Genomic DNA, 170,435 nt, shown 5'->3' on the forward strand with positions numbered 1-170,435 from the left:
GCGGCGAGTACGCGATGGTGTCCACGCTCGCCGGACGGCTCGCGGGCTGGCTGGTCTTCGTGCTCTCCCTGCTGGTCGTCATGGTCGTACCGCCCGTGATCGCGATGGGCACCGCCGACTACCTCGCCCCGATCGCCCACCTCGACCCCGCCCTCACCGGCGCCGGCGTCATGCTGCTCGCCACCCTCGCCGGCCTGCTCGACCTGCGCGCCAACGCCTGGATCACCGGCGTCTTCCTGGTCCTGGAGGTCATCGCGGCGGCCGTCGTGGCCGTTCTGGGCTTCGCCCACGCCGAGCGCGGCCCCGCCGGCCTGGCCTCCCTGGAGGTGGCCGGCGCGGACGGCGGCACCAACACGGTGACGGCGCTGCTGGTCGTCTCCGGGCTCGCCATCGCCCTGTTCATCACCCAGGGCTTCTCGACCGCCGTCTACCTCTCCGAGGAGCTGGAGAACCCGCGCCGCAACGTCGCCCGCACGGTCCTGGCCACCCTCGCCATCTCCACCGTCATCATCCTGGTGCCGGTCGTCGCCATCACCCTGGGCGCCTCGGACGTCGCCGAACTGACCGGTGGCGACATCTCGGCCATGGTCACCGCCTGGTCGAACTCCGCCGTCGGCACCTTCGTCAGCCTCTGCGTGGCGCTGGCCATCGTCAACGCGGGCATCGTCATGGTCATCCAGAACTCCCGCGTGCTGTTCGCCTCGGCCCGCGACAAGGCGTGGCCCCAGCCGGTCAACGAGGGCCTCGCCCGCCTCGGCCGCTTCGGCTCGCCGTGGGTCGCCACCCTCGCCGTCGGTGTGCCCGGCGCCGCCCTGTGCTTCGTCAACCTCGACACCCTGTACGGCGTCACGGGCGTCTCGGTCACCGGGATGTACCTGCTCGTCGCCGTCGCCGCCCTGCTCGCCCGGCGCGGGCGGCACCGCCACACCTCCGCCTGGCGGATGCCGCTGTGGCCCGCGATGCCGGTCGTGCTGATCGTGGTCCTCGGCTACATCCTCACCCAGCAGGAACCCGTCCATCTGGCGTGGACCGGCGGCATCACCGCCGTCGCCACCCTCTACTGGGCGCTGTACCTGCGCCCGCGCCGCACCACCCGCTGGCTGGTGACCCTGCCGGACGACGCCCGCGACTGACTGACCGGCGTACCGCGGCTGGTGTACGCGGACGGCACCGCGTACATCCACAGGAGGTGACGGAGTTCGGTCCCTGGTCGGCAACTGACCGACAGCTTCGACCCGTACCGTTGACGCATGGATCTTCGACTGCCCCGACGGGGCGCACTGCGCGGGCCGCGGCGGCTGCTGGCCGCCGCGGCCGCCGTCGTGGTGCTGGCCGGCGCCGGGACCTGGACCGCGGTCGCCTCCGGCGGCGACGCCCCGCCGGTGCGGCGCGCCGACCGGGTCATGGCGATGGACGGCGGAGTGCGCGTCGACACCTCGTACTTCACCGCGCCGGGCGGCGGGCGGCGCCCCGCGGTCCTCCTCGGGCACGGCTTCGGCGGCAGCAAGGACGACGTACGGCAGCAGGCCGAGGAGCTCGCGCGGGACGGGTACGCCGTCCTCACCTGGTCCGCCCGCGGCTTCGGCAGGTCGACCGGTGAGATCGGCCTGAACGACCCGAAGGGCGAGGTCGCCGACGTCTCCCGGTTGCTGGACTGGCTCGCCCGGCAGCCCGAGGTCCGGCTCGACAAGGCCGGCGACCCGCGCGTCGGCATGGCGGGCGGCTCCTACGGCGGCGCGATCGCGCTGCTGGCCGCCGGACACGACGACCGCGTGGACGCCATCGCCCCGGCCATCACCTACTGGAACCTCGCCGACGCCCTCTTCCCCAACGGGGTCTTCAAGAAGCTGTGGGCCGGCATCTTCATCAACTCCGGCGGCGGCTGCGCCAAGTTCGAGCCCACGCTCTGCGCGATGTACGAGCGGGTCGCCGAGTCCGGCGTCCCCGACGCCAAGGCCCGCGCCCTGCTGGAGGAACGCTCCCCGTCCGCCGTCGGCGACCGTGTCAAGGTGCCCACCCTGCTGTTCCAGGGCCAGTCCGACTCCCTTTTCCCGCTCGGCCAGGCCGACCGGGCGGCCCGCGCGATCCGGGCCAACGGCGCCCCCGTGGACGTCGACTGGATCGCCGGCGGGCACGACGGCGGCGACCTGGAGGCGTCCCGCGTCCAGGCCCGCACCGCCGCCTGGTTCGACCGCTACCTCAAGGGCGACAAGAGCGCCGACACCGGCCCCGCCTTCCGGGTCACCCGCACCGGGGGCATCGACTCCACCGACGGCGAGGCCCAGCTGCGGGGCGCGAGCGCCGGCTCCTACCCCGGACTGGCCGCCGGCGTGCGGCCCGTGCCGCTCACCGGGGGCGAGCAGTCCGTCGCCAACCCGGCCGGCGCCAGCCCGCCCGCCGTCTCCGCCCTGCCCGGCCTCGGCGGCTCCGGCGGTCTCGCCCAGCTGTCGTCGCTCGGCGTCGGGGTCTCGCTGGACTTCCCCGGCCAGTTCGCCCGCTTCGAGTCCGCGCCCGTCGCGGACAACCTCCACATCACCGGCTCCCCGACGGCCACCGTGCGCGTGCGCTCCAGCGGCGGCGACGCCGTCCTGTTCGCCAAGGTCTACGACGTCGGCCCCGACGGACGGCAGCAGGTCCTGCCATCCCAGCTGGTCACCCCGCTGCGGGTCACGGACGCCAAGTCCGGCAAGGACGTGCGGATCACCCTCCCGGCCATCGACCACGACGTGGAGAAGGGCCACCGGCTGCGCCTGGTGCTGTCCTCCACGGACCTCGGCTACGCCTCCCCGGCCGCCCCGGCCACGTACGCGGTCGCCCTGAAGAGCGAGCTGTCCGTCCCGACGGCCCCCGGCGTCACCAGCGCCGCCGCCCCCCTGCCGTCCTGGGTGTGGTGGCTGCCCGCCACCGGCGCCCTGATCGCCCTGGCCCTGCTGCTGACCGCCCGCCGCCGCACCGCGGCCCCCGCGCCCGACCCGGAGCTGGCCGAGGTCCCGCTCCAGATCAGCGGACTGAGCAAGCGGTACGCCCGCGCGCAGGACCGGTACGCGGTGCGGGAGCTGTCGTTCCGGGTGGAGAAGGGCCAGGTGCTCGGCCTCCTCGGCCCGAACGGCGCCGGCAAGACGACGACCCTGCGCATGCTGATGGGCCTGATCAAGCCGGACGCCGGGGAGATCCGGGTCTTCGGGCACGCCATCCGCCCCGGCGCCCCGGTCCTGTCCCGGGTCGGCGCGTTCGTGGAGGGCGCCGGCTTCCTGCCGCACCTGTCGGGCCGGGAGAACCTGGAGCTGTACTGGAAGGCCACCGGCCGCCCGCCCGGGGACGCCCACCTGGACGAGGCCCTGGAGATCGCCGGGCTCGGCGACGCCCTGGCCCGCGCGGTGCGCACCTACTCCCAGGGCATGCGCCAGCGCCTGGCCATCGCCCAGGCCATGCTCGGCCTGCCGGACCTGCTCATCCTCGACGAGCCGACCAACGGCCTCGACCCGCCGCAGATCCGCGAGATGCGCGAGGTGATGATCCGGTACGCGGCCGCCGGCCGCACGGTGATCGTCTCCAGCCATCTCCTCGCGGAGGTGGAGCAGTCCTGCACCCATCTCGTGGTCATGGACCGCGGCCGGCTCGTGCAGGCGGGCCCGGTCGCCGAGATCGTGGGCTCCGGCGACACCCTCCTCGTCGGCACGGCCACGGCCGTCGACACACCCGCCGCCGAGAAGGTCGCCGCGCTGCCGGGTGTGGTCTCGGCCGTCCCCACCGACGAGGGGCTCCTGGTCCGGCTCGACGCCGACGGCAGTGCCGAGCACCTCGTCGCCGAACTCGTCCGGCTGGAGGTGCCCGTCCGGTCGGTCGGCCCGCACCGCCGCCTGGAGGACGCCTTCCTCACCCTGATCGGAGGTTCCGCATGAGCACGCTCACCGAGCGCACCGAGGTCGCCTCCGGTTACCGGGCGGGCCGCACCCTGCCCCTGCGGGTCGAACTGCTCCGCCAGCTCAAGCGGCGCCGGACGCTGGTCATGTTCGGCATCCTCGCCGTGCTGCCGTTCGTACTGGTCGCCGCGTTCGCGATCGGCGGCGAACCGGACGGGCGGGGCGACCGCATCACCCTGATGGACACGGCCACGGCCTCCGGCGCCAACTTCGCCGCGGTCAACCTCTTCGTCTCCGCGGGCTTCCTGCTCGTGATCCCGGTCGCTCTGTTCTGCGGGGACACCGTCGCCTCGGAGGCCGGCTGGTCCTCCCTGCGCTATCTCCTCGCCGCCCCCGTGCCCAGGGCCCGGCTGCTGTGGTCCAAGCTCGTGGTCGGCCTCGGCCTGAGCCTGGCCGCGATGGTGCTGCTGCCGGTGGTCGCGCTGGCCGTGGGCACGGCCGCGTACGGCTGGGGTCCGCTGCAGATCCCCACCGGGGGCTCGCTCGCCACGGGCACGGCGGCGCAGCGTCTGCTGGTCGTCGTGGCGTACCTCTTCGTGTCCCAACTGGTCACCGCCGGGCTGGCGTTCTGGCTGTCGACGCGGACGGACGCCCCGCTGGGCGCGGTCGGTGGCGCGGTCGGTCTCACCATCGTCGGCAACGTCCTGGACGCCGTCACGGCCCTCGGCGACTGGCGGCACTTCCTGCCCGCGCACTGGCAGTTCGCCTGGGCGGACGCCGTCCAGCCGCACCCGGAGTGGTCCGGCATGATCCAGGGCACGGCGGTCTCCGTGACGTACGCCCTGATCCTGTTCGCGCTGGCCTTCCGGCACTTCACGCGCAAGGACATCGTGTCGTAGGCACTTGGCGGGTCAACTGCCTTTGGTACTCGGCAGGTCGACGGAGGGTCACCCACCGGTCTCGGCGGGGCCTCACCGTGCCCTCTTCGAGACCCATCCGCAACGCACCATGGCGCACGTTCCGGCCCCCTGGCCCGTCACAGTCGCAGAAGTCGACGTCAACGGAAGCAGGGGGCACGGACGATGGAGCGACACCGCGCACGACGGCTGAGGGGTGCGCTGCTCGCGCTCACGGCGGGCGGCCTGCTGCTCAGCGGGTGCAGCGCGCAGGACGGCGGTCACTCGTCGGCGGACCGGAGCGTCACGGACGACCGCTTCCCGGTGGAACCCGGCGAAGGCTCGGTCGGGCAGAAGAACGGCGACGACGGCAGCCGCGAGTTCGCGCCCGAGCCCGACCTCGTCTCCACCTTCGCCCTGGACGTGGACACCGCCTCCTACGGCTACGCCCGCCGCACGCTCGCCGAGGGACGGCTGCCCGACCCCGGGACGGTCCGCCCCGAGGAGTTCGTCAACAGCTTCCGCCAGGACTACGACCGCCCGGACGGCAACGGGTTCACCGTCACCGTGGACGGCGCCCGCACCGCGCGCGAGGACTGGTCCCTGGTGCGGGTGGGGCTGGCGACCCGGCCCGCCGCGGACGCCGGGCGGCGCCCGCCCGCCGCCCTCACCTTCGTCGTCGACATCTCCGGCTCCATGGCCGAACCGGGCCGTCTGGACCTCGCGAAGGACTCCCTCGGCGTGATGACGGACCGGCTGCGCGACGACGACTCGGTCGCCCTGGTCACCTTCAGCGACGAGGCCGAGCGGGTGCTGCGGCCGACCCGCGTCGGCGGGCACCGGGACGAGATCCACGACGCCATAGACCGCCTGGAACCCACCGACTCCACCAATCTCGGCGCCGGCGTGGAGACCGGGTACGAGACGGCCGAGGACGGCCTGCGCAAGGGCGCCACCAACCGGGTCGTCCTGGTCTCCGACGCGCTCGCCAACACCGGCGACACCGACGCGGACACCATCCTGGAACGCGTCTCCTCCGAGCGCCGCGAGCACGGCATCACCCTCTTCGGAGTGGGCGTCGGCAGCGACTACGGCGACGCCCTGATGGAACGCCTCGCCGACAGGGGCGACGGCCACACCGTGTACGTCTCCGGGGAGCGCGAGGCGCACCAGGTCTTCAGCCAGGACCTGCCCCGCAACGTCGATCTGACCGCACGCGACGCCAAGGCCCAGGTCGTCTTCGACCCGGAGACGGTCAGGGAGTTCCGGCTGATCGGCTACGACGACCGGCAGGTCGCCGACGAGGACTTCCGCGACGACCGCGTCGACGGCGGCGAGGTCGGCCCCGGCCACACGGTCACCGCCCTGTACGCCGTGCGCACCGCACCGGACGCCGAGGGCCACCTGGCCACGGCGGGCGTCCGCTGGCTCGACCCGCGCACCCGCGCCCCGCACGAGGAGTCCGGCGGCATCGAGACGGGCGCCCTGGAGGACTCGGTGTGGAGCGCGAGCCCCCGCTTCCAGGTCACCGCCACGGCGGCCTACTTCGCGGACGCCCTGCGCGCGGGCGACGACCGTCCGGGTTCGCTGCCCGGACGGGTCGGCCTCGGCGAACTCGCCGAGCGCGCGGACGAGTTGGGCTCGGTCACGGAGGACCAGGACGTGGCCCGGCTCGCCGACGCGATCCGGCGGGCGAGCCGTCTCACCGGCCGGGACTGAGGGTGCCGGACCCATTGACCTTTACTTACGCCTGAGTAAGTTTACTCTCCGGTAAGTACGACGGGCACCGGGAGCCGACATGGGCGTACGCAAGGACCTGAAGCGGGCCGCACACCGCACCGAACTGCTGGAACGCACCGAGGTCGAGGTCGTCAAGGACGCCGGGGGAGTGGTGCGCGAGGCCCGCACCCCGGCCCTCGCGTCCCGCCCCACCACCGGCAGCACCGCCGACCTGCCCTACACCAACGCGGCCGAGGCGCCCGACGCCGTGGTCCTGCGCCGCCACACCGGCGACGGCTGGCGGCCGGTGACCGCGGCGGAGTTCGCCCGTGAGGTCACCGCCGTGGCCAAGGGGCTGATCGCCGCCGGCCTGGAGCCCGGCGGCCGGGTCGCCGTGATGTCCCGCACCCGCTACGAGTGGACCGTGCTGGACTTCGCCATCTGGGCGGCGGGCGGCCGGACCGTCCCCGTCTACGCCACCTCCTCCGCGGACCAGGTGGAGTGGATCGTCCGCGACTCCGGGGCCCGGCACGTCGTCACCGAGACGGCGCAGAACACGGCCACGGTGACGGCGGGCACCGAGGCGCACGAACAGCCCCCGCACGTCTGGGAACTGGACGACGACGCCCTCGGCGCGCTCACCGCCCTCGGCCGCCACCTGCCCGACGAGGAGATCGCCGAACGCCGCGCCGCCCTGACCCCCGACACGGTCGCGACGATCTGCTACACCTCCGGCACCACCGGCCTGCCCAAGGGCTGCGTCCTCACCCACGGCAACCTGCACGCCGAGGCCGCCAACACCGTCGAACTGCTGCACCCCGTCTTCCAGGCCGTCACCGGACAGACCGCCTCGACCCTGCTCTTCCTCCCGCTCGCCCACATCCTCGGCCGCACCATCCAGATCGCCTGCCTGATGGGCCGTATCGAGATCGGCCACTGGCCCAGCATCAAGCCCGACGAACTGCGGCCCGCCCTGCGGGAGTTCCGGCCCACCTTCCTCGTCGGTGTGCCGTACCTCTTCGAGAAGATCCACGACACCGGCCGGGCCACCGCCGAGAAGCTGGGCCGCGGCGCCTCCTTCGACCGCGCCGACCGCGTGGCCGTCCGGTTCGCCGAGGCCCACCTCGACCACTTCCTCGGCACCGGCAAGGGCCCCGGCATCGGACTCCGGGCCGCCTGGGCCCTGTACGACCTGCTGGTCTACCGCCGGGTCCGCAAGGAGCTCGGCGGCCGCCTGCGCTACGCCATCAGCGGCGGCTCCCCGCTCGACCGCAACCTCAACCTGTTCTTCTACGCCGCCGGCATCCTCGTCTACGAGGGCTACGGCCTCACCGAGACCACCGCCGCCGCCACCGTCGTCCCGCCGCTCAGGCCCCGCCCCGGCACCGTCGGCCGGCCCGTCCCCGGCACGGCCGTCCGCATCGCCGACGACGGCGAGGTGCTCATCAAGGGCGGCATCGTCTTCGGCGCGTACCGCAACGACCCGGCCGCCACCGACGCCGTGCTGCGCGACGGATGGTTCGCCACCGGCGACCTCGGCGCCCTCGACGAGGACGGCTACCTCACCATCACCGGCCGCAAGAAGGACATCCTCGTCACCTCCGGCGGCAAGAACGTCTCCCCGGCCGTCCTGGAGGACCGGCTGCGCAGCCGCCCGCCCGTCGGACAGTGCCTCGTCGTCGGCGACGGCCGCCCCTTCGTCGGCGCCCTGATCACCCTCGAACCGGACGCGGTGGCGCACTGGCTCGCCGTACGGGGGCTGCCCGCCGCCACCCCGATGTCCGAGGTCGTCCGGAACCCCCGGATGCGCGCCTACGTCCAGAAGGCCGTCGACTACGCCAACGAGGCCGTGTCCCGCGCCGAGTCGATCCGCGCGTTCCGGCTCGTCGAGGGGGAGTGGACCGAGGAGAACGGCCTGCTCACCCCGTCGCTGAAGGTGAAGCGGCACGCCGTGACGCAGGTGTACGAGGCCGACATCGAGGCGCTGTACGGCAGCTGATGGCCCGTTCGGCCGCGCTCCGATGGCCCCGCCCCGGCGAATGTGACTTCCTGTCACCTACAGGGGAGGTGCCCCGCCGAGGAGGACGCATGGCCCGTGACCGCCGACGGTCCGCACGGAGAGGACCGGCGCTGATCACCGCCGCGGTGATCGCCGCGGCGGCCCTCACACCGGGCACGGCCCGCGCGGCGGGCGCCGCCTCCCACCCCGACCCGTCCCGCCCGGTCCCCGCGGCCGGTTCCGCACCTCCGGCCGCCCCCTCGCCGCAGCCGCCGCAGGGCGCGCACGCCCCGGCCGGGGTCCCCGCGCACGGGCCCGCGTTCGGGGCGTACCTGCACTACGGGCCCGCCGGGGTGCAGCGGATGCAGCAGCTCGGCCGCTGGCTCGGCGGCCAGGAACCCCGCGTCGGGCACACCTATCTGCCGGGCGACCTGTGGACCAACATCGAGGGCGGGCACGGCTTCCTCGACAGCTGGGCCGCCTGGCGGCGCGCCCAGTCCGACCGGATGCTCGTGCTCAACGTGCCGATGATGGAACGCAACGAGCGCAACCTCCCCGACGCGACCGTCCGGACCCTGCTGCGGCGCGCGGCGTCCGGCGCCTTCGACGAGCACTTCGAGACGCTCGCCGAACGCCTGGTCGACCTCGGAATCCCGGACACGGTCGTCGTGCTCGGCTGGGAGATGAACGGCACCACCTACACCCACCGCTGCGGCCCGGACCCGGAGAGCTGGAAGCAGTACTGGCGCCGCGTCGTCCGCGTCATGCGCGCGGTCGACGGACAGCGCTTCCGCTTCGACTTCGCCCCCAGCCGGGGCATGGACGCGATCCCCTGGCCCGAGTGCTACCCCGGCGACGACGTCGTCGACATCGTCGGCATGGACGCCTACGACCAGCCGCGCGGCCGCACCTTCGACGAACAGGTCTCCGAGCCCTACGGCCTGCAGCACCAGGTGGACTTCGCCCGCCGCCACGGCAAGCCGATCTCCTACCCGGAGTGGGGCCTGTTCCGCAACGGCGACAACATCACCTACATGCTGCGCATGCTGGCCTGGATGGACCAGCACAAGCCGCTCTACAACACCATCACCGACTACTGCCCGCACGGCGTGTGGCTGTGCTCCGACAACCCCCGCGCCTCCGCCCTGTACCGCCTCCTGCTCTCCGCCCCGCTGTACTCCCGCCCCCAGCCGGCCCCCGTCACGCCGGACGCCCTCCCGTCCCCGGCCACCCTCCCGTCCCCGGCCACCCTCCCGGCCCCGGCGGCACCCTCCGCCGCGCCGGAGCCGGCCGCCGCGGCGACACCGGCCCCGGCGCCCACCACCACGCAGGCCCCGCACTGCACCCTCCTGGACCTGGAGAAGTGGCTGGAACAGCAGATCGGCGGCCGGCTCTCCGCGTGCCTGCGGTGGGCGGAGCGCTACCGCTGAGCCGCCGGCTCGGCGTCCTTGCGCAGCGCCTCCTTGACCCGCCGCCGCGCGGCGGCCTCCGCGAGCGCGGCCCCCAGCAGCGGGGACGTGCGGCGCCGGGCCAGCAGGAACCGCTGGTTGACGACCGTCGTCGGCAGCCAGCGGTACTTGTACGGCTCCGCGCCCCGCAGCAGGCTCAGCGTGCGCAGCCCGGCGGACCCGAGGTGACCGGTCGCCCCGTGCAGCAGCATCGTCGCCACGTCCACCCGGCGCTGCCGCAGCCCCGGGTCGAAGCCGTACAGGTACATGCCGGCCAGCGCGTCCGACAGCAGCGAGATGTTGACCGCCACCACCGAGCCGTCCAGCACGAACTCCGTGGTCGCCGCCTCCCCGGAGTGGGCCAGCGGGACCGTCGCGCGGACCAGGTGCTCCATGAACCGCGGCCGCAGATGCTCGGGCGACACCTGCCGGCCCTGCCACTGCAGCCGGTGCAGCTCCAGGAGCCGGCGCAGCGCGGCCTCCGTCTCCTCGTGCGGCACGACCCGCCACTGCACCCCGAGCCGGGACAGCTGGCTGACCTTGCTGCGGATCCGCCGGGCCCGGGCCGTCGGCAGCCGCCCCACCAGTTCCTCCATGGGAAGCGCGGGCAGCTCCAGGCAGAGGGAGTCGTGCAGCCGCCGCCGCGGACCGCGCCAGCTCAGGAACACCCGCTCCATCGCACCGCCCGGCCGCACCTCGCGGAAGTCCACCAGCGCGGTGCGGGCCAGGTCGGCCAGGGCGTCCGCGAGCGCCGTCGCGGCCGGCGCGCCCGCCGACTCGTCGACCAGCACATCGCAGAAGTCGGTGATGGCACCGCCGAGCGGCACCAGCGCCGGCAGCGGGCTGTGCACCCGCATCAGCGGCGCCGCCGCCACCAGTTCGTCACCCCGGCGCACCAGGACCAGCCGGAGCCGGCCCGGCCTGCCGTACGACAGCCACCACGAGTGCAGCCAGGCGTGGCTCTGGAACGCCGTCGCCGACGGGCATGCCCGGTGCAGCCGGCCCCATGCCTCGGCCAGCCCCGCGAAGGCGTGCTCGTCGGTGCACACCTCCACGGTCAGGTTCCGTGCGGACGCGGTCATCCGCGCGTCTCCTGGGCGTCGGCGGCCCCGGCGGGACCCGGCACCGAGGCCCGGCCGAGGTCCTCCTCCGAGCCCGGCTCACCGGACCGCCGGCGCGGCCGGGCCAGCATCGCGAGACCGCCGAGCAGCCCGCCGGCGCTCGCGCCCACGAGCGCGGTCAGCCCCGGCGACGCGGACGACGGCTTGCCCGGCCGCAGCGCACGGGACAGGCTCTCCAGCCGGATACCGGTCCGGTCCTTGGCGTAACCGGCCTCGGTGACCAGCGAGCGGGACACGGCGTTGGCGATGTCGACGGCCTGCCCCGGGCTGGACGAGGTCGCCGAGACCGCGACCATCGGCGCGTCCGGCGACGTCGCCACCTCCACGCTCTCGCGCAGCGTCGACACCGGCACACCCGCCCACATCTGGGCGTCCCCGAGCACCGCGAGCTGGGTGGCGACCCGGCCGTAGGCCTGCGCGAAGCCCAGCGCGTCGGTGCAGTCGGCCTCGGTCGTGCCGTTCGGCACGGCCACCACGGAACTGGTTGCCGTGTACTGCGGGGGCTTCACCAGCCCGTACGCGCCACCGGCCAGGGCACCGGTCAGCGCCGTGGCGGGCACCAGCGCCCACACGGGCAGCCGGCCGAGCCGGGCACGGGCCCGGTGCCACAGCGGAGCGCGCTCAGCGGGGTTGTCTGTCATGAGGGACTCACTTCCAGGTTCGAGCCGGCCGAAGCGGCCGTGTACAGATCCATCAGCTGCCGCGCGGTCCGCGCGATGTCGTAGTGCCGCACCACGTCCGGGGCGCACCGGTCGCCCGTCCCGGCCGCCCGCAGCCGCAGCAGTTCCCGCGCGTACGCCCCGGGCCCGCCGACGATCCGCCGCGCGCCGGGCACCGCCCGCGCCGGCAGGTCCTCGACGGCCGGGCAGCTCGCGTAGCGCACGGGCAGCCCGGCGGCCAGCGCCTCCAGCACCGCCAGCCCGAAGGACTCCTCGGGCGACGGCGAGGCGAGCACGTCCATCGCGGACAGCAGGGCGGGCAGGTCGGGCGCGCCGTCGTGCGGGTCGGGCAGGTACGGCCGTTCACCGGTCAGCACCAGCCGGCCCGCGACGCCCAGTTCCCGGGCGGCGCGGCGCAGCGCCGCCTCCTCGGGCCCGCCGCCGACCAGCAACAGCCGTACGTCGTCGGGCAGCTGCGCCAGCGCCGCCACCAGCAGGTCGAACCGCTTGCCGGGCGCGAGACGCCCCACACCGCCGACGACGTAGGCGTCCTCGGGCAGCCCGTAGTACGCCCGCGCCTCCTTGCGGCGCACCTCGTCGTAGCCGAACCGGGGCGCGTCGATGCCGTTCGGGATGACGCGGATGCGCTGCCCCGGCACCCCCCAGCGCCGCAGCCGCTGCGCCACCGTCGGCGAGACGGCGACGGTGACCCGGCCGAGGCGCTCGCCCGCCAGGTACAGCGCCCGCACCCCGGCGCTGTGCGGGCGCCCCTCCAGGCGGGTCGCGCCGATCGAGTGCTCGGTGGCCACGACGGCCCGCACCCCGGCGAGCCGCGCGGCGAGCCGGCCGTACAGGCAGGCCCGGTACAGGTGCGTGTGCACCAGGTCGTAGCCGCCGCCCCGGATCAGCCGGGTCAGCCGCGGCACGACGTCCAGGTCCCGGTTGCCGCCCATCCCGAGGTGGGCGACCCGGACGCCGTCGGCCGCCAGACCGGCGGCGACCGGGCCGGGGTTGGTCAGGGTCACCACGTCGCAGCGCGCCGGGAGGTGCCGCAGCAGCAGCCGCAGCTGCTGTTCCGCGCCGCCGACGCCGAGACCGGTGATGACGTGCAGGACCCTCACGCCGCCTCCAGGGCGCGGCCGTACACGCGGGCCAGCCGCCGCTTCAGCTCCAGGCGCACCGAGCCGTCCGCCTGCCCCATGTGGATCCGGGGCAGCGCGAAGTCCCCGCGGCCGAGCGGACCGGGCGCGATCGCGCAGGCGTAGCGGTAACCGGCCCGGCGCACGGCGTCGACGGCCCGCTCGTCGTGGTAGCCGTACGGGTAGCAGAACCCCACCACGTCGTCGCCGACCACGGCCTCCAGCCGAAGCCGGCTCTCGGCCACCTCGCGGTGCAGCACCTCGTCCGGCGCGCGGGTCAGATCGAGATGCGTCAGCCCGTGCGAGGCGACCTCCATCCCGGCCGCCGCCGCCGTGCGCACCCCGTCCTCGTCCAGCAGCGGCTTGCGGGGGCCCGTCGGCTCCCACACGTTCGTGCCGCCGAGCAGGCCGGGCAGCACGAACACCGTCGCCGTGAAGCCGCGGCGGCGCAGCACGGGCAGCGCCTCGGTGACGAAGTCGGTGTAGCCGTCGTCGAAGGTCAGCCCGACCAGGCCGCGTTCGGTGCCCCGGTCCCGGGCCGCGAGGAGCTCGCGCACGCTCACCCCGCGCAGCCCGCGCCCGGCCAGCCAGGCGAGCTGCCGCTCCAGGCGGGCCGGGGTGACGGTCACGTTGTACGGGTCGTCGGGGCAGGTGGAGACCGAGTGGTACATGGCCACCCAGGCGGCGGAGTCCCGCCTGCGGCGGCCGCCCACGGCGGGCTGGGGCACGGGTTGGGCCACGCGCGGCGCGGCGGAGATGTCAGCGACCATGGCGGAGCTTTCGTGTGAGAGGGCTGCGGACGGAATGCGGGACGGGAAGCAGCAGGGACCGGACGCCCGCCACGTCGAGAAGCCACGCCAGCGCCACGAACACGGCGCTCGCGCAGGCGAAGCCGGCGGCGGCGGACACCGCGGGAGCGTCGGCCAGACCGGCGCCGAACAGCCCGGCCGGGGTGGCGCCCAGGGTGGCGCCCACCGGGCGGGCCAGCGCGCCGGCGACCCGGGGGACCCGCACCGGCACCGACTGCGGGCCCAGCCCGAACAGCAGGAGCAGCGCGGTCAGGGTGATGCCGGCCGCGTTGGCGGCGGCGATCCCGCGCGCCCCCCACGGCCCCACGGCCCAGGCGCTCAGCGCGATGGTGGCGACCACGCCGACGGCCATGACGGCCGGCGGGTACCAGCTGGTGCGTCCCGTCGAGAAGTACGACCGCACGAGCGCGCCCACCAGGGTGTGCCCGAGCAGCCCGAGCGCGTACACCCGCATCACGGCGGCGGTCGCGGCGGTGTCCCCGGCGGTGAACGCGCCCCGCTGGAACAGCAGCTGCACGATCGCCGGCGCGCAGGCCACCACGACGCTCGTACCGAACAGCACCAGGCAGGCCATCAGCACCAGGTCCCGCTCGACCCGGTCCCGGGCCCGCCGGACGTCGCCGTCGGCGACGGCCCGCGCCACCACCGGGAAGGTCACGACGCACACCATCATCGCCAGCGACATCGGCAACTGCGCGATTTTCTGGGCGTAGTTGAGGTGCGAGATGGCACCGGCCGGCAGCCCGGAGGCGAAGTACCGCTCGATGAGGACCTGCGACTGGCGGCCCACCGCGAACAGCAGCACCGCGCACACCAGGGCCGGCGCGAAGGCCCGCACGCCGTCACGGTCCCCGCCCGGTGCCTCCGGGACGCCGGCCTCGTCGGCCTCGCCGGGCCGCCGCGCGAGGCGCCGCCACAGCGACGGCGCCAGCGCGAGCGCCATGGCGCAGCCGCCGAGCGCGACCCCGAGCGCCGCCGCCCGCACACCCCAGCGCGCGGCGAGCACGAACATCGTCGCGATGATGACCGCGTTGTACGCGATGTAGATGGCGCCCGGCGCGAGATAGCTGCGGTGCGCGCGCAGCGCCGCGCTGCAGTACCCGGCCAGCCCGAAGCTCAGCACACAGGTCCCGGTCAGCCGGGTGCAGGCGACCGCGAGGGACGCGTCGGAGAGGCCCGGCGCGAGCACCGCGACCAGCAGCGGCGCCCCGAGCACGAGCAGCGCGGCCGCGCCGGCGAGGGCCAGGCACAGCCGCGGCAGCGAGGCCGCCACCAGGGCGCGCACCGGGTCGGGCCCGAGCGGCCCGCGCCCCCGCCGCGCCAGCGCCAGGCTGAACGCCGGCACGAGCACGAACGCCATGCCGTCCTCGATCAGCAGCGTCGACGCCATCTCCGGGACCGTCCAGGCCACCAGGAACGCGTCGGTCTCCGCCCCCGCGCCGAAGAGATGCGCGAGCGTCTGGTCCCGGCCGAGCCCGAGCACCGCCGCGGCCATCGACAGCGCGGCCGACAGCAGCGTCGCCCGCGCGAGGAAACGGCCCGAGACGGCACCGGCCGCGCGGGACACGCCGTCCGGCGCGGGACCGGCCGGGCGCGGGACACCGTCGCCCGCCGGAGAGTCCCCGGTCCCGTCCGCCGCGTCCGTGCGCTCCGCCGCGCCGGACCTCACCGGGCCCCCGCTTCCCGGGCCGCGTCCCCGGACAGCGCCCACCAGGCGGCCAGTCCGAGGCAGATCGCCGTCAGCACGGTGGAGGGCCCGCCGATGTCGGCGTACAGGAAGTTGACGAGCTGCCACAGCAGCAGCCCGCAGGCCGCCAGCGCGCAGTCCTGGACGCGGCCCGCGCCGCGCCGCAGCCGGCGCAGCGCGCACACCAGCAGCGCCAGCCAGCTGCCCGCCACCGTGACCACGCCCAGCAGCCCCTGCTCGCTCAGCAGCAGCAGGTACATGTTGTGCGGCGACAGCAGCGGCTGGCGCACGAAAGCCTGCCCGGCCCCCTCGGTGTCGCTGCCCGACGACAGCGCCAGCGAGGCGTGCCCGTCACGGTGCGCGGGGAAGCCCTTCAGACCCACACCGGTCAGCGGGTGCGCGCTCCACATGTCCGTCGCCGCCGCCCACATCGTGTACCGGTCGACGACCGACTGGTCCGGGGCGTCGGTGACCTGCGTGATGCTGGTCAGCCGCTCCTCCAGTGCCGCCGCGCCGACCCCGAACCCGCCCACCAGCACCACGGCGGCCGCGACCACGCCGGCGAACACCTTCGCCGCCCGCCGCACCCCGGCCAGCAGCAGAACCACCCCGCAGCTCACCGCCGTGGCGATCCACGCGCCCCGGCTGAACGACACCGCGAGCGGCACCAGCAGCACCGCCGCGCACCCGGCCGCCACCAGCCGCTGCCGCACCGAGCGGGTGCCGAGCGCCAGCCCGGTCGCGGCCACCACACCGAGCGCCACGACGTTCGCCATCCCCATCACGTCCGACGGCCCGAACGTCCCCACCGCCCGGACGAAGGCGCCCTGGTACGACGCCCCGGTCCCGGTCAGGTACTGCTTGACCCCGATCCCGCCCTGCCACAGCGCCAGACCGACCAGCGACCACAGCAGCAGCCGCGCCCCCCGCCGGTCGCGCACCAGCAGCGTCACCGCGACCGGGATCAGCACGAACACCTGGAGGTGGCGGGCCAGTCCGGTCAGCGCGTCCCCGGAGGTCGCGGCGCCCGTCGCGGCCAGCGCGATGCCCACCACCGGCATCCCGAGCACCAGCGCGGCGGTCCGGGTCAGCGGCCGCCGCCCGCGCACCAGCGCCTGCCCGAGGGCGCACAGCACGGCCAGCGCCGAGGCCGCGTCGGCCGGGGCGACGGAGCCGCCCGCCCGGACCGGCAGACCGAGCAGCACCACGATCGCCACCACCGGCAGCACGGGCAGGAGCGGCACGACCGGGCGAAGCCGGGGCGGCACGGGCAGCGAGGGCGTGATCGGGGACAGGACCTCGGGGGACGTCGTCATGGCAGCTCAGCTCCCCGTCGGCCGGACGAACTGGGCCGCCGTGCGCAGCAGGATGCAGATGTCCTGCCACAGCGACCAGTCGTCGATGTAGGCGTTGTCGTAGCGGGCCCGGTCCTCGATCGAGGTGTCGCCGCGCAGCCCGTTGATCTGCGCCAGCCCGGTGATTCCGGTGCGCATCCGGTGCCGCGCCGGATAGCCGGGGTGGGCCTGGCTGAACCGGTCCACGAAGTACGGCCGTTCGGGCCGTGGGCCGACCAGGCTCATGTCCCCGCGGAAGACGTTCCACAGCTGGAGCAGCTCGTCCAGCGAGGTGTGGCGCAGGAAGTGGCAGAAGCGGCTCATGTCCTGCTGGTTCGCCACGCTCCAGCGGGTCGCCGCCTCGTGCTCGCTGGCGGGCCGGTGCGTGCGCAGCTTCAGCATCGTGAACGGCCGCCCGTCGCGCCCGATCCGCTCCTGGCGGAAGACGACGCCGGGACCGTCCATGACCCGCAGCGCCAGCGCGCACCCCAGCAGCACCGGGCCGGTCAGCACCAGCAGCGCGCCCGACAGCAGCACGTCCAGCAGCCGCTTGAGCCCCGCGCCGGGGCGCCGTCCGTCCTCCTGCCGCAGCGGCCTGCGGGGGAACCCGGCCAGATGCCCGGTCCGGCCGCCGAGGCCGTACGGCCCGCAGTCGGCGTCCAGCTCCCACAGCGCGCACCCGGACGCGGCCAGCCCCCGCAGCACCGCCGCCTGCTCCACCCGGGTCGCGGCCCCCACGACCAGCACCGCCCCCACACCCTCGCGGACCACCGCCCGGCGCGCCTCCAGGGCCGTCGTGAACACCGCCGGCCCCGTCTCGTCGGCCATGTCGCCGAGGGCGTCCGGGCCGTCGGCGACCAGCCCGACCGGCCGCACTCCGCAGTCCGGGCGGCGCAGCAGCGCGGCGGCCACCTGCCGGGCCATCTCGACCGGACCGACGACCAGCGCCGGACACGGCCGCCGCCGCAGCGCCCGGCACCGCAGCCCCTGCACCACCGACCGGCCCGCGCACGCCGCCGCACAGTGGACGGCGACCACGGTGACCAGTGCCGACGGCGACAGCGACCGCAGCGGCGACAGCGCCGCCACCACCGCCCAGCCGACGGCGATCCGGCCGCAGACGGCGGGCACGTCGTCCAGCGCCCCCCGGACCAGCGAGGTGTCGTACAGCCCGGCCCGCCGGCTCAGCGCGAGGACCCCGACCGCCAGCACGGCGAGGACCAGCGGATGCCGGTGCGCGGCGGGCAGCGCCAGGGCCCCGGCCAGGACCGCGCCGCCGTCGGCGAGCCACAGCGACAGCCGCGCGTCCGGCCGCCGGCGGCGCGGCCCGCGCCCGGCGGCCGGACCCCGTCCGCCGGAGAGCCCGCCGGGGGCCGGAACGGAGAGGGCGCCCTCAGGCGCCCGGTGCTGCCCCGCGGGCGAGGCGACGAAGCTTTCCGCGGTCATGTGGTGATGCACTTCCTGCCCTCATAAGGTCCGACGACCGGCACGGTGGGACCACCGAGCAGCTCGCGGTACACGTCGGTCACGGCGTCCGTGGCGCGCCGCAGATCGTGGGCGGCGAGCGTGTGCGCCCGGGCCAGCGCGCCGAACTTCGCGCGCAGCGGCTCGTCGAGCAGCAGCGCCGTGAGCGCCCGGGCCAGCGCGACCGGGTCGTCCGGCGGCACCAGGCAGGCCGCACGCGCCGCGGACGGCAGGCTCTCGCGGGCCCCGTCCACGTCCGTCACCACGACCGGCCGGCCGCACGCCATCGCCTCCAGCGGCGCCAGCGCCATGCCCTCCCAGCGCGACGGCAGCACCACGACGTCGGCGGCCCGGTACCAGGGCGCGGCGTCCGCCACGGCCCCCGCGAACCGCACCGAGGCCGGCGCGCCGCCGCGCAGCCGCTCCCCGTCCGGACCGTCACCGACCAGCACCAGCCGCGCCCCCGGTACGTGCCGCGCCACCTCCGGCCAGGCCCCGAGGAGCACGTCCTGCCCCTTCTGACGGCACAGCCGGCCCACGCACACCACCAGCGGCGCACCCTCCACGTCCGCACGCCCGCCCTCCGGCCGGAACCTGCCGGTGTCCACCCCGTTGGGGACCACCCGCCACTCGGCCCGGACGCCGTGCCGCCGCCCGGTGCGCCGCTCGGCCTCGCTCACGCACACCACCCGCCCCGCCCACCGCGCCCCCCACCGCTCCCAGCCCAGCGCCACCCGGTTCACGACGGGACCGGCGGCCTCGAACGACCAGGCGTGCGGCTGGAACACGGTCGGCAGGGCGCCGCGCACCGCCAGCCGGGCCGCGAGCCCCGCCTTCGCGCTGTGCGCGTGCACCAGGTCGGGCCGCACCTCACGCACCAGCCGCGCCAGCCGCGCCACCTCGCCGGGCAGCCGGGGCCCCGGAGCCCGGGTCGCGTCCCAGCGCCGTACGGCACAGCCCAGCGCGGTCAGCGCGTCCGTCAGGGTGCCGCCGGGCGGCGCGGCCACCGTCACCCGCCATCCGGCGGCGAGCTGAGCCGCCGCCAGGTCCGTCACGACCCGCGCCACACCACCCGCGACGGGCTGGGCGACATGCAGGATGTGCGGCACAACGCGCATGACCGAGGCTGCCCTTCCGCAGAAAAGAGTTCGAACCAGCAATACGATGTGTGGCGCGCGTCCCCGCCAGAAGATTCCGCACCCGTTCACCTGGCTCTGTGGGCCAAACGGCCTTCTGGACAGATGAGATGAACAGCACCAGCCACTTATCCATATTTATCGCCGATAGGGTCGGCGATCGTGGAGCGGAGCCGTTTCCCGAGTGGTTTCCCCCGGCGGACCACCCGTTTGGATCCGTGGCCGGGACGGTCTCCGGCGTCCACCCGATCAGCACCTCCCGTGCCCTGTTCGGGGTCGCCGAATTCGACAGCGGGGCCATCCGGGGAGACGGTGATCGCACGACCCGAAACTCGCCGGAGGGAAACTCCATTGCGTGCTCCGACCACCCGGCACATCGCCACCTCGGCCCTGTGCGCGGCTCTCCTCCTGGGTGCGGTGGCGCCGGCCATCGCCGCCCGCCCCGACGACACCCGCCCCGCCTCCGGGACGGCCGCCGCGGACCAGCGGGCGGTGCTCCGGGGGCAGACCGGCGCACTGGCCGGCCTCGGCACCGTCCTGACCCCCGTGACCCGGCTGCTGGACTCCGCGCTCGCCGCGGACGACGACCCGCTCACCGCGGCGGAGGCGAAGAAGCTCGCCGACGCGGCCCGGGAGGCTGTCGCCCAGGCCCGCGAGGAGGCGTTGGCCGAGGCGGAGAAGGAGCTGGCGGCCGCCCGCGAGGACGTCGAGGAAGCCCGTAAGGAGGCCGCGGAGGCGCGCGAGGAGGCCCTCGCCGAGGCCGGCGTGGACACCGAGGCCACCGCCTCGGACCTCACGCCGGGCGCCCTCGACGCCCTCGGCAAGGCCGTGGACGGCCTCCTGGCCGCCCTGCTGTCGGGCGGGACCGAGCAGGTGGACCCGGCCGCCGACGACGTGGTGAAGAAGCTCGTGAACGTCTCCGTCGCCACCCTGCTCGACCGCGGCCTGCCCGCCGCGCGCCTGCCCGGCCTGCCGCCCGCCCAGACCGGGACCGGTGCCTGAGGCGAAACAGCCGCCGATTCCACGGCCCGTCGTGCCGGCCCCCGCCGGCCCGACGGGTCTTTTCGTATGAGTTCCAGGAACTTGACGACCGCGGAGTTTCCGTCGACTTCCCGTGTCGTTAGCCCGGGAGAACCACGTATGGATTCACCTGGAAAGGCACATGATGAAGAACCTGAAGGCCGCTGCCGTGGTCGCCGGATCGCTCGCGATCGCCGGCGCCGCTGTTCCCGCCTCCGCCGTGAACATGCCCGGGAGCGGCCTCGCCGACAAGGGCACGGCGGTCGCCCGGAGCCTTCCCTCCGCCACGAAGAACGTGCAGCGCACGGCGGAAAAGGTGAAAGCCAACGTCCAGGACTCCGGCGTCGTGAAGACCCCGGTCTTCGGCCGCACCCTGCCCAACCCGGTCGACGGCCGGCTGCTCGGTGGCCTTCCGCTCAACAGGTGACGTCGCCGCGTCGTCCGGCGCGACGCGAAGGGCCGGCTCCGTACCCACGGAGCCGGCCCTTCGGCATGTGCGGGGAGTGCCCGGAGAACGCCGATGGCGGCCCACCGGAGAACCGGGGACCGCCATCGGACGACGCTGTGCTCAGAACGGACCGCTCAGAACAGCAGGCCGCCGACGTGCGCCGACTCGCGGCCCTGCTCGACCTTGCCGGTGTTGCAGCCGACGTACTTCGAGTTCGGGGCGATGACGACGCCGAGGACGGCACCGTTCGACCACGGGGCGATGCAACGACCGTCGATCAGCGTGCCGTTGACGACGGCAAGCCCCTGCTGCGGGCCGTTCACGACGACGGGGGAGGACGAGAAACCGCTACCGCCCTTGACGGTGGTGGCGTCGTTGTCCGCCGCGGCGGAGCCGCCGGTCGCGAGAACGATGCCCGCGGCGATGGCCGAAATGGCCGTGACCTTGTTACGCATGTACTGAGCCTTTCCGGGCTGCGTGGGGGGATACCTGCTGCGAATTGCTCGGAGCAGGAGTCAGAAAAGGAGGCCGCCCTTGTGGTAGGAGCCCCGGGCCTGCTCGACCTTGCCGGTGTTGCAGCCGACGTACTTCGAGTTCGGGGCGATGACGGCGGCCAGGACGGCACCGTTCGACCACGGGGCGATGCAACGGCCGTCGACGGCGGTGCCGTTGAGGACGATGACTCCCTGCTGCGGCTCGTTCACGACGACCGGGGAGGACGAGAAACCGCTACCGCCCTTGACGGTGGTGGTGTCGTTGTCGGCAGCGGCGGAGCCGGCGGTCGCGAGAACGATGCCCGCGGCGACCGCGGAAATGGCCGTAACCTTGTTGCGCATGTGCTGAGCCTTTCCTGGCTGCGATGTGGTTTTACCTGCTGCGACGCGATCGGAGCAGGAGTCAGAAGAGCAGGCCGCCGCCGTAGACGGCCTTGCGGCCCTGCTCGACCGTGCCGGTGTTGCAGCCGACGTAGTGCGAGTCGGGCGCGATGACCGCCGCGCCAACGGCACCGTTGGACCACGGCACGGCGCAGCGAAGGTCGACGAGGGTGCCGTTGGCGATCAGAACGCCCTGCTGCGGCGCGTTCACGACGACCGGCGACGAGGAGAAGCCGCTCCCGCCCTTGACGGTGGTGGTGGAGCTGGTGCTGGAGCCTCCGCCGCCGTAGGAGCCGCCGGCGGAGGCGATGCCGGCGCTGCCGACGACGGTGCTGAGGGCGAGGGCCGTGATGACCGCGAACTTCCTGGGCAACTCGGTTCCTTCCTGAATTCACGGTTGCGCACGCTTACGAAAAGGAAACCCGTATATGCAGGCATAAGTCACGGCGAGAACAATCAAACGCGCAGAGATTCCTTCGGATGGCTCAATGAGTGCGCGGGACCGCTCGGTCCGCTTTAAGCTCATTCTGGGGCGGTCCGTGTAATTACCGCCGAGCCCCGAATAGGGCTCCGTTCACGGCCCGGCGGGCGGCATGCGTCCGGCCCACCGGCAAGGGGAGGGCCGGTGGGCCGGAGAGTTGGTTCACGGGGCCGGTCGGCCGGCGGGCCCGTTGTCCACGGAGCTGGAATCGCGGGTCCGAATCCAGCGTCCGGGCCTGCCGCCGCGCTTCGGCCGCCGAGAACAGGATCAGAGTCTCAGAAATTCCGGAGCCGGCTCTGGCCGGCCCGCCGACGCCTGAGAAGGCCGGGCCGTCACTTCTTGGGGAGCAGGGTGCCGAGTCCGGCGGAGGTCGGCGCCTTCAGCGGGTGCACCTCGACCGAGCCGCTGCCCGCCGGGTTCTTCACCGGGATCGTGGGCCGCCGGGCGGCGCTCGGGTCCATGCCGTCCAGGTAGATGCCGGACACCGAACCGGACTTCCGGTCGAACGCGGTGCCGTTGGCGACCTTGCCCTCCTTGGCCAGCCGCGTCACGACGTCGGTGGCCGGCAGGACCGCCGGGGACACCTTGGTCGGGGACATCAGCCCGAGCGGACCCGTGGACGAGCCCGCACCCCCCGTGGCGGCCGACGCCGCGACGGCCGAACCGCCCACAAGACCCGCACCGATAGCCAACGCCGCAGTGGTGAAAACTGCCTTCTTCATGACTCACCTCGCATGAAAGTTCCTCTGATCCAACGGTGGGAGAACATAGCAGTCCCGATGCGGCAAAAATGCGGCCCGTTGCTCCATACGCATGAAAGTGGTCGGGGTGAGAATGCAATACGCGGGGGGCATTCGGAGGGATTGGCATCTGGTCCGCGAATCAATTCATCGTATGGTGCCCCTAGTTCTGGTACACCACGAGTATGATCGGAAAGCTGAATTTCAGTGCGCTCGCCACCATGATCACCGAGGGTGTCAAGTTCGCGGCACCCCGGAACCCCGACCGGACCCTCGTCTGGGCGGAGGAGTTCGACGCCCCCATCGACTGGGGCGCCCGATGGGTCGGTGACCGGACGAGCGCCTACCGCTACTGCGACCACAACCCGGACGACAACAAGCTCGACTGGCTCGACCCGCACTGCGTCACCGTCTCCGGCTCGGTGGCGACGTTCGCCGCCGCACCGTGCGGCCGCACCCTGGAGAACGGCCGGCCCGCCTGGCGCACCGGCCTGCTCACCACCGAGTACTCCGAGGAGGGCTTCCAGGTCAGGACCGGCGACCACATCGAGACCCGGGTCCTGCTGCCCTCCGCCAGGGGGGCCTGGCCGGCTCTGTGGACCTGGAAGGACGGCGCCAACGAGGTGGACTCCTTCGAGTACCACCCGGACAACCCGCATCTGCTGGAGCTGTCCAACCACGTCCGCGGCGCCACGAGTTACCACACCGACGGCGCCGCCATCGCCCCGGACACCTGGGTGACGATCGGCACGACCTACGGCGCACGGTGCGTCGAGTGGTACGTCAACGGCGAACGCGTCTACGCCGACGGCACCGGCGTCGGCCCCGACTGGTCGGCGTACCTGGTGCTCAATCTGTCGCTGTGCGCGGGGGAGCACCACCCGCCGCCCTGCGGCCCGGCGCCCCTCACCTTCGGCGTGGACTACGTGCGCGTCCACCGCTGACCCGTCGGCATCGCTCGATCGGGCGGCCTGCCCGCACCGGGTCGGCCGCCCGGGTGAGCGCGGGCCGGACCGCCGCCGTGCCGTCGATAGGGTCGCGCGATGGCCACCGACACGAGGGCGCGCGGCAGCCGCCCGTTCGCCCTGCTGCTCGTCCTGTGCGGAGCGGCCGGGCTGCTCGCCTCCTGGGTCATCACGCTCGACAAGTTCAAACTGCTGGAGGACCCCGACTTCACCCCGGGTTGCAGCCTCAACCCGGTGCTGTCCTGCGGCAGCGTGCTGGAGAGCGACCAGGCCGAGGCGTTCGGCTTTCCCAACCCCATGCTGGGCCTGGTGACCTACGGCATCGTCGTCTGCGTCGGCGCGAGCCTGCTCGCCGGCGCCGCGTTCCCGCGCTGGTACTGGCTGACGTTCGAGGCGGGCTGCCTCTTCGGCGTCGGGTTCGTCTCCTGGCTGCAGTTCGAGTCCCTGTACGAGATCAACGCGCTGTGCCTGTGGTGCTGCCTGGCGTGGATCGCCACCATCACCCTGTTCTGGTACGTCACGTCCTTCGTCGTCCGCGCCGGCCTGCTGCCCGCCCCCGCGCCGGTGCGGTCGTTTCTCGCCGACTTCACCTGGGTGCTGCCGGTCCTGCACATCGGGGTCGTCGGCATGCTCGTCCTCACCCGCTGGTGGGATTTCTGGACAAGCTGACTATTGGTGCACCCGGGGCGACACGGCCCTCCTCGGGCGCCGGAGGTGACCGCGCGGCGACCCGGACTGTTACTCGTACGAACAGCCGAACAGTACGAAGGGGTGAGCCATGGAGTTCAGCGCGGGCCAGGAACCGCCGAGGGCGCGGCGGACGGACACCTCCGCGACCGGTGAACCGGTGCCACACACCCGCAGGGACGCGGGCCGCTGGCTGCTCACCTCCGCCGTCGTCACGCTGGCCCCGCTCATCACCGCGTCCCGCCCGCACCCCACCGGCCCCGTGCCCGGCGCCGACGCCCCCTTCGACGAGACCTACCTGGGCCGCCGTATCCGCGGCGCCCCGGTCGACCTCGGCAGCCGCGCCGCCCAAGCCGTCGAATGGCAGGTCACCGTCGACGGCCGCCCCCTGCACCTGATGCGCCGGGCCGACGGCTCCTGGCTGAGCATGGTCGACCACTACGGCTGGTACCAGACACCGCTGGAGGCGACCCGCGCGGCCGTCGACGAGCTGGGCCCGCGCGGACAGCTGCGCGACCTCGCCCCCGGCCCCCTCCACGGCGGGCACCCGCACAGGGAGGCACAGCATGGCGTACGTGCGTAAGGACGTCAGCCGGCTGACCCGCACCGAGCGCCGGCGGTTCGTCGAGGCGCTCCTCGAGATCAAACGGCGCGGCGTGTACGACGAGTTCGTACGGCTGCACATCGCGCACTTCGTCGGCGACGGAGACCGGGGCCTGCGCGCCGCCCACATGGCGCCGTCCTTCCTCCCCTGGCACCGCAGGTTCCTGCTCGACCTGGAGAACGCCCTGCGCCGCGTCGACTCCTCGGTGACCGTGCCGTACTGGGACTGGACGCGCGACCGCGGCACCACCGGCGTGCCCTGGACCGACGACCTGCTGGGCGGGAACGGCCGGTCCGGCGACCGGCAGGTGATGAGCGGCCCGTTCGCCCACCGCGGCGGCCACTGGACGATCCGGGCGGGCGTCTCGGACGGCACGTTCCTCACCCGCGACCTGGGCCGCTCCCGCGGACCGATCGACCTGCCCACGAAAGGCGACCTCCAGCAGGCTCTGGACGACCCGGTCTACGACGTGGCCCCCTGGAACTCCACCTCCCCGCGGGGCTTCCGCAACAAGCTGGAGGGCTGGGGCCGCGGCCGGGACTCGTGGCGCAACCACAACCGTGTGCACCGCTGGGTCGGCGGTCACATGGTCGGCGGCGCGTCCGTCAACGACCCCGTCTTCTGGCTGGTCCACGCCTTCGTCGACCTGCAGTGGCAGCGCTGGCAGCAACGCCACCGCAAGCACCGCTACCTCCCCGCGCGCCCGCCCGGCCGGGACAACGACCAGTACCGGCGAATCGTCTCCCGGCACGAGAGACTGCCGCCCTGGGACGTGACCCCGGACGAGCTGGAGGACGTCTCCGGGATCTACCGGTACGCGTAGCGCCCGCTCCCGAGTGGAAAACTCGCTCGGCGCGGCCCTGCCGGGCGCACTAGCCTCCCCGCATGGCCACCGAACCCGACACCGCGGAACGACTCGTCCGGCTGTTCGCCGAGGAGAGCCGCGCCCGCGCCTTCGCCGCCGTGGCGCTGGGCGCGGGAAGCCCCGAACAGGTCGCGCGGACCGCCGGTCTGTCTTCGAGGGAGACGGCCGCGGCTCTGCGGCGCCTGCGGGAGCAGGGCGCGGTCACCACGGGCGACGACGGAGACCTGCGCGTGGCCTACGAGGTGTTCAGCGCGCGAGCACGCGCGGACGCCCGGCGCGAACCCGGCACGGACGAGCGGGGGACGGGACAGACCGACATGGTCCTGCGCACCTTCGTCCGTGACGGCCGGCTCGTACGCCTGCCCGCGCGCTGGACCCGCAAGAAGCTGGTCCTGCGCCACATCACCGAGCAGACGTTCGAGCCGGGGGTGGAGTACCCCGAGCGCACGGTCGACGCGAAGCTGCGCGCCTGGTGCGAGGACAGCGACGAGATCGACCACGTGACCCTGCGCCGCTACCTGGTGGATCTGCACCACCTGCACCGGAGCGAGGGCGTCTACCGGCGCCCCGCCGCACCCCCGCACGACGAGGCCGCGGGCGCCTGACCCCTTCCCAGCCCGGCCTCAGGGGAGCCGCCGTACCGGAGACCCGTCCAGGTAGGCCCGGATGTCCTCCACGGCCTGCCCGTAGTACGTCGCGTAGTTGGCCTGCGAGACATACCCCAGGTGCGGGGTGGCGAGCAGCCGGGGCGCCGTGCGCACCGGATGGCCGGCGGGCAGCGGCTCGACGTCGAAGACGTCCACGCCGGCACCCGCGATACGGCCCTCGTGCAGGGCGGCGAGCAGGGCGTCCTGGTCGACGATCGCCGAGCGGGAGGTGTTGACCAGGTACGCCGTCGGCTTCATCAGGGCGAGTTCGGGCGCGCCGAGCAGCCCCCGGGTACGGTCGCTCAGCGCGAGGTGGACGGACACGAAGTCGCTGTCGGCCAGCAACTCCTCCTTGGACGCGGCCAGATGGACGCCCACCTCGTCGGCGTACTCCTTGGTGAGGTTCTGGCTCCAGGCGGTCACCCGCATCCCGAAGGCCAGACCGACCCGGGCCACCCGGCTGCCGATCTTGCCGAGGCCCAGCAGCCCGAGGTGGCGGCCGTGCAGATCGGCGCCGACGGTGCTCTGCCACGGCCCGCCGGACCGCAGCGCCCCGCTCTCCTCGACGATCCCGCGCGCGAGGCCCAGCAGCAGCGCCCAGGTCAGCTCGACCGGCGGGGTCGAGGAACTGGCCGTACCGCAGACCGTGACGCCGTGCGCCTCGGCGGCGGCGTAGTCGATGACCGAGTTGCGCATACCGGACGCGACCAGCAGCTTCAGCCGGGGGAGCCGGGCGAGGAGGGAGGCGGGGAAGGGGACCCGCTCGCGCAGGGTGACCACGATGTCGAAGTCGGCCAGCGCCGCCGCCAGGCCGTCCTCGTCCGGGAAATGCGTGGTGAACGGCACGACCTCGACGTCGTCCGCGACCGGCGACCAGTCGGCGATGCCGGTGGCCACGTCCTGGAAGTCGTCGAGCAGGGCACAGCGCAGACGCACGGGATCACTCCTCCGTCGGTTCCGATGGGGGGACTCTACGGAAGGGGGGCGCTGGGACCGGCGTCTATACGGTGATCTTCAGGGAGGCCCCCCATGCCACCACGCGGACTCGTCGCCGGGGGAAGCGGGTTCGGAGGAGGCGGCTTCGGCTGAGGCGGCTTCGGGGGAGGCCACGTCGCATCGGCCTCGAGGGATGGTGGGGGTGCTGCGCCTGCGGTGTGGCTGCTCCTACGGGACCGCGCGGAATGGACGGGCGTCCCGCCGGGGGGTGAGGATCGTACGGGCCGACCTGACCGACCCGGCGACCCTGCGCGATGTCCGCGACGGCGTCGACGTCGTGCTGCACCGCGCCTCGCACGTCGGCTCCGGCAGACGGCTGACACGTGCCTTGAACGATCACGGCACCCGCGCACTCGTGCGCTCGTGCACTCGTCGAGGAGGCGGTGCGTGCCGGGCCGCCACCGGTCGTGTGCGTCGACGCTCTCCGCCCATCGGCCGGAGGGCCATTGCGGTCCAGGGCGCTTTCGTCCGGCACGGTGGGACGTTGATCTGAGCATGTCGCTGCCTGACGCCCGGTGGGCGCGGATCGAGCCGTTGCTTCCGGGCCGGACGCCGAAGAGGGGGGCGTTGGCGGGATCACCGTGAGGTGATCGACGCGATCGCCATCAAGTTCCGGACGGGGACGCAGTGGGTCCACCTGCCGGAGATCCGGCAACCGGCGAGGCGTCTTCGACCGACTGCGGATGTGGGCCGTCGACGGCAGGGCCCGGGATCAGGCTCACCCGAGGGAGTGAAGATCGGGAACTCGTCGACTCAGAGGGCCGTCGTGGATCGGGTGGACCGCGCCCGGAGTGCAGGACGGCCGCGCGTCACTAGGCCCGGGGGATCGCCCGCCCGGGCCTGATGACGCCTTCCCAGCCCGGTGCGAGCAGCCCGAAGTGACTGAACGGAGTCCCGCTGCGGTTGCCGCTCCTGCCCCCACCGCGTTACCTGGAACAGGGCGGAGCGAGGCTCACGGAGCGCGAGGAGCGGTGATGATCACGCAAGACCAGGTCGATCGAATTCTCCGGCTGAACGGGAACGGACTTCCGTTGGTCTCGCTCTACATCCCCGCGGAACCGGACAGGACGGGCCGCCGCGCGTTCCTGACCCGGGCGGCGAGCCTGCTGGACCGCATCCGGCCCCTCGCGGAGGATCGCTCACTTGAGCACGCCGCGCGGCTCTCGCTCCGCGACGACATCGCGAAGATCGAGAAATCGCTCGAGGAGGAGCCCCACAGGGCGGGCGCGGTCGCGGTCTTCTCCTGCAGCGGCAACGGCATCTACGAGCAGGTGTGGCTGCCGCGAAGCACCCGCGACCGCATCGTGGTGGACGCCGATCCGTACGTCCGCCCGATGCTGGGCGTGCTCGACGAGTACTACCGCACCTGCGCGGTCATCGTGGACAAGGGGACCGGCCAGGTCTGGGAGCACTACATCGACGAGGCCCGGGAACTGGAGGCGATCCGCGACCGTACGCTGCGCAAGCCCAACTACGCCGCGGAAGCGGGGCTCGCCGAGTACCGGGTCCGCAACAAGGCCGACGAGCTCAGCAAACGGCACTACCGGCGGCTCGTCGGCGAGCTGAAGCAGCTGTTCGGGACCGGGCGCTTCGACCTGCTCGTCGTCGGCGGCCACGCTTATGAGGTACCGGCCTTCATCGAATTTCTCCCGCGCGAACTGCGGGAGAGGCTCATCGGCAGCTTCACCATCGACCGCGAGACCGCCACGCCCGCGGACATCAAGCAGAAGGTGCAGGAGCTCGTCTCCGACCACGCACACCAGGAGCAGCGACAGCTCGTCGGCGAGATCCTCGAGGCCAAGGCGGCCCGGCGGCCCGCCGCCGTCGGGCTCGACGAGACGCTGTGGGCGGCCTCGCTGGCCGCGATCCGGACGCTGGCGGTGGACGAGCAGGCGGCTGCCCCAGGCGTCCTCTGCGACCGGGACGGGCTGCTTGCGCGCTCGGGAAAGACCTGCCCGCTCTGCGGGGAGCCGCTGCGCGAGGTCCCCGACATCATCGACGAACTGACCGAGACCGTCATCGACGACGGCGGCGAGGTCCGGCACATCGAGCCGGAGACGGAACTTCGCGCGCACCAGGCCGGGGCGCTGCTGCGCTTCGAACTTCCCCCGCAGTAGGCCGGCGCAGATAGTTCGCCGGATCCTTTGACCGCGTCGCAAATCGGAGCAATGATTGTAAACAGGACCGGTCAACCACGGCAGGGCTCCCTCGCGGAGCACCTGTCGGGCACCGGCCAGGTCCCCGGCGAGTTCTGAGAGACGAGTAGTAGGTTGATCGGAAAATTCCGGGGACCGTCTGTGTACACGATGCCCTCGGGCCCGGATCGACGACCCGGGCCCACTCTCGTGGCCGTACCTTCTCGGCGGTGCGCGGGCATGGCGTTACCCCGGTCGACGTCAGGCGCAGCACAGCGCCACCCCTTGAGAACCGCGACAAGGCTGTGGCTCCCCGTGGTCCACGAGCACGTCCTCGGCCCGGCCCGAGCGACGTCACGAACACCGCCTACCGGGAGATCCTGAGCAAGGCGCTGTACGGCATCGACCGGAGGTGCACCAAGAGCGGGCACGACGAGCTGCGGCCCGCCCTCGACGCAACCCCTCCGTTCTCCCCCTGAAACAGAAGATCGCCCGGCTTGAATCCCTCGGCTCCGATGTGCTGCCGCAAGATGCGAGTCAGAGCGGTACGCCCCGGCACCGCGCTCCACGGCGACCCGCCGAAACCTGGTGACAGCCGGACAGCCCCGGAGTCTCCCCATGATCGGCAGGGGAGTGCCTGGGGCTTCGTCGTGTCGGGTCGCACCCGCCCTGAGCAGCAAAAACGCCCTCCCGAGGGAGGGCGGAGACTGGGCGCCCCCGGCAGGACTCGAACCTGCGGCCAAGCGCTTCGAAGGCGCTCTGTGGCTGCGCCCCGCTCTCCTCTTGACCTGTGGCTCTTCCGCAGCTGAGCAGGCCGCCGATAGAACTTCGACACGGATTCGACACGCGGTGTCCTGACGGATCTGTACGGTGCGAACGACACACACAAGTGACGAACTGTTGGGGCGGGCATGACGGAGTATCTGTCTGAGGTTGATCCGCGGTGGGCTAAGCACTCCGGCGAAGAGGGTCACTACGGCGCCCCGGAATGGGGTCCCGAGGACTTGCAGCGCGCCGTAGTGTTCTTGGCTGAACTCGCGCCGCAGGCTAGGCAGGTGCTCGAGTATCTGGCGCGCAACCCTGGCCGGAGGATCCACTGCACGGAACTGGTGGACAAGGCCCTGGGCGGGCCGAACGAGAGTGATCCGGCACGGCGCGTGGCAGGGGTGTTGTCAGGGATGAGCAAGGGACACAGCAACAGTGAGCGGCGGCTTCCGTTCTACTGGTGGGAGGCACCCGAGGGGAGTGCGGGCGCGACGTACGCAGTCCGCCCCTCGGTGGCAGCCGTTTTCCTGGTCGCTCAGCTCGGCGATGCGTGATCTGCACAGCCACAACTGATCATCGCCGGCCGTGACCTGCGGCCGCCCTATCGATCAACCTCCTGGCCTGCTGTCGAGCTGTCAGCAGTTGTCGACGTTGGTCACCGTTGAGCGCCCTTCCACGGCCCGAGGACGGCCCAGGGAGGGCGCTCGTCCGTCAAGGCCACAGATGAGCAGACGCCGTCAGTTGCGTAGGGATGCATACAGTCTGTTCCTTGTCCGTGCTGGAGCGGCGCTCCGTGAGTCAACATTGCCCATGAAGCTGCCCGCACAGACGCTAGTGACGTCTCCCAGCGTTTCGACGAGTTGAAGGCTGCAAGTGGACAGCTGGAAGAGGCAGCAACCTTGGTGACGTTGGAAGGGCCGGAGATCATAGCGGACCATGCCATGAATGCCTACTTCCGTATCGATGCTCGGAGGAACATGTTGCGCGCAGCGCATAGCGGCCCTCCCGAGTTCCGAGATACGGCATGGAACAGGGCTTGGCAGGCGAGCGAAAACGATACTCACGAGACTCCGATGTGGCAGCTGTGTCAGCCTGCGGACATGCCAGAGCTGCGCGTTCATGCAGGCCGCCACTACGCCATCCAGTTCCACTACGCCTTGCCGGACGGCGCCTGGTGTGTGGAGCTGAGCGAGGCCGTCCCGGCGCCGGCTTCGTGGGCTGACATTCCCGATGCAGAGACTCACCTGCCAGGAACTGCGTTCGTGGTGGCGGTGATACCTGACGAGGACCCGAGTCTGGAGCCGACCGTCCACATCCACAGCCACGACGAGCACGTCATCCCCTACGCGATCATGAGGTGGTTCATGGATCAGGTGGCCGAGCATGTTGAACGCTGCCGCCTCGCGTACGAGCAGGGAGCACCTGAAGCAGTGGAATGATCGCGCAGCGACTGGTGTGATCATGGCGTCGGAGCCTTTCTGGATAGCCCCGTTCAGCGGGATGAGCCCAGGGCAGTTCGGCAAGCTGATCACCGCGTTACGACGCGAGGGCGTATACCCCGTCCGCAAGGGACGGCCATGGAGCCTTCCGCTGGAGGACCGGGTCCTGCTGGTCGCCGCGTACTGGCGGAGGAACCTGACATTGCGGCAGATCGCCCCGCTCTTCGGCATCTCAAAGTCGGCAGCGGATCGCATCATCGACCACCTCGGGCCCGCCGGCGTCCCCGTGGTGACAGGCGGCCGCACGCCTTCTTCGCCACGCTGTACTACTGCGGTCCACGTCCCGAAGAGGCCGTAGCCATGCGCGTACGGGACGTGAGCCTGCCCGGTGTCGAGGCTGCCGATCAGTGGTGCGAATTGGTGATCCACACGGCGACTCCGGAAGTCGGGAAGCAGTGGACTGACACAGGAGAGATCCACGAGGAGCGCGACCTGAAGGGCCGAGCCGAAGGGGACACGCGCACGGTGCCGGGTCATCCCGCCCTCACTCGCCTCCTGCGACAGCACATCGAGGACGAAGGACTCAAGCCGGGTGATCTTTTGTTCCAGGGGGAGAACGGCGGCATCCTCGCGGGTTCCGTGATTCGCCGGGCCTGGCGGAGTGCTCGCAAGGCCGTACTGCCTCCCCACCTCTTCGAGTCGCCGACCGGTAAGCGGGTGTACGACAACCGGCACACTCGCCTGACCAAGTGGCTGAGCGACGGGGTCCCGCGCGCTCAGGTGGCCGAGTGGGCCGGGAACGGTGTGCCTGTGCTGCTCGCCACCTACGCACGGTGCGTCGAAGGGCAGCTGCCGGACCTGAAGAGGCGGCTCGAAGCCGCAGGGGATCTGTCCGATCTGCCCGGCGCCGAGTGAGTCGCCCGCCGGCGTAAGACTTCGACACGTATTCGACACGGCGACCCGCCGAAACCCGGTGACAGCCGGACAGCCCCGGAGCCTCCCCATGATCGGCAGGGGAGTGCCCGGGGCTTCGTCGTGTGTGGCTGAACCTGCCGTGAACAGCAAAAACGCCCTCCCGAGGGAGGGCGGAGACTGGGCGCCCCCGGCAGGACTCGAACCTGCGGCCAAGCGCTTAGAAGGCGCCTGCTCTATCCACTGAGCTACGGGGGCCGGTTGTGGTGGCCTCGTTCGTGGTGCCCGGGTCTGGGCCGTTCCGTGACGTTGCCGGGGACAAGGATAGGGCTCCCGCGTCCGTGTCCCTCTCGCTTCGCCTCCGTGGCTCGATGTGGAGGTTCAGTGAAGCGGTCCTGATAATCGCAGGCAGGTACGAATCGTGCACTGCTTTTGGCCTCTCGCGCACCGGGTGTTGTGCACTCGTTATGCCTGGACTATGCCTCTGTCCCGGTCATCCCTTCCGTCCCTTGTGTCTTATCGGCACGCAGACATGCTCATATGCTTCAGAAATCCCCTAAAATTGGGCATTCTTCGCATGTGGTGACCTTGGACGTACGGCCTCAGCTGCTCGACGCACTTTCCGCCCTGCGCGACCGTGTCGCGGCCGCACGCTTCCCGCTGCCCCTGGCAGGGGCGCCACGCGCGCGTGCCAACCGTGACGAACTGCTCGCCCAGCTCGACGACTATCTGGTGCCCCGCCTCAAACAGCCCGAAGCGCCACTTCTGGCCGTGGTGGGCGGGTCCACCGGCGCCGGCAAGTCGACGCTCGTCAACTCCCTCGTGGGCCGGCGCGTGACCGAAGCGGGGGTGTTGCGACCGACGACACGCACCCCGGTGCTGGTCTGCCATCCGGAGGACCATCACTGGTTCAGCGGGATGCGTGTTCTGCCCGACCTCACGCGCGTGTGGGCCCCCGAACAGGATCCAGCCGAGGAGCTGATGCTGCCCGGTGAGGAGACCGAGCGCGTCCTGCGGATCGAGACCGCGGACACGCTCCCGGCGGGACTCGCCCTCCTCGACGCGCCCGACATCGATTCCCTGATCGCGGACAACCGCGCCCTGGCCGCCGAGCTCATCTGCGCGGCCGATATCTGGATCATGGTCACGACGGCCGCCCGGTACGCCGACGCCGTGCCCTGGCACCTGCTGCGCACCGCCAAGGAGTACGACGCCACCCTCGTGACCGTCCTGGACCGGGTCCCCCACCAGGTCGTCTCCGAGGTGTCCCGGCAGTACGGCGCGCTGCTCACCAAGGCCGGACTCGGCGAGGTGCCCCGCTTCACCGTCCCCGAACTGCCCGAATCGGCGTGGGGCGGCGGACTGCTTCCGGCCACCGCCGTGGCACCGCTGCGCACCTGGCTCACCCATCAGGCCCAGGACCCATCGGCCAGGACCCATGCCATGGCCCGTACCGCCAACGGCCTGCTCGACTCCCTCAAGGCCCGCATGCCCGAGCTGGCCGGTGCCGCCGCCGCCCAGTACGCCGCCGCGCTCCGGCTGACCGGCGCGGTCGACGCCGCCTATGACAGCGAGTACGCACGCTTGCGCGGCCGGCTCCAGGCCGGTGCCGTGCTCGCCGGTGACGCCCTGAAGCGATGGCGGGCCTTCCCCCTGGACTGCACGGCGGGGGAACTGCTCGACTCGCTGGTCGACAGCCTCAGCACCCTGCTGCTGTGCGCCGTCACCGCCGCCGACGAGCGCGTCGACGACGCCTGGCGGCGCGAACCGGCGGCGGCCGCACCCGAGCTGACGGCCCGGGACCCCCGGCCCGAGAGCGTGGAGCACCGCATCGGTGTGGCGGTACGGCGGTGGCGCCGGGAGCTGGAGGAGTACGCCGAGGACGAGGTGACCGAGCTCGACCGCAGCGTCGCCCCGGACCCCGAGGTCGTCACCGCGCTCGTCGCCACGGCGCTGCTCGGCGGGCGCCGGGCACGGTCCGCCGGGGAGGGGCTCGCGGAGCGGATCGGGGCCCACGGGGCGCTGCGGCTGCGCGACCGCGCCGGACGGCTGCTCAACGAGCACCTGGACCGGGTCATGCTCAGCGAACGTGAGCGCCGGCTCGCCCCCCTCGACGCCCTGGAGGTCCATCCCGACCCCCAGGCCGAACTCATCGCCGCGTTGTCCGTACTGCAGAAGGAGAGGTGACCGGTGACTGCCGTCACTGACCAGGACCACACGGAACACGCCGATCAGCAGGAGGACGGCGGCCGCGGCGTCCCCGGAGAGGGCGCCCCGCGCGGTGGCTCCCCGGCGGACGGCATCCCGGCCGGAGGCGCTCGTGCGATGGAAGGGCCCGGCTCGCACGAGGCCGTCGCCCAGGAGACGGAGCGGCGCAAGCTCTGGAGGAAGCCCGTGAAGGGGGAGGCCCCGGCGGGTGGCGACTCCGCGGACGACGGCCACACGCGTGGGGCGGCCGAAAGAGACCCCGCGCGCGGGGCCGCCGCCGAGGCACAGGACCGTACGGCCGCCGACACGCCGGTGCCCGACGACGCCCCGGACCACCCCGTCGGCGTACCCGAGCCCGGAGGCCGGCAGGAGGCCGGGACGCCGTCCGCGCGGGGCGGCGGTGCGCAGGATGCCGGGGGATCGGGGGAGGGCGGAGGATCGGGGGAGGGCGGCGGCTCGTCCCGTCGTAGCGCCACCGGTAGCGGTTCGTCCTCGGCGTCCGGAGCTGCCGACGGTTCCACCGCGGGCACCGCCTCCGGATCGTCCTCCGGCGGTACGGAGTCCTCGACGCCCTGGGACGACGGGCTGATCGCGCGGCGCGTGAACGAGACCACCGCCGGGGAGCAGACGGCGATCGTGGAGCCCCGCGCGTCCGCGCCGCACGCCGTGACGCCGCTCGCCTACGACGGGCCGCTGCGCTCCCGGCTCGACGCGCTGCGCGAACTCGTGGGCCTCTCGCGTACGCGGCTCGACAACCGGACGCTCTCCGAGGCCGGGCGGGTCCTCGACGAGGCGGCCGCCCGGCGCAGACTGTCCGGGCAGCACACGGTCGTCGCCCTCGCGGGTGCCACCGGCAGCGGCAAGTCCCAGTTGTTCAACGCGCTCGCCGGCGTGACGATCTCCGAGACCGGCGTACGGCGGCCGACCACCGCCTCACCGCTCGCGTGCAGTTGGAGCGACGGCGCGGCGGGACTCATCGACCGCCTCGGCATCCCGCCCCGGCTGCGCCGCCGGCCCGCGCAGAACGCGGCGGCCGACGGCCAGCTGCGCGGACTCGTCCTGGTCGACCTGCCGGACCACGACTCCGCGGCCGTCCAGCACCGCGAGCAGGTGGACCGGGTGCTCGGGCTCGTGGACGCGGTCATCTGGGTGGTCGACCCCGAGAAGTACGCGGACGCGGTCCTGCACGAGCGCTATCTGCGGCCCATGGCCGGGCACGCCGAGATCATGTTCGTCGTCCTCAATCAGATCGACCGGCTGCCCGGCGAGGCCACCGACCAGGTCCTCGACGATCTGCGGCGGCTCCTCGACGAGGACGGCATCGCGCTGGGCGAGCACGGCGAGCCGGGTGCCGTCGTCCTGGCACTGTCCGCGCTGACCGGGGAAGGCGTCGGCGACCTGCGGGAGGCGCTCGGGCAGTTCGTGGCGGAACGCGGGGCCGCGGCGCGCCGGATCGCCGCCGACGTGGACGCCGCCGGGTGGCGGCTGCGGCCGGTGTACGCGGCGAGCAGGCGGACGGGCCTCAGCGAGGAGGCGCGGGACGAGTTCTCCGCCCGGCTCGCGGACGCCATCGGCGCCACCGCGGCGGGGGAGGCCGCCGAGCGGTCCTGGCTGCGCAACGCCAACCGCGCCTGCGGGACGCCCTGGCTGCGGCTGTGGCGGTGGTACCAGGACCGGGGCGAGTCGACGACCGGACGGCTGTCCCCGCGGGTGCAGGCGGACGAGGAGGCCACGGCACGCCAGCGGGTCGAGCAGGCGGTGCGGACGGTCACGGAGCAGGCGTCGGCCGGGCTTCCCACGCCGTGGGCGCAGGCGGTGCGCGAGGCGGCCGTACGCGGTGCCCAGGGGCTGCCCGAGGCGCTGGACGATCTGGCGGCGCGGGCCGGACTGCCGCCCGGGCGGCCGCCGCGGCCGGGCTGGTGGCCGGCGGCCGTGCTGGTGCAGGCGTCGATGACGATCCTCCAGGTCGTCGGCGGGCTCTGGCTGGCGGCGCAGATCATCAGCGTCATGGCGCCCAACCTGGGCGTGCCGGTGCTGCTGATGCTGGCCGGCATCATCGGCGGGCCGCTCGTCGAGTGGGGCTGCCGGATGGCGGCCCGAGGGCCCGCGCGACGCTACGGCCAGGAGGCGGAACGGCGGCTGCGGGAGGCGGCGGCCGGGTGCGGGCGGGCCCGGGTGCTGGACCCGGTGGCGGCGGAGCTGCTGCGGTACCGGGAGGTCCGGGAGCAGTACGGGAGGGTGATGGGGGTGGGGTCGCCGGCGAGGTGACGAGGTCGGACGGACCGATGGTGGCGCGGGGGTGAGGGGGTCACCCACCCGAGTGCCGGAGATTTCCACAGGTCCGGCCGTGGTCCACAGGGCTCAGCGGGCTCGGCCCGACGGAGGCAGTCTGGCTCCGCGGCGATCGCGACGGACGTGATCGGCCGCGGCGCCGGCGGCGCACCCCGGACGTACCGGGGGCGAGGCCGGCAGGCCGGACGCAGCCGTACGGGACGGGCCCGTACGCGTTTCGGCCCGGCGTACGGCGGCCGGGCCGGGGAGGGGTTCGAGATGAACGAGACGATCATCTGCGCGGTGGGCAACGTGGCGACGCAGCCGGTGTACCGGGAGCTTCCGACGGGGCCGTCGGCGCGGTTCAGGCTGGCGGTGACCTCGCGGTACCTGGATCGCGCGAAGAACGAGTGGACCGACGGGCACACCAACTTCTTCACGGTCTGGGCGAATCGGCAGCTCGCCACGAACGCGGCCGCGTCGCTGAACGTGGGGGATCCCGTCGTGGTGCAGGGTCGGCTGAAGGTGCGGTCGGACGTGCGCGAGGGGCAGAGCTGGATGTCGGCGGACCTCGAGGCGACGGCGATCGGACACGATCTCGCGCGTGGCACCTCGGCGTTCCGGCGTGCGTCCAGGCCGGAGCCGGGCGCCGCCGCCGCGACCGCGCAGCCCGAACCGGACTGGGAGACACCGCCGTCCGCTGGATCGGAGAGTCAACAGGCGGAAGAGGCCGTGGTGGTGACGTGAGGTCAGTCACAGGATAGAGCTGACCGGACTGCGGCTTATCGGCGAATGCGTCCCGAACGACCCCGGTGGATTTGTCGATAAGCCCTGCTCGCAAAGGATCTTGGCGATAACGATTACGAGTCGGATCGGCCGTCCGGCGGGATCCCGGGGAAGCGTGGTGCGCCGCGTACCTAGGATGCCGGGCATAGCTCACGGGGCTTCTGATTCTGCTGGTGGGACCGTACCCCCACGTCAACGGGTCCTGCTCGAAGGGGAATTAAGTGTCTTCTGCGTTCTCCGCGCTGTCGGTGCGCGGGCGAGGGGCGGCTCGTGTCGCCGCCGTGACCCTGGTGTCCGGACTGGTCGCCGCCTCCGTGGCGGTCGGCGCCGGCACCGCCGCGGCCGACGGGGCGACGCCGGGCCAGGGCGGGGCGACCGCCACCATAGGCGGCCTGAAGACGTACGGCGCCGCGGTCGTGCACACCGGCACCGGTGACCAGCGGCTCTCGGCGGGCCTGTTCGAGATGTCCGTCGACGGCGGCGGCGCCCTCCAGACGTACTGCGTCGACATCCACAACCCCACGCAGCGCGACGCGAGATACCACGAGACCCCGTGGAGCAGCACGTCGCTGGGCGCCAACAAGGACGCCGGCAAGATCCGCTGGATCCTGCAGAACTCCTACCCGCAGGTGAACGATCTCGCCGCGCTGGCCGACCGGGCCGGGGTCGACGGGGTCCTCTCCGAGCAGGACGCGGCGGCCGGTACGCAGGTGGCCATCTGGCGCTACTCGGACGGCGTGGACGTCGAGGCGGTGGACCCGCAGGCCGAGCGCCTCGCGGACTACCTGGAGGGGAACGCGCGGAACACGGCGGAACCCGGGGCGTCCCTGACGCTCGACCCGCCCGCGGTCTCCGGGCACCCCGGTGAGCGGCTCGGCCCGGTGACGCTGCGCACGGACGCGGCCAGCGTGTCCGTGACCCCGCCCGCGGACGCCGCGACCAGCGGGGTGCGGATCGTGGACCGGGAGGGCCGGGCCGTCACCTCGGCCGTGGACGGCAGCCAGCTGTTCTTCGACGTACCCGAGGACGCCGCGGCGGGCCAGGCCGAGCTGTCCGTGCAGGCCTCGACGACCGTGCCGGTCGGACGCGCCCTCGCGGCGGACAACCGCAGCCAGACGCAGATCCTCGCCGGTTCCAGCGAGTCGACCGTCTCGGCGACGGCGAGCGCGACCTGGGCGAAGACCGGGGCCATACCCGCGCTGTCCGCAGTGGAGAACTGCGACAAGGGCAGCGTGGACATCACCGCCTCCAACAAGGGCACCGAGGCGTTCACCTTCGAACTGCTCGGGATCGAGTACACCATCGCGGCCGGTGAGTCGCGCACGGTGACGGTCCCGCTGCAGGAGGACCAGGCGTACGACTTCACGATCCAGGGGCCGGGCGGCTTCCAGAAGCGGTTCGCGGGCGTGCTGGACTGCATGACGCGGGCCGGCGAGGCCGACGCGGCGGGCAGCACCACACAGACCCTGAGCGAGCCCAGCCCCGTCACGGTCGGCTCCCCGGCCGACGACACCAACCTCGCCGCGACCGGTGGCTCGGACATGACCCCGTTGATCGCTGGCTTCGCGATCGGTCTGGTCGTGATCGGCGGCGCGGTGCTCGTCATCCTCCGCAAGAGGGAAGCCCGGACGCAGGGCTGACGTCCCCCGCGGCCTGCGGCCCCCGGGGAACCGCAGGCACCGGACCGGCCGCGGCGGGCGAACGGGCCCTCTCGACCTACGGACGTGCCTGCGGCGCCCGGCAGTCTCGCGGCCGGCCCGGCAGCTCTCACGGGCACCGAGGAGGGCCGGCGCTTCCTCCGACTCCTCGTGGCGATCAGGCCGGATGCGGGTCTCCAGGCGAGCGCTCACGAGGTCCGCCTGGGGGAGGCAGATCTTCCATCTCGCTGTCCCCAGCCGGTCATGTTTCGGTCATGAACCCAGAGCCGGCGCGTTTCCGCACAGGGGTGGCGGTACGGCAAGCTGGGGTGTTACTTGCCGCCGGAGGGCATGAAACAGCCCCTCACCAGTGGTTTTCCTGTCGATGAGGGGCCGTGTCAGGAGGCTTGGGCCGTCTCTGGGCTGTCGCCCTGCTAAGCCGCGCCCTGAGCGGCGGTCCGTACGGCCATGCCGCCACCACCGGCGCTAACTCCGCCGCGCGGGGCCCGCGCGCTGTGGCCGTCGGCCTCGAACTTCCCGTCCCGCAGCTCGAAACGCTCGGGGAGCGAGCATCCGATCGACGGGGTGATCAGCAAGCTCGCGGTAACGGGCGCGGGGTTGGTGCTCGCCGTCGAGAACTCGCAGATCGCGCCCCGCCCGGTGACTGGGAACCAGAACCAGCCGTCCGCCGCGCCGACCCGTACCTCGTCCGACAGTACGAACCGGCCGTGCTGCCGAACGAAGGCTTTCAGGCGGACGGAGGCCTTCAGCGGGTCGGCGGTGGACCGAATCGCGGTCAGGGTGAACTTGACGTTCTCGTCCGCGTCCAGGACCGAGGACGCGATCTGCCTGGTCTCGCTCGCCCGCCCGCCGTTTGTCCGCCCGTCGTCGGCTTCGGAGCTTTCGGCAGGGGCACTCAGCATGGCGGCGGTCGCCGCGGCGGTGACCAGCACCGCACTGCCGCGCGCGAGCGCGGCCATTTGTATCGGCATGATTCCTCCCTGATGCTCATGCGCCTCATTCGCGCAAAATTGCCATTCTTTCCCTTCCATCCGCCAACGGGAAAACCACCTGAATCACCCGTTCGCGCGGCGCCGCGTCACCCGGTCGCCAACCGTCTCTGGTGGGCCGGGGCACCCAGACGAGGCGCGGCCAGCCGTCCAGGTCAGAGGCGATCGGCCGTATGCGTCTCCATCGTGCGGTGGACGTCAGGCATTGGTTACTTGCTGCCGGAGGACCTGACACGGCACCTCCCCAGCGGCTTTCCTGTCGATGAGGGGCCGTGTCAGGCGGCTTGGGCCCTTCCTGGACCACCGTGAGCGTGACCGGCGGCCCGGTATACCGAGGAGATGGCTTTCCGGGTCCGGGTCTCGCTGGACGGCATGAGGTGCGTGTAGACACGGAGCGTGAACCCCGGGTCGCCGTGGCCGAGGTAAAGGCTCAGGGCCTTGATGCTCTCTCCGGCGTCCAGGAGGACCGAGGCACAGAAGTGGCGCAGGGCATTCATGCCGTGTTCGCGGGCTGCCACGTATCGCTGCCCCTTCTCGGGGACCGGGATGATTCCGGCGGATGCTCACGCGGGCTTCCAGGACTGGTCGTTGAACCCCTGGCTCCAGATGGCGGCACCGATGCCGCTCGTCAAGACGAGCCGATGCGTGACCTTCGGGCCGGTGGGTGTCAGCCACGGCAAGGTGACCTCGACCGGCGGGAAGTGCTTCATGTGCTCGGTCAGCGCGGCCGACACCTCGGGGTCGCGGGGCACGTCACGGAGCTTGCCTCGCTTGGGCGGGGCGAAGACCAGCGTCCCGCGCACCTTCATGACCTGCTGGCGGACGTAGAGCCAGCCGAAGTCATCGAGGCTGTTGACGGCCCGGCCGAAGACCTCACCCTGCCGCAGCCCACACCTGTGGCCCGGTACCGCTCGGGCAGCCCGGCCCGTACGCCGAAGACCTGCTCGGCGGTCCACGGATGCACGTGTGACGGTGCGGGACGAGGCGCCTTGACCGATCGCGCCCGTGCCGCAGCGGCAGGCGCCATGGTCGGGCCGGTTGTGCACGCGGCCGAAAGAAGGTGCGGTGAGGGTGGCGAAGACGCGCGGGTGGTCGCGGACGGTGGCGGGGATGTCGCGGCGGTCGTCACCGGCGAGGCCCGCACGGATGAGGTGGTAGGTGTCGCCCGCGTAGGTCTGGGCGCAGGAGGGGCAGCGGGAGGCGCGGCGGTTGCCGCAAGCGACGCGGAGTCGTCCGCCCGGCTCGCCCTCGGTGGAGTAGTGGTGCAGGGTCCGGCCGGTGGCCTTGTCCTTGTGGAGGGTCCCAGCGGCGGTGGGAACCGGACATGTGCTCAGCGGGCACGATCGTGGGTCTCGTGCCTATGGTCGTGACATGTCTGTGTTCATCAAGCTCGTTGAGGTCGGGGATCCCGAGGGCTACACCGACCGCACCATCTCGGACGTCGCCTATGAAGATGTGGCGAACGAACTCAGCTACGCCTACGACCTGCATTCCGGCGGAGCCCTGAGGGTGATCCGGGTGCCGGTCGGACTGCCCGCGGCAGTGGAGTGCGTGTTCAGTCCTGGAGTGTGGTTCAGGGTGCAGGGCCGCTGGCACGGGGCGGGCGGTTCCGATGCGTAAGGGCGGCGGCAGCTGCCATACGGCGAACGGGTAGGTCTCGGGGACCTCGCCATCCCGCACTCGGCCGTGCTCTCCAGGGGTTCGACTGCCCGGGTCTCGTCGATGTGGATCTCTTACACCGCCGTTTCACCCTTACCGACGACCGAGGTCCCCGGCAGTCTGCCTTCTGCGGCACTGTCCCGCGGGTCACCCCGGGTGGCCGATAGCCACCACGCTGCCCTGTGGAGCCCGGACGTTCCACGTGAAGCTCCCTGAGGGGCTCACCGCGAGCGCCCAACCCCCAGTTCCGGCCGGGAGGCGTGGTCGGGGCGAACAGGATCCTGGCCGTCGCCGGGTCGGCCTGTGTGAGTCGTACCCGCAGGAGCTCGCCCGGCGAAGGCCGCCCGCCCTCGATGCGGGCCGGTGACCGCCGGGGTCCGCACCTGTACGGTCCCGACGCTCGGCCGCTGCTCTTCGACGTCCACCACGCAGCCGTCGAAGACGTCGCCCACCCGGTCCTTCAGCAGCGCGGCCTCGGCGATGCCGACCTGCTCCGCTCGGCCGTTCCCGCCCGCCGGGAGCCCTCGGCCATGTCGCGCGGCAGCGCGTCCAGGGCGGCGAGCACCCGGTCCGCAGGATCCGTACGCCCAGTGCGTCGCCGAGGTCGGGGCGCTCACCAGCGCGTTGCGGGCCCTGCTGGAGGCGGCGCACCCCTTTACCGAGGAAGGCGAAGAGAACGGGCGGTGACCGGCATTTTCGGCACCGACCGCCGGATTCGCCCCGGCATTTCGATCACCGTTTGGGGCAGTGCGTGCGCGGTACCCGTGATGGGCTGCGGGATTGGAGGCGCCATGGACAGCAACGAGTTCATCCGGCTCGTCAGCCAGCGGGCCCACGTCCCCGAGGAGCAGGCCTGGGAGCTGACCCGGGCCACGATGCTGACGCTGGCCGAGCGGATCACCGGCGGCGAGGCCAGGCACTTGGCCGGCGTTCTGCCTGCCGAGATCGCGCCGCCCCTGGTCCCACCGGAGGATGTCGCCCAGAAATTCGGCGTTGCCGAATTCGTCCGCCGAGTGAGCGAGCGTGGGGGCGTCGACGAGACCGTGGCGCGCAGGGGCGTCGCGGCGGTTTTCATGACTCTGAGAGAGGCAGTCCCCGACACGGAGTTCCAGGATCTGATGTCGCAACTGCCCAACGAATTCCAAAACATATAGCGTCGGGCAGCCCGGCTCCCGGAACACGGTTGCGCGCACCTCGTGCGGATCGCTCCCGCTGCGGACACGCCATGAGAATGGCTCGCAAGCGCTTGTTTCGACATCCACCGGGCCGGTGGGAGGCTTGGAAGAAGCGGTGGTGCGGCATGTGGGCCTTTCCGGTGCCGCATTCGAGGGCCTGGCGCACGTGGCCGGTTTGCCATGCCAGTCGCGTGTTATGACGCAAATCCCATCGACTTCACGATAGGGGACCTGGCATGAGTACTCAGACGCCCCACATCAGCTCGCCCTCCCGGGTTCCGGCCGGTGCCTCGCCCAACGGGGACGGCATCGTCGTCGGAGCGGGCCCGGTACAGGTGGATGCCTTCATCGACTTTCTATGCCCGTTCTGCAAGCAGTTCGAAGGCAAGAGCGGGCCGCTCCTCGACGAATTGGTGGCCGACAAGGCGATCAGTCTCGTCTACCACCCGATGGGTTTCCTCGACGACCTGTCCACCACCCGGTACTCCTCCCGTGCCTCGGCGGCCTCGGGCTGCGCGTCCGATGGCGGCCACTTCATGGAGTACCTGTACGCGTTGTTCGCCAACCAGCCCCCCGAGGGCGGGCCGGGCCTGTCCGATGACGAACTGGTCGAGCTCGGCCGCGCGGTGGGACTGACGGACAGCTCGTTCGCCGAGGGCGTCCGGCAGGGCGTTTACCTGGACTGGAGCGCCTACGTGACGGCGGTGGCCATCCAGCGGGGCGTGGGCGGAACGCCGACCGTGGCGGTCCAGGGGGTCGCGGTGCCGGCCAACCCCGCGACCATCCTCGCCGCGGTCCGTGCCGCCCTCGCCGCTGTCGGAGGATGAGGCGCCCGCGTTCCCTGCGTCGCAGCCACGCCGGAGAAGGAAGCTCATGGGAGAACGCGGACCTTCCGAGCTTCTTGGAGGCCTTGGCCGCCTCGATCGACGATGCGGACGGGTGGTACGGCAACACCGGCCGGGAGTTCCGCCCGGCGGTGACTGGGCTTTCCTCGCCCGAGCCCTGCAGGCAGCGACCGTGTACGAGTAGGCCGTGCCGTGTCATGCGTGTCGAAGGCCAGCCGATGACGCGCGCGGCACGCAAAGAGAAGCAGGTCAGTAAGGGTGTGACCCAAGATCCACCAAGCGTCTTCTAAGCGCCGACCCCGCTCAGGGCGTCATGCAGGGCGTCATGATCTAGCGATGGATGAGTACCCGAGGCTCACGCGCCCTGAAGCTCGGCCGGAGACATGGTGCGGCGGAGCCGGCCGGCGACCGTAGCTGCTCTGACCGTAGGGACCCGGATCATCGGAGAGGTCGTGCGCCGTCAGCCGTTCGGGATCTTCATACGTATAGAAGGTGTGCCGCCCGGGATGGAGCTGCCTGCCCCTGGGGCCGTCGTCACGGGCGTCGTCTACTGGCTCGACGTACGCAACCACCAGGTGAGGGTCCGGCTCGATGACTGGCAGGCGGATGACGAGTGATCGTTCCTGGGCGTCTCTGGGCCGTGCGATGGTGGCCGAGGCCGACCAACGGCGACCGACACTGACAGAGAGCCACCGCCGCCACCAGGGAAACCCCAGGTCAGAGGCGCCCCGCCATACGCGTTTCCCCCCAGGGGTGGCGGTCAGGCAAGATGGGGTGTATCTGCCCACTGCCTGATTTCAAGCTGCCGGACGGTTTCTCTTGGCTGAGTTCATTTACACCATGCGCAAGGCGCGCAAAGCGCACGGCGACAAGGTGATCCTCGACGACGTCACCCTGAACTTCCTCCCTGGTGCGAAGATCGGCGTCGTCGGCCCGAACGGCGCCGGCAAGTCGACGGTTCTGAAGATCATGGCGGGCATCGAGCAGCCGTCGAACGGTGACGCGTTCCTGTCTCCCGGCTACACCGTGGGCATCCTCCTGCAGGAGCCCCCGCTGAACGAGGAGAAGACCGTCCTGGAGAACGTCCAGGAGGGTGTCGCCGAGATCAAGGGGAAGCTCGACCGCTTCAACGAGATCGCCGAGCAGATGGCGACCGACTACTCGGACGCGCTGCTGGAGGAGATGGGCAAGCTCCAGGAGGAGCTGGACCACGCCAACGCCTGGGACCTCGACGCCCAGCTCGAGCAGGCCATGGACGCCCTGGGCTGCCCGCCCGGCGACTGGCCGGTCGTCAACCTCTCCGGTGGTGAGAAGCGCCGCGTCGCGCTGTGCAAGCTGCTGCTGGAGGCGCCCGACCTGCTGCTCCTCGACGAGCCCACCAACCACCTCGACGCCGAGTCGGTGAACTGGCTGGAGCAGCACCTCGCCAAGTACGAGGGCACCGTCGTGGCCGTCACCCACGACCGGTACTTCCTTGACAACGTCGCCGGCTGGATCTGCGAGGTCGACCGCGGCCGTCTGCACGGCTACGAGGGCAACTACTCCAAGTACCTCGAGACCAAGCAGACCCGTCTCAAGGTCGAGGGCCAGAAGGACGCCAAGCGGGCGAAGAGGCTCAAGGAAGAGCTCGAGTGGGTGCGGTCCAACGCCAAGGGGCGGCAGGCCAAGTCCAAGGCGCGTCTGGCCCGCTACGAGGAGATGGCCGCCGAGGCGGACAAGATGCGGAAGCTGGACTTCGAGGAGATCCAGATCCCGCCGGGGCCGCGTCTGGGCAGCGTCGTGGTCGAGGTCGACAACCTCACCAAGGGCTTCGGCGACAAGCTGCTCATCGACGACCTGAGCTTCACGCTGCCGCGCAACGGCATCGTCGGCGTCATCGGCCCGAACGGCGCTGGCAAGACCACGCTCTTCAAGATGATCCAGGGCCTGGAGACGCCGGACTCCGGTTCGATCAAGGTCGGCGAGACCGTCAAGATCTCGTACGTCGACCAGAGCCGCGAGAACATCGACCCGAAGAAGACGCTGTGGGCCGTCGTCTCCGACGAGCTGGACTACATCAACGTCGGGCAGGTCGAGATGCCGTCGCGGGCGTACGTCTCCGCCTTCGGCTTCAAGGGCCCGGACCAGCAGAAGCCGGCCGGTGTGCTCTCCGGTGGTGAGCGCAACCGCCTGAACCTCGCGCTCACCCTGAAGCAGGGCGGCAACCTGCTGCTCCTCGACGAGCCGACCAACGACCTCGACGTCGAGACGCTCTCCAGCCTGGAGAACGCGCTGCTGGAGTTCCCCGGCTGCGCCGTGGTCGTCTCCCACGACCGGTGGTTCCTGGACCGTGTGGCCACGCACATCCTCGCCTACGAGGGTGATTCCAAGTGGTTCTGGTTCGAGGGCAACTACGAGTCGTACGAGAAGAACAAGATCGAGCGGCTCGGAGCGGACGCCGCCCGTCCGCACCGTGCCACCTACAAGAAGCTGACCCGGGGCTGATCGGTCTTGCGGCACCTCTACCGCTGCCCACTGCGCTGGGCGGACATGGACGCGTACGGCCACGTCAACAACGTGGTGTTCCTCCGCTATCTGGAGGAGGCCCGTATCGACTTCCTGTTCCGCCCGGAGAAGGACTTCCAGCAGGGGTCCGTGGTGGCGCGCCACGAGATCGACTACAAGCGGCAGCTCGTCCACCGGCACACCCCGGTGGACATCGAGCTGTGGGTCACGGAGATCAGGGCCGCGTCCTTCACTCTCGCCTACGAGGTGAAGGACGGCGACGTGGTCTACGTCCGGGCGTCGACGGTGATCGTGCCGTTCGACTTCGAGGCGCAGCGGCCGCGCCGGATCACCGCGGAGGAACGGGAGTTCCTCCGGGAGTACACGGACGACGGCCGGGAGAAGGCCGACGAGGAGGAGGCCGTCGCCGCATGACGGTGCTCCATCTCGCCGACGAGGGGGAGGCGGCGGATCTCGCGGCCTTTCTCTCCCGGCTGCTGCACTACGACCGCGGCGCGGCCGTCCGCCTCCAGGCGGCCGGCACGGCCCTCGCCGTGTTCGGGCGGCCGCCCTCCTTCGAGGTGCTGGCGATCCGGGCGGTGCGGCTCGCCAAGCCGTACGAGAACGGCCTGGACGTCACGCTGGACGTGACCGTCTCGGCCGGTGAACTGCTCGAGTCCGTCGACGAGTCGGCGGCGACGGCCGTCGTCCCGGCGGCGGTGACCGGCCCGCCCTGGGCCGGGGTGCTGCCCCCACGCGGCGGCTGGCGGCGCGAACCGGGGCTGCCGGCGCCGGACGCGCTGCGCGCGATGGTGGACGCGGCGGTCGCCGAGTTCCGCTCCCGCACCGGGGAGTTGCCGCCCGAGCGGCGCACCCGGGCCGAACTCGACCGGATCGGGCGGCAGATCTGGTCCCGTACGGTCGGCGACACCGCGCTGCCCGTGCGGGCCGTGCACGCCGCGCAGTCGCTGGGCTTCCTGCGCGGCCGCGCAGGCGCAGCACAGCCGGACCAGCCGCCGGCCGGACTCTTCTCGTCGGGCGCCTGGCTCAGGCTGCGCACGCCCTTCGGGTCGGTCGCCGTACGCCGGGCGGGGCTCGGGACGCTGGACGTCAGCGTCCGCTGACCCCAGGGCGCCGGGGCGTGGTCAGCCCGCCGCGTTGACCATGGACGCCGCCGCGTACGTCAGGTACTTCCACAGCGTCCGCTCGTGCTCCTCGGAGAGGCCGAGCTCGTCCACGGCGACCCGCATGTGCTTCAGCCAGGCGTCGTGGGCCGCGCGGTCCACGGTGAACGGGGCGTGGCGCATCCGCAGCCGGGGGTGGCCGCGGTTCTCGCTGTACGTGCTGGGTCCGCCCCAGTACTGGATCAGGAACAGGGTCAGGCGCTCCTCCGCCGGACCCAGGTCCTCCTCGGGGTACATGGCCCGCAGCTGCGGGTCCTCGGCCACGCCCTCGTAGAAACGGTGGACGAGGCGGCGGAAGGTCTCCTCCCCGCCGACCTGCTCGTAGAAGGTCTGCTCCTGAAGCGTGCCGCGCCGAATCTCATTCACATCGTCCATGGTCTCAGACGCGAAGACGGAGGACTTCAGGCTTAGGACCAGCCGTCCCCGGCGCCCGGGACGGTCGCCTCGCGGCGGCTTCCGCAGGACAGTGGACGTATGAGCGCGCAGGCTTCGGACCATGATTTCGACGACCTTGACGACCTTGACGACCTTGACGACCTCGACGAGCTCGCCGTCTCGGCGCGGGCCGCGCTGGTGCGCGAGATCGAGCGCAGCGGGGCGTGGGACGGCGACCCGGTCTGGCAGGACGCCTTCGAGCGGGTGCCCAGGCATCTGTTCGTGCCGTACTACTACGTCGGCGTCACCCGCGGCTACGAGCGGTGCTGGGGCGAGAGCCCGAGCGCGGCCGCGCGGGCCCGCTGGATGCGGGGGGCGTACGCCGACACCCCGCTCGCGACCCGGCTGCGCGACGGCGAGCTGCTCTCCTCCAGCAGCCAGCCGTCCCTCATGGCGATGATGCTGGTGGCGCTGGAGGTGGCGGACGGGCACCGGGTGCTGGAGATCGGCACGGGCAGCGGCTACAACGCCGCCCTGCTCGCGCACCGGCTCGGCGACGACGGCCTCGTGACCACCATCGACCTGGAGCCCGAGATCACCGAGTCGGCGCGACGGCATCTCGAGGTCGCGGGCCACCGTCCCGTCGTGGTCACGGGCGACGGGGCGCGCGGGGTGCCCGAGCGCGCCCCCTTCGACCGGATCATCGCGACCTGCACGCTGCCGTCCGTACCGCGGGCCTGGCTGGCCCAGTGCCGCCCGGGCGCGCGCGTCCTCACGCCGTTCGCCACCGGACTGGTCGTGCTGACCGTGACGGACGCCGAGCACGCCGAGGGGCGCTTCCTGGCGACGCCCGCCTACTTCGTGCCGCTGCGCGGGGCGTCCTGGTCGGAGCCGGAGCCCGTCCAGGTGGGCGGGCTGCCGCGCGGGGCCAGGGACCACGAACTGTTCCGCTTCCTGCTGGCGCTGACCCGGGGCGGCATCGACCCACAGGAGGCGTACGCGCTCTGGGAGCGGGAGGACCGGCCGTCGCGGGAGCGGTACGGGATCACCGTGCGCGGCGAGCGGGCGTGGGCCTGGCTGGACGACCCCGAGGGGCCGTACGCCTGGCCGCTGCCCGACTGAGCAGCCCGGCCCCCGCCCTACCGGGCAAAGGCGCCCTACGGCGTAAAGGGACCGCGCATACGGCGAAGGGGCGGTCGTACGGCGCCGTCAGGCCGTACGACCGCCCCCGCGAGCGCCGGCGCGCGGGCTAGCCGCGCCGGATCGTGATCGTCGTCCACGCCCCGACGTGCACCCGGTCGCCGTCCTGGAGCGGAACGGGGACGAAGGGCTGGATCGGGTCCTCGGAGTTGTTCACCGTGGTGCCGTTCGTCGAGTTCTGGTCGACGACCGCCCAGGTGCCGTCCGGCTGCTGGACCAGCACGGCGTGCTGGTGCGAGACGCCCGGGTCCTCCGGCGGCACCGACAGGTCGATGTCGGGGGACTCGCCGGTGGAGTGCCGGCGGCGGCCGATGGTGATCTGGTTGCCGGTGAGCGTGCGCTGCTGCTCGGGCGAGTACGCGGGCAGGTTCAGGCCCGCGGCCTCCGGGCCGGAGCGCTGCATCATCGCCATGAAGTACTCGCGGTCCGGACCGATGGTCGCCGTCCAGGTCGCCGGCTGCTGCTGGTAGCCGGGGCCGGGCGGCGGCGCCTGTCCGGGACCCTGCTGCGGGTAGCCGTAGCCGCCTTGCCCGGGGCCGCCCGGCGCGCCCTGGCCGGGGCCGGAGCCCGGAGGCGAGATCACCCAGTCGTCCCCGCCGCCGCCGAAGGACGGGCCGCCCTGCTGCGGGCGGTTGCCCCCCTGCGGGAAGCCGGGCGGGGCCTGCGGGGCCGAGTGGCCGGGACCGGCCGGATGGAACGCCTGCGGGGCGCCACCGCCCGCGCCGGGGCCGGGCTGCGTGGGGGCGGGCGGCGGGGGAGCCTGCCGCGAGGGGTCGCCGAAGCCACCGGGACCGCCCGGACCGCCACCGGGACCGCCGGGACCGCCGCCGAAGCCGCCAGGCCCACCGGGGCCACCCTGGCCGCCGCGGCCGGGGCCGCCCGGGCCCTGCGGGTCCGCGCCGAACGGCGGGATCGGCTCCGCCGGGCGGTTCACCTGGGACGGGCGCGAGCCCTGGTAGTCATAGGAGTCACCGCCGCCGAACGACGGCGGGGGACCGGGCTGCTGCTGGAAGTGCGAGGGCAGGCCGGGGCCACCGGGCGCCGGGGGGCGCGGGGCGGCGGGCGTGTACGAGGTCGCCGTGTTCGTCAGGAAGTTCCACCGGCACTCCTCGCAGAACGGCGCACCGCCCTCACGGGGCGTGCGGCACTGCGGGCAGAGCTCGGGCTCCGGACCGCCGGGCATGGGCGGACGCCCGCCCTGCCGGCCGGGGTGAGGACCACCATGGCCACCGGGCGGGGGGAAGCCGTAGCCGCCGGCGGGCGGGGGCGGCGGAGGCGGAGGTACGGCACCGGCCATGCGGTGACCGCAGACCTCGCACCAGTCGTCGGAACCCGACTGGTGTCCGTTCGGGCAGGTCGGCATGTCGGCGCTTCCCCCTCTCCTTTCCGGTCGTTCCCGACCGGATTTCTTCCCACCCCGAGGGGCCAGGCTCGATGCTTCTGCAGGGTCCTGCTGGTCACTTCTTTACACGAACAGTCTTTGTCGACCGTGTCTCGAGTGTCATCTCGTCGGCCTCCGCGACCTTCGCCTTCAGTCGCACAGTACCCGTCGCGACATCGACCACGTCCACCACCTTCGCAAGGAGTTTCGCCGTATCCGCGTTTCCGGAGGCCCCGGCGAGCTGAACGGCGCGGCCCAGTTTGGCCGTTGCTCCATCGATATCGCCGGCTTTGCGGAGATCCAACCCTTCTTGGATGGCCTGGGCCAGTTCGGCCTGACCGGTGTAGTGGGCGACTTGGGGGTTGATCGATGTCGAAGCGGTCATGTCGTCGGTCCATACGGCCCGTACGAGACCCTGTGCGCCCAGGTTCTGAGCACTTCCGTCCGGTTGGGGCACGACCAGGGAGACCCGGGCGGCGAGCATCTCCTGGCCGAGGCCGGCGGCCGGGACCTCCACGCATACGTGGTAGTCACGGGACTCGTCGCCCCAGGAGCCCGTGGGGTAGTCGCCGGCGCGCGGTCCCGCCTCGGTACGGCGGCCGGTCAGGTCCTCGACCGTGGGCGCGACCTGCTTGACGAACCGGATCGTGGTGCCGACCGGGGTCCACACCCGCAGCGCGACGTCCGCGACCTCCTTGCCCATCGCGGTCTCCATCATCCCCCTGAAGTCGGCGGCGAGGCCGGCCGGGTCGGCGACGATGTCCGCGCTGCCGAGGAGGGCGGAGGCGATCGATGTGACTTCTTTCACTTCCCAGTCGGTGCCCACGCCCCGGGCGTCACAGGTGAACCGCCCGGCACAGGCGTCCAGTGTGGCCTTCAGGTCCCCGGCCGACTCGTGCTCGTTGCGGCCGTCGGTGAGCAGGATGCCGTGCCGGATGGCGACGTCGGCGGAGGAGAGCAGTCGGTCGGCGAGGCGCAGCCAGGTGCCGATGGCGGTGCCGCCGCCCGCGCTGAGCTTGCGCAGCGCCTGCTTGGCCTGCTCGCGGGTGGTGGCGTCGGCGACGGCGAGGCGGCCGCCGCCCGGGTACACCTCCTTGGCCACATGGGTGCCGCCGATCACCGCGAAGTGGACGCCGTCGCGCAGGGTGTCGACGGCGGCGGCCGTGGCGTCGCGGGCGTTGCGCATCTTGGTCGGCGGATAGTCCATCGAGCCGGAGCAGTCGACCATGAGCGCGACGGCCGCGTTCGCGTCCGGTCCGGCAGTGCGGGCCGCGGCGGCCGTACCGCCGAGGGTGCCGCCACCCGTGGAGGTGACCGTGACGATCGCGTTGACCTCGCTGCCGCCCTCCGGCAGGTACTCGTTCTGGTACACGTCCACCGAGAACCGCGGCACGCTTGGTTTCGAGAAATTGGCCATATGTTCTCAAATCCCCCTAGAGAACCCCGTGCTGGGGTCATGGCTGCCGACGGACCGGTCCCCTCCGGTCCGTTGAGGCCGTCCCCGCGGCAGGCCTCAGGCCGATCCTGCCCCTGCCGGCGGTGCCGGGAACGGCAGGACGGCCACTGTTACGTTGTCGTGCCCGCCGCCGTCGAGGGCGTGGCCCACGAGCACCCGGGCGGCGTGCAGGGGGCGCGTGGCGGCGTCGGCCGGGACGATCTCGGCCATGTGCTCGGCGGCCTCGGCGTAGTTCCACAGGCCGTCCGTGCAGACCACGACGACCCCCGGGCGGTCCGGCTTGAAGGACGCGGTGTGCGGCTCCAGTTCGTAGGCGTCCGCGCCGAGCCAGCCCGTGATGGCGTGGGCCCGCTCGTCGGCGTACGCCTCGGCCTCGTTCATCAGGCCCGCCGCGACCATCTGCGCGGCCCAGGAGTCGTCCTCGGTGAGCCGGGCCGGGGGAGCGGAGCGGTCGGCCGGGACCCAGTAGACGCGGCTGTCCCCGACCCAGCCGACGACCAGCAGGTCCGGGGTGACCACGGAGCCGACGATCGTGCACGCCGGGGCGTTCTGGTGGGGGGCCTGCTCACGGGCCGTGGCCGGTTCGGCGGCGAGCGCGTTGACCGCGTTCGAGGCGGCGACGATCGCCTCGTGCAGGGCCTGCTGCGGATGGGTGCCGCGGGGCAGCGCGGCCAGCAGCGACTCGGCGGAGGCCCGGGACGCGGCCAGGGAGGCGTCGTCGGGGCGGGTCGCCGAGGACACCCCGTCGCAGACCATCGCCAGGGTCGCCGGGCGCCCGTCGGGCAGGGTGGTGCACGCGACGGCGAACGCGTCCTCGTTGCGGTGGTGGCGCAGGCCCCGGTCGCTGACGGCGGCGACCGGGCCGGCCTCCTGCTCCATGTGGTCCCGTTCGCGGGGCTGGGCGTGCCCGCAGTTCTCGCAGTAGCCGTCCCGGTCGACCTGGCCGGCGCGGCAGGCGACGCACACCTTGGTGCCCTCCGGCGGGGTGGGCGCTCCGGCGCTCACCCGGGGGTCGGGGGTTTGCGGGGCGTACGCGTCGGGCTCGGCCGGGCGGTCGAGGCGCACCCCGGAGGGCTGCGCGTCGGGGGACTCCGCCGGCACGGGGACACCGTCCGGCACGGTCGGGGTGCGCGGGGCGGGGTCGCTCTCGCCGGCCTGGGCAGGCAACCGGGGCGGGCCGGACGCGGGCGCGGCGGGGGCGGGGGTGCCGGGCGGCGGCACCGGCGGCGGGGGAGGCGCGCCCGGGGGCAGGTCGTGACCGCCGGACCCGGTGCCCATGGAGGCCGAGCCGTTCAGCGCGATGGTGGGGTGGTCGTCCGGCCGTGCGGGCACGGTGGACAGGTCGTATCCGCACGCACCGCAGAAACGGTCACCCGAGTCGAGCGGCCAGGCGCAGCTCGGGCAGGCGGACAACTGGGGCATCTGCGACATCAACTACACCCACGTCCGGGGGCGGTAACGGTTGGCACGTTCCACCAGGTCGATCCTCTCCTCGCCGCCCGGGGCCAGCCGGGCCAGCATGCGGTACGAGCGCTCCAGGCCGAACCGCAGTCCCCGCTCGTCCAGGCCACTGCCGAGCAGCGTCCGTCCTCCGGGGGCGGACGGGGCGGAACCCTGGCCACCGGAGAGTATCCAGTCCAGCGCCGCACCGAGCACTTCCGCCGACAACTGCTCCCGGCGCGCCGGGTCCAGGCCGTACGCGTCCAGCGCCTCCACCTGCCCCGCGGCGGCCGTCAGGTCGTCCAGGAACGGTACGTCCCCGGCGACCGCCGTGCGTTGACGCAGCCGGGCCCGGACCGCCGCGACGCGTGCCGCCGTGTAGTGGATCGAGCTCTCCGGGACGGACTCCAGGGTCGCCACGGCCCCGCGGCGGTCCCCCGTCGCGAGCTGGACCCGCGCGAGGCCGAAGGCGGCGCTGACATGGCTGGGGTCGGTCGTCCACACGAGGCGGTAGTACTCGGCGGCGTTGTCCAACTGGCCCAGCACCTCGGCGCACAGACCGAGGGCCAGCTTCGGGGCGAGCTCCCCGGGGAAGGCGTCGTAGATCGCGTCGAAGGCGAGCGCGGCGCCCTCGTGGTCCCCGGTGACCAGCGCGGCCACGCCCCGGTACCAGACGACCCGCCAGTCGTCGGGGCCTTCGTCCTCCAGCCGCAGCAGGGCCTCGTGCGCGGCGCCCGGGTCGCCGCCCTCCAGCCAGGCCCGCACCTGCCGCAGCCGGGACTCCGTCGACGGCGCCGGCACCGCGGCGAGCGCGCCGAGCAGTTCCGCCGGGGCGGTGGTCAGCAGACCCGCGAGGAAACCGGCGTTCGGGTCCGCGGGGTCGACATGGGGGACCGGCAGGGCCAGCGCGGCGGCGGGGGCGTCGGCCTCCTTGACGATCCGTGCCGGGGCCGGCGCGGTCACGGCCGGCGTCCGGCGGGCGGCGCCCCCGCGGGCCGGCACCGGGCGCGCCCCCAGCCGGGAGACCTCCCCGGCCGGCTCCGGGAACAGCACGGTGTCGGTGACCCGCACCTCCGGCCCGAACAGGGTGGACAGCGCGGGCCGCGCCCGGCCCGTCTGCAGGGAGACCACCTCGCGCAGCACCCCCGTCAGCTGCTCCGCCATCTCCTGCGCGGAGGCGAAACGGCGGGCCGGGTCGGGGTCGGTGGCACGGACCAGGAGCCGGTAGAAGGACTCGTACCGGCGGAAGACCTCGATGTGGTCGGGGTCGGGCAGCGAGTCGGCGTAGACGTTCGTGTAGCCCTGGAAGTCGAAGGTCAGCACGGCGAGGGTGCGGGCGACCGTGTAGAGGTCCGAGGCGACCGACGGGCCGACCTCGGCGACCTCCGGCGCCTGGTAGCCGACCGTGCCGTAGACGGCCGACTCGTCGTCGTCCATCCTGCGCACCGCGCCCATGTCGATCAGCTTGAGCTGGTCCTCGGTCTGGAGGGCGTTGTCGACCTTGAAGTCGCAGTACAGCAGGTTGCGGTTGTGGAGATGGCCGAGCGCCTCCAGGGCCTCGATGCCGTACGCGCACGCCTGCTCCACCGGCAGCGGGTCGCGCCGGCCCGTCTCCGTACGGCGCGCGTTCGCTATCTCCTTCAGGGACTTGCCGCCGACGTACTCCATCACGATGTAGCCGTCGAGGGAGCCGGTGCGCTGGTCGAGGTGCTCGACGAAGTTGTAGATCCGCACGATGTTGGCGTGCTCGATCTCCGCGAGGAAGCGCCGCTCCGATATCGCCGCCGCCATCGCGTCCTGGTCACCGGTGTCCAGCAGGCCCTTGAGCACCACCCAGCGGTCGGAGACCGCCCGGTCCACGGCCAGGTAGATCCAGCCCAGCCCGCCGTGCGCCAGACAGCCCACGACCTCGTACTGGCCGTGCACGACGTCCCCGGCGCGCAGCTTGGGCACGAACGAGTACGGGTGCCCGCACTTCGTGCAGAACCCCTCGGTGCGGCCCGGCCGGTCGCCGCGGGCCCGGCCGACGGGCGCGCCGCAGTCGGAGCGGGAGCAGAACCGCTTGCGCTCCGGCACCTCCGCCTTCTCCAGCACCATCGCGCGCGGGTCGGGCCGCGGCACGTCCGGCACCTGGACCAGCCCGGCGCCGAGCCGGCCGCGGCCGCTGGAGCCGGCCGTGGAGCCGGAGCTGCGCACCGACACCGAACGGCCCGTGGACCGCCCCGACACCGAGCGCGACAGCCGCCCCGACACCGAGCGCCGGGACCGCGAGGAGCGCGACGACTGCGAGGTCGTCCGCGAGCTGCCCCGGCCGGTGGGGCGTGAACCGCCGCTGCCCGAGGCGCCCTTGCCGCCCACCGCGACCCCGGTGGGCGGCGAGCCGACCGTGCCGGTCGCCGAGACGACCGGGGCCAGGCCGCAGGTGTCGCAGTACAGCTCGCCGCCGCCCATGTCCTCGTACGACCCGGTGCAGTCCGGGCGCTGACAGGTCTGCCCCGCCTGGCTCATGTCTCCCCCCTGCCCCTCATGTCCCGCTCCCCGCACCGTCCTCGGGGGTGCGCGGACCCGGGATGCGGCCACCGCCGCCGCCGAGCAGCTCGGCCGCCGCCTGCTGGTAGCGCAGGACCGCCTGCTCGGCGACGCGCAGGTCGCAGGGCGCGCTCCACAGCATGCGGCGCGCCGCGTCGTAGCGCTCGACCAGCAGCGGGTCCTCCGCGAAGCCGTGCCGGGCCACCTTCGCCTTGTACGCGTCGAGACGGCCGCGCAGCTCGGCGCGGACCGCCAGCGGCGCGGTGACCGCCGTCAACGACTCACGCGCGCGCAGCAGTTCGTCCTCCGCCTTCTGCTCCAGGGACTCCAGCAGCGGCGACAGCCGGTGCCACTGCGCCTGCCGGCGGTACTCGGCGGCCGTCGCCAGCTGTTCCTGGAGCACCGTCGGGGGACCGCTGACGACCGGCACCTCGGTGGCGGCGATCTTCGCCAGCACCTCGCCGCGGGCGGTGCGGGCCTCGGCGAGCGTGCGGTCCGCGCGGGAGAGCACGTCCCGCAGCCGCACCAGGCGCTGCTCGGCGTCCTGGCGGACCGTCAGGACCGCGTCGATCTCCCGGCGCACGTCCTCCAGGGCGCGCGCCTCGCGGTCGTACACGGTGGTGTCCGGGCGGCCGCCGCCCGGCGCCGAACTGCCCTTCGTGGGCACCCAGTAGGCCAGCGGGTCCGACACCACCTCGGCGCGCAGCCGGGTCAGTGTGCGGGTGATCCGCTCCAGGTCGTCGCCGGCCGGATGCTCGCCGGGGCGCACCCCGACGGAGTGCGCGAGCCGGCGGGTGCGCTGGAGCTCGGCGGCGAGTAAATCGATCCGGGCGGGCAGCGCGGACCAGACGGCGTCGGCGGCCACGACCATGTCCAGCGAGGTCGCGTACAGCTCGTTCATCCGGTCCACGAGCGCGGCCAGGGAGAACCGCTCGCTCAGCCGGCCCGGACCGCCGTGCAGGGTCGGCGCGTTGGCGGCCGCTGCGGCCTGGCCGGCCACCGTCACGCACTCGCCGCGCAGCAGTTCCGTCAGCTCCACCAGGTCCTCGCGGCTGGACCAGCGGCGCCGGGAGCGGATCTCCCGGGCCGAGCGCAGCGCGCCCGTGTAGGCGTCGAAGTACGCCCACAGCAGCGTGATCGACGCCTCCACCGACGTCCAGCGCTCCTTGGTCACGCCGGTCAGCTCGGCCCCTTCGAGGAGTCTGCGGCCCGCGTGGTCCTGGAGGGCGAGCAGCGAGGTCTCGATCGCCTCGTGCTCCTGGCCGAGCCGCGCCAGCGCACGGTCCACCTCGTCCCGGTCCATCACCGGCCCGGCGGGGTCCGTGACGCCCATCGATCACCTCTCGCTGCGTTGAGTTCCGTCAGTCGTTCGTCCGTGCCGTCCCGCGCCCGCGGGCCGCCTACGCGTAGCGGGCCTCGGGCGGGGTCGCCGACGCCGACTTCCTGCCGTCCGTGTCCATGGTCGGGTGGAGCCACTTCTCGTACGACGCCGCCCAGCCGCCGTCCTCGACGTAGTCCTCCAGGATCCGGTTGACCCGGCGGACCAGATCGTCGGATCCCCTTTTCATCGCCACTCCGTAGTACTCGTCAGTGAACAGGCCGCCCTTGAGCTCGACGGCCGGGTCCTGCGCCGCCTGGCTCGCCGCGAGCGCGCCGTCCGTGACGACCGCGTCGACCTCTCCGAGCTGCAGTTTGACCAGGCAGTCGAGCTGATTGGGGACGGTGGTGCGGATGTCGGTGGAGGCGGGCAGGACGCCTTCCTTCCTGCCCGCTTCGAGGTTGTCGTACGCGGTCGATCCCCGGGCCGAGCACACCTTGCGGTCCGCCAGGGACGCGTCGAACCCGGTGACCTGCGACGTCTTGGGCGCGAGGACCTGCTGACCGGTCACGAAGTAGGGAGCGGAGAAGGCGACTTGCTCCAGCCGGTCACAGGTGATCGTCATGGTGCGCACGACCATGTCGACCTCGCCCTTCTGGACCGCCTCGATCCGCCGGCTGGTCGGGATGGCCTTGAACCGCACCGCGTCGCGGTCGCCCAGGATGTCCTCGGCGATCCGGTGGACCAGGTCGATGTCGAACCCCTCCAGCTCGCCCGAGGGGTTGTTCGGGTCGAGGTAGCCCCAGCGGTAGCTGTTGGTGTCGACGCCGACGACCAGACGCCGGTCCTCCCGGTCCTTGATCGCGTCGACGGCCGGGGTCTTCCCGCCGCCGCCGGACGGCGACAGGCTCCGGTCCTGCGGGTCCTCGCAGCTGTCGGCCCTGGCCTGCCCGGCGTGGGTGACACCGTGCCCGGCCGGTGTGGCGCCGCCGGCGGACTGGGACAGGGGCAGCAGCAGCGCGGCGGTGACCGCCAGGGCGCACAGGAAGGCCATCGCGCCGACGCCGCCCCAGCCGCGCAGGCCCGCCCGCAGGCGCCGCCACCGCCGGGCGGAGCCGTCGCGGGCGCCGGCGTGTGCGTTCATCGTCCTGCCCCCTCTCACCGGTACTCCGACAGCCTGCGGCCGATGCCGAGGACCGCGCCCGCCGCGCCCAGCACCGCGAGGACGGCGGCACCGGCCGGGACGCCCGTCAGCGCGTCCAGGCCGCCGCCCGCGGCCCGCCGGAACTCGCCCTGCTCGTGGGTGAGCGCGGTCGCCAGCGCCTTGTCGACGTTGTCGAAGCACACGCTCGTCGGCTCCTTCGCGGCGCCGATGACGCGGTCGCGGGCCGCCTGGTAGTTCCCGGAGTCGCTGTCCGCGCGCGCGAGGTCGTGGCGGTCCTTCCAGACCTTCATGAAGCCGTTCGCGTCCCGTACGGGCTTGCTGCCCGCCGCGTCGTCGGCGAGGTCCGCGGCCCGCGCGAGCGCCGAGCGCAGGGCGTCGATCTGCCGGTCGTAGCCCCACTCGTAGGTGTCCACCACGCTGCCGTCGTCCAGGGCGCGGGTGTCGGCGCCGCGGCGGACCAGGGTGAGGTTCTCGTCGCTGCGGGCGGTCAGGGAGGCGATCCGCGCCTCGTGCAGCACCGTCAGGGAGCGCACGCCGTGCTCGTGGGAGTCGTCCAGGCCCGCGCGGGCCACGGTGTGGCTCACCGTGAGCCACAGCAGGGCGACCGTGGCGGCGGCCGTGGCGGTGACGAGGCCGTGGTTGAGGACCCGGTTGGTGCGCCGGTAGGTGCGGTGCTGGGCCCACACCAGGGCGGCCAGCGCGAGGACGCCGAGGCCGAGCGAGGCCCACGGGAAGGAGCGGGCGTCGGCGTAGTCGGCGCCCAGGCGGCCGTTCTCCGTGCGGTACAGCTTCTCGGCGGCCGGCAGCATCCGCTGCTGCATCATCTCGTTCGCCGCGCGCAGATAGGCGCCGCCGACCGGGTAGCCCTGGCGGTTGTTGGCCCGCGCCGTCTCCACCAGGCCCTTGTACTCGGGCAGCAGCCGGCTCAGCGAGGCGATCGTACGGGCCGAGGCCGAGCCCGGTTCGGAGTTGGCGGCGGCGGTGACGAGCTTGGCGGCGGCCGTGCGGATGTCCTTCTCGTAGCCCGCGCGCATCGCCGGCTTCTCCTGGAGGCCCGCGAGATAGCCGCTGGCCGCCGCCGTGTTCGCGTCGGCCAGGGAACGGTAGATGTCGGCCGCGTCGGAGCTGAGCGGCTGGCTGCGGTGCAGGACGTCGTCGGCCGCGGCCGTGCGCTCGGTCATCTGCCAGGCGGCGACGGCGCCGAACGCGACGACGAGCAGCGCGAGGACGGCACCGAGGATGCGCAGCCGGCCCGGCTCGGTGGTGGCGGCCGCCCGGAGCTGGTCCACGCCTTCCGCGAACGCGGTGCGGCGGGCCCGCGGGACGGGCGCGGGCGCGGCGGAGGCGGGCGCCGACTCGCGTGCGGGAGGCCCCGGTTGGGCCGGCACGGACGGCAGCGTCGGCACGCTCCTGGCCGGGTCCTGGCCCGGTGGCGGCGCGCTGCCACCCGATGTCCGTGTCATGCCGACCTCCCCCATGGCCATCCGTCGCGGGCCAGTATCGCGGCCAGGACCGGCATCCGCACCGGCCTCGCCCGACCTCGGTCCGGTCATGGCGGCGGTCCCGGCTCCCGGCACCGCCGAACACGCCCCCGCACCACCCCCTGCCCATGAGAACGCCGTGGGAATCGGTTCGGTTCCACCTCGTCGCGCCGGGCGGCCGGGGAGCGCGGGGGCGTGTCCCGGGAGCGCCCGGGGGGAGCGCCCCCGGGCGGGAGCGGGCTACGGCTCGAAGTGCCGCCGCAGCCGGCTGTGCGCCTCCTCGGGGGCGCCCACCGCGTCCAGCCCGAGCAGGGCGGCGCCCAGCACCGGACGCGCCGCCACCACCTCCGGTACGGCCTTGGGGGCGCGGGCGGCCAGCAGGTCCCGTACGCCGTCGTCCAGTTGGGGGTGGCGGGCCGCCAGGACACTGCCGCCGAGCAGGACCGGCGTCTCCTCCCCGAGCAGACCGAGCCGGGTCAGGGCGACCGTCGCCATGGTGACCACCTCGTCGGCCAGCCGGTCGACCAGGGCGCGCGCGACCGGGTCGCCGGACGCGGCCGTGGCGAAGAGCACCGGTGCCAGTTCGTGCCGGCGCCCCTCCGGGATGTGCCCCAGGTGCAGGGCCTCGATCAGCGCGTACATGGAGGACAGCCCGAAGTGCGCGGGCAGCGAGTCGGCCAGGGAGGTGGGGGCGCCCCGTCCGTCCTCCGCGCGTGCCGCGTGCCACAGCGCCTCCTCCGCCAGGCCCCCGCCTCCGCCCCAGTCCCCGGACAGCCGGCCGAGCGCCGGGAAGCGGGCGGTGCGCCCGTCGGGGCGCATGCCCACGCAGTTGATGCCGGCGCCGCAGACGACGGCCACCCCGCGGGGCTCGGAGACCCCGGCGCGCAGGATCGCGAAGGTGTCGTTGCGGACCTCGGCACGGGTGCCCCACGCGCGGGCGTGCAGCGCGGCCGCCAGGGTCTCCTCCTCCACCGGCAGGTCGGCGTTGGCCAGACAGGCCGACACGTGGTCGGCGCGGGTCACGCCCGCGGCCGTGAACGCCTCCTCCACGGCTTCGGCGAGCGTGTCCATCGCCTGCCCGACGCCCACGGCAGGCGGCCGGAACCCTCCCGCGCGGGCGGTGGCCAGGACGGTGCCGTCGCCCGCCACGACGGCGACGTCGGTCTTGCTGTTGCCCGCGTCGATGGCGAGGACACGTGCGGTCATGCCCACGCGAGGTGCTCCCGGTTGTGTGCGATCAGATCGTCGGTGAGCTTCTCGGCGTACGCGAACTGGCCGACGAGGGGGTGCGCCAGGAGCGCCTGGAACACCCGGTCGCGGCCGCCGTGCAGGGCCGCGGAGAGCGCCAGGTCCTCGTAGGCCGTCACCTGCGCCATCAGACCCGAGTAGAGCGGATCGAGGCGGGGCACGGGCAGCGGCGCCGGGCCGTTCTGCCCCACGGCGGCCTGCACCTCGATCACCGCGTCGTCGGGCAGGAAGGGCAGCGTGCCCCGGTTGAGGGTGTTCACCACCTGGTAAGGGCTGCCGGCGCCGTTCAGCAGGGCGGCCGCGAGGTCCACGGCCGCCTCCGAGTAGTACGCCCCGCCCCGCTTGGACAGCAGCTCCGGCTTCTCGTCGAGCGCCGGGTCGGCGTACAGGGCGAGCAGCTCGCGCTCCATCGCGGCCACCTCGGCGGCGCGGGACGGCTTGGTGCGCATCTCCCGGACGACCGCGTCGTGGGCGTAGTAGTAGCGCAGGTAGTAGGACGGGACCACGCCCAGCCGGTCCAGCAGGACGCGGGGCAGGCGCAGGTCGGCGGCGAGGGCGTCGCCGTGCTCGGCGAGCAGCTTCGGCAGGACGTCCGCGCCCTCGGGGCCGCCCAGGCGCACCCCGGTCTCCCAGGTGAGGTGGTTGAGGCCGACGTGGTCGAGGTGGATCTCGGCGGACGAGGCGCCGAGCAGGGCGGCGAACTTGCGCTGGAAGCCGATCGCCACGTTGCACAGGCCGACCGCCCGGTGCCCCTCCTGGAGCAGGGCGCGGGTGACGATGCCGACCGGGTTGGTGAAGTCGATGGTCCAGGCGCCGGGGTTGGCGCGCCGGACCCGCTCGGCGATGTCCAGGACGACCGGCACGGTGCGCAGGGCCTTCGCGAGGCCGCCGGCGCCGGTGGTCTCCTGGCCGACGCAGCCGCATTCGAGGGGCCAGGTCTCGTCCTGCTGCCGGGCCGCCTGGCCGCCGACACGCAGCTGGAGCAGGACCGCGTCGGCGCCGTCGACGGCCGCGTCCAGGTCGGTCGTCGTGGTGATCCTCCCGGCGTGGGACTGGCGGGCGAAGATACGGCGGGCGAGGCCGCCGACCAGCTCCAGGCGGTCCGTCGCCGGGTCCGTCAGGACCAGTTCCTCGATGGGCAGGGTGTCGCGGAGGCGCGCGAAGCCGTCGATGAGTTCCGGCGTGTAGGTCGAGCCTCCGCCGACCACGGTGAGTTTCACTTGAGATTCAACCCTTTACTCCGGTGAGCGTGACGCCCTCTACGAACGCTTTCTGGGCGAAGAAGAACACGAGGATCACGGGGGCCATGACCAGGACGGTCGCCGCCATGGTGAGGTTCCAGTCGGTGTGGTGCGCCCCCTTGAACGACTCGAGTCCGTACGACAGGGTCCAGGCGCCCGGGTTCTCGGACGCGTAGATCTGCGGCCCGAAGTAGTCGTTCCAGGCGTAGAAGAACTGGAAGAGGGCCACTGCGGCGATACCCGGTTTCGCCATGGGCAGCACCACCCGCAGCAGGGTGCGCAGTTCGCCGCAGCCGTCGACCTTCGCCGCGTCCAGGTACTCGTCGGGGATGGTGGTGAGGAACTGGCGCAGCAGGAAGATCGAGAACGCGTCCCCGAACGCCATCGGGATGATCAGGGGCCACAGGGTGCCCGACAGGTCCAGCTGCTTCGCCCAGAACAGGTACATCGGGATGATGACGACCTGCGGCGGCAGCATCATCATCGAGACGACCAGCATGAGCGTCAGATTCCGGCCCCGGAAGCGGAACTTGGCGAGCGCGTACGCCACCGGGACGGACGAGACGAGGGTGAGGACCGTGCCGAGCCCGGCGTACAGCAGCGTATTGCGCCACCAGGTCAGGAAGCCCGGGGTGTCGAGGACCTGGGCGTAGTTGCCCCACTCCCAGGTCCGCGGGATCAGGTCCCGGGTCAGCGTCTGCTGGTCGCTCATCAGCGAGGTCAGCACGACGAACACGAACGGCAGGGTGAAGAACAGGGCGGCCGCGACGCCCAGGGAGTGCACGGCGATCCACTCCAGCACCGCCCGGCGGCGCGCGGTGCGTTCGGCGGCGGTCGGGGTGGCCGGGCGCGCCGGCCGTTCCAGCACCTGGGTCATGGCCGGTCACCTGCCTGGATCAGTCCGCCCCGGCGCCGCATCAGCAGCGTGGTGAACGCCATGGCGAGGGCGAACAGGACGAGCGCGACCACGCAGGCGGAGCCGTAGTCGAAGCGCTGGAAGCCGAGGTTGTACACGAGCTGGGGGAGGGTCAGCGTCGACTTGTCGGGGTAGCCCGGCTCGAACTGCTGGCCGGAGCCGCCGATGACGCCGGAGGCGACCTTCCCGGCGACCAGCGGCTGCGTGTAGTACTGCATCGTCTGGATGACTCCGGTGACGACGGCGAACATCACGATCGGCGAGATGTTCGGCAGGGTGACGTACCGGAACCGCTGCCAGGCCGAGGCGCCGTCGAGTTCGGCGGCCTCGTACTGCTCCTTCGGGACGTCGAGCAGGGCGGCCATGAAGATCACCATGAGGTCGCCCACCCCCCACAGCGCGAGCGCGGTGAGGGCCGGCTTGGACCAGGCGGGGTCGGTGAACCAGCCGGGCGCCGGCAGACCGAGGTCGCCGAGCACGGAGTCGACCGGGCCGGTGCCGGGGTTGAGCAGGAAGACGAAGGCCAGCGTCGCGGCGACCGGCGGGGCGAGGTAGGGCAGGTAGAACAGGGTGCGGAAGACCCCGGTGCCGGTCCTGATCTTCGTGATGAGCAGGCCGACTCCCAGCCCGAACACCACCCGGCAGGTCACCATGACCAGCACCAGCCAGAGCGTGTTGCGCAGCGCAGGCCAGAACAGCGGGTAGTCCTGGAAGACGTAGGACCAGTTGTCCAGGCCCCGGAACGCGGGTGTGCCGAAGCCGTCGTACTTCATCAGCGAGAAGTACACGGTGGACACCAGCGGATAGGCGAAGAAGACGCCGAACCCGACGAGCCACGGTGACAGGAAGGCCACCGTCCGAAGCGCCGACCTGCGGCGCTTCGCGCGGAGTGTGTACGTCGCCATCGGGGGCTACTTCGCCTGCTCGATGTCGCGGTCGATCTGCGCGGCGGTCTTCTCCAGACCGGCCTTCAGATCCGTCACCTTGCCGGACTCGTACTGGTAGCCGAAGTCCTGCAGGGTCGTCTGGTAGGTGGAGCCGTTGACGGACGCCGGCGGGGTGTTGGAGTGCGGGTTCTGCGCGATGTCCAGGAACGTCCTGAAGCCGGGCTCCACCTTCAGGCCGGGCGACTTCAGCGCCGCGAAGGTGGAGGGCACGTTGTGGATGGCGTTGGCGAAGGACACGACGGCCTCGGTGTCGGTCGTCAGGTACTTCACCAGCTCCCAGGCCGCGTTCTGCTTCTCGCTGCGCGGGGCGATGCCGATGATCGTGCCGGAGAGGAAGCCCTTGCCGTACTCGTCCACCTCGTCGTCGGCGACGGGCATCGGCGCGGTGCCGATCTCGAAGCCGGCGCCGGCGTCCTTCGCCATGCCGAGCCGCCACTCGCCGTCGAGCTGCATGGCCACCTGGCCCGTGTGGAAGGGGTGCTTGGCGCCCCACTCGTCGCCGAAGGTGTTGCGGTACTTCTCCAGCTCGGCGAAGCCGCCGAGGTCGTCGACGAGTTTCTTCTGGTACGTGAACATCTCGGCGAACGCCGGGTCCTTCGCGACGCTGGACCTGCCGTCCTTGCCGAAGTAGGCGTGGTCCCACTGGGACATGTAGTGGTCCACGACCGTCTCGTAGCCGTGGTACGTCGGCATGAAGCCGAGCTGCTCGTAGCCGTCGCCCTTGCTCTTCGTGAGCTTCTTGGCGACCTCCGCGAACTCCGACCAGGTCTTCGGCGGCGCGGTGATGCCGGCCTTCTCGAAGGCGTCCTTGTTGTAGTAGAGCCCGTAGGCGTCGCCGAGCAGCGGCAGGGCGCAGCGGGTGCTCTCGAACCGGGTGTAGTCCAGCATCGGCTTCGGGATGAGCTTGTCGAGGTCGAGCTTCGACTTCTCGATGAAGGGCTTGAGGTCGAGGAAGGCGCCGGAGGAGCAGAACTTGCCGACGTTGGACGTCGTGAACGACGACACCACGTCGGGGCCGTTCGAACCGCCCGCGCGCAGGGCCTGGTTGAGCTTGTCGTCGTTGATGTTGCCGACGACCTTCACCGTGATGTTCGGGTGGGCCTTCTCGAACGCGTCGACGTTCGCCTGGATCGCCTCGACCTCCGCGGGCGCGCTCCAGCCGTGCCAGAAGGTGATCGTGGCCCGCGCGTTCGGGTCGTCGTTCGCGCCGGCCTCCGAGGAGCCCGTACAGGCCGTGGCGAGCAGGGCCAGGGAGGCGGACGCGGCGAGGGCCGCCGTGGTCCGGCGGGACATCGAGGATATGACTTTCCTGGACTTTCCGGGCATGGCGAGGTCTCCCAAGGGCGGGACGGGACGGGGTGGGTGTGGGTGGTGCGGGGGCGGGGTGCGGGTCAGCGCGAGGTGTCGAAGACCTCGTCGCGGGTGGCGGCGAGGGCGCTCTCCAGCGCGCCGCGCAGCACGGGGTGTTCACGGACGTCGCCGACGACGAGCCGGGGCCGGGCCGCGGCCAGTTCCTCCAGCTCGTCCTGGACGAGGGTGCGCAGGGTGTCCCCGCCCGCGGTCAGCGAGGCGCCGCTGAGGACGACGAGTTCCGGGTCGAGGACGGAGACCAGGGAGGCCAGACCGGTGGCCAGCCGGGTCGCGTAGGTCTCCAGGAGCCGCCGGTGGGGGTCGTCGTCCAGGGCGGCGGCCCGCTCGACGAGGGCGGCGGCCACCTCCGCGTACGGCCCCGACGGGATGTCCGGGACGCCGAGCTCACGGGCGAGGCGGGGGACGGCCTGGGAACCGGCCAGCTCCTGGTAGCCGCCGCTGTTGGCCTTGGTCACCTGACGGACGAGGGGGGCGCCCGGCACGGGCAGGAAGCCGACCTCGCCCGCGCCGCCGGTCCAGCCGCGGTGCAGCCGGCCGCCGAGGACCAGGGCGGCGCCGAGACCTCCCTCGTTCCACAGCAGCACGAAGTCCTCGTGGCCGCGGGCCGCGCCGAGCCGCTGCTCGGCCACCGCCGCGAGGTTGACGTCGTTCTCGTACTCGACCGGCATCGGCAGCGCCGCGGCGAGTTCGTCGAGCAGCGCGGGGGAGTGCCAGCCGGGCAGATGGGAGGCGTAGCGCAGGCGGCCCGTGTTGGGGTCGAAGGCGCCGGGGGTGCCGATGACGAGCCGGTGGACGTCGGCCCGGGTCAGGCCCGCCGCCTTCACCGCCCCGTCGAGGGCGTCGGTGACCTGCCGCACGACCGGCTGGGACGGACGCCTGCCGGGGGTGGGCAGTTCGTACGTCCCGACGGTGCGGCCGGTGATGTCGGCCACGGCGGCCAGGACCCGCTCCGGGGTGACGTCGAGGCCGGCGGCGTACGCGGCCCTCGGGTTCACCTCGTACAGCTGGGCGTTGGGGCCGGGCCGTCCTTCCGTGGTGCCGGTGGCCAGGACCAGGCCGGCGGCCTCCAGGCGGGCCAGCAGCTGGGAGGCGGTCGGCTTGGAGAGGCCGGTGAGCTTGCCGATCCGCGTGCGCGACAGCGGCCCGTGCTCCAGGAGGAGGTCCAGGGCGGCGCGGTCGTTCATGGCGCGCAGGACGCGCGGGGTGCCCGGCGTACCGGCGGTTCCTGCCATGGGATGCGACACCTGCCTCTCGGCTGCCCAGCTTCCCAGTGATCGTCGGGCGGCGTCCATCCCGGACGCCCGCGTGATCACTGTTAGGAAAGTTTCCTATTCCCTGCGGAGGAAACTAGGCCGGTGGGGAAGGCGGAGTCAAGGGATTCCGTCCGGTGAAACCCGCTCGTCACCTGGGGAGGTCGGGCCGCGGCGCGCCGGGGGCCGGAGCACCGGGACGCGGCGCCCGCCTCCGCTCGCGCCAGGGCAGCAGCAGCGGCGTCGCCAGCAGCAGGACACCGGCCAGCGCGATCGCGGCCCGGGGGCCCGTCAGCATCGCCAGCACGCCCCACAGCGCGGTCATCGCGGCCGTCACCGTCCTGCTCGTGATCGACCACGCCGTCAGGCTGCGGGTCACCCGGTCCGGCGGGGTCCCCTCCAGGCGCCGGGTGGCGAGCACCGGGGTGAACACCGCGGAGCAGGTGATCAGGCCGAACTCCACGGCCATCACCAGCACCAGGCCCGCCGTGCCCGGCCCCACGAAGGCCAGCCCGACCGACCAGCAGGCCCGCAGCGTGCCGGCCACCAGCAGCACCCGGCGCTGCCCGTGCCGGGCGACCAGCCGCCGGGACAGCCGGGAACCCAGCAGACCGCCCAGGCACGGCACGGCGAAGGCGAGCCGCGTGCCGAACGTGCTCACCGCGTACGCGGCCCACAGTCAGCCGAAGCGCCGCCCCAGGGACCGCTCGCCCACCGCCTCCACCGCCCCTGCCCACCGTCCGCCGCCCCCGGCATCCAAGCCAGTCCGCGCCGCCGGGGCGAACCGGCGGGTCAGGGCGGGCCGGGCACCGGCCCGGTGGACGAGGCGACGGCCCGCACCCGGTCGCGCAGGCCGAGCCTCGAGCACCTCCAGCTCACGGGGTCAGCGCCGACTCGACGTCTCGACGTCCTGCCGGGCCGGGCGGTACGCGTCGGCCCGCACGCCGGGAATCGGCCGGCATCCGCGCAGCCACCGCGCCGGGACGCCCGCCGCGGCCGGCCCGGGGGACGCGCCCCGGTCCGCGAGACGCTACTTCGTCACGTTGGGCGGCGTGAGCGGCGTGGCCGCCTGGGACTGCGGCGAGGCGGCGTTGGCGTAGGCGGAGGGAGCCGCCACCGCGGCGGTGGCGTCGTCGGCGGGCGCCCCGTCCGGGGCCGCCGCCGGCCGGCCGATGATCGGGATGTCGGCGGCGTCGAAGGCGCGCTTGACCCGCCAGCGCAGCTCGCGCTCCACCGTCAGTGACTTGCCCGGCATGGTCTTCGCGGACAGCCGCACCACCATCGAGTCCAGCAGGAGGCTGTCCAGGCCCAGCACCTCGATCGGCCCCCAGAGGAGCTCGTTCCACGGCTCCTCCTTCGTCATCTTCTCGGCGACCTCGTCGAGGGTGGCCTTGATCTTGTCGAGGTCCTCCTCGGCGCGGACCGTGACGTCGACCCCGGCCATCGACCAGCCCTGCGACAGGTTGCCGATGCGCTTGACCTCGCCGTTGCGGACGTACCAGATCTCGCCGCCCTCACCGCGCAGCTTCGTCACGCGCAGCCCGACCTCGATGACCTCACCGGAGGCGACGCCCGCGTCGATCGTGTCGCCCACGCCGTACTGGTCCTCCAGGATCATGAAGACGCCGGACAGGAAGTCGGTGACCAGGTTGCGGGCGCCGAAACCGATCGCCACGCCCGCGACACCGGCGGACGCCAGCAGCGGGGCCAGGTTGATCTCGAAGGTGCCCAGGACCATCAGGGCGGCCGTGCCCATGATCAGGAAGCTGGCCACCGAGCGCAGCACCGAGCCGATCGCCTGCGAGCGCTGCCGGCGGCGCTCGACGTTGACCAGCAGACCGCCCAGTGCCGTGCCGTCCACCGTCTGCCCGGTGCGGCCCATCCGGTCGATGAGCTTGGTGATCGCGCGGCGGACGGCCACTCTGAGCACCGCCGCGATCACCAGGATCAGCAGGACCCGCAGACCGATCGCCAGCCAGGTCGACCAGTTCTGCTCGACCCAGCTGGCGGCCTCGGCCGCGCTCTCGTGGGCGTCCCGGATCGAGGGGACCGCCGGGGTCGTCGTTTCCGAGGGGACCGGCGACGGCGTCACGTCGGCGGCCGGCAGGAAGGCGGGCAGGGACACAGCGGGTACCTCCAGTGCAGCGGCCCGCCCCGCCGGCAGGTGGTCAAGGTCGGCCAAGGTCACGAAAAGGTCACCGGCGGGGCAGGCCCACCACACTATCGGGGCATCGGGTGCACATCGTCCCCATGTTCGGGGGAGGGGCGGCGCTCACGTGGGGATGAACTGGTGGGATGAACCGTTCGTCACTCTGGGGAGGCATCGGATGTGGTCGAAAACACTCCCAGGCCGTTACCGGGACATGGTGGCGCCATCACCAGGCATGAGGGGAAACTGACTACAGATCGTCCCGGCGCGAGCCACGCGCCGCCGACGCCCAAGGAGGCATCCGTGCCGCATGTCCTGGTCCTCAACGCGTCGTACGAGCCGCTCGGCGTCGTACCGCTCCGCCGCGCGCTCGTCCTCGTCCTCGAGAACAAGGCAGTATGCCTCGAGGAGTCCGGCGCCTATCTGCACAGCGCAACCGTCACCGTCCCCGCACCCAGCGTGGTCCGGCTCAAGCGATTCGTGCGCGTCCCCTACCGGGGGCCCGTTCCTCTCACCCGCAGGGCGCTCTTCGCGCGCGACGGGGGCCGGTGCATGTACTGCGGTGGCGTCGCAACCAGCGTCGACCACGTCATCCCGCGCAGCCGCGGGGGCAAGCACGTCTGGGACAACGTGGTGGCGTCCTGCCGCCGCTGCAACCACGTGAAAGCCGACCGCCACCTGTTCGAGATCGGCTGGCGGCTGCGCCACAAACCGGCTCCGCCGACCGGTCTGGCCTGGCGCATCATCGGCACCGGGCATCGTGACCCGCGTTGGTTGCCGTACTTGCAACCGTATGGGGCGGATGACGCCTTGGCCCGGATCGACGGCATTTCTGCCTGAGGTTCCGGGCCTTCGCGTATGCCGGGCGCACGGGGGCGCGGCTCCCTCCTCAGGGAGTTCCGCGCGCCCCCTTCACCGCGTACGAGCCGCCCCCGACGACGAACAGCGCCGCGGCCGTCGCCCACGCGGCGCCGCCGGTACCCGGCTCCAAAAGCCATGCCCAGGCGGGCAGTGAGATGCCCCGCAGGCCCGAGACACCCATGTACATCGCGCTGACGTAGCCGAACACCGGCAGCCAGCTCAGCCGCGCGCCCAGGACCACCGCCGCGCCCGCCGTCAGGCCGGTGCAGCCCAGGACGTTGCGGACCATGGCGGGCGGGCCGAAGGTCTGCGCGCTGGACAGGACCGCCAGGGGGAGCAGCGCGGCGGCCAGTGCCGTCAGGCACAGCAGATGGGTCAGCCGGCGGCGCCACCAGGGGCGCACCGCCGTGCGGTCCAGCTCCTCGGAGGCGGAGTGCAGACTGGTGCCGATGGCCGCCGCGGCCACCAGCGGGCCCAGGGCCACCACCGGGACCCTGCGCTCCGGGTCGAGGTAGGAGTCCAGGGAGTGGGCCGCCCAGACCGCCAGCACAGCGGTCGCGGCGAGCGCGGCGACCGTCTGCGCAAGGGCCCGGGAGCGGGCGTACAGGACGATTCCGGTGCTGGTCACAGCGTCGGCACTCCGTTCCGGTCGCAGTTCTTCGCCGTCGCGAAGTACTCCGAGAGCCACGCCCGGCGCTCGTCCTCCGCCATCCCCAGCAGCCGGGCCCGGGCCTGCTGCCGGGCCTTCAGCTCGGCGCGGTCGGTCGCGGAGCCCCGGGCGTCCAGGTCGTCGAAGAGCTTCTCCGTGGGGCTCGGGGCCAGGTAGTGCTCCACGGCGGCGTCCGCGCGGGCGACGACGGGGTCCGTGTGGTCGCATTCCTCGCGGCCGACGAGAGCCATCCCCGCCTCCCACGCGTACCGCTCGGGCTCGGTGAGCTTCCCGCGGACGACCGACCAGCCGAGCGGGGTGACCATCGGGAGCTCGGCCTCGTCGGCGCGCGAGCGGCCCACGCGGTCCTCGAAGCGGACGGGGACGTTGTCCACGCCCTCCAGCCGGCCCGTCAGACCGGACAGGGCCTCGGTGATCTGCGGCAGCAGCTTCTCGTACCGCGTGTTCACACACACCTGCGGGGTCGTGGAGGTGTCGCAGACCTGGCGCTGGGCGACCGGGTTGGGGCGGGTCAGTCCGCCGGCCTGGACCAGGGCCACCGCGGCGGCCGTCGCGCAGGCCAGCGGCACCAGGGCCGTGACCGGGCGGCGGGCGGTGAGGGCCAGCACCGCGGCGGCGGCGAGCCCGCCCACCCACACCACCGACACCCACGGCTGCCACCACACCGGCATCCGGTGGTCGGAGGTGTCGATCAGCGGGGACAGACCGGACAGGGCGTTGCCGTGGTCGTAGGAGAGGAAGCCGAGCACGGCGTACCCGGCCGTCGCCAGCACCGGGGCCGCCAGCCGCCAGGGCACGGCCCGGCCCACCACCTGGCCCGCGAGCGCCGCCATGCCGACGAGGAGCGAGTCGGTGAGGGGGACGACCAGGTACGGGCTGTCCCCGGTGGCGCAGTACCAGGTGGCCAGCAGCGCGCACCCGGCGGCGACGAGGTGCCCCACGGCCACCCAGAGGGCGACCGGCACCGCCGACGCGAGGAAGCGGGGCAGCGCACCGCGTACGGCGGTCTCCAGCAGATCGCCGGTACCGCGCCGGCGCTCCCGCCCGCCCTGCCAGCAGCCCGCGGCCAGCGCCAGCGGGATGCCGAGCAGGACCGCGGCCGTGTGCGTACGGTCCCGGGTCTCGGCCCACCCGCCCTGCCAGCTCTCGGCCGGTACGGCGAGGGCGACGACCAGCGTGAGCAGCACGGCGGCACCGGCGAGCGGGGCGAACCCGCGCCGGAACTCCGGTCGCAGGGGAGCGGCCCCTGCGGCCGCCGGGGGCTTCCTCTCCATGAGCAGCGTCATCGGGCCGCCACCTCCCGGTGGGCGCGCAGGGCCGCCGTGTAGCCGCGCTCGATGGGGTGGTCGCCGACACCGTCCGCGACGGCGCCGAGGGCGGTCAGCGCCTCGGGGGTGCCGCGGTAGGCGAGCCGGCCCCCGGCGATGAGCGTGACCTCCGTGCAGGCCGCGGCCACGTCCTCCACCAGGTGCGTGGAGACCAGGACCGTGGCGTCGGCGCCGAGTTCGCGCAGCAGCTCGCGGAACTCCACGCGCTGCTCCGGGTCCAGGCCCGCCGTCGGCTCGTCCAGCAGCAGTACCGCCGGGTCGTTGACGATGGCCTGGGCGATGCCGACGCGGCGGACCATGCCGCCGGACAGCGTCCGGATCCTCGCGTCGATCCGGTCGGCCAGCCCCACCCGGGCCACGGCACGCTCCACGGCGGCCGGGGTGTCCGCGGCCGGCATGTCCTTCAGCCAGGCCATGTAGGCGACGAACTCGCGCACGGTGAAGCCCGGGTAGTGGCCGAACTCCTGCGGCAGATAGCCGAGCCTGCGGCGGACCTCGGTGCGTCCGCGCGGGTCGGCGACGTCCTCGCCGAGCATGCGCACCCGGCCGCCGGTCGGGGCGGCGACCGTGGCGAGCACGCGGATCAGCGAGGTCTTGCCCGCGCCGTTCGGGCCGAGCAGCCCGTGCACGCCCCGGCCGAAGGAGAGGTCGAGGGAGTCGAGGGCGACGGTCTTGCGGTGCCGGACATGCAGTCCGGCCACCTGAATGGTGGTCAAGGAGGCTCCAGAGCCTAGAGATGACGTGGTTCAGTGGCGTTCGAGGCGGTGTTCAGTGCCGTTCGAGGCGGTCGTACGCCGTGCGCCGGGCCGCCAGCAGGGCCGCGCACGACGCCGCGGCCGCCGCCCAGCCGCCCTGCGCGGCGGCGCCGCCGACATAGAGGGAGAGCTGGTCCGACAGATGCCGGGAGACCGCGCCGTCGGGGGTCGCCAGCACCGGTGCCAGGACGGCGCACAGCCAGCCGCCCCCGGTCACCGCGGTCGCCGTGCGCAGCCCCAGCCAGCCGCCGAGGGCGAGCGCGGCCAGCGTCAGCGTGAGTCCGGGCAGCAGCCAGGCGGCGGCTCCCGGCGCGCCCGAGGACGGCAGGACGACACCGGTGAGGGTCAGCAGCGGCAGGCTCACCGCCAGGACCACCGCGGTGCGCACCAGCGCCAGCCGCAGCCCCGCCGACGGGGTGGACGCGGCCAGCTCGTGCAGCGGGTCGGCGTGGCGGCCGTACGACAGGGCCACCCCGGCGACCGGCACCACCGGCGCGACGGCCAGCAGTAGGGGGCGGGCCCCCGTGAAGTCGGCGACGTGGGCGAGCACCACCGCGCCGAACGCCACGAGCAGGACGGCGGGCAGCCAGGCACCGCGCACGGCGGGGGCGGTGGCCCAGAGGAGACGGGGGGTGCGCAGCGGCGCCTTCACCGGTGCCGGCCTCGCGGCCTCCAGGACGGTGTCCCGCACCTCCGCCAGCACCGGCCCCGCCTGCGTGGCCCGGACCGCCCCGGACACCCGGCCCGCGCAGGAGGCGCAGGACTCCAGGTGCTTCTCCAGGGACCAGGCGTCGGCGTCGGGCAGGGAGCCGTCGGCGTAGCCCGCGATCAGGTGGTCGGGTGCGTGCCAGCCGGTCATGCCGGGCCTCCCATCGGGGACGGGGTCAACTGGGCGAGCGCGGCGCGCAGTTCGGCGCGGGCGCGGGTCCCCCGGGACTTGACGGTGCCCTCGGGGATGCCGAGCAGCCGGGCGGTCTCACGGGTGGTCAGCCCGTCCACCACCGTGGCGCGCAGCACCTCCCGCAGCTCCGGGGAGATCCGGGTCAGGGCGGTGCCGACGTCGCCGTACTCCAGCCCCGTCAGCACCCTCTCCTCCGCGGAGGGCGCTGACGGGGCCGGTCCGGTGCCGGCCGGGGCCGTGTCGAGCGGCGTGGTCTCCAGCCGCCCGGCCCGCTCCTGCGCCCGGCGCGCGTCGATCAGCCGGCGTGCCGCGATCGTCCACAGCCAGCCGCCCGCCTCCTCGCCCCGGTGCGCCCCGGCCGACCGCCACACGGTGACGAAGGTGTCCTGGAGCACCTCGCGCACCACCTCGGGGTCCGCGCAGCGCCGGGTGAGGCGGGCGTGCAGCCAACCCGCGTGCCGGTCGTACAGGGCGGCCAACGCCGCCGGGTCCCCGGCCGCGACGGCACGCAGGAGGGCCCCGTCCCCCTCGTCCTTCTCCCGATGGCCCCCCATGGGGCGGAACAGTCTCACACCCCGTCTATCGACGGCCCTGGCGGCGGCGGTTCGCGGTGGGGCGACGGAACGGGGTGTGACCCAGGCCACGTTGTTCCGCTGAGTACGTCTGCCGCCGCGCCCGCTGGGTAGGGCTGCGGTGACCCGCCGTCGTACCGAGACCCCAGGAGGCCCCGTGCCCACCGCACCGGCCCTGTCCAAACCTGAGGCGCCCTTCGCGCCCGAGACGCACGCCTGTGTCTTCAGCGCCGAGGGCGCCTGCGCCGCGACCCCCCTCACCAGCGAACCCCCGCTCCCCGACGCCGAACCCCTCACCAGCGAGCCGCCGCTCGCCGACGCGGTGCCGCTGACGAGTGAGGCCGCCTACTGGGACATGGAGGTCGATCCGGGTATGGACACCGGTATGGACATGGACATGAGCGCCCCGAGGCCGTAGATGACACAGACGCGGTCGGCCGACATCCCCGCCGAAGGGTCCGGACAGCCTCAGGACCCGCCCTCCGACGATCTGTCCCGGCTCGCCGAACTGCACGGCGTCGCCCCCTCCTACCGACCGTCCCCCGACCTCACCGTCGCGGCCCCCGCCACCGCCCTCACCCGTACGCTGACTGCCCTCGGCGTCGACACGAGCACCCCCGCCGCCGTCGCCGCGGCCCTCCACGCCCGCGAACGCGCCCTGCGTGAGCGCCTGCTGCCCCCGACGGTGGTCTGCTGGAGCGGCACCGCACCGCGCGCCCTCGACGCGCTGCCGCCCGGCACCCGGCTGACCGTCACCACCGAACAGGGCGAGACCCACGGCGACACCGCCCGGCTCCCGCCCGGCGTGCACCGGCTGACCGCGGCCGCGCCGGACGGCCGCACCGCCCACAGTCACCTCGTCGTCGCCCCGCCCCGGCTGCCCGCACCCCCCGGACGAACGTACGGACTCCTCGTCCAGCTCTACTCCCTGCTGTCCCGCCGCTCCTGGGGCATGGGCGACCTCGGCGACCTCGCCGCCCTCGCCGACTGGGCCGGACGCTCGCTTGGCGCCGGCTTCGTCCAGGTCAACCCGCTGCACGCGGCCGTGCCGGGACCGCCCACCGACCCGTCCCCCTACCGGCCCTCCTCCCGGCGCTTCCCCGACCCGGTCCATCTGCGCGTCGAGGACGTCCCCGAGTTCGCCCGGGTCGAGGACCGGGCCCGGGTGGACGCCCTGCTGGAACGGGCCGCCCGGCTGCGCGAGGGGGTGCTGGAGAAGGGCGCGCTGATCGACCGGGACGCGGTCTGGGAGGCCAAGCGCGAGGCGCTGGAACTGGTCCTGCAGGTGCCGCTCGACCCCGGCCGGCAGGACGCGTACGCCGCCTTCCTCGCCCGCGAGGGGCAGGCGCTGGAGGACCACGCCACCTGGTGCGCGCTGGCCGAGGCGCACGGCACGCGCTGGCGGCGCTGGCCGTCCGGCCTGCGCGACCCCAGGTCCGCCGAGACCGCCCGCGCCCGGCGCGAACTGGCCGTCCGCGTCGACTTCCACCGCCGGCTCGCCTGGCTCACCGACACCCAGCTGACCGCCGCCCAGCGGACCGCGCGGGAGGCGGGGATGGCCGTCGGCGTCGTCCACGACCTGGCCGTCGGGGTGCACCCGGACGGCGCGGACGCCTGGGCCCAGCAGGAGTACTTCGCCGCCGGGATGTCGGTCGGAGCGCCCCCGGACGCCTTCAACGCGCGCGGCCAGGACTGGGGGCTGCCGCCCTGGCGCCCGGACCGGCTGGCCGAGTCGGGCTACGAGCCCTACCGGATGCTGCTGCGCGGCCTGTTCGGCTACGCGGGCGCCCTGCGCATCGACCACGTCATGGGGCTGTTCCGGCTGTGGTGGGTGCCCGAGGGAGAGCCGCCGACCGAGGGGACGTACGTCCGCTACGACGCCGAGGCCATGCTCGCCGTCCTGGTGCTGGAGGCGTCCCGCGCCGGAGCCGTGGTGATCGGCGAGGATCTCGGCACGGTGGAACCCGGCGTACGGGAGCGGCTGCGGGCGCGCGGGGTGCTCGGCACCTCCGTGCTGTGGTTCGAGCGGGACTGGGAGGGCGACGGCCGCCCGCTGCCGCCCGGGTCCTGGCGCGCCGACTGCCTGGCCACCGCCACCACCCACGACCTGCCGCCCACCGCGGCCCGCCTCACCGGCGAGCACGTCGAACTGCGCGACCGGCTCGGCCTGTCGACCCGCCCGCTGGAGGAGGAGCGCGCGGAGGCGGCGGCCGACGCCGCCGAGTGGCTGGCACTGCTGTCCCGGCTCGGGCTGACGGACGGCGAGGGGGATGAGGACGGTGAGGAGGCCGGCATCCGCGCCGTGCACCGCTTCCTGCTGCGCACCCCGGCGCGGATGGTCGGCGTCTGGCTGCCGGACGGCGTGGGCGACCGCCGCCCGCAGAACCTGCCGGGGACCTGGGACGAGTACCCCAACTGGCGCCTGCCCGTCGCCGACGCGGCCGGCCGGCCGGTCACCCTGGAGGAGCTGACGGCCTCGCCCCGGGTCCGCGCGCTGCTGGAGGTGCTCCGCGAGGACACGACCCGGTCCGGTCCGCCGCACGACGCCGGCCGCCCCTGACGCACCCCCGGACGCGCGCGCCCCGGCGGCGTTCGGTACTTTTGGGCCCGTGGACAACAAGAACGCCCTGCGCGCCGGCGCCCTGGCCTCCGGTACGACGCTGATGATGCTGCTGATGTCGTCCCCCGCCCTCGCGCTCACGCGTGACGACGGCGACGACCCCGGTCAGGGCCTGAGCGTCATCGAGACGCTGGCCCTGTACGTGATCGCCCCGATCGCGATCTTCGCGGTCATCGCGGGCCTGGTCATGGTGCTGGACAAGTCGCACAAGAAGAAGGACCCGACCAGCTCCAACATCACCACCGAGGCCGACGCGACGGCCTGACGCGAGCTCTTCCGAGTCCGCCGCGCGCTGTCGAGGGCGCCGGGCCCGTTCCGGGTGCGCGAGGGCGTGCACCGGCCGGGGCCGGCGCCCTCACGCGTGCGCCGCCGGTCGCGCTCACGCCGGGTGCGGCGCGGTCAGATACCGCTGCACCGCCGGCGCCAGCCACGCCACGATCTCCTCGGGGGACAGCGCCACCGCGGGCGGGAAGCGCAGCACATACCGGGTGAGCGCGAGGCCCAGCAGCTGTGAGGACGCCAGCGCGGCCCGTGCCGGGGCCTGCTCCGGATCGGGGCACACCCGCAGAGCCAGCGGCAGCAGCTGGTCCGCGAAGATGCCCCGCATGCGCTCGGCCCCGGCCTCGTTGGTCGCGCCGACCCGCAGCAGGGCCGTGAGCACCTCGTTCTTCTCCCACATCGTCAGGAAGTGGGTCACCAGCGCCTGTCCGGCCGTGTCGCGGCTGACGGACGCCGGGTCCGGCAGCTCCAGGTCGATCGCCACAGCCGCCGCGAACAGGCCCTCCTTGTTGCCGTAGTAGCGCATCACCATCGACGGGTCGATGTTCGCGTCGCGGGCGATGGCGCGGATGGTGGCGCGGTCGTAGCCGTCGGCGGCGAAGCGCTCGCGGGCCGCCTCGAGGATCGCCGTGCGGGTCGCGTCGGAGCGGCGAGGGGGCCGGGACGTGCTCTGGTCCATATCAACAACCGTAGGCCAACGTGCATGGGCCAACAAGTGTTGACCACCCTGCCGCGGCGCTCCGGGGCCCACCCGGGCTGAGCGCGCCGGCCCGCTCAGCCCCTGCGCACCTCGTACAGCGGCACCCCGCTCGGACATCGCGCTCCGGTCAGGTCCCATGGAAGGATGACCGAACCCACACATATCGAGGAGATGACCGCGTGCCTGGCACAAACCTGACCCGCGAAGAGGCCCAGCAGCGGGCGAAGCTGCTGACCGTTGACTCGTACGAGATCGATCTCGACCTCTCCGGCGCGCAGAGTGGGGGAGGCACGTACCGGTCCGTCACGACGGTGCGCTTCGATGTCGCGGAGAACGGCGCCGACTCCTTCATCGACCTCGTGGCACCGACCGTCCACGAGGTGACCCTGAACGGAGACCAGCTCGACCCGGGCGAGGTCTTCCAGGACTCCCGCATCACCCTGCCGGGCCTGCTCCAGGGACGCAACGTCCTGCGTGTCGTCGCCGACTGCGCGTACACCAACACCGGCGAGGGCCTGCACCGCTTCGTCGACCCCGTCGACCAGCAGGCGTACCTGTACACCCAGTTCGAGGTGCCCGACGCCCGGCGCGTGTACGCGTCGTTCGAGCAGCCCGACCTGAAGGCCACCTTCCAGTTCACCGTGAAGGCGCCCGAGGGCTGGACGGTCGTCTCCAACTCGCCGACACCCGAGCCGCAGGACAACGTCTGGACCTTCGCGCCGACGCCGCGGCTCTCGACGTACGTCACCGCACTCATCGCCGGCCCGTACCACTCCGTGCACAGCGTGTACGAGAAGGACGGCCAGTCCGTGCCGCTCGGCATCTACTGCCGCCCCTCCCTCGCGGAGTACCTCGACTCGGACGCCATCTTCGAGGTCACCCGGCAGGGCTTTGACTGGTTCCAGGAGAAGTTCGACTACGCCTACCCGTTCGAGAAGTACGACCAGCTCTTCGTCCCGGAGTTCAACGCGGGCGCCATGGAGAACGCGGGCGCGGTGACCATCCGCGACCAGTACGTCTTCCGCTCCAAGGTGACCGACGCGGCGTACCAGGGCCGCGCCGAGACCATCCTGCACGAGCTGGCCCACATGTGGTTCGGCGACCTGGTCACCATGGAGTGGTGGAACGACCTGTGGCTGAACGAGTCGTTCGCCACCTACACCTCCGTCGCCTGCCAGGCGCACGCCCCCGGCACCCGCTGGCCGGACGCGTGGACGACGTTCGCCAACCAGATGAAGACCTGGGCGTACCGGCAGGACCAGCTGCCCTCCACCCACCCGATCATGGCGGAGATCCGCGACCTGGACGACGTCCTCGTCAACTTCGACGGCATCACCTACGCCAAGGGCGCCTCCGTCCTCAAGCAGCTCGTCGCCTACGTCGGGCAGGACGAGTTCTTCCGGGGCGTGCAGACGTACTTCAAGCGGCACGCCTTCGGCAACACCCGCCTCTCCGACCTGCTCGGCGCCCTGGAGGAGACCTCCGGCCGCGACCTGAAGACCTGGTCGAAGGCATGGCTGGAGACAGCCGGCATCAACATCCTGCGCCCCGAGTTCGAGACCGACGACAACGGTGTGATCACGTCCTTCGCGATCCGCCAGGAGGCGCCGCCGCTGCCCCCGGGCGCCAAGGGCGAGCCGACGCTGCGCCCGCACCGCATCGCGGTCGGCTTCTACAACCTCGACGAGGCGTCCGGGAAGGTGCGCCGCGACGAGCGCATCGAACTGGACGTCGACGGCGAGCTGACCGCCGTGCCGCAGCTCATCGGAAAGCCGCGCCCGCAGGTCGTCCTGCTCAACGACGACGACCTGTCGTACGCCAAGGTCCGCCTGGACGCGCAGTCCCTCGCCTTCGTGACCGAGCACCTCGGCGACTTCGAATCCTCGCTCGCCCGCGCCCTGTGCTGGGCCTCCGCCTGGGACATGGCCCGCGACGGCGAGCTCGCCACCCGCGACTACCTCTCCCTCGTCCTGTCGGGCGTCGGCAAGGAGTCCGACATCGGTGTCGTGCAGTCGCTGCAGCGCCAGGTGAAGCTGGCGATCGACCTGTACGCCGCCCCTGCCGCCCGCGAGGCGCTGCTCAACCGCTGGACGGACGCCACGCTGGCCCATCTGCGCGCGGCCGAGCCGGGCGGCGACCACCAGCTGGCGTGGGCACGCGCGTTCGCGGCCACCGCCCGCACGCCGGAGCAGCTGGACCTGCTGGAGGCCCTGCTGGACGGCTCCCAGTCCGTCGAGGGCCTGGCCGTCGACACGGAGCTGCGCTGGGCGTTCGTGCAGCGCCTGGCCGCCGTGGGCCGCTTCGACGAGTCGGAGATCGCCGCCGAGTACGAGCGGGACCGGACGGCCGCCGGTGAGCGCCACGCCGCGACCGCCCGTGCCGCCCGTCCGAGCGCCGAGGCCAAGGCCGAGGCGTGGGCGTCGGTCATCGAGTCCGACAAGCTCCCGAACGCCGTCCAGGAGTCGGTGATCGCGGGCTTCGTCCAGACCGACCAGCGCGAGCTGCTCGCCCCGTACACGGAGCGGTACTTCGAGGTCGTCAAGGACATCTGGGAGTCCCGTTCGCACGAGATCGCCCAGCAGATCGCCATCGGCCTGTACCCGGCGCTCCAGGTCTCCGAGGAGACCCTGCGCCGGACCGACGCGTGGCTGGCGGAGGCCGAGCCCAACGCGGCCCTGCGCCGGCTGGTCTCGGAGTCCCGCTCCGGCGTGGAGCGGGCGCTGCGGGCCCAGGCCGCGGACGCGGCGGCCGAGCAGGAGTAGACCGAGCGGGGAGCAACGGCTCCCGCCGACGACGAAGGGGCGCCCACCGGCTCGGGTGGGCGCCCCTTCTCCGCGTCGGTGCGGCGGTCAGGCCTTCAGCTCGGCCGCGACCAGCTCCGCGATCTGCACCGCGTTCAGCGCGGCGCCCTTGCGCAGGTTGTCGTTGGACAGGAACAGGGCGAGACCGTGCTCGACCGTCTCGTCCTGACGGATCCGGCCGACGTACGACGGGTCCTGGCCCGCCGCCTGCAGCGGGGTGGGGACGTCGGTGAGGGCCACGCCGGGCGCGCCCGCCAGCAGCTCCTTGGCGCGCTCCACGCTGATCGGGCGGGCGAAGCGGGCGTTGACCTGCAGGGAGTGGCCGGAGAAGACCGGGACGCGCACACAGGTGCCGGAGACCTTGAGCTCGGGGATCTCCAGGATCTTGCGGGACTCGTGGCGGAGCTTCTGCTCCTCGTCGGTCTCGTTGAGCCCGTCGTCCACGATCGAACCGGCCAGCGGCAGCACGTTGTACGCGATCGGCGCCACGTACTTGTTCGGGGCGGGGAACTCCGCCGCCGAGCCGTCGTGGGTCAGCTTCGGCGCGTCGTCACCGACCTTCTTGACCTGCTCGAACAGCTCGTCGACACCGGCGAGGCCCGAACCGGACACCGCCTGGTAGGTGGCGACCACCAGCGCCTGAAGGCCCGCCTCGGCGTGCAGCGGCCGCAGCACCGGCATCGCGGCCATCGTGGTGCAGTTCGGGTTGGCGATGATGCCCTTGGGGCGGTCCGCGATCGCGTGCGGGTTCACCTCGGAGACGACCAGCGGGACCTCGGGGTCACGGCGCCACGCGGAGGAGTTGTCGATCACCACGGCGCCCTGGGAGGCGACCTTCGGGGCCAGCGCCTTCGAGGTCGAGCCGCCCGCCGAGAACAGCACGATGTCCAGGCCCGAGTAGTCGGCCGTCGCCGCGTCCTCCACCGTCACGCCGTCCAGGACCGTCCCCGCCGAGCGGGCCGAGGCGAACAGGCGCAGCTCGGTGACCGGGAAGTCGCGCTCCTTGAGGATGCTGCGCATGACCGTGCCGACCTGACCGGTGGCTCCGACGATTCCGACCCTCACGGCGACTCCTTCTGAGTGGCTTGACTGTCTCTGCTGCATGGCCGAGGCCTTTCCATCATGCGTCCGACCTCGGGCGACCTGTCCAATTCTTTGCCCGCGATGCCCACAGGATGGGACGCCGCGACGGTGCCGCCCGGCTCAAGTTGTTCCGCTCACGCCCGTGCTGAGCTGGAAGAACCGGCCCGGTGGCGGCCCCGCGCCGCAAGCTCGCCTGCCCACCGCCCCCACCGCTACGCGAAGGTGTGACGTACGCCTCCGTTCGGTGCCGGGGAAACGGGGGACCGCACCGAACGTTTCCGTGCCTCCCGGCGTCATAGGCACCACAGGGCGAGGGGAGGGGTGGCTGTGCTGCGCAGAAAGGCCCGCCGCGGTCAGGGGGGCGGTGCCGTCCGGGACGCGGACGTCCTGGACGACCCGCTGGACGCGGCCCAGGAACGCCGGGTGCGGGCGGTGCTCGCGCTGGGCGGGGTGCCGCAGGCGGACCTGCCGGACGGGGTGCAGCAGGTCCGTCTGCGGCTGCTGGAGCGGGCCGCCGGCGGCCACGAGGCGCCGCGTGACGTGTCCGCGTGGGCGGCGGTCGTCGCCTCCAACCTGGCGATGGACTGGCACCGGGCCCGCAAGCGGCAGGAACGCCTCGGAGAGCGGCTCGCCGCGCTGCGCCAGCCGGTGGCGCACCCCTCCGGCGAGGAGACCAGCCTGCTCTCCCTCGCCGTCGCGCGGGGCCTGGACGAGCTGCCCGACATCCTGCGCCAGGTGGTGGTCCTGCGCTTCTTCGCCGACCTGCCGGTGCGCGGGATCGCCGAGGAGCTCGGCGTCCCCGAGGGCACGGTCAAGAGCAGGCTGCACACGGCGGTACGCGCGCTGCGGGCCCGCCTGCACGAGGACGAGGTGGTGTGACGTGTCCGCCGAACACGACGGGGCCGACGCCCTGATGACCGCGATCACCGGCGAGTCGCTGCCGCCCGGCGCCCGCGCGGACGCCGCCTTCCTGGCCGAGCACCGGGCCGCCGAGGCCGACCTGGCGGTGCTGCGCGAACAGCTCGGCGTCATCGGCCGCGCGCTCGCCGGACCACCCCCCGCGGCCCCCGAACCCGTGGGGTCCGTACGGCCCGCGCACTCACCCTCCCGGCCCCGGCGCCGGGCCTTCTCCCTGGCTCTCGGCGGGCTGGCGGTGACCGCCGCCGCCTCGGTGATGGCGGGCCTGGGATGGCTGGTCGCCGGCGGGCCCGGCGACGGTGACGGCGCGAGCGCGAGCGCGGACGCCGGCTCGGCCGCGCAGAAGCAGTCCGACGAGGCCGCCGCCCCGGCCTTCGGCAGCCCCCGCTACCTGGCCTGCTCCCGGCTGGTGGCCGAGGCCGAGGCCACGGCCGTCGAACGGCTCACCGGGACGACGACGGTGCGGATCACCCTGCGCCTGACCCGCACCTACCACCCGGACGAGGACGCGCCGGGGAAGAGGCCCGACGAGGAACAGGTGTTCGTGGTGGACGAGAACGTCGTCCCCGGCGTCCGCGCCGGCGACCCGGTGCTCGTCGGCGTCCCGCGCGACGCGCGGCAGCCGGACTTCTGGGCCGTCGGCGAGCGGGACATCGCCCCGGAGCGGGCGGCGATCACCGCCGCGCTGCCCGAGGCCCGCGAGCTGGCCTGCGGATGACGAAGGGGCGGGCGCCCTGGTGGACGCCCGCCCCGGATGGCCCTGCCCCGTGGTTACGGAGTGACCTTCTCGATCTTCACGCTGGCCACGCCCGCGGCGGTGCCGCGCGCGTTCAGCAGCTGCACCTGGCCGAAGAACTCACGGCCGGCCGGCGCCTCCGCGGCCGCGGTGACCGTGGCGTCGACGGTGACCGAGGCACCCGTGGCGAGCTTCACCGGCGCCGACTCGTCCACGTCGACGGTGCCGAGGGAGGCGGAGAAGAACACGTCCAGGTAGTCGTACGCCGTCGTCCCGCTCGGCACCGCGTAGCCGACCACCTCGACGGTGTACGTGCCGGCGGCCGGCTTCGCGATGGAGACGGCCTCCTCGGAGTCGCCGTCCGCGGAGCTGGCGACCTGGTTGCCGGCCGCGTCGTAGACGGCCAGGTCGAGGTCGGCGGCCGCGTCGGAGACGTTGCCGATGGAGACGTCCAGCGACGCGGCGCCCTCGGGCACGTCGACCGTGGTGGTCTGCGTGTCGCCCTCGGTGATCGACGGACGCGCCGACTTCGAGGAGCCGAGCGGACCGCCGGCCAGCTTGCCGTCGATCGCGGCGTACTTGTTCGTCACCTTCCAGGAGGCGGTGGCCGGCGTGCCGACCTTGGCCTCGGGGATGGTCACGGTCGCCGGGTCGAAGGACGCGCCGAGGACGGTGACGTCCAGCTTGTACGGGTTGTCGAGCAGCGGCGAGGTGCGGCGCGCCTCGACCTCGATCTCCCAGACGCCGGGCTGCGGGTCGGCGTACGCGCGCACGTCCGGCTTGCAGCCGTTGCCGTCGAGGTAGTTGTTGTAGCAGTACGGGGTGCCCGTGGTGTCCGACGGGACGCCGTAGGGGTGGATGGCGATGAACCGGGTCTGGCTCTTGTCCTTCAGCCCGCCGATCGCGACCTCCAGCGACTTGGCGCCCTCGGGCACGGTCACGAAGTAGGACGCGGTGCTGTTGCGCTGCACCGAACCGGACGCGGCGTAGGTGTACTTCAGCGGCGCCGCGGCCACGACCGTGTTGAGGACCAGCTTGTCGGTGCCCTCGGTGCGCGGGTCGTCGACCTCGAGGATCGCGCTCTTGATGCCGGCCGAGGACGGCTCGGCGGAGATCCTGACGGTGACCGGCTTGTTCAGGCCGAGGCGGATCTCGTCCGAACCGACGATCTCGAAGGTGCCCCCGGCGTTGTTCTCCAGGTGCAGCTCGTGGCGGATCGCCCTGTCCTCACCGGACGTACGGGTGAGGGTGACGTCGTACGTCTTCTTCTGGCCGGCCTTGAGGCCGCCCTCGCGGTCGTAGATGCCGGTGCCGTAGCCCGGGGTCTTCAGGAACTGGTCGATCGCGGTGTCGACCGGCGCCTTGACCGTGTACTCGTGGGCGGTGGCGCCCTTCCTGATGGACTTCCAGGCGTCCACGATGTTGATGAGGCCGGCACCCTCCTCGTACGCCTGCACACCCCTGATGTGGTCGGCGGTCGAGGTCAGCGCGGTGCGCAGCTTCGCCGGGGTGAGGGCGATGCCGTTCTGCTCGGCGGCGCTCAGCAGCAGCGCGGAGGCACCCGCGGCCTGCGGGGACGCCATCGAGGTGCCCTGGAGCATCGAGTAGCCGGCCGGCAGCGCGTAGCCCGCCTCGGCGACCGGGCCGCCCGGCAGCCAGGTCTGCGTGGTGTTGATCGCGGCACCCGGGGCGGAGAGCGTCGGGGTGAAGCCGCCGTCCTCACGCGGACCGCGCGAGGAGAACGGCATCATCGCGTACCGGCTCCTCACCTCGGAGCCGTAGTTGGCGGCCCAGGTCTCCTTGGAGATGGTCGCGCCGACCGAGATGACCTTGTCGGCCAGACCCGGGTCGCCGATGGTGTTCGCGCCGGGGCCGGAGTTGCCCGCGGAGATCACCAGCTGCACGCCGTAGGTGTCGATGAGGCGCGTGTAGAGCTCGGCGCGCGCGTTGTTGCCGTCGTTCAGCGCCGGGAGGCCGCCGATGGACATGTTGACGATGTCGACGCCGCGGTTGACGACGAGGTCGATCATGCCCTCGGTGAGCGCCACGTTGGTGCAGCCGCCGGTCCAGGTGCAGGCGCGCGAGGCGACCAGCTTGGCGCCGGGCGCCGCGCCGTTCATCTTGCCGCCGAACAGGCCGTTCGCGGCGGTGATGCCGGCGACGTGCGTGCCGTGCTCCGACTCGATGACGCCGATGTTGACGAAGTCGACCTTCTTGCCGACCCAGTCGCCGCCGTACGGGTCCATCGGCACGTCCTTGCGGATCTGCACGACGAACGGCTGGCGCTCCACGACGTCGGTCGACGGGTCGTCGGTGCCGAAGTACCCGATCTGGTAGCCGTCCTTGTACGGCTTCATCGGGGTGTCGTCACCGAAGTCGAAGTTGTTGTTCAGGTCGACGCGGACCGTGCCCTGGGCGGCGTCGTACAGGACGCCCCACGTGTCGGTCGTGTCGCCGTCGCGGTTGGCGTCGCCCGCGGCGTCACCGCCGGTGGTGTACGACTCCGCGAAGGTGCTCACCCGGTACGACCCGGCGGGCGCCTTCCAGGACTTGCCGCCGTAGGTGAAGGAGGGGCCGGAGACGGAGGTCGTCATCGGGCGCCAGGTGCGGTCGCTGTCGACGATCGGGTCGGTGGCGGTGACCCAGTCGACGATCTTGCGCTCGCCGGTGGTGGTCTTCTGCAGCGCGGGGTGACCCAGGTCGATGCCGGAGTCCAGGATGCCGATGGTGATGCCGCGGCCGTCCGCCTTCGGGTTCTTCTTCACGAAGTCGACGGCGCCCGTCTCGAAGGACGGGTTGTACGGGTTCTCCGCGGGGGTCCGCTTGTCGGGACCGGCGTACGTGCTCGCCGAGGACGCCGACTTCTTCGTCGAGACGGCCGGGTCGTCCAGCGGGATCTCCTGGCGCAGGTCGATGCCGTGCACGGAGGAGAGCTTCGTCGCGGCGGAGATCGCCGCGTCGGCCTTGCGGGTGGGGACCGTCGCCCGGACGTAGCCGAGCTTGTCGTAGCTCTGGCCCACCGAGCCGACCGCGTCCAGCTGCTCGGCGACCTTCTCGGTCTGGCCGGGCGCGGTCGCGACCATCATGGTGACGTACTTCTCGCCGGTCGCCTTGGCCTCGGCCAGGCGGTCCGCGTCGTCCGAACCGAGCTTGTCGTGTGCGGACTTCACACTCGGGTCCGCCGTCGCGGGAGCGGTGTCCGCCGCGACGGCGAGGGGTATCGGCCCTGCCGCGGAGAGCGCGGCGACCAGGCCGGCGGCCACGGCTATGCGCACCGCACGTCTCGCGCCCGGCTTCGGTTCGCGCTGGGGGCTGTTGATCATCGGCATCCCTTGGAGGTAAAGGAGCATCGGGCGTCCGGAATGCGATCCCGGACGATCGCACAGCTTTATGCAACGGAAGGGCGATAGGGAAGAGTTGACCGAATCGAAATGGACTGATGGGGAAAACCCCCTACGACTTTGCGGGTGATCTGCCGTGAACCGGGGCAAGCCGTGCGAGGGGTTCCGGCACCCCCTCGGGGCCTTTCGCCCGCCCCGGAATCCGGACACGACGACACGGTGGCGCGGTCGGAGGGAGCGCCCGGGCGGGTGCGGCGCCCTCGACCTCGACGGGGCGGGCGGCACCGAGGCGGTCGCCGAGGCCGGGCTCTGCGGCGAGGACGCCGGGACGACCGCCGTCCGGCGTGTCCACCGGAGCCGTCCGGGGCCTGCGCCGACACGGTGAGGAGGGGCCGCCGCCGGATCCGCACGGCCCCTCTTTCCCCCCTTCGCCGCCCCCCTGATCGGCGTTCAGGTCGGTCAGGGGCGGGGCAGCACCACGACATACGCGGCCGGGTCGCGGTCGACCGCCGCCATCAGGGCCGTACGGACCACCGCCGCCTGCTGCTCCATGGTGTGGCGCAGCTTCTTGGGGGTGATGTGGACGACCGTGATGCCGAGCCGCTCCAGCGTCTCCCGCTTGCGGGCGTACTCGGACCACTGGGCGTCGTCGTCGCCCCGGTCGCCCTGGCGGGGCCCGCGGGTGTCCAGTTCGACCGCCACCGAGTGCTCCGGCCAGAACGCGTCGAGGCCGCCGAGATGGGGGCCGCCGGGCAGCCGCAGGTCCACGTTCCACACCGGGTCCGGCAGGCCGTGCTCGCGGACCATCGTGTAGAGCAGGTCCTCCGCGCGGGCCCGGCCCTCGGCGAGCAGGGAGTCCACCGCGTCCACCACGTGCGGGCGGTTCAGCAGCTTCGCCTGCGTCAGTTCCCGGACCACGGCCGCCGGTTCGCAGTGGCCGCCGCGCACGGCCTCGGTGAGCAGCCGGCGGACGGCGCGGGCGTCCTTCAGCTCCGCCACCGCGTCGGCCAGCGCACGCGGCACCGGCGCCACCGGCAGCCCCGTCACCTGCTCCGGGACGGGCAGCGCGGTGGTGCGCAGGACGCGCGCGCAGCCCGCGGAGCGCAGCCGGCGCATCCGCGGCACCAGGACGTCGACGGTGTCCAGCGCGGTGAGCGGCGGGGCGGCGGAGAAGCCGTGCAGGGTCAGGGCGGCGAGCCCGGTGATCATCGCCTCGGCGTAGGCGGGCGCGGCGGGCGCCTCGCCCCCGCTGGGCTGGGCGGGCACTCCGGGCGACCGCTCCCGCGCGGCGTACATCAGCACCGCGTGCAGCCGCTCCTCGCTGGTGGGCGGGCCGGGGCGGAGCAGGTAGACGCCGGGCAGGAGCTGCTGCCAGGGGCCGCCGGGCCGGCACTGCTCGTTCGTCTCGGCGGCGGAGACCCCGTGGGCCTTGAGGCGGGCGGCCGTCATGACACGGCGGTGGACCTCGGAGAGGTGGTGCAGGGGGCGGGGGGAGAGGGGGGAGACCGGGGTGTTGTGGTTCATGACCCGGAGACTTCCGCGTCCGATGAGCCCTTTAACCGCTGTTACACGCCCGTCGAAAAATACGGACAACAACGCACTAAAGGACGGATGTTCGGTTGCCGAGTAGACACGGAAAACCCCTGGTCCGTTCGGGTGGGGCCAGGGGTTACGGCTGCTATTGCCTGAATTCCGTAACGGTCACGGACCGCCGTGATCGTTGGCCAAAGGTGTCAGTCGGTTGACGCCGTCGCGTCGCACGCCTGCGCCCGCAGCGCCCGCGCCAGATCGTCCCGCGACTCCAGTACCAGCCGCCGCAGCGCCGGCGCCGCGTCCTCGTGGGCCGTGAGCCACGCGTCCGTCGCGTCCAGCGTGGCCCGCGACTGCTGGAGCGCCGGGAACAGGCCCCGGACCACGTCCATGCCGATCTGGATGGACCGCTCCCGCCACACCCGCGCGATCGCCGCGAAGTACTTCTCCGTGTACGGCGCGAGCAGCTCCCGCTGCGACGCCTGCGCGAACCCGCCGATGGTGGCCTCGACCAGCGCGTTGGACAGCGCGTCCGACTCCACGACCTGCGCCCACGCCTGCGCCTTCACCGCCTCCGAGGGCCGGGCGGCCAGCGAGCGCACCTGGTGGCGCCTGCCCGACGCCGTGTCGTCGCGGGTCAGCTCCTCCTCCAGCGCCGACGCGTCGACCACGCCGTGGGCGGCCAGCGGCTCCAGGAACGCCCAGCGCAGCTCCTGGTCCACCGTGAGCCCCTCGACGGTCGCCTTGCCGTCCAGCAGACCCGACAGCAGCTCCAGGCCCTGCTCGTCGGTCACCCGGGCGAAGAACCGCGCCCACGCCAGCTGCTGCTCGCTGCCCGGCCCGGCCGCGTGCAGCTGTTCCGACGCGCCCTCGGTCAGCAGCCGCGCACCGCGCTCGCGCCACTCGGGCGCCGCGTAGTGCGTCAGCGCCGAGTCGGCCCACGCGTGCAGCATCTGCAGCACGCCGATGTCCGACTCGCGGCCGCCGAACCGGAGCACCAGGCCGATGAACTCCCGGGCCGGCAGCAGAGCGTCCCGCGTCATGTTCCATAGTGCCGACCAGCACAGTGCCCGCGCCAGCGGGTCGGTCAGCTCGCCCAGTGACTCCCGCAGCGTCGCCAGCGACGTCTCGTCGAAGCGGGTCTTGCAGTACGTCAGGTCGTCGTCGTTGACCAGCACCAGGTCCGGCGCCTCGGAGCCGGCGAGCTCCGCCACGACCGTCCGCGGCCCGTCCACGTCCGTCTCGGCGCGCGCGTAGCGCTCCAGCGCCCCGTCCGCGCCCCGCCGGTACAGTCCCACCGCCACCCGGTGCGGACGCAGCTCGGGGTGCGACTCGGGGGCCTCCTGCACCACGGCCAGCTCGTCGACGCGGCCCTCCGGGTCCAGCAGCACCTGCGGGGTCAGGGCGTTCACGCCCGCCGTCTGGAGCCAGGAGCGCGCCCAGGCACCCATGTCCCGCCCGCTGGTCTCCTCCAGCACCGACAGCAGGTCGCCGAGCCGCGTGTTGCCGTACGCGTGCCGCTTGAAGTAGCGGCGGGCGCCCTCCAGGAAGGCGTCCTGGCCGACGTACGCCGCCAGCTGCTTCAGCACGCTCGCGCCCTTGGCGTACGTGATGCCGTCGAAGTTGAGCTTGGCGTCCTCCAGGTCACGGATGTCGGCCGTGATCGGGTGCGTGGAGGGCAGCTGGTCCGCGCGGTACGCCCATGCCTTGCGGCGGTTGGCGAAGGTGATCCAGGCGTCCTTGAAGCGGGTCGCGCCGACGTTGGCGAACGTGCCCATGAAGTCCGCGAAGGACTCCTTCAGCCACAGGTCGTCCCACCACTCCATGGTGACCAGGTCGCCGAACCACATGTGCGCCATCTCGTGCAGGATCGTGTTGGCGCGGCCCTCGTACGACGCCCGGGTCACCTTCCCGCGGAAGATGTACTCCTCCCGGAAGGTCACCAGGCCCGGGTTCTCCATCGCGCCCAGGTTGTACTCGGGCACGAACGCCTGGTCGTACTTGCCGAACGGGTACGGGTAGTCGAAGTGGTCGTGGAAGAAGTCCAGGCCCTGCTTGGTGATCAGGAAGACGTCGTCGGCGTCGAAGTGCGGGGCCAGCCCCTTGCGGCACATGGCGCCCAGCGGGATCTCCAGCCGGCTGCCGTCGGCGAGCTCCCGCGTGTAGGAGTCCGTCACATAGTGGTACGGCCCCGCCACGACACACGTGATGTACGTCGAGATCGGCTTGGTCTCGGCGAACCGCCAGACACCGTCCGCCGGTTCACCGGCGCCGTTGCTCCACACCGTCCACTGCTCGGGCGCCCGCACCTCGAACCGGAACGGCGCCTTGAGGTCCGGTTGCTCGAAGTTCGCGAAGACCCGGCGCGAGTCGGCCGGCTCGTACTGGGTGTAGAGGTAGACCTCGCCGTCCTCCGGGTCGACGAAGCGGTGCAGGCCCTCGCCGGTGCGCGAGTACGCGCACTGGGCGTCGACGATCAGCTCGTTGTCGGCGGCGAGGTCCTCCAGGACGATCCGCGAGCCGTCGAAGACCTCGCTCGGGTCGAGGTCGCGCCCGTTGAGGGAGACGGACGTCACACGCGGCGCGATCAGGTCCGCGAAGCTCGACGCGCCGGGCTCGGCGCAGCGGAAGCGGATCGTGGTGACCGAGCGGAAGGTGCGCGGCTCACCGTCCCCGGGTCCCTCGCCGAGGGCGGACCGTACGTCGAGGGACACCTCGTACCCGTCGACGGCCAGCAGGGCGGCCCGCTCCCGGGCCTCGTCGCGGGACAGATTCTCACCGGGCACGCGTGGCACTCCCTTGTGTCGTGGATGCGGCTGAACAGGACCGATCCTGCCATGCGCACCTGACCCGGGGCAGCCGGGAATGGACGGGCGGACCGGGGTTGTTCCCGTGGAAAACGTTTCCTCCTGAGGAGAGACATGTCGGACAAGACCCCCGTCGACTTCTGGTTCGATCCGCTGTGCCCCTGGGCCTGGATGACCTCCCGCTGGGTCCTGGAGGTGGAGAAGGTCCGTGACATCGAGGTCCGCTGGCATGTGATGAGCCTCGCGGTGCTCAACGAGGACAAGCTCGACGAGCTGCCCGAGGAGTACCGCGAGATGCTCTCCACCACGGCGTGGGGTCCCGTCCGTGTCGTCATCGCCGCCCAGGAGGAGCACGGCGCCGGCGTCCTCGGTGACCTCTACACCGCGCTCGGCACCCGTATCCACAACCAGGGCGAGGGTCCCGGCCGGGAGACCGTCGCCGCCGCCCTGAAGGACGTCGGTCTGCCGGAGTCCCTCCTGGAGCACTGGGACGGCACCCCGTACGAGCCGCAGCTGCGCGCCTCCCACAAGGAGGGCATCGACAAGGTCGGCCAGGAGGTCGGCACCCCGGTCATCGCCGTCCCCGGCGACGACGGCGAGCAGATCGCCTTCTTCGGCCCCGTCGTCACCCCCGCCCCGAAGGGCGAGGAGGCCGCCAGACTGTGGGACGGCACCCTCGCCGTGGCCTCGGTGCCCGGCTTCTACGAGATCAAGCGGACCCGTACGAAGGGCCCGGACTTCAGCAACCTGTAGGGATCACCCGTCGGCTGCGGTCTCCTCCTCGAGGAACTTCTCGGGGAGGCGGCCGTAGCCGCCCTTGTTCATGTGCGGGTAGTACGTCAGACAGCCCTTGGCGGTGCACCGCCACAGGTTGTCCACGTAGAAGTTCGGCCCCTCCTTCTCCCGCACCCACGCCTTCTCGTCCTTCTCGAGGAACCGGAAGATCTGCATGGTGCCGCAGGTCGGGCACTCCAGTGTGCGGGTCCTCATCAACCCCTCCTCGCCGTCACCGCCAGGTCCGGGAAGTCGGTCACCACCGCGTCGACCCCCAGTCCGTAGTACAGCGCGTACTCGGCGAAGGCGTCCCCGAAATCGTTCGGTCCGGTTCCCCGCCGCAGCTCCGCCGGCAGGAACTGGTTCTCCGCGCGGAAGGTGTACGCCCCGACCCGCAGCCCCGCCGCGTGCGCGTCCGCGACGAGCGGCGAACCGGCCACCGAGGACTTGTCGGGCCCGATCCAGCCGGCGTACTCCGCGATCCGGGCGAGCCCGGCCGGCGTCATCATGTCCCGGTACGTCGTCGGGTCCCCGGACGACACCAGGTCGTACGGCCCGCCCGTGGTCCCCAGCGCCTGCCACAGCTCCAGCCCCAGCCGCGCCGCCGCGATCCGCTTCAGACTGCTCGGCTCGAAGGACTGCACCACGCACTCGCGCCGGCCCAGCCGGTTGCGCCGCACCGCCTCCACCAGCTTCGGCTCCAGCGGCAGCCCGATCGAGCGGAAGTAGGTCGGGTGCTTGGTCTCCGGGAAGACGGCGATCGTCCGGCCGTGCTCCTTCGACAGCCGGCGCGCCAGGTCGACCACCTCCTGGAAGGTCGGCACCTCCTCGCGCCCGTCGAACACGGTGTTGCGGTTGCGGACCTGCGGCAGCCGCTCGACCGCCCGCAGCGTCTTCAGCTCCGCCAGCGTGAAGTCCTCCGTGAACCAGCCGGTCACCGCCCGCCCGTCCACCGTCCTCGTCGTCCGGCGGTCCGCGAACTCCGGGTGCGCGGCCACGTCGGTGGTGCCCGAGATCTCGTTCTCGTGCCGGACCACCAGCACATGGTCCTTGGTCGGCACCAGGTCCGGCTCGATCCAGTCGGCCCCGGTCTGCACGGCGTACGTGTACGAGGCCGCCGTGTGCTCGGGACGCCAGCCGGCCGCACCGCGATGGCCGATGACGAGGGGCCGGCGCGGGCGCGCCGGGGCGGCGGACGTGGGGGCGGGCACGGCGGCCAGCGCCGGGCCGGCGGCCGCCGCGAGCAGCAGCGATCGACGTCTCACAGGCATGGGAGTTCCCTTTCCTGGTAGGGGAGTTGCCGGGCCGGTCGGGACCGGAGGGCGTCAGGCGCGCGCCCGCCGCCGGGCTTGCGCCAGCCGTTCGAGGTGCTCCTCGTACGCCCGCGCGTAGTACGCGGCGCGTTCCGCGTCGGGTGCGACGACCGACGTCGGCCGGGTCCAGGCCGCCGTGTCCAGCGGCACCCCGTACCGCCGAGCCGCCGCGAGCACCGCCCCCCGCGCGCCGACCTCGCCCTCGACGACCCGCAGCGGCCGGCCCAGGACGTCGGCCAGCAGCCGCATCCAGGCGGGGCTGCGGGTGCCGCCGCCGCACACGGCCAGCGTGCCGGTGAGCCCGGCCGCCGCCAGGCAGTGCCGGGCGGCGAAGCCGATGCCCTCGCAGGTCGCCCGGATCAGGTCGGCGGGCGTCGACTCCAGGGAGACTCCGGTCAGTTCGGCGCGCAGCCGGGGCTCGACGAACGGCGCCCGCTCACCGGACGGCGCGAAGTACGGCAGGACCCGCACCCCGTGCGCCCCCGGCGGGGTCCCGGCCAGCAGCCCGTCGACCTCCTCGTGCCGCACGCCGGTCGTCGTCAGCACCCAGTCCAGTGCCGCCGTGCCGACCATCGCCGGCATCGCCCGCAGCCAGTGCCCGGGGCGGTCGGTGCTGATGTACAGGCCGGCCGGCTCACCGCCGAGATCGAGCTCGGTGGTGGCGACCAGCGCGGCCAGACACGTCCCGACGATGAGCAGACCGTCGCCGGGCGCGGTCGCCCCCGCGCCCAGCGCGCAGGCCGGCAGGTCGTACGGCCCGTTCACGACCCGTGTCCCGGCGGGCAGACCCTCGCCGCGCGCCGGGGCCGTCGCCACCGGATCGCTCACGGGGGCCAGCAGACCGCGCCGGTGGGTGAGCCCCAGCAGCTCCACCACCTTGTCTTCGTACCTGCGGGTCAGCGGGTCGAGGAACGGCATCGACGCGTCCGAGACGTCCGTCGTCGCGTCCGCGCCCGTCAGCCGCCGGAACACCATGTCCTTGCAGTACAGGGCGACGGCCGCGGCGTCCAGCGCCTCCGGCTCGTGGGCGTCCAGCCAGGCCAGCAGCGGCCCCGGCGACCCCGGGAACATCGCGCCGCCCGTACGCCGGAACACCGCCTCGGCCGTGCCGTCCGCCAGCCACCGGTCGAGCAGTCCGTGCGCCCGGCCGTCCATCCAGGAGGCCGCGGGCCGCACCGGCCGCCCCCGCCCGTCGACCAGCCACACCCCGTCGCCCTGCCCGGTGAGCCCGGCCAGCTCGACCGGCCCCGGGACCCGGACGGTCAGCTCCTCCAGGACGGCGACGACCGCCCCGTACACCTCGTCCATGTCCTGCTCGACGACGCCGTCGCGCAGGGTCAGCGCCAAGGGGCGGGCCGCCACGCCCCGCTCGTGTCCGTCGCCGTCGAAGGCCGCCGCCTTCACCATGGACGTGCCCACATCGATACCGACGTACATGCCAGCCTCCTCGGGTCCCGTCACGTCAGGCAGTGCGCCTGCGGCTCGCCGCGCACCCAGCGCCCCACCTCCGCCGCGGCGATCGCCGCCGCCTTCTCCGCCACCGCCCGGGAGGCGCCACCCAGGTGCGGGGTGAGCACCACCCGGTCGGTGAGGGCGCGCAGCCGGGACCGGGCGGGCAGCGGCTCGGTCGCGTACGTGTCCAGGGCCGCCGCGGACACCTGGCCGCTCTCCAGCGCGTCGCACAGCGCGTCCTCGTCCAGGAGCGGGCCGCGGGCCGCGTTCACCACGACCGCGCCCCGGGGCAGCAGGGCCAGCTCGCGGGCGCCGAGCAGCCCACGGGTCTCGTCGGTGAGCCGGGCGTGCAGGGTGACGGCCCGGGAGGCGCGCAGCAGGTCGTCGAGGGAGGCGACCCGCAGGCCGTGGATCTCGCCCCGGACGTACGGGTCGTGCACCAGCACCCGGGCGCCGAAGGCGCACAGCGCGCGGGCCACCCGGCTGCCGACCGCCCCGTAGCCGACCAGGCCGACCGGCAGGTCCTCCAGCTCCAGACCGCTGTGCGCGTACGTGTAGTAGGTCGCCCCCTCCCAGCTGCCCCGCCGGGCGAGCAGGTCGTGCGCCTGCGGGATGCGGCGCAGCGCGGACAGCAGCAGGCCGACGGTGAACTCGGCGGTGGCGGCGGCGTTGCGGCCGGGCGCGTAGCAGACGCGGACGTCGTGCCGTTTCGCCGCGTCCAGGTTGACGTTGACCGGGCCGCCCCGGCACACCACCACCAGCCGCAGGGCGGGGCAGGCGTCCAGGACGCGTTCGGTCACCGGGCCCATCTGCGTGACCAGCACCTGCGCGCCGCCGAGCGCGGCGATCAGCTCGTCCTCGGCGTCGCTGGCCTCCGTCACCTCGGCCACCGGGCCGAACGGTTCCAGCGGCCAGCCGAGGGTCAGTTCGGCCGTCTCGCAGTCGACCTCCCGGGCGAGGGCCTCGCGGATCAGGGACGGCAGGATGAAGTGGTCGCCGGCGGCCACCACGCGCACGCGGTTCCCGTGGGTCATCGCAGGGAGTCTCCTGTCTCGGCGTCGAAGACATGGGTGAGGCGGGGGTCGGCGGTGACATGGACGCGGTCGTCGTGGGCGAGGCGCACCTCGGGGCCGGTGAGGACCACCAGCGGCTTGTCGACTCCGTCGACGGCGAGGGTGGCGAGGCCCGACTCCAGCAGGGGCTCGTGGGCCACGACCCGGGCGGCGAGGCCGTCCGCGCCGCCGAGCGCCAGGTCCTCCGGGCGGATGCCGACCACCACCTCGCGGCCCGCCGCCACCGGCACCGGCAGCGCGATCCGGGCCGTGGCCGACAGCCGGGCGTGGCCGTCGGCCGTCGCCGTGCCGGGGAGCAGGTTGACGGCGGGTTCGCCGACGAAGTCCGCGACGAAGACGGTGGCGGGGCTGTCGTAGATCTCGTACGGGGTGCCGAGCTGCTGGATCACGCCGTCCTTCATCACGGCGATCCGGTCGGCCAGCGAGAGGGCCTCCTCCTGGTCGTGGGTGACCAGGATGGTGGTGTGGCCCAGGTCGCGCTGAATGCGTTTGAGTTCGCGGCGGGTGGTGTCGCGCTGGGCGGCGTCGAGGTGCGAGAGGGGCTCGTCCAGGAGCAGCACGTCGGGTTCGCGGATCAGCGCGCGGGCCAGGGACACCCGCTGCTTCTGGCCGCTGGACAGCCCGGCCGGGCGGGCGTCGAGCACGCCGGTCAGGTCCACGCGTTCGGCGATCTCCTTGACCCGGCGGGCCACGTCCGCCCGGTCGGCCCCTTTGCGGGCCCGCAGGCCGAAGGCCAGGTTCTCCGCGACCGTCAGCGGCGGGTACAGCGCGTAGTTCTCGAAGGCGACCCCGATGTTGCGGCGCCGGGCGGGCAGGCCGGCCACCGACGCGCCGCCGACCAGGATGTCCCCGCCGGTCACCGCCTCCAGCCCGGCGATCATCCGCAGCGTGGTGGACTTCCCGCAGCCGGACGGGCCCAGCAGGCCGAGGAGTTCACCGGAGCGCAGGGCCAGGTCGATGCCGCGTACGGCGGCCACGGGCGGGCGGCCCCGCGCACGGTAGGTCTTGCGCAGATCACGTAGCTCCAGCTCGGTCATCGCCGCCCCTCGTCGCGGTCGAAGTGCACACCTCGTAGCGGACCTTGTGCTCGTCCAGGTCCCGCAGGGCCTCCGCCGACGCCCCGTCGTCCACGAGGAGCAGGTCGAAGCGGGACAGCGGGACCACCCGGTGCAGGGCGGCGCGGGCGAGCTTGGTGTGGTCGATCAGCAGGACGTTGCGCGCGGCCGCGTCGAGCATGGCGCGCTTCACCGACACGATGTGCTGCTCCTGGTGGTAGGCGTAGCCGCCGCGCACGGCCGACGTGGACGCGAAGCAGACGTCGACGCGCAGCTGCTCGATCGCCTCGACGCAGGACACGCCCAGGAAGGACGAGTGCAGCGGGTCGTAGTCGCCGCCGAGGGCCATCAGGCGGATGCCGCGCTGGTCGGCGAGCAGGTTGATGGCCTCCAGGAAGTTGGTGACGACCGTCAGCGGGGTGATCTCGCCCAGCCGCAGCCCCCGGGCTATCTCCAGGGTGGTCGTGGAGTCGTCCAGCATGATCGCCATGCCGGGCTCGACGAGCTTCAGGGCGCGCTCGGCGACGGCGGCCTTCTCGGCGCGCATGGTCTTCAGCCGGTACTGCACGTTGGACTCGAACACGCCGGAGGGCTGCGCGGTCACGCCGCCCCGGAACTTGCGGACGATGCCCTGCCGTTCGAGCTCGTCCAGGTCCCGGTGGATGGTCATGAGGCTCACCCCGAACCGCTCGGCCAGGTCCGCGGCGGTCGCCGACCCGTCGGCGAGGACCTGCTCGGCCATCGCGGCCTGACGGGCGGCGGGGCCCTGCTGTGCGTGGTTCATGGTCCGATCCTTCGTCCTGGACGCTCCGGCCGGTCGGCCTCGAACAGCAGCAGGTTCTCAGGCCGGACCGACAGTCGTACCGGATCGTCGGGACGAAGACCGGCCGCCTCGCCGCGCGGGACGACGAGCGCCAAGCGCTGGTCGCCGAGCCGCACGGTGACCTCCACCGAGCGGCCCAGCACCTCGGTGACGTAGACCGTGCCGGTGAGCGTGTGACCGGGGCCCGCACCCAGGGTGAGATCGCGGGGCCGGACACCGATCAGCACCCCGGTGCCCGGCGGCGCCTGCGCCCGCAGGTCCAGCTCGATCCCGCCGTCCGCCGACCGGAAGCCGCCGCCGGGTGTGACGGTGCCGGGCAGCAGGTTGATCCGGGGCCGTCCGAACGCCCGCGCCACCTCCGTGTCATGGGGCCGGTACCAGATCTCCTCCCGCGTCCCGGTCTGCACGATGCGCCCGTCCCGGATGACCCCGATCCGGTCGCCGAGCGCCAGCGCCTCCACGGAGTCGTGGGTGACGTACAGCGTGGTGGTGCGGCGCACCGACCCGATCGCCTTCAGCTCGGCGCGCATCTGCTGGCGGAGCTTGGCGTCGAGGTGGGAGAGCGGCTCGTCCAGCAGGAAGGCGCGGGCGGGGCGGACCAGGACCCGGCCGAGGGCGACCCGCTGGCGCTGCCCGTTGGACAGCTGCCCGACGGGCCGGTCCAGCAGGGCCGCGATGCCGAGGAGTCCGGCCACCTCCCCGATCCGCTCGCGCGCCCGTGCCGCGGGGAGGCGGTGGCGCGGCGAGCGGAGCGGGAAGGCGAGGTTGTCGTACACCGACTTGTGCGGGTACAGGGCGTAGCTCTCGAAGCACATGGCCACGCCCCGGTCGTACGGTTCGACCCCGCGCTGGTCCACACCGTCGAGCTCGACGGTCCCGGCGTCGGGGAGCTCCAGCCCGGCGACGGTCTTCAGCGTGGTGGTCTTCCCGGCGCCGGACGGGCCGAGCAGGCAGAAGAACTCGCCCTCGCGCACGTCCAGGTCCAGCCCGTCGAGCGCCCGGACGGCGCCGTACGCCTTGGCGACGCCCCGCAGCCGGATCACGACTTCACCGCCCCGAACGACAGCCCCCGCACCAGGTACCGCTGGATGGTCAGCGCGAGCAGCAGCGGCGGCACGACGGAGACCAGCGCGGCGGCGGCCGTCAGGTTGTACTTGGGCCGGTCACCGCCGAGGAACGACAGCGCGCCGACGGTCACCGTCTGCGCCTCGCTGGAGGTGAGGATGAGCGGGAAGACGAAGTTGTTCCAGGCGAAGATGAAGGCCAGCAGCGACACGGCCGCCACCCCCGGTTTGACCAGCGGGAGCGCCACCTTCACGAACGCCTGCTTGCGGCTGTAGCCGTCGAGCAGGGCCGCCTGCTCCAGCTCGGGGGTGAGGTCCGCGAAGTACGAGCGCATGATCCACACGATCAGCGGCAGCGTGACCAGCTGGAGCACCCACACCATGCCGACATAGGTGTCGAACAGCCCGAGCTTCTGGTAGAGCACGAACAGCGGGATGATCACGGTGAGTTCGGGCGCGAACCGGAACGACAGCAGCGTGAACATCAGGTTCTCGGAGCCCCTGAACCGCCAGCGTGCCGAGGCGTACGCCGCCGGCAGGCCCACGAGGAGCGACAGGAGCACCGCCCCCACCGACACCACCAGACTGTTGACGAAGAACCGCACGAAAGGGATGCCCTCGCTGTCGCCGAGGACCGTGCGGTAGCCGTCGAGGGTGGGGGAGAAGGAGAAGTAGGTGGAGAACAGCTGGTTCGCCGGCTTCAGCGACAGGATCACCATCCAGGCGATCGGGAACAGCGCGAAGACGAAGTAGAGGATCAGGGCGGCGTCGGCCATCCAGCCCAACAGGCGCCTGCGCACGGTCATTTCGCCTCCGCCGCCTTCCGCTGGATCTTCCCGAGGTGCTTCACCAGCACCATCGCCGCCAGGTACACCACGGCCCACAGCACGATCGTGTAGCTGATGCCGAACGAGTAGCGCTGGAAGCGGATCGCCTCCAGATAGGCCCGGATCTGCAGGACGACGGTGGAGTCGCCCGGCCCGCCCTCGGTGAGGGCGTAGATGATGTCGAACACCTTCAGCGAGTCCATGAACCGGAAGATCACCGCGACCAGCACGTACGGCCACAGCATCGGCAGGGTCAGCCGGCGGAAGGTGTACCACCAGCCGGCCCCGTCGACGGCCGCCGCCTCGAACGGAGAGGTGGGCAGGGACCGCAGCCCGGCGAGCGCCAGGATCGCCACGAACGGGGTGTAGACCCAGACGTCCACGGCGATGGACGACAGCAGGGCCCCGGTCGGGGTGTCCGTCCACTGCACGCCGCCCAGCCCGAAGGGCCGCAGCAGATGGTTCACCACCCCGACCGAGGGCTGGAGCATCAGCTTCCAGATGATCGCCGCGATCACCGGCGCGATCATCAGCGGCAGGATGAGGATCTTCTCCAGCACCCGCCCGACGAGCGAGGAACGGTGCAGCAGCAGGGCGACGGACACCCCGAGGACCGTCTCGGCCGCGGCGGCGCCGACCGCGTACAGGACCGTCACCCAGGCCGAGTTCCAGAACGCCTCCTCGGTGAAGACGGTCGTGTAGTTCTCCAGCCGCACCAGGTCCGGCTGCGGTTTGCTCGCCGAGAAGTCGAAGAGCGTGTAGTACAGGCCGAGCCCGAAGGGGTAGAGGATTCCGCAGGTCAGCAGCAGGGCGGGGACGATCAGGACGTACGGGCGCAGAGCGGGCCGCCATCCCATCGCGCTAGCCCACCTTGCCGGCGAGGTCGCCCGCCAGGTCGTCGAGCACCGGCTTCGCGCCCTGGCCGCCGTAGATCTCCTGGAGGGCGGCGGCCCAGCTGGTGGTGGCGTCGAAGAACTGCTCCTGCGGGGTGAACTGGATCCTCGTCCGGTCGACGACGGTCTCGAAGGTCTCGATGAAGCCGGGCAGGTGCTTCATCTTGTCCTTGTAGGCGGGGTCCTCGGCGATCGACTTCCGTACCGGGTCGATGTGGTTGTGCCGGATCGCGCTCCTGCGCAGGTGCTCCTTGCCGGTCGCCCACTGCAGGAACAGCCAGGCGGCGCTCTTCTTCCGGCTCCTTGCGTTCATGCCGAGCGACCAGATCCACATGTTGGTGGCCAGCGACCCGTCGGGCCCCTTGGGGCCGGGGTGGAAGGCGATCTTCCCGGAGGCCGGGCTGGCGCCCTCGACCGCCTGGAAGTAGGCGGCGGTGTCCGCGTCGAACAGCATCCCGGCCTTCCGCGCGCCCAGGTCGCTGGAGCACTGGTACCACGTGTACGACGTCCACGACGGCGGCCCGCCCTGCTTGACCATGGCGGCCCAGTCCCGGGTGAACGCGACGGCCTCGGGGCTGTTCATCGCCGGTGTGAGCTTCCCGCCCTCGACCGTGAAGTCCTTCAGCCCGTTGCGGGCGTACATGGTCATGAAGCCGGGGTGGATCGTCGCCCAGCTCCGCGAGCCGCGCACGGCGATCCCGTACATGCCGTCGAACCCGGCGCCCGGCGCCTTCCGCTTGATGGTCCCGGCGATGTCGCGCAGCTCGTCGAAGGTCTCGGCGGGCCGGAGGCCCAGCTTCCTGAACACGTCCGTGTTGTAGGCGACGACGTTGGTCTCCCAGCCCCACGGCAGCGCGTACTGCCCGCCCTGCCCGAGCGGGGCGCCCGCCTTCAGGGACCACTGGTCGGCCTGGAGGAGGTTGGGGAAGAAGTCGGCCTGGTCCCATTCGGCGCCGGTGGCCGAGGAGTTGCGCATCCAGGGCCCCAGGTCCTCCAGCCAGCCGGGCGGCCCGTACTGCCACACCATGTACGCGCCCAGCATGAAGACGTCGTAGGAGGCGCGTCCGCTGGACAGGTCGACGGTGAGCTTGTCGAAGTAGTTGTCCTCGGGGAAGACGTCGTACTCGACCTCGACGCCGGTCTTCTCGGTGAACGACTTCAGATCGGCGATCAGCGCGTCCGTGTACGGGTGCTTGTTCAGCAGGGCCTTGACGGTCGTGCCCTTCTCCCGCCGCCAGTCGAAGGAGCCGGTGACGTCGTCCGCCGCCGAGCCGTCCTTCTTGTCGTCCCCGCCGCCGAACCCGGTCCCGCAGGCGGTCAGCAGGGGCGAGGCGGCCAGGGCGGCGCCCAGCGCCAGGAAGCGCCGGCGGTCGTGCGCGTGCGTGTCCATCCGTGACCTCCACGTGGGGCTCGGGCCATCCGGGTGCGAGAGGGGCCAACACGGCGAGTCGAGTCGTTAACAGAGGGTGGAACCAAGGAAGTTGGGCGTCAATCCCTCGCGCACGGGAAAATATCGGTGCAGAGTGAGAAGTTAACGTTTCCAACTGTGCGGGGGACCGGATGGCGGACCGGGACGACGTGGCGTGGCTCGGGATCGACCTGGGCACCCAGAGCGTGCGCGCCCTGCTCGTCACCGGGGACGGCACGGTCCTCGGCGTCGGGTCGGCGCCGCTGACCGGACGGCGCGACGGCGTACGGCACGAACAGGACCCGGCCGGCTGGTGGGACGGCCTGTGCGCCGCCACCCGTGCCGCGCTGCGCGGGCGGGCGGGGACCCGGATCGGGGGGCTCGCGCTCTGCGGCACCTCCGGGACCGTCCTGCTCACCGACGGCGCCGGCCACCCGACGAGCCCCGCGCTCATGTACGACGACGCCCGCGCGACGGAGCAGGCGGCGCGGGCGCGCGGGGCGGGGCTCGCCGTGCAGGACACCTGGGCGCTGCCGAAGGCGCTGTGGCTGACCGAGACCCACGGGCCGGGCCGGATCACCCACCAGCCGGACCTGATGGTCCTGCTCCTCACCGGCGTCCTGCCGCCGGCCGACTCCAGCCACGCCCTGAAGACCGGCTACGACCCGGAGCGCGACGCCTGGCCGGACGCGCTGGCCCGGCTCGGCCTGGCCGGCGAGGCGGTCCCGGACGTCGTGCCGCCCGGCACCCGGCTCGGCGAGGTGTCCGCGTCCGCCGCCGACGCCACCGGCATCCCCGCCGGCACCCCCGTCGTCGCCGGCATGACCGACGGCTGCGCGGCCCAGATCGCCTCCGCCGCGCTGCGCCCCGGCGCCTGGAACTCGGTGCTCGGCACCACCCTCGTCCTCAAGGGCGCGTCCCTCACCCCGGTCCGCGACCCGGCCGGCGTGGTCTACAACCACCGCGCCCCCGACGGCAGCTGGCTGCCCGGCGGCGCCTCCAGCGTGGGCGCGGGCGTCCTCACGGCCGCGTTCCCCGGCGCCGACCCCGCCGCCATGGACGAGCGGGCCGCCGCCCACGAGCCGTCCGGCGCGGTCACCTATCCGCTGGTCTCGCCCGGCGAGCGGTTCCCGTTCCTGGCGCCCGGCGCCACCTCGCTCGTCCTCGGCGAACCGGAGTCGGACGCCGACCTGTGGGCCGGGCTCCTCCAGGGCGTCGCCTTCACCGAACGCCTGTGCCTGGACTACCTGCACCACCTCGGCGCCCCGGTCGACGGCCCGCTCACCTTCACCGGCGGCGCCGCCCGCAGCCCGTACTGGAACCAGCTGCGCGCCGACGTGCTGGGCCGGCCGGCCCGGGTGCCCCGGCAGACCGAACCGGCCCTGGGCATGGCCGCGCTGGCGGCGTACGGCACGGGCGCCGCGCCGGGGCTCACGGACGCCGCGGAGGCCATGGTCCGCCTCGGCCCGGCCGTCGAACCCCGGCCCGGGCGCACCGCCCTCTTCGCCGGGCCCTACGCCCGCCTGGTCGACGAGCTGACCGCCCGCGGCTGGCTGCCCCCGCCGGTCGCGGCACACGCGCACGCCCGCCTCGACGGGGATACTGCCGACTCATGACCACGCGCACGAGCACGACGCTGCTGCTGGCCCGGCACGGGCAGACCGTCTGGCACGCCGAGAACCGCTACGCCGGGGTCAGCGACGTCCCCCTCACCGGCACCGGACGGGCCCAGGCCGAGGCGCTCGGCCGCTGGGCCGCCGCCCACCCGGTCGACGCGATCTGGACCTCGCCGCTGTCCCGGGCCGCCGTCACCGCCGAGCCCGCCTGCCGCGCCCTCGGCCTGACCCCGCGCCGTGAACCCGGCCTGCGCGAATGCGACTTCGGCGCCCTGGAGGGCCGTACGCTCGCCGAGTTCGCCGCCGAGGACCCGGCCGCCGCGGCGGCGTACCGCGCCGACCCGGTGGCGCACCCGTTCCCCGGCGCCGAGGACCCGGCCGCCGCCGCGGCGCGCGGGGTCGCGGCCCTGCGCCGGGTCGCCGCCCGGCACCCGGGCGGGCGTGTGCTCGTGGTCGCCCACAACACCCTGCTGCGGCTGGTGCTGTGCACCCTGCTGTCCATCCCGGCGCGGGAGTACCGCAGGGTGTTCCCGCGGCTGCGCAACACCGCCCTCAGCGAACTGCGCCTGGCCGCCGACGGATCGGCCGCGCTTCTCTCCCTGAACGTGCCCTGCGAGCCCGAGCCGCGCGGCACGGCGGCCCCATGACGGAGAGGGCCTTGACGCCCCGGACACCGGAGGCCCCCGCGCGTCACGTCCGCGCGGGGGCCTCCGTCCTTCCGCCTGCCGTGCGTGAGCGGTGAGAAGACGATCACGAGGCAGGACGACTCACGGGGTCAGGGGGCGAGCAGCAGCACATCGGCGCGGGAGCGGGCGGCCGCGTACCGCGCGGCGACGTCCTGCCAGTCGACGACCTGCCACATCGCCTCGATGAAGTCCACCTTCTGGTTGCGGTACTGCAGGTAGAAGGCGTGCTCCCAGGCGTCGAAGACCAGGATCGGGGTGGCGCCCTGGCCCACGTTGCCCTGGTGGTCGTAGACCTGTTCGACGATCAGCCGGCCGCTCAGCGGCTCGTAGGCGAGCACCCCCCAGCCCGAGCCCTGGGTGGTCGCGGCGGCCTTGGACAGCTGCGCCTTGAAGCGGGAGAAGGAGCCGAAGGACTCGGCGACGGCGTCGGCGAGCTCGCCCACACCGTCCTTCTCCAGCGGCTCGCCGCCTCCGTCGCCGGACATGTTCCGCCAGTAGATGCTGTGCAGGATGTGCCCCGACAGATGGAAGGCCAGGCTCTTCTCCAGCCCGTTGATCGCCCCCCACGCCTCCTTGTCCCGCGCCTCGGCCAGCTGCTCCAGCGTGTCGTTGGCGCCCTTCACATAGGCCGCGTGGTGCTTGTCGTGATGCAGCTCGATGATCTCGGGGCTGATCACGGGCGCGAGCGCGGCGTAGTCGTAGGGCAGGTCCGGGAGTGTGTAGACGGGCATGGAGGTCCCCTCAGAGCTCTTGTTGCAAGTAGCTTGCAATAACAAGCTAACAGCAAAAAGCCCCCGTGTGGATCACACGGGGGCCTCGCGGGGGTGCCGGGCCGGTCAGGTCCTGGCGCGCGAGCGCTGCCAGGCGTACCCGGCCGCCGCCAGGAGCAGGGTCATCCCGCCCGTCGAGTACAGCTGCACCCGGGTTTCGGGCTCGCGGGCCATCAGCACGAAGATCGCGGCCATACCGGCCAGCGCCACCCACGTCAGCACCGGGAACGCCCACATCCGCACGACCAGCTTCTGAGGCGTCTCGCGCTCCAGACGGCGGCGCAGCCGCAGCTGGGAGACCGCGATGAAGATCCAGACGACCAGGATGACCGCGCCGATCATGTTCAGCAGCCACGGGAAGACGTCGTCAGGACGCCAGTACGACAGGACGACGCACACGAATCCGAAGACGGACGACGCGAGGACCGCGACCCTCGGCACCCCGCCCGACACCCGGCCCAGCGCCGCCGGGCCCTGGCCCCGCCGGACGAGGGAGTAGGCGATGCGCGACGAGCCGTAGATGTTGGCGTTCATGGCGCTCAGCAGGGCGACCAGGATCACCACGTTCATCAGCTGCCCGGCGCCGGGGATGCCGAGCCGGTCGAGGGTGGCCACGTACGGGCCGTCCTCGACGACCGCCGCGGAGTTCCAGGGGACCAGGGTGACCACGACGGCCATCGAGCCGATGTAGAACAGGGCGATCCGCCACATGGCCGTGCGCACCGCGCGCGCCACCCCGCTGACCGGGTCCTCCGACTCGGCCGCCGCGATGGTGACCGTCTCCATGCCGCCGTAGGCGAACACCGACGCCAGCAGGCCGATGATCAGCCCGTCGGTGCCGTTCGGCAGGAAGCCGCCCTCACCGGTGAGGTGCGCGGTCCCGGGCGCGTCGGTGCCGGGCAGCAGACCGGCGATGGCCAGCCCGCCCAGCACCAGGAACAGCGCGATCGCGCCGACCTTCAGCGCGGCGAACCAGAACTCGAACTCGCCGAAGTTCTTCACCGCGGCCAGGTTCGCGCCGCAGAACACCACCATGAACAGGGCCACCCAGGCCCACTCCGGGGTGCCCGGCAGCCAGCCCGTGACGATCTTCGCCGCGCCGATGCCCTCCAGCCCGACGGCCGTGCACAGCAGGACCCAGAAGGACCAGCCGGCGGTGAACCCCGCCCAGGGGCCGATCGCCCGCTCGGCGTGCGCGGAGAAGGAACCGGAGGAGGGATACGCGGCCGACATCTCGCCGAGCATCCGCATCACCAGCATCACGAGGAGGCCGGAGACGACATAGGCGACGACGATCGACGGCCCGGCGGCGGCGATCCCCGCCCCGGACCCCACGAACAGGCCGGCGCCGATGACACCGCCGAGGGCGATCATCGACAGATGGCGCTGCTTGAGGCCGTGGGACAGGGAGACATCGGCCGCCTCGGGAGGCGTCGACTCGGTGGTGCTGTGCTGCATGGGAGCGGCTCGTCCAATGCGTGAGAGGGCAAAAACCCCCACAGCATGGGCAGCCTCTCCGCTCAGGAGGAGAGGCTGCCCACTATGCGGACACCGGCCGCACCCTGGGTGATCCGCGCGTCACGCCGCGACCGGTGTGTAGTGCGAGGCGTCCCCCTCGATCGAGTAGCTCGCCTTGCCCTCGATGCCGACCGGCACGTCACCGGCGACGGTCACCCGGTGCAGACGGCGCGGCCGGCCGTCGTAGTTGTCGACCGCGTAGTGCTGCGTGATGCGGTTGTCGAAGACGACCAGCTGGTTCTCCGACCAGCGGTGGCGCAGGACGTTCTCCGGCCGGGTGACGTACGCCTGGAGCAGGTCGAGGATCTTGCGGGACTCGCCCGGCGACAGCCCCACGATCCGCTGCGCGAACCCGCCGATGAACAGGCCGCGTTCACCGGTCAGCGGATGGACGCGCACCACCGGGTGGACCGTGCGGTACGTGATCGAGGTGAACTGGGCGCGCTGCGCCGCCTGCTGCTCGTCGATCTCCTCGTCCGGCACCGCGTAGTCGTAGTCGTTGGTGTGCTCCGCCCACAGGGTGTCCGCCAGCTTGCGCAGCGGTTCGGGCAGCTGGCGGTAGGCGGCCGCCGCGTTCGCGATCAGCGTCTCGCCGCCGTACGGCGGGAGGGTGATGCTGCGCAGGGTCGTGGCCTGCGGCGGGTTGAGGACGAATGTGACGTCGGTGTGCCAGTGGTTGGCGGCACGGCCCCGCTCGCTGTCCACGGGCAGCACGTTCGGGGCGCCGGCGATCGAGGAGACCGTCGGGTGGGCGGTGGTGACGTCGCCGAAGTGCCGGACGAAGTCCTGGTGGGTGGCGTCGTCCAGGTCCACGTCGTCCAGGACGAGCGCCTTGTGGACGTTGAGGGCCCCACGCAGCGCGGTGACGGTCTCCTCGGCGAGCGGCCGGGAGATGTCGACGCCGGACACACGGGCCCCGATGTGCGCGGTGATCTTCTGGATCTCGATGTCTGACACGGGTGGTCCTTCCGGTAGGCGTCTGGTTCAGACGAGGGCGTTCTCGCGGACGGTGTACTGGTTGGCGGGGCGCGGCAGCCCGTAGCGCTCGCGCAGCGTGCGGCGCGGGCCGTACGCGGTGCGCAGCAGGCCGCGCTCGCGCAGGATCGGCACCACCTGGTCGACGAAGGCGTCCAGACCGGACGGGAGCACCGGCGGCATGATGTTGAAGCCGTCGGCGGCTCCTTGCGTGAACCACGTCTCGATGGCGTCGGCGACCTGTTCGGGCGTACCGGCGAAGGTGAGGTGGCCGCGCCCGCCGCCCAGCCGTCCGATCAGCTGCCGGACCGTGAGGCGCTCGCGCCGGGCCAGCTGCACGACGAGCGTGTACCGGCTCTTGGCGCCTTCGACCGCGTCCTCGGACGGCAGTCCGGCGGGCAGCGGGCCGTCCAGCTCGAGGGTGCCGGGCTCCAGCTGCAGCAGGCTCTCCAGCCGGGCCACGCCGTGCGTGTGCACGATGTGGTCCTCCAGCACCCGCTCGGCCGCCCGGGCCTCGGCCTCGGTGGAGCCGATCACCGGGACGATGCCCGGCAGCACCTTGATGTGGTCGGGGTCCCGGCCCGCCTCGGCGGTACGGGCCTTGAGGTCGGCGTAGAAGGCCCGCGCGTCCTCGATGGTCTGCTGCGCGGTGAACACGGCCTCCGCGTGGCGCGCGGCGAAGCGCTTGCCGTCCTCGCTCGACCCGGCCTGCACGAGCAGCGGGTACCCCTGCGGGGTGCGCGGGACGTTGAGCGCCCCCTCGACCCGGAAGTACGTCCCCCGGTGCCGCGGCGGATGGATCTTGCTGTCGTCGCCCCACACGCCGGCCGCCTTGTCGGCCACGATCGCGTCGTCCTCCCAGCTGTCCCACAGCTTCCGGGCGACGTCCAGGAACTCGGCGGCCCGGGCGTACCGCTCGGCGTGCGCGGGCTCCGCGTCCAGGCCGAAGTTCCGGGCGGCTTCGGCACCCGCGGTGGTGACGATGTTCCAGCCGGCCCGGCCGCCGCTGACGATGTCCAGCGAGGCGAACTTGCGGGCCAGGTTGTAGGGCGAGTTGTAGGACGTGGAGGCGGTGGCGATCAGCCCGATGTGCTCGGTGGCCGTCGCCAGCGCGGTCAGCAGCGTCAGCGGCTCCAGGGAGCCGGCGGGCCGCTGCGCGAGGTTGCTCCACAGCTGGGGTCCGTCGGCGAGGAAGAGCGAGTCGAAGGTGCCGCGCTCGGCGGTCCGCGCCAGCCGCACGTAGTGGGCGAGGTCGACGTGCGCGTACGGATCGCTCTCCGGAAGCCGCCAGGAGGCCTCGTGGTGGCCGGTGTTCATGAGGAAGGCGTTGAGGTGGAGCTGTCGGGTCATGGGAGTCCTAGGTCGGGGTCGCAGGGGAGTGCGGTCGCGCGGGCCGGTGGTCACCTCAGGTCCTCGGTCACGCCGAGCGCCGCGAGCAGCCGTTCGCGGTACGCCGACCGGGGCGTGTCGCGGTCGATCGTCACGTCGAGCCCGATCCGGCCGTGCTCCAGGACCAGCACCCGGTCGGCGAGCACGATCGCCTCGTCGACGTCGTGGGTGACGAGCAGGACGGACGGGCGGTGGCGTTGCCACAGCTCCCGCAGCAGGTTGTGCATCCTGATCCGGGTCAGGGCGTCCAGCGCCCCGAACGGCTCGTCGGCCAGCAGCAGTTCCGGCTCGCGCACCAGGGAGCGCGCCAGCGCGGCCCGCTGCGCCTCGCCGCCGGACAGCTCGTTCGGCCAGGCCCGTTCCCGGCCCTTCAGCCCGACCTCGGCGAGGGCCTCGCGGCCCCGCTCCGCCGCGTCCTTGCCGTCGAGGCCGAGGAGGACGTTGTCCAGCACCCGGCGCCAGGGCAGCAGCCGGGCGTCCTGGAAGACCACGGACACCCGCTCCGGGGCGGTCAGCTGCCCGCTGCCCGTCACCTGGTGGTCCAGGCCCGCGACGGCCCGCAGCAGCGTGCTCTTGCCGGAGCCGCTGTGCCCGAGCAGGGCCGTGAACTGGCCGGCGGGCAGGTCGAGGTCGATGCCGTCGAGGACGGTCCGTCCGTCGAAGGACCGGGTCAGACCGCGCAGTTGCACGGCGGGACGGGTCAGCTGCTCAGTGTGCGGCGCCACGACAGCACCCTCCGTTCGATGAGGCGGACCGCGCTGTCGGAGACCAGGCCGAAGACGCCGTAGACGACGAGGCCGACGAGGATGACGTCCGTCTGGCCGTAGTTCTGCGCCTGGAACATCATGTAGCCGAGGCCGCTGGTGGCGTTGATCTGCTCCAGCACCACCAAGCCCAGCCAGGACCCGGTCACGCCGAGCCGCAGCCCGACGAAGAAGCCGGGCAGCGCGCCCGGGACGACGATCTGCCGGATGAAGCGGAACCGGTTCAGGCCCTGCACCTCGGCGAGTTCCACGAAGCGGCTGTCGATGCCGGACAGCGCGGCATGGGTGTTCAGATAGATCGGGATGTAGACGACGATGGCGATGATCGCGATCTTGAAGGTCTCGCCGATGCCCAGCCACAGGATGAACAGCGGGATGAGACCCAGCGTCGGGATGGCCCGGTTGAGGTTGACCGTCCCGTCGATCAGCGCCTCCCCGGTCCGGGTGAGCCCGGACGCCAGCGCGAGGACGACACCGGCGGTGAGCCCGAGGACGAACCCGGTCCCGGCCCGCTGCAAGGACGTCAGGATGTCGTCCGGCAGGGACCCGTCCGTCCACAGGTGGGCGCCGGTCTCCACGACGGTCCACGGCGCCGGGATCGCGCCGGGGTCGAGCGCACCGGCGGCGGAGGCGGCGGCCCACAGCGCGACGAGCAGCAGGGGACCGGCGAGCCGGGCGGCGGGCAGACGCCGGCCGGGGGCCAGGGGGCGGCGCCGGCGGACGCGGCGGTCCGGTCCGGCCAGCGGCGGTGCCTCTGTCACGGTCGTGGTGGTCGTGGTGGTCATGGCGGTCACCTCCGGTATTCGGCGGGCACGGACCTGGCCGCGATGCCCTCGAAGCGGTGGTCGAAGAGTTCGCCGACGTCGAACTTCTTCACGAAGCCACCCCTCGCGAGCAGATCGGCGGTCTCCTGCTCCCACGTGATCGCCTCGCGCCAGGACGGCGGGAACAGCGGCTTGTTGGCGAGTTCCGTGATCGCCTCGGCCTGCGCGAGGGACAGGTTCTGCGTCTTGACGTAGAACTCCCGGTTCCAGACGTCCGGGTGCTCGTACGCCCACACCTGGCCCTTGGCCCAGTACGGGATGTAGGCGGCGACCGCGGCGGCCTTCGCCTTGTCGTTCAGCACGGAGACCGGCGCCCACAGCAGGCTCAGCAGGTCGACGACGTCGGTGACGATCGTGCGGGCGCCCTTGCCCTCGTACTGCTTCAGATAGGCGGGGGCCTGGCTGTTGGCGAGCGGGGCGACGTCGACCTGGCCGGACTGCAGGGCGGTGAGGAACTGGTTGCTGGTCAGCGGGACCAGCTCCACGTCGTCGTACTTCAGGCCCGCCTTGTTCAGCGCCCGCAGCAGGACGACGCCCTGCGCCTGGCCCTGCGAGAACGCCAGCCGCCTGCCCTTGAAGTCCGCGACCGTGCGGATGTCGCTGCCGGGCTTGGTGGCGAAGAGGTAGTTCGGCTTGCGGGTGATGTTGATCGCCACGATCTTCGCGTCGAATCCCTGGTAGTGCGCCTGGATCGGCGGGATGCCCGCGTTGTTGGCCACGTCCAGGGACCCGGAGCGGAAGGCGTTGATGACGTCGGGACCCGCGCCGATGTTCAGCCAACTGCCCACCTCGAACGGTGGATCACCCAACTTCGCCAGCTTGAACTGCAGTTGCTGGACGTTCTGATACGAGGCGATCTTCAACGAGGTGCCCGCGGGCACCTTGGCGGCGAGCGGGGCGGTCGAGGCGCCCTCGCTGCCGGCGGCCGCGCCGCCGGCGCAGCCGCTGAGGCCCGCGACACCGGCCACGGTGCCGAGCACCGAGGTGAGGAAGAGCCGTCGGTCGACACCCGACACGGGGGAGGAAGGCATGGGAGTACTCCATGAAGAGTGGGAAACGGAAATAGGCATGCGGAATTCAGGAAGGGCGCCGGCAAAGGGCCGGGAAAAGAGAATTCACGCAGGGGGTGATGAGCGCTTCACACGCGGCGACGTGTCAGCAACAGTGGGTGCGACAGCTCACGAAAAGGCTCATGACCAGGATGTTCCCGGTCGCGAGTGGCCCCTGTCAATATTCGGAGTTTCTGAATTAAATAGCGTCAGGTAGTGCGCCCGCGGACGCGCCCAAAGGGTCCCGGTAGAGCACGTCCAGAGCCACCGAACCACCCGCCACCGCCAGCACGGAATCCGGGAAACTCGACGCTACGACCGACTCCGCGCGCCCGTCGCCCACCGCGGCGCGCAGCGCGCCGAGACAGTCCCTCCGGCTGAGGACACCGATCTCCGTGACCACCACGGTCTCCGGGTTGAGCACGTCGAGCAGCAGCCCCACGGCCCGGCCCGTCATCCGCGCCCGCTCGGTCAGCAGCCGCACGGCCGCCGTGTCCCCGTCGCGCGCGGCACGCACCACGTGCCGGGGGTTCGTGCCGCCGATGACCCCGGCCGCCCGCGCCCGGCGGCACAGCGTCCGCTCGCTCAACTCGGCCTGGAGGCAGCCCGTCCGGCCGCAGGCGCACCGCTCCGTGCCGCCCGGCACCGGCAGGTGCGCGATCGTGCCGGCCTGCGAGCGGGGACCGTGGTGCACCTCGTCGTTCGTCGCGAACGCCGCGTCGACCACGTTGCCGACGAACAGGTGCAGCACACTGCGGCTGCCGCGCGCCCGCCCGAACAGCCGCTCCGCGTTCACCAACGCCCGCGCGTGCCCGTCCACATGGACCGGCAGCCCGGTGCGGGCACCGAGCACGTCACGCACCGGCACCTCGCGCCAGCCCAGCAGCGGATGCTCGACGACCACCCCCGAGGCCCGGTCCACCCAGCCCCCGGCGGCGAAGCCGACACCGAGCGGCCGGACACCGGGCCGTGCGTCGAGCAGCCCGGCCAGCGCGTCGGCGGCCTCCTCCAGGACGTCGTACGGATCGACCGCACCGGAGTGCGGCACCTCCCGCACCGCCACGACCCGGCCGCGCAGATCGAGCAGCGCCACCGTGGTGTACGGCACCGCCACATGCACCCCGGCGACCACGAGCCGCGAGTCGTCCAGGTCGACCGGTACGTGCGGGCGCCCGACCCCGCCGGACGCCCGGGGCGCCGCCGCCTCGCGGATCAGCCCCAGCCCGGTCAGGCGGGCGCAGTGGCCGGTCACCGACGCGGGGGACAGCCCGGTCAGCCGGGCGATGGTGCTGCGCGCCACCGGCCCGTGTTCCAGCACCGACCGCAGGACGACGCTGGCACTGGTCCGGCGCCGGTCACGGTCGGCGACACGGGGGATCGGGGACGAAAGAGTGGGTGCCGCGGTACGGGGCATGGGGAACTTCCTCGGGATCCGGTCCGACACTGCGCCGTGCTGAACGGCGAGCCGGGCCGGGTCACCCGGGCCGGCTCACCCCGGACGGCGACAGGCGGCCGCGCCCACGCGTCGCAGGTCGACGTGGCGACGCGACGTGAAGTTCCGGGACTGAGCGACCATGCGTTCGAAGCTAGCAAAGCGGGCCCGTGCTGCCCAGATGGCGACCGACGGGCGAGACGGTTCTTCATACGCGGGCAACATGATTGGTGGAACCCTACAGTCGCCCCGGACACGGCCCCTGTGAGCCGTACGTCCCTGCCTCAGTGACCGGCGTCACCCCGCACGGGGTGTACCGCACCGCCTTTGTCCGGAGCCCACCAAGCCCGTGATCCCGCCTTTGTCGACCACTGACGGTGAGGGACCGCGACCCCCTGGGATAGCGTCACAGCGTCCCGTACCGCCCTCACCTCGCGGAGTCCCCATGAGCACCGCCGCCGCAGCCCCCGCACGCACCGGGCAGGTCCTCGCCGACCTGCTCCCCGCCTCCCGCGTCCGCGACATCGCGCTCGTCGCCGGCGGCGCCGCCCTCACCGGCCTGGCCGCCCAGATCTCCGTGCCCGTGCCGGGCTCCCCGGTGCCGGTGACCGGCCAGACCCTCGCCGTGCTGCTGGTCGGCACCGCGCTCGGCGCCGGCCGCGGCTTCCTGTCGCTCGCGCTGTACGTGCTGGCCGGCATGGCGGGCGTGCCGTGGTTCGCGCAGGGCACCTCCGGCGCCGCCGCCCCCTCCTTCGGCTACGTCCTCGGCATGGTCCTCGCCGCGACCGTCGTCGGCGCCCTGGCCCGCCGCGGAGCCGACCGCACCGCGCTGCGCACCGTCGGCGCGATGCTGCTGGGCGAGGCGATCATCTACGCCGTCGGCGTCCCCTACCTCGCCCTCGCCACCGGCATGTCGGCGTCCGCCGCGATCGCCGCCGGCCTCGTGCCGTTCCTGATCGGCGACGCGGTGAAGGCCGCCCTGGCGATGGGCGCGCTGCCCACGGCCTGGAAGTTCCTCAACCGCTGACACCACGGCACATGAGCGAGAGGCTCGCCGGTCGCACACCGACCGACGAGCCTCCGCTCTTCTCTCTCCTCCTCAGGGTGATCAGCTCTGCGGGGACCGCCGGGGCCGCCTCAGCCGCGACCACCACAGTCCCGCCGCCCCGGCCGCGAGCAGGGCCGCCCCGGCCGCGCCCAGCGGCAGGACGTCACGGCCGGGACCGGTCTTGGGCAGCTCGTCGGGGCCCGGCGCCACCGGCTTGTTCTCCGTGCCGAGCAGCAGCGGTGTGGCCGGGGCGTCCGGCGACGGGTTGGTCGTACCGAACGGCACCGGGCCCTGCTGCCAGTACGTCTGCTTGCCGTCCCCGGTCTGGACGGGCAGGCAGATCTTGCCCTCCTTGCGTACGTCGAACGTCGCGTCCACGGCGTACGACTTCGACTCACCGGCGGGGAGATTGTCGAGAGGGCAGGCGAAACCGCTGTTCGAGCCCTCGGGGAGGTTCGCCCGGCCGATGGCCGAGCAGCCCTCGACATTCTTGACCGTCAGGCCGTCGAACCCGACGACCAAAAGCTGGATCTTTCCGCTGTCCTTGGTCCCTTCGTTCTTGACGGTGGCAGTGATCTCGGTTTTCTGCGAACTGTTGTCCACCGAGATTTTCTCGGGCAGTTCGGTGAGGAGCTTCACTCCCGCCGGTGCCTCGTCGATGACCTTTCCCCCCTTGCTGCTGCCGGGTCCCTGGTCATCCGCACTGGCAGCGGAAGAGAAGATCATCACTGCCGAGAAAGATGTCGCGACCAGCGATCCCGCAATGGCCGTCGTGCGACGAGAACTCATGTTCGTCCCCCTTGCCTGCGCCTGAATTCGCAGTACTTGAAGAGCTACCACAAGATTTCTCCGCACTATGCTGGTACGGCCTGAAGTGTGACCATTGTGTTTCAATGGCGGATGTCCGATGTGGCATCGAGGGGGTGCAGCGGATTGCCGGGGAATACGCGAAGCGGTGGGGTTCCGGGTTTACTGGTGACGGGACGCTATCGATTGGTCGAGAGTATCGGCCAGGGGGGAATGGGGCGGGTGTGGCGAGCGGTCGACGAAATGCTCGACCGGCTGGTCGCCGTCAAGGAAATGCGGATAGACGGCCTCGACCCCGAGGACACCCGCACGCGCCGTGAACGCACCCTGCGCGAGGCACGGGCGACGGCCCGGATCGACCACCCGCACGTCGTCCGGGTCTATGACGTCGTCGACGAGGGTGAACACCTCTGGATCGTCATGGAGTTGGTGGCCGGCCGCTCCCTGGAACGCATCATGGCCGAGGACGGCCCGCTGGGCCCCGCCGAGACGGCCAGGATCGGCCTCGGCCTGGTGGCGGCCCTGCGCCAGGTCCACGCGCGCGGCGTGCTGCACCGGGACATCAAGCCGGGCAACGTCCTGGTGGAGACGGAGGCCGTGCGCGGGCGCGGGCGGGTGGTCCTGACGGACTTCGGTATCGCGGCCATCCAGGACGCCAAGGCCCTCACCATGGTCGGCATGCTCGTCGGCTCGCCCGACTACATGGCGCCCGAGCGGATCGCCGGGCGCCCGCAGGGGCCCCCGTCGGACGTCTGGTCCCTGGGCGCGACCCTGTGCGCGGCCCTCGCGGGCCGCTCGCCCTTCTCCCGTGACACGACCCTCGCGACCCTGCACGCCGTGCTCTACGAGGAGCCCGAACTCCCCGCCGGCGTGGGCCCCTTGCGCCCGGTCCTCACCGCCCTCCTCCAGAAGGAACCGTCGTCGCGCCCGAACCTCGACGCCCTGGAGACCTTTCTGGAACGGGTGGCGTTCCCGCCCCCCACCCCGACGATCCAGGTACCCCCCGCGTCCCTGCCTGACGGGTCGCCGGAGGGCGGTGGCGGAGGCGCGGGGTCCTCCCCACCGGGGGCGGCCGTGGGCCCCGGCCCCGCGGGCGCCGAGCCCCCGGCAGGGGAGCGGCCCGGCCCTGGACGGGAGCCGATGGGCGGTGCGCACACGGCGCCGGGCGCCCCACCACCCTCGGCGGCACCGGAGTCTCCCGCTCCCGCGGCAGAGCCGACGAGCCTGGCCGAGACGAAGCCGGGTACGCCCGCCCAGTCGTCCGTACCGGACGACCCGGTGGCCGGGCTCGCACCGGGCGGGCCCCCACGGGGCGTGACCGCCGCCGAGACCGAACCGGGGCGGCCCGCCGCCGGCCGGTCGCCGGATGGTCCTGGCGCCGGGCACGAGCCGCGTGCACCGGGCCCGGCACCGAGCGGTCCTGCCCCCGGCTCCACGCGGGACATGTCCGCGGGGAAGGCCGTGCCGGGTGTGCGGGGGCCGATACCGGGTGGGCCGGTCGCCGGGTCCGTCGCGGCGGCACCCGATGCCGTAGCGGGCGCGCCTCTGACCGATCCCACGAGGCGAGCCCCCGTCTCCGAGGCCACACCGGCGGCGTCCGCGCCGGACACCCCCCGAGCCCCCGACCCCCGCGTGCCCGGAGACGTGCGCGACGCCGTACCGCCGCGGCGGGCGTCCGCCGCCGGGCAAGGCCATCCGGGCCCGGCCTCCGCTCCACACCCGCCCGAGGCAGCCGGAACGGCGGTCGCGCCCGCGCCGCCCACCCCGGTGCCCGAGCCCTCCGCACCGTCGACCTCCCCCCACCCGACGGCCCGCTCCTCGGCCCTCCACAGCCCTTCGCCGTCCCCGTTCCCTGACGCCCCGCCCGGCGGGACCGCCACCCCCGGCACCCAGGAGCCCTCAACCCCGCCCCCCGGCGTCTTTCTCGCCCGCCCCGAGGCCCTCACCGAGCGGAGGCCCGGCAGCGGTCCGATCGTGTCGTCCCGGCCCCGGCCCCGGCCCCGGCTCCGCCGTATCGCCGTAGGGGGCGCCCTTGCCGTGGTCGTCGCCGGTGCCGTCGTCGCCGGTGTCCTGCTGAACGGTGGCGGTTCGTCCGGCGGCGGCAGGGCCGGGCCGTCGGTGTCCGCGAGCGCGTCCTCCTCGCCGACCGTGGAGGGCACGTCACGGCCGCAGAGCCTGCCGCCCGGCGCCCACCGCGAGGCGGGCGGGTTCGCCTGGGCGACCCCCGAGGGCTGGAAGCGCGACGTCAAGACGGGCGCCGAGGTGCACTACACCGCGCCGGACGGCACCCAGGAACTCGCCGCCAAGTCGTCCCTCGCGCGCGGTGACCTGATGGACTCCTGGGAGAAGTCCGAGCAGGACGCCCGCCAGGGCGCCGACTACCGCAAGATCCGCCTGGCGCGCACCACGTTCCGGGACCACCCGGCGGTCGTCTGGGAGTACTCGTTCACGCTCCAGGGGGAGCCCTGGCACGCCCGGCTGCTGGGCTTCACCGTGGACGGCAAGTCGTACCAGATCAACACCTGGTACCGCCCGGAGGCCGAGGAACGGGCCCTCAGGACCTACGGCCGGGTCAGGGACAGCTTCACGGTGCTGTGACCGGGCCGCGCCCGGCAAAGAAGGGAGGGGCGGCGGGCGCGCGTCGGCGCGTCCACCGCCCCTCCCCGGGGCACTGGGCGTCGTGGCCTCAGGCCGTCGTGACCTCGTCCGGCCGCACGTCCGCGGCGTCCGGACCGGCCGCCGCGGCCGCGGTCCCGCGCCGGGGGGCGACCTTCTGCTTCACGAAGGCCACCACCAGCACCAGCGCGGCCACGAGCAGCGACAGCAGCACGGTCTGCCGGCCGTCGTGCTCGGTGTCGGTGAGCATGTAGCCGAGGACGAAGACGATCAGCGCGGCCGTCGCCCAGGTCAGGTACGGGTACAGCCACATCTTCACGACGAGCTTCTCCGGCGCCTCGCGCTGGATGATCCGCCGCATGCGCAGCTGCGAGAAGCAGATCACCAGCCAGACGAACAGGGCGACCGCGCCCGAGGAGTTGACGAGGAAGAGGAAGACCGAGTCCGGGAACTTGTAGTTGAAGAACACGGCCACGAACCCGAACGCCACCGACGCGAGGATCGCCGTGCGGGGCACGCCGTTGCCGGTCGTCTTGCCGAAGGCCTGGGGCGCGTCGCCGCGCCGGCCGAGCGAGAAGGCCATCCGGGACGCGGTGTACAGGCCGGAGTTCAGGCAGGACAGCACCGAGGTCAGCACGATGAAGTTCATGATCTGACCGGCGTGCGCGATCCCCAGCGAGTCGAGCGCGGCGACGTAGGAGCCCTTGTCGGTGATGGCCTTGCTGTCCCAGGGGAGAAGCGACACCACGACGAGGATCGAGCCCAGGTAGAAGACGGCGACCCGCCAGATGATGCTGTTGGTGGCCTTGGCGACGGCCTGCTGCGGGTGCTCCGACTCACCGGCGGCCAGCGTGGCGATCTCGCTGCCCATGAAGGAGAAGACGACCAGCAGCACGCCGGTGAGGATCGCTCCCGGACCGTGGGGCAGGAAGCCGCCGTGCCCGGTGAGGTTGCCGAACCCGGCCTGGTCGCTGTCGACGCCCGGCAGCACACCGAAGATCGCCAGCAGGCCGACCACGATGAAGCCGGCGATCGCGACGACCTTGATGCCGGCGAACCAGAACTCGAACTCGCCGTACGACCCGACGGACACCAGGTTCGTCGCGGTCAGCACGATCATCACGATGAGGGCCCAGGCCCACTGCGGGACGGCCGGGATCCAGCCCTCCAGGATCACCGCGCCGGCGGTCGCCTCGACCGCCAGCACGACCACCCAGAAGAACCAGTACAGCCAGCCGATGGAGAAGCCCGCCCAGGGCCCGAGCGCCCGGTCGGCGTGGGCGGAGAAGGAACCCGAGGTCGGGTTGGCCGCGGACATCTCACCGAGCATGCGCATCACCAGCACCACGAGCGTGCCGACGAGCGCGTACGAGAGGAGGATGCCGGGTCCTGCCGTGGCGATACCGGAGCTGGACCCGACGAAGAGCCCGGCGCCGATGACACCACCGATGGCGATCATCGAGAGGTGGCGGTCCTTGAGCCCGGCCTGCAGGCCGTGGCCGCCGACAGCTGGTTCGGCCGTCTTCTTTGTCGGCTGCGAAGTCATGGAGCGGGGTTTCCTTTGCGCCGTGGGGAGCGGTCCTCGTACGGAGCGGATGACGTCGGCGTACGAGCCGGACCAGTGAATCGGAGGAGAACCGATTCGGGAACCTTTGATTCGTGATTGTTACTTGAGGTTTCCTTGAGCTTCTATAGCGCAGGTCACATTCTCAAGGGACGGCCACCCGACGCTGCTGCCCCCTTGCGGCCGTGTCACACTCGTTGCATGCGCGTGTATCTCGGCTCCGACCATGCGGGCTTCGAACTCAAGAACCACCTCGTCGACTGGCTGAAGGCGGCCGGTCACGACCCGGTGGACTGCGGGCCCCACATCTACGACGCCCAGGACGACTACCCGCCCTTCTGCCTCCGCACGGCGGAGAGGACGGCCGCGGACCCCGAGGCCCTCGGCATCGTGATCGGCGGCTCCGGCAACGGTGAGCAGATCGCAGCGAACAAGGTGAAGGGCGTCCGCGCGGCGCTCGCCTGGAGCGAGGAGACGGCGGCGCTCGGCCGCCAGCACAACAACGCCAACGTCGTGGCCGTCGGAGCGCGCATGCACACGACCGAGGAGGCGACGAAGTTCGTCGAGACCTTCCTCGGCACCCCGTACTCGGGTGATGAGCGTCACACCCGCCGGATCGACATGCTCACCGCCTACGAGACGACCGGCGAGCTCCCCCCGATCCCGGCCCACCACCCGCAGCAGGAGCAGTAACGCCGCCCGGTGGCCGGGGGAGCACCGCCCCCGGCCGGACCGGACGGACCGGGGCCCCCGGGAGACGACGAAGGAGCCACCGTGCCTGAGGGGCACACCATCCACCGGCTGGCCCAGGACTACGCCGCCGCCTTCCGCGGCACGTCACCCCGGGTCACCAGCCCCCAGGGCAAGTTCTCCGACGCCGCGGCCCTCCTGGACGGCGCCGAACTCAGCCGCACCGACGCCCACGGCAAGCACCTCTTCCTGGGCTTCCGCGACACCGACTGGGTCCACATCCACCTCGGCCTCTTCGGCAAGGTCGCCTTCGGCGCCGCCCCGGCGCCCCCGCCCACCGACACCGTGCGGCTGCGCCTCGCGAACCCGGCCGCCTACGTCGACCTGCGCGGACCCACGACCTGCGCCCTGATCACCGGCACCGAGAAGCAGGCGATACACGACCGCCTCGGGCCCGACCCGCTGCGCCCCGACGCCGACCCGCGCGAGGCGTACCGGCGGATCTCCCGCAGCCGTACGTCCATCGCCGCCCTGCTCATGGACCAGAAGGTCATCGCCGGCGTCGGCAACGTCTACCGGGCCGAGGTCCTCTTCCGGCACCACATCGACCCCTACCGCGCCGGCCGGGACATCACCCCGGCCCAGTGGGACGCGATCTGGGCCGACCTCGTCGCCCTCATGCGCGAGGGTGTGCGCACCAACCGCATCGACACCGTCCGCCCCGAGCACACCCCGGAGGCGATGGGCCGCCCGCCCCGCGTCGACGACCACGGCGGCGAGGTCTACGTCTACCGCAGGGCGAACCAGCCCTGTCACCTGTGCGGCGGCGAGATTCGCACCGCCGACCTCGCCGCCCGCAACCTCTTCTGGTGCCCCGGCTGCCAGACGCCGTGACCGCGCGGGCCGTACGTCAGAAGCCGTGCGGCAGCCAGGGCGCCACCGGGGAGGCGAAGCCCGTCGCGGCCTCGTCCAGCGCCCCCTGCCGCAGCTCCCGCACCCGTCCGGCGGCGCCCAGCGCCCGCAGGCTCACCCCGCCGAGATAGGCCGCCCCCAACTCCTGTACGGACAGGGCGAGATCGGCCGCGTCCGTCGTCCGCCGGCACGACGCGCCCTTGGGGTCGCCGGTGAGCCGCCAACGCCCCGTGTTCCAGGGACAGAAGGCGTCCTCGACCTCGAACACCACGTCCACCGGGGCCTGGTAGGTCCGGGCCTCCAGCGCGGCGCCCACGTCCACCAGGCGTATGTGCAGGGCGTCCTTCAACCGGATCCCGCACCGCCGGATGTCCGACACCTGGAACTGCCACGCCTCGTCCACCGGCCGCGACCGCGTCACCACCTTCGACGTCAGGTCGACGTCGAACAGGAACCGCCACAACGCCGACTCCGCGGCCGGGTCCAGGCCGTGGAGGTCCCGCAGCCGCACGACCCCGTCGGGTCCGCCGTGCCCCCACTCCGGCTGCACGCTGAACCGCGCGTAACCGACGAGCCCGCCGTCCCGCTCCGCCACCACGCACTGCAGCGGCGAGCCGCCCCCGCGGCGGCCCTCGGGGTCCGCGATCCCGGACCGCTCCCAGCCGGGCAGCCGCGCGATCATCCCCGGCCGCCGCGGCACCGCTGCCGCGTACACCGCCTCGCACGCGTCGAGGACGTCGGCCGGCCCCGCGTACCGCAGCCGTACGTCGTCGGTGCCGGGCGGCACCGACAGCCGTACGCGGGAGGTGTCGATCTCGGCGCTCGCCGCGAACGTGCCGACGCCGTAGCCGAAACGGCCGTAGATCGCCGGTTCGGACGCGGTCAGCACCGCCAGCGGTCGGCCCGACGCGCGGACGTCGTCCAGTTGCCGGCGCATCATCGACGTCAGCACACCGCGCCGGCGGTGCGTGGCGGCGACGCCGACCATCGTGACGCCGGCGGCGGGCACGGCCGCGCCACCCGGCACGGTCAGCCGGAAACTGAACGCGCCGGCCGTGCCCACGCACGCGTCCCCGTCCCAGACGCCGAGGGAGTGCTCGACCTCGGTGAGGGACCGATAGAGCTCCCGCTCCTCGGGCGCCTCCGATGCTCCGCCGAACGCGCGCAGCAGAGTGTCGTACCAGATGTCCCACTCGTCCTGCCGCAACGGCCGTGGCCGAAGTCCGCCCGTGTCGCCCGCGCTCTCTTTCACCATGGACCATGCGTACCAGCACGGCGCGGACGGGGCGAGGCAATTTCCCGGTGACGGCGACGCGGCGGCCATGTGTGAAGTTCACTGTGGAGTTGAACCTCGGACGGGGGACAAGTGGGACCTCCCGTGCCAAGCGACTGGTCCGATGGATAGGGTCCCGAACTGATGGCAGCAGGACGAGAGCGGCGCACGGCGGCCGAGACGTTCACGGCCCGGTCGAAGATGCAGTGGCACCGGGTCCGCACCGCCCTGCGCAGAAGCGCCGTGGACTACTTCCGCGGCGACGGCTCGGACTGGGTCGCGCTCGCCGGACTCCTCGTGACCGTGCCGCTGATCTGCGCCGCCACGATGATGAACCCGGTGTGGTTCTCACCGGCCGCGCTGGTCCTGCCGATCGTGGCGGGCGGGGTGCTGCTGCGCCCCGCGAGCCTGCTCGGGCTGTACGCGGCGGCGGCCACCGCGCTCATCGTCGAGTCCGTCCAGCTCGGCCCCTACACCGAGGGGCCGTCGCGGGTCACCCCTGGCGTCGTCCTGGTCGTGGCCGCGTGCGGCTTCTTCGGGCTGCTCATCGCGCAGTTCCGCAGCCGGGTCGGGGTGCCCTGGCGGCGCGGCGGCACCATGCTCTTCGACCTGCGCGAGCGCATCCGGGTGCAGAGCAAGCTGCCGCAACTGCCGCACGGCTGGCACCGCGAGATGGCCCTGCGCCCGGCCGGCGGCCAGTCCTTCTCCGGTGACTTCGTCGTCGCGGCCCGGACCAACGGCGGCCGCACGCTGGAGGTCGTGCTGACCGACGTCTCCGGCAAGGGCATGGACGCCGGTTCCCGCGCCCTGCTGCTGTCGGGCGCCTTCGGCGGCCTGCTGGGCAGCCTGCCCCCGCACGCCTTCCTGCCCGCCGCCAACGGCTATCTGCTGCGCCAGGACTGGGACGAGGGCTTCGCGACCTCCATCCACCTCGTCCTGGACCTGGACTCGGGCGACTACGAGCTCTACTCGGCCGGGCACCCGCCGGGCCTCCAACTGAGCGCGGGCAGCGGGCGCTGGGAGGAGAAGGCCGCCGAGGGCCCCCTCCTCGGTGTGTACGACGGCGCCCAGTTCGACTCCGTGAAGGGCTCGTTGCGGCCCGGCGACGTCCTGATGCTCTTCACGGACGGTCTGGTCGAGACGTCCGACCGGGACATCACCGAGGGCATCGACCGGCTCACCGGGGAGGCCGACCGGTATGTCGCGGGCGGCTTCCACGGCGCGGCCTGGCACCTCATCGAGGCGGTGGCCAAGGACGTCAACGACGACCGGGCGCTCCTGCTGATCTGCCGCGAGGGACCGACGGCGTCCGCGGCGCTCTGAGCGGGACACTGTCGGGGTGACCGAGACACCGCGGGACACCCCGCAGCCCACGCTGTCCCTCGCCGAGGTGGAGGCCGTCGCCCGCGCCGCCCACGCCGACCGGACCGACAAGGCCGGGCAGCCCTACAGCGAGCATCTGAGCGCCGTCGCGGCGGGCGTCCGCGCGCGGGGCGGCGACGACGACCAGATCGCGGCGGCCTGGCTGCACGACGCCGTGGAGGACGACGCGCTGTCCGAACGGTGGCTGGAGCGGGCCGCGCTGAGCCGCCGTACGAAGGACATCGTGCGGGCCGTCACCAAGCGGGCCGGGGAGCCGCCCGAGGGCTACGCGGCCCGCATCCTCGCCACGCCCGGCGCGCTGCTGGTGAAGGAGGCCGATCTGGCGCACAACGCCGATCCGGCGCGCCTCGCGGTCCTGGACGAGGGGACCCGGAAACGACTGACCGAGAAGTACACGCGGATGCGCGCGCTTCTCGGTCTGTCGGGAGTGTGACGTCCCGGGTCAGGCGTCGACCTTCTCGCGGGCGGCCGAGCCCTCCCGCCGCTCGCGGGCGCGGGCCAGTTCGGCCGCGTCCCGCTTGAAGGCCCACTCCATCTTCGGCTCCATGGCGAAGCGGAACACCCGGCGCACGGGGGCGGTGCACAGCAGCGTGACGCCGATCGCCGCGAGGACGGTGACGAAGATCTCGCCGAGCGGGCGGTGCAGCCAGGCCGGCTCGAACCAGCCCTGGTAGTCACCGGCCTTCACGACGAAGCCGTGCAGCAGATAGCCGCAGAGCGTGCCGGCGCCGAGCGTGGTGAACCACATCCGGCGGCGCGGCACCCAGGCGAAGAAGCAGGACGTCAGCAGCAGCGAGCAGCCGAACATCGCCAGCACCATGACCGGGCCGGTCCACCACGGCGCCTGCAGCTCCTGCGCGGAGTCGCGGTGGTAGAACCACGCGGTGTTCATGCGCGGCACCGCCCAGTAGGCGAAGAGGAGCGTCACCACGCCGATGGGCAGCGACAGCATCCGCACCGTGCGCGTGCGCACCATGTGGAAGTGCTCCGGCTTCATGATGAGACCGAGCACGAAGTACGGCAGGAACTGCAGGACCCGCTGGAGGTCGAGGTCGTCGCCGATCTCCGGGGTGACGGTCGCCATCATGGCGAGGCCGAGCGCGATGGGCAGCGGCCAGCGCACGATCTTCCACAGGGGCGTGGTCAGCCGCCAGATGAACAGCGCGCACAGGAACCAGGTCAGGTACCAGGGGTCCAGGATGCTGACGTCCTGGCCGGGGTCGTCGTCGATCCAGCGCTTGAAGAGCGGGTAGGCCGTCTCGAAGACGATGTACGGCACCGCGACACCGGTGATCAGCCGCTTCATCCGGCTGGGGCTGGCGTCGAAGCTGCGGGAGAAGAAGCCGGAGATGATGATGAACGCCGGCATGTGGAACGTGTACACGACCGTGTACAGCGTCTCCAGGATCCGGCTGCCGCCCTTGATCGGCTCCCAGGAATGTCCTATGGCGACAAGGACGATCGCCAGGTACTTGGCGTTGTCGAAGAACGCGTCGCGCTGCTTGGCGCCGTTCGACGCGGCTCTGTCGGGGTCCTGAGCCTTCCTGTTCTGCGGTGAGCGCGGACTCGGCACTCCGTCCGCCGGCTGCTGGGCCGGGGGGAGTGGCGCTCTGTTGTGGCCGTGCGGTCGCAGCGAGTCCGTCACAGACCCTCCCGCCGGAAACCGGGGGAGAGGATCCCGGACCGCGCTGCGCATACGGGGGACGAGGCAGCGTGGAACATCTGAGGCACCCTAGCGTTGTCTGAGTGATTTCGTAAAACCCGCGAGGTCATTAACGTTTATTGTGCGCAACCTCGCACGGGCGGCTAACGCACCCCTGGCAGACCCCTGTTGGGCGCCCGCCTTGTCCGGATTCATACTGACAAGGCGAGCCATATGGCCAGGAGGTGTCGCCGATGAAATGATCAACCCTCCATGAATTCGAAATAGCTGCGAACACCTTGTGTGGCGATGGAAACGATCCCGTCCAATTGGCTCCGCGGGTGTCTCCTCGAAATGCTGTACGGGCAGGGCGGGAGAGGCGGTCCACCCCTGGGGACGGCCGCACTCCCGGCACGGGTGTGGCGAACGAAACGTCACGTGCCGCATAGGCGGGCCCGGTTGGTGGCACGATGGTTCTGGCGGGGGTGCGCACGGTCGCGTCCCCGGGCCGGGAGAGCGGACCGACCGAGGGTGTGATCTGTTGTGGCCATTTCGCTGTCAGTGGTGCTGCTGTTGGCGATCGTGCTGGTGGTACTGATCCGAGGCGGATCCCTGAAGGCCGGCCCTGCCGTCGTCGCCGTGCTGTTCGGCTTCTTCCTGGCGTCGACGGGCATGGCCGACGACATCCAGCGGTTCCTCAACTCGATAGCGGAGACCATCAACTCCATCCAGTTCTAGGGCTGTCCCGCCCAGGGTCCGTCGGGCGGCCCGGACACCTACGGATACCCTCGTTCGAGATCGTCGAACGGTGCGGAACGGGGGTACGTACGGCATGGCGCTGCGCGAGACCGACCCGGTGGAGGTCGGCGGTTACGCGATCGAGGACCGCCTCGGCGCCGGCGGCATGAGCGTCGTCTACCTGGCCCGCTCCGCCTCCGGCCGCCGGCTCGCCCTGAAGGTCGTGCACGCCCAGTACGCCGACGACGAGGAGTTCCGCACCCGCTTCCGCCGTGAGGTCGCGGCGGCTCGCCAGGTCAGCGGCGCCTTCACCGCCCCCGTCGTGGACGCCGACGCCGACGCGGCCCGCCCCTGGATGGCCACGCTCTACATCCCCGGCGCGGACCTGGGCACCCACGTCCGCCGCCACGGACCGCTCCCCGCGCCCGAGTTGCGCGAACTCGCCGCCGGGCTCGCGGAGGCGCTGCGTGACATCCACCGCGCCGGGATGGTCCACCGGGATCTGAAACCGGCCAACGTGATGCTCGCCGAGGACGGGCCCCGTGTCATCGACTTCGGCATCTCGCGCGCCGCCGAGTTCGGCGCCTCCGACGTCCTCACCTAGACCGGCCGCGTGATGGGCACCCCGCCCTTCATGTCGCCCGAGCAGTTCTCCTCCCCGCAGGACGTCGGCCCCGCCGCCGACGTGTTCTCCCTCGGCTCCGTCCTGGTGTACGCCGCCACCGGCCACGGCCCGTTCGACAGCCCGAGCCCCTACGAGACGGCCCTGCGGGTCGTCGACGGCACACCCGAACTGGACGGCGTACCGCCCGAACTGCTCCCCTTCGTCCGATTGTGCCTGGAGAAGCGCCCCGCCTCCCGCCCCACCACCGGCGAACTCCTCGCCCTCCTGCGCGACGGCCGCCTGCCCGACCCGCGCCCCGGGGACGCGACGCCGACGGTGTCACCGGACGCGGCCCCGTCCGGCCGCCGCGGGCGCCCCTGGCTCGCCCCCGCCGCGGGCGCCCTGGCCCTGGCGGCCCTCGCCGCCCTGACCTTCACCCTCACCTCCGAGGACGCCGCCCCGGGGAACCTGCCCGCCGGCTGGCAGCCCTGGCGCAGCACGTCCGACGACCCCGGCGTCGACAAGGAGCCGATCGCCCCCGACGGCCCGTTCACCCGCTGCGCGGCCACCGGCGCCTCCCTGGTGTGCGCCGGCGACGACGTCATGGCGACCCGCTTCGCCCTCGCCGACGGCCGCAACACCTGGGCCCGCCCCGTCGACGAGACCCCCGACGAGCTCGGCCCCGGCGACCAGGGCACGGTCCTCACCGCCCGGTCCGGCCGCGTCTACGTCTACGGCTCCGACGACCGCACCGTCCGCGACGAGACCCACTACCGCTACACCGTCCGAGCCCTCGACGCCGACAGCGGCGAGGCGCTCTGGGCCACGGTCACCGGCGACGGTCCCGAGGCGTCCGAACCCACCAGCGAGCTCGGCTACGCCGTCGCCGTCCCCGAGGGCGTCGTCGCCGTCCACGGCCCCAAGGGGCAGCAGTACGCCCTGCTCGGCGCCGACGACGGCAAGGTCCGCTGGAAGCACCCGCTCCCCGACCCAGGCAGCCGGATATGCCTGCTGCGCGGCGCCGGCGGCCGGGCGTACCTGGTCTGCCAGAAGTGGTCCCCCGACGACGAGGACGTCAGCGGCACCAGCGTCGCCCAGCTCGACCCGGCCACCGGGCGGCCCCGCTGGACCGTGCGGCTCGACGGCGACCTGGACATCGTCGGCGAGACCGGCGGACGCCTGGTCCTGCTCCCCACGACGGGCGCCCACCGCACCCTGACCCTCATCGACGCCGACGCGCACATCGTGACGACCGTGCGCCTGTCCGAGGCCCAGCCCGAGACGTCCACCCCCACCCTGCTCGGCGGCCGGCTCTGCTACACCCGCCCCAGCGGCAGCGTCCGCGCGTTCGCCCCGGAGGACGGACGCCGGCTCTGGGCGAGCAACTCCACCGTGGAGTCCCCCGGCCCCCCGGTGGCCTCCGCCACCCACCTCTACCTGGCGTCCCCGAGCGGCCGCCTCGCCGCCCTCGACCTGCGCACCGGCAGGGTCACCGCCACGCTCCAGGGCCGCGACGACGCCGGCACCGCGGACGCCGGCGCCGGCGCCCCCCTGACCCTCGTGGGCGACGCCCTGTACGTCCCGTACGGCGTCCGCTCCGTCTACAGCGTGGACGTCCGAGCCCTGTGAGAGGGCGCCGGCCACGACCCCGGCTCTGGCATCCTGCGGGTCCATGACACCGACGCCGCTCTCCGAACCCGCCCGCGCGGCCCTGACCATCGACGGGCGCCGCCTGTCGTACCTCGACTTCGGAGGCCCGGGACGGCCCCTGCTCGCGCTGCACGGCCACTTCAACGAGGGCCGGACGTTCGCAGGCCTGGCGCGGGCGCTGTTCCCGCACTGGCGCGTCGTCGCGCCCGACCAGCGCGGGCACGGCTTCTCGGACCGGGGGCCGGACTTCTCCCGGGAGGGCTACGTCGGCGACGCCGCCGCGCTCATCACCCACCTCGGCCTAAAGCGGCCGGTGGTGCTCGGGCACTCGCTGGGCGGAGTCAACGCCTATCAGCTCGCCGCACGCCACCCGGAACTGGTGAGCGCGCTCGTCATCGAGGACATCGGCACCGAGATCGACGACGATCTGTCCTTCTGCCTGTCCTGGCCGCGCCGGGCACCCACCCGCACGGCGCTGATCGAACAGCTGGGGGACTCGGCCCGCTACCTCACCGACGCCCTGCGCGAGTACGCCGACGGCTGGGGCCTCGCCTTCCGCCCCGAGGACATGGTCACCTCCGTCGGCCAGGTCGGCGGCGACCACTGGGACGACTGGCTGGCCACGGACTGCCCCGCCCTGCTCGTCCACGGCACCGCCAGCGACACCCTCAGCGAGGCCCACGCGAAGGAGCTGGTCTCCCGCCGCCCCCACACCCGCCTCGCCCAGCTCCCGACCGGCCACACGGTCCACGAAACAGACCCCGCGGGCTTCGCGGCCACGGTGAGCGGATTCCTCGCCGCCCTGCCGACCTGAAGGGGCCGGGGAAAGCGCTCAGGGCCAGGTCCGAGGAGTCGTCCTCGGACCTGGCCCTGATCCGTACAGAGCGGGCGACGGGAATCGAACCCGCGTAGCTAGTTTGGAAGATCGCGTATGCGGACGGGGGCTGACCTGCACGAGTGCCGACCTGCTGTTTCTTACGAGATTCCCCGTGACGCCCCGTTGGCCCCCCTGGCAGGCCACTCGGTCGGGCACGTCGGGGGCACGCCTCCGGTACCCCGGCGTGCCACTCGTTCGGGCACACCGGGGACACGCCTACGTCACCCTGCGATCCATGGGATGAGTACCACGATCAGTGTTAAGACCGCGCCGACTAGCCCTATGATCGCGCTGATCAGTTGTAGTGTTTGCGTCTGCTTCTCGGTTCGTGACTTGTGAGTTGGCAAGTTGGCCTCGGCCTCAGGCGCGCGAGCGAGATAGCCACTGTCCCCCAAGTCCCATTGCATAGCCATGGGGTATGGGTTACGGTAGACGCATCTAGGGATGCACTTGGGTGGGGTGTGCTCACAACACACTTCGACCTCCCTAGGTCTGTTGAGACGCCATCACCGTGCGAGGCCCGGCCAGGTACTCCGCACGGTTTTTGGCGTTGTCTGAAGACACCTAAGAGGCCAGGCTACAGCACAGGGTGTGACATGTGCTCAAATGCCTGTCGCACCAATCGACTTCACCTCTGCCCACCACCTTCCCCAGCTCCCATCCCGTCCGCCGTCGACCCACACACCGTGGAGCGGGCGTGGTTCAGGGCGTCCAGGTGGAGCGCGCCACTGTACGAACGACCTGGACGCCCTGGGCCGCGTCTGCTCGGCTCTGCCTGGGTCGGCGGTGGTCGGGATGGGAGCTTCCCACGCACGCTCCAACGTCCCCGCGGTCGGCGACGGCGCCCCCTCCATCCCGGTGCCGGCCGATCCCCCGCCGGAGGCGTGCTTTGGCCCTGGCGCCATGCGCGGTGATCGACTCATGGCTTCCGGTCCTATCCACATGTGGGCGCGCGTCGGCGCAGCGCGGGCGGAGCGGGCCGAAGGCAGGAGCGGCGCCCGGAGCGGAGCCGGGAAGCGCGCCCGGCGGAGCGGAGCGCAGCCGGGGCTTGATGAGGTAGAGAAACCTGTAACGACTACGCTTCCGGCGAGCTTTGGAGGCGTGCATGTTTCTCTGCTGTACAGCCGCTGATCACGTAGGTGAACGCGTGCGTTGGTCGATTTTGGATGTGTCAGGCGACGCCGAATCTGTGCTTGGGAGCGGACGCTGTCCTATGTGCCCTGGGCAGACGGTGGCGCGCCATGCGGACCGATTGCCCTCGTGCCCGTGCTGTGGCTCAACTTGGGCAACCGATGACGAGTCCGCCACGTGCCTCCCTGGGCCGTCCACCAAGTTCATCAATGGCTGACTCGCACCAGCTCTCCAGCTTCGCTACCCTTGTAGAGGAGTACAAGGGAGACGGTATGAACATCGATGCAACTAGTGACCGCCCGGTCTTTAAGCAGATCGCGGACCACTTCCGGAACGAGATCAACACGGGCGCTCTGGCTGCCGGTGAGCCACTGCCGAGTGAGTCCCAGATGGTGAAGACCTTCGGGGTCTCGGGTGGGACCGTCCGGCGGGCCTTGGACCTTCTGCGAGCCGAGGGGCTGATCGTCACTGAGCACGGCAGGGGAACGAGGGTGCGTGAACGCGCTCCGGTGCTGCGACTCGCTTCGCAGCGCTTGACCCGCGCGAATCGCGCCGCCGGACTCGGTGGCTTCGCTGCCGACATGCGAGCACTGGGCCTGGAGTACAAGCAGGAAGTCCTGCACCTTGGCAACGTGCCAGCACCGCAGGAGGTCTCCGAGCGCCTCAACCTGCCTGCGGCCTGCGAAGTGTTTGTGCGTCGCCGCCGCATGTGGGGCGGAGGCGTGCCGATGCAGTTGGCCGATAGCTACTACCCTCTCGACCTGGTCGAAGGCACTCCCATCGTCGAGGAGAGCGCCGGACCGGGTGGCAGCTATGCCCGTCTGGAGGAGCGAGGGCATCGTCTCGCTTCCTTTCGTGAAGAGTTGCATGCGCGGATGCCCTCGGAGGAGGAGAAGAAGGCGCTGCGGCTCCTCCCCGGCGTGCCGGTCGTTTCTTTGATCCGCACGGCGATTGACGTGGGTGGCAGGGCCGTTGAGGTCTTCGTGTCGGTCGTAGCGGCCGACAAGCACGTCTTCCAGTACGACTTCTCGGCGGAGTGACGAAGGTCGGCACCTGAGCCCCGGTTCTCGATGAGGACCGGGGCTTTTCAGTACACCTGCACTCATGTATAAGTGTACCTAGGTAGAGGAGAATCGATCTCCGGGAGGCGATCATGTCCGTACTCACGCTTGGCGGGATTCCAGTAGGTACCGCGCCCTTCTTGGCCCCGCTGTCGCGACGCGATGACGCCACTGTCGTTTCAGCGCCTTGCCAGGCATGTGGCGCCTGGGTCCTGCACTTCGGATGGGTCAACCTCGACGGTGTCGGCGTCCTTTACCACGATGACGTGGACGGCTCCGAGCCGTGCCCGGTGGCCGTTCCCTTCGACTGGGCAACAGGCAAGCGTCTCGCCCCGGTCGATGGAGGGCTGGCTGCGTGACTTACCTGCCTGTTCCCCTGGCTGCCGTCGCTGGCGTCGCGGCGGCCGTGGGCACCGATCCGCTCACCATGGCTGACTTACTCCGGGTCGCCAACATGCCGGGCTTCGACCGCTGGCAGGAGCAGATACGCCGCACGGGCGGCTGCTCCAACCCGATCCACCTGCAAGGCTCGACGGTCACCCGCGACGCCAAGACCGGCGACGTCCTGTACTCCTACAGCACCGACCAGGAGCCCGGCGGACGCCTGCGCGTGGCCTGCGGCAACCGGCGTGCCTCGCGGTGCCCGGCCTGCGCCTGGACCTACGCGGGCGACGTCTACCACCTGATCCGTGCCGGGATCACTGGAGACAACCGCATGGGCATCCCCGGTCGGGTGCGTCACCACCCTGGCGTGTTCGCCACCCTCACCGCGCCCTCGTTCGGCCCGGTTCACAACCGCCCCGCCTCGGGACGCTGCCGCTGCGGCGTCCAGCATCCCGCCGACGATCCGGCCCTCGGCACCGCCCTCGACCCCGAGTCGTACGACTACGCGGGGGCGGTGCTGTGGAACAACCACGCCGGGGACCTGTGGCGGCGCTTCACCATCTACCTGCGCCGGGAGGTCGCCGCCCGCGCGGGCATCACCCAGGCTGCCCTACGGGAGACCTGCCGGGTTTCCTTCGGCAAGGTCGCCGAGTTCCAGAAGCGGGGCGCGGTGCACTTTCACGCCGTGGTGCGCCTCGACGGCCCGGAAGGTCCCGACTCCCCGCCCCCGGCCTGGGCCACCGTCGCTCTCCTCGAGGCGGCGATCCGGGCGGCGGCTGCTCGGGTCGCGGTGCCCGTCCCGTCCGCCGGCGCTTTCGCCGGGCGCGTTCTGCGGTGGGGATCGCAGGTCGACGTCCAGGCGATCGGCGGCATGGACGGGGTGGAGCTGACGGATCAGGCGGTCGCCTCCTACGTCGCCAAGTACGCCACCAAGGCCGCCGAGGCCACCGAGACCGTGGACCGCCGTATCGGCGAACTGTCGGAGCTGGACAAGCTGGCCTTGCCCCCGCACACCCGGCGCCTGATCGAAGCCTGTCGGGACCTGGACGACGCCTACCCAGACCGGCTGCTGTGGCGCTGGGCTCACATGCTCGGCTTCCGCGGCCACTTCATGACCAAGTCCCGCGCCTACTCGACCACGCTCACCGAGCGCCGCCAGGTCCGAGCCGACTACCGAGCCCGTCAGGAACGCCGCGAACGTGGCCTGCCCGACCCGGACGACGTCAAGGGCACCACGCTCACCCTCGCGCACTGGACCTACGCGGGACACGGCCACAGCCCCGGTGAATCCTGGCTCGCCGCCACCATCGCCCGAGACATCCGCCTCAACCGAGAGACAGCACGCGAAGCCCTGACCGAGCTGCAAGACCGAGAGACCACGGGGGAGTGGTGACCATGGAACGCCTTCTCGACGTGCACCAGGTGGCCGAGCTGCTCGGCACCACCGTCCGCTTCCCTCGGCGCCTGATCGAGGAACGGCGGATCGCCTTCGTCAAGATCGGTCGGCACGTCCGCATCCCGGAGAGTGCCGTTGCGGCCTTCATCGCCGAGAACACCGTCCAGCCGGTCACGGCTCGTCCGGGGACGTTCAGGAGGGCTGCCTGATGGCTGTGAAGCGCCGACCGTTCGGCCGTGTGCGCAAGCTCCCGTCCGGTCGCTACCAAGCCCGGTACGTCGGCCCTGACGGCGTCCTGCGGCCCGCCCCGGACACCTTCCGCACGAAGAGGGACGCGGACGCATGGCTGGCTGACAAGCAGACCGAGATGCGGCGCGGCGACTGGCACGACCCTGACGCCGGAAAGGTGCCGTTCGGCTCGTACGCCGCCGCGTGGATCGCTGAGCGGGAGCTGACGAACACCACGCGCCAGCTCTACGGCTCGCTGCTGCGGCACCACCTGGAGCCGACCTTCGGGAACGTCAACGTCACCGACATCTCGCCTCCGTTCGTGCGGCGCTGGCGTGCGGACAAGCTCGCCTCCGGGTCCGGCCCGACGACGGTCGCCAAGGCGTACGCCCTGCTGAGGGCGATCCTGGGCACGGCGGTCGCCGACCAGATGATCCGGCGCAACCCCTGCACGATCCAGGGCGCCAGCACGGTGCACACCCCGGAGCGCCCCACCGCCACGGTCCAGGAGGTCTACGACCTGGCCGACGCGATCCAACCGCGCTACCGGGTGCTTGTGCTGATGGCCGGGTTCCTCGGTCTGCGCTGGGGCGAGCTGATCGGGCTCCACCGGCGGGACATCGACCTGGAGGCCGGCGCCCTGCGGGTCCGCCGCGCGGTCACCGAGCTGAACAACGGCGAGCGTGAGATCAAGGCGCCCAAGAGCGCCGCTGGCAAGCGGACAGTTTCGATCCCGGCCGTCATCGTGCCGGACATCCGTGATCACCTGGAGCGCTACGCCGAGCCTGGAGCGGACGGCCGCGTCTTCGTCGGGGCCAAGGGCGCGACCCCGCGTCGGAACCACTTCAACCGGCTGTGGCGCCAGGCGTGCGAGGCCGCTGGGGTCAAGGGCCTGCACTTCCATGATCTTCGGCATACGGGCAACACCCTGGCGGCGTCCACGGGAGCCAGCACGCGTGAGCTGATGGCGCGAATGGGCCACAGCACGGCGCGGGCCGCGCTGATCTATCAGCACGCGAGCGCCGACCGTGACCGGCTGATCGCCGAGGCGCTGAGCGGCCTGGTCGACAGGGGGCGCAGACCGAAGGGGCACGCAGGGGGCACGGCGGGCTGAACACCGCCCCGGAAAACGATCAGGGCCAGGCGGAGGAAGCATCCTCGGACCTGGCCCTGAGCCGTTCAGAGCGGGCGACGGGAATCGAACCCGCGTAGCTAGTTTGGAAGACTAGGGCTCTACCATTGAGCTACGCCCGCACAGTGACGCGCCGCAGGTCAGTGACCGCGGCACTGAAGGCATCGTAGCGGGTCGGCCCCCCTCGTCGCACACCCCGGCAATGCGGAGGCCGCGTCAGCTGCGGGCATGTACCCTACGTGTCGCACCAGCACGGGGTGTGGCGCAGCTTGGTAGCGCGTCCGCTTTGGGAGCGGAAGGCCGTGGGTTCAAATCCCGCCACCCCGACCACGACCGGTCACCGCCGGCCTCCGCACGGCCACCTCGTGTGATCACGGCCGATGATCGCCTTTGGGGCGTGTCCTCGCTGCCGTTACTATGCAAGCTGCACGCCCGTGTGTCTCTCCGTACGAAGTCACGAAGTCCTCCGGGCGGCGAATCCGCCGGACCAGTCTGGTCCCGGCAGAACCCGAGAAGTCAGCCACAAGGAGACCGAACCGTGAAGAGCGCCGTGGAGACCCTGAACCCGACCCGGGTTCGGCTCACTGTCGAGGTGCCCTTCGAGGAGCTCAAGGACAGCCTCGACGCGGCGTACAAGAAGATCAACCAGCAGGTCACGGTGAAGGGCTTCCGCAAGGGCAAGATCCCGGCCCGCGTCATCGACCAGCGGTTCGGTCGTGGCGCCGTGCTGGAGGAGGCCGTCAACGACGCGCTTCCGAAGTTCTACACCGAGGCCGTCAACGAGGCCGAGATCGACGTCCTGGGCCAGCCCGAGGTCGACATCACCGAGCTGAAGGACGGCGAGAAGCTGAACTTCACCGCCGAGGTCGACATCCGCCCCGCCATCGAGATCCCGGACTTCTCCGGCATCGAGGTCGAGGTCGACGCCGTCGAGGTCACCGACGAGGACGTCGAGAAGTCCGTCGAACAGCTGCGCGAGCGCTTCGCCTCGACCTCCCCGGTCGAGCGCGCCGCCCAGGACGGCGACGTCGTCACCATCGACCTGCAGGCCGAGGTCGACGGCGAGGTCCTCGAGGACGGCATCGCCAGCGGTGTTTCGTACACCATCGGCTCCGGCGAGCTGCTGGACGGCATCGACGACGCCGTGAAGGGCCTGGAGGCCGGTGGCGAGGCCACCTTCACCTCCGAGCTCAAGGGCGGCTCGGCGGCCGGCAAGGAGGCCGAGGTCACCGTCAAGGTCACCCAGGTCGCCGCCCGCGAACTGCCCGAGCTGGACGACGAGTTCGCGCAGCTCGCCTCCGAGTTCGACACGCTCGACGAGCTCAAGGCGGACAGCCGCAAGCGCCTCGAGAACATGAAGCAGTACGACCAGGCCACGCAGGCCCAGGAGCGCGTCCTGGAGAAGCTGCTGGAGCTGGTCGAGGTGCCCGTCCCCGAGAAGCTCCTCGAGGACGAGATCAACACCCGTAAGCACAACCTCGAGCACCACCAGCTCGGCCAGATGGGTCTCGACCTCGCGCAGTACCTGGAGATCCAGGGCAAGACCGAGGAGGAGTTCGACGCCGAGACCAAGGAAGCCGCGGTCAAGGGCATCAAGACGCAGTTCGTCCTCGACGAGCTCGTCAAGCGGGAGAAGCTGAACGTCAACCAGGAGGAGCTCACCGAGCACCTCATGCGCCGCGCCGCCTCCTCCGGCATGTCCCCCGACCAGTTCGCCCAGGCGGTCGTCGAGGGCGGCCAGGTTCCGCTCCTGGTCGGCGAGGTCGCCCGCGGCAAGGCCCTGGCCGTCGTGGTCGAGAAGGCCACGGTCACGGACACCAACGGCGAGGTCGTCGACCTGGACGACGAGGACGAGGTCGAGCAGGCCACGGAGGCCGTCGAGGCCGCCGAGGGCACCGCCGACGAGGCGGCCGAGGAGAAGTCCGAGGGCTGAGCCGACGGCAGCGTCAGCACACCTGGGAAGGGCCCGGCGGATCACGCGATCCCCGGGCCCTTCCGCCGTTCCCCGCGCCCGCCACCGCGCCCGGCGGACCCCCCGGCGCTACGCCCCCGGCGAACACCTGCCGCTCCGGGATTCCCCGAAGGGACCAGCGCGTTAGGGTCCATGAGTATGAGGGCAGGGGAGTCCCCATTGCCCACGCAGGACACGTGAGACGGCCCGGCGCCGTCGTAAGACGAGCAGGTGGATACGTGACGAATCTGATGCCCTCCGCCGCCGGTGAGCCTTCCATCGGTGGTGGCCTCGGTGACCAGGTCTACAACCGGCTGCTCAACGAGCGGATCATCTTCCTCGGCCAGCCGGTCGACGACGACATCGCGAACAAGATCACCGCGCAGCTGCTGCTCCTTGCCGCGGACCCCGACAAGGACATTTACCTCTACATCAACAGCCCCGGCGGCTCGATCACGGCCGGCATGGCGATCTACGACACCATGCAGTTCATCAAGAACGACGTCGTGACGATCGCCATGGGTCTCGCGGCCTCCATGGGGCAGTTCCTGCTCAGTGCGGGCACCCCGGGCAAGCGCTTCGCGCTGCCGAACGCCGAGATCCTGATCCACCAGCCGTCCGCCGGTCTGGCCGGTTCCGCCTCGGACATCAAGATCCACGCCGAGCGACTGCTGCACACCAAGAAGCGCATGGCCGAACTCACGTCCCAGCACACGGGCCAGTCGGTCGAGCAGGTCACCCGCGACTCGGACCGCGACCGCTGGTTCGACGCCTTCGAGGCCAAGGAGTACGGCCTCATCGACGACGTCATCCCGACGGCCGCCGGGATGCCGGGCGGCGGCGGCACCGGGGCGGCCTGACGGCCCCCTGCGCAGCCCCCAGCCGACCGCCACAGCCCCTAGGAGACAGACAGTGAACGACTTCCCCGGCAGCGGCCTGTACGCCCGCACCGAGGCCGAGTACACCGGCCCGCGCGCCGAGTCCCGCTACGTGATCCCGCGGTTCGTCGAGCGCACCTCGCAGGGCATCCGCGAGTACGATCCGTACGCGAAGCTCTTCGAAGAGCGCGTGATCTTCCTCGGCGTGCAGATCGACGACGCCTCCGCCAACGACGTCATGGCGCAGCTGCTGTGCCTGGAGTCGATGGACCCCGACCGGGACATCTCGGTCTACATCAACAGCCCGGGCGGCTCCTTCACCGCGCTCACGGCCATCTACGACACGATGCAGTTCGTGAAGCCGGACATCCAGACGGTCTGCATGGGCCAGGCGGCCTCCGCCGCCGCGATCCTGCTGGCCGCCGGTACGCCCGGCAAGCGCATGGCGCTGCCCAACGCCCGCGTGCTGATCCACCAGCCGTACAGCGAGACCGGCCGGGGCCAGGTCTCCGACCTGGAGATCGCCGCCAACGAGATCCTCCGGATGCGGGCGCAGCTGGAGGAGATGCTGGCCAAGCACTCCACCACGCCGATCGAGAAGATCCGCGAGGACATCGAGCGTGACAAGATCCTCACGGCCGAGGACGCGCTGTCGTACGGGCTGATCGATCAGATCATCTCCACCCGGAAGATGAACAACACCGACGTTCGCTGACGCGGACCCGGTATTGTCTGCTGCCCCTTGGCACGGTTTGGGACGGTGCACGTCAAAGTGAACCGCGCCAAGGGGGGCCCGAACGGGGGCCCAGGCAAGGTACCGTCGACATAAGGCAGCACCAGGAGCCGCTGGACGCGATGTCCAGTCGTCTCCCAGGCGAAGGGGAAGCACACCGTGGCACGCATCGGTGACGGCGGCGATCTGCTCAAGTGCTCGTTCTGCGGCAAGAGCCAGAAGCAGGTCAAGAAGCTCATCGCAGGCCCTGGTGTGTACATCTGCGACGAGTGCATCGATCTCTGCAACGAGATCATCGAGGAAGAGCTCGCGGAGACCAGTGAGGTCCGCTGGGAGGAGCTCCCGAAGCCGCGGGAGATCTACGAGTTCCTCGAGGGGTACGTGGTCGGCCAGGAAGCGGCCAAGAAGGCGCTCTCGGTCGCCGTGTACAACCACTACAAGCGTGTCCAGGCCGGCGAGAACGGCGGCGGTCAGAACCGCGAGGACGCCATCGAGTTGGCGAAGTCCAACATCCTGCTGCTCGGCCCGACGGGTTCCGGCAAGACGCTCCTCGCGCAGACGCTGGCCCGCATGCTGAACGTCCCCTTCGCCATCGCCGACGCGACGGCGCTGACGGAGGCCGGGTACGTCGGCGAGGACGTCGAGAACATCCTGCTGAAGCTGATCCAGGCCGCCGACTACGACGTCAAGAAGGCCGAGACCGGGATCATCTACATCGACGAGATCGACAAGGTCGCGAGGAAGAGTGAGAACCCCTCCATCACGCGCGACGTGTCGGGCGAGGGCGTCCAGCAGGCCCTCCTGAAGATCCTCGAGGGCACCACGGCCTCCGTGCCGCCGCAGGGCGGCCGCAAGCACCCGCACCAGGAGTTCATCCAGATCGACACGACGAACGTCCTGTTCATCGTGGGCGGCGCATTCGCCGGTCTTGAGAAGATCATCGAGTCGCGGGCCGGCGCCAAGGGCATCGGCTTCGGCGCGACGATCCGCTCGAAGCGGGAGCTGGAGTCCAAGGACCAGTTCGAGGACGTCATGCCCGAGGACCTGGTCAAGTTCGGCATGATCCCCGAGTTCATCGGCCGCCTCCCCGTCATCACCTCGGTCCACAACCTGGACCGTGAGGCGCTGCTCCAGATCCTGGTCGAGCCGCGCAACGCGCTGGTGAAGCAGTACCAGCGCCTCTTCGAACTCGACGGCGTCGAGCTGGACTTCGAGCGCGAGGCCCTGGAGGCCATCGCCGACCAGGCCATCCTCCGCCAGACCGGCGCGCGCGGCCTGCGCGCCATCATGGAGGAGGTCCTGATGTCGGTGATGTACGAGGTGCCGTCCCGCAAGGACGTGGCCCGCGTCGTCATCACGGCGGACGTCGTCCACTCGAACGTGAACCCCACCCTGATCCCCCGCGACGCCCGCCGCGGCCCGGGCGAACAGAAGTCGGCGTAGCCGCCACCACGGACCAACAGCGGAAGGGGCCCGGTCGACCGACCGGGCCCCTTCCGCTGTTCCGCCGGTGCCGCGTCAGGCCTTGACGCGGATCTCCTGCCGGACCTTCGTCGTGATGTCCACGGCGACGTCCTTGGCGATGCCCTTGGTGGCGTCACCCGGCGACACCATCGCGATGGTGCTGTAGTCCGCCCAGGCGCAGAACCAGTCCGTCTTCTCCTTCTTGGTGGCCAGGTCGGTGCCCTGGGCGGCCTGGCACTTCATGACCGCGCCGTCGAGGTCGACGGACTCGGCCTCACCGACCAGCTTGGTCTTGCCCAACGCGGAGGAGTCCGAGGAGGAGTCCTTCTCGGCCGACTTCTTGAAGTCGGCGAAGAACCTGTCCAGCGCCGCCTCGGGGTCCTCGATCTCGCCGTAGGCGCCGAAGTAGGTGATGCCCTTCGCGGTCGCCAGTTCGGACAGGTCCGGCGTCGTGCTCGGGTCGCTGGGGTCGTAGGAGCTCAGGTCCGTCGTGGAGTACACGCCGACGACGCTCTCGCCGTTCTTGACGCCGCTCTTCTCCAGGTCCTTGGCGGTGTCGTTGGACCCGCCGAGGTTCTCGCCGACCTTGGTCGCACGCGTGTACTCGCTGAGCAACTTCTCCGGCGTGGCCAGCTTGTGGGCGCCGTCGTCCTCCACCGCGGCCGAGCCGCCGCCGCTGCCCAGGACGAAGTACGCGCCGACGGCGATCGCCGCCACGACCGCCACCGCGCCGATGATCAGACCGGCCTTCTTGCCGCCGCCGGACGGCTGCGGGGGCTGGGGCATGCCGTACGGCTGCTGGCCGTAGGGAGGCTGCTGCGGGGGGACACCCTGGGGCGCCTGCTGCGGGTAGCCGTAACCGGGCTGGGGCGGCGGCGTCTGCTGGGGGTAGCCGTAGCCGGGCTGGGGTGCCTGCGGCTGCTGGCCGTACGGACCCGGCTGGCCGTACGGACCGGGCTGCTGGGGCTGCCCGCCGTACGGGCCCGGCTGGTTGTAGCTCATTTCTGGGTTCCCCTCCAGATGCTTATGTGTTCCTGACATCCTGGCGCAGAGTCGTGGGTCCCACGGCATCGGGGTGCCCACCGTTACAGAACAAAGGCGTTTCGGGACACGCCGGAGACACCCCTAAACTGACCTCGTGACCGAGAACGCTCAGCAGCAGCCACCAGCGCCCGACACCGAACTGCCGACCCAGTACGCGCCGGCCGATGTAGAGGGGCCGCTGTACGAGCGCTGGGTGGAGCGCGGTTACTTCGAGGCGGACGAGAAGAGCGACAAGCCGCCGTACACCATCGTCATCCCGCCGCCGAACGTCACCGGCAGCCTGCACCTGGGGCACGCCTTCGAGCACACGCTCATCGACGCCCTGACCCGACGCAAGCGCATGCAGGGCTTCGAGACGCTGTGGCAGCCCGGCATGGACCACGCCGGCATCGCCACGCAGAACGTCGTCGAGCGCGAGCTCGGCAAGGAGGGCAAGTCCCGCCACGACCTCGGCCGTGAGGCGTTCGTCGAGCGCGTCTGGAAGTGGAAGGCCGAGTCCGGCGGCCAGATCTCCGGCCAGATGCGCCGCCTCGGCGACGGCGTCGCCTGGTCCCGTGAGCGCTTCACCATGGACGAGGGTCTGTCGCAGGCCGTCCAGACCATCTTCAAGCGCCTGTACGACGACGAGCTGATCTACCGCGCCGAGCGCATCATCAACTGGTGCCCGCGCTGTCTGACCGCGATCTCCGACATCGAGGTCGAGTACCAGGACGACGACGGCGAGCTCGTCTCCATGAAGTACGGCGAGGGGGACGACACCATCGTCGTCGCCACGACCCGTGCCGAGACGATGCTCGGCGACACCGCCGTCGCCGTCCACCCCGACGACGAGCGGTACAAGCACCTGGTCGGCAAGCTCATCAGGCTGCCGCTGACCGACCGCTCGATCCCGGTCGTCGCCGACACCCATGTCGACCCCGAGTTCGGCACCGGCGCGGTCAAGGTGACCCCGGCCCACGACCCGAACGACTTCGAGATCGGCCAGCGGCACGACCTGCCGGCCATCACGATCATGGACGAGCACGCGGTCATCACCGCCCACGGCCCCTTCCAGGGCCTGGACCGGCTGGAGGCCCGCTCGGCCATCGTCGCCGCGCTGCGCGCCGAGGGCCGGATCGTCGCCGAGAAGCGGCCGTACGTCCACTCCGTCGGCCACTGCTCGCGCTGCAAGACCACCATCGAGCCGCGCCTGTCCATGCAGTGGTGGGTCAAGGTCGGCCCGCTCGCCAAGGCCGCCGGTGACGCGGTCCGCGACGGCCGCGTCAAGATCCACCCGCAGGAGATGGAGAAGCGGTACTTCGACTGGGTCGACAACCTCCACGACTGGTGCATCTCGCGGCAGTTGTGGTGGGGCCACCGCATCCCCGTCTGGTACGGGCCGGAGGGTGAAGTCGTCTGCGTCGGTCCGGACGAGGAGCCGCCTTCCGGCGAGGGCTGGCGTCAGGACACCGACGTCCTCGACACCTGGTTCTCCTCCGGCCTGTGGCCCTTCTCCACGCTCGGCTGGCCCGAACAGACCGAGTCGCTCGCGAAGTTCTACCCGAACTCCGTCCTGGTCACCGGCTACGACATCCTCTTCTTCTGGGTCGCCCGGATGATGATGTTCGGCCTGTACGCGATGGACGGCACCCCGCCGTTCCACACCATCGCCCTGCACGGCATGGTCCGCGACCAGTTCGGCAAGAAGATGTCGAAGTCCTTCGGCAACGCGGTCAACCCGCTGGACTGGATGGACAAGTACGGCTCCGACGCGCTCCGCTTCACCCTCGCGCGCGGTGCCAACCCCGGCGTCGACGTCCCGATCGGCGAGGACTGGGTCCAGGGCTCCCGGAACTTCGCCAACAAGATCTGGAACGCCACCCGCTTCGCGCTGATGAACGGCGCGACGGTCGAGGGCCCGCTGCCGGACCCGTCGGCGATGTCCTCCATGGACCGCTGGATCCTGTCCCGGCTGAACTCCGTCGTCGCCGAAGTCGACGCGTTCTACGACGACTTCCAGTTCGCCAAGCTGTCCGACGCCCTGTTCCACTTCGCGTGGGACGAGGTCTTCGACTGGTACGTCGAGCTGTCGAAGACGACGTTCCAGGCGGGCGGCGAGGCGGCCGAGGTCTCCAAGCGCGTCCTCGGCGAGGTCCTCGACGTCACGCTGAAGCTGCTGCACCCGGTGGTCCCGTTCGTCACGGAGACCCTGTGGACCACGCTGACCGGCGGCGAGTCGCTCGTGATCGCCGACTGGCCGGCCGACAGCGGCTTCCGCGACCAGGGCGCCGAGCGGGAGATCGAGTCCCTCCAGTCCGTCATCACCGAGGTCCGCCGCTTCCGCGCCGACCAGGGCCTCCAGCCGGGCCAGCGGGTCCCGGCCCGCCTGACCCTGGACGGCACGGCCCTCGCCGCGCACGAGCCGGCCATCCGCCAGCTCCTGCGCCTCCAGCCGGAGGGCGACGGCTTCACGGCGACGGCGACGCTGCCGGTCGCGGGGGCGGAGGTCGCCCTCGACCTGTCCGGCGTGATCGACGTCGCGGCCGAGCGCAAGCGCCTGGCCAAGGACCTCGCCGCCGCCGAGAAGGAGAAGGCCCAGGCCACGGCCAAGCTCGGCAACGAGGCGTTCCTGGCGAAGGCCCCCGACCACGTGGTCGACAAGATCCGCGGCCGGCTCGCGAAGGCCGACGAGGACATCGCCCGCATCACGGCCCAGCTGGAGCGCCTGCCGCAGGCGTAGGCGGCCCTACGGCCAGGAAGGCCCCCGGTGCTCTCGGGCACCGGGGGCCTTCCCGTACGTCATGCGGTCGGCCTCCGTAGACTGGCCCTGTGAGCGACCAGAACGAGCCCGACCCCCTCGACTCCTTCGCCGAGATCATCGCGGAGGAGACGGAACGCGACCCCGACCTCGCCGTCATCGAGGCCGGCAGCCGCACCCTGCGCACCCAGGGCGGCCCTTCGGAGGCGGACGTGCCCGCCCGCCCCGAGGACCCCGAGGTCGACAAGGCCCTGCGCGAGGTCGAGGCGGAGCTGGCGACCCGCTGGGGCGAGACCAAGCTGGAGCCCTCGGTCGCCCGTATCGCCGCTCTCGTGGACCTTCTGGGGGAGCCCCAGCGGTCGTACCCGTCGATCCACATCACCGGGACCAACGGCAAGACGTCGACCGCCCGCATGATCGAGGCCCTGCTCGGCGCCTTCGAGCTGCGCACCGGCCGCTACACCTCGCCGCACGTCCAGTCGATCACCGAGCGGATCAGCCTGGACGGCGCCCCGATCTCCGCCGAGCGCTTCATCGAGACGTACCAGGACATCAGGCCGTACCTCGAGATGGTCGACTCCTCGCAGGAGTTCCGCCTGTCGTTCTTCGAGGTGCTCACGGGCATGGCGTACGCGGCCTTCGCGGACGCGCCCGTCGACGTCGCCGTCGTCGAGGTCGGCATGGGCGGCTCCTGGGACGCCACCAACGTCATCGACGCGGACGTCGCCGTCGTGACGCCGATCGACCTCGACCACACCGACCGGCTCGGCGACACCCCCGGCGAGATCGCCGGCGAGAAGGCCGGCATCGTCAAGCAGGACGCCACCGTGATCATGGCCCAGCAGCCGGTGGACGCCGCCCAGGTGCTGCTGAAGAAGGCCGTCGAGGTCGACGCCACCGTGGCCCGCGAGGGCCTGGAGTTCGGGGTCGTCGCCCGCCAGGTCGCCGTCGGCGGCCAGCTGGTCACCCTGCGCGGCCTGGGCGGCGAGTACCCCGAGGTCTACCTCCCGCTGCACGGCGCCCACCAGGCGCACAACGCCGCGGTCGCCCTCGCCGCCGTCGAGGCGTTCTTCGGGGTCGGCACCGCCCGCGCCGAGCCGCTGGACATCGACGCCGTCCGCAAGGCGTTCGCCGCCGTCTCCTCCCCGGGCCGTATGGAGGTCGTCCGGCGGTCCCCGACCGTCGTGCTGGACGCCGCCCACAACCCGGCGGGCGCCCGCGTGACCGCCGAGGCGATCGGTGAGGCGTTCGACTTCAGCCGGCTGATCGGCGTCGTCGGCGCGAGCGGCGACAAGAACGTCCGGGGACTCCTGGAGGCGTTCGAGCCGATCTTCGCCGAGGTCGTCGTCACCCAGAACAGCTCGCACCGCGCCATGGACGCCGACGAACTCGCGGCCATCGCCGTCGAGGTGTTCGGCGACGAGCGCGTCCAGGTCGAGCCGCGGCTGCCGGACGCCCTGGAGGCCGCGATCACGCTGGCCGAGGAGGAGAGCGAGTTCACCGGCGGCGGCGTCCTCGTCACTGGATCCGTCATCACGGTCGGCGAAGCCCGGCTGCTGCTCGGGAAGGGCTGAGTCCGGCATGCGTACGCTCTGTTCCTCGACGCTGATCGGTGAGTTCTTCGTCATCGGCTTCGCCGGTCTGGTCGCCATGAAGGACCCGGACCTGTCCCTGGCGACCGTGTGGACGGTCAGCGGCATCGCGATGTTCCTGTGCGTGCTGCTGTGCGGCCTGGTGACCCGCCCCGGCGGCGTGGCGCTCGGCTGGGCCCTGCAGATCGCGCTGATCGCGTCCGGCTTCATCGTGCCCATGATGTTCTTCCTGGGCGTGGTCTTCGCGGCGCTGTGGTGGGCCTCCGTGCACTACGGGCGCAAGGTCGACGAGGCGAAGGCGAGATTCGCCGCGCAGGCGGACTCCGCTGCACCTGACGCTGCGTGACGGGCTGCTGGACACGCCCTGTAACCTCTTTCCACCGCACACCAGCAGTAAGAAGGAGCCCTCCCGTGACCCAGCGCACCCTCGTCCTGCTCAAGCCCGACGCCGTCCGGCGGGGTCTGACCGGCGAGATCATCAGCCGTATCGAGCGCAAGGCCGGCTGGCAGATCACGGCGCTGGAGCTGCGCACCCTGGACCAGGACACGCTGGAGCAGCACTACGGCGAGCACAAGGGCAAGCCGTTCTACGAGCCGCTGGTGGAGTTCATGGCCTCCGGGCCGGTCGTCGCCCTGATCGTCGAGGGGGAGCGGGTCATCGAGGGGCTGCGCCGGCTGGCCGGCCCGACCGACCCGATCGCCGCCGCTCCCGGTTCGATCCGCGGTGACTACGGGGTCATCGTGCGGGAGAACCTGATCCACGCCTCGGACTCCGAGGAGTCCGCCGAGCGCGAGGTGAAGATCTTCTTCCCGGGCCGCGCCTGACCCACCCGCCGTTCCCCAAGAGGGGCGGCCACGGGTAGTCTTCCGCCCACGGCATATGCCGGGCAATCGAGGGAACGGTTGCCCCCGATGGCCCGTCTCCACAAGCGGGGCGCCTCGCCATCTGCTGACAATGGCGGAGACCCTCCCGCAGTGTTCGTGCAGGCGCGTCTACGATGGAAGCCTTCACGTCACAGCACCCACTTCGCCGACCTGAAAAGCCGTCAAACGCTCCCAGGAAGGCCAGACGAATCCTGATGGGGAACTCAATGTCGTTCATCGGCCGTGACATGGCTGTCGACCTCGGGACCGCCAACACGCTGGTGTACGTCAGGGGTCGCGGGATCGTACTCAACGAGCCGTCCGTCGTCGCGATCAACACCAACACCGGTGGCATCCTCGCGGTCGGCGCCGAAGCGAAGAAGATGATCGGGCGCACGCCGGGCAACATCGTCGCCGTGCGGCCGCTGAAGGACGGCGTGATCGCCGACTTCGAGATCACCGAGCGGATGCTCCGCTACTTCATCCTGAAGATCCACAAGCGGCGGTATCTGGCTCGTCCGCGGGTCGTCGTCTGTGTGCCCTCGGGCATCACCGGCGTCGAGCGCCGCGCCGTCATCGAGGCGTCGTCCCAGGCCGGCGCCCGCCAAGTGCACATCATCGAGGAGCCCATGGCCGCGGCCATCGGCTCCGGCCTGCCGGTCCACGAGGCCACGGGCAACATGGTGGTGGACATCGGCGGCGGCACGACGGAGGTCGCGGTCATCTCCCTCGGTGGCATCGTCACCGCCCAGTCCATCCGGGTCGCGGGCGACGAGCTGGACAACGCGATCATCCAGCACATCAAGAAGGAGTACTCCCTCCTGCTGGGTGAGCGCACGGCCGAACAGATCAAGATCACGATCGGCTCGGCGTACGATCTCGACTCCGACGAGCACACCGAAATCCGCGGCCGGGACCTCGTCTCCGGGCTGCCGAAGACCGTCGTCATCTCCGCCGCCGAAGTGCGCAAGGCCATCGAGGAACCGGTCAACGCCATCGTGGACGCCGTCAAGACGACCCTGGACAAGTGCCCGCCGGAGCTGTCCGGCGACATCATGGACCGAGGAATCGTTCTGACCGGCGGCGGCGCCCTGCTGCGCGGACTCGACGAGCGGCTGCGCCGCGAGACGGGCATGCCGATCCACATCGCCGAGGACCCGCTGGACAGCGTGGCGCTCGGCTCCGGCAAGTGCGTCGAGGAGTTCGAGGCGCTGCAGCAGGTGCTCGACGCCCAGCCGCGCAGATGACGTAACTCTTTCGTTCCGCCGTACGAGATGATCGCCTCTCGTGCGGCGGATCGTTGATGCGGAGGCTTAAGCTCCCGCATGTGCCTCCGCGCACCTGAACACCCCAACCCCCGGACATTCCAATGAGGAAGGGCACGGCCGCCGCACGTGAGGGACACACGAGAGAGCCGGCTGCTCCTGGTGCTGCTGGTCGCCATCGCGTTCGCACTGATCACGGTGGACATCCGCGGCGGTGAGGACTCCCCGGTCGACGGTGCCCGCCAGGCCGCCGCCGGGGTCTTCGGCCCGGTCGAGGACGGTGTGTCGGCCGCGGTGAACCCGGTCGGCAACGCGGTCTCCGCCATCCGTGACTCCGGCGAGCGCCACGACCGGCTAGCCCGGCTCGAACAGGAGAACGCCGCCCTCAAGGCGAAACTCGGCAGCGACGACCGCAGCCGCAGCCGCCTCAAGCAGCTCGACAAGATGCTGAAGGTCGCGGGCGAGGGCCAGTACGGCATAAAGGGCGCCCAGGTCATCGCGATAGGAGCGGCCCAGGGCTTCTCCTGGACCATCACCATCGACGTCGGCGCCGACGACGGCATCAAGCGCGACATGACCGTCCTGAACGGCGACGGGCTGGTCGGCCGCGTCACCACCGTCGGCTCGAACACCGCGACGGTCCTGCTCGCCAACGACCCCGACTTCACCGTCGGCACCCGCATGGAGTCCAGCGACGAGCTCGGCTTCGCCTCCGGCCAGGGCGACCGCCCGCTGCGGGTCGAACTCCTCAACGGCAAGGCCGAGGTGAAGAAGGGCGACCGGCTCGTCACCTTCGGCTCGCAGGCCGACAAGCCGTTCGTCCCCGGCGTCCCGGTCGGTGTCGTCTCCCGCGTCGACCCGTCCGGCGGCGGCCTGACCCGCACCCTGTACGTCACGCCGTACGTGGGCTTCTCCAAGCTCGACATCGTCGGTGTCGTCGTCCAGGCGCCGACGAAGGACCCGCGCGACACGGTGCTGCCCGCCAAGCCGAAGGCGAAGCCCACGCCGACCGTCACGGTGACCGTGACACCGGGCGCCGAGGTGCCGGACGACGGCGGGCAACAGCAGCAGGGCGACGCCCGGGACCAGCCCCTGGCCGGGGGCCTCCAGCCCCGCGCCGACGACCTGTACCAGTACGAGCAAGAGCAGTAGGAGCTGAGCCCTCATGCGCGTCAACCGGATCCTGCTCTCCACCTCCCTGGTCGTTGTCGCCCTGGTCATCCAGGTCAGCGTCCTCGCCCGGCTCCATCTGCCCGGCGCCGTACCGGATCTGCTGCTCCTGACGGTCCTGGGCCTCGCCCTCGTCTACGGCCATGTCGGCGGCGCCCTCGTCGGCTTCGGCGCCGGTCTGCTCGCCGACCTCGCGCCGCCCGCCGACCACGCCGCCGGCCGCTACGCGCTGGTCCTGTGCGTCATCGGCTATCTCGCCGGCCTGTTCAAACCGGACAACGGAAAGCTCAAGTCGGCCACCGGGCCCATGGTCGTCGTGGTCGTCGCCGCGGTCGGCACGACGCTGCTGTACGCGGGCGTCGGCGCGCTCGTCGGTGACACCGCCGCCCGCCATGTCGGGCTCGGCAGCCTCCTGTTCACGGCGGCGCTGTACGACCTGCTGCTCGCGCCCTTCGTCGTCCCCGGGATCATGGCGCTGGCCCGCCGCGCCGAGAACGACCCGCTCGCCGAGAGCAGCACCCAGGCGAAGAAGACCGACATCTCCTCCGGCTGGCTCTCCGGCGGCACCGGTCTGCGGATCGGCGGCCAGCGGGGCGGCCTGAAGGTCAGGACGGTCCGGGCGCGCACGGCACGCGCCGGGCGCATCAAGGGGGTCAAGCGCCTGTGAGGCCAGCGGAGTTCACCCGGACGGGTGAGCCGGGAGGGAACCCGGGCTCATCGGCGGGACGTTCCACACTCGTACACGCACAGCCGTACGGACGGTCCGCACAGACGTCCGTGCTCGCACCGGCCCACGCGCACCGGCACACGCACTGAGAGGGGGAGACAGCCGCAGTGAGCAACATTCCCGAGACCGGCCGGACGCCCCGCGTCCAGATCCGGCTCGTCGTCATCCAGATCCTCGTCCTCTCCCTCCTGGGCACCCTCGGCGGACGCCTGTGGTACCTCCAGATCCGTGAGGGAGAGGCCTACGCCAAGGAGGCGTCGGGCAACCACGTCCAGCAGGTCGTCCAGCCCGCCGTGCGCGGCTCGATCCTGGACGCCCGCGGCGTGCCCCTCGCGGACAACGAGACCCGGCTCGTGGTCTCCGCCTCCCGCACCGACCTGCTGAAGATGCCGGACGACGGCAAGGCCGTCCTCACCAAGCTGGCCGGTGTGCTGGGCATGAAGCCCGCCGAGGTCATGGCGAAGGTCCGGCTCTGCGACGCCAAGACCCCCCAGCCCTGCTGGAACGGCTCGCCGTACCAGCCCATCCCCATCACCGACGAGGCCACCCCCAAGCAGGCCCTCCAGATCCGGGAGCGGGCCGAGGACTTCCCCGGCATCACCGCCGAGCCCCAGGCTCTGCGCCGGTACCCGAGCCCGGGCGGCGCCAACACCGCCCAGGTGCTCGGCTACCTCTCCCCGGTCACCGACGACGAGCTCCAGCAGGCCCAGGACACCGACTCGCCGTACCTGCGCTCCGACCAGGTCGGCCGCTCCGGCCTGGAGCGCCAGTACGACAGGGCGCTGCGCGGGAAGGCCGGCGTCACCCGCTACGAGGTCGACAACCTCGGCCGGGTCATCGGCGAGGCCGAGGCGGACCCGGCGCAGCCCGGTGCCAACCTCGTCACCAGCATCGACGCCCGCGTCCAGCGGGTCGCCGAGTACGAGCTGAACGAGGCGATGAAGGAAGCCCGCAAGGAGTGGGACCGCAACACCAACGAGCCGTACAAGGCCGACTCGGGCGCGGTCGTCGTCATGGAGGCCAAGACCGGCCGCATCGTCGCGATGGCCTCCAACCCCACCTACGACCCCAACGCCTGGGTGGGCGGCATCTCCGCGAAGGACTACAAGCAGTTGACGGGCAAGTCCTCCAACTACCCGCTGCTCAACCGCGCGATCCAGGGCCAGTCGGCACCCGGCTCGATCTTCAAGGTCATCCCGACCGCCGCCGCGGTCAACGCCGGCTACTCCTTCGACGGCCCCTACGAGTGCTCCAGCTCGTACTCCATCGGCGGCCAGGTCTTCAAGAACTTCGAGTCCAAGGGCTACGGCGGCATCAGCCTCGGCCGCGCCCTGGAGGTGTCCTGCGACACCGTCTTCTACCGGCTCTCCCACCAGGAGTGGAAGCGCGACGGCGGCACCAAGCCCAAGAAGAAGGCCAAGGACTGGTTCTACAAGACGGCCCACCAGTTCGGCCTGGGCGCCGAGACCGGCATCGACCTGCCCAACGAGGTCACCGGGCGCGTCCCCGACCGCAAGTGGAAGCAGGACTACTGGAAGGCCAACAAGGACGCCTGGTGCAAGTACGGCAAGAAGGGCGGCTCCTACGCCGAGCAGATCGCCTACGAGAACTGCCTCGAAGGCAACCGGCTGCGCGCGGGTGACTCCGTCAACTACTCCATCGGCCAGGGCGACACCCTCGTCACCCCCATCCAGATGGCCACGATCTACGCGGCCATCTCCAACGGCGGCACGCTCTACGACCCGACCGTCGGCAAGGCCGTCGTCAGCCCCGACGGGAAGAGCGTCGAGGAGATCAAGCCCAAGCCGCACGGCAAGCTGCCGATGAACCGTCAGACGCTCGTCCGTATGGACGACGCCCTCGCCGGTGTCGCCACCCGCGGTACCGCCGCCTGGCGGTTCGCCGACGTCGGCTGGCCCCAGGACAAGATCCCGATGCACGCCAAGACCGGTACCGCCGAGGTCTACGGCAAGCAGACCACCTCGTGGTTCGCGACGTACACCAAGGACTACTCGGTCGTCATGACGATCTCCCAGGGTGGTACCGGTTCGGGCGCCTCCGGCCCGGCCGTGCGCAACATCTACGACGCCCTGTACGGCGTCTCCGACGACGGCACCATCGACAAGAAGAACGCGCTGCTGCCCACCCCGCAGAAGAAGCTGCCGAAGGTCCGCACCGACGGCACCATCACCTCGCCGAAGGTCTCCAAGGACCCGGCGAAGGAGCAGCGCGCCACCCAGAAGAACGAGGCCGACCCGGACCCGCAGCAGCTCGCCGGGACCGTGTCGACGCAGTCGCCCGAGAACCGGGACACCCGGCGCCGAGGGCGCAGAAGCCGTAGGCGCGGAAGCCGGAGGATGCTCACATGACCGGCGCCAACAGCTTCCAGGTCTCCGGTTACGGGCCGCAGCGGGTCGGCTGGTCCCGCCTGTTCGCCCGGGACTCGCTCGCCCGCCGGCTGGACTGGCCGATACTGCTCGCCGGTGTCGCCCTGTCGATGATCGGCGCCGTCCTGGTCTACTCGGCGACCCGCAACCGCACCGAGCTCAACCAGGGCGACCCGTACTACTTCCTGATCCGGCACGTGCTGAACACCGGGATCGGGCTGGCCCTCATGGTCGGGACCGTGTGGCTGGGCCACCGCGCCCTGCGCACGGCCGTGCCCATCCTCTACGGCCTGTCCGTCTTCCTGATCCTGCTGGTCCTCACCCCGCTCGGCTCCACGATCAACGGCGCCCACTCCTGGATCCAGCTCCCCGGCGGCTTCTCGCTCCAGCCCTCGGAGTTCGTCAAGGTCACGATCATCCTGGGGATGGCGATGCTGCTGGCCGCGCGCGTCGACGCGGGCGACAAGCAGTACCCCGACCACCGCACGGTGGTGCAGGCACTGGGCCTGGCCGCCGTACCCATGCTGATCGTGATGCTCATGCCCGACCTCGGCTCCGTCATGGTCATGGTGGTGATCGTGCTCGGGGTGCTCCTCGCCTCCGGCGCCTCCAACCGCTGGGTCTTCGGGCTGATCGGCGCGGGCACCGCGGGCGCGATCGCCGTATGGCAGCTCGGCGTCCTGGACGACTACCAGATCGCCCGCTTCGCGGCCTTCGCCAACCCCGAGCTCGACCCGGCCGGCGTCGGCTACAACACCAACCAGGCGCGTATCGCGATCGGTTCCGGCGGGCTGACCGGCTCGGGGCTGTTCCACGGCTCGCAGACCACCGGCCAGTTCGTGCCGGAGCAGCAGACCGACTTCGTCTTCACGGTGGCGGGGGAGGAGCTCGGCTTCGTCGGCGGCGGACTGATCATCCTGCTGCTCGGCGTCATCCTGTGGCGGGCCTGCCGTATCGCCCGCGGAACCACCGAGCTGTACGGGACGATCGTCGCGGCCGGCATCGTGGCCTGGTTCGCCTTCCAGACGTTCGAGAACGTCGGGATGACCCTCGGGATCATGCCGGTCACCGGTCTGCCGCTGCCGTTCGTGTCCTACGGAGGTTCGTCGATGTTCATCGTCTGGATAGCGGTGGGACTGCTCCAGTCCATCCGGGTGCAACGCCCGATGTCGGCCTGAGGCGGCCCCCCGGCACGCAGGGCAGGCCGTGAACCGCCCGCTTACGCGGTTCACGGCCTGTCGCCGCCCCCCGGAGTCCGATTACATTCGGTTCATGGCGGACACCAAGCGGGAGATCGAGCGGAAGTACGAGTCCGACGGCGGCGGCCTGCCCGACCTGACCGGTGTCGCCGGGGTCGCGGCCGTGATCGAGAAGGGTGTCGCGCATCTGGACGCCACCTACTACGACACCACCGACGAGCGCCTCGCCGGAGCGGCGGTCACCCTCCGTCGCAGAACCGGCGGCTCCGACGCCGGCTGGCATCTGAAGTTCCCCGTCGCCCCCGGAGTGCGGGACGAGATCCAGGCCCCGCTCTCCGACACCCTTCCCGCCGACCTCGCCGCCCTGGTCCGCTCCCGCGTCCGCCACGCCGAGCTGGTGCCGGTGATCCGGCTGCGCTCCGACCGCGATGCCCGTGACCTCGTGGACGCCGACGGGCGGGTCCTCGCCGAGGTCAGCGTGGACGCCGTCCGGGCCGAGCGGCTCACCGGAGGGGGCGGCCGGACCCGGTGGACCGAGATCGAGGTGGAACTGGCGGACGACGGCGACCCGGCCCTGCTCGACCAGGTCGAGAAACGGCTGCGCAAGGCGGGCGTACGGCCGTCGGCGTCACCGTCGAAGCTCGCCCGCGCCCTCGCCGAGACCGCGCCGCGGAAGCTCGCCCCCGCGTCCGCGGAGCGGTCGCAGACCGCCGGCGACCACGTCCTCGCGTATCTCCGCACCCAGCGCGACACGATCGTCGCCCTCGACCCGGCGGTACGCCAGGACGCCGAGGACTCCGTCCACAGCATGCGCGTCGCCACCCGCCGCACCCGCAGCGCCTTCAAGTCCTTCGGCAAGGTCCTCGACCGGACCGTCACCGACCCGATCGCCGACGAGCTCAAATGGCTGGCCGGTGAGCTCGGCGTGGACCGGGACCGGGAGGTCCTGAGCGAACGCCTCTCCGCCGCCCTCGCCGAGGTACCCGCCTCCCTGGTCGCCGGGCCCGTCGCCGAGCGGCTGAGCACCTGGGCCGGAAACCGGCCGGGCGGCGCGAGCGCCCGCCTCATCGGCGTCCTCGACTCCCGCCGCTATCTGGCGCTGCTCGACGCGCTCGACGGGGCGCTCGCCGACCCGCCGCTGCTGAAGGCCGCCGGGAAGAAGCCGGGCAAGGTGCTCGCCAAGGCCGTACGCAAGGACTTCGGCAAGGTGGCCGCGCTCGTGCGGCAGGCGCAGGAGCTGGAGCCCGGCACCGAGCGCGACGTCGCCATCCACGAGGCCCGCAAGAAGACCAAGCGCACCCGGTACGCGGCGGAGGCGGCCGTACCGGCCCTCGGCGGTCCGGCGAAGGACCTGGTGAAGTCCATGAAGGCCCTGCAGAACCTGCTGGGCGAGCACCAGGACAGCGTCATGGCCCGCCGGACTCTGCGCGAGCTGGCCGCGCTCGCGCACGCCGCCGGCGACAGCGCCTTCACCTTCGGACTGCTGTACGGGCGGGAGGAGCGGCGGGCGGCCGCCGTGGAGGCCGAGCTGCCCGCGTTCTGGGCCGGCGCCAAGGACGGGGCGGACGCCCTGTGACCCTCGGGGCGTGCTGGGGGCGCCCGGGGCCGCGTTAGGCTAGATGGTCACCCCTGTCAGTTCAGTCCAGCTCACGAAGGTTCGCGAGATGTCTGCCGAAACCGCTGCGGCCGCGGAGTCCGTGTTCCCGCAGCTCGAAGCTCTGCTCCCGCATGTGCAGAAGCCGATTCAGTACGTCGGCGGAGAACTCAACTCCACGGTCAAGCCGTGGGAGTCCTGCGACGTCCGCTGGGCGCTCATGTACCCCGACGCCTACGAGGTCGGGCTGCCCAACCAGGGCGTCATGATCCTCTACGAGGTCCTGAACGAGCAGGAGGGCGTCCTCGCCGAGCGCACCTACAGCGTGTGGCCGGACCTGGAGGCCCTGATGCGGGAGCACGACGTCCCGCAGTTCACGGTGGACAGCCACCGGCCGGTGAAGGCGTTCGACGTGTTCGGCCTGTCCTTCTCCACCGAACTCGGCTACACGAACATGCTGGCCGCCCTGGACCTCGCGGGCATCCCGCTGGAGTCCAAGGACCGCACGGTCGACGACCCGATCGTCCTGGCCGGCGGGCACGCCGCGTTCAACCCCGAGCCGATCGCCGACTTCATCGACGCCGCCGTCATCGGTGACGGCGAGCAGGCCGTGCTGGACATGACCCGGATCATCCGGGAGTGGAAGGCGGAGGGCCGGCCCGGTGGCCGCGAGGAGGTCCTGCTCCGTCTCGCGAAGACCGGCGGGGTCTACATCCCGGCGTTCTACGACGTCGAGTACCTGCCCGACGGCCGGATCGCCCGCGTGGTCCCCAACCGGTCGGGCGTCCCGTGGCGGGTGTCCAAGCACACGGTCATGGACCTCGACGAATGGCCGTACCCCAAGCAGCCCCTCGTCCCGCTGGCCGAGACGGTCCACGAGCGCATGTCCGTGGAGATCTTCCGCGGCTGCACCCGCGGCTGCCGCTTCTGCCAGGCCGGCATGATCACCCGCCCGGTCCGTGAGCGCTCGATCACCGGGATCGGCGACATGGTCGAGAAGGGCCTGAAGGCGACCGGCTTCGAGGAGGTCGGCCTGCTGTCCCTCTCCTCGGCGGACCACAGCGAGATCGGCGACATCGCCAAGGGCCTGGCCGACCGGTACGAGGACGACAAGATCGGCCTCTCGCTGCCCTCCACCCGCGTGGACGCCTTCAACGTCGACCTGGCGAACGAGCTGACACGCAACGGCCGCCGGTCCGGTCTCACCTTCGCCCCCGAGGGCGGCTCGGAGCGGATGCGCAAGGTCATCAACAAGATGGTCTCCGAGGACGACCTGATCCGCACGGTCGCCACCGCGTACGGCAACGGCTGGCGCCAGGTGAAGCTGTACTTCATGTGCGGTCTGCCCACCGAGACCGACGAGGACGTCCTGCAGATCGCCGACATGGCGACGAAGGTCATCGCCAAGGGCCGCGAGGTGTCGGGGTCGAACGACATCCGCTGCACGGTCTCGATCGGCGGCTTCGTCCCGAAGCCCCACACCCCGTTCCAGTGGGCCCCGCAGCTCTCGGCGGAGGAGACGGACGCCCGCCTCGAGAAGCTCCGGGACAAGATCCGGGGCGACAAGAAGTACGGCCGCTCCATCGGCTTCCGCTACCACGACGGCAAGCCCGGCATCGTCGAGGGCCTGCTCTCCCGCGGCGACCGCCGCATCGGCGCCGTCATCCGCGCCGTCTACGACGACGGCGGCCGCTTCGACGGCTGGCGCGAGCACTTCTCCTACGACCGCTGGATGGCCTGCGCCGACAAGGCCCTGGCCCCCTACGGCGTGGACGTCGACTGGTACACGACGCGCGAACGCGCCTACGAGGAGGTCCTGCCCTGGGACCACCTGGACTCCGGCCTCGACAAGGACTGGCTCTGGGAGGACTGGCAGGACGCCCTCGATGAGACGGAGGTCGAGGACTGCCGCTGGACCCCGTGCTTCGACTGCGGCGTCTGCCCGCAGATGGACACCCAGATCCAGATCGGCCCGACGGGCAAGAAGCTGCTGCCGCTGACGGTGAAGAACACGGCACCGGCACCGAGCGGCCACGCTCACTGACCGACCGGGGCATCCACACCCGTACGGCCACTCGAGCTCCCCTCCTGGACCGGAGGGGGGCTCGCGGCTGTTCCGGGCCGCTGAGCTGCCGTGATGTCCGGCTGAGGTTGCCTTTGGCAAGTTGATGTCCAAGATGACGGTTGCTGGATAAAGTCGGATTGTTACTGCTGGTTGTGGGGGCAACCACTTTTCTGGTCGGCGGTGCCGACGTCCCTGGGGAGGGCAGGTAGCGCATGAGTCGTCGCTCTGCTGGTTTGGTCGGCGTCTGGGCTGAGATGCAGCGTCAGCAGCAACGCCAGAGGGAAGCCGAGGCACGGCAGCAGCGGGAGGCGGCCAGGCAGGCGCGGACCTACCAGCGGCGCGCGGCGCAGGAATATCGCGAGTTCCGGCAGGCGGAGGCCAGGCGGCACACGGAGGAGATCGAGGCCCAGGTCACGACCCTGCAGGGGCTGCTGGGCGCCGGATGCCAGGCGCCCGCCTTCAGGGCGGCTTCCCTCATGCGCCCGGAGGTGATCCCCCCGTTCGATCCCGGGTCGCTCGCGTGGCCGGTGCGGATGCCCGATCAGAGCCAGTACCAGACGCAGGGCGGCTGGACCGCGAGCCGGCGGGCACAGGCCCAGGCGGAGGCACGGGCTCGTTTCGAACACGACCTGCACGGGGCACAGGCTGCCGAGGCGGAGCGGTTGCAGCGGCTGGCGGCCGCTCAGCGGGCGTACGAGCGGGCAGCGGAGGCCCAGCGGTCGGAGATCCGTCGGCACAATTCCGGCATCTCGGAGGTGACCGCCGGGGTGAGGCGCGGCGAGCCGGATTCCGTGGTCGAGTACTTCTCGGCGGCGCTGTACTCGTCGACCGCCTGGCCCGAAGGTTTCCCGCGGCAGATCTCCGCGGCCTTCGACCGGGCGGCGAGGCAACTCGTCCTGGATTGGGAGATGCCCGCGTACGACGTCGTACCCGAGGTGAAGTCGGTGCGGTACGTGCCGTCCCAGGACCAGGACAAGGAGACGGCCCGCCCCGTGTCCCAGCGGCGGGCGCTGTACCGGGAGGTGCTGGCGCAGAGCGTGCTGCTGGTGCTGCATCAGCTGTTCGCCGCCGATGAGTACGGCATCCTCGACTCGGTCGCCCTCAACGGCTTCGTGGACGCGCCCGACCCCGCGACGGGACGGCAGACCCACATCTTCCTCGCGACCGTCATGGCCGAGCGGCCGGACTTCACCGGGTTCCATCTGGAGCAGGTGGATCCCGTCAGCTGCCTGACCGATGCCCTGCGCGGGCAGATCGCGACGCGTCCCGACCAGCTCACCGCCGTACGGCCGAGCCGCCGGCCCCAGGACGTGGGCGACCACGTCCTCACCCACGGCGGTGACGGGGAGCCGGATCTGTTCGACATGGACCCGATCGCGTTCGAGTCCCTGGTCGCCGATCTTTTCCGAGCGATGGGCATGCGGGCGGTGACGACCCAGCGGTCGAACGACGGGGGCGTAGACGTCGACGCGACGGATCCGACGCCCATTCGAGGCGGCAAGATCGTCGTCCAGGTGAAGCGCTACCGGAACACGGTTCCGCCCACCGCGGTGCGTGACCTGTACGGCACGGTCCAGGACCGCGGCGCCAACAAGGGCGTTCTCGTGACCACCTCGGCGTTCGGGCCTGGCTCGCACACCTTCGCCCGGGGCAAGCCGCTGGAGCTCATCTCCGGCAGCGAGCTGGTCGATCTGCTGCACCGGCATGGTCTGCGCGGGCGCCTGGGGGAGGGAGGCCGGCCGGTTCCCGCACGGACGACGCCGTCCGGGCCGGCGAACCTGGCCGACGACCACAACGTCCTGGGCATGACCTGGGCGGGGAACGTGGCGCTTGACGTCTGCGCACTCGTCTGCCGAGGTGGCCGCGTGCTGAGCGAGGAGCACTTCGTGTTCTTCAACAACCCGCAGACCCCGGACGGTTCGGTGCGAGCCGTGCCCGCGCAGGCGCCGGACAAGGCGGCGATCCGTGTCTCCTTCGACGCGCTCCCGCGGGAGGCCGACCGGTTCGTGCTCGTGGCCGCCGTCGACCCCGAGGTGAACCCTGACGCCGATCTGTCAGGTTTCACCGATGCCTGCATCCGGCTGCTGGACCCGGCGAGGGCGGAGCTCGGCCGGCTCGAGGTCTCGGACGGCCGTTCCGGGGAGACGGCCCTGGTGCTGGGCTCCTTCCGGCACCGGGCGAACGGCGACTGGGACTTCGTCCTTGGCGGAAAGGGCTACGCGCGAGGTCTGGAGGAGCTCCTGCGGGACTACGGGGTCGAGGTGGATTAGCAGGGAGTTCCGGTTGGGCGTGGGGCCGGGGCAGGTGGAGTGCGTCGTGGTGGAGTTCGCCCCGGCCGGGTGCGGGGTCAGGCGTTCGTGGGTCTCGGGAAGCCCAGCGTGTCCAGCAGGGCCCTGAACAGGTCCTCCGCGAAGGGCTTTTGGGAACGCAGCAGTTTCTCGACGGCGGAGCGCTCGGCCGGGGGGTGGACGCCGGCGGCTTCGGCCCAGGCGAGGGCGCCCTCGGCGTCCTCGGGGATGGCCTGGTCGAGTTCGGCGCGCTTGCGGCGGACGGCCTCGTGGAACGCAGGCGTGTAGAGCCAGGTGATCGGGTCGTCCACGTCGTCGGGCTCCTCCACGAGCAGCCGGGCGACGGCGTCCAGGTTCAGCCACGCCTGCCAGCGCCGGCCGGTGGTGTCCAGCCCGGTGACGAGGGCCAGGTCGCTGTCGGAGACGTCGGCGACACACGCGGGGGCGCCGGTCCAGTCGACGACGGCGGGGAGCCGTTCCACGTTCCAGGTGCCCTGGCGGAGCTGGACCGTCTGCCAGCCGCCGACGCGCCGCTCGTCCAGGTCGACGGCATCCTCGGCGCCGTCGAACACAGGGCTCTTCCGCAGCGGACGGCTGCTGCGTGCGAAGACCAGATGCCCGGAGAATCCCATGGGTCCCCCTCCCACTCTTTGCGCGCACCCTACCGACCGGCACTGACAGCGGGGCCTCACCGTCGCCGGAGTGGCTGCGCTCCGTTCGCCGCGGCGAACCAGCCGCCCGCGGGTGGTCCTCAGTCGGGGTGAGCGCGACTGTGGTCTGCCGCCCTCCGCGGGCCGGCCGCAGCCGCCCGGGCCGCCGAGGAAGACGCGTCGTAGCCGGGGCAGCGGTGCGGCCGGGCCGGACCGCCGAGGGCGAGACGCCGGCCACCCTCAAGACCGCGCAGGGCGTCAAGCTCGACATCACCGACTTCGGCCGATTCGCCTCCTGTTGACGCACTGACGCAGATCTCTCCCGCCGGAGTGCATCCGACCAGGCCACCGCCACGTCTACGCCGGTATGGATCTGGAGAAGGCGCCGCCACCGCGCCGGCAGCCCGAAGGGTGCCTGGTGGTCGCGATCCGCATACCCGTGCGCATCGTGGTGCTCCTGCTGGTCGTGCCGGTGCGGATGGTGTGGGACGCGCTCGTCGCCGGCGGGCGCTTCCTGAGGGACGTCGTGCTGCGCCCGCTGGGGCGGGCGCTGTTCGTGTGGCCGTTCGTCGCGCTGTGGCGGTATCTCCTCGTGCCTCTCGGCCGGGGACTCGCCTGGCTGGGGAACGTGCTGCTCGTCGTCCCCCTGGTCTGGCTGTACCGGTACGTGCTCACTCCGCTCGGCCACGCGTGCGCGTGGGTGGGCCGGGGGATCGGGGCCGGTCTGACGTGGCTCCACGCGCGCGTGCTCACGCCGGTCGGCCGGGCCGTCATGTGGGTCCTGCGGGGGATCGGCGCGATCCTCGCGGCGACCGGGCTCGGCGTCCTCGCGGCGCTGGCCTGGCTGGGGCGGTACCTCCTCGTCGTGCCCGCAGTGTGGCTGTACACGTGGATCCTCGCGCCCGTGGGGCGCGCGATCGCCTGGACCGTACGGATCGCCGTCACCGGCGTCGGGACCAGCCTGTACTGGACCCTCCGCGTGCTGCTCGTGCTGCCCGCCGTGGGCCTGTACCGCTGGGTGCTGGCCCCTGTGGGGCGGGTCCTCGCGGTCATCGGACGGGAGGTCCGGGACGCCCTCGGGCACACCTGGCGGGTCGCGGGGCGCGTCTCGCGCGCCGTCGGGCGCTTCCTCGGGACCCTCTTGCGGTGGATCTTCGTGGAACCGGTGCGCTGGGTGTACCGGACCGTGCTCACCCCGGCCGGACATGTCGTACGGGACCTCTTGCTGCGGCCCGCCGCCGAGGCCGCGCGCGCTGCCGGGCGGGCGACCCGGCAGGCCCTGGCGTCCGTCCGCGCGTCCGCCCGGCAGGCGCGCGCCGACATCCGCCGGACGCTGTTCGGACAGTCGGAACGGCACGAGAAGGTGGCCCGGCGGGAACGTCCGGCGCACGAGACACGTACTCTTGGTAGCAGTACGACCGCTCTCACGAAGGACTGAACGACACTGGGCAAGCGACAGCCCGAAGGCCCGCCGCCCGCACCCGCGGTGCAGCGCATCCGACTGCGTTACACCAAGCGCGGCCGCCTCCGGTTCACCAGCCACCGTGACTTCCAGCGCGCCTTCGAGCGTGCGCTGCGCCGCTCCGAGGTGCCCATGGCGTACTCGGCGGGGTTCACGCCGCATCCGAAGGTGTCGTACGCCAATGCCGCACCCACCGGCACGGGCAGTGAGGCGGAGTACCTGGAGATCGCGCTCACCGAGGCGCGGGATCCGCAGCAGCTCAGGGCGCTGCTCGACGAGTCGCTGCCCGCCGGGCTCGATGTCGTGGACGCGGTCGAGGCCCGGACCTCCGGGCTCGCCGACCGTCTCACGGCGTCCGTCTGGGAGTTGCGTCTCGACGGGGTGGAGCCGGCCGACGCCGCGCGAGCGGTCGCCGCGTTCCAGGCCGCCGAGACCGTCGAGGTCCAGCGCATGACCAAGAACGGCGTACGCACTTTCGACGCCCGTCCCGCGGTCGCCCATCTCGAGAGCGTCCAGCATTCGGAAACACACAGTTCGCAGGCCGATAGGCCGACGGACCGGCCCTGTGCGATACTGCGGCTGGTTGTTCGGCACGTGACGCCTGCCGTACGACCCGACGACGTCCTGTCCGGTCTCCGCGCCGTGGCCGACCTGGCGCCGCCGGTCCCCGCAGCGGTGACCAGGCTGGCGCAGGGGCTGCTCGATGAAGAGACCGGCACGGTGACCGACCCGCTCGCGCCCGACCGCGAGGCAGCGACGGCCCCAACCGAGGCCGGGACCGCTGCCGCCGCGACGGCGTCGGCGTAAGGAAGTTCCGCGTAGGGACGGACGTCGAAGCGCCGCCCTCGTACTCGGGAGCCACCTGGGTCGGGCAGCGCACCGACCAGAAGACTTTCGCCAGGCCGTGCGCATGAGGCGTACGGAACCGGCGAGACAGGACACAGAGAGCTCCCGTGCGGCGCCCGCGCCCCGGACGGCGGCAGTCGCGCATCGCGCGAGCCGCGGACGTCACCGGCACACCGCCGGACCAGGCGCGGCGCCCGGGAGCCTGACGGGAGAAACGCCCGCATGCTTGAGCCGACCGAACCCACAGAGTCCGCCACGGACTCCGAACTGAACACTCCGAGCGACACCCTGCCGCCGCGCCGGCGCCGTGCCGCCTCCCGGCCGGCGGGACCGCCCGCCGCTGCCGCCGGAGCGCAGCCCGCGGAGGTGGTCGAGCCGGCCATACCGGCCGCCGAGGCCGACCAGGCCGACGAGGAGAAGGACGACGTCGAGGCCGTCGAGGCCGACGTCGCCGCCGAGGCCGAGGAGACCCCGGAGCCCGCGCCTCCGGTCCGTACGCGCCGGCGTGCGGTGCGCCGTGCGTCCGCGCCCACCGGTTCGCCGGCGGCCGAGGCCGCGGCCGAGACCGTGGTGCCCGCCACGGCCGCCGAGCCGGTCGCCGCCGAGCCCGCCCCGGCCGCCGCCGAGGTGTCCGAGGAGCCGGCCCCGCCGCGCACGCGGCGCCGTGCGACCCGCCGGGTGACCGCGCCCGCCGCGGCCCCCGTTCCCGCGCAGGAGACCGAGGACGTCAAGCCCACCGAGGACGACGCCGAGGCAGCCGCGGTCGAGGAGACCCCCGAGGCCGCCCCGCGCCGTACGCGCCGTCGCGCCACCCGGAGTTCCGCCGCGCCGGAAGCCGTTCAGGCCGCCCCGGCCGAGGAGGCACCGGTGACCGAGCAGGAGCCCGCCCGGGCCGAGATGCCCGCCGAGTCGGGTGAGAGCGCCGAGGCCGCCGCGTCCGAGGACGAGGCCGCCCCGCGTCGCACGCGCCGCCGCGCCACCCGCCGTACGGCCGCCCCGGCCGCCGCCGAGGAGGTTTCGGAGGAGGTCTCCGAGGAGACCGCGGCGGGGACGCCGGTGACCGCCGAGACCCCGGTGACCCCGGGTATCGAGACCGAGAGCCCCGCCGCGACCGCCGTCGCCGCCGAGGACGACGCCGCCCCGCGCCGCCGTCGCCGCGCCGTCCGGCGTGCCGCCACCGGCTTCGCCGAGCCCGCGCGGTCCGCCGGTGAGGCGTCCGAGGAGGCGCCGCGCCCGTCGCGGCCCGCCGTGGCCGTCTTCCAGGCGCCTGTGTTCACCGAGCCGCAGTTCCAGACGCCGCAGCGCGCCGCCGCCGAGGCCGCAGCCGAGACGGAGACCGAGGACGACGAGGAGCTTCGCGAGGAGCAGCCCGTCGCTCCGCGCCGCCGTCGCCGCCGCCGTGGCGAGGAGGCCGAGCCGCAGCCCGTCGAGCCCGCCGCCGAGGACGAGGCCGACGACACCGAGGACGAGGCCGAGGACTCCGCCGACGGCGACGAGTCCGAGGAGACGGGCTCGCGCCGGCGCCGCCGCCGCGGTGGCCGTCGCCGCCGTCGCGGTGACTCCGGGGAGCCGGACGCCGACGGCAGCGACTCCGACACCGAGGAGACCGCCGCCGCGCAGGCCGAGCAGGACGCCGAGGACACCGCCGAGCAGGAGGAGGAGGACGCCGAGGAGGCGTACGACGACTCCGCGGGCTCCGGCTCCACCAGCAGCCGCCGGCGCCGCCGCAGGCGCCGTCGCGCCGGTGACACCTCCATGGACACCGAGCCGGGCGACGGCGACCCCGAGCGCACCGTCGTCAAGGTCCGCGAGCCCCGGCCGAAGGCCGAGCCGTCCGACGAGGTGCAGTCCATCAAGGGCTCCACGCGTCTGGAGGCGAAGAAGCAGCGCCGCCGCGAGGGCCGCGAGCAGGGCCGCCGCCGCGTCCCGATCATCACCGAGGCCGAGTTCCTGGCCCGCCGTGAGGCCGTCGAGCGCGTGATGGTCGTCCGCCAGTACGGCGACCGCACCCAGATCGGCGTCCTCGAGGACAACGTGCTCGTCGAGCACTACGTCAACAAGGAGCAGTCGACGTCGTACGTCGGCAACGTCTACCTGGGCAAGGTCCAGAACGTGCTGCCGTCGATGGAGGCCGCCTTCATCGACATCGGCAAGGGCCGCAACGCCGTGCTCTACGCCGGTGAGGTCAACTTCGAGGCGCTCGGCATGGCCCACGGGCCGCGCCGCATCGAGTCCGCACTGAAGTCCGGCCAGTCGGTCCTCGTCCAGGTGACGAAGGACCCGATCGGGCACAAGGGTGCCCGTCTGACCAGCCAGGTCTCCCTGCCGGGCCGCTACCTCGTGTACGTGCCCGAGGGCTCGATGACCGGCATCAGCCGCAAGCTGCCCGACACCGAGCGGGCCCGGCTGAAGACCATCCTCAAGAAGATCGTCCCCGAGGACGCGGGCGTCATCGTGCGCACCGCCGCCGAGGGCGCGAGCGAGGACGAGCTGCGCCGTGACGTCGAGCGGCTCCAGCAGCAGTGGGAGGAGATCCAGAAGAAGGCCAAGAGCGGCAACGCCCCGACGCTGCTCTACGGCGAGCCGGACATGACCGTCCGGGTCGTCCGGGACATCTTCAACGAGGACTTCTCCAAGGTCGTCGTCAGCGGTGACGAGGCGTGGGAGACGATCCACGGCTATGTCTCGCACGTGGCGCCCGACTTGACCGAGCGGCTCCAGAAGTGGACCAGCGAGGTCGACGTCTTCGCCGCGTACCGGATCGACGAGCAGCTCGCCAAGGCGCTGGACCGCAAGGTCTGGCTGCCCAGCGGCGGCTCGCTGGTGATCGACCGGACCGAGGCGATGGTCGTGGTCGACGTCAACACCGGCAAGTTCACCGGCCAGGGCGGCAACCTCGAGGAGACGGTCACCCGGAACAACCTGGAGGCGGCCGAGGAGATCGTGCGCCAGCTGCGGCTGCGCGACCTCGGCGGCATCATCGTCATCGACTTCATCGACATGGTGCTGGAGTCCAACCGGGACCTGGTGCTGCGGCGCCTGCTGGAGTCCCTGGGCCGGGACCGTACGAAGCACCAGGTGGCGGAGGTGACCTCGCTCGGCCTGGTCCAGATGACCCGCAAGCGGGTCGGCCAGGGCCTGCTGGAGTCCTTCTCCGAGACCTGCGTCCACTGCAACGGCCGCGGTGTCATCGTGCACATGGAGCAGCCCACGTCCGTCGGTGGCGGCGCGAGCAAGCGCAAGAAGCGCGCGCGGGCCGGCGCCGGTCCCGAGCACGTGCACGAGGCGTCCGTCGTCATCGAGACGGCCGAGACGGCCGAGGAGGAGGCGGAGACGGAGGCCGAGGTCGCCGCCGAGGTCGCCGAGCCGGCCGCGCTCGCGGAGCCCGCGTTCGCGCCCGACGAGGAGCTGTACAGCAGCGTCGCCGAGGCGGAGGCCGCCGCGCGCGGCGGGCGCTCCCGGCGCCGCGGGGGCCGGCGGGCGTCGGCCCCGGCCGGTGCGCCGAGGAGGGCCGAGGCGGTTCCCACCGCCCAGGACGTGACCGTCGCCGAGGAGATCGCCCGTCCGGTCCAGCCGGAGCCGGCCGCCGAGGCGACCGCCGAGCCGGCGGCCATGGAGGACGCGGTCGTGCGGGCCGCGCCCGCCGCGGAGGAGCCCGCCACCGAGGCGCCCGCCGCCGAGGAGGCCGCGCCCAAGGGACGGACGCGGCGCCGCGCCACCCGCAAGGTGTCCGCGCCCGCAGGGTCCCCCGCGGGGGCCGAGGCCGCCGTCGTGACGGTCCCCGAGACGGCGCCCGAGCCGGTCGCGGAGCCGGTCGCCGAGGAGGCTCCGGCCGAGCGGGCCGAGGCGCCCGCCGAGCCGGTCGCGGAGAGCGCCGCCCCGGCCCGCCAGCGCCGCCGTGCCGTGCGCAAGGCCACCGCGCCGACCGCGTCGGAGGAGGCGGCCGTCATGGTCGTCCCCGCCGCCGAGGAGGCACCGGCAGTCGACGAGGCGCCGGCGGCCGAGGAGCTGCCGGTGGTCGCCGAGGGCGCCGAGGACGCCGAGGGCGCCGAGGAGGCCGCTCCGGCCAAGAAGACGGCCCGTAAGACGGCCAAGAAGGCCACCGCGAAGAAGGCCGCGGCCAAGAAGACGGCGGCTAAGAAGACGGTCGCCAAGAAGGCCACGGCCAAGAAGGCGACCAAGACCGCCAAGACGGCCGCGGCCAAGTCGACGGCGACGAAGACCACGGTCTCCGCCACCACCGACGAGTGACGCGTCCCGTGTGACACGAGTGCGGCCGGTCCCTGTGACCGGCCGCACCCGTTCGGGGCCGGGCCCGGTTTGACCCCCTCGGCAGCGGCCCCGTAACCTTGACCCTCGGTGTGTCCGTGGATATAGGACGCGCCACATCCCCGTAAACCTCGTCCTCCGACGCACCGGGTGCTTCGGAGAGGCCGTCCGCGTGCCGGGCGGCTGGACTGCGGGGGTGCCGTTCCCGAGCGAGAGAGTGAGATCCGCGTGTACGCCATCGTGCGCAGCGGTGGTCGCCAGCACAAGGTTGCTGTCGGCGACATCGTTGAGGTTGACAAGATTTCCACTGCCAAGGTTGGCGACACGGTCGAGCTCTCGACCCTGCTCGTTGTCGACGGCGACGCTGTGACCAGCGACCCGTGGGTGCTGGCCGGCATCAAGGTCCAGGCCGAGGTCGTGGACCACCACAAGGGGCAGAAGATCGACATTCTGCGCTACAAGAACAAGACCGGCTACCGCCGTCGTCAGGGCCACCGCCAGCAGTACACGGCGATCAAGGTCACTGAGATCCCCGCGGCTGCGAAGTAAGGGACTGAGGAGACATGGCACACAAGAAGGGCGCATCGTCCACCCGGAACGGTCGCGACTCGAACGCCCAGCGGCTCGGCGTGAAGCGCTTCGGCGGTCAGGTCGTCAACGCGGGTGAGATCCTGGTCCGCCAGCGCGGAACCCACTTCCACCCCGGTGCGGGCGTCGGCCGTGGCGGCGACGACACGCTGTTCGCGCTGCAGGCCGGTGCGGTGGAGTTCGGCTCCAGCCGTGGCCGCAAGGTCGTGAACGTCGTCCCGGTCGCCTGAGTCCTCTGACTCACGGCCCTGTGCGCAGGGCTTCGACCGAACGTTTCGCGAGGCGGACCTCACTTCCCGGTCGGGAAGGCGGGTCCGCCTTTCGCGTGTTACCGAAGAACCACCCCGTACTTTCTGGAGGCACTGACCATGACCACCTTCGTGGACCGCGTCGAACTGCATGTCGCCGCGGGTAACGGAGGCCACGGCTGTGCCTCCGTCCACCGTGAGAAGTTCAAGCCGCTCGGCGGACCCGACGGCGGCAACGGCGGGCGCGGCGGCGACGTGATCCTCACCGTCGACCAGTCGGTCACCACGCTGCTCGACTACCACCACTCCCCGCACCGCAAGGCCACCAGCGGCAAGCCCGGTGAGGGCGGCAACCGCTCCGGCAAGGACGGCCAGGACCTGATCCTGCCGGTGCCGGACGGCACCGTGGTGCTGGACAAGGCAGGAAACGTCCTCGCCGACCTGGTCGGGCACGGCACGTCCTTCGTCGCCGCGCAGGGCGGCCGGGGCGGCCTCGGCAACGCCGCGCTGGCCTCGGCCCGGCGCAAGGCGCCCGGCTTCGCGCTGCTCGGCGAGCCCGGCGACCTGCAGGACATCGTGCTGGAGCTGAAGACCGTCGCCGACGTGGCGCTGGTCGGCTACCCGAGCGCGGGCAAGTCCTCGCTGATCTCGGTGCTGAGCGCCGCCAAGCCGAAGATCGCCGACTACCCGTTCACCACGCTGGTCCCCAACCTCGGTGTGGTGACGGCCGGTTCGACCGTCTACACCATCGCCGACGTCCCCGGTCTGATCCCGGGCGCCAGCCAGGGCAGGGGCCTGGGCCTGGAGTTCCTGCGCCACGTCGAGCGGTGCAGCGTGCTCGTGCACGTCCTGGACACCGCGACGCTGGAGTCCGATCGCGACCCCGTCTCCGACCTGGACATCATCGAGGCGGAGCTGCGCGAGTACGGCGGCCTCGACAACCGTCCGCGGATCGTCGTCCTGAACAAGATCGACGTACCGGACGGCAAGGACCTCGCCGAGATGGTGCGGCCGGACCTGGAGTCCCGTGGCTACACCGTCTTCGAGGTGTCCGCCGTCGCCCACATCGGGCTCAAGGAGCTGTCGTTCGCGCTGGCCGAGATGGTGGGCCGGGCGCGGGCCGCGAAGCCGCAGGAAGAGGCGACGCGGATCGTGATCCGGCCGAAGGCCGTCGACGACGCCGGGTTCACCGTGACCCGCGAGGAGGCCGGCGGCGAGCCGCTGTTCCGGGTGCGCGGCGAGAAGCCCGAGCGCTGGGTGCGGCAGACCGACTTCAACAACGACGAGGCCGTGGGCTACCTCGCGGACCGGCTGAACCGCCTCGGTGTGGAAGGGGAACTGATGAAGGCCGGCGCCCGTTCCGGTGACGGCGTCGCCATCGGCCCCGAGGACAACGCGGTCGTCTTCGACTGGGAGCCGACGCTGACGGCGGGCGCGGAGATGCTGGGCCGCCGTGGCGAGGACCACCGCTTCGAGGAGCCCCGGCCCGCCACGCAGCGCCGGCGCGACCGGCAGGCCGAGCGGGACGAGGCGTCGCAGGAGTTCGACGACTTCAAGCCGTTCTGACAGACACGGATCCCACGCGGTGTGAGCGACGCCGGGGCCACCACGGGTGGTCCCGGCGTCGTCGTATCCGCACGCTCCGGGCCGGCACGCTTGCCTGATCGGTGAACCGTGGGGAGACTCGTGGGGTTCCTGTGACAACCCCCGGGCGGCCCGATGCGTCGTACCGGGCGGCGTGCACGAGGATCGTGAACCTCGCCGCGCCTCAACCGCCGTTCGGATCGACGGAGTTGCCGTGCCCCCACGTTCCCACCGCCGTATCCCGCTCTCGCGCCCCAGACGCCTGGGGCTCGCCACCGCTGCCGAACTCGTCGCCGGGGCGCCCGGTGAGAACGAGAACGCCGGGTCGGTGCGGGTGTTCCCCTCCTCGGCGTCCGGGATCACCCCGACGGGCTCGTCCACCTTCGGCGCCGGGACCCTCGGCACGGTCGCCGCGAAGGCGAGGCCGGCGGCCGACTTCGACGACTGACCCGGGCGGCCCGGCCGCCGACCGAACACCGCACCCGTCGCGGCGCGGGCACCGGCGCACCCCACAGACGCGCCGGAGCACACCGCCGTGCCGTGACGGAACCTCTGATGTCTCCCCATTTGTCATGCACGCGAAGCTCGCTGTTCAGCGCCGGGTCCGCCCGGGAGCGCGAGCATCCGAAGTGTCCACGGAGCAAGCGAGGCAGGGGAGTTCACCGATGACCGGTGTGTCCGCATCCACGTCGCCCGACCGGCGCCGAGTGCTCACCGCGGGTGCCGCGGTGCTCGGCGCGGCGGCCTCCGCGCAGCTGTGGCTGCCCGCGGCCGCCCGTGCCACCGAGAAGCCGCTGCCGGACGGGGTGTTCAGCCTCGGCGTCGCCTCGGGCGACCCGCTGCCCGACGGCGTCGTGCTGTGGACGCGGCTGGCGCCCGACCCGCTGAACGGCGGCGGGATGCCCGCCCGGACCGTCTCCGTCGCGTGGGAGATCGCCGACGACGAGCGGTTCCGCAAGCCGGTGCGCCGGGGCACCGCCCAGGCCCGGCCCGAATTGGGCCACAGCGTCCACGTCGACGTCCGCGGGCTGCGCCCCGGCCGGACGTACTGGTACCGCTTCCGCGCGGGCGGGCAGCTCTCGCCCACCGGCCGCACGCGCACCGCCCCGCACCCCGCGAGCTCCGGCGGCCGGCTGCGCATGGCCCTGGCCTCCTGCCAGAACTGGCAGCACGGCTACTTCACGCCGTACGCCGACATGGCGGCCCAGGACCCCGACGTCGTCCTGTTCGTCGGCGACTACATCTACGAGTCGACGCCGTCGTCCACCGGCGTGCGGCGGCACGAGGGGAGCGGTGAGCCGTACACCCTCGACCAGTACCGCAACCGGTACGCCCAGTACCGCACCGACCCCGACCTCGCGGCGATGCACGCGGCCGCGCCCTGGGTCGTCACCTTCGACGACCACGAGATCGACAACGACTTCGCCGGCGAGGTCCCGCAGGACCCGGACAAGCAACCGCACGACGCCTTCGTGGCCCGGCTGACGGCGGGCTACCAGGCGTACTACGAGCACATGCCGGTCCGCGCGAGCGCCGTCCCCGACGGCCCGCACATCCGCATGCACCGCCGCCTGGAGTTCGGTCGCCTCGCGCGGCTCAGCGTGCTGGACACCCGCCAGTACCGCAGCGACCAGGCCACCACGCAGGAAGGCGCCCAGGACGTGGCGCGCACCATGCTCGGCGCCGGGCAGAAGCGGTGGCTGCTCGACGGGCTGCGCCACTCGCCGGCCCGCTGGAACCTGATCGGTTCGCAGATCATGATGGCGGAGACCGACCTCCAGGTCGGCGAGGGCAAACTCTGGTACTACGACGCCTGGGACGGCTACCAGGCCGAACGCAACGCTCTGCTGGAGGAGCTGAGGCACGTCCGCAACCCCGTCGTGCTGTCCGGCGACCGGCACTTCACGATGGTCAGCGATCTGAAGGAGGACTTCGCCGACCCGCGATCCGACGTGATCGGCGCCGAGTTCGTCGGCACGTCCGTCTCCAGCAACGGCGACCAGGACCAGGACGCCTTCCACCGGGAGTGGGACCCGAGGGTGCCGGACAACCCGCACTGGAAGCTGATCGACGCCCACCGCGGCTACCACCTCTTCGACATCCGCCACGACGGCATCGACGCCCGGGTGCGGATGGTGGACACGGTCCGCCGGCCCACGGCGACCGCGAGCACGCTGGCCCGGCTGCGGGTCGAGGCGGGCCAGCCCGGCGTCGAGGTGGTGTGACCCAGGTAACACCCGGCTGTGGCCCCGGAGTCCGAGCGTCTCCGGGGTCACCGCATGGGAACCCGATCGCTGCGGAATCCTGATTCAGAATTCCCGATCGCGGACCAGCGGTGAACGGTGCGGCCGGGGCGACGGAGGGGACGGAGCATTCCGTACGGATGTGGAGATACGCACCCCTGTGTGGCGGCCGCGCGGGGAAACCCGGCCCCCCCCAGCCCGTCGGGTGGGGGGGCCAAGGACCCCGGTAACCTGGGGACGCCCCCCCCACCAAGCCCCCACACCC

141 protein-coding genes, 4 tRNA genes and 4 pseudogenes (1 of these 149 running past the window's edge) are annotated in these 170,435 nt (G+C 72.2%); 78 read left to right on the forward strand and 71 right to left on the reverse strand.

What is annotated here, in order from left to right:
- The 6 genes from ACFRAC_RS01495 to ACFRAC_RS01520 form a co-directional block, all read left to right on the forward strand.
- Nucleotides 1–1,133: the 3' portion of an APC family permease gene (locus ACFRAC_RS01495; RefSeq protein ID WP_382919401.1), read on the forward strand. The gene continues 265 nt to the left of window position 1, outside the view; only the last 1,133 of its 1,398 coding nucleotides appear in the window; its start codon lies off the left edge, out of view; it ends in the stop codon at nucleotides 1,131–1,133.
- Nucleotides 1,134–1,250: 117 nt separating this feature from the next.
- Nucleotides 1,251–3,902: an alpha/beta fold hydrolase gene (locus tag ACFRAC_RS01500; protein WP_382919403.1), complete on the forward strand. Its 2,652-nt coding sequence runs from the start codon at nucleotides 1,251–1,253 to the stop codon at nucleotides 3,900–3,902.
- Nucleotides 3,899–4,762, forward strand: coding sequence for an ABC transporter permease (locus ACFRAC_RS01505; RefSeq protein ID WP_382919404.1), 864 nt, complete (start codon nucleotides 3,899–3,901; stop codon nucleotides 4,760–4,762). The genes ACFRAC_RS01500 and ACFRAC_RS01505 overlap by 4 nt, the downstream gene beginning before the upstream one ends.
- A 183-nt stretch (nucleotides 4,763–4,945) precedes the next feature.
- On the forward strand, nucleotides 4,946–6,478 hold the full coding sequence (locus ACFRAC_RS01510; RefSeq protein ID WP_382919405.1) for a von Willebrand factor type A domain-containing protein: 1,533 nt from the start codon (nucleotides 4,946–4,948) through the stop codon (nucleotides 6,476–6,478).
- A 79-nt stretch (nucleotides 6,479–6,557) separates the two neighbouring features.
- Nucleotides 6,558–8,477, forward strand: coding sequence for an AMP-dependent synthetase/ligase (locus ACFRAC_RS01515; RefSeq protein WP_382919407.1), 1,920 nt, complete (start codon nucleotides 6,558–6,560; stop codon nucleotides 8,475–8,477).
- An 89-nt stretch (nucleotides 8,478–8,566) separates the two neighbouring features.
- Nucleotides 8,567–9,907, forward strand: a complete 1,341-nt coding sequence (locus ACFRAC_RS01520) for a glycoside hydrolase family 26 protein (RefSeq protein ID WP_382919408.1) — start codon at nucleotides 8,567–8,569, stop codon at nucleotides 9,905–9,907.
- Here the strand turns inward: ACFRAC_RS01520 and ACFRAC_RS01525 are convergent.
- The 8 genes from ACFRAC_RS01525 to ACFRAC_RS01560 are packed head-to-tail and all read right to left on the reverse strand — an operon-like array spanning nucleotide 9,898 to nucleotide 19,256.
- Nucleotides 9,898–11,007, reverse strand: a complete 1,110-nt coding sequence (locus tag ACFRAC_RS01525) for a GNAT family N-acetyltransferase (protein WP_382919409.1) — start codon at nucleotides 11,005–11,007, stop codon at nucleotides 9,898–9,900. The two genes, ACFRAC_RS01520 and ACFRAC_RS01525, sit on opposite strands and share 10 nt — an antisense overlap.
- On the reverse strand, nucleotides 11,004–11,687 hold the full coding sequence (locus ACFRAC_RS01530) for a lipopolysaccharide biosynthesis protein (RefSeq protein ID WP_382919410.1): 684 nt from the start codon (nucleotides 11,685–11,687) through the stop codon (nucleotides 11,004–11,006). The genes ACFRAC_RS01525 and ACFRAC_RS01530 overlap by 4 nt, the downstream gene beginning before the upstream one ends.
- The gene (locus ACFRAC_RS01535) at nucleotides 11,684–12,826 is read right to left on the reverse strand and encodes a glycosyltransferase (protein WP_382919412.1); all 1,143 of its coding nucleotides are present in this window, start codon (nucleotides 12,824–12,826) and stop codon (nucleotides 11,684–11,686) included. Before ACFRAC_RS01535 ends, ACFRAC_RS01530 begins: the two co-directional genes overlap by 4 nt.
- Nucleotides 12,823–13,614, reverse strand: coding sequence for a polysaccharide deacetylase family protein (locus ACFRAC_RS01540; RefSeq protein WP_382919414.1), 792 nt, complete (start codon nucleotides 13,612–13,614; stop codon nucleotides 12,823–12,825). The genes ACFRAC_RS01535 and ACFRAC_RS01540 overlap by 4 nt, the downstream gene beginning before the upstream one ends.
- On the reverse strand, nucleotides 13,604–15,322 hold the full coding sequence (locus tag ACFRAC_RS01545; protein ID WP_382919415.1) for a lipid II flippase MurJ: 1,719 nt from the start codon (nucleotides 15,320–15,322) through the stop codon (nucleotides 13,604–13,606). The genes ACFRAC_RS01540 and ACFRAC_RS01545 overlap by 11 nt, the downstream gene beginning before the upstream one ends.
- Nucleotides 15,319–16,656: an O-antigen ligase family protein gene (locus ACFRAC_RS01550; RefSeq protein ID WP_382919417.1), complete on the reverse strand. Its 1,338-nt coding sequence runs from the start codon at nucleotides 16,654–16,656 to the stop codon at nucleotides 15,319–15,321. Before ACFRAC_RS01550 ends, ACFRAC_RS01545 begins: the two co-directional genes overlap by 4 nt.
- 6 nt (nucleotides 16,657–16,662) lie before the next feature.
- Complete coding sequence (locus tag ACFRAC_RS01555) at nucleotides 16,663–18,120, reverse strand: exopolysaccharide biosynthesis polyprenyl glycosylphosphotransferase (RefSeq protein WP_382919418.1); 1,458 nt, start codon at nucleotides 18,118–18,120, stop codon at nucleotides 16,663–16,665.
- Nucleotides 18,117–19,256 carry a glycosyltransferase gene (locus ACFRAC_RS01560; RefSeq protein WP_382919420.1) on the reverse strand — a complete coding sequence of 380 codons (1,140 nt, stop codon included), beginning with the start codon at nucleotides 19,254–19,256 and terminating at the stop codon, nucleotides 18,117–18,119. The genes ACFRAC_RS01555 and ACFRAC_RS01560 overlap by 4 nt, the downstream gene beginning before the upstream one ends.
- A gap of 369 nt (nucleotides 19,257–19,625) precedes the next feature.
- Here ACFRAC_RS01560 and ACFRAC_RS01565 point away from each other — a divergent pair, with 369 nt between their 5' ends.
- Complete coding sequence (locus ACFRAC_RS01565) at nucleotides 19,626–20,276, forward strand: hypothetical protein (RefSeq protein WP_382919421.1); 651 nt, start codon at nucleotides 19,626–19,628, stop codon at nucleotides 20,274–20,276.
- Between the two features lie 163 nt (nucleotides 20,277–20,439).
- A complete protein-coding gene (locus tag ACFRAC_RS01570) occupies nucleotides 20,440–20,721 on the forward strand; it encodes a hypothetical protein (protein WP_382919908.1) in 282 nt (93 codons plus the stop codon).
- Between the two features lie 155 nt (nucleotides 20,722–20,876).
- Here the strand turns inward: ACFRAC_RS01570 and ACFRAC_RS01575 are convergent, their stop codons facing one another.
- The 4 genes from ACFRAC_RS01575 to ACFRAC_RS01590 form a co-directional block, all read right to left on the reverse strand.
- A complete protein-coding gene (locus ACFRAC_RS01575; RefSeq protein ID WP_382919423.1) occupies nucleotides 20,877–21,197 on the reverse strand; it encodes a hypothetical protein in 321 nt (106 codons plus the stop codon).
- Between the two features lie 60 nt (nucleotides 21,198–21,257).
- A complete protein-coding gene (locus ACFRAC_RS01580) occupies nucleotides 21,258–21,578 on the reverse strand; it encodes a hypothetical protein (RefSeq protein ID WP_382919425.1) in 321 nt (106 codons plus the stop codon).
- A 61-nt stretch (nucleotides 21,579–21,639) separates the two neighbouring features.
- Nucleotides 21,640–21,990 (reverse strand): hypothetical protein, encoded by a 351-nt coding sequence (locus ACFRAC_RS01585; RefSeq protein WP_382919426.1) that lies wholly within the window; start codon nucleotides 21,988–21,990, stop codon nucleotides 21,640–21,642.
- Between the two features lie 440 nt (nucleotides 21,991–22,430).
- On the reverse strand, nucleotides 22,431–22,697 hold the full coding sequence (locus tag ACFRAC_RS01590; RefSeq protein ID WP_382919428.1) for a hypothetical protein: 267 nt from the start codon (nucleotides 22,695–22,697) through the stop codon (nucleotides 22,431–22,433).
- Between the two features lie 326 nt (nucleotides 22,698–23,023).
- Between ACFRAC_RS01590 and ACFRAC_RS01595 the strand changes: the two genes are divergently transcribed.
- From ACFRAC_RS01595 to ACFRAC_RS01615, 5 genes are all read left to right on the forward strand, one after another.
- A complete protein-coding gene (locus ACFRAC_RS01595; RefSeq protein ID WP_382919429.1) occupies nucleotides 23,024–23,782 on the forward strand; it encodes a beta-glucanase in 759 nt (252 codons plus the stop codon).
- A gap of 99 nt (nucleotides 23,783–23,881) precedes the next feature.
- Nucleotides 23,882–24,472, forward strand: coding sequence for a vitamin K epoxide reductase family protein (locus ACFRAC_RS01600; RefSeq protein WP_382919430.1), 591 nt, complete (start codon nucleotides 23,882–23,884; stop codon nucleotides 24,470–24,472).
- A gap of 109 nt (nucleotides 24,473–24,581) precedes the next feature.
- Nucleotides 24,582–25,073, forward strand: coding sequence for a tyrosinase family oxidase copper chaperone (locus tag ACFRAC_RS01605; RefSeq protein WP_382919431.1), 492 nt, complete (start codon nucleotides 24,582–24,584; stop codon nucleotides 25,071–25,073).
- Entirely contained in the window at nucleotides 25,057–25,917 is an 861-nt protein-coding gene (locus ACFRAC_RS01610; protein ID WP_382919432.1) for a tyrosinase family protein, read from the forward strand. Before ACFRAC_RS01605 ends, ACFRAC_RS01610 begins: the two co-directional genes overlap by 17 nt.
- Nucleotides 25,918–25,979: 62 nt before the next feature.
- Entirely contained in the window at nucleotides 25,980–26,564 is a 585-nt protein-coding gene (locus ACFRAC_RS01615) for a DUF2087 domain-containing protein (protein WP_382919433.1), read from the forward strand.
- Nucleotides 26,565–26,582: 18 nt separating this feature from the next.
- Here ACFRAC_RS01615 and ACFRAC_RS01620 read toward each other — a convergent pair whose 3' ends face one another.
- Complete coding sequence (locus tag ACFRAC_RS01620; protein ID WP_382919435.1) at nucleotides 26,583–27,542, reverse strand: D-2-hydroxyacid dehydrogenase family protein; 960 nt, start codon at nucleotides 27,540–27,542, stop codon at nucleotides 26,583–26,585.
- A gap of 1,034 nt (nucleotides 27,543–28,576) precedes the next feature.
- Here ACFRAC_RS01620 and ACFRAC_RS01625 point away from each other — a divergent pair.
- Nucleotides 28,577–29,719, forward strand: coding sequence for a hypothetical protein (locus ACFRAC_RS01625; protein ID WP_382919436.1), 1,143 nt, complete (start codon nucleotides 28,577–28,579; stop codon nucleotides 29,717–29,719).
- A 730-nt stretch (nucleotides 29,720–30,449) separates the two neighbouring features.
- Here the strand turns inward: ACFRAC_RS01625 and ACFRAC_RS01630 are convergent.
- Nucleotides 30,450–30,552: transfer RNA gene (locus ACFRAC_RS01630), tRNA-Arg, on the reverse strand.
- 96 nt (nucleotides 30,553–30,648) lie between these two features.
- Here ACFRAC_RS01630 and ACFRAC_RS01635 point away from each other — a divergent pair.
- The 4 genes and pseudogenes from ACFRAC_RS01635 (at nucleotide 30,649) to ACFRAC_RS01650 (ending at nucleotide 32,856) form a co-directional block, all read left to right on the forward strand.
- Complete coding sequence (locus ACFRAC_RS01635; RefSeq protein WP_382919437.1) at nucleotides 30,649–31,056, forward strand: DUF6416 domain-containing protein; 408 nt, start codon at nucleotides 30,649–30,651, stop codon at nucleotides 31,054–31,056.
- A gap of 546 nt (nucleotides 31,057–31,602) precedes the next feature.
- Nucleotides 31,603–31,941: a hypothetical protein gene (locus tag ACFRAC_RS01640; RefSeq protein WP_382919438.1), complete on the forward strand. Its 339-nt coding sequence runs from the start codon at nucleotides 31,603–31,605 to the stop codon at nucleotides 31,939–31,941.
- Nucleotides 31,942–31,963: 22 nt separating this feature from the next.
- A pseudogene (locus ACFRAC_RS01645) lies at nucleotides 31,964–32,215 on the forward strand (transposase family protein); the annotation flags it as partial.
- 86 nt (nucleotides 32,216–32,301) lie between these two features.
- Entirely contained in the window at nucleotides 32,302–32,856 is a 555-nt protein-coding gene (locus ACFRAC_RS01650; protein ID WP_382919440.1) for a hypothetical protein, read from the forward strand.
- Nucleotides 32,857–33,038: 182 nt separating this feature from the next.
- Here ACFRAC_RS01650 and ACFRAC_RS01655 read toward each other — a convergent pair.
- A tRNA-Arg gene (locus ACFRAC_RS01655) sits at nucleotides 33,039–33,111 on the reverse strand.
- A 321-nt stretch (nucleotides 33,112–33,432) separates the two neighbouring features.
- On the opposite strand from ACFRAC_RS01655, the gene ACFRAC_RS01660 reads away from it, so the two are divergent.
- The 4 genes from ACFRAC_RS01660 (at nucleotide 33,433) to ACFRAC_RS01675 (ending at nucleotide 39,758) form a co-directional block, all read left to right on the forward strand.
- Complete coding sequence (locus tag ACFRAC_RS01660; RefSeq protein WP_382919441.1) at nucleotides 33,433–35,040, forward strand: dynamin family protein; 1,608 nt, start codon at nucleotides 33,433–33,435, stop codon at nucleotides 35,038–35,040.
- 3 nt (nucleotides 35,041–35,043) lie between these two features.
- Nucleotides 35,044–37,329 carry a GTPase gene (locus ACFRAC_RS01665; RefSeq protein WP_382919443.1) on the forward strand — a complete coding sequence of 762 codons (2,286 nt, stop codon included), beginning with the start codon at nucleotides 35,044–35,046 and terminating at the stop codon, nucleotides 37,327–37,329.
- Nucleotides 37,330–37,611: 282 nt separating this feature from the next.
- Nucleotides 37,612–38,079, forward strand: a complete 468-nt coding sequence (locus tag ACFRAC_RS01670) for a single-stranded DNA-binding protein (RefSeq protein WP_382919444.1) — start codon at nucleotides 37,612–37,614, stop codon at nucleotides 38,077–38,079.
- Between the two features lie 260 nt (nucleotides 38,080–38,339).
- Nucleotides 38,340–39,758: a Cys-Gln thioester bond-forming surface protein gene (locus tag ACFRAC_RS01675; RefSeq protein ID WP_382919446.1), complete on the forward strand. Its 1,419-nt coding sequence runs from the start codon at nucleotides 38,340–38,342 to the stop codon at nucleotides 39,756–39,758.
- 431 nt (nucleotides 39,759–40,189) lie between these two features.
- On the opposite strand, the gene ACFRAC_RS01680 is transcribed toward ACFRAC_RS01675, so the two are convergent.
- The 4 genes and pseudogenes from ACFRAC_RS01680 to ACFRAC_RS01695 all read right to left on the reverse strand — a co-directional run.
- Complete coding sequence (locus ACFRAC_RS01680) at nucleotides 40,190–40,807, reverse strand: hypothetical protein (RefSeq protein WP_382919448.1); 618 nt, start codon at nucleotides 40,805–40,807, stop codon at nucleotides 40,190–40,192.
- 233 nt (nucleotides 40,808–41,040) lie between these two features.
- Nucleotides 41,041–41,283, reverse strand: coding sequence for an integrase (locus ACFRAC_RS01685; protein ID WP_382919449.1), 243 nt, complete (start codon nucleotides 41,281–41,283; stop codon nucleotides 41,041–41,043).
- 45 nt (nucleotides 41,284–41,328) lie between these two features.
- Nucleotides 41,329–41,721, reverse strand: a complete 393-nt coding sequence (locus tag ACFRAC_RS01690; RefSeq protein ID WP_382919451.1) for a hypothetical protein — start codon at nucleotides 41,719–41,721, stop codon at nucleotides 41,329–41,331.
- Between the two features lie 48 nt (nucleotides 41,722–41,769).
- Nucleotides 41,770–42,069, reverse strand: a pseudogene (locus ACFRAC_RS01695) (replication initiator); the annotation flags it as partial.
- A gap of 67 nt (nucleotides 42,070–42,136) precedes the next feature.
- Between ACFRAC_RS01695 and ACFRAC_RS01700 the strand changes: the two are divergent.
- Entirely contained in the window at nucleotides 42,137–42,385 is a 249-nt protein-coding gene (locus ACFRAC_RS01700) for a hypothetical protein (RefSeq protein ID WP_382919452.1), read from the forward strand.
- A gap of 304 nt (nucleotides 42,386–42,689) precedes the next feature.
- Here ACFRAC_RS01700 and ACFRAC_RS01705 read toward each other — a convergent pair.
- Nucleotides 42,690–43,004: pseudogene (locus ACFRAC_RS01705) on the reverse strand (RNB domain-containing ribonuclease); the annotation flags it as partial.
- 103 nt (nucleotides 43,005–43,107) lie between these two features.
- Here ACFRAC_RS01705 and ACFRAC_RS01710 point away from each other — a divergent pair.
- The 5 genes from ACFRAC_RS01710 (at nucleotide 43,108) to ACFRAC_RS01730 (ending at nucleotide 48,052) form a co-directional block, all read left to right on the forward strand.
- Complete coding sequence (locus tag ACFRAC_RS01710; RefSeq protein ID WP_382919453.1) at nucleotides 43,108–43,578, forward strand: DUF2267 domain-containing protein; 471 nt, start codon at nucleotides 43,108–43,110, stop codon at nucleotides 43,576–43,578.
- A gap of 257 nt (nucleotides 43,579–43,835) precedes the next feature.
- The gene (locus tag ACFRAC_RS01715; RefSeq protein ID WP_382919455.1) at nucleotides 43,836–44,426 is read left to right on the forward strand and encodes a DsbA family protein; all 591 of its coding nucleotides are present in this window, start codon (nucleotides 43,836–43,838) and stop codon (nucleotides 44,424–44,426) included.
- Between the two features lie 837 nt (nucleotides 44,427–45,263).
- Nucleotides 45,264–46,928, forward strand: coding sequence for an energy-dependent translational throttle protein EttA (gene ettA, locus ACFRAC_RS01720; RefSeq protein WP_382919457.1), 1,665 nt, complete (start codon nucleotides 45,264–45,266; stop codon nucleotides 46,926–46,928).
- 6 nt (nucleotides 46,929–46,934) lie between these two features.
- The gene (locus ACFRAC_RS01725; RefSeq protein ID WP_382919458.1) at nucleotides 46,935–47,363 is read left to right on the forward strand and encodes an acyl-CoA thioesterase; all 429 of its coding nucleotides are present in this window, start codon (nucleotides 46,935–46,937) and stop codon (nucleotides 47,361–47,363) included.
- Nucleotides 47,360–48,052, forward strand: a complete 693-nt coding sequence (locus ACFRAC_RS01730) for a hypothetical protein (RefSeq protein WP_382919459.1) — start codon at nucleotides 47,360–47,362, stop codon at nucleotides 48,050–48,052. The genes ACFRAC_RS01725 and ACFRAC_RS01730 overlap by 4 nt, the downstream gene beginning before the upstream one ends.
- 21 nt (nucleotides 48,053–48,073) lie before the next feature.
- On the opposite strand, the gene ACFRAC_RS01735 is transcribed toward ACFRAC_RS01730, so the two are convergent.
- Nucleotides 48,074–48,487: a globin gene (locus ACFRAC_RS01735; protein WP_382919461.1), complete on the reverse strand. Its 414-nt coding sequence runs from the start codon at nucleotides 48,485–48,487 to the stop codon at nucleotides 48,074–48,076.
- A 99-nt stretch (nucleotides 48,488–48,586) separates the two neighbouring features.
- On the opposite strand from ACFRAC_RS01735, the gene ACFRAC_RS01740 reads away from it, so the two are divergent.
- Nucleotides 48,587–49,609: a methyltransferase domain-containing protein gene (locus tag ACFRAC_RS01740; protein WP_382919463.1), complete on the forward strand. Its 1,023-nt coding sequence runs from the start codon at nucleotides 48,587–48,589 to the stop codon at nucleotides 49,607–49,609.
- A gap of 127 nt (nucleotides 49,610–49,736) precedes the next feature.
- On the opposite strand, the gene ACFRAC_RS01745 is transcribed toward ACFRAC_RS01740, so the two are convergent.
- From ACFRAC_RS01745 to ACFRAC_RS01815, 15 genes are all read right to left on the reverse strand, one after another.
- The gene (locus ACFRAC_RS01745) at nucleotides 49,737–51,050 is read right to left on the reverse strand and encodes an FHA domain-containing protein (RefSeq protein WP_382919465.1); all 1,314 of its coding nucleotides are present in this window, start codon (nucleotides 51,048–51,050) and stop codon (nucleotides 49,737–49,739) included.
- Nucleotides 51,051–51,144: 94 nt separating this feature from the next.
- Nucleotides 51,145–52,485 (reverse strand): VWA domain-containing protein, encoded by a 1,341-nt coding sequence (locus ACFRAC_RS01750; RefSeq protein ID WP_382919467.1) that lies wholly within the window; start codon nucleotides 52,483–52,485, stop codon nucleotides 51,145–51,147.
- A gap of 96 nt (nucleotides 52,486–52,581) precedes the next feature.
- On the reverse strand, nucleotides 52,582–53,955 hold the full coding sequence (locus ACFRAC_RS01755; protein WP_382919469.1) for a PP2C family serine/threonine-protein phosphatase: 1,374 nt from the start codon (nucleotides 53,953–53,955) through the stop codon (nucleotides 52,582–52,584).
- A gap of 3 nt (nucleotides 53,956–53,958) precedes the next feature.
- Nucleotides 53,959–56,472 (reverse strand): tetratricopeptide repeat protein, encoded by a 2,514-nt coding sequence (locus ACFRAC_RS01760; RefSeq protein WP_382919471.1) that lies wholly within the window; start codon nucleotides 56,470–56,472, stop codon nucleotides 53,959–53,961.
- Nucleotides 56,473–56,488: 16 nt separating this feature from the next.
- A complete protein-coding gene (locus ACFRAC_RS01765) occupies nucleotides 56,489–57,826 on the reverse strand; it encodes a hypothetical protein (protein WP_382919473.1) in 1,338 nt (445 codons plus the stop codon).
- 67 nt (nucleotides 57,827–57,893) lie between these two features.
- The gene (locus tag ACFRAC_RS01770; protein ID WP_382919475.1) at nucleotides 57,894–58,955 is read right to left on the reverse strand and encodes a glutamate ABC transporter substrate-binding protein; all 1,062 of its coding nucleotides are present in this window, start codon (nucleotides 58,953–58,955) and stop codon (nucleotides 57,894–57,896) included.
- 14 nt (nucleotides 58,956–58,969) lie between these two features.
- Entirely contained in the window at nucleotides 58,970–60,439 is a 1,470-nt protein-coding gene (locus ACFRAC_RS01775) for a hypothetical protein (RefSeq protein WP_382919477.1), read from the reverse strand.
- Nucleotides 60,440–60,697: 258 nt separating this feature from the next.
- A complete protein-coding gene (locus tag ACFRAC_RS01780; protein ID WP_382919479.1) occupies nucleotides 60,698–61,669 on the reverse strand; it encodes an N-acetylglucosamine kinase in 972 nt (323 codons plus the stop codon).
- A complete protein-coding gene (locus ACFRAC_RS01785; RefSeq protein WP_382919481.1) occupies nucleotides 61,660–62,925 on the reverse strand; it encodes a 6-phospho-beta-glucosidase in 1,266 nt (421 codons plus the stop codon). The genes ACFRAC_RS01780 and ACFRAC_RS01785 overlap by 10 nt, the downstream gene beginning before the upstream one ends.
- Nucleotides 62,926–62,932: 7 nt before the next feature.
- Nucleotides 62,933–63,823: a carbohydrate ABC transporter permease gene (locus ACFRAC_RS01790; protein WP_382919483.1), complete on the reverse strand. Its 891-nt coding sequence runs from the start codon at nucleotides 63,821–63,823 to the stop codon at nucleotides 62,933–62,935.
- Complete coding sequence (locus ACFRAC_RS01795) at nucleotides 63,820–64,767, reverse strand: carbohydrate ABC transporter permease (protein WP_382919485.1); 948 nt, start codon at nucleotides 64,765–64,767, stop codon at nucleotides 63,820–63,822. The genes ACFRAC_RS01790 and ACFRAC_RS01795 overlap by 4 nt, the downstream gene beginning before the upstream one ends.
- A 6-nt stretch (nucleotides 64,768–64,773) precedes the next feature.
- Nucleotides 64,774–66,102, reverse strand: coding sequence for an ABC transporter substrate-binding protein (locus ACFRAC_RS01800; RefSeq protein WP_382919487.1), 1,329 nt, complete (start codon nucleotides 66,100–66,102; stop codon nucleotides 64,774–64,776).
- A 98-nt stretch (nucleotides 66,103–66,200) separates the two neighbouring features.
- Nucleotides 66,201–67,412: an ROK family protein gene (locus tag ACFRAC_RS01805; protein WP_382919489.1), complete on the reverse strand. Its 1,212-nt coding sequence runs from the start codon at nucleotides 67,410–67,412 to the stop codon at nucleotides 66,201–66,203.
- A 169-nt stretch (nucleotides 67,413–67,581) separates the two neighbouring features.
- The gene (locus ACFRAC_RS01810; protein ID WP_382919909.1) at nucleotides 67,582–68,109 is read right to left on the reverse strand and encodes an MFS transporter; all 528 of its coding nucleotides are present in this window, start codon (nucleotides 68,107–68,109) and stop codon (nucleotides 67,582–67,584) included.
- Nucleotides 68,110–68,460: 351 nt separating this feature from the next.
- A complete protein-coding gene (locus ACFRAC_RS01815; protein WP_382919491.1) occupies nucleotides 68,461–69,555 on the reverse strand; it encodes a mechanosensitive ion channel family protein in 1,095 nt (364 codons plus the stop codon).
- A gap of 327 nt (nucleotides 69,556–69,882) precedes the next feature.
- Here ACFRAC_RS01815 and ACFRAC_RS01820 point away from each other — a divergent pair, with 327 nt between their 5' ends.
- Nucleotides 69,883–70,419: an HNH endonuclease gene (locus ACFRAC_RS01820; protein WP_019760491.1), complete on the forward strand. Its 537-nt coding sequence runs from the start codon at nucleotides 69,883–69,885 to the stop codon at nucleotides 70,417–70,419.
- 49 nt (nucleotides 70,420–70,468) lie between these two features.
- Here ACFRAC_RS01820 and ACFRAC_RS01825 read toward each other — a convergent pair whose 3' ends face one another.
- The 5 genes from ACFRAC_RS01825 to ACFRAC_RS01845 are packed head-to-tail and all read right to left on the reverse strand — an operon-like array spanning nucleotide 70,469 to nucleotide 74,648.
- Complete coding sequence (locus ACFRAC_RS01825; RefSeq protein ID WP_382919492.1) at nucleotides 70,469–71,068, reverse strand: hypothetical protein; 600 nt, start codon at nucleotides 71,066–71,068, stop codon at nucleotides 70,469–70,471.
- Nucleotides 71,065–72,396: a hypothetical protein gene (locus ACFRAC_RS01830; protein ID WP_382919494.1), complete on the reverse strand. Its 1,332-nt coding sequence runs from the start codon at nucleotides 72,394–72,396 to the stop codon at nucleotides 71,065–71,067. The genes ACFRAC_RS01825 and ACFRAC_RS01830 overlap by 4 nt, the downstream gene beginning before the upstream one ends.
- A complete protein-coding gene (locus ACFRAC_RS01835) occupies nucleotides 72,393–73,154 on the reverse strand; it encodes an ABC transporter ATP-binding protein (protein WP_382919495.1) in 762 nt (253 codons plus the stop codon). Before ACFRAC_RS01835 ends, ACFRAC_RS01830 begins: the two co-directional genes overlap by 4 nt.
- A 52-nt stretch (nucleotides 73,155–73,206) precedes the next feature.
- A complete protein-coding gene (locus ACFRAC_RS01840; RefSeq protein WP_382919496.1) occupies nucleotides 73,207–74,052 on the reverse strand; it encodes a zf-HC2 domain-containing protein in 846 nt (281 codons plus the stop codon).
- A complete protein-coding gene (locus ACFRAC_RS01845) occupies nucleotides 74,049–74,648 on the reverse strand; it encodes an RNA polymerase sigma factor (RefSeq protein ID WP_382919498.1) in 600 nt (199 codons plus the stop codon). The genes ACFRAC_RS01840 and ACFRAC_RS01845 overlap by 4 nt, the downstream gene beginning before the upstream one ends.
- Nucleotides 74,649–74,823: 175 nt before the next feature.
- Here ACFRAC_RS01845 and ACFRAC_RS01850 point away from each other — a divergent pair, with 175 nt between their 5' ends.
- The 3 genes from ACFRAC_RS01850 to ACFRAC_RS01860 are packed head-to-tail and all read left to right on the forward strand — an operon-like array spanning nucleotide 74,824 to nucleotide 77,551.
- Nucleotides 74,824–75,084, forward strand: coding sequence for a hypothetical protein (locus ACFRAC_RS01850; RefSeq protein ID WP_382919499.1), 261 nt, complete (start codon nucleotides 74,824–74,826; stop codon nucleotides 75,082–75,084).
- Complete coding sequence (gene malQ / locus ACFRAC_RS01855; protein ID WP_382919501.1) at nucleotides 75,085–77,226, forward strand: 4-alpha-glucanotransferase; 2,142 nt, start codon at nucleotides 75,085–75,087, stop codon at nucleotides 77,224–77,226.
- Nucleotides 77,227–77,275: 49 nt separating this feature from the next.
- Complete coding sequence (locus tag ACFRAC_RS01860) at nucleotides 77,276–77,551, forward strand: hypothetical protein (RefSeq protein ID WP_382919503.1); 276 nt, start codon at nucleotides 77,276–77,278, stop codon at nucleotides 77,549–77,551.
- A 114-nt stretch (nucleotides 77,552–77,665) separates the two neighbouring features.
- Here ACFRAC_RS01860 and ACFRAC_RS01865 read toward each other — a convergent pair whose 3' ends face one another.
- Nucleotides 77,666–78,244 carry a TetR family transcriptional regulator gene (locus tag ACFRAC_RS01865; protein ID WP_382919505.1) on the reverse strand — a complete coding sequence of 193 codons (579 nt, stop codon included), beginning with the start codon at nucleotides 78,242–78,244 and terminating at the stop codon, nucleotides 77,666–77,668.
- A 200-nt stretch (nucleotides 78,245–78,444) separates the two neighbouring features.
- On the opposite strand from ACFRAC_RS01865, the gene pepN (ACFRAC_RS01870) reads away from it, so the two are divergent.
- Nucleotides 78,445–81,027: an aminopeptidase N gene (gene pepN / locus ACFRAC_RS01870; RefSeq protein WP_382919507.1), complete on the forward strand. Its 2,583-nt coding sequence runs from the start codon at nucleotides 78,445–78,447 to the stop codon at nucleotides 81,025–81,027.
- 87 nt (nucleotides 81,028–81,114) lie between these two features.
- Here pepN (ACFRAC_RS01870) and ACFRAC_RS01875 read toward each other — a convergent pair whose 3' ends face one another.
- Nucleotides 81,115–82,131: an aspartate-semialdehyde dehydrogenase gene (locus ACFRAC_RS01875; RefSeq protein ID WP_382919509.1), complete on the reverse strand. Its 1,017-nt coding sequence runs from the start codon at nucleotides 82,129–82,131 to the stop codon at nucleotides 81,115–81,117.
- Nucleotides 82,132–82,470: 339 nt separating this feature from the next.
- Between ACFRAC_RS01875 and ACFRAC_RS01880 the strand changes: the two genes are divergently transcribed.
- The gene (locus ACFRAC_RS01880; RefSeq protein ID WP_382919511.1) at nucleotides 82,471–83,028 is read left to right on the forward strand and encodes an RNA polymerase sigma factor; all 558 of its coding nucleotides are present in this window, start codon (nucleotides 82,471–82,473) and stop codon (nucleotides 83,026–83,028) included.
- Between the two features lies 1 nt (nucleotide 83,029).
- Entirely contained in the window at nucleotides 83,030–83,785 is a 756-nt protein-coding gene (locus ACFRAC_RS01885) for a hypothetical protein (RefSeq protein WP_382919513.1), read from the forward strand.
- Nucleotides 83,786–83,838: 53 nt separating this feature from the next.
- On the opposite strand, the gene ACFRAC_RS01890 is transcribed toward ACFRAC_RS01885, so the two are convergent.
- The 3 genes from ACFRAC_RS01890 to pepN (ACFRAC_RS01900) form a co-directional block, all read right to left on the reverse strand.
- On the reverse strand, nucleotides 83,839–87,126 hold the full coding sequence (locus ACFRAC_RS01890) for a S8 family serine peptidase (RefSeq protein WP_382919515.1): 3,288 nt from the start codon (nucleotides 87,124–87,126) through the stop codon (nucleotides 83,839–83,841).
- 477 nt (nucleotides 87,127–87,603) lie between these two features.
- Nucleotides 87,604–88,668 (reverse strand): hypothetical protein, encoded by a 1,065-nt coding sequence (locus ACFRAC_RS01895; protein WP_382919517.1) that lies wholly within the window; start codon nucleotides 88,666–88,668, stop codon nucleotides 87,604–87,606.
- A 209-nt stretch (nucleotides 88,669–88,877) separates the two neighbouring features.
- A complete protein-coding gene (gene pepN, locus ACFRAC_RS01900) occupies nucleotides 88,878–91,460 on the reverse strand; it encodes an aminopeptidase N (protein ID WP_382919519.1) in 2,583 nt (860 codons plus the stop codon).
- A gap of 135 nt (nucleotides 91,461–91,595) precedes the next feature.
- Here pepN (ACFRAC_RS01900) and ACFRAC_RS01905 point away from each other — a divergent pair, with 135 nt between their 5' ends.
- Entirely contained in the window at nucleotides 91,596–92,234 is a 639-nt protein-coding gene (locus ACFRAC_RS01905) for a DsbA family protein (RefSeq protein WP_382919521.1), read from the forward strand.
- Nucleotides 92,235–92,237: 3 nt separating this feature from the next.
- Here ACFRAC_RS01905 and ACFRAC_RS01910 read toward each other — a convergent pair whose 3' ends face one another.
- From ACFRAC_RS01910 to ACFRAC_RS01955, 10 genes are read right to left on the reverse strand one after another with little or no spacing between them, the layout of a single operon-like run.
- Nucleotides 92,238–92,471, reverse strand: a complete 234-nt coding sequence (locus tag ACFRAC_RS01910; protein ID WP_382919522.1) for a hypothetical protein — start codon at nucleotides 92,469–92,471, stop codon at nucleotides 92,238–92,240.
- The gene (locus ACFRAC_RS01915; RefSeq protein ID WP_382919523.1) at nucleotides 92,471–93,526 is read right to left on the reverse strand and encodes a glycerophosphodiester phosphodiesterase family protein; all 1,056 of its coding nucleotides are present in this window, start codon (nucleotides 93,524–93,526) and stop codon (nucleotides 92,471–92,473) included. The genes ACFRAC_RS01910 and ACFRAC_RS01915 overlap by 1 nt, the downstream gene beginning before the upstream one ends.
- Nucleotides 93,527–93,580: 54 nt before the next feature.
- Nucleotides 93,581–95,005 (reverse strand): FGGY family carbohydrate kinase, encoded by a 1,425-nt coding sequence (locus tag ACFRAC_RS01920; RefSeq protein ID WP_382919525.1) that lies wholly within the window; start codon nucleotides 95,003–95,005, stop codon nucleotides 93,581–93,583.
- A 20-nt stretch (nucleotides 95,006–95,025) separates the two neighbouring features.
- Nucleotides 95,026–96,054, reverse strand: coding sequence for a 2-hydroxyacid dehydrogenase (locus ACFRAC_RS01925; protein WP_382919526.1), 1,029 nt, complete (start codon nucleotides 96,052–96,054; stop codon nucleotides 95,026–95,028).
- The gene (locus ACFRAC_RS01930; protein WP_382919528.1) at nucleotides 96,051–97,130 is read right to left on the reverse strand and encodes an ABC transporter ATP-binding protein; all 1,080 of its coding nucleotides are present in this window, start codon (nucleotides 97,128–97,130) and stop codon (nucleotides 96,051–96,053) included. Before ACFRAC_RS01930 ends, ACFRAC_RS01925 begins: the two co-directional genes overlap by 4 nt.
- Nucleotides 97,108–97,932, reverse strand: coding sequence for a DeoR/GlpR family DNA-binding transcription regulator (locus ACFRAC_RS01935; RefSeq protein ID WP_361339157.1), 825 nt, complete (start codon nucleotides 97,930–97,932; stop codon nucleotides 97,108–97,110). Before ACFRAC_RS01935 ends, ACFRAC_RS01930 begins: the two co-directional genes overlap by 23 nt.
- Nucleotides 97,929–99,014, reverse strand: a complete 1,086-nt coding sequence (locus tag ACFRAC_RS01940) for an ABC transporter ATP-binding protein (RefSeq protein ID WP_382919530.1) — start codon at nucleotides 99,012–99,014, stop codon at nucleotides 97,929–97,931. Before ACFRAC_RS01940 ends, ACFRAC_RS01935 begins: the two co-directional genes overlap by 4 nt.
- On the reverse strand, nucleotides 99,011–99,841 hold the full coding sequence (locus tag ACFRAC_RS01945; RefSeq protein ID WP_382919531.1) for a carbohydrate ABC transporter permease: 831 nt from the start codon (nucleotides 99,839–99,841) through the stop codon (nucleotides 99,011–99,013). The genes ACFRAC_RS01940 and ACFRAC_RS01945 overlap by 4 nt, the downstream gene beginning before the upstream one ends.
- Nucleotides 99,838–100,719, reverse strand: coding sequence for a sugar ABC transporter permease (locus tag ACFRAC_RS01950; RefSeq protein ID WP_361339166.1), 882 nt, complete (start codon nucleotides 100,717–100,719; stop codon nucleotides 99,838–99,840). Before ACFRAC_RS01950 ends, ACFRAC_RS01945 begins: the two co-directional genes overlap by 4 nt.
- Nucleotides 100,720–100,723: 4 nt before the next feature.
- On the reverse strand, nucleotides 100,724–102,145 hold the full coding sequence (locus ACFRAC_RS01955) for an ABC transporter substrate-binding protein (protein ID WP_382919533.1): 1,422 nt from the start codon (nucleotides 102,143–102,145) through the stop codon (nucleotides 100,724–100,726).
- Nucleotides 102,146–102,315: 170 nt separating this feature from the next.
- Between ACFRAC_RS01955 and ACFRAC_RS01960 the strand changes: the two genes are divergently transcribed.
- Both ACFRAC_RS01960 and ACFRAC_RS01965 read left to right on the forward strand, forming a co-directional pair.
- Nucleotides 102,316–103,779: an FGGY-family carbohydrate kinase gene (locus ACFRAC_RS01960; RefSeq protein WP_382919534.1), complete on the forward strand. Its 1,464-nt coding sequence runs from the start codon at nucleotides 102,316–102,318 to the stop codon at nucleotides 103,777–103,779.
- Nucleotides 103,776–104,426, forward strand: a complete 651-nt coding sequence (locus tag ACFRAC_RS01965) for a histidine phosphatase family protein (RefSeq protein ID WP_382919536.1) — start codon at nucleotides 103,776–103,778, stop codon at nucleotides 104,424–104,426. The genes ACFRAC_RS01960 and ACFRAC_RS01965 overlap by 4 nt, the downstream gene beginning before the upstream one ends.
- 128 nt (nucleotides 104,427–104,554) lie before the next feature.
- On the opposite strand, the gene ACFRAC_RS01970 is transcribed toward ACFRAC_RS01965, so the two are convergent.
- The 8 genes from ACFRAC_RS01970 to ACFRAC_RS02005 form a co-directional block, all read right to left on the reverse strand.
- Nucleotides 104,555–105,196, reverse strand: coding sequence for a superoxide dismutase (locus ACFRAC_RS01970; RefSeq protein ID WP_382919537.1), 642 nt, complete (start codon nucleotides 105,194–105,196; stop codon nucleotides 104,555–104,557).
- A 105-nt stretch (nucleotides 105,197–105,301) separates the two neighbouring features.
- Nucleotides 105,302–106,693, reverse strand: coding sequence for an amino acid permease (locus tag ACFRAC_RS01975; RefSeq protein WP_382919539.1), 1,392 nt, complete (start codon nucleotides 106,691–106,693; stop codon nucleotides 105,302–105,304).
- A gap of 120 nt (nucleotides 106,694–106,813) precedes the next feature.
- Nucleotides 106,814–107,710: a TauD/TfdA dioxygenase family protein gene (locus ACFRAC_RS01980; RefSeq protein ID WP_382919541.1), complete on the reverse strand. Its 897-nt coding sequence runs from the start codon at nucleotides 107,708–107,710 to the stop codon at nucleotides 106,814–106,816.
- Nucleotides 107,711–107,737: 27 nt separating this feature from the next.
- A complete protein-coding gene (locus ACFRAC_RS01985) occupies nucleotides 107,738–109,078 on the reverse strand; it encodes an LLM class flavin-dependent oxidoreductase (RefSeq protein WP_382919543.1) in 1,341 nt (446 codons plus the stop codon).
- 50 nt (nucleotides 109,079–109,128) lie between these two features.
- The gene (locus ACFRAC_RS01990; RefSeq protein ID WP_382919545.1) at nucleotides 109,129–109,842 is read right to left on the reverse strand and encodes an ABC transporter ATP-binding protein; all 714 of its coding nucleotides are present in this window, start codon (nucleotides 109,840–109,842) and stop codon (nucleotides 109,129–109,131) included.
- Nucleotides 109,818–110,666, reverse strand: a complete 849-nt coding sequence (locus ACFRAC_RS01995) for an ABC transporter permease (RefSeq protein WP_382919546.1) — start codon at nucleotides 110,664–110,666, stop codon at nucleotides 109,818–109,820. The genes ACFRAC_RS01990 and ACFRAC_RS01995 overlap by 25 nt, the downstream gene beginning before the upstream one ends.
- Before the next feature lie 5 nt (nucleotides 110,667–110,671).
- Nucleotides 110,672–111,736 (reverse strand): ABC transporter substrate-binding protein, encoded by a 1,065-nt coding sequence (locus tag ACFRAC_RS02000; protein ID WP_382919547.1) that lies wholly within the window; start codon nucleotides 111,734–111,736, stop codon nucleotides 110,672–110,674.
- A gap of 217 nt (nucleotides 111,737–111,953) precedes the next feature.
- A complete protein-coding gene (locus ACFRAC_RS02005) occupies nucleotides 111,954–113,168 on the reverse strand; it encodes an ROK family protein (protein WP_382919549.1) in 1,215 nt (404 codons plus the stop codon).
- A 463-nt stretch (nucleotides 113,169–113,631) separates the two neighbouring features.
- Here ACFRAC_RS02005 and ACFRAC_RS02010 point away from each other — a divergent pair, with 463 nt between their 5' ends.
- Entirely contained in the window at nucleotides 113,632–114,213 is a 582-nt protein-coding gene (locus ACFRAC_RS02010; protein ID WP_361339201.1) for a biotin transporter BioY, read from the forward strand.
- An 81-nt stretch (nucleotides 114,214–114,294) separates the two neighbouring features.
- On the opposite strand, the gene ACFRAC_RS02015 is transcribed toward ACFRAC_RS02010, so the two are convergent.
- Nucleotides 114,295–115,023, reverse strand: coding sequence for an LPXTG cell wall anchor domain-containing protein (locus ACFRAC_RS02015; protein ID WP_382919550.1), 729 nt, complete (start codon nucleotides 115,021–115,023; stop codon nucleotides 114,295–114,297).
- A 231-nt stretch (nucleotides 115,024–115,254) separates the two neighbouring features.
- Between ACFRAC_RS02015 and ACFRAC_RS02020 the strand changes: the two genes are divergently transcribed.
- Nucleotides 115,255–117,639: a protein kinase gene (locus tag ACFRAC_RS02020; RefSeq protein WP_382919911.1), complete on the forward strand. Its 2,385-nt coding sequence runs from the start codon at nucleotides 115,255–115,257 to the stop codon at nucleotides 117,637–117,639.
- 88 nt (nucleotides 117,640–117,727) lie between these two features.
- Here the strand turns inward: ACFRAC_RS02020 and ACFRAC_RS02025 are convergent, their stop codons facing one another.
- On the reverse strand, nucleotides 117,728–119,203 hold the full coding sequence (locus tag ACFRAC_RS02025; RefSeq protein ID WP_382919551.1) for an amino acid permease: 1,476 nt from the start codon (nucleotides 119,201–119,203) through the stop codon (nucleotides 117,728–117,730).
- Between the two features lie 219 nt (nucleotides 119,204–119,422).
- On the opposite strand from ACFRAC_RS02025, the gene ACFRAC_RS02030 reads away from it, so the two are divergent.
- On the forward strand, nucleotides 119,423–119,914 hold the full coding sequence (locus ACFRAC_RS02030; protein ID WP_382919553.1) for a ribose-5-phosphate isomerase: 492 nt from the start codon (nucleotides 119,423–119,425) through the stop codon (nucleotides 119,912–119,914).
- 81 nt (nucleotides 119,915–119,995) lie between these two features.
- The gene (locus ACFRAC_RS02035; RefSeq protein WP_382919554.1) at nucleotides 119,996–120,805 is read left to right on the forward strand and encodes an Fpg/Nei family DNA glycosylase; all 810 of its coding nucleotides are present in this window, start codon (nucleotides 119,996–119,998) and stop codon (nucleotides 120,803–120,805) included.
- A 16-nt stretch (nucleotides 120,806–120,821) separates the two neighbouring features.
- Here ACFRAC_RS02035 and ACFRAC_RS02040 read toward each other — a convergent pair whose 3' ends face one another.
- Nucleotides 120,822–122,078 (reverse strand): GNAT family N-acetyltransferase, encoded by a 1,257-nt coding sequence (locus ACFRAC_RS02040; protein WP_382919556.1) that lies wholly within the window; start codon nucleotides 122,076–122,078, stop codon nucleotides 120,822–120,824.
- 162 nt (nucleotides 122,079–122,240) lie between these two features.
- Here ACFRAC_RS02040 and ACFRAC_RS02045 point away from each other — a divergent pair, with 162 nt between their 5' ends.
- The gene (locus tag ACFRAC_RS02045) at nucleotides 122,241–123,419 is read left to right on the forward strand and encodes a PP2C family protein-serine/threonine phosphatase (protein ID WP_382919558.1); all 1,179 of its coding nucleotides are present in this window, start codon (nucleotides 122,241–122,243) and stop codon (nucleotides 123,417–123,419) included.
- A 16-nt stretch (nucleotides 123,420–123,435) separates the two neighbouring features.
- The gene (locus ACFRAC_RS02050; protein ID WP_382919559.1) at nucleotides 123,436–123,912 is read left to right on the forward strand and encodes an HD domain-containing protein; all 477 of its coding nucleotides are present in this window, start codon (nucleotides 123,436–123,438) and stop codon (nucleotides 123,910–123,912) included.
- A 9-nt stretch (nucleotides 123,913–123,921) separates the two neighbouring features.
- Here the strand turns inward: ACFRAC_RS02050 and ACFRAC_RS02055 are convergent, their stop codons facing one another.
- Nucleotides 123,922–125,124 (reverse strand): acyltransferase family protein, encoded by a 1,203-nt coding sequence (locus tag ACFRAC_RS02055; RefSeq protein ID WP_382919561.1) that lies wholly within the window; start codon nucleotides 125,122–125,124, stop codon nucleotides 123,922–123,924.
- Between the two features lie 540 nt (nucleotides 125,125–125,664).
- On the opposite strand from ACFRAC_RS02055, the gene ACFRAC_RS02060 reads away from it, so the two are divergent.
- From ACFRAC_RS02060 to ACFRAC_RS02095, 8 genes and pseudogenes are all read left to right on the forward strand, one after another.
- A complete protein-coding gene (locus ACFRAC_RS02060) occupies nucleotides 125,665–125,859 on the forward strand; it encodes a hypothetical protein (protein WP_004001285.1) in 195 nt (64 codons plus the stop codon).
- 166 nt (nucleotides 125,860–126,025) lie between these two features.
- Nucleotides 126,026–126,682, forward strand: a pseudogene (locus tag ACFRAC_RS02065) (serine/threonine-protein kinase); the annotation flags it as partial.
- A 384-nt stretch (nucleotides 126,683–127,066) separates the two neighbouring features.
- Complete coding sequence (locus ACFRAC_RS02070; RefSeq protein ID WP_382919912.1) at nucleotides 127,067–128,092, forward strand: PQQ-binding-like beta-propeller repeat protein; 1,026 nt, start codon at nucleotides 127,067–127,069, stop codon at nucleotides 128,090–128,092.
- A gap of 43 nt (nucleotides 128,093–128,135) precedes the next feature.
- Nucleotides 128,136–128,927 carry an alpha/beta fold hydrolase gene (locus ACFRAC_RS02075; RefSeq protein ID WP_382919564.1) on the forward strand — a complete coding sequence of 264 codons (792 nt, stop codon included), beginning with the start codon at nucleotides 128,136–128,138 and terminating at the stop codon, nucleotides 128,925–128,927.
- A gap of 1,466 nt (nucleotides 128,928–130,393) precedes the next feature.
- On the forward strand, nucleotides 130,394–131,161 hold the full coding sequence (locus tag ACFRAC_RS02080) for a GntR family transcriptional regulator (protein WP_382919566.1): 768 nt from the start codon (nucleotides 130,394–130,396) through the stop codon (nucleotides 131,159–131,161).
- 448 nt (nucleotides 131,162–131,609) lie between these two features.
- Nucleotides 131,610–132,959 (forward strand): replication initiator protein RepSA, encoded by a 1,350-nt coding sequence (repSA, locus tag ACFRAC_RS02085; protein WP_382919567.1) that lies wholly within the window; start codon nucleotides 131,610–131,612, stop codon nucleotides 132,957–132,959.
- 2 nt (nucleotides 132,960–132,961) lie between these two features.
- Nucleotides 132,962–133,171: an excisionase family DNA-binding protein gene (locus tag ACFRAC_RS02090; RefSeq protein WP_086868652.1), complete on the forward strand. Its 210-nt coding sequence runs from the start codon at nucleotides 132,962–132,964 to the stop codon at nucleotides 133,169–133,171.
- Nucleotides 133,171–134,304 (forward strand): tyrosine-type recombinase/integrase, encoded by a 1,134-nt coding sequence (locus tag ACFRAC_RS02095; RefSeq protein ID WP_382919569.1) that lies wholly within the window; start codon nucleotides 133,171–133,173, stop codon nucleotides 134,302–134,304. Before ACFRAC_RS02090 ends, ACFRAC_RS02095 begins: the two co-directional genes overlap by 1 nt.
- A gap of 69 nt (nucleotides 134,305–134,373) precedes the next feature.
- Here the strand turns inward: ACFRAC_RS02095 and ACFRAC_RS02100 are convergent.
- Nucleotides 134,374–134,444 (reverse strand) — tRNA-Gly (locus ACFRAC_RS02100).
- A 131-nt stretch (nucleotides 134,445–134,575) separates the two neighbouring features.
- Between ACFRAC_RS02100 and ACFRAC_RS02105 the strand changes: the two genes are divergently transcribed.
- The 5 genes from ACFRAC_RS02105 (at nucleotide 134,576) to clpX (ending at nucleotide 139,327) form a co-directional block, all read left to right on the forward strand.
- Nucleotides 134,576–134,652: transfer RNA gene (locus ACFRAC_RS02105), tRNA-Pro, on the forward strand.
- A gap of 208 nt (nucleotides 134,653–134,860) precedes the next feature.
- Nucleotides 134,861–136,255, forward strand: a complete 1,395-nt coding sequence (gene tig, locus ACFRAC_RS02110) for a trigger factor (protein ID WP_382919571.1) — start codon at nucleotides 134,861–134,863, stop codon at nucleotides 136,253–136,255.
- 269 nt (nucleotides 136,256–136,524) lie between these two features.
- Nucleotides 136,525–137,133: an ATP-dependent Clp protease proteolytic subunit gene (locus tag ACFRAC_RS02115; RefSeq protein WP_152894046.1), complete on the forward strand. Its 609-nt coding sequence runs from the start codon at nucleotides 136,525–136,527 to the stop codon at nucleotides 137,131–137,133.
- A gap of 52 nt (nucleotides 137,134–137,185) precedes the next feature.
- Nucleotides 137,186–137,866 carry an ATP-dependent Clp protease proteolytic subunit gene (locus tag ACFRAC_RS02120; RefSeq protein ID WP_361339236.1) on the forward strand — a complete coding sequence of 227 codons (681 nt, stop codon included), beginning with the start codon at nucleotides 137,186–137,188 and terminating at the stop codon, nucleotides 137,864–137,866.
- 177 nt (nucleotides 137,867–138,043) lie between these two features.
- On the forward strand, nucleotides 138,044–139,327 hold the full coding sequence (gene clpX, locus ACFRAC_RS02125; RefSeq protein WP_062669900.1) for an ATP-dependent Clp protease ATP-binding subunit ClpX: 1,284 nt from the start codon (nucleotides 138,044–138,046) through the stop codon (nucleotides 139,325–139,327).
- 75 nt (nucleotides 139,328–139,402) lie between these two features.
- Here the strand turns inward: clpX and ACFRAC_RS02130 are convergent, their stop codons facing one another.
- Nucleotides 139,403–140,350 carry a hypothetical protein gene (locus ACFRAC_RS02130; RefSeq protein ID WP_382919573.1) on the reverse strand — a complete coding sequence of 316 codons (948 nt, stop codon included), beginning with the start codon at nucleotides 140,348–140,350 and terminating at the stop codon, nucleotides 139,403–139,405.
- A gap of 136 nt (nucleotides 140,351–140,486) precedes the next feature.
- Between ACFRAC_RS02130 and ACFRAC_RS02135 the strand changes: the two genes are divergently transcribed.
- From ACFRAC_RS02135 to ACFRAC_RS02190, 12 genes are all read left to right on the forward strand, one after another.
- Nucleotides 140,487–143,111, forward strand: coding sequence for a valine--tRNA ligase (locus ACFRAC_RS02135; RefSeq protein ID WP_382919575.1), 2,625 nt, complete (start codon nucleotides 140,487–140,489; stop codon nucleotides 143,109–143,111).
- An 89-nt stretch (nucleotides 143,112–143,200) separates the two neighbouring features.
- Nucleotides 143,201–144,703: a bifunctional folylpolyglutamate synthase/dihydrofolate synthase gene (locus ACFRAC_RS02140; protein ID WP_382919577.1), complete on the forward strand. Its 1,503-nt coding sequence runs from the start codon at nucleotides 143,201–143,203 to the stop codon at nucleotides 144,701–144,703.
- A gap of 7 nt (nucleotides 144,704–144,710) precedes the next feature.
- Complete coding sequence (locus ACFRAC_RS02145) at nucleotides 144,711–145,067, forward strand: DUF4233 domain-containing protein (RefSeq protein WP_382919579.1); 357 nt, start codon at nucleotides 144,711–144,713, stop codon at nucleotides 145,065–145,067.
- A 65-nt stretch (nucleotides 145,068–145,132) separates the two neighbouring features.
- Complete coding sequence (gene ndk, locus ACFRAC_RS02150; RefSeq protein WP_382919581.1) at nucleotides 145,133–145,546, forward strand: nucleoside-diphosphate kinase; 414 nt, start codon at nucleotides 145,133–145,135, stop codon at nucleotides 145,544–145,546.
- Between the two features lie 266 nt (nucleotides 145,547–145,812).
- On the forward strand, nucleotides 145,813–146,832 hold the full coding sequence (locus ACFRAC_RS02155) for a rod shape-determining protein (RefSeq protein WP_004001297.1): 1,020 nt from the start codon (nucleotides 145,813–145,815) through the stop codon (nucleotides 146,830–146,832).
- A gap of 147 nt (nucleotides 146,833–146,979) precedes the next feature.
- A complete protein-coding gene (mreC, locus tag ACFRAC_RS02160; protein WP_382919582.1) occupies nucleotides 146,980–148,002 on the forward strand; it encodes a rod shape-determining protein MreC in 1,023 nt (340 codons plus the stop codon).
- Between the two features lie 13 nt (nucleotides 148,003–148,015).
- Nucleotides 148,016–148,687 (forward strand): rod shape-determining protein MreD, encoded by a 672-nt coding sequence (gene mreD, locus ACFRAC_RS02165; RefSeq protein WP_382919584.1) that lies wholly within the window; start codon nucleotides 148,016–148,018, stop codon nucleotides 148,685–148,687.
- A gap of 167 nt (nucleotides 148,688–148,854) precedes the next feature.
- Nucleotides 148,855–151,116: a penicillin-binding protein 2 gene (mrdA, locus tag ACFRAC_RS02170; RefSeq protein WP_382919585.1), complete on the forward strand. Its 2,262-nt coding sequence runs from the start codon at nucleotides 148,855–148,857 to the stop codon at nucleotides 151,114–151,116.
- Nucleotides 151,113–152,312 (forward strand): rod shape-determining protein RodA, encoded by a 1,200-nt coding sequence (gene rodA, locus ACFRAC_RS02175; RefSeq protein WP_382919587.1) that lies wholly within the window; start codon nucleotides 151,113–151,115, stop codon nucleotides 152,310–152,312. The genes mrdA and rodA overlap by 4 nt, the downstream gene beginning before the upstream one ends.
- 94 nt (nucleotides 152,313–152,406) lie before the next feature.
- Nucleotides 152,407–153,909: a CHAD domain-containing protein gene (locus ACFRAC_RS02180; protein WP_382919589.1), complete on the forward strand. Its 1,503-nt coding sequence runs from the start codon at nucleotides 152,407–152,409 to the stop codon at nucleotides 153,907–153,909.
- 88 nt (nucleotides 153,910–153,997) lie between these two features.
- A complete protein-coding gene (locus ACFRAC_RS02185; protein ID WP_382919591.1) occupies nucleotides 153,998–155,971 on the forward strand; it encodes a TIGR03960 family B12-binding radical SAM protein in 1,974 nt (657 codons plus the stop codon).
- Nucleotides 155,972–156,204: 233 nt separating this feature from the next.
- Nucleotides 156,205–158,262 carry a restriction endonuclease gene (locus tag ACFRAC_RS02190; RefSeq protein ID WP_382919593.1) on the forward strand — a complete coding sequence of 686 codons (2,058 nt, stop codon included), beginning with the start codon at nucleotides 156,205–156,207 and terminating at the stop codon, nucleotides 158,260–158,262.
- 77 nt (nucleotides 158,263–158,339) lie between these two features.
- On the opposite strand, the gene ACFRAC_RS02195 is transcribed toward ACFRAC_RS02190, so the two are convergent.
- On the reverse strand, nucleotides 158,340–158,912 hold the full coding sequence (locus tag ACFRAC_RS02195; RefSeq protein ID WP_382919594.1) for a hypothetical protein: 573 nt from the start codon (nucleotides 158,910–158,912) through the stop codon (nucleotides 158,340–158,342).
- Between the two features lie 385 nt (nucleotides 158,913–159,297).
- On the opposite strand from ACFRAC_RS02195, the gene ACFRAC_RS02200 reads away from it, so the two are divergent.
- The 8 genes from ACFRAC_RS02200 to ACFRAC_RS02235 all read left to right on the forward strand — a co-directional run bounded on the left by ACFRAC_RS02200 (nucleotide 159,298) and on the right by ACFRAC_RS02235 (nucleotide 170,152).
- The gene (locus ACFRAC_RS02200) at nucleotides 159,298–160,368 is read left to right on the forward strand and encodes a hypothetical protein (protein ID WP_382919596.1); all 1,071 of its coding nucleotides are present in this window, start codon (nucleotides 159,298–159,300) and stop codon (nucleotides 160,366–160,368) included.
- 48 nt (nucleotides 160,369–160,416) lie between these two features.
- Nucleotides 160,417–161,199: a TIGR03936 family radical SAM-associated protein gene (locus ACFRAC_RS02205; RefSeq protein WP_382919597.1), complete on the forward strand. Its 783-nt coding sequence runs from the start codon at nucleotides 160,417–160,419 to the stop codon at nucleotides 161,197–161,199.
- Nucleotides 161,200–161,460: 261 nt separating this feature from the next.
- Complete coding sequence (locus tag ACFRAC_RS02210; RefSeq protein ID WP_382919598.1) at nucleotides 161,461–165,489, forward strand: Rne/Rng family ribonuclease; 4,029 nt, start codon at nucleotides 161,461–161,463, stop codon at nucleotides 165,487–165,489.
- A gap of 246 nt (nucleotides 165,490–165,735) precedes the next feature.
- Nucleotides 165,736–166,056, forward strand: a complete 321-nt coding sequence (rplU, locus tag ACFRAC_RS02215) for a 50S ribosomal protein L21 (protein WP_004931419.1) — start codon at nucleotides 165,736–165,738, stop codon at nucleotides 166,054–166,056.
- Between the two features lie 14 nt (nucleotides 166,057–166,070).
- Nucleotides 166,071–166,325 (forward strand): 50S ribosomal protein L27, encoded by a 255-nt coding sequence (gene rpmA / locus ACFRAC_RS02220; protein WP_382919600.1) that lies wholly within the window; start codon nucleotides 166,071–166,073, stop codon nucleotides 166,323–166,325.
- A 138-nt stretch (nucleotides 166,326–166,463) separates the two neighbouring features.
- Complete coding sequence (gene obgE, locus ACFRAC_RS02225) at nucleotides 166,464–167,909, forward strand: GTPase ObgE (RefSeq protein ID WP_382919605.1); 1,446 nt, start codon at nucleotides 166,464–166,466, stop codon at nucleotides 167,907–167,909.
- Nucleotides 167,910–168,141: 232 nt separating this feature from the next.
- A complete protein-coding gene (locus ACFRAC_RS02230; protein WP_382919607.1) occupies nucleotides 168,142–168,375 on the forward strand; it encodes a hypothetical protein in 234 nt (77 codons plus the stop codon).
- Between the two features lie 217 nt (nucleotides 168,376–168,592).
- On the forward strand, nucleotides 168,593–170,152 hold the full coding sequence (locus tag ACFRAC_RS02235; RefSeq protein ID WP_382919609.1) for an alkaline phosphatase D family protein: 1,560 nt from the start codon (nucleotides 168,593–168,595) through the stop codon (nucleotides 170,150–170,152).
- Nucleotides 170,153–170,435 lie beyond the last annotated feature (283 nt).

The organism is Streptomyces sp. NPDC056628, assembly GCF_042792555.1.
Lineage (GTDB): Bacteria > Actinomycetota > Actinomycetes > Streptomycetales > Streptomycetaceae > Streptomyces.

Coding starts and splice junctions, on each gene's coding strand:
- ACFRAC_RS01500 (WP_382919403.1), top strand. CDS start 1,251: ATGGATCTTCGACTGCCCCGACGGGGCGCACTGCGCGGGCCGCGGCGG.
- ACFRAC_RS01505 (WP_382919404.1), top strand. CDS start 3,899: ATGAGCACGCTCACCGAGCGCACCGAGGTCGCCTCCGGTTACCGGGCG.
- ACFRAC_RS01510 (WP_382919405.1), top strand. CDS start 4,946: ATGGAGCGACACCGCGCACGACGGCTGAGGGGTGCGCTGCTCGCGCTC.
- ACFRAC_RS01515 (WP_382919407.1), top strand. CDS start 6,558: ATGGGCGTACGCAAGGACCTGAAGCGGGCCGCACACCGCACCGAACTG.
- ACFRAC_RS01520 (WP_382919408.1), top strand. CDS start 8,567: ATGGCCCGTGACCGCCGACGGTCCGCACGGAGAGGACCGGCGCTGATC.
- ACFRAC_RS01525 (WP_382919409.1), bottom strand. CDS start 11,007: ATGACCGCGTCCGCACGGAACCTGACCGTGGAGGTGTGCACCGACGAG.
- ACFRAC_RS01530 (WP_382919410.1), bottom strand. CDS start 11,687: ATGACAGACAACCCCGCTGAGCGCGCTCCGCTGTGGCACCGGGCCCGT.
- ACFRAC_RS01540 (WP_382919414.1), bottom strand. CDS start 13,614: ATGGTCGCTGACATCTCCGCCGCGCCGCGCGTGGCCCAACCCGTGCCC.
- ACFRAC_RS01550 (WP_382919417.1), bottom strand. CDS start 16,656: ATGACGACGTCCCCCGAGGTCCTGTCCCCGATCACGCCCTCGCTGCCC.
- ACFRAC_RS01555 (WP_382919418.1), bottom strand. CDS start 18,120: ATGACCGCGGAAAGCTTCGTCGCCTCGCCCGCGGGGCAGCACCGGGCG.
- ACFRAC_RS01560 (WP_382919420.1), bottom strand. CDS start 19,256: ATGCGCGTTGTGCCGCACATCCTGCATGTCGCCCAGCCCGTCGCGGGT.
- ACFRAC_RS01570 (WP_382919908.1), top strand. CDS start 20,440: ATGAAGAACCTGAAGGCCGCTGCCGTGGTCGCCGGATCGCTCGCGATC.
- ACFRAC_RS01575 (WP_382919423.1), bottom strand. CDS start 21,197: ATGCGTAACAAGGTCACGGCCATTTCGGCCATCGCCGCGGGCATCGTT.
- ACFRAC_RS01580 (WP_382919425.1), bottom strand. CDS start 21,578: ATGCGCAACAAGGTTACGGCCATTTCCGCGGTCGCCGCGGGCATCGTT.
- ACFRAC_RS01590 (WP_382919428.1), bottom strand. CDS start 22,697: ATGTCCCCGACCAAGGTGTCCCCGGCGGTCCTGCCGGCCACCGACGTC.
- ACFRAC_RS01595 (WP_382919429.1), top strand. CDS start 23,024: ATGATCGGAAAGCTGAATTTCAGTGCGCTCGCCACCATGATCACCGAG.
- ACFRAC_RS01600 (WP_382919430.1), top strand. CDS start 23,882: ATGGCCACCGACACGAGGGCGCGCGGCAGCCGCCCGTTCGCCCTGCTG.
- ACFRAC_RS01605 (WP_382919431.1), top strand. CDS start 24,582: ATGGAGTTCAGCGCGGGCCAGGAACCGCCGAGGGCGCGGCGGACGGAC.
- ACFRAC_RS01610 (WP_382919432.1), top strand. CDS start 25,057: ATGGCGTACGTGCGTAAGGACGTCAGCCGGCTGACCCGCACCGAGCGC.
- ACFRAC_RS01615 (WP_382919433.1), top strand. CDS start 25,980: ATGGCCACCGAACCCGACACCGCGGAACGACTCGTCCGGCTGTTCGCC.
- ACFRAC_RS01625 (WP_382919436.1), top strand. CDS start 28,577: ATGATCACGCAAGACCAGGTCGATCGAATTCTCCGGCTGAACGGGAAC.
- ACFRAC_RS01635 (WP_382919437.1), top strand. CDS start 30,649: ATGACGGAGTATCTGTCTGAGGTTGATCCGCGGTGGGCTAAGCACTCC.
- ACFRAC_RS01640 (WP_382919438.1), top strand. CDS start 31,603: ATGCCAGAGCTGCGCGTTCATGCAGGCCGCCACTACGCCATCCAGTTC.
- ACFRAC_RS01650 (WP_382919440.1), top strand. CDS start 32,302: ATGCGCGTACGGGACGTGAGCCTGCCCGGTGTCGAGGCTGCCGATCAG.
- ACFRAC_RS01670 (WP_382919444.1), top strand. CDS start 37,612: ATGAACGAGACGATCATCTGCGCGGTGGGCAACGTGGCGACGCAGCCG.
- ACFRAC_RS01680 (WP_382919448.1), bottom strand. CDS start 40,807: ATGGAAGGGAAAGAATGGCAATTTTGCGCGAATGAGGCGCATGAGCAT.
- ACFRAC_RS01700 (WP_382919452.1), top strand. CDS start 42,137: ATGTCTGTGTTCATCAAGCTCGTTGAGGTCGGGGATCCCGAGGGCTAC.
- ACFRAC_RS01715 (WP_382919455.1), top strand. CDS start 43,836: ATGAGTACTCAGACGCCCCACATCAGCTCGCCCTCCCGGGTTCCGGCC.
- ACFRAC_RS01730 (WP_382919459.1), top strand. CDS start 47,360: ATGACGGTGCTCCATCTCGCCGACGAGGGGGAGGCGGCGGATCTCGCG.
- ACFRAC_RS01735 (WP_382919461.1), bottom strand. CDS start 48,487: ATGGACGATGTGAATGAGATTCGGCGCGGCACGCTTCAGGAGCAGACC.
- ACFRAC_RS01740 (WP_382919463.1), top strand. CDS start 48,587: ATGAGCGCGCAGGCTTCGGACCATGATTTCGACGACCTTGACGACCTT.
- ACFRAC_RS01745 (WP_382919465.1), bottom strand. CDS start 51,050: ATGCCGACCTGCCCGAACGGACACCAGTCGGGTTCCGACGACTGGTGC.
- ACFRAC_RS01750 (WP_382919467.1), bottom strand. CDS start 52,485: ATGGCCAATTTCTCGAAACCAAGCGTGCCGCGGTTCTCGGTGGACGTG.
- ACFRAC_RS01755 (WP_382919469.1), bottom strand. CDS start 53,955: ATGTCGCAGATGCCCCAGTTGTCCGCCTGCCCGAGCTGCGCCTGGCCG.
- ACFRAC_RS01760 (WP_382919471.1), bottom strand. CDS start 56,472: ATGAGCCAGGCGGGGCAGACCTGTCAGCGCCCGGACTGCACCGGGTCG.
- ACFRAC_RS01765 (WP_382919473.1), bottom strand. CDS start 57,826: ATGGGCGTCACGGACCCCGCCGGGCCGGTGATGGACCGGGACGAGGTG.
- ACFRAC_RS01770 (WP_382919475.1), bottom strand. CDS start 58,955: ATGAACGCACACGCCGGCGCCCGCGACGGCTCCGCCCGGCGGTGGCGG.
- ACFRAC_RS01775 (WP_382919477.1), bottom strand. CDS start 60,439: ATGACACGGACATCGGGTGGCAGCGCGCCGCCACCGGGCCAGGACCCG.
- ACFRAC_RS01790 (WP_382919483.1), bottom strand. CDS start 63,823: ATGACCCAGGTGCTGGAACGGCCGGCGCGCCCGGCCACCCCGACCGCC.
- ACFRAC_RS01795 (WP_382919485.1), bottom strand. CDS start 64,767: ATGGCGACGTACACACTCCGCGCGAAGCGCCGCAGGTCGGCGCTTCGG.
- ACFRAC_RS01800 (WP_382919487.1), bottom strand. CDS start 66,102: ATGTCCCGCCGGACCACGGCGGCCCTCGCCGCGTCCGCCTCCCTGGCC.
- ACFRAC_RS01805 (WP_382919489.1), bottom strand. CDS start 67,412: ATGGCAGGAACCGCCGGTACGCCGGGCACCCCGCGCGTCCTGCGCGCC.
- ACFRAC_RS01830 (WP_382919494.1), bottom strand. CDS start 72,396: ATGACGCTGCTCATGGAGAGGAAGCCCCCGGCGGCCGCAGGGGCCGCT.
- ACFRAC_RS01840 (WP_382919496.1), bottom strand. CDS start 74,052: ATGACCGGCTGGCACGCACCCGACCACCTGATCGCGGGCTACGCCGAC.
- ACFRAC_RS01845 (WP_382919498.1), bottom strand. CDS start 74,648: ATGGGGGGCCATCGGGAGAAGGACGAGGGGGACGGGGCCCTCCTGCGT.
- malQ (WP_382919501.1), top strand. CDS start 75,085: ATGACACAGACGCGGTCGGCCGACATCCCCGCCGAAGGGTCCGGACAG.
- ACFRAC_RS01865 (WP_382919505.1), bottom strand. CDS start 78,244: ATGGACCAGAGCACGTCCCGGCCCCCTCGCCGCTCCGACGCGACCCGC.
- ACFRAC_RS01890 (WP_382919515.1), bottom strand. CDS start 87,126: ATGATCAACAGCCCCCAGCGCGAACCGAAGCCGGGCGCGAGACGTGCG.
- ACFRAC_RS01895 (WP_382919517.1), bottom strand. CDS start 88,668: ATGAACCACAACACCCCGGTCTCCCCCCTCTCCCCCCGCCCCCTGCAC.
- ACFRAC_RS01905 (WP_382919521.1), top strand. CDS start 91,596: ATGTCGGACAAGACCCCCGTCGACTTCTGGTTCGATCCGCTGTGCCCC.
- ACFRAC_RS01910 (WP_382919522.1), bottom strand. CDS start 92,471: ATGAGGACCCGCACACTGGAGTGCCCGACCTGCGGCACCATGCAGATC.
- ACFRAC_RS01915 (WP_382919523.1), bottom strand. CDS start 93,526: ATGCCTGTGAGACGTCGATCGCTGCTGCTCGCGGCGGCCGCCGGCCCG.
- ACFRAC_RS01920 (WP_382919525.1), bottom strand. CDS start 95,005: ATGTACGTCGGTATCGATGTGGGCACGTCCATGGTGAAGGCGGCGGCC.
- ACFRAC_RS01925 (WP_382919526.1), bottom strand. CDS start 96,054: ATGACCCACGGGAACCGCGTGCGCGTGGTGGCCGCCGGCGACCACTTC.
- ACFRAC_RS01930 (WP_382919528.1), bottom strand. CDS start 97,130: ATGACCGAGCTGGAGCTACGTGATCTGCGCAAGACCTACCGTGCGCGG.
- ACFRAC_RS01935 (WP_361339157.1), bottom strand. CDS start 97,932: ATGAACCACGCACAGCAGGGCCCCGCCGCCCGTCAGGCCGCGATGGCC.
- ACFRAC_RS01945 (WP_382919531.1), bottom strand. CDS start 99,841: ATGACCGTGCGCAGGCGCCTGTTGGGCTGGATGGCCGACGCCGCCCTG.
- ACFRAC_RS01950 (WP_361339166.1), bottom strand. CDS start 100,719: ATGGGATGGCGGCCCGCTCTGCGCCCGTACGTCCTGATCGTCCCCGCC.
- ACFRAC_RS01955 (WP_382919533.1), bottom strand. CDS start 102,145: ATGGACACGCACGCGCACGACCGCCGGCGCTTCCTGGCGCTGGGCGCC.
- ACFRAC_RS01960 (WP_382919534.1), top strand. CDS start 102,316: ATGGCGGACCGGGACGACGTGGCGTGGCTCGGGATCGACCTGGGCACC.
- ACFRAC_RS01965 (WP_382919536.1), top strand. CDS start 103,776: ATGACCACGCGCACGAGCACGACGCTGCTGCTGGCCCGGCACGGGCAG.
- ACFRAC_RS01970 (WP_382919537.1), bottom strand. CDS start 105,196: ATGCCCGTCTACACACTCCCGGACCTGCCCTACGACTACGCCGCGCTC.
- ACFRAC_RS01975 (WP_382919539.1), bottom strand. CDS start 106,693: ATGCAGCACAGCACCACCGAGTCGACGCCTCCCGAGGCGGCCGATGTC.
- ACFRAC_RS01985 (WP_382919543.1), bottom strand. CDS start 109,078: ATGACCCGACAGCTCCACCTCAACGCCTTCCTCATGAACACCGGCCAC.
- ACFRAC_RS01995 (WP_382919546.1), bottom strand. CDS start 110,666: ATGACCACCACGACCACCACGACCGTGACAGAGGCACCGCCGCTGGCC.
- ACFRAC_RS02000 (WP_382919547.1), bottom strand. CDS start 111,736: ATGCCTTCCTCCCCCGTGTCGGGTGTCGACCGACGGCTCTTCCTCACC.
- ACFRAC_RS02005 (WP_382919549.1), bottom strand. CDS start 113,168: ATGCCCCGTACCGCGGCACCCACTCTTTCGTCCCCGATCCCCCGTGTC.
- ACFRAC_RS02010 (WP_361339201.1), top strand. CDS start 113,632: ATGAGCACCGCCGCCGCAGCCCCCGCACGCACCGGGCAGGTCCTCGCC.
- ACFRAC_RS02015 (WP_382919550.1), bottom strand. CDS start 115,023: ATGAGTTCTCGTCGCACGACGGCCATTGCGGGATCGCTGGTCGCGACA.
- ACFRAC_RS02020 (WP_382919911.1), top strand. CDS start 115,255: ATGGGGCGGGTGTGGCGAGCGGTCGACGAAATGCTCGACCGGCTGGTC.
- ACFRAC_RS02025 (WP_382919551.1), bottom strand. CDS start 119,203: ATGACTTCGCAGCCGACAAAGAAGACGGCCGAACCAGCTGTCGGCGGC.
- ACFRAC_RS02030 (WP_382919553.1), top strand. CDS start 119,423: ATGCGCGTGTATCTCGGCTCCGACCATGCGGGCTTCGAACTCAAGAAC.
- ACFRAC_RS02040 (WP_382919556.1), bottom strand. CDS start 122,078: ATGGTGAAAGAGAGCGCGGGCGACACGGGCGGACTTCGGCCACGGCCG.
- ACFRAC_RS02045 (WP_382919558.1), top strand. CDS start 122,241: ATGGCAGCAGGACGAGAGCGGCGCACGGCGGCCGAGACGTTCACGGCC.
- ACFRAC_RS02070 (WP_382919912.1), top strand. CDS start 127,067: ATGGCGACCCGCTTCGCCCTCGCCGACGGCCGCAACACCTGGGCCCGC.
- ACFRAC_RS02075 (WP_382919564.1), top strand. CDS start 128,136: ATGACACCGACGCCGCTCTCCGAACCCGCCCGCGCGGCCCTGACCATC.
- ACFRAC_RS02080 (WP_382919566.1), top strand. CDS start 130,394: ATGAACATCGATGCAACTAGTGACCGCCCGGTCTTTAAGCAGATCGCG.
- repSA (WP_382919567.1), top strand. CDS start 131,610: ATGGCTGACTTACTCCGGGTCGCCAACATGCCGGGCTTCGACCGCTGG.
- ACFRAC_RS02090 (WP_086868652.1), top strand. CDS start 132,962: ATGGAACGCCTTCTCGACGTGCACCAGGTGGCCGAGCTGCTCGGCACC.
- ACFRAC_RS02095 (WP_382919569.1), top strand. CDS start 133,171: ATGGCTGTGAAGCGCCGACCGTTCGGCCGTGTGCGCAAGCTCCCGTCC.
- ACFRAC_RS02115 (WP_152894046.1), top strand. CDS start 136,525: ATGCCCTCCGCCGCCGGTGAGCCTTCCATCGGTGGTGGCCTCGGTGAC.
- ACFRAC_RS02130 (WP_382919573.1), bottom strand. CDS start 140,350: ATGAGCTACAACCAGCCGGGCCCGTACGGCGGGCAGCCCCAGCAGCCC.
- ACFRAC_RS02145 (WP_382919579.1), top strand. CDS start 144,711: ATGCGTACGCTCTGTTCCTCGACGCTGATCGGTGAGTTCTTCGTCATC.
- ACFRAC_RS02155 (WP_004001297.1), top strand. CDS start 145,813: ATGTCGTTCATCGGCCGTGACATGGCTGTCGACCTCGGGACCGCCAAC.
- mreD (WP_382919584.1), top strand. CDS start 148,016: ATGCGCGTCAACCGGATCCTGCTCTCCACCTCCCTGGTCGTTGTCGCC.
- rodA (WP_382919587.1), top strand. CDS start 151,113: ATGACCGGCGCCAACAGCTTCCAGGTCTCCGGTTACGGGCCGCAGCGG.
- ACFRAC_RS02180 (WP_382919589.1), top strand. CDS start 152,407: ATGGCGGACACCAAGCGGGAGATCGAGCGGAAGTACGAGTCCGACGGC.
- ACFRAC_RS02185 (WP_382919591.1), top strand. CDS start 153,998: ATGTCTGCCGAAACCGCTGCGGCCGCGGAGTCCGTGTTCCCGCAGCTC.
- ACFRAC_RS02190 (WP_382919593.1), top strand. CDS start 156,205: ATGAGTCGTCGCTCTGCTGGTTTGGTCGGCGTCTGGGCTGAGATGCAG.
- ACFRAC_RS02195 (WP_382919594.1), bottom strand. CDS start 158,912: ATGGGATTCTCCGGGCATCTGGTCTTCGCACGCAGCAGCCGTCCGCTG.
- ACFRAC_RS02200 (WP_382919596.1), top strand. CDS start 159,298: ATGGATCTGGAGAAGGCGCCGCCACCGCGCCGGCAGCCCGAAGGGTGC.
- ACFRAC_RS02210 (WP_382919598.1), top strand. CDS start 161,461: ATGCTTGAGCCGACCGAACCCACAGAGTCCGCCACGGACTCCGAACTG.
- rpmA (WP_382919600.1), top strand. CDS start 166,071: ATGGCACACAAGAAGGGCGCATCGTCCACCCGGAACGGTCGCGACTCG.
- obgE (WP_382919605.1), top strand. CDS start 166,464: ATGACCACCTTCGTGGACCGCGTCGAACTGCATGTCGCCGCGGGTAAC.
- ACFRAC_RS02235 (WP_382919609.1), top strand. CDS start 168,593: ATGACCGGTGTGTCCGCATCCACGTCGCCCGACCGGCGCCGAGTGCTC.